This window comes from Pedobacter duraquae, from assembly GCF_004362245.1.
In the GTDB taxonomy this organism is placed as follows: domain Bacteria; phylum Bacteroidota; class Bacteroidia; order Sphingobacteriales; family Sphingobacteriaceae; genus Pedobacter; species Pedobacter duraquae.
In genome coordinates this window covers 288,357-513,894 of the sequence record NZ_SNWM01000004.1, presented here as the reverse complement: position 1 = coordinate 513,894, position 225,538 = coordinate 288,357, and the positions used below count along the sequence as shown (strand labels likewise).

212 protein-coding genes, 1 tRNA gene and 1 other RNA gene (1 of these 214 running past the window's edge) are annotated in these 225,538 nt (G+C 40.7%); 110 read left to right on the top strand and 104 right to left on the bottom strand.

Annotation, left to right across the window (positions count from 1 at the left end; all coding sequences use genetic code 11):
• Window positions 1–718: 718 nt before the first annotated feature.
• Together CLV32_RS17875 and CLV32_RS17870 are read right to left on the bottom strand one after the other, a co-directional pair.
• A tRNA-Arg gene (locus tag CLV32_RS17875) sits at window positions 719–792 on the bottom strand.
• 75 nt (window positions 793–867) lie between these two features.
• Complete coding sequence (locus tag CLV32_RS17870; RefSeq protein WP_133558046.1) at window positions 868–2,259, bottom strand: exonuclease domain-containing protein; 1,392 nt, start codon at window positions 2,257–2,259, stop codon at window positions 868–870.
• 107 nt (window positions 2,260–2,366) lie between these two features.
• Between CLV32_RS17870 and CLV32_RS17865 the strand changes: the two genes are divergently transcribed.
• Window positions 2,367–2,744: a response regulator gene (locus tag CLV32_RS17865; protein WP_133558044.1), complete on the top strand. Its 378-nt coding sequence runs from the start codon at window positions 2,367–2,369 to the stop codon at window positions 2,742–2,744.
• Between the two features lie 32 nt (window positions 2,745–2,776).
• Here CLV32_RS17865 and CLV32_RS17860 read toward each other — a convergent pair whose 3' ends face one another.
• A complete protein-coding gene (locus tag CLV32_RS17860) occupies window positions 2,777–3,202 on the bottom strand; it encodes an OsmC family protein (RefSeq protein ID WP_133558042.1) in 426 nt (141 codons plus the stop codon).
• A 46-nt stretch (window positions 3,203–3,248) separates the two neighbouring features.
• Between CLV32_RS17860 and CLV32_RS17855 the strand changes: the two genes are divergently transcribed.
• Window positions 3,249–3,686, top strand: a complete 438-nt coding sequence (locus CLV32_RS17855) for a PaaI family thioesterase (protein WP_208111045.1) — start codon at window positions 3,249–3,251, stop codon at window positions 3,684–3,686.
• A 122-nt stretch (window positions 3,687–3,808) separates the two neighbouring features.
• Window positions 3,809–4,045 (top strand): hypothetical protein, encoded by a 237-nt coding sequence (locus CLV32_RS17850; RefSeq protein WP_133558041.1) that lies wholly within the window; start codon window positions 3,809–3,811, stop codon window positions 4,043–4,045.
• A gap of 79 nt (window positions 4,046–4,124) precedes the next feature.
• On the opposite strand, the gene CLV32_RS17845 is transcribed toward CLV32_RS17850, so the two are convergent.
• The 11 genes from CLV32_RS17845 to trpS all read right to left on the bottom strand — a co-directional run bounded on the left by CLV32_RS17845 (window position 4,125) and on the right by trpS (window position 18,054).
• Entirely contained in the window at window positions 4,125–5,396 is a 1,272-nt protein-coding gene (locus tag CLV32_RS17845; protein ID WP_133558039.1) for a nucleoside recognition domain-containing protein, read from the bottom strand.
• 21 nt (window positions 5,397–5,417) lie between these two features.
• The gene (locus CLV32_RS17840) at window positions 5,418–6,581 is read right to left on the bottom strand and encodes a M14 family zinc carboxypeptidase (protein WP_133558037.1); all 1,164 of its coding nucleotides are present in this window, start codon (window positions 6,579–6,581) and stop codon (window positions 5,418–5,420) included.
• A gap of 73 nt (window positions 6,582–6,654) precedes the next feature.
• On the bottom strand, window positions 6,655–9,504 hold the full coding sequence (locus CLV32_RS17835) for an alpha/beta hydrolase family protein (protein ID WP_133558035.1): 2,850 nt from the start codon (window positions 9,502–9,504) through the stop codon (window positions 6,655–6,657).
• A 95-nt stretch (window positions 9,505–9,599) separates the two neighbouring features.
• Complete coding sequence (locus CLV32_RS17830; RefSeq protein ID WP_133558033.1) at window positions 9,600–10,172, bottom strand: hypothetical protein; 573 nt, start codon at window positions 10,170–10,172, stop codon at window positions 9,600–9,602.
• Window positions 10,173–10,252: 80 nt separating this feature from the next.
• Window positions 10,253–12,055 (bottom strand): membrane protein insertase YidC, encoded by a 1,803-nt coding sequence (gene yidC, locus CLV32_RS17825; protein ID WP_133558031.1) that lies wholly within the window; start codon window positions 12,053–12,055, stop codon window positions 10,253–10,255.
• Window positions 12,056–12,075: 20 nt separating this feature from the next.
• Window positions 12,076–13,692, bottom strand: a complete 1,617-nt coding sequence (locus CLV32_RS17820; protein ID WP_133558029.1) for a CTP synthase — start codon at window positions 13,690–13,692, stop codon at window positions 12,076–12,078.
• A 446-nt stretch (window positions 13,693–14,138) separates the two neighbouring features.
• Window positions 14,139–15,017: a glycoside hydrolase family 16 protein gene (locus CLV32_RS17815; protein ID WP_243732347.1), complete on the bottom strand. Its 879-nt coding sequence runs from the start codon at window positions 15,015–15,017 to the stop codon at window positions 14,139–14,141.
• Window positions 15,018–15,070: 53 nt separating this feature from the next.
• Window positions 15,071–15,613, bottom strand: coding sequence for a hypothetical protein (locus tag CLV32_RS17810; RefSeq protein ID WP_133558027.1), 543 nt, complete (start codon window positions 15,611–15,613; stop codon window positions 15,071–15,073).
• A 32-nt stretch (window positions 15,614–15,645) separates the two neighbouring features.
• The gene (kdsB, locus tag CLV32_RS17805) at window positions 15,646–16,383 is read right to left on the bottom strand and encodes a 3-deoxy-manno-octulosonate cytidylyltransferase (protein ID WP_133558025.1); all 738 of its coding nucleotides are present in this window, start codon (window positions 16,381–16,383) and stop codon (window positions 15,646–15,648) included.
• Window positions 16,383–16,997: a deoxynucleoside kinase gene (locus CLV32_RS17800; protein ID WP_133558023.1), complete on the bottom strand. Its 615-nt coding sequence runs from the start codon at window positions 16,995–16,997 to the stop codon at window positions 16,383–16,385. The genes kdsB and CLV32_RS17800 overlap by 1 nt, the downstream gene beginning before the upstream one ends.
• Window positions 16,998–17,055: 58 nt before the next feature.
• Window positions 17,056–18,054, bottom strand: a complete 999-nt coding sequence (gene trpS / locus CLV32_RS17795) for a tryptophan--tRNA ligase (protein ID WP_133558021.1) — start codon at window positions 18,052–18,054, stop codon at window positions 17,056–17,058.
• Between the two features lie 139 nt (window positions 18,055–18,193).
• Here trpS and CLV32_RS17790 point away from each other — a divergent pair, with 139 nt between their 5' ends.
• The 6 genes from CLV32_RS17790 (at window position 18,194) to CLV32_RS17765 (ending at window position 21,174) form a co-directional block, all read left to right on the top strand.
• Entirely contained in the window at window positions 18,194–18,928 is a 735-nt protein-coding gene (locus CLV32_RS17790; RefSeq protein WP_133558019.1) for a lysophospholipid acyltransferase family protein, read from the top strand.
• On the top strand, window positions 18,925–19,215 hold the full coding sequence (gene gatC / locus CLV32_RS17785; RefSeq protein ID WP_133558017.1) for an Asp-tRNA(Asn)/Glu-tRNA(Gln) amidotransferase subunit GatC: 291 nt from the start codon (window positions 18,925–18,927) through the stop codon (window positions 19,213–19,215). Before CLV32_RS17790 ends, gatC begins: the two co-directional genes overlap by 4 nt.
• 61 nt (window positions 19,216–19,276) lie before the next feature.
• Window positions 19,277–20,035: an ABC transporter ATP-binding protein gene (locus CLV32_RS17780; protein ID WP_133558015.1), complete on the top strand. Its 759-nt coding sequence runs from the start codon at window positions 19,277–19,279 to the stop codon at window positions 20,033–20,035.
• Entirely contained in the window at window positions 20,036–20,584 is a 549-nt protein-coding gene (locus CLV32_RS17775; RefSeq protein ID WP_133558013.1) for a cob(I)yrinic acid a,c-diamide adenosyltransferase, read from the top strand. It begins immediately after the preceding gene.
• 86 nt (window positions 20,585–20,670) lie between these two features.
• Window positions 20,671–20,892 (top strand): DUF2795 domain-containing protein, encoded by a 222-nt coding sequence (locus CLV32_RS17770; protein WP_008240955.1) that lies wholly within the window; start codon window positions 20,671–20,673, stop codon window positions 20,890–20,892.
• Window positions 20,893–21,015: 123 nt separating this feature from the next.
• The gene (locus tag CLV32_RS17765) at window positions 21,016–21,174 is read left to right on the top strand and encodes a lmo0937 family membrane protein (RefSeq protein WP_133558011.1); all 159 of its coding nucleotides are present in this window, start codon (window positions 21,016–21,018) and stop codon (window positions 21,172–21,174) included.
• A gap of 19 nt (window positions 21,175–21,193) precedes the next feature.
• Here the strand turns inward: CLV32_RS17765 and CLV32_RS17760 are convergent, their stop codons facing one another.
• Window positions 21,194–21,874, bottom strand: coding sequence for a 2-C-methyl-D-erythritol 4-phosphate cytidylyltransferase (locus CLV32_RS17760; RefSeq protein ID WP_133558009.1), 681 nt, complete (start codon window positions 21,872–21,874; stop codon window positions 21,194–21,196).
• 76 nt (window positions 21,875–21,950) lie between these two features.
• On the bottom strand, window positions 21,951–23,000 hold the full coding sequence (gene queA, locus CLV32_RS17755) for a tRNA preQ1(34) S-adenosylmethionine ribosyltransferase-isomerase QueA (RefSeq protein ID WP_133558007.1): 1,050 nt from the start codon (window positions 22,998–23,000) through the stop codon (window positions 21,951–21,953).
• A 197-nt stretch (window positions 23,001–23,197) separates the two neighbouring features.
• Here queA and CLV32_RS17750 point away from each other — a divergent pair, with 197 nt between their 5' ends.
• Window positions 23,198–24,439 carry an ABC transporter permease gene (locus tag CLV32_RS17750; RefSeq protein WP_133558005.1) on the top strand — a complete coding sequence of 414 codons (1,242 nt, stop codon included), beginning with the start codon at window positions 23,198–23,200 and terminating at the stop codon, window positions 24,437–24,439.
• A gap of 67 nt (window positions 24,440–24,506) precedes the next feature.
• Here CLV32_RS17750 and CLV32_RS17745 read toward each other — a convergent pair whose 3' ends face one another.
• Window positions 24,507–25,700 (bottom strand): pyridoxal phosphate-dependent aminotransferase, encoded by a 1,194-nt coding sequence (locus tag CLV32_RS17745; protein ID WP_208111044.1) that lies wholly within the window; start codon window positions 25,698–25,700, stop codon window positions 24,507–24,509.
• 171 nt (window positions 25,701–25,871) lie between these two features.
• Here CLV32_RS17745 and CLV32_RS17740 point away from each other — a divergent pair, with 171 nt between their 5' ends.
• A complete protein-coding gene (locus tag CLV32_RS17740) occupies window positions 25,872–26,795 on the top strand; it encodes a cation diffusion facilitator family transporter (RefSeq protein ID WP_394346177.1) in 924 nt (307 codons plus the stop codon).
• Window positions 26,792–27,232, top strand: coding sequence for an NUDIX domain-containing protein (locus CLV32_RS17735; RefSeq protein ID WP_133558001.1), 441 nt, complete (start codon window positions 26,792–26,794; stop codon window positions 27,230–27,232). The genes CLV32_RS17740 and CLV32_RS17735 overlap by 4 nt, the downstream gene beginning before the upstream one ends.
• Here CLV32_RS17735 and pdeM read toward each other — a convergent pair whose 3' ends face one another.
• From pdeM to CLV32_RS17715, 4 genes are read right to left on the bottom strand one after another with little or no spacing between them, the layout of a single operon-like run.
• Window positions 27,233–27,868, bottom strand: coding sequence for a ligase-associated DNA damage response endonuclease PdeM (gene pdeM, locus CLV32_RS17730; protein WP_133557999.1), 636 nt, complete (start codon window positions 27,866–27,868; stop codon window positions 27,233–27,235).
• On the bottom strand, window positions 27,865–30,375 hold the full coding sequence (locus CLV32_RS17725; RefSeq protein ID WP_133557997.1) for a ligase-associated DNA damage response DEXH box helicase: 2,511 nt from the start codon (window positions 30,373–30,375) through the stop codon (window positions 27,865–27,867). Before CLV32_RS17725 ends, pdeM begins: the two co-directional genes overlap by 4 nt.
• Before the next feature lie 8 nt (window positions 30,376–30,383).
• Window positions 30,384–31,979: an ATP-dependent DNA ligase gene (locus tag CLV32_RS17720; RefSeq protein WP_133557995.1), complete on the bottom strand. Its 1,596-nt coding sequence runs from the start codon at window positions 31,977–31,979 to the stop codon at window positions 30,384–30,386.
• A 1-nt stretch (window position 31,980) separates the two neighbouring features.
• A complete protein-coding gene (locus CLV32_RS17715; RefSeq protein ID WP_133557993.1) occupies window positions 31,981–32,997 on the bottom strand; it encodes a ligase-associated DNA damage response exonuclease in 1,017 nt (338 codons plus the stop codon).
• A 126-nt stretch (window positions 32,998–33,123) separates the two neighbouring features.
• Here CLV32_RS17715 and CLV32_RS17710 point away from each other — a divergent pair, with 126 nt between their 5' ends.
• Entirely contained in the window at window positions 33,124–33,840 is a 717-nt protein-coding gene (locus CLV32_RS17710; protein ID WP_133557991.1) for a pirin family protein, read from the top strand.
• 2 nt (window positions 33,841–33,842) lie between these two features.
• Window positions 33,843–34,142 carry a hypothetical protein gene (locus tag CLV32_RS17705; RefSeq protein WP_133557989.1) on the top strand — a complete coding sequence of 100 codons (300 nt, stop codon included), beginning with the start codon at window positions 33,843–33,845 and terminating at the stop codon, window positions 34,140–34,142.
• 34 nt (window positions 34,143–34,176) lie between these two features.
• Here the strand turns inward: CLV32_RS17705 and CLV32_RS17700 are convergent, their stop codons facing one another.
• The 6 genes from CLV32_RS17700 to CLV32_RS17675 form a co-directional block, all read right to left on the bottom strand.
• Window positions 34,177–36,318 carry a S9 family peptidase gene (locus CLV32_RS17700; RefSeq protein ID WP_243732346.1) on the bottom strand — a complete coding sequence of 714 codons (2,142 nt, stop codon included), beginning with the start codon at window positions 36,316–36,318 and terminating at the stop codon, window positions 34,177–34,179.
• A gap of 45 nt (window positions 36,319–36,363) precedes the next feature.
• Window positions 36,364–37,041 carry a hypothetical protein gene (locus CLV32_RS17695; protein ID WP_133557984.1) on the bottom strand — a complete coding sequence of 226 codons (678 nt, stop codon included), beginning with the start codon at window positions 37,039–37,041 and terminating at the stop codon, window positions 36,364–36,366.
• A 12-nt stretch (window positions 37,042–37,053) separates the two neighbouring features.
• Window positions 37,054–37,833, bottom strand: a complete 780-nt coding sequence (locus CLV32_RS17690; protein ID WP_133557982.1) for an enoyl-CoA hydratase/isomerase family protein — start codon at window positions 37,831–37,833, stop codon at window positions 37,054–37,056.
• A 77-nt stretch (window positions 37,834–37,910) separates the two neighbouring features.
• Complete coding sequence (locus CLV32_RS17685) at window positions 37,911–39,542, bottom strand: ComEC/Rec2 family competence protein (RefSeq protein ID WP_133557981.1); 1,632 nt, start codon at window positions 39,540–39,542, stop codon at window positions 37,911–37,913.
• A gap of 2 nt (window positions 39,543–39,544) precedes the next feature.
• Window positions 39,545–41,581: a helix-hairpin-helix domain-containing protein gene (locus CLV32_RS17680; protein WP_133557979.1), complete on the bottom strand. Its 2,037-nt coding sequence runs from the start codon at window positions 41,579–41,581 to the stop codon at window positions 39,545–39,547.
• A gap of 63 nt (window positions 41,582–41,644) precedes the next feature.
• Window positions 41,645–41,980, bottom strand: a complete 336-nt coding sequence (locus tag CLV32_RS17675; RefSeq protein ID WP_133557977.1) for a MerR family transcriptional regulator — start codon at window positions 41,978–41,980, stop codon at window positions 41,645–41,647.
• 114 nt (window positions 41,981–42,094) lie between these two features.
• On the opposite strand from CLV32_RS17675, the gene alaS reads away from it, so the two are divergent.
• On the top strand, window positions 42,095–44,794 hold the full coding sequence (gene alaS / locus CLV32_RS17670) for an alanine--tRNA ligase (RefSeq protein WP_133557975.1): 2,700 nt from the start codon (window positions 42,095–42,097) through the stop codon (window positions 44,792–44,794).
• 38 nt (window positions 44,795–44,832) lie between these two features.
• Here the strand turns inward: alaS and CLV32_RS17665 are convergent, their stop codons facing one another.
• Window positions 44,833–45,168 carry a hypothetical protein gene (locus CLV32_RS17665; RefSeq protein WP_133557973.1) on the bottom strand — a complete coding sequence of 112 codons (336 nt, stop codon included), beginning with the start codon at window positions 45,166–45,168 and terminating at the stop codon, window positions 44,833–44,835.
• Window positions 45,169–45,274: 106 nt separating this feature from the next.
• On the opposite strand from CLV32_RS17665, the gene gatB reads away from it, so the two are divergent.
• From gatB to CLV32_RS17640, 5 genes are all read left to right on the top strand, one after another.
• Window positions 45,275–46,726, top strand: coding sequence for an Asp-tRNA(Asn)/Glu-tRNA(Gln) amidotransferase subunit GatB (gene gatB, locus CLV32_RS17660; protein ID WP_133557971.1), 1,452 nt, complete (start codon window positions 45,275–45,277; stop codon window positions 46,724–46,726).
• Between the two features lie 3 nt (window positions 46,727–46,729).
• Window positions 46,730–47,836, top strand: coding sequence for a TlpA disulfide reductase family protein (locus CLV32_RS17655; protein WP_133557969.1), 1,107 nt, complete (start codon window positions 46,730–46,732; stop codon window positions 47,834–47,836).
• A 106-nt stretch (window positions 47,837–47,942) separates the two neighbouring features.
• Entirely contained in the window at window positions 47,943–48,632 is a 690-nt protein-coding gene (locus CLV32_RS17650) for a response regulator transcription factor (protein ID WP_133557967.1), read from the top strand.
• 27 nt (window positions 48,633–48,659) lie between these two features.
• Window positions 48,660–49,382, top strand: coding sequence for an RluA family pseudouridine synthase (locus tag CLV32_RS17645; RefSeq protein WP_133557965.1), 723 nt, complete (start codon window positions 48,660–48,662; stop codon window positions 49,380–49,382).
• An 11-nt stretch (window positions 49,383–49,393) separates the two neighbouring features.
• Window positions 49,394–51,223, top strand: coding sequence for a chloride channel protein (locus tag CLV32_RS17640; protein ID WP_133557963.1), 1,830 nt, complete (start codon window positions 49,394–49,396; stop codon window positions 51,221–51,223).
• A 4-nt stretch (window positions 51,224–51,227) separates the two neighbouring features.
• Here CLV32_RS17640 and CLV32_RS17635 read toward each other — a convergent pair whose 3' ends face one another.
• From CLV32_RS17635 to CLV32_RS17620, 4 genes are all read right to left on the bottom strand, one after another.
• Window positions 51,228–52,634, bottom strand: coding sequence for a sigma-54-dependent transcriptional regulator (locus CLV32_RS17635; protein WP_133557961.1), 1,407 nt, complete (start codon window positions 52,632–52,634; stop codon window positions 51,228–51,230).
• Between the two features lie 74 nt (window positions 52,635–52,708).
• An RNA gene (gene rnpB, locus CLV32_RS17630) (RNase P RNA component class A) lies at window positions 52,709–53,078 on the bottom strand.
• Between the two features lie 58 nt (window positions 53,079–53,136).
• On the bottom strand, window positions 53,137–53,559 hold the full coding sequence (locus CLV32_RS17625) for a c-type cytochrome (RefSeq protein WP_133557959.1): 423 nt from the start codon (window positions 53,557–53,559) through the stop codon (window positions 53,137–53,139).
• A gap of 2 nt (window positions 53,560–53,561) precedes the next feature.
• Window positions 53,562–54,212 (bottom strand): SCO family protein, encoded by a 651-nt coding sequence (locus CLV32_RS17620; protein ID WP_133557957.1) that lies wholly within the window; start codon window positions 54,210–54,212, stop codon window positions 53,562–53,564.
• Between the two features lie 126 nt (window positions 54,213–54,338).
• On the opposite strand from CLV32_RS17620, the gene CLV32_RS17615 reads away from it, so the two are divergent.
• Window positions 54,339–55,349, top strand: coding sequence for a beta-ketoacyl-ACP synthase III (locus tag CLV32_RS17615; RefSeq protein ID WP_133557955.1), 1,011 nt, complete (start codon window positions 54,339–54,341; stop codon window positions 55,347–55,349).
• A 44-nt stretch (window positions 55,350–55,393) separates the two neighbouring features.
• A complete protein-coding gene (locus tag CLV32_RS17610; protein WP_133557953.1) occupies window positions 55,394–55,795 on the top strand; it encodes a hypothetical protein in 402 nt (133 codons plus the stop codon).
• Window positions 55,796–55,845: 50 nt separating this feature from the next.
• Here the strand turns inward: CLV32_RS17610 and CLV32_RS17605 are convergent, their stop codons facing one another.
• The 3 genes from CLV32_RS17605 to CLV32_RS17595 are packed head-to-tail and all read right to left on the bottom strand — an operon-like array spanning window position 55,846 to window position 59,641.
• Entirely contained in the window at window positions 55,846–56,259 is a 414-nt protein-coding gene (locus CLV32_RS17605) for a hypothetical protein (RefSeq protein WP_133557951.1), read from the bottom strand.
• A 5-nt stretch (window positions 56,260–56,264) separates the two neighbouring features.
• Window positions 56,265–57,131: an aldose 1-epimerase family protein gene (locus tag CLV32_RS17600; protein WP_133557949.1), complete on the bottom strand. Its 867-nt coding sequence runs from the start codon at window positions 57,129–57,131 to the stop codon at window positions 56,265–56,267.
• An 8-nt stretch (window positions 57,132–57,139) separates the two neighbouring features.
• A complete protein-coding gene (locus CLV32_RS17595) occupies window positions 57,140–59,641 on the bottom strand; it encodes a mechanosensitive ion channel family protein (RefSeq protein WP_133557948.1) in 2,502 nt (833 codons plus the stop codon).
• 84 nt (window positions 59,642–59,725) lie between these two features.
• Here CLV32_RS17595 and CLV32_RS17590 point away from each other — a divergent pair, with 84 nt between their 5' ends.
• Entirely contained in the window at window positions 59,726–60,697 is a 972-nt protein-coding gene (locus CLV32_RS17590) for a 2-hydroxyacid dehydrogenase (protein ID WP_133557946.1), read from the top strand.
• On the opposite strand, the gene CLV32_RS17585 is transcribed toward CLV32_RS17590, so the two are convergent.
• The 3 genes from CLV32_RS17585 to CLV32_RS17575 all read right to left on the bottom strand — a co-directional run bounded on the left by CLV32_RS17585 (window position 60,688) and on the right by CLV32_RS17575 (window position 62,674).
• Window positions 60,688–60,975 (bottom strand): chaperone modulator CbpM, encoded by a 288-nt coding sequence (locus tag CLV32_RS17585; protein WP_133557944.1) that lies wholly within the window; start codon window positions 60,973–60,975, stop codon window positions 60,688–60,690. The two genes, CLV32_RS17590 and CLV32_RS17585, sit on opposite strands and share 10 nt — an antisense overlap.
• Before the next feature lie 15 nt (window positions 60,976–60,990).
• Window positions 60,991–61,932: a DnaJ C-terminal domain-containing protein gene (locus CLV32_RS17580; protein WP_133557942.1), complete on the bottom strand. Its 942-nt coding sequence runs from the start codon at window positions 61,930–61,932 to the stop codon at window positions 60,991–60,993.
• A 121-nt stretch (window positions 61,933–62,053) separates the two neighbouring features.
• Window positions 62,054–62,674, bottom strand: a complete 621-nt coding sequence (locus CLV32_RS17575) for a YciE/YciF ferroxidase family protein (RefSeq protein ID WP_133557940.1) — start codon at window positions 62,672–62,674, stop codon at window positions 62,054–62,056.
• Window positions 62,675–62,854: 180 nt separating this feature from the next.
• On the opposite strand from CLV32_RS17575, the gene CLV32_RS17570 reads away from it, so the two are divergent.
• The 3 genes from CLV32_RS17570 (at window position 62,855) to tal (ending at window position 65,416) form a co-directional block, all read left to right on the top strand.
• Entirely contained in the window at window positions 62,855–63,340 is a 486-nt protein-coding gene (locus CLV32_RS17570) for a low affinity iron permease family protein (protein ID WP_133557938.1), read from the top strand.
• Between the two features lie 11 nt (window positions 63,341–63,351).
• A complete protein-coding gene (locus CLV32_RS17565) occupies window positions 63,352–64,017 on the top strand; it encodes a DUF4142 domain-containing protein (protein WP_133557936.1) in 666 nt (221 codons plus the stop codon).
• A 283-nt stretch (window positions 64,018–64,300) separates the two neighbouring features.
• A complete protein-coding gene (tal, locus tag CLV32_RS17560; protein WP_133557933.1) occupies window positions 64,301–65,416 on the top strand; it encodes a transaldolase in 1,116 nt (371 codons plus the stop codon).
• 95 nt (window positions 65,417–65,511) lie between these two features.
• Here tal and CLV32_RS17555 read toward each other — a convergent pair whose 3' ends face one another.
• The 4 genes from CLV32_RS17555 to CLV32_RS17540 form a co-directional block, all read right to left on the bottom strand.
• Window positions 65,512–66,267 (bottom strand): LytR/AlgR family response regulator transcription factor, encoded by a 756-nt coding sequence (locus tag CLV32_RS17555; RefSeq protein ID WP_133557931.1) that lies wholly within the window; start codon window positions 66,265–66,267, stop codon window positions 65,512–65,514.
• Entirely contained in the window at window positions 66,260–67,285 is a 1,026-nt protein-coding gene (locus CLV32_RS17550; protein WP_166641978.1) for a sensor histidine kinase, read from the bottom strand. The genes CLV32_RS17555 and CLV32_RS17550 overlap by 8 nt, the downstream gene beginning before the upstream one ends.
• A gap of 73 nt (window positions 67,286–67,358) precedes the next feature.
• Window positions 67,359–68,006, bottom strand: a complete 648-nt coding sequence (locus CLV32_RS17545) for a hypothetical protein (protein ID WP_133557927.1) — start codon at window positions 68,004–68,006, stop codon at window positions 67,359–67,361.
• A 37-nt stretch (window positions 68,007–68,043) separates the two neighbouring features.
• Window positions 68,044–70,155, bottom strand: coding sequence for a TonB-dependent receptor (locus CLV32_RS17540; RefSeq protein WP_133557925.1), 2,112 nt, complete (start codon window positions 70,153–70,155; stop codon window positions 68,044–68,046).
• Between CLV32_RS17540 and CLV32_RS23155 the strand changes: the two genes are divergently transcribed.
• The gene (locus CLV32_RS23155) at window positions 70,154–70,324 is read left to right on the top strand and encodes a hypothetical protein (protein WP_166641977.1); all 171 of its coding nucleotides are present in this window, start codon (window positions 70,154–70,156) and stop codon (window positions 70,322–70,324) included. The two genes, CLV32_RS17540 and CLV32_RS23155, sit on opposite strands and share 2 nt — an antisense overlap.
• On the opposite strand, the gene CLV32_RS17535 is transcribed toward CLV32_RS23155, so the two are convergent.
• Entirely contained in the window at window positions 70,313–72,046 is a 1,734-nt protein-coding gene (locus tag CLV32_RS17535; RefSeq protein WP_133557923.1) for a phospho-sugar mutase, read from the bottom strand. The two genes, CLV32_RS23155 and CLV32_RS17535, sit on opposite strands and share 12 nt — an antisense overlap.
• Before the next feature lie 233 nt (window positions 72,047–72,279).
• On the opposite strand from CLV32_RS17535, the gene CLV32_RS17530 reads away from it, so the two are divergent.
• The 3 genes from CLV32_RS17530 (at window position 72,280) to CLV32_RS17520 (ending at window position 75,600) form a co-directional block, all read left to right on the top strand.
• The gene (locus tag CLV32_RS17530) at window positions 72,280–73,593 is read left to right on the top strand and encodes an aspartate kinase (protein ID WP_133557921.1); all 1,314 of its coding nucleotides are present in this window, start codon (window positions 72,280–72,282) and stop codon (window positions 73,591–73,593) included.
• Window positions 73,594–73,777: 184 nt separating this feature from the next.
• A complete protein-coding gene (lysA, locus tag CLV32_RS17525) occupies window positions 73,778–74,926 on the top strand; it encodes a diaminopimelate decarboxylase (RefSeq protein WP_133558086.1) in 1,149 nt (382 codons plus the stop codon).
• 275 nt (window positions 74,927–75,201) lie between these two features.
• A complete protein-coding gene (locus CLV32_RS17520; RefSeq protein ID WP_243732345.1) occupies window positions 75,202–75,600 on the top strand; it encodes an SRPBCC family protein in 399 nt (132 codons plus the stop codon).
• Window positions 75,601–75,723: 123 nt separating this feature from the next.
• Here CLV32_RS17520 and CLV32_RS17515 read toward each other — a convergent pair whose 3' ends face one another.
• From CLV32_RS17515 to CLV32_RS17500, 4 genes are read right to left on the bottom strand one after another with little or no spacing between them, the layout of a single operon-like run.
• The gene (locus CLV32_RS17515; protein ID WP_133557919.1) at window positions 75,724–75,936 is read right to left on the bottom strand and encodes a YidH family protein; all 213 of its coding nucleotides are present in this window, start codon (window positions 75,934–75,936) and stop codon (window positions 75,724–75,726) included.
• A gap of 15 nt (window positions 75,937–75,951) precedes the next feature.
• The gene (locus tag CLV32_RS17510; protein ID WP_133557917.1) at window positions 75,952–76,338 is read right to left on the bottom strand and encodes an SRPBCC domain-containing protein; all 387 of its coding nucleotides are present in this window, start codon (window positions 76,336–76,338) and stop codon (window positions 75,952–75,954) included.
• 3 nt (window positions 76,339–76,341) lie between these two features.
• Window positions 76,342–79,053, bottom strand: coding sequence for a DUF3857 domain-containing protein (locus CLV32_RS17505; RefSeq protein ID WP_133557915.1), 2,712 nt, complete (start codon window positions 79,051–79,053; stop codon window positions 76,342–76,344).
• Window positions 79,054–79,105: 52 nt separating this feature from the next.
• Window positions 79,106–80,296, bottom strand: coding sequence for an acyl-CoA dehydrogenase family protein (locus tag CLV32_RS17500; RefSeq protein WP_133557913.1), 1,191 nt, complete (start codon window positions 80,294–80,296; stop codon window positions 79,106–79,108).
• A 116-nt stretch (window positions 80,297–80,412) separates the two neighbouring features.
• Here CLV32_RS17500 and folB point away from each other — a divergent pair, with 116 nt between their 5' ends.
• Both folB and CLV32_RS17490 read left to right on the top strand, forming a co-directional pair.
• Entirely contained in the window at window positions 80,413–80,772 is a 360-nt protein-coding gene (folB, locus tag CLV32_RS17495) for a dihydroneopterin aldolase (RefSeq protein ID WP_133557911.1), read from the top strand.
• On the top strand, window positions 80,769–82,166 hold the full coding sequence (locus tag CLV32_RS17490) for an FAD-binding oxidoreductase (protein ID WP_133557909.1): 1,398 nt from the start codon (window positions 80,769–80,771) through the stop codon (window positions 82,164–82,166). Before folB ends, CLV32_RS17490 begins: the two co-directional genes overlap by 4 nt.
• On the opposite strand, the gene CLV32_RS17485 is transcribed toward CLV32_RS17490, so the two are convergent.
• Complete coding sequence (locus CLV32_RS17485) at window positions 82,163–82,657, bottom strand: acyl-CoA thioesterase (RefSeq protein WP_133557907.1); 495 nt, start codon at window positions 82,655–82,657, stop codon at window positions 82,163–82,165. The genes CLV32_RS17490 and CLV32_RS17485 overlap by 4 nt on opposite strands.
• A 76-nt stretch (window positions 82,658–82,733) precedes the next feature.
• Between CLV32_RS17485 and CLV32_RS17480 the strand changes: the two genes are divergently transcribed.
• Window positions 82,734–83,168: an Hsp20/alpha crystallin family protein gene (locus tag CLV32_RS17480; protein WP_133557905.1), complete on the top strand. Its 435-nt coding sequence runs from the start codon at window positions 82,734–82,736 to the stop codon at window positions 83,166–83,168.
• Window positions 83,169–83,298: 130 nt separating this feature from the next.
• Here the strand turns inward: CLV32_RS17480 and CLV32_RS17475 are convergent, their stop codons facing one another.
• Window positions 83,299–84,690, bottom strand: coding sequence for an arginine decarboxylase (locus CLV32_RS17475; RefSeq protein ID WP_133557903.1), 1,392 nt, complete (start codon window positions 84,688–84,690; stop codon window positions 83,299–83,301).
• 100 nt (window positions 84,691–84,790) lie between these two features.
• Between CLV32_RS17475 and rocF the strand changes: the two genes are divergently transcribed.
• From rocF to CLV32_RS17460, 3 genes are all read left to right on the top strand, one after another.
• The gene (rocF, locus tag CLV32_RS17470) at window positions 84,791–85,741 is read left to right on the top strand and encodes an arginase (protein WP_133557901.1); all 951 of its coding nucleotides are present in this window, start codon (window positions 84,791–84,793) and stop codon (window positions 85,739–85,741) included.
• A gap of 1 nt (window position 85,742) precedes the next feature.
• Entirely contained in the window at window positions 85,743–87,521 is a 1,779-nt protein-coding gene (gene argS, locus CLV32_RS17465) for an arginine--tRNA ligase (RefSeq protein WP_133557899.1), read from the top strand.
• A 140-nt stretch (window positions 87,522–87,661) separates the two neighbouring features.
• Window positions 87,662–87,856, top strand: coding sequence for a hypothetical protein (locus CLV32_RS17460; RefSeq protein ID WP_133557897.1), 195 nt, complete (start codon window positions 87,662–87,664; stop codon window positions 87,854–87,856).
• 59 nt (window positions 87,857–87,915) lie between these two features.
• Here the strand turns inward: CLV32_RS17460 and CLV32_RS17455 are convergent, their stop codons facing one another.
• Both CLV32_RS17455 and CLV32_RS17450 read right to left on the bottom strand, forming a co-directional pair.
• Window positions 87,916–88,638, bottom strand: coding sequence for a hypothetical protein (locus CLV32_RS17455; protein WP_133557895.1), 723 nt, complete (start codon window positions 88,636–88,638; stop codon window positions 87,916–87,918).
• An 85-nt stretch (window positions 88,639–88,723) separates the two neighbouring features.
• Window positions 88,724–89,845 (bottom strand): AI-2E family transporter, encoded by a 1,122-nt coding sequence (locus tag CLV32_RS17450; RefSeq protein ID WP_133557893.1) that lies wholly within the window; start codon window positions 89,843–89,845, stop codon window positions 88,724–88,726.
• A 59-nt stretch (window positions 89,846–89,904) separates the two neighbouring features.
• Between CLV32_RS17450 and mnmE the strand changes: the two genes are divergently transcribed.
• The 5 genes from mnmE (at window position 89,905) to CLV32_RS17425 (ending at window position 93,989) form a co-directional block, all read left to right on the top strand.
• Window positions 89,905–91,275, top strand: coding sequence for a tRNA uridine-5-carboxymethylaminomethyl(34) synthesis GTPase MnmE (gene mnmE / locus CLV32_RS17445; protein WP_133557891.1), 1,371 nt, complete (start codon window positions 89,905–89,907; stop codon window positions 91,273–91,275).
• 121 nt (window positions 91,276–91,396) lie between these two features.
• Window positions 91,397–91,963 carry a hypothetical protein gene (locus CLV32_RS17440; RefSeq protein ID WP_133557889.1) on the top strand — a complete coding sequence of 189 codons (567 nt, stop codon included), beginning with the start codon at window positions 91,397–91,399 and terminating at the stop codon, window positions 91,961–91,963.
• A gap of 21 nt (window positions 91,964–91,984) precedes the next feature.
• Window positions 91,985–92,959: a nucleotidyl transferase AbiEii/AbiGii toxin family protein gene (locus tag CLV32_RS17435; RefSeq protein ID WP_133557887.1), complete on the top strand. Its 975-nt coding sequence runs from the start codon at window positions 91,985–91,987 to the stop codon at window positions 92,957–92,959.
• 42 nt (window positions 92,960–93,001) lie between these two features.
• Window positions 93,002–93,502, top strand: a complete 501-nt coding sequence (locus tag CLV32_RS17430; protein ID WP_133557885.1) for an McrC family protein — start codon at window positions 93,002–93,004, stop codon at window positions 93,500–93,502.
• A 172-nt stretch (window positions 93,503–93,674) separates the two neighbouring features.
• A complete protein-coding gene (locus CLV32_RS17425; RefSeq protein WP_133557883.1) occupies window positions 93,675–93,989 on the top strand; it encodes a hypothetical protein in 315 nt (104 codons plus the stop codon).
• Between the two features lie 1,650 nt (window positions 93,990–95,639).
• Here CLV32_RS17425 and CLV32_RS17420 read toward each other — a convergent pair.
• From CLV32_RS17420 to CLV32_RS17410, 3 genes are all read right to left on the bottom strand, one after another.
• On the bottom strand, window positions 95,640–96,167 hold the full coding sequence (locus CLV32_RS17420; protein WP_133557881.1) for a DUF6705 family protein: 528 nt from the start codon (window positions 96,165–96,167) through the stop codon (window positions 95,640–95,642).
• Between the two features lie 258 nt (window positions 96,168–96,425).
• Window positions 96,426–97,061, bottom strand: coding sequence for a DUF6266 family protein (locus CLV32_RS17415; protein WP_133557879.1), 636 nt, complete (start codon window positions 97,059–97,061; stop codon window positions 96,426–96,428).
• A gap of 822 nt (window positions 97,062–97,883) precedes the next feature.
• Window positions 97,884–98,375 carry a PPC domain-containing DNA-binding protein gene (locus CLV32_RS17410; protein WP_133557877.1) on the bottom strand — a complete coding sequence of 164 codons (492 nt, stop codon included), beginning with the start codon at window positions 98,373–98,375 and terminating at the stop codon, window positions 97,884–97,886.
• A 240-nt stretch (window positions 98,376–98,615) separates the two neighbouring features.
• Between CLV32_RS17410 and CLV32_RS17405 the strand changes: the two genes are divergently transcribed.
• Window positions 98,616–99,212 (top strand): hypothetical protein, encoded by a 597-nt coding sequence (locus tag CLV32_RS17405; RefSeq protein WP_166641975.1) that lies wholly within the window; start codon window positions 98,616–98,618, stop codon window positions 99,210–99,212.
• Between the two features lie 296 nt (window positions 99,213–99,508).
• On the opposite strand, the gene CLV32_RS17400 is transcribed toward CLV32_RS17405, so the two are convergent.
• Window positions 99,509–100,570 (bottom strand): medium chain dehydrogenase/reductase family protein, encoded by a 1,062-nt coding sequence (locus CLV32_RS17400; RefSeq protein WP_133557873.1) that lies wholly within the window; start codon window positions 100,568–100,570, stop codon window positions 99,509–99,511.
• A gap of 99 nt (window positions 100,571–100,669) precedes the next feature.
• Window positions 100,670–101,530 (bottom strand): helix-turn-helix domain-containing protein, encoded by an 861-nt coding sequence (locus tag CLV32_RS17395; protein WP_133557871.1) that lies wholly within the window; start codon window positions 101,528–101,530, stop codon window positions 100,670–100,672.
• Between the two features lie 320 nt (window positions 101,531–101,850).
• Here CLV32_RS17395 and CLV32_RS17390 point away from each other — a divergent pair, with 320 nt between their 5' ends.
• The 3 genes from CLV32_RS17390 (at window position 101,851) to CLV32_RS23150 (ending at window position 103,727) form a co-directional block, all read left to right on the top strand.
• On the top strand, window positions 101,851–102,645 hold the full coding sequence (locus CLV32_RS17390; protein WP_133557869.1) for an NIPSNAP family protein: 795 nt from the start codon (window positions 101,851–101,853) through the stop codon (window positions 102,643–102,645).
• Between the two features lie 315 nt (window positions 102,646–102,960).
• Window positions 102,961–103,344: a hypothetical protein gene (locus tag CLV32_RS17385; protein WP_133557867.1), complete on the top strand. Its 384-nt coding sequence runs from the start codon at window positions 102,961–102,963 to the stop codon at window positions 103,342–103,344.
• 209 nt (window positions 103,345–103,553) lie between these two features.
• Window positions 103,554–103,727 carry a hypothetical protein gene (locus CLV32_RS23150; protein ID WP_166641974.1) on the top strand — a complete coding sequence of 58 codons (174 nt, stop codon included), beginning with the start codon at window positions 103,554–103,556 and terminating at the stop codon, window positions 103,725–103,727.
• A 292-nt stretch (window positions 103,728–104,019) separates the two neighbouring features.
• Here CLV32_RS23150 and CLV32_RS17380 read toward each other — a convergent pair whose 3' ends face one another.
• Window positions 104,020–104,490, bottom strand: coding sequence for a hypothetical protein (locus tag CLV32_RS17380; RefSeq protein ID WP_133557865.1), 471 nt, complete (start codon window positions 104,488–104,490; stop codon window positions 104,020–104,022).
• Window positions 104,491–105,067: 577 nt separating this feature from the next.
• On the opposite strand from CLV32_RS17380, the gene CLV32_RS17375 reads away from it, so the two are divergent.
• Both CLV32_RS17375 and CLV32_RS17370 read left to right on the top strand, forming a co-directional pair.
• Window positions 105,068–105,541, top strand: a complete 474-nt coding sequence (locus tag CLV32_RS17375; RefSeq protein WP_133557863.1) for a hypothetical protein — start codon at window positions 105,068–105,070, stop codon at window positions 105,539–105,541.
• Window positions 105,542–105,901: 360 nt separating this feature from the next.
• Entirely contained in the window at window positions 105,902–106,435 is a 534-nt protein-coding gene (locus CLV32_RS17370; protein ID WP_133557861.1) for a hypothetical protein, read from the top strand.
• A gap of 130 nt (window positions 106,436–106,565) precedes the next feature.
• Here the strand turns inward: CLV32_RS17370 and CLV32_RS17365 are convergent, their stop codons facing one another.
• Window positions 106,566–107,141 (bottom strand): hypothetical protein, encoded by a 576-nt coding sequence (locus CLV32_RS17365; protein ID WP_133557859.1) that lies wholly within the window; start codon window positions 107,139–107,141, stop codon window positions 106,566–106,568.
• Window positions 107,142–107,472: 331 nt separating this feature from the next.
• On the opposite strand from CLV32_RS17365, the gene CLV32_RS17360 reads away from it, so the two are divergent.
• Window positions 107,473–107,688: a hypothetical protein gene (locus CLV32_RS17360; protein ID WP_133557857.1), complete on the top strand. Its 216-nt coding sequence runs from the start codon at window positions 107,473–107,475 to the stop codon at window positions 107,686–107,688.
• Between the two features lie 60 nt (window positions 107,689–107,748).
• Window positions 107,749–108,465, top strand: a complete 717-nt coding sequence (locus CLV32_RS17355) for a peptidase associated/transthyretin-like domain-containing protein (protein WP_133557855.1) — start codon at window positions 107,749–107,751, stop codon at window positions 108,463–108,465.
• Between the two features lie 300 nt (window positions 108,466–108,765).
• Here CLV32_RS17355 and CLV32_RS17350 read toward each other — a convergent pair whose 3' ends face one another.
• A complete protein-coding gene (locus tag CLV32_RS17350) occupies window positions 108,766–109,869 on the bottom strand; it encodes a hypothetical protein (protein WP_133557853.1) in 1,104 nt (367 codons plus the stop codon).
• Window positions 109,870–110,006: 137 nt separating this feature from the next.
• On the opposite strand from CLV32_RS17350, the gene CLV32_RS17345 reads away from it, so the two are divergent.
• The 3 genes from CLV32_RS17345 to CLV32_RS17335 all read left to right on the top strand — a co-directional run bounded on the left by CLV32_RS17345 (window position 110,007) and on the right by CLV32_RS17335 (window position 112,837).
• Window positions 110,007–111,383 (top strand): serine hydrolase domain-containing protein, encoded by a 1,377-nt coding sequence (locus CLV32_RS17345; RefSeq protein ID WP_133557851.1) that lies wholly within the window; start codon window positions 110,007–110,009, stop codon window positions 111,381–111,383.
• Window positions 111,384–111,502: 119 nt separating this feature from the next.
• Window positions 111,503–111,775: a hypothetical protein gene (locus CLV32_RS17340; protein ID WP_133557849.1), complete on the top strand. Its 273-nt coding sequence runs from the start codon at window positions 111,503–111,505 to the stop codon at window positions 111,773–111,775.
• A 57-nt stretch (window positions 111,776–111,832) separates the two neighbouring features.
• Window positions 111,833–112,837, top strand: a complete 1,005-nt coding sequence (locus CLV32_RS17335; protein ID WP_133557847.1) for a DUF3828 domain-containing protein — start codon at window positions 111,833–111,835, stop codon at window positions 112,835–112,837.
• Between the two features lie 46 nt (window positions 112,838–112,883).
• On the opposite strand, the gene CLV32_RS17330 is transcribed toward CLV32_RS17335, so the two are convergent.
• Window positions 112,884–113,150, bottom strand: coding sequence for a hypothetical protein (locus CLV32_RS17330; protein ID WP_133557844.1), 267 nt, complete (start codon window positions 113,148–113,150; stop codon window positions 112,884–112,886).
• A gap of 186 nt (window positions 113,151–113,336) precedes the next feature.
• On the opposite strand from CLV32_RS17330, the gene CLV32_RS17325 reads away from it, so the two are divergent.
• The 15 genes from CLV32_RS17325 (at window position 113,337) to CLV32_RS17255 (ending at window position 129,603) form a co-directional block, all read left to right on the top strand.
• Entirely contained in the window at window positions 113,337–113,888 is a 552-nt protein-coding gene (locus CLV32_RS17325) for a hypothetical protein (protein ID WP_133557842.1), read from the top strand.
• A 244-nt stretch (window positions 113,889–114,132) separates the two neighbouring features.
• Entirely contained in the window at window positions 114,133–114,447 is a 315-nt protein-coding gene (locus CLV32_RS17320; RefSeq protein WP_133557840.1) for a hypothetical protein, read from the top strand.
• On the top strand, window positions 114,425–114,751 hold the full coding sequence (locus CLV32_RS17315; protein ID WP_133557838.1) for a hypothetical protein: 327 nt from the start codon (window positions 114,425–114,427) through the stop codon (window positions 114,749–114,751). The genes CLV32_RS17320 and CLV32_RS17315 overlap by 23 nt, the downstream gene beginning before the upstream one ends.
• Before the next feature lie 63 nt (window positions 114,752–114,814).
• Window positions 114,815–115,747, top strand: a complete 933-nt coding sequence (locus CLV32_RS17310; protein ID WP_133557836.1) for a helix-turn-helix domain-containing protein — start codon at window positions 114,815–114,817, stop codon at window positions 115,745–115,747.
• A gap of 59 nt (window positions 115,748–115,806) precedes the next feature.
• Entirely contained in the window at window positions 115,807–117,066 is a 1,260-nt protein-coding gene (locus CLV32_RS17305) for an alpha/beta hydrolase (RefSeq protein WP_208111042.1), read from the top strand.
• Window positions 117,067–117,336: 270 nt separating this feature from the next.
• Window positions 117,337–117,858 carry a hypothetical protein gene (locus CLV32_RS17300; RefSeq protein WP_133557834.1) on the top strand — a complete coding sequence of 174 codons (522 nt, stop codon included), beginning with the start codon at window positions 117,337–117,339 and terminating at the stop codon, window positions 117,856–117,858.
• Window positions 117,859–118,096: 238 nt separating this feature from the next.
• Complete coding sequence (locus CLV32_RS17295; RefSeq protein WP_133557832.1) at window positions 118,097–118,693, top strand: hypothetical protein; 597 nt, start codon at window positions 118,097–118,099, stop codon at window positions 118,691–118,693.
• Window positions 118,694–119,223: 530 nt separating this feature from the next.
• Window positions 119,224–121,044: a type VI secretion system Vgr family protein gene (locus tag CLV32_RS17290; RefSeq protein ID WP_133557830.1), complete on the top strand. Its 1,821-nt coding sequence runs from the start codon at window positions 119,224–119,226 to the stop codon at window positions 121,042–121,044.
• A 12-nt stretch (window positions 121,045–121,056) separates the two neighbouring features.
• A complete protein-coding gene (locus tag CLV32_RS17285) occupies window positions 121,057–122,385 on the top strand; it encodes a tetratricopeptide repeat protein (protein ID WP_133557828.1) in 1,329 nt (442 codons plus the stop codon).
• 1 nt (window position 122,386) lies between these two features.
• The gene (locus tag CLV32_RS17280) at window positions 122,387–122,719 is read left to right on the top strand and encodes a hypothetical protein (RefSeq protein ID WP_133557826.1); all 333 of its coding nucleotides are present in this window, start codon (window positions 122,387–122,389) and stop codon (window positions 122,717–122,719) included.
• Between the two features lie 19 nt (window positions 122,720–122,738).
• Entirely contained in the window at window positions 122,739–126,929 is a 4,191-nt protein-coding gene (locus tag CLV32_RS17275; RefSeq protein WP_133557824.1) for an RHS repeat-associated core domain-containing protein, read from the top strand.
• Between the two features lie 12 nt (window positions 126,930–126,941).
• Window positions 126,942–127,505, top strand: coding sequence for an imm11 family protein (locus CLV32_RS17270; protein WP_133557822.1), 564 nt, complete (start codon window positions 126,942–126,944; stop codon window positions 127,503–127,505).
• A 297-nt stretch (window positions 127,506–127,802) separates the two neighbouring features.
• Window positions 127,803–128,333, top strand: a complete 531-nt coding sequence (locus tag CLV32_RS17265; protein WP_133557820.1) for a GNAT family N-acetyltransferase — start codon at window positions 127,803–127,805, stop codon at window positions 128,331–128,333.
• 69 nt (window positions 128,334–128,402) lie between these two features.
• A complete protein-coding gene (locus CLV32_RS17260; RefSeq protein WP_166641973.1) occupies window positions 128,403–128,693 on the top strand; it encodes a hypothetical protein in 291 nt (96 codons plus the stop codon).
• Window positions 128,694–128,763: 70 nt separating this feature from the next.
• A complete protein-coding gene (locus tag CLV32_RS17255; protein WP_133557816.1) occupies window positions 128,764–129,603 on the top strand; it encodes a transporter in 840 nt (279 codons plus the stop codon).
• A 108-nt stretch (window positions 129,604–129,711) separates the two neighbouring features.
• Here the strand turns inward: CLV32_RS17255 and CLV32_RS17250 are convergent, their stop codons facing one another.
• Together CLV32_RS17250 and CLV32_RS17245 are read right to left on the bottom strand one after the other, a co-directional pair.
• Window positions 129,712–129,978, bottom strand: a complete 267-nt coding sequence (locus CLV32_RS17250) for a hypothetical protein (RefSeq protein WP_133557814.1) — start codon at window positions 129,976–129,978, stop codon at window positions 129,712–129,714.
• Window positions 129,979–130,008: 30 nt separating this feature from the next.
• Entirely contained in the window at window positions 130,009–130,230 is a 222-nt protein-coding gene (locus CLV32_RS17245) for a hypothetical protein (protein WP_133557812.1), read from the bottom strand.
• Between the two features lie 315 nt (window positions 130,231–130,545).
• Here CLV32_RS17245 and CLV32_RS17240 point away from each other — a divergent pair, with 315 nt between their 5' ends.
• The gene (locus tag CLV32_RS17240; RefSeq protein WP_133557810.1) at window positions 130,546–130,962 is read left to right on the top strand and encodes a hypothetical protein; all 417 of its coding nucleotides are present in this window, start codon (window positions 130,546–130,548) and stop codon (window positions 130,960–130,962) included.
• A 23-nt stretch (window positions 130,963–130,985) separates the two neighbouring features.
• Here the strand turns inward: CLV32_RS17240 and CLV32_RS17235 are convergent, their stop codons facing one another.
• Both CLV32_RS17235 and CLV32_RS17230 read right to left on the bottom strand, forming a co-directional pair.
• Window positions 130,986–131,189, bottom strand: a complete 204-nt coding sequence (locus CLV32_RS17235) for a hypothetical protein (RefSeq protein WP_133557808.1) — start codon at window positions 131,187–131,189, stop codon at window positions 130,986–130,988.
• Between the two features lie 143 nt (window positions 131,190–131,332).
• Window positions 131,333–132,226 carry a phytochrome family protein gene (locus tag CLV32_RS17230; protein WP_133557807.1) on the bottom strand — a complete coding sequence of 298 codons (894 nt, stop codon included), beginning with the start codon at window positions 132,224–132,226 and terminating at the stop codon, window positions 131,333–131,335.
• Between the two features lie 169 nt (window positions 132,227–132,395).
• Here CLV32_RS17230 and CLV32_RS23420 point away from each other — a divergent pair, with 169 nt between their 5' ends.
• Window positions 132,396–132,524: a hypothetical protein gene (locus tag CLV32_RS23420; RefSeq protein ID WP_262711527.1), complete on the top strand. Its 129-nt coding sequence runs from the start codon at window positions 132,396–132,398 to the stop codon at window positions 132,522–132,524.
• Between the two features lie 9 nt (window positions 132,525–132,533).
• On the opposite strand, the gene CLV32_RS17225 is transcribed toward CLV32_RS23420, so the two are convergent.
• The 8 genes from CLV32_RS17225 to CLV32_RS17190 all read right to left on the bottom strand — a co-directional run bounded on the left by CLV32_RS17225 (window position 132,534) and on the right by CLV32_RS17190 (window position 144,781).
• On the bottom strand, window positions 132,534–133,448 hold the full coding sequence (locus CLV32_RS17225; protein ID WP_133557805.1) for a helix-turn-helix domain-containing protein: 915 nt from the start codon (window positions 133,446–133,448) through the stop codon (window positions 132,534–132,536).
• Between the two features lie 124 nt (window positions 133,449–133,572).
• Window positions 133,573–134,553: an aldo/keto reductase gene (locus CLV32_RS17220; protein WP_133557804.1), complete on the bottom strand. Its 981-nt coding sequence runs from the start codon at window positions 134,551–134,553 to the stop codon at window positions 133,573–133,575.
• 235 nt (window positions 134,554–134,788) lie between these two features.
• Window positions 134,789–135,211, bottom strand: a complete 423-nt coding sequence (locus CLV32_RS17215) for a DUF1801 domain-containing protein (protein ID WP_133557802.1) — start codon at window positions 135,209–135,211, stop codon at window positions 134,789–134,791.
• A 71-nt stretch (window positions 135,212–135,282) separates the two neighbouring features.
• The gene (locus tag CLV32_RS17210; protein WP_133557800.1) at window positions 135,283–137,655 is read right to left on the bottom strand and encodes an ABC transporter permease; all 2,373 of its coding nucleotides are present in this window, start codon (window positions 137,653–137,655) and stop codon (window positions 135,283–135,285) included.
• 116 nt (window positions 137,656–137,771) lie between these two features.
• On the bottom strand, window positions 137,772–138,749 hold the full coding sequence (locus tag CLV32_RS17205; protein ID WP_133557791.1) for an NAD(P)-dependent alcohol dehydrogenase: 978 nt from the start codon (window positions 138,747–138,749) through the stop codon (window positions 137,772–137,774).
• 22 nt (window positions 138,750–138,771) lie between these two features.
• The gene (locus tag CLV32_RS17200) at window positions 138,772–139,842 is read right to left on the bottom strand and encodes an alkene reductase (RefSeq protein ID WP_133557788.1); all 1,071 of its coding nucleotides are present in this window, start codon (window positions 139,840–139,842) and stop codon (window positions 138,772–138,774) included.
• Window positions 139,843–139,993: 151 nt separating this feature from the next.
• Window positions 139,994–140,977 carry a helix-turn-helix transcriptional regulator gene (locus tag CLV32_RS17195; RefSeq protein WP_133557786.1) on the bottom strand — a complete coding sequence of 328 codons (984 nt, stop codon included), beginning with the start codon at window positions 140,975–140,977 and terminating at the stop codon, window positions 139,994–139,996.
• A gap of 126 nt (window positions 140,978–141,103) precedes the next feature.
• A complete protein-coding gene (locus CLV32_RS17190; protein WP_133557784.1) occupies window positions 141,104–144,781 on the bottom strand; it encodes an ATP-binding protein in 3,678 nt (1,225 codons plus the stop codon).
• 216 nt (window positions 144,782–144,997) lie between these two features.
• Here CLV32_RS17190 and CLV32_RS17185 point away from each other — a divergent pair, with 216 nt between their 5' ends.
• On the top strand, window positions 144,998–145,702 hold the full coding sequence (locus CLV32_RS17185) for a hypothetical protein (RefSeq protein ID WP_133557782.1): 705 nt from the start codon (window positions 144,998–145,000) through the stop codon (window positions 145,700–145,702).
• A 27-nt stretch (window positions 145,703–145,729) separates the two neighbouring features.
• Here the strand turns inward: CLV32_RS17185 and CLV32_RS17180 are convergent, their stop codons facing one another.
• Window positions 145,730–146,824 (bottom strand): mechanosensitive ion channel family protein, encoded by a 1,095-nt coding sequence (locus tag CLV32_RS17180; RefSeq protein WP_133557780.1) that lies wholly within the window; start codon window positions 146,822–146,824, stop codon window positions 145,730–145,732.
• Window positions 146,825–147,020: 196 nt separating this feature from the next.
• On the opposite strand from CLV32_RS17180, the gene CLV32_RS17175 reads away from it, so the two are divergent.
• The gene (locus tag CLV32_RS17175; protein WP_133557778.1) at window positions 147,021–147,470 is read left to right on the top strand and encodes an META domain-containing protein; all 450 of its coding nucleotides are present in this window, start codon (window positions 147,021–147,023) and stop codon (window positions 147,468–147,470) included.
• Between the two features lie 122 nt (window positions 147,471–147,592).
• Here CLV32_RS17175 and CLV32_RS17170 read toward each other — a convergent pair whose 3' ends face one another.
• Entirely contained in the window at window positions 147,593–148,024 is a 432-nt protein-coding gene (locus CLV32_RS17170) for a GNAT family N-acetyltransferase (RefSeq protein ID WP_133557776.1), read from the bottom strand.
• A 262-nt stretch (window positions 148,025–148,286) separates the two neighbouring features.
• Between CLV32_RS17170 and CLV32_RS17165 the strand changes: the two genes are divergently transcribed.
• Window positions 148,287–150,152, top strand: coding sequence for a PAS domain S-box protein (locus CLV32_RS17165; protein WP_133557774.1), 1,866 nt, complete (start codon window positions 148,287–148,289; stop codon window positions 150,150–150,152).
• Window positions 150,153–150,208: 56 nt separating this feature from the next.
• Here CLV32_RS17165 and CLV32_RS17160 read toward each other — a convergent pair whose 3' ends face one another.
• The 3 genes from CLV32_RS17160 to CLV32_RS17150 all read right to left on the bottom strand — a co-directional run bounded on the left by CLV32_RS17160 (window position 150,209) and on the right by CLV32_RS17150 (window position 152,838).
• Window positions 150,209–150,451 (bottom strand): nuclear transport factor 2 family protein, encoded by a 243-nt coding sequence (locus CLV32_RS17160; RefSeq protein ID WP_133557772.1) that lies wholly within the window; start codon window positions 150,449–150,451, stop codon window positions 150,209–150,211.
• Window positions 150,452–150,889: 438 nt separating this feature from the next.
• Window positions 150,890–151,162, bottom strand: coding sequence for a hypothetical protein (locus CLV32_RS17155; RefSeq protein ID WP_133557770.1), 273 nt, complete (start codon window positions 151,160–151,162; stop codon window positions 150,890–150,892).
• A gap of 248 nt (window positions 151,163–151,410) precedes the next feature.
• The gene (locus tag CLV32_RS17150; protein ID WP_208111041.1) at window positions 151,411–152,838 is read right to left on the bottom strand and encodes a S41 family peptidase; all 1,428 of its coding nucleotides are present in this window, start codon (window positions 152,836–152,838) and stop codon (window positions 151,411–151,413) included.
• Between the two features lie 231 nt (window positions 152,839–153,069).
• Here CLV32_RS17150 and CLV32_RS17145 point away from each other — a divergent pair, with 231 nt between their 5' ends.
• On the top strand, window positions 153,070–153,870 hold the full coding sequence (locus tag CLV32_RS17145) for an AraC family transcriptional regulator (RefSeq protein ID WP_166641972.1): 801 nt from the start codon (window positions 153,070–153,072) through the stop codon (window positions 153,868–153,870).
• Window positions 153,871–153,932: 62 nt separating this feature from the next.
• Here CLV32_RS17145 and CLV32_RS23280 read toward each other — a convergent pair whose 3' ends face one another.
• Complete coding sequence (locus tag CLV32_RS23280) at window positions 153,933–154,997, bottom strand: carboxymuconolactone decarboxylase family protein (protein ID WP_208111040.1); 1,065 nt, start codon at window positions 154,995–154,997, stop codon at window positions 153,933–153,935.
• Between the two features lie 10 nt (window positions 154,998–155,007).
• Window positions 155,008–155,421, bottom strand: a complete 414-nt coding sequence (locus tag CLV32_RS17135; RefSeq protein WP_133557766.1) for a (R)-mandelonitrile lyase — start codon at window positions 155,419–155,421, stop codon at window positions 155,008–155,010.
• Between the two features lie 231 nt (window positions 155,422–155,652).
• On the opposite strand from CLV32_RS17135, the gene CLV32_RS17130 reads away from it, so the two are divergent.
• From CLV32_RS17130 to CLV32_RS17120, 3 genes are all read left to right on the top strand, one after another.
• Complete coding sequence (locus tag CLV32_RS17130) at window positions 155,653–156,549, top strand: helix-turn-helix domain-containing protein (RefSeq protein ID WP_133557764.1); 897 nt, start codon at window positions 155,653–155,655, stop codon at window positions 156,547–156,549.
• Between the two features lie 14 nt (window positions 156,550–156,563).
• A complete protein-coding gene (locus CLV32_RS17125; protein WP_133557762.1) occupies window positions 156,564–157,151 on the top strand; it encodes a Crp/Fnr family transcriptional regulator in 588 nt (195 codons plus the stop codon).
• Between the two features lie 102 nt (window positions 157,152–157,253).
• Window positions 157,254–157,925 carry a hypothetical protein gene (locus tag CLV32_RS17120; protein WP_133557760.1) on the top strand — a complete coding sequence of 224 codons (672 nt, stop codon included), beginning with the start codon at window positions 157,254–157,256 and terminating at the stop codon, window positions 157,923–157,925.
• Between the two features lie 17 nt (window positions 157,926–157,942).
• On the opposite strand, the gene CLV32_RS17115 is transcribed toward CLV32_RS17120, so the two are convergent.
• Both CLV32_RS17115 and CLV32_RS17110 read right to left on the bottom strand, forming a co-directional pair.
• Window positions 157,943–158,665, bottom strand: coding sequence for a LytR/AlgR family response regulator transcription factor (locus CLV32_RS17115; RefSeq protein ID WP_133557758.1), 723 nt, complete (start codon window positions 158,663–158,665; stop codon window positions 157,943–157,945).
• On the bottom strand, window positions 158,658–159,371 hold the full coding sequence (locus CLV32_RS17110) for a sensor histidine kinase (protein WP_166641971.1): 714 nt from the start codon (window positions 159,369–159,371) through the stop codon (window positions 158,658–158,660). Before CLV32_RS17110 ends, CLV32_RS17115 begins: the two co-directional genes overlap by 8 nt.
• A 508-nt stretch (window positions 159,372–159,879) precedes the next feature.
• Here CLV32_RS17110 and CLV32_RS17105 point away from each other — a divergent pair.
• The 3 genes from CLV32_RS17105 to CLV32_RS17095 all read left to right on the top strand — a co-directional run bounded on the left by CLV32_RS17105 (window position 159,880) and on the right by CLV32_RS17095 (window position 164,211).
• Window positions 159,880–162,255 carry an outer membrane beta-barrel protein gene (locus tag CLV32_RS17105; protein WP_133557754.1) on the top strand — a complete coding sequence of 792 codons (2,376 nt, stop codon included), beginning with the start codon at window positions 159,880–159,882 and terminating at the stop codon, window positions 162,253–162,255.
• Between the two features lie 95 nt (window positions 162,256–162,350).
• Window positions 162,351–163,241 carry an SDR family oxidoreductase gene (locus CLV32_RS17100; protein ID WP_133557752.1) on the top strand — a complete coding sequence of 297 codons (891 nt, stop codon included), beginning with the start codon at window positions 162,351–162,353 and terminating at the stop codon, window positions 163,239–163,241.
• A gap of 46 nt (window positions 163,242–163,287) precedes the next feature.
• The gene (locus CLV32_RS17095; protein WP_133557750.1) at window positions 163,288–164,211 is read left to right on the top strand and encodes a helix-turn-helix domain-containing protein; all 924 of its coding nucleotides are present in this window, start codon (window positions 163,288–163,290) and stop codon (window positions 164,209–164,211) included.
• Between the two features lie 17 nt (window positions 164,212–164,228).
• Here CLV32_RS17095 and CLV32_RS17090 read toward each other — a convergent pair whose 3' ends face one another.
• Both CLV32_RS17090 and CLV32_RS17085 read right to left on the bottom strand, forming a co-directional pair.
• On the bottom strand, window positions 164,229–165,905 hold the full coding sequence (locus tag CLV32_RS17090; RefSeq protein ID WP_166641970.1) for an alpha/beta hydrolase-fold protein: 1,677 nt from the start codon (window positions 165,903–165,905) through the stop codon (window positions 164,229–164,231).
• A gap of 87 nt (window positions 165,906–165,992) precedes the next feature.
• A complete protein-coding gene (locus tag CLV32_RS17085; RefSeq protein ID WP_133557746.1) occupies window positions 165,993–167,834 on the bottom strand; it encodes a S41 family peptidase in 1,842 nt (613 codons plus the stop codon).
• Between the two features lie 242 nt (window positions 167,835–168,076).
• On the opposite strand from CLV32_RS17085, the gene CLV32_RS17080 reads away from it, so the two are divergent.
• The 3 genes from CLV32_RS17080 to CLV32_RS17070 all read left to right on the top strand — a co-directional run bounded on the left by CLV32_RS17080 (window position 168,077) and on the right by CLV32_RS17070 (window position 170,030).
• Window positions 168,077–169,009: a sensor histidine kinase gene (locus CLV32_RS17080; protein WP_208111039.1), complete on the top strand. Its 933-nt coding sequence runs from the start codon at window positions 168,077–168,079 to the stop codon at window positions 169,007–169,009.
• Window positions 168,996–169,697, top strand: a complete 702-nt coding sequence (locus tag CLV32_RS17075) for a LytR/AlgR family response regulator transcription factor (RefSeq protein WP_133557742.1) — start codon at window positions 168,996–168,998, stop codon at window positions 169,695–169,697. Before CLV32_RS17080 ends, CLV32_RS17075 begins: the two co-directional genes overlap by 14 nt.
• A gap of 78 nt (window positions 169,698–169,775) precedes the next feature.
• Entirely contained in the window at window positions 169,776–170,030 is a 255-nt protein-coding gene (locus tag CLV32_RS17070) for a hypothetical protein (protein ID WP_133557740.1), read from the top strand.
• Between the two features lie 2 nt (window positions 170,031–170,032).
• Here CLV32_RS17070 and CLV32_RS17065 read toward each other — a convergent pair whose 3' ends face one another.
• Window positions 170,033–171,064: a hypothetical protein gene (locus tag CLV32_RS17065; RefSeq protein WP_133557738.1), complete on the bottom strand. Its 1,032-nt coding sequence runs from the start codon at window positions 171,062–171,064 to the stop codon at window positions 170,033–170,035.
• A gap of 191 nt (window positions 171,065–171,255) precedes the next feature.
• Here CLV32_RS17065 and CLV32_RS17060 point away from each other — a divergent pair, with 191 nt between their 5' ends.
• The gene (locus CLV32_RS17060; RefSeq protein ID WP_133557736.1) at window positions 171,256–172,311 is read left to right on the top strand and encodes an endonuclease/exonuclease/phosphatase family protein; all 1,056 of its coding nucleotides are present in this window, start codon (window positions 171,256–171,258) and stop codon (window positions 172,309–172,311) included.
• Window positions 172,312–172,319: 8 nt separating this feature from the next.
• Here CLV32_RS17060 and CLV32_RS17055 read toward each other — a convergent pair whose 3' ends face one another.
• From CLV32_RS17055 to CLV32_RS17045, 3 genes are read right to left on the bottom strand one after another with little or no spacing between them, the layout of a single operon-like run.
• On the bottom strand, window positions 172,320–173,093 hold the full coding sequence (locus tag CLV32_RS17055) for a LytR/AlgR family response regulator transcription factor (RefSeq protein ID WP_133557734.1): 774 nt from the start codon (window positions 173,091–173,093) through the stop codon (window positions 172,320–172,322).
• Window positions 173,062–174,123, bottom strand: a complete 1,062-nt coding sequence (locus tag CLV32_RS17050) for a sensor histidine kinase (protein WP_133557732.1) — start codon at window positions 174,121–174,123, stop codon at window positions 173,062–173,064. The genes CLV32_RS17055 and CLV32_RS17050 overlap by 32 nt, the downstream gene beginning before the upstream one ends.
• Entirely contained in the window at window positions 174,068–174,790 is a 723-nt protein-coding gene (locus tag CLV32_RS17045) for a DUF2306 domain-containing protein (protein ID WP_133557730.1), read from the bottom strand. The genes CLV32_RS17050 and CLV32_RS17045 overlap by 56 nt, the downstream gene beginning before the upstream one ends.
• A 177-nt stretch (window positions 174,791–174,967) precedes the next feature.
• On the opposite strand from CLV32_RS17045, the gene CLV32_RS17040 reads away from it, so the two are divergent.
• Window positions 174,968–175,399, top strand: a complete 432-nt coding sequence (locus CLV32_RS17040; protein ID WP_133557728.1) for a DUF2141 domain-containing protein — start codon at window positions 174,968–174,970, stop codon at window positions 175,397–175,399.
• 58 nt (window positions 175,400–175,457) lie between these two features.
• Here CLV32_RS17040 and CLV32_RS17035 read toward each other — a convergent pair whose 3' ends face one another.
• Window positions 175,458–175,940: a GNAT family N-acetyltransferase gene (locus tag CLV32_RS17035; RefSeq protein ID WP_133557726.1), complete on the bottom strand. Its 483-nt coding sequence runs from the start codon at window positions 175,938–175,940 to the stop codon at window positions 175,458–175,460.
• A 331-nt stretch (window positions 175,941–176,271) separates the two neighbouring features.
• Here CLV32_RS17035 and CLV32_RS17030 point away from each other — a divergent pair, with 331 nt between their 5' ends.
• The 10 genes from CLV32_RS17030 (at window position 176,272) to CLV32_RS16985 (ending at window position 195,758) form a co-directional block, all read left to right on the top strand.
• Window positions 176,272–180,372 carry a hybrid sensor histidine kinase/response regulator transcription factor gene (locus tag CLV32_RS17030; protein ID WP_166641969.1) on the top strand — a complete coding sequence of 1,367 codons (4,101 nt, stop codon included), beginning with the start codon at window positions 176,272–176,274 and terminating at the stop codon, window positions 180,370–180,372.
• A 124-nt stretch (window positions 180,373–180,496) separates the two neighbouring features.
• On the top strand, window positions 180,497–181,843 hold the full coding sequence (locus CLV32_RS17025; RefSeq protein WP_243732344.1) for a BNR repeat-containing protein: 1,347 nt from the start codon (window positions 180,497–180,499) through the stop codon (window positions 181,841–181,843).
• Complete coding sequence (locus CLV32_RS17020; protein WP_133557720.1) at window positions 181,843–183,069, top strand: glycoside hydrolase family 43 protein; 1,227 nt, start codon at window positions 181,843–181,845, stop codon at window positions 183,067–183,069. Before CLV32_RS17025 ends, CLV32_RS17020 begins: the two co-directional genes overlap by 1 nt.
• 31 nt (window positions 183,070–183,100) lie before the next feature.
• Window positions 183,101–184,351, top strand: a complete 1,251-nt coding sequence (locus tag CLV32_RS17015; protein ID WP_243732343.1) for a DUF2264 domain-containing protein — start codon at window positions 183,101–183,103, stop codon at window positions 184,349–184,351.
• Between the two features lie 217 nt (window positions 184,352–184,568).
• The gene (locus tag CLV32_RS17010) at window positions 184,569–187,565 is read left to right on the top strand and encodes a SusC/RagA family TonB-linked outer membrane protein (RefSeq protein ID WP_133557718.1); all 2,997 of its coding nucleotides are present in this window, start codon (window positions 184,569–184,571) and stop codon (window positions 187,563–187,565) included.
• Window positions 187,566–187,577: 12 nt separating this feature from the next.
• A complete protein-coding gene (locus CLV32_RS17005; protein ID WP_133557716.1) occupies window positions 187,578–189,203 on the top strand; it encodes a RagB/SusD family nutrient uptake outer membrane protein in 1,626 nt (541 codons plus the stop codon).
• Window positions 189,204–189,349: 146 nt separating this feature from the next.
• Entirely contained in the window at window positions 189,350–190,441 is a 1,092-nt protein-coding gene (locus CLV32_RS17000) for a glycoside hydrolase family 43 protein (RefSeq protein ID WP_243732342.1), read from the top strand.
• A complete protein-coding gene (locus CLV32_RS16995) occupies window positions 190,438–192,270 on the top strand; it encodes a glycoside hydrolase family 35 protein (protein ID WP_133557712.1) in 1,833 nt (610 codons plus the stop codon). The genes CLV32_RS17000 and CLV32_RS16995 overlap by 4 nt, the downstream gene beginning before the upstream one ends.
• A gap of 1 nt (window position 192,271) precedes the next feature.
• Window positions 192,272–194,224, top strand: coding sequence for an alpha-L-arabinofuranosidase C-terminal domain-containing protein (locus CLV32_RS16990; protein WP_133557710.1), 1,953 nt, complete (start codon window positions 192,272–192,274; stop codon window positions 194,222–194,224).
• Window positions 194,225–194,402: 178 nt separating this feature from the next.
• A complete protein-coding gene (locus CLV32_RS16985; RefSeq protein WP_133557708.1) occupies window positions 194,403–195,758 on the top strand; it encodes a hypothetical protein in 1,356 nt (451 codons plus the stop codon).
• Window positions 195,759–195,901: 143 nt separating this feature from the next.
• On the opposite strand, the gene CLV32_RS16980 is transcribed toward CLV32_RS16985, so the two are convergent.
• On the bottom strand, window positions 195,902–196,564 hold the full coding sequence (locus CLV32_RS16980; RefSeq protein ID WP_166641968.1) for a sensor histidine kinase: 663 nt from the start codon (window positions 196,562–196,564) through the stop codon (window positions 195,902–195,904).
• The gene (locus tag CLV32_RS16975; RefSeq protein ID WP_133557704.1) at window positions 196,537–196,830 is read right to left on the bottom strand and encodes a hypothetical protein; all 294 of its coding nucleotides are present in this window, start codon (window positions 196,828–196,830) and stop codon (window positions 196,537–196,539) included. The genes CLV32_RS16980 and CLV32_RS16975 overlap by 28 nt, the downstream gene beginning before the upstream one ends.
• Window positions 196,831–196,979: 149 nt before the next feature.
• Between CLV32_RS16975 and CLV32_RS16970 the strand changes: the two genes are divergently transcribed.
• Window positions 196,980–197,306, top strand: a complete 327-nt coding sequence (locus CLV32_RS16970; protein ID WP_133557702.1) for a DMT family transporter — start codon at window positions 196,980–196,982, stop codon at window positions 197,304–197,306.
• A gap of 6 nt (window positions 197,307–197,312) precedes the next feature.
• Here the strand turns inward: CLV32_RS16970 and CLV32_RS16965 are convergent, their stop codons facing one another.
• The gene (locus CLV32_RS16965) at window positions 197,313–197,879 is read right to left on the bottom strand and encodes a Crp/Fnr family transcriptional regulator (RefSeq protein ID WP_133557700.1); all 567 of its coding nucleotides are present in this window, start codon (window positions 197,877–197,879) and stop codon (window positions 197,313–197,315) included.
• 171 nt (window positions 197,880–198,050) lie between these two features.
• On the opposite strand from CLV32_RS16965, the gene CLV32_RS16960 reads away from it, so the two are divergent.
• The 3 genes from CLV32_RS16960 to CLV32_RS16950 all read left to right on the top strand — a co-directional run bounded on the left by CLV32_RS16960 (window position 198,051) and on the right by CLV32_RS16950 (window position 200,023).
• Complete coding sequence (locus tag CLV32_RS16960; protein WP_133557698.1) at window positions 198,051–198,815, top strand: carbonic anhydrase family protein; 765 nt, start codon at window positions 198,051–198,053, stop codon at window positions 198,813–198,815.
• Between the two features lie 177 nt (window positions 198,816–198,992).
• A complete protein-coding gene (locus CLV32_RS16955) occupies window positions 198,993–199,475 on the top strand; it encodes an RNA polymerase sigma factor (RefSeq protein WP_133557696.1) in 483 nt (160 codons plus the stop codon).
• A 2-nt stretch (window positions 199,476–199,477) separates the two neighbouring features.
• Window positions 199,478–200,023 (top strand): hypothetical protein, encoded by a 546-nt coding sequence (locus CLV32_RS16950; protein ID WP_133557694.1) that lies wholly within the window; start codon window positions 199,478–199,480, stop codon window positions 200,021–200,023.
• Window positions 200,024–200,086: 63 nt separating this feature from the next.
• On the opposite strand, the gene CLV32_RS16945 is transcribed toward CLV32_RS16950, so the two are convergent.
• From CLV32_RS16945 to CLV32_RS16935, 3 genes are all read right to left on the bottom strand, one after another.
• The gene (locus CLV32_RS16945; protein ID WP_133557692.1) at window positions 200,087–200,539 is read right to left on the bottom strand and encodes a DoxX family protein; all 453 of its coding nucleotides are present in this window, start codon (window positions 200,537–200,539) and stop codon (window positions 200,087–200,089) included.
• Between the two features lie 79 nt (window positions 200,540–200,618).
• Window positions 200,619–201,743 (bottom strand): FAD-dependent monooxygenase, encoded by a 1,125-nt coding sequence (locus CLV32_RS16940; protein WP_133557690.1) that lies wholly within the window; start codon window positions 201,741–201,743, stop codon window positions 200,619–200,621.
• A 75-nt stretch (window positions 201,744–201,818) separates the two neighbouring features.
• A complete protein-coding gene (locus tag CLV32_RS16935; RefSeq protein WP_133557688.1) occupies window positions 201,819–202,688 on the bottom strand; it encodes an AraC family transcriptional regulator in 870 nt (289 codons plus the stop codon).
• Between the two features lie 143 nt (window positions 202,689–202,831).
• Here CLV32_RS16935 and CLV32_RS16930 point away from each other — a divergent pair, with 143 nt between their 5' ends.
• Complete coding sequence (locus tag CLV32_RS16930; protein ID WP_133557686.1) at window positions 202,832–203,212, top strand: hypothetical protein; 381 nt, start codon at window positions 202,832–202,834, stop codon at window positions 203,210–203,212.
• 362 nt (window positions 203,213–203,574) lie between these two features.
• On the opposite strand, the gene CLV32_RS16925 is transcribed toward CLV32_RS16930, so the two are convergent.
• The 4 genes from CLV32_RS16925 to CLV32_RS16910 are packed head-to-tail and all read right to left on the bottom strand — an operon-like array spanning window position 203,575 to window position 206,366.
• Window positions 203,575–204,552 (bottom strand): DUF5777 family beta-barrel protein, encoded by a 978-nt coding sequence (locus tag CLV32_RS16925; protein ID WP_133557684.1) that lies wholly within the window; start codon window positions 204,550–204,552, stop codon window positions 203,575–203,577.
• Window positions 204,553–204,573: 21 nt separating this feature from the next.
• Window positions 204,574–205,122, bottom strand: a complete 549-nt coding sequence (locus CLV32_RS16920) for a YceI family protein (RefSeq protein WP_133557682.1) — start codon at window positions 205,120–205,122, stop codon at window positions 204,574–204,576.
• Between the two features lie 5 nt (window positions 205,123–205,127).
• The gene (locus CLV32_RS16915; protein WP_133557680.1) at window positions 205,128–205,490 is read right to left on the bottom strand and encodes a hypothetical protein; all 363 of its coding nucleotides are present in this window, start codon (window positions 205,488–205,490) and stop codon (window positions 205,128–205,130) included.
• 6 nt (window positions 205,491–205,496) lie between these two features.
• Window positions 205,497–206,366 (bottom strand): hypothetical protein, encoded by an 870-nt coding sequence (locus tag CLV32_RS16910; RefSeq protein ID WP_133557678.1) that lies wholly within the window; start codon window positions 206,364–206,366, stop codon window positions 205,497–205,499.
• Window positions 206,367–206,586: 220 nt separating this feature from the next.
• On the opposite strand from CLV32_RS16910, the gene CLV32_RS16905 reads away from it, so the two are divergent.
• The 5 genes from CLV32_RS16905 to CLV32_RS16885 all read left to right on the top strand — a co-directional run bounded on the left by CLV32_RS16905 (window position 206,587) and on the right by CLV32_RS16885 (window position 210,094).
• Entirely contained in the window at window positions 206,587–207,138 is a 552-nt protein-coding gene (locus tag CLV32_RS16905) for an RNA polymerase sigma factor (RefSeq protein ID WP_208111038.1), read from the top strand.
• 3 nt (window positions 207,139–207,141) lie between these two features.
• Window positions 207,142–208,338, top strand: a complete 1,197-nt coding sequence (locus tag CLV32_RS16900; RefSeq protein ID WP_133557676.1) for a hypothetical protein — start codon at window positions 207,142–207,144, stop codon at window positions 208,336–208,338.
• Between the two features lie 503 nt (window positions 208,339–208,841).
• On the top strand, window positions 208,842–209,321 hold the full coding sequence (locus tag CLV32_RS16895; protein ID WP_208111037.1) for an RNA polymerase sigma factor: 480 nt from the start codon (window positions 208,842–208,844) through the stop codon (window positions 209,319–209,321).
• Window positions 209,305–209,889: a hypothetical protein gene (locus tag CLV32_RS16890; RefSeq protein ID WP_133557674.1), complete on the top strand. Its 585-nt coding sequence runs from the start codon at window positions 209,305–209,307 to the stop codon at window positions 209,887–209,889. The genes CLV32_RS16895 and CLV32_RS16890 overlap by 17 nt, the downstream gene beginning before the upstream one ends.
• A 4-nt stretch (window positions 209,890–209,893) precedes the next feature.
• Window positions 209,894–210,094 (top strand): hypothetical protein, encoded by a 201-nt coding sequence (locus tag CLV32_RS16885; protein ID WP_133557672.1) that lies wholly within the window; start codon window positions 209,894–209,896, stop codon window positions 210,092–210,094.
• A gap of 3 nt (window positions 210,095–210,097) precedes the next feature.
• On the opposite strand, the gene CLV32_RS16880 is transcribed toward CLV32_RS16885, so the two are convergent.
• The 5 genes from CLV32_RS16880 to CLV32_RS16860 form a co-directional block, all read right to left on the bottom strand.
• The gene (locus CLV32_RS16880) at window positions 210,098–211,609 is read right to left on the bottom strand and encodes a TlpA family protein disulfide reductase (RefSeq protein WP_133557670.1); all 1,512 of its coding nucleotides are present in this window, start codon (window positions 211,607–211,609) and stop codon (window positions 210,098–210,100) included.
• Between the two features lie 77 nt (window positions 211,610–211,686).
• On the bottom strand, window positions 211,687–211,926 hold the full coding sequence (locus tag CLV32_RS16875; protein WP_133557668.1) for a hypothetical protein: 240 nt from the start codon (window positions 211,924–211,926) through the stop codon (window positions 211,687–211,689).
• Between the two features lie 259 nt (window positions 211,927–212,185).
• Window positions 212,186–213,508, bottom strand: coding sequence for an HlyD family secretion protein (locus CLV32_RS16870; RefSeq protein WP_133557666.1), 1,323 nt, complete (start codon window positions 213,506–213,508; stop codon window positions 212,186–212,188).
• A gap of 11 nt (window positions 213,509–213,519) precedes the next feature.
• Complete coding sequence (locus CLV32_RS16865; protein ID WP_133557664.1) at window positions 213,520–215,703, bottom strand: peptidase domain-containing ABC transporter; 2,184 nt, start codon at window positions 215,701–215,703, stop codon at window positions 213,520–213,522.
• Between the two features lie 98 nt (window positions 215,704–215,801).
• Window positions 215,802–217,400, bottom strand: a complete 1,599-nt coding sequence (locus CLV32_RS16860) for a cysteine peptidase family C39 domain-containing protein (RefSeq protein ID WP_208111036.1) — start codon at window positions 217,398–217,400, stop codon at window positions 215,802–215,804.
• A 207-nt stretch (window positions 217,401–217,607) separates the two neighbouring features.
• Between CLV32_RS16860 and CLV32_RS16855 the strand changes: the two genes are divergently transcribed.
• The 3 genes from CLV32_RS16855 to CLV32_RS16845 all read left to right on the top strand — a co-directional run bounded on the left by CLV32_RS16855 (window position 217,608) and on the right by CLV32_RS16845 (window position 220,430).
• Window positions 217,608–218,342, top strand: coding sequence for a LytR/AlgR family response regulator transcription factor (locus CLV32_RS16855; protein ID WP_166641967.1), 735 nt, complete (start codon window positions 217,608–217,610; stop codon window positions 218,340–218,342).
• Window positions 218,343–218,380: 38 nt separating this feature from the next.
• On the top strand, window positions 218,381–218,965 hold the full coding sequence (locus CLV32_RS16850) for a Crp/Fnr family transcriptional regulator (protein WP_133557658.1): 585 nt from the start codon (window positions 218,381–218,383) through the stop codon (window positions 218,963–218,965).
• Between the two features lie 67 nt (window positions 218,966–219,032).
• On the top strand, window positions 219,033–220,430 hold the full coding sequence (locus tag CLV32_RS16845; RefSeq protein WP_133557656.1) for an aminopeptidase P family protein: 1,398 nt from the start codon (window positions 219,033–219,035) through the stop codon (window positions 220,428–220,430).
• A gap of 55 nt (window positions 220,431–220,485) precedes the next feature.
• Here CLV32_RS16845 and CLV32_RS16840 read toward each other — a convergent pair whose 3' ends face one another.
• Complete coding sequence (locus CLV32_RS16840) at window positions 220,486–222,645, bottom strand: LruC domain-containing protein (RefSeq protein ID WP_133557654.1); 2,160 nt, start codon at window positions 222,643–222,645, stop codon at window positions 220,486–220,488.
• A gap of 353 nt (window positions 222,646–222,998) precedes the next feature.
• On the opposite strand from CLV32_RS16840, the gene CLV32_RS16835 reads away from it, so the two are divergent.
• From CLV32_RS16835 to CLV32_RS16825, 3 genes are all read left to right on the top strand, one after another.
• The gene (locus CLV32_RS16835) at window positions 222,999–224,399 is read left to right on the top strand and encodes an MFS transporter (protein ID WP_208111035.1); all 1,401 of its coding nucleotides are present in this window, start codon (window positions 222,999–223,001) and stop codon (window positions 224,397–224,399) included.
• Window positions 224,400–224,482: 83 nt separating this feature from the next.
• Window positions 224,483–224,875: a hypothetical protein gene (locus CLV32_RS16830; protein WP_133557652.1), complete on the top strand. Its 393-nt coding sequence runs from the start codon at window positions 224,483–224,485 to the stop codon at window positions 224,873–224,875.
• Between the two features lie 102 nt (window positions 224,876–224,977).
• Window positions 224,978–225,538 carry the 5' portion of a retropepsin-like aspartic protease gene (locus tag CLV32_RS16825; RefSeq protein ID WP_166641966.1) on the top strand. 291 nt of this gene lie beyond the right edge of the window, so 561 of the gene's 852 nt are visible here — the first part of the coding sequence; the start codon lies at window positions 224,978–224,980; its stop codon lies beyond the right edge, outside the window.

Sequence of the window (225,538 nt, the reverse complement as noted above, 5' to 3'; positions counted from 1 at the left end):
CAGAGAAGTTAAGCCCACCAGAGCCGATGGTACTGCGGTAACACGTGGGAGAGTAGGTCGGTGCCAAATCTTAAAGAGACCCTGTAGTGAAAACTACAGGGTTTTCTTGTTTTATAACATTTCTAGGTTTCTTAGGATTTGTAAGTACAAAGAGTTCTTTACCCATCCCAAAACGGCTTGTATGCTAATCCAAAATATATTTGCTTGCTCATAAGCGTTATCGTCTTTATTTTACTTAGGGAGAATAGTACAACAGACTGTTGATAAAAGTCTCCAAGATTTATCCGTATTATTACGCTGTAATGAACGTGAATTTTGATATCTGAGCAGTGTTTGGTTGAGCTCTATTTCCGGCCTAGGATAAGGGTCTATCAATTTCATTAAACGTCTCCTATGATGGATTTGTATCTTATGCTACAAAAAACTTTATTTATTTGATTTGAAAATTTTTAATTGGGTTAATATTTTTTGATTGTAGCATACTGTCTACTATTATAACATTAATATTTTCCGTTAAACTACTGGTAAAAATCTATTTTTAATAGTGCCAACAACGGGTACCTTATGAATGATTTAGAAATAGGTGCTGATTTTGAACGAAAAAACAGAAAATTCGAAGTGAAGAATTTGAGTTCGAAAAGAAAAAGGAAAATTTTGAGGCAAAAAAAAAGACGACATCTGGAGCAATGTCGCCTTTAATTAGAATATAAATACTCTGTACACCCAATAGGATTCGAACCTATGACCTACGGTTTAGAAAACCGTTGCTCTATCCAGCTGAGCTATGGATGCATTTCCCTTTTGGAGAGTCGCAAAGATATAATTTATGCTGTAATTGCGCAAATCTATTTTGCAATTTCTGCTAAATTACTGAGTAATAGCTTGAAAATTTATATCACGTTTCTTCTCAGGATATTTATCGGTGTAAGACAGTATAATATTCAGGATATAGTCGCTCGAAGGGTAGGGTTGCAACGTTGATTTTATGTCTTCCATGTGCTGTAGATCGGTATAGCCAGATATATATCCCATTCCATAGAATTTGCCAGCTTCAACCCACAGGCAGCTTTGTTCATCATCAGTTCTGCCCTGATCAATAATTGCGAATGATGGGAGCATATCTTTCAATTGACCGATAGCTTGCTCCACACGCGCATTATAGAGGTCGGAGTGCTCGTTGCCTATACAAGCTCCGTTGCATTGTTGTGTGGCATGATGGGTACAGGCTGATCGGCCATGCTGGATAAAACACAATTTTTCACACAATTGATTTTCACGAATCAGGATGCGTAATAAATTATGCCCTTCTGCAATATTATTAAATGTGTATAATGTATTTCCTTGTTTCTTAAACTTATCGATGCCCAGGCGTAAATATCCTTTTTGATCCTCAAAGAGGAATAAGGCATATTTTTGTTCAAACTTTTTTAACGCACGGTTATTCTCAGGCCACAATCGTTTAATTTCTGTCGCTTCATGGATCAATGCCATCAGTTCTGTACCGCAAATTTCATAGTCCACAGTATGGATGTTTTTAAGAAATTCCTGTCTTTGCCGACTTACATTATTTCCGGTGAAATGTGAGCATACTCTTTTTCTTAGATTTTTTGCTTTACCTACATAAATAACTTTACCTTTTTGGTCCTTGAAATAGTAAATCCCAGGATTTGATGGCAGACGATCAATGTACGACTTAGATAAGTTGGGTGGAAGCGCTTGTTCACGTGAAGCCTTGGCTAAAGACTGTCCGATGATGCCAGCCGTATCTGCCTCCAATAGTTTTGTAAACAGAATTGCAGTAGCAGCTGCATCTCCACCCGCACGGTGTCTATTTTCCAGAGGGATTTGCAGACTTCCACAAAGCTTGCCCAAACTGTAGGAGGCATACCCCGGAAATAACTTTCGGCTAAGCCTCACAGTACATAATTTTTTAGTGTTTAGCGTGAAGCCAGAAAGCGCAAGATGGTGCCGAATAAACGAATAATCAAAGTTTACGTTATGTGCAACAAAGACTTTGTTGTGCAACAATGCATAAATATCTGCTGATACACTGTTAAAAACAGGGGCGTCAGCAACCAGCTCATTACTAATTCCTGTAAGTGATTCAATATGAGAAGGTATATATTGTTCAGGATTGATCAGGCTGTCCCAAGTTTCTACTACTGTTAAGCCATCATGGATCTGAATAGAGATTTCGGTAATCCCATTTCCAGAAGCATAGCCTCCCGTAGTTTCAATATCTACAATAGCATACATCATAATAAGCAGACTGAATTAATAAGATATAAATTTACTAATATAATTAGTAAATACTATTAATATTTCAAATTATATAAAATGGCATGTAATTGGCTTAGAAACAGTGAATGAGGGATTCCAATACAAAAAAAATATTAGTGGTTGATGATGACAATGACATTCTAGAAGTGATCAAAATCATCTTGGAGGATGAAGGGTATGATGTTACCACTTTACTTGACGGCCGAAACACGATAGATTCTATAATTAGCGATCGTCCAGATTTAATTCTTCTGGATGTGATGTTAGGAGGAATCGATGGCAGGGACATCTGCAAGGCGATTAAATCCGATATTGATTTCAAGTCAATACCCGTAATTATGATCTCGGCAAGTCATAATCTTCAGGGTTTATTAGCACTTCCGGAGTCGCCAAATGGATTTTTATCAAAACCTTTTGATATTTCAAGATTGATCAGCCTGGTAAACGGGCAATTCGCTGCGTAGTTTTACTGTCTATTTTTTCGGAAAAAGTGTACTTAAATAAGTTCTTTTATATTTCCTTCAGTTGTGATAATAGTTACCGGATGCTCTAATAGCTTATGAATAGGGCATTTATCTGCAATGTTTAACAGTTTTACACGTTCATCCGACGTGAGGTCTCCAATTAGAGTCAGGTTTCTGGTAATACTTGGTTGCGTATATTCCGCAGACACCCCGTTAAATACCAAATCTACCCGAATAGCTTCTAATTGAATATTTTTCCTGTCTGCATACATACGAATGGTAATCGCAGTACAGGAGCCCAGACTTGCCAATATCAAGGCATACGGATTCATCCCTTCGTCTGTTCCACCCATACTTTCCGGCTCGTCAGCATAGATCATATGTCCACCTGAAAAGATCTTTGTTTTATAAGTTGAGCGATCTAATTCTGTTACTGCGCTGATTTGCTGAGCTGCCATGGGTTTAATTTTAAAATGTAAATTTACAATTTAAAATCAGATACACATGTCAGAAAAAGCAACACAAAGATTAGGATTAATTCAGTCTTTTCAGGGGAAAATATTCAACCAATCACCATCCCATTATATGAACTGGTTGCAGCCAACTGTGGTAAATGCCGAGCCAGGAACACTAGAATTTAGCTATGTGATCAGAAAGGAAATGACCAATCCGCTTGGGACGTTGCATGGCGGCGTAACAGCCGGCATCATTGATGATCTAATTGGAGCAACGGTTTACACATTAGGAATGGAGCACCGTTTCACTACAGTTAATAATGTTATTGATTATTTTGCACCAGCAAAGGAAGGAGATCTGATTATTGCTAAAACCACTATCGTAAAAAAGGGGAGAAGCATTATCAATTTACAATGTGAAGTGTTCCTACCCGCAAAGAACAGACTTATTGCAAAAGGCTATTCTAATATGCTGAACATTGGATAAATAATTTGTTTATGGTTTGAGAAAGTTTGTTTAAGCAACTTAACAATATCATATCCTGTATTTAAGATTTGTTAAACATTCCGCTAGTATATTTGTTGTGGAATAACTAACCAGGTATAAATATGTTAAGTAATTATCTCAACTTGCAATTTGATGTGAATGGTAAACCTGTGAGAGGTTTTTGTATGCGCATCCAGGATGATTTTCATGAAACCTATGCAGTAGTTTTAGACGGCTACCATTCTTTCTGTGTGTGGATAGATAACTCTTCCACCTGGAAATCTTCAAAATATACGAATGTTGAACCGGGTGTATTGGACAGAATTATTAATCATCTGTCTATTCACAAGCTGGCTTAATAAGGTCATTTTTTCCGACATATACTTTTTGATCTGTCTCAGATGGAATAATTGTGCTTTGTATTTTCAGGAAGCTTTGTTATCCAAAAAACAGATACGTCAAGCTGATGGCAGTGATAATTCCAACCAGGTCGGCCAACAACATTGCGCCGATAGCATATCTGGTGTTCTTTACGTTTATTGCGCCAAAGTAGACTGCAATCACATAGAAAGTAGTGTCAGATGACCCTTGCAAAATACTGGCTAACCGACCAGCAAAAGAATCTGCTCCGTGAGTCGTCATGGTATCGATCATCATACCTCTTGCGCCGCCACCGCTAAGTGGTTTTATCAATGCAGTTGGTATACCATCAATAAATCTAGAATCCAAATTGATATAGGTGCATACGGTCTTCAATCCTCCGATGATCAGATCAAAGGTTCCGCTGGTTCTTAGTAGACTAATTGCAATCAACATGCCCACCAGATAGGGAATTATCCGTATCGCAGTCTCAAACCCCCCTTTTGCACCTTCAATAAAGGCATCAAAAACATCAATTTTTTTATAGACACCACCGGCAACGATGAGGAAAAAGATCAGCAATAGCAGGCCATTGCTGAGAATGCCTGAGAAAGATTGTAGGCCTGCAGTACTTAAGGTAGTCAGGTATAACACCATTGCGGCAATGATAGCAGATATGCTTAAAACCCAAGCTAATATAACCGGCTGAAGGACATTAATACGCTGTTTAAACGCAACGATCAGCATTGCCGCCATAGTGGCAACGAATGTGGCGATCATGCAGGGGATAAAAATATCCGTTGGATTGGCAGAATTTAAAGAGGCGCGTACGGCAATAATGCTCACTGGAATCAGTGTTAAACCTGCGGCATGCAAACATAGAAACATAATCTGGGCATTCGAGGCCGTCTCTTTATTGGGATTCAGTTCCTGGAGGCTTTCCATGGCTTTGATCCCAAATGGTGTTGCCGCGTTGTCCAAACCAAGGAGATTTGCCGAAAAATTCATTACCATATGTCCGGTCGCAGGATGGCCCTTTGGAACTTCAGGAAAGAGCTTAGCGAAAAAAGGCCCGATTATTCTGGATAGGAGTCTTATGCCGCCTGCGCGCTCTGCAATATTCATAAATCCCATAAACAGCGCCATGATACCAATTAATTTCAAGCAGATATTTACAGCTGTCCAGCAGGTTTCGATCACTCCGTCTACTTTTAAGGGATTACCCGGATCACCCGATTTCCCAATGATCATCCAGTTGAATATATCAGACTGCCCGAAAAAGAAACATTTTATGCTCGCAACGATAATTGCAATCAGGATAAAGCCTGACCAGATTCTACTTAATGCCATCCTATGAATTAAAAATCTAAATTATTGTTTTGATTGTAATATTCCGCCCCTAAAGGATAAAATAAAGTCTTCATCCTGAAAAATATCGAAGTTTGCCGGTTCTCCAAAGATAATAAATCCCGAGACGATATATTTCTCTGCGGAATAGGTGGCATATGCAGCACAACTACTCAGGTCTCCTATATCTGCGATATAGTATTTTTTTATCGTCGACAGGCCGTCGAGAGCAGTGAATTCTAAATAGTTAAGCGCAATACTGGTAATAATTCCGCCAAGCAACAATTGGCGGATGACGATATGAAAAATGGTTTTACTATTCGGTGGTATTTTTCTGTAGTTCGAAATTTGCTGATTTTTAAAGCTCCGGGTGGCAATAGATTCAAGTCCGCGGAGAATGGACAGGAAAAAGTACTTTCTGAGATTTTGTTTTTCAGGATCGTTTACTAAGCCACCCGCTTCAATTAGTATTGTGGCAGTACCCTCAGCCTGAAAGTTATCACCAAAAGCTCTGGGCTCATAACTTTCATCAAACAACCCAATTTGGTTAGGAAGTAGAGGATGCAAGGTTTCAAAGATGTCAGCGATTACCAGCATGGCCTGTTCGCGATTCGGGTTATTACTACATGCGGCATCAAAAGCAGGGGCAAGGAATGATAAGCTTGCTGGATTCCCAGTTTGCCCAACGCTCCAGAGTGTATCCTGATCGTGCAGATTGAACCCGAAATCGGGTTTGATTTCCCGGCGAATATTTTTGAGTAGTGTGGCTTCTTTACTTGACGTTTGAATATAATCCCTGTTGATATCAATTTGCTGTGCATTTCTACGCGTAAATCTGACGGCACCGTCGGGATTCACCATCGGAACCAAATAAATGGTACACTCAGAGCGTAATACGTCCTTTAACCTAGAATTTCCCGCTAAAAAATTGATCAGATCCATCAAGGCCATCGTACCGGTAGGTTCATCGCCATGCATCTGACTCCATAACATGATCTTAACTGGTCCTTTACCAATCTTTACGATAGGTATGGGCAATCCTTCTTCGCTTAGTCCAAGGATCCCGGATTCAAATTCTGCAGGGAGCTTACTTAGCCGATCCGCGATATTCCGCGGTTTTATAAATCTATCTCTAATTTGTTTGTCGGCGAAAGAATCGTAGCGCGCTATTATTTCTGCGGTATCCATAAAACTAAGCTAAAAAAAAATCGCCATTATAAACCGGGGTTCACAATGGCGATTTGTAAAATATTGATGTCTATTACGGCTTTTCGTCAGTTAATTCAAAAGCCCAATTTTTACCTTTTTCTGTGGCTGGAATTCCTGATACCATCCAGGCCGGTGCTTTTGCACCTTTTAAATAGTAGTCGAAGAACTGCTGCTCACGGATAGAGATATCCTTTCTGTTTTGGCGCTGTACAAGATTATGTGCTTCGTTGTTATAATTCAACAACCACGCAGGTTTTCCTAATCTTTTCAAACCGGTAAACATCTCGATACCTTGATAAAAAGGTACGGCACCATCAGCGTCGTTAGACATAATGGCTACAGGGGTATTTACTTTTGGAAGAAAGAACAGTGGAGAATTCTCAATATAAAGTTCTGGTTTTTCCCAAAGGGTTGCGCCAATGCGGCTCTGTGTTTTCTCGTACTGGAATTGTCTGTTCATACCACTTTCCCAACGAATACCGCCATAAGCAGAAGTCATATTTGCTACCGGTGCACCCGCCCATGCTGCAGCATACATATTTGTTTGCGTGATGAGATATGCTACCTGATAACCACCCCAGCTTTGTCCCTGGATACCAATTTTGGTCCCGTCAACCCAGCTGTTTTTCTTTAAGGACTCCACACCAGAATTAATGTATTCCATGGCTGATTTACCAGGATAGCCTGTTTCATAGCTAATGTCTGGTGCAAATACCAAATAACCGTTACTTACAAAGAATGAAATTGCCAACCTTGAAGGTGTAGGAGCAGGTGCCTGGTAGCTGTATAAACCATCTGAAAGTTTTTCGTAGAAATAAACCAGCATTGGGTATTTTTTTGCTGGATCAAAGTTCTCTGGTTTGTATAAAATCCCTTCTGATTTAAATCCTCTCGGTGTAGTCCATTTAACAAGTTCTGCCGTTCCCCAGTTGTAGTTTGCTTGTTGAGGATTGGTGTTAGTTAATTTGGTTTCTGTTTTTAAATCAAGGGAAGTATAGACGTTTGGTGAGTTTACATAGCTGGCTTTGTCGTATAGCAACCTGTCAGCATCTTTGGCTTTAACAAGGTCAGAATATTTAAAAGGCGCCATTACGACTAGCTCCGGACTTTTATCATCACCCATTTTCTTGCGGTAGAAACCGTTTTCTTTGGTGATATTTTTGAAAGCATCTAACCAGGCATTTTCTTTTTTGCTGATAAATCGCGCTTCAGGATCTAGTTTCTGATAGCGGAAAGTAATTGAATTCTGGCGTCCGAAGTTATTAGTAATGTTTTTAGGTTGTGATTTGCCATCTGGTGAGAAGGACCAGATATCATATTTGTCGTAGATCAGTACGGATTTATCTTCTTCAGTCCAGCCCGCAATGCCATAAGAAGAAGGATCGTCAGGCACATCGTTATCTTCGTCAGCAAATTTAACAGAAAGACCTGCATTTAGGTGAGTTACCTTTCCTGTTATAGTGTTATAGGTATACCAGTTCGATGTTTTCTTATCGAAATATAATACGTAGTTTCCAAGCGGTGATGCCATCGCATTTCCGCTAAATCCTTCCAGGATTTTTTTCCTTACACCTGTTTTTACATCAACCAAATAATAGTCACGCACAGAAGATCCTGTCCATTGCGATTGGATTCTATTTCCATAGTCTGTTGACGCCAGCACAAACTTAGCGTCACCTTCATTCACCAACGAGGCATCAGGAAGTTTAACATCTGTTAGGGGAACAATTTTCGGATCGCTGCTATAGATGTCAATTGTAGTCATGTAGCTTTTTTTAGATTCGCGGTCTGCATTTTTTAGTTGCATTGGCTGCAGGTAATCATCTTTATAGCCCCAGATGTCTAGTTTAGCATGTTCAAAGTCGACCAGCGTCGTATCTTTTGCTTTTTTAATCGGTGCGATTCCAAAAAACAGTCTGTTTCCATCTTTACTAAAATTCAGTCGTCCGTCTCCGCTTACTGCGAATTTTGCTGGCATACCATCAATATCATTTTCTACCAATACCTGTGCGGTATCAAGTGTAAGTGAATTGAAGTAGATATCGTAATCTTTAATTTCCTGTTTCTCCGGACTAGTCTCACCAAGGAACGCGAGGTGTTCACTTTCATCGTCAAAGATGAAGCTTTTGTAATTTCCCTTAGTTTTAACCAATGTTTTCAACGTCCCTTTCTCAGTATTTAATAGAAACACACCAACAGGTGCAGTTTTATCCTTTTTGGATCCTGTGCAGGAGATTACCAGTTGTTTTCCATTTTTGCTAAAAGCATAATCATTTACATATTTAAATGTACGCTCCGTTCCGGTAAGCAGGTTCTTTAAAATCAGGTCTGTTCCTTCTTGTTTAGCAGCAGATCCTGCAGGTTCGTCATCTGCGAAGAAATCTTCATCATCACCCTTTTTCTCAGCGGGAGTAGTTGCGGGTCTTGCTTTCTTTGCTGTGTCTGCGGGTTTATCGAGCTGATAAGCCAAAAGTGCAGCGCCTTCTTCAGGGATTTTGAACGATTTGACACGGGGTACTTTGGTGACGGCAGAAGTTGTCAGGTTTACAAAACCGAGTGAATCCTTGGTCATTTCGTCGGCTTTTTTCTTTTTGATTTTGGCCAGACGTGTCTCTGCGTATATTGGCTTGATCAGGAAAGCAGCGTACTTTGAGTCGGCGGTAAATTTAAGCATACCGGCCCGGGCTACCGTAATTTTGGTATTTCCAGGAAAGCTATTCAATGTTAACTTGCTGTCGCCTTCCTGCTGTGCAATGCTGTAAGCTGCCCACAGGCCGTTATTAGAAAGTTGTTTGCTTGCAATGTTTTCCCATGTATCGTAAACAGAATGATCCAGGGGCTTTTTCTGTGCAAAAGCTGTTGTAGCCAGGCACAAAAAAAGAATCGTGAAGGTTTTTTGCATGGTTATTTGGGTAGTTAGGTATTATTGATATTGATTCCTTAAAAATTGTAAATTTTTCAGACAAATTGGTGTTTGTACGTCAAATATTACAAAAATTAGAAGCTTATGCCGGCTTGAAAAGAAATGCCATGGGGATTTACATCCAGATCGTTGGCGGAATTATGAAATCCTTTAAATCCCGCTCCAATAAATGGCCAGAGTCTTTTCGCGGCACGATACCTCAGACCAAACCCGCCGTACAGGTAAAGACCACTTTCCTTTACCTGATGGGTCAGTTGCGGGGTCTCGTCTGCTGCTTCCTGATATTTTACAAAGGAAATACCTGCAGATGCTTCTGTATAGGCAGACAGTTTGCTTTGTGGATTAAACTCGTATTTGAGATTCGCATATACAGGTAAAATCTTGACTTTATAGAGTACATAACCGTTATCATGGTGAATGTCTGTTGTTGAATACTCTATACCAATTCCTGGCCTGAACCTGGATGCACCCTGATAGTTGACCTTGATGGAAGGCCCATTAAAAAAATTACTGTGTGTCGACCTTAAAAATTCTGCTGCAGGAGAAAACATAAATTTAGGAAAAGGAGCGGAATTTGTGTCTTGCGCACTGGCATGTAATGCGGTTATGCCCAGTGCCAGTGGCAACATGAGTTTCAGTATGTTCATAGCATATATTTGTGTTTTGCGAAGATGCGGAATGGAAAGAGCAGATCAAAAAAAAAGCACTCCTGAGAGTGCTTTTTATATTATTTATTTTTCTTTTCTTGCGTTTTAGTCTGCTGTTGCTGACGCATGTAATCGTCTAACCTCGCTTGAAACTTTGACTTCTTTTTCTCGTCTTTTGGTTTCTCTTTGTTTTCTTTGAGGATAGCATGAATCTTTTCATCATTTACCATTCTTTTGATCAGGAATTGCTGACTGAATGTAAGCATGTTTGCCAGGAAATAATAGTAATTCAGACCTGAAGGGTAATCATTCAGAACACCCAGGAAGATGAATGGCATAACATAGCCAATGTATTTCATCTGACCCGTTGCTCCCGATACCTGATTGTTGAAATAAGTAAAGATCAGGGTAGAGATGGTCATGAGGATACACATCAAGCTCAAGTGATCTCCAATGAACGGTAAAGTGAATCCGAATTTAATAAATTCATCGTAAGTAGATAAATCATGCATCCAAAGGAAGCTTTGTCCTCTTAATTCAAAAAGATTAGGAAAGAAGAAGAAAAAGGCCATAACGATAGGTAATTGTAACACCATCGGCAAACAGCCACCGAGTGGGTTTACACCAACCTTTTTATAAAGCTTAAGATATTCCTGTTGCAACAGGGTAGGGTTGTCTTCGCCAACTTTAGCTTTAATTTCATCCATTTCAGGCTTAAGAATTCTCATCTTAGCCATAGAGATATACGATTTGTAAGTCAATGGAGACAACGCTAATTTCAATAACACAGTAAGTACCAGGATAATTAAGCCGTAACCCCATCCAAATCCTTCCAGGAAATTAAACACAGGAAGCACTACAAAGCGGTTAATGTATTTAAGTGGCCAATAGCCCATTTCTACAATTTTCTCGATTTCATGTCCTTGCTTCTGAAGTTCGGAGAATTTATTGTTTCCAAAATAGAAGGTCATGGCATAGCTTTGACTTGCCAGTTGGTTAAAAGGGAGCTGAAGATTTGCACCATACCATTTAACCTGTCCGGGAGTTGTACTTACTTTAACTTCCAGATCTCCTTTGTCGAAACCGTCCTTGGGCAAAAGCACACCAGAGAAGAAGTGTTGTTTAAAGGCGATCCATTCGATCTTTCCTTTAGTCAGGTCTTCCTTAACATCTTTTGCAACATTTAAATGATCTGGCGTTTCGCCAACATATTTATAATAAGGTGCTGAATAGCGTTGCTCATTTTTCAATGATTTTTCTTGTTGAAGCAGGATCGTCTCCCAGTTAAGGGTAATTGCATTTCCTTGAACAATTTGATTAAGACCATTCAAATTAATATTGAAGGTCAGATCGTTGCTGTTCGGCTTCAGGTCGTAGAAAAATTCAATAAATTTATCTGCGGCATAGTTTGCACGCATGCTGATTCCAGTACCTGATGGCTGTGCGGTAAAGTACAGGTCGTTGGTATTGATCGCTTTGCCATTCAGGTTTAACTTCAATCCAAATTTATTTTGGTTTCCATCAAATAAGATAAGTGGTGCTCCCTGGAAAGTCTTCTCATTTTTTACTTCAACAGATAAGATCTTACCACCTTTATTAGTCAGGGTTAACTTTAATTTATCATTTTCCAGAACAGTAGTTTTTTCTGTTCCACTGATATTGGCGCCGAAGGGACCTTTTAAAGCAGCAGAGTCTAGTACTACTGTAGTTGGTGTTGCTGCTGGTGCAGCTGCTGATGTTTTAGTGCCGGTCTTTTTAAGGGAATCCGCGGCAATTCTTTCGCTTTCTTTTTTCAGTTCAGCTTCGCTAGGCTTAAAAAAGTAGAAAGATCCTGCTAAAACGATCATGATCAGGAATAATCCTGTAAACGTATTTCTATCCATTATTGTTATTTAAACGCGTATTATTTGTTTTTTCTCTTTGCATACTCCATCGCAGCGGCGACAAATTTAACAAAAAGTGGGTGAGGATTAGCAACTGTTGATTTTAATTCCGGGTGAAATTGTCCACCAACGAAAAATGGATGGTTTTTTAACTCAATAATTTCTACCAGTTTGCTATCCGGATTAATCCCCGAAGCAATCATCCCCGCGTTTTCATAGTCTTTTAGGTAGGCACTATTAAATTCATAGCGGTGTCTATGACGCTCGGTGATGTGGGGCTTACCATAAGCGGCAAATGCTTTGGTACCTTTTTTAACATCACATGGATAAGCACCTAAACGCATGGTACCACCTTTAGACGTGATGCTTTTTTGCTCCTCCATCATGTTAATCACAGGATATGGTGTGTTTTCGTCAATCTCAGTTGTGTTTGCCTGATCAAGACCGATCACATTACGGCCAAATTCAATTACGGCACATTGCATACCTAAACAAATTCCAAAGAAAGGAACTTCATTTTCCCTTACATATTTAATGGCGTCAATTTTCCCTTCGATACCCCTGCTTCCAAATCCTGGAGCAACAAGTACGCCGTGAAGGTGTCCTAGTTTTTCCTGAGCGTTGTCAGGGTAAAGGCCCTCAGAGTGGATGTATTCTACCTTTACTTTACACTCATTTTTAGCACCTGCATGTACGAAAGATTCTATAATTGATTTGTACGCATCGGGAAGCTCTACATATTTACCGATCAGACCTATTTTAACTTCAGCTGTTGGATTCTTTAGTCTGCCAAGAAAGTCTTTCCAGCTTTCCATATCTGGTTCTGCTTTATGGGCAAGTTTAAGTTTGGTCAATACCGTTTTATCCAACTGTTCCTTCATCATTAATAACGGAACGTCGTAGATCGTAGACGCGTCAATTGATTCAATTACGGCATTTACGTTTACGTTGCAGAATAGCGCTATTTTTTTACGTATATCTGCATTAATAGGGCGTTCGGTCCGACAAACAAGAATATCCGGCTGTATACCGTATTCCAGCAAAGCTTTGACTGAGTGTTGTGTAGGTTTTGTTTTTAATTCCCCTGCAGCCGCGAGGTAAGGGATCAGCGTAAGGTGGATTACTAATGCATTGTTTGGGCCAACCTCCCATTTAAATTGTCTTACAGCCTCTATAAAGGGTAGCGATTCAATATCTCCAACCGTACCACCAAGTTCTGTGATTACGATATCAAATTGTCCGCTTTCACCTAAGATCCGCATGTTACGTTTAATCTCATCAGTGATATGTGGAACAACCTGTACAGTTTTTCCAAGATATTCGCCAAGACGTTCTTTATTGATTACATTTTGATAAATTCTTCCGGTGGTGATGTTATTTGCCTGGGAAGTGGGGGTGTTGAGAAAACGTTCGTAATGGCCTAAGTCAAGATCTGTTTCTGCACCATCTTCAGTTACAAAGCATTCGCCGTGTTCGTAAGGATTTAAAGTTCCGGGATCAATATTGATATAGGGATCGAATTTCTGGATGGTTACACGGTAACCTCTTGCTTGTAAAAGTTTGGCCAATGAAGCGGAGATGATGCCCTTACCCAAAGAGGAAGTAACACCGCCCGTAACAAAAATATACTTAGTCATGTTTGTGAGTTTGTGATTTAAAAGCATCCTTGCAGACGACTTTTAATTGTTTTTGTACGGGATACAAAGTTAGCAAATAAAACCAAAGCGACTGGCTCAATTTGGAAAAAAAGGAAAAAAAATGCCTGATTCACATCAGGCACTTTTTGAAATTATATTTGGTTAGAATATGCAGTTCGGATGTTCGGTGGAGCTTATAATGTCTCTCTCTGAACACTAAGGTAAATCTAATATAATTTATTTGACATTTTAATTTTAACTGTTAAAAAAATGTTAAAATATTTTTTAAGTCGCTGATTTCCAATTATTTTAATTTGAGATAGCCAAATATTATTTGGTTATTGCCTATTGATTTTACTGCCATTAAACATGGATTGGTTAACCAATATAAATCCTTTGTAATGTTTTACTTACACACTAAGTAATTACATGTAATAATTGGTTGTTTATTTATCGATCATTTTAAAATATCTCACATAATCTACCACCATACTTTGTGGGAAAATAGTGTCATCTATCCCTTGGGCGCCACCCCAATCTCCGCCAACAGCAACGTTCAATAGTAGATGAAATCTTTTGTCAAATGGCCATGCCTTATAACCAGTCTGTTCGTTAATAAATTCAAACACGTTGACATCGTCGTAGTACCCTCTGATTGCATAAGGTGTCCAGTCTACCCGGTAGGTGTGAAATTCCGTGCTGGCAGTAGGGATTATTTTTGTACTTGTTTTCTGGGTGTTGATCTTGAAATAATAGGCTTCAGTATGTGTGCTGAAGTGAACATTATTCTGATCATAGCCTACATGCTCCATAATATCAATTTCACCAGACTTAGGCCAGTCGCCATAACTGTAATCTGTGGGTAGCATCCAGATAGCGGGCCATGTGCCCTTTCCCGAGGGTAGTTTAGCTCTGATTTCAAACCTTCCATATAAAGCATCCAGCTTATTTTTGGTTACCATCCTTGCGGAACTATATTTCATGCCTACATAATCTTCTTTTTTTGCTGTGATAGTCAGCATACCATTGGCAACACGGGCATTGTTGTTGTCTGTATAAAACTGCTTCTCATTGTTACCCCAGCCACTTCCACCAATATCATAGCCCCATTTTGTACTAAGCGGTAAGCCGGTATAATCAAATTCATCCGACCAGGCGGCGGTACTTTCAAATGACCAGGCTTTATCAAGGGGAACAACGGGTGCGACTGGCTGTGTTGGCTCAGATCCGGGCTCTGTAGATTTCGAACAGGAGGGTAGGGAATACGAGGAACATAGAATCATTACGTAAAGTAATCCCGTGCTTATTTTAAAATTAGCTTTCATATCATTATACTTGGTTAGCTAAAGATAACGATATTCAGGACAATAAGTTTATTTTAAGGCTGGCAGCACTGATAATAACGCTTTACGATTTGGTCTTTTGCCGACCAGGCGATGTAAACTTTAGTTTCTTTACCAAGGCGGTAATTAAATCCATTTAATCCCGTTTGCTTTAGCTCAGCGTAAAATGCTTTATCGGGCACATGTTGATCTGGCTGTTCGTCTGCAGTTACAGCAGGCTCCAGGAAATTTTCGTCATCGAAAAACAAATTAAGCTCTTCTTTCAGAAACTGCACTTTCTGATCATCATTCTTAAATGAAACAGATTCTTTATAATTGTTGATCAGTTCTGTGCCTTTGATATCAAGAGCATAGATTTCTTTACCGGTAAAGGCAATGATCCGTAGATTAAGCACCATGTCGTTAGCATCCTTTCCGTTCAGCGATACCTTAAAGGTATCCAATTTGTTAAGATCACTAAAAGCCTTTGTAATGGTACGGCTGTCTGAAACAGGGGGTGCAACGGTCTCCTTTTTATTCGAATTGCAGGCTATAATAAATAGTATTGGCAGTGCAATATATATAGAAAATCTTTTCATAGGCATAGCGCAGGTATTTCTAAGATAGCAAATTAATCTTTTAGCGAGCTGATTTTTTGCAAATCTTCGGGATTATCTATGGCGATGGTTTCGATGGTAGTTATTCTTGTCTGGATACTAAAACCATTTTCGAGCCAGCGCAATTGTTCCAGGCTTTCTGCAAGCTCCAGCGTTGAAGGCTTGAGCTTTGTTACCGCCTGAAGTGTAAGTGCGTGGTACCCATAAATACCTATATGTTTGTAGAATTGGTGAGTTGAAAGCCATTGATCCTCAGCTTTACCTCTGATGAAAGGAATAGTTTGCCTGCTGAAGTAACGTGCTTCTCCCGAAGCATTGATTATAACCTTAGGGATATTGGTATTAAAAAGCTCTTCCTGCGTATGAATTTCCTTTATCAGCGTTGCCAGTTGCGTATCTGGTAGGTCAAAACACGAAACCAGCAGGTCAATTTGTTCAGGAGCGATGTAAGGTTCGTCGCCCTGAATATTAATAATAATATCGTATTCCGGATAGAGGTTGGCGACTTCCGCGCAGCGGTCAGTTCCACTTTGGTGATCTGTAGCTGTAAACTGTACCTGTCCGCCAAACCGAATCACTTCGTCGGCGATACGCTGGTCGTCTGTAGCCACTACCACATCGTCCAGACGGTTTGATTTCTTTGCTTGCAGATAAACCCTTTCTATCATGCTTTTGCCATCGATCTGAATCAAGGGCTTGCCAGGAAATCTGGTAGAAGCGTAACGGGCGGGGATTACACCTAGGACTTTCATTAAAATAAACCGTGAATTTCTGCTTCGATAGATTGAATAACCGCACCCAGGTCGTCAGGGTTACTTGTAAAGTCCAATCTGTCTTTGTCCAAAATAAGTAGTTTGCCTAAATTATAATTCTTAATCCATGCCTCATATTTCTCGTTCAGTTTAGATAAATAATCGATACGGATACTGGCTTCATATTCTCTTCCTCTCCGCTGGATATTGTTTACTAATGTTGGGACAGAGGCACGCAGATAGACCAAAAGATCAGGTGGTTTAATAAATGACGTGATATTTTCAAATATAGCAAGATAATTCTGATAATCACGGGTCGTCATAAGACCCATTTCATGCAGGTTTTCTGCAAAGATATGTGCATCTTCATAGATGGTTCTATCCTGAATTACGTTTCTATTAAAGTTTTGAATATCTACGATCTGTTGGAAACGGCTATTGAGGAAATATATTTGCAGGTTGAAGCTCCAGCGTTTCATATCGCTGTAAAAATCTTCCAGATAAGGGTTGTTATCTACAGCTTCATAAAGCGCTTCCCAACCATAATTTTTGGCGAGTAAACCTGTGAGAGTAGTTTTTCCTGCGCCGATGTTTCCAACTATTGCGATATGCATATAATATATGTAATTGAGCTGTAAGGTAATAAATTTGGGTTAAATGAAATGTATCTAATTAAAAGGGTTTAAAACCTATAATTTCACGCACCTCTTTGATTGTTTTATGGGCACTATCACGCGCTTTCATTGCACCATGTCTTGCAACCTGGCGAAGGTAGACACTATCTTTAGAAATCTCTTCAATACGTTCGCGAATCGGGCTGTTGAAAATAATCATATCTTCCGCAAGCTGTTTTTTGAAATCGCCATAGCGTATAGCCTGTTTATTATACAGATCGTCAAAGTGCGTTACGGTGTCTGGCGTAGATACGATCTTCATCAGTTCAAATAAATTCTGAACAGATTCCGGCTTCTCCTGATTGTCTTGTGTTGGTCCGCCATCCGTAACCGCTTTCGCTACTTTCTTGCGGATAATTTCCGGGCTGTCGGCCAGGTAAATGCAATTTGCATCGCCTTCAGACTTACCCATTTTGCCTTTACCATCCAGTCCGGGTACCTTTACCAGGTTTGCCGCATAGTTAAACGCAAAAGGTTCCGGGAAATACTCATTATTATATAACCTATTGAAACGGTTACCGAAGGTACGGGTCATTTCAAGATGTTGTTCCTGATCTTTTCCTACAGGAACTTTTGTTGCCTTGTGAATGAGGATATCCGCTGCCATCAATGAAGGATAAGTTAATAGTCCAGCATTCACATTATCGGGTTGTGATCTAACTTTATCTTTAAAAGAAGTACTTCTTTCCAGTTCACCCATATAGGCATTCATGTTTAGATACAGATATAATTCTGTTACTTCAGGAACGTCTGACTGTATATATATAGTTGTTGCTTCAGGATCAAGACCGCATGCCAGGTATTCTACCAGCACATTTTTAACGTGGCCGTGAAGATCCTGCGGTGTAGGGTGTGTAGTTAAAGAGTGCAGATCTGCAATGAAAAAATAACAATTGTATTCATGTTGCATTTTTACAAAATTGGTTACCGCACCAAAATAATTGCCGAGGTGTAATTTCCCAGTTGGGCGAATACCGCTAACTACTGTTTCTTTCATGAGGCCGAAATTAAGAAAAAACACGTATTTGATCCGATTATAATTTACTTTTTAAGCATCGTGCTGTTGGACAGGTATTAATGGCCGATTATTTATGCCGCTCTACGTTTGTGTGCGTATTTTTTATATTTTTGATCAAATGATCAAACTCTTAAGACACCTCCACAGGATATATGCGCTGTTTGTCATACTTTTTTTCTTCTTTTTATTTTACCCGTTCTATTATTTTTTCGCCCGATCGGCTTCAACGTATGGAATATTAAATAAATGCAGACAGCTGAACAGCAGGTTGGTGTGTATTTTTACACCGGTACTTTTCAGGTATACTTTCGAGACACCGCTTAATAAGGATCAAACGTATATCTATTGTGCCAACCATTGTTCAAATCTGGATATCATGATTATGTGTCTTCTTGGAAAGGGAAGGTTCCATTTCATGGGCAAGGAGGAATTACTCAAGAATCCGGTACTCAAGATTTTTTTCCAGACCATTGATATCCCTGTAAACAGGGAAAGCAAGATGTCTGCTTTTCGCGCCTTCAAGCGTGCGGGAGATAACCTGGAGGCTGGTATGAGTCTCATTATTTTTCCTGAGGGTCGTATTGACTCCGGAAATTATCCGCCAACATTGTTACCTTTCAAAAACGGTCCTTTCAGACTGGCAATTGACAAAAACGTTCCGATAGTGCCGGTATCGATCACCGATGCCTGGAAATATATGTGGGACGACGGCGGGAAATATGGAAGCAGGCCGGGAGTTTGTGATATATACGTACATAAGCCTATCTTTACAGCGGATATGGATGCTGAGGGTGCAGATGCACTCAAAGATGAAGTATTCCGTCTGATAGCAAGTAAAATGATTACCAAATGAGAATAAACGCCGAAACAATTCATAAGGTTGCAGATCTGGCCAGAATAGAGATCAAGGAGACAGAGGTAGATGGACTGATTGATGAGATGAGTAAGATCCTGACGTTCATGGAAAAACTGAATGAGCTTGATACTTCAGCCGTTGAGCCGCTGGTGTACATGAATGCAGAGGTAAATGTTTGGCGTGCAGATGAAGTTAGACAGGATCTTAAGGTGTCTGTGGCACTTCAAAATGCAGCGTTACACACCGAAAGTTTCTTCATGGTGCCAAAGATCATAGAAAAATAGAACGGGGTGTAACATTCGCCCCATATACTATGTCTAAAACAAAAAATAGAGCAGAGTTCCCATGGAAAAAGCATTAATCAACATTAAAGAGATCGGCCGTAAATATGTAATTGGTTCAGAAACCATACATGCACTAAAATCCGTATCGCTTGATATATACAAAGGTGAATTTGTTGCTTTAATGGGACCTTCCGGATCGGGTAAGTCTACGCTTATGAATATTTTAGGTTGCCTGGATACGCCAAGTAAAGGAGATTATATCCTGAATGGCACCAATGTGAGTCAGATGTCCGATAACGACCTTGCTGAGGTGAGGAATAAAGAAATTGGTTTTGTATTCCAGACTTTCAACTTGCTGCCACGCTCTACCTCTCTGGATAATGTGGCCTTACCATTAATTTATGCAGGCGCCAATAAAGCCGAGCGTGATAAAAGAGCTACAGCAGCACTCGAGAATGTCGGACTTGGAAATCGTGTAACACATAAGCCTAACGAGCTTTCCGGTGGACAGCGCCAGCGCGTAGCCGTTGCCCGGGCATTGATCAATAATCCATCCATTATTCTTGCCGATGAGCCTACCGGAAACCTTGATACGAAGACTTCCATTGAGATTATGGGCTTGCTGGAAGAGATCCACAGTAAAGGGAATACGATCATCCTGGTTACGCACGAGGAGGATATCGCACAACACGCACACCGAATTGTACGTATGCGTGACGGACTGATCGAAAATGACTACAAGAATACCGATATCAAGACCGTTTCCCCACGTTTGACTAAGCTTGCGGAAAGCGGGGACGATTTTGAAAAGATTGGATAAATGAAAATATATACCAAAACTGGCGATCAGGGACAAACTTCACTGATCGGCGGCACACGTGTTCCCAAATATCATTTGCGTATTGAAGCCTATGGAACCGTAGACGAGCTTAATTCTTACATCGGACTGATCATGTGTCAGGACATAGACAGCCATCACCAACAAGTTCTTAAAGAGATTCAGGACCGGTTGTTTACTGTAGGTGCCTCGCTTGCCGCGGATCCCGAAAAATCGAAGATGAAAATTCCAGACCTCGTTGCTACAGACATCACGCTCCTTGAGGAGGAGATGGATGCTATGAATGAGGTATTGCCTGCACTCAAACACTTTGTGCTTCCAGGGGGAAATACGGTGGTTTCTTACTGTCACCTTGCCCGTTGTGTATGCAGAAGAGCAGAACGCTTAACAGTCCATTTGGCTTCAGAAAGTTTTGTTGACGAAAATATGACGATCTACCTGAACCGTTTAAGCGATTATTTATTTGTTTTGGCAAGGAAACTAAATCTTGATGCTGGAACAGCAGAAAACATCTGGATTCCGCGCTTGTAAAATGGTGGAAAAAAAAGTTTGTTTTCATCAACTTTTTTAATATACTTTTGCGGGAATAAAATTTGAATAACTAATTAGTAAAAGATATGTATTGGACATTAGAACTCGCATCGCATTTGGAAGACGCTCCATGGCCTGCAACAAAAGACGAATTGATTGATTACGGCATTAGATCTGGTGCTCCTGTAGAGGTTATCGAAAACCTGCAGGCATTAGAAGATGACGGTGAACCTTACGAAACTATCGAAGAAATCTGGCCGGATTACCCGACTAAAGATGATTTCTTCTTTAACGAAGACGAATATTAATCCAAAATATTAGAGGCCCTGCACAGCAGGGCTTTTTTTTGGAACGATGATTGTTTATGAAATGTCAGGAGAGTGTCTTTACTTTCCTAAAATAAAAAACATTTAAACTAAACATTTACAATTATGGGAAATCTACTTTATTTAGTTGCTGTGGTATTGGTAATACTATGGATTATCGGATTCGTTTTTCACGGTTTTGGTGACGTTGGTGGTCTGATCCACATCTTGTTGGTTATTGCAGTTATCGCAATTATCCTGAAGCTCATCAATAGGGCCGCCTAATATAAAAAAGGCTTCTGATTTATTCAGAAGCCTTTTTTTTTAAATACAATGCCGCAAGTTCCAAATCCGCGCCCTGCGTAATCTTGATGTTCTCCCGTTCACCCGGGATGATATGGATATCATAACCGGCAAATTCAACTACAGAAGCATCATCTGTAAATTCATTTCTGAACGGTTCCTGATAAGCTTTTCTTAATAATTCAATGTTAAAGGTTTGTGGTGTTTGAATCAGCATCAGTTCAGCGCGCTGTAAAGACCTTGTTTTGCCCTTACCATCCAATTGTCTTACCGAATCCGTTGGTGTCACACCGGTTACTGCATTACCTTTCTCTGCCGCGGCTTCAAAAGACTGCTCTATGAGACTTTTGCTCACTAGTGGCCGCACGGCATCATGGATTGCAACGCATGCTTTACCTTTAATTAGCTTCAGTCCGTTTTTAACAGAATGAAATCTTTCTGCTCCCCCTTTAACCAGTGTGTGTGGAATTTCAAATCCATATTTGGTACAGAGCTCATCCCAGGTATGGTGGAGGTGTATATTTAAAACGACAATTATTTCGGGTTGTGCAGCCGATTTATAGAATGTTTCGATGGTATGCATCATCACAGGCTTCCCTTCTAAAACCATAAATTGTTTAGGAATGGCACTGTTCATTCTGCTTCCTTTTCCGCCAGCAACGATAATTGCGTAATTTTTCATCGATTTCAATTCAAAAAAAATAGGAGACCTAACCCTGGGGTCAAAATCTCCTATTTTGATATATCCGTTGCTAAAATTAGATAATTAGCATGGCATCTCCATAACTGTAGAAACGATATTTTTCTTTAAGTGCTACTTCATAGGCATGTCTTACATAGTCATAACCACCAAAAGCACTAACCATCATCAATAATGTAGACTCTGGCGTGTGGAAATTGGTGATCATTGAATTTGCGATGCTGAAATCATATGGAGGGAAGATAAACTTGCTCGTCCAATCATTTGCCGCTTTCAATGTTTTACCTGAAGAAACAGCTGATTCGATAGCACGCATAGAAGTTGTACCAACGGCACAGATTTTTCTTTTATCTTCTAACGCTTTATTTACAATATCTGCATCTTTTTGATTGATGATGAACTGTTCTGAATCCATTTTGTGTTTGGTAAGATCTTCCACTTCAACAGAACGGAAAGTACCTAAACCTACATGCAGGGTAACTTCAGCGAAGTTAACACCTTTTAATTCCAGACGTTTCATTAGCTCGCGACTAAAGTGCAAACCTGCGGTAGGCGCTGCTACAGCTCCTTCATGCTTAGCAAAAATAGTCTGGTAACGTTCTTTATCCTGGGCAGTTGCCTTACGCTTGATGTATTTAGGAAGTGGTGTTTCACCAAGAATTTCAATATTCTTTCTGAATTCTTCATCGGTTCCGTCAAAAAGGAAACGAATAGTTCTTCCACGGGATGTTGTGTTATCTACAACCTCTGCTACAAGCAGATCGTCATCACCAAAATATAGTTTATTTCCTACACGTATTTTACGGGCCGGATCTACCAACACATCCCAAAGTCTGAGTTCTTTGTTCAGCTCACGTAGCAAAAATACTTCAATGGTAGCACCAGTTTTTTCTTTGTTTCCATATAAACGGGCAGGAAAAACCTTAGTGTTGTTCAGGATCATTACATCCTTATCATCAAAATAACCCAAGACATCCTTAAATATTTTGTGTTCAATTTTACCGCTATCCTTATGTAAAACCATTAAACGGGCTTCGTCTCTTTGTTCTGAAGGGGTATTGGCAACCAATGACTCTGGTAAATTAAACTTAAATTGAGATAACTTCATATTTTTTGATAATAATTAAGGGCGCAAATTTACAAAATATAATACGCATTTAAAGATATTTGTTTTATCTGCCACTCAGTGTTTTAAAAAATGGCTTTTAACAGAGATTGAAGGGCTTCTGCATCGCAGTAAATTATTTTACGATTAGCTGTAAATTGCTGTAACCTTTTCGCCTATTTTTGGTCTAAACTTCAATTATGATCATATTAAGACTCATCGCCGAAAGTTTCAGATTTGCCACTGATGCCTTGCGCCAGAACAAACTCAGGACCATGCTATCCCTGCTTGGTATCACCATAGGGATTTTCACCATCATCTCGGTATTTTCTGCCGTCGATACACTCCGTAATAAATTACAGGAAAGTGTAGATAAGCTGGGATCTAATACGCTATTTGTACAGAAATGGCCATGGGTATTTAACGATTTCCCTTGGTGGAAATATGTAAACCGTCCGGAGCCAACTTTACGCGATTATCAGTTGCTGAAAGACCGTTTGGATCATGTTGACGGGATTTCCTATGAAGCTGACGCCAGTAACAGGACAATCAAATACAGAAGTAACTCGGTAGATGGTGTTGGTCTGAAAGCTGTTTCTCACGATTTCAATAAAACATGGACACTAGAATTTGAAGAAGGAAGATATTTTACGGAGAATGAAAGCAAATCGTCTACACCAGTGGTCATTCTTGGCTGGGAAGTGGCAAATGGATTGTTTAGTGGCGAGCCGGCTGTAGGCAAACAGGTGAAGGTGATGGGCAGACGACTGACAGTGATCGGAGTTTTCAAGAAAGAAGGGGAGAGCATGCTGGGCATGTCTCAAGACAATAATATGGTCATTCCATTGAATTTTGCTAAAGGTTTATTTGATGTGCAGAACGAACGCTATGGGCCACAAATTACTGTTAGGGGTAAAGAGAACATTGATCTGGCAGAAGTGGAGAGTGAGTTGCGCGGTGCGATGCGTTCTATTCATCGCATCAGGCCTGGACAAGAGGACGATTTCTCTATGAATAAAACGACGATGATCTCTAATCAGTTGGATCTGATGTTTAAGATGGTGAATATCGCCGGATGGGTGATCGGTGGGTTTTCGATCCTTGTAGGTGGTTTTGGTATTGCCAACATCATGTTTGTATCTGTTAAGGAGCGCACAAATATTATTGGGATACAAAAATCTCTGGGCGCGAAAAACTATTTTATTTTGCTGCAATTTATGTTCGAAGCTATTGCCTTATGTGTTTTGGGAGGGATCCTGGGGCTGCTCCTGGTATATGGTATTACCCTCGTCTTTACTTATGTCATGGACGTTAAGATTGTACTCGATGCCAATAACATTATTTTAGGTATCAGTATCTCAGTGATCATCGGGGCAATTTCCGGATTCTGGCCGGCATTTTCAGCATCCAGAATGGACCCTGTTGAAGCGATCAGGTCATAACACAAACTTATTTAAACATAAAAAAACCATCCGAACATCTCCGGATGGTTTTTTTATGTTTAACAATTTATTTTAAGTTACTCAATGCCGTTTGAATTCTTGACACAGCATCTCTCAATTTCTCTTCAGCAGCAGCGTAAGAAATGCGGATACAATCTTCGTTACCAAACGCTTCGCCGGTAACTACAGAAACATGTGCTTCGTTAAGGATGTATAGGCATAGTTCTTCAGCATTCTTGATCGGCGTTCCATTGAAACTTCTGTTAAAGTAGGCTTTAACTTCAGGGAAGAAATAAAAGGCACCATCCGGAAGATTTACTTTAATGTCTGGAATTGCCTTTAGCAGGTCATAAACAATATCTCTGCGTTTTTTAAATTCATCCCTCATCGCTTCAACAGTTTCTAAGCCACCCTCATAAGCTGCAAGGGCAGCACGTTGTGCGATCGAAGAAGTACCTGAGGTAATTTGTCCCTGCATTTTGTCGCAGGCATTAGCGATTTCTTTATTAGCCGCCATGTAACCTACTCTCCATCCGGTCATAGCATAAGATTTAGAGAAGCCGTTGATTAGCACTACACGATCTTTAATCGCATCGAATGAGGCGATGGAAGCATGTGCACCTACGAAATTGATGTGTTCATAAATCTCGTCAGCGATAATGTAGATGTTTGGATATTTTTCAAAAACTGCAGCAAGCGAAGCAAGCTCTTCCTTAGTATATACCGACCCTGTAGGATTACAAGGCGAAGAAAACATAAACAATTTGGTTTTCGGCGTAATTGCTGCTTCCAGTTGTTCTGCAGTGATCTTGAAATTCTGTTCTACTGTTGCGTTAATAAATACACATGTACCTTCAGCAAGTTTGATCATTTCAGAATAAGAAACCCAGTATGGCGTAGGAACGATTACTTCGTCTCCCGGATCAACCAAACACATGATTGCATTTGCAAGAGATTGTTTAGCTCCTGTGGATACCACAATCTGGTCAAAACTGTAATCCAAATCATTCTCGCGCTTCAGCTTCGCAGCAATTGCTTTACGCAGTTCAGGATATCCTGATACTGGCGTATAGTAGGAATAATTGTCGTCGATAGCCTGCTTTGCTGCCTCTTTAACCGAATCTGGAGTGAAAAAGTCTGGTTCGCCAAAGCTTAGATTGATTACGTCAATCCCCTTTGCCGATAACTCTCTTCCCAGCTTGGCCATTTTAATGGTTTGTGATTCTGATAAGTTATTGATTCTCTTGGATAAAAATGTCATGATTTTTGTTGATAAGGAAGCAAATATAAAAACCTCGGGCAATAGGCGGCTAAAAAAAATACTTTTTAACGTAAATTCATTCATGAAACAGTACTTTTGACTGCTAATTGCTTGCCCTTGCAACCTAAAAAAAAAGCCATTCTCGTAGCCCTGTGTGTAAGTGTCGTTTTGATGCTTGCCAAATTTGGCGCTTACTTTCTTACCCATTCTAACGCCATTTTAACAGATGCAGCGGAGAGCATTGTCAATGTACTTGCCAGCAGCTTTGCGTTTTATAGTATTTATCTTGCTACCTTGCCTAAGGATGAAAACCATCCCTACGGACATGGGAAAGTAGAATTTTTCTCTGCCTTTCTGGAGGGCTGCCTGATCGCTATTGCCGGGATCATCATCGTATTTAAGTCTGCATACAACCTGATCTTTCCCAATATTATCGGACAGCTTTTTGAAGGAGCGATCATTATCAGCGCTACCGGGCTGATCAATTTGTTGATTGGTTATTACCTAATCAACACTGGAAAAAAACATCGCTCTATAACACTGGAAGCAGACGGCAAACATTTGCTAACAGATGCTGTAACCAGTGCGGGTCTGGTTATCGGAATCATCCTGATTTATGTCAGTGGTTTGGTGTGGCTCGACAGTGCGATTTCCATTCTTTTAGGATTTTACATTATTTACAGTGGTTATAAGCTTACAAGGCGATCTGTAGGTGGATTGATGGACGAAAGTAATATGGAATTGGTGGATAAAATCGTAAAAGTGATGCAAGACAATAGAAAGGATCCCTGGATCGACGTCCATAATCTGCGTGCGCAACAATATGGTGCTGATCTGCATATTGACTGTCATTTCACCTTTCCCTATTATTTTGACCTAAACCAGGTGCATCATGAAATCTCGTTGATTGACAAGATTGTAAACACCCATGTAGCCCATGATACGGAGTTGTTCATTCATGCAGACCCATGTCTGCCCGGTTGTTGCCACTATTGTAGCATGGAGAATTGTGGTGTCAGACAGCATCAATTTACGGGACATATTCCCTGGAATACCGAAAACGCTACCAAAAACCTAAAACACTTTGACCAATGAGTTATTTCAACGTAAGAGTATATGGCCTGCTGATCAACGAAAAGCATGAGCTTTTGATTAGTGATGAAAAAGAGGAAGGAAAGGAGTTCAGTAAATTTCCTGGAGGCGGTTTAGAGCTTGGAGAAGGGTTGCGGGATGCCCTCATCAGAGAGTTTATGGAAGAGTGCAGCGTAGATATTGAAGTGGGTAATCACTTCTATACCACCGACTTTTACGAGAAGTCTGTCTTCAATGAAAGTCAGGTGATCAGTATTTACTATTTCGTCAAACCACTTAAGCCACTGGAGCTGGAGTTCACAACGCGTGTATTTGATTTCGACCATGGCGGGATGCAATCCTTCAGGTGGGTGGCTTTAAATAAGCTAAGTGCGGACGATGTAACATTCAAAACAGATAAAACTGTTGTATCGCTGCTGTTATCTCAAATGCAGCTGTAACTATACCTTAACAACATTTAATGGCGTGATTGCATAAAATGCTGCACCTTCATCAGGATTGATCTTGCTTAATCCGGTAAATGCACTAAATGCCGGCAGTACTGCGCAGGTATCGCTAAAATAGAAACAAGGAAATCTGAGTCTTTGTCTGGCTTTACCGTAAATGGTTATTCCTGGATGGATATGTCCTGTAATGTTAAAATATGCATCCGCCACCTTCGGTTTATCATGTATAAAGCGGAAAGGCGCCATAAGCAATTCCTTTTCCTGTACAAGGATGTCAAGGTCTGCGTAGTCTTCTGCTTTAAGGCTATCATGGTTCCCTTTGATCAGCACTATCTTAACATTTGAAAACTGATGTCGCCAGTCAGCAAACAGCGCTACATCACTATTGATGGTGTGGTGAAACATGTCGCCAGTAATAAGCAGGATTTCAGGCTGATATAGCTCTATTTGAGCGCCAAGTCTTGCGAGATCACCAGCGCCAATAGTGGCAGGAACCTGAATCCCGGATTTCCTGAAATGTGCGGATTTACCAATATGAAGATCACTGATGATCAACATTTTTTTTGAGGGCCAATAGATTGCTTTTTCCTTACTTAGTATTAATTCTTCCCCACGGCAATGAATGGTCATTTTTGTCTTTCTGATTTTTTGTCTGCCTCGGCAGTCATTCGTTCTATCCTTTGTCCCAGTTCTTCGGTACTCATGTTTTCCCTTAAACTATCTACTTTAATTGGAAAACAAAGCGGTGTATAGCTCTCTGTTTTTACAATTATCACTTTACTCGCCTGGATTCTATGCAATGCTGCGGCCAGACGGGGCTCTTCGATCTGCTGATAAAATGCTTCATCGTAGGCCTGACGCAATAATAAGTTATGTTTATCATAATCACTAAAAACGTTGAAAAATAATGCTGCAGAGGATTGCAGGTGCTTATTGGCTACATATTTCCCAGGAAATCCCTGAAATACCAATCCAGAGATACAGGCAATATCCCTGAATTTGCGGCGAGCCATCTCTGTAGCATTGATACTGGCTACAATATCCTCACCGAGGTGATCCGGACTGAAGAGCTGTTTAATGTTGTCTTCATCCAGCGGAATTGGCTGCTCACTTAATAATTCAAAACCATAGTCGTTCATGGCAATTGAAAAACTAATTGGCTTCACTTTTCCAAGACGGTAGGCGATCAGTGCGCCAAGGACTTCGTGCACCAGTCTTCCTTCAAAGGGATAGGCAAAAAAGTGATAACCATCTTTGGTATTGATCAGCTCAATAAGAAACTCATCATCCTTGGGCACATGAGACACCCGGGCTTGTCGCTCAAAAAGTGGGAAGATGATATCCAGTTCTTCATCTGCATGGGTTTTATCCAATGCTTCATTATATTTTTTGCGGAGCAGGGCTCCCAGATTTGCAGTAAGTGACATGCGGCCCCCCATCCAGCTTGGCGTTACGGCAGTTTTAAGTTTACTTTTCCTCACCAGCACGGTCATGTCTTTGATCATAATAAATTCCAATACCCGTCCGGCCAGGGTAAAGCTGTTGCCGGGCTTGATTATGGTAATAAAAGATTCTTCGAGCATGCCGACATAGCCACCGGTAATAAATTTCACCTTCAGCATGGCATCGCTTACGATGGTTCCAATGTGTAAACGGTGGCGGAGGGCAATCTGTCTGCTGATTACCTTCCACAGGCCATCTACTTTTTCCACTTTACTGAACTCAGTGTAGGCTGTTAAACTTTCACCCCCAGTGGTGATGAACTGCATCATCCAGGCCCATTCTGAAGGAAGGAGCTCCCTGTAAGCAAAGGTTTCGCGAACCTCGTTAAAGATCTGCTGATCGTCAAAGCCATCGCCCACGGCAAGCGTAACCAGATATTGGATCAATGTGTCGAAAGCCATTACTACAGGCTGTCGCGCTTCAATATCCTGTGTTCTAGCGGCTTCTTTAATGGCAGCGGCTTCTACCAATTCCAGCGCATGGGTAGGGAGGAAGTAGATCACAGATGTTTCGTATGGAGAGTGACCGCTACGTCCGGCACGCTGCAAGAAACGCGCAACGCCCTTTGGCGAGCCGATCTGAACAACTGTATCTACAGGTTTAAAATCTACACCAAGGTCGAGTGAAGAAGTACTGATTACTGCTTTGAGCACGCCGGTGTGGATTGCGTCTTCAATCCAGTTCCTCAACTCGTAGTCTATCGACCCATGGTGAATAGCGATTTGCCCGGCAAGGTTCTCATCAAGCTTCAGTAAATTCTGATACCACAGTTCTGCCTGCCCACGTGTATTGGTAAAAATTAGTGTGGTTTTACTTTTGTAGATGATCGGCAGCAGCTTATGTGCAAGCTTATGACCCAGATGGCCTGCCCATGGTAACATGTCTATATGATCAGGGAGAATAGACTGTATGACAATTTTCTTCTCCAGATCAGCCTTTACGATGACTTTCAGTAATTCTGGATAGGGTACCAGCACGTCCAGTGCTTCATCTATATTTCCTATCGTGGCAGATATTCCCCAGATACGTAATAGCCGTTCAGGACTCTGTATTTTAACCAGTCCCCTGATTCTGGAAATCGCCAATTCGGCCATAACACCACGTTTGCTGCCGATCAGCTCGTGCCATTCGTCGGCAACTATACAGCGTAAATTTTTAAAGTTGTTCGAAGTTCCTTTTTGTGCCAGTAAGAGGTGCATGCTTTCGGGCGTGATGATCAGCACTTCTGGCATCAGCTTTTTTTGTTTCAGCTTATCAGCAGCAGAAGTATCTCCATTTCTTACGCCTATAGTCCAGTCAATTTCCAGTTCCGCACATACCTCACGCATAGCGCGCGCCAGATCCTTTGCCAGGGAGCGTAGCGGTGTAATCCAGATTAGCTTTAACCCTGCGTCAGCCTTATCAATCTTTTTCCTATCCTTCGCAGGGAGATCAGCCTGCCTGTTAAGCTCCTCAATCAATACGGCCAGGAACATAGAATAGGTCTTACCGAATCCAGTGGGCGCATTTACCAGGCCGCAGTATCCTTCGGCATAATATTGCCAGGCATCGCTTTGAAAGGAAAACGGTTTCTTTTTGCTTGTTTTTAGCCATTTCAAGACTGCCTTGAAGCCTTTACTTTTTTCTATTCCCATATCTGTGATTAGGCTAATGTAGATTGCAATAACTGACGCAGGTCGTCCAGGGTATTGATTTCATCAGCTTTTTTATCCTTTCTCCACCTGGCAATCCGGGGAAAGCGTAGCGCAAGTCCCGCTTTGTGGCGTTTACTTTCAGCAATACCTTCAAAAGCAATTTCAAAAACCAGCTCTGGTTTTACTGTTCTTACAGGGCCGAATTTCTCCACGGCATTTTTCTTTACAAAACGGTCTACTTCCTTAATTTCAAGATCTGTTAATCCTGAATATGCTTTGGCAACTGTAATCAGTTTCTCCCCATCGCGTACAGCAAAGGTATAATCGGTGAAGAAATTCGCCCTTCTTCCACTGCCTTTCTGCGCGTAGATCATTACGGTATCTACCGTATAAGGATTAATTTTCCATTTCCACCAGTCACCACGTTTTCTGCCACTGTGGTATAAAGAATCGAGTTTCTTCAGCATCAGGCCTTCACTATTATTGTCGCGTGCACCCTGACGGATTTCTGCCAGTTCATCCCAATTCGCAAAACTAACCACTGGAGATAGAATGGCAATATCTTTAGTGACTAATTTTTCCATCAGGTCTTCCAGCAAGGTCCTGCGCTCTGCCAATGGCTTATTACGGATATCTTCAGTGGCATGCTCCAGCAAGTCGTACGTGTAAAACCCGATCGGGGCATCCTGGAGTTGACTTTTATTAATTGTTTTTCTGTTTAAGCGTTGTTGGAGGATGCTGAATGCCTGCACCTGCCCGTCTTTTACAGAAAGGATTTCGCCATCCAGCACGGTTCCATCGGCAAGCTCGTCTTTCAGAAAGTGAAGTTCCGGGAACTGATCCGTTACAAGCTCTTCTCCGCGCGACCAGATAAACAACTCACCATTGCGCTTCACAATCTGCCCACGAATGCCATCCCATTTCCATTCAGCCTGCCAGCTCTCTTCGGCACCCAGGGATACCGGTTCTACTTCAAGGGCGTAGGCCAGGCAGAAGGGGTAGGGCCAGGAGTTATCGGTATTTACATGCGCACCGGCAATAAGCTCATCAAAGGTAATTTCCTCGGGCTTCCATTTACCCATGATGCTGTGCATGATTTTGTTGCTTTCTGTGCCACTTTGTTTAGCGAGGGCATTAACCAGCATCTTATGAGAAACACCAATTCTGAAGTTTCCTGAAATCAGTTTATTAAAGATAAAACGCTGCTGGGTATCCAGGCTATCCCATGCCCATAAAATAAATTCCTTTTTTGCTGCATCATCTTTCCCATTCAGCGCTGCAAGGTCTTTGATCCATTCGTGTAGTTTTCGGTCGGTTACGCGGATTGGCGGAGGCAGGACCAAAGCAATAGTCTCACTGAGGTCGCCTACACTATGGTAACTCTCGCCAAAAAGCCATGCGGGCACACCGCTCAGCTCAATTGCCCATTCTTTAATCAGGGCAGTACTTACCGGGCGCTTTGGCCGCTTACCAGTAAACATCGCTATCACATAAGGCATATCTTCTGCTGCGGCATTTGTAAAATAGTCTACCAGGGCAGCAATCTTATCGTTAGTCTTATTGCTCATTTCGAGCTGCTGTATTAATTCTGTAAACCTCTTCACGTTATGCTTCTTTAACCAATATTTCCTGCTCCTCTTCCTCTTCGTTGCCGTATTGCGTTTTTACCTCTTCAGAAGCAATGCCTATCTCATTCAGATATTTCGAAAAGGTCGCAGTAAATCCATGGGTTACAAATACCTTTTCAGCACCGGTAGCATGGATAGCCGAAAGCAGCCCCGGCCAGTCCGCATGATCACTCAGTGCAAACCCTGCATCAGCACTTCGCCATCTTCTACTTGCGCGTACCTGCATCCATCCCGAGCATACACCCGTAGCTGCGCTCTGCAGATTTTTGATCCACCTTCCTTCTGCCAATGCTGGTGGAACGATAACAATCCCTTGCTGCAGCGTTTCCTTTTTAATATCAGCATTGATGCGAATAGTCTCGGGAAGATCTACGCCTGACCTGCGGAATCCTTCGTTAAGGTTTTCTATAGAGTTGTGCACATAGATCGGGGAGTGGCCAGTCAGGTTTTTTATCAGGCGCTGTGCTTTACCCAGGCTATAGGCCACCAGCACGCTTGTTTTGCCTTTATCCTGATTGTTTGTTACCCAGTCGCCAATCTGGTCAAAAATTTGCTGCTGTGGCTGCCATTTGTAGATCGGAAGTCCAAAAGTGCTTTCAGAAACGAAACTATGGCATTTTACAGGCTCAAAGGCTGTGCTGATGCCATCATATTCCACCTTATAGTCGCCAGAAACCACACAAATCTCACCCTTGTATTCGAGTCTGATCTGTGCCGAACCGATTACATGGCCAGCAGGGAAAAGGCTAATCTTGACGCCGTTGATAGTTATTTCTTTATTATAGGGGAGTGTTTCAATTTTGAGATCTGCTCCAAGTCGCTGTTGCAAGATAGACTTAGTCAGATCATGACAGAGGTACGCCTTATTGCCCCATTTAACATGGTCGGCATGGCCATGTGTGGTCACAGCAAGATCTACAGGCCTCCAGGGATCGATGTAAAAATCTCCCTGTTTACAGTATATACCCTTGTTCGTAAATTTTATCAATCCCATAGTATGCAAACAAGCGTTGCAGGTTAATGTTTTGGTTCCACGATCCAGTAGCCTAAGCATTTCTTATCTTATGATAATGCGCAGCATTTTGCCGTCAGCTACCTTTGCTATATAAATTATAAAAAGATGGCACAAACAGTTTTTCATAGCGCTGGTACACGTGGCGCAGCAAGTCACGGCTGGCTGGAAACCTTTCATACGTTCAGTTTTGCAAAATATTATAATCCCGAAAGGATGAACTTTGGTGCACTCAGGGTATTGAATGACGATGATATCGCTGGAGGCAGAGGATTTGGCGAACATCCACATGATAACATGGAGATCATCACCATTCCTTTTGAGGGTGCTTTAAAACACGAAGACAGCATGGGCAATGAGGCTGTCGTTCAGGCAGGAGAAATCCAGGTAATGAGTGCAGGTACAGGAATCTACCATAAAGAGTTTAATGCCAATCCGGACCAAAGAGTTAAACTTTTACAAATCTGGTTGTTTCCGAACAAACGGAACGTAACGCCCAGATATGATCAGCAGGCATTTGACCTTGATGCGCATACCAATGAACTTGTTCAGATCCTCTCTCCTGATGAAAATGATGCAGGTGTATGGATTCATCAGGATGCCTGGTTTAACCTGGGTAAATTTGATCAGGAAAAGGAATTCAGCTACCAGCTTAAAGGAAAGGGGAACGGCGTATATGTTTTCGTTCTAAAAGGCACAGCTACCGCTGCAGGTCAGGATTTACAGGAAAGAGATGCTGTAGGTGTTTGGGATACGGAGTCATTCAACATCAAAACTGCCCCGGGCACACAAATATTACTCATGGAAGTTCCAATGTCAATTTAATTATGGAAAAAGTAGAAATCCTCGTTGTAGGCTGTAATCCAGAGATCCTTGCCGTTATTTTGAGGCTGATCAATGCCAATGAGCAATGGAATGCCACCGGTGCTGCTAGTTATGCAGAAACTATTGATTTCTTGCAGTCGGGAACATATAGCTTGCTGTTATTGGGTGCCGGACTTGCAGAAGATGAAGAAACAGGTTTACGGGATTTTGCTTCAGCGAACTTCCCGGATCTGAAGATCGTGGATCATTTTGGTGGGGGCAGTGGACTCCTTTTTGCAGAGATTTATCAGGCGCTGACCTAAAAAAAATGACCTTGCATTGCAAGGTCATTTTTTTTTATTTGCCTCCCGGAGGGCAATGTTCCCTAAGGAACTTGGTGAAGATTAAGCTCAAGTGTTTGGAGGTACCTTCGCCTTCGCTAATACCATGTGTCCGGTTAGGGTATGACATCAATTGAAAAACCTTACCATTCTTAATAAGTTCGTTGATTAGCATTTCTGCATTCTGGTAGTGAACGTTGTCATCACCAGTACCATGGATATACAACAGATCTCCTTTTAATCCTTTAACATGGCTAACCGGAGAGCCTTTTACATAAGCTTCAGTGCTTTTTAGCGGAGAGCCCATGTAGCGTTCCTGATAAATGTTATCGTAGGTAAGCTGATTGCCGACAGCTGCTACAGCAATCCCTGTTTTATAGATATCGGGATATTGGAACATCAGATTCAGCGTAGAAGAACCACCGCCACTCCAACCATATACAGCAACCCTGTCTTTGTCGACAAAGCTCCATTCCAATATTTTCTTAGCAGCCATCGCCTGATCACGGATATTTAAGATACCGATGTTTTTATAGATACTTTTACGCCATTCCCGACCCTTAGGAACCGGGGTGCCGCGATTTTCTACAGAAATATAGATGTAACCATCTTGCGCAAGATCACCGTTATAGTTGCCATTCCGTTCTACACCATAAGTATCCCTAACTGTGGCGCTTCCCGGTTCTCCATAAACATAGAACAGCACGGGGTATTTTTTAGTAGGATCAAAATTTTCAGGTTTTTTCATCCATCCGTCCAGCTCAATGCCATCTTCGGTTTTCACCTTAAAAAATTCCGTAGGATTTTTTACCGGTTTAACTTTAGCAAGCTGATTGCTTAAGCTGCCATCCATTGTCAAAGGGTTTCCAGTGCTCAGGTTCATCCATTCGGTGATCCTCGGAATGGTAACACTCGTATATGTATGGCGGGCATAAATGCCGTTTGGAGATATGCTATATGTGTGTGTGCCGGGAAGTATTGATGGCGTTACGCGATCCAGCTTACCTTTTCCATCCAGACTTGTCTGATACAAATACCGTTGGGTTGCATTTGTTGGCGAGGCCATAAAGTAAATTTTATTTGCTTTTTCATCTATCAGCGTAGTTTCAATGGCATCATAATCACCCTTTGTAATTAAGGTTTGTTTTTTTCCATCGCGACTAACACGATAATAATGGTGCCAGCCATCCTTCTCACTTGCCCAGATAAATTCTTTATTTCCATTTAGCCAGGTCCATCCTGCACCTTCCTCTATCCAGGCTTTATCGCTATCAGTATAGATATTGTTTGCCGTACCAGTCTGCGCATTGGCTACAAATAATTTTGAGATGTTCTGTTCCCTGTTCAGCTGTTGTAAAATAACCTCATTACTTGCCGGAATCCATTCCATCCTCGGGATATAATTTTGCTTCTGATCGCCAGGAATCTTTAACCATACCGTCGCCGCTGTATTCACGTTTACCACGCCAACCTTGCATGCTGATGGATCTTCACCAACAACAGGATACTCCAGAGGTACTGTAAAAGGATAAATTGAATCCGTGTTGTTAATCATCAAGAACTTTTTGATTTTCGACGCATCAAGTTGCCAATAAGCAATGGAAGCACCATCGGGACTCCAGCTAAATCCATCACGGCAGTTGAATTCTTCCTCGTAGGCCCAGTCGAACGTACCATTGATCAGTGTTTCCGTTCCATCTGTTGTCAACGCTTTGCTTGTTTTTGCGGCAAGGTCTTCCACATAGATGTTGTGCTTGCTTACATACGCAACTTTATTTCCATCCGGGGAGAATTTAGCAAACATCAAGGAAGATGCAGGTTTGTCCTTACCAACCTGCTGCACACTATTGGTTTTCAGGTCAACAACATAATAATCGCCACGAGTGTTATAACGCCACACACGTTTTGAATTGGTAAAGATGAGCGCCTTTGTGCCATCAGCAGAAAAGCTGAAGCTTCTGCCTATCCCGCCGCTTACGCCAGCCTGTTTCAATATAGCGCCAGAAAGCACTACTTTACGTTCCATTTTTGGGAGGGTAACCAACACAATGGAACCATCCTGCACATCGTAATAGCCATTGCCATCCGTAGTCCAGTCTGGTCCGGTTTTACCTTGTCCAAAGGTAACAGCTGCAGAGAGCAGCAGAATAAACTGCATTAAAACAGTTTTTGTACTAAATCTATTCATATACTATTGTCCTGATTATTGTCCGCCACGCATGGCATTAATTTCGTCCATCGTTTTTTCTTCGTATCCTGAAGGAATAACGATAGAGAAGGGACCTACTTTTGCCTCTTTGATACTTTTTACTGTTAATGTGCTTGGCGCACCATTCTGTACCGCCGTGAACTGCAGTAACGTTCCTGGAACCTCTTCAAATCCCGACATGCGTGCACCTGGCGACAACTGTACGTCTTTGCTTGTCCAAAGTTCATAAGCAGCACCATTCTGATCCGTGTAAGTGTACTGCTCGGCATTATATCCTGCAATCATTTTTTTTACACCAGTAGCTTTGAAGTTGCTGTATTTGGTATCTCCTTTTTCTTTAGCTAAAAACTCGGTAGTCCTTTTTGCAGCATATTGTTTTTGAGCGATAGGAATGTCGATCAGGAGAAGTCCGGCGTGTGCTACGGCATCGTCTATTACTGTAACCATCGCCGGGCCTAACTGTAATTTTAGTCTGGACAGGTTTCCTGCAAAATCCACTTTACTTTCTTTAGGAAGCATGGATTCATCGATTTGAGCTTTCTGCTCTGCAGTGAATCCGTAAGTAATGCCATAGGTGATCGTTCCTGAACTAACTACCTTCTGACCCTTAGCGTAAATTGCTGTGGTGACTAAGATGAGCGCTATAACGCTGGTTTTGATTGATTTAAGCATGATTATGTATGTTTACCATTTAATTTTTTCTTTTTCTACGAAAGAGGCGATGCCTTTTTTAAAATCACTGCTTTCGCGTACTCTGGCATTGATTTGAACTGCAAACTCCAGGTTTTTCTCTAGCAATGGATTGGTCGTTTGTCCAATCAGTTGCTTGGTAACCATCAATGAGTTGGCTGATGTTTCGTTGCATAAAGTTAAAGCAAAATCTTGTACCCGCCGTTCTATTTCTGATTGTTCTGCCAAAAATGTAATCAGACCGAAGTCAAGTGCTTGCTGCGCAGGGAATAATTCGCCGGTTAGTAAAATCCGCTTTGCAATAGTCTCACTGGTTTTACGTAACAAAAAGCAGGATACTATAGCTGGAACAAAACCCAGCTTAACTTCAGTATATCCGAAATTTGCTTCTGGAACGGCAAAGCTGATGTCGCAAACTGTGGCCAGACCGCAGCCTCCGGCAATTGCATGTCCCTCTACCTGAGCGATCACTACTTTCGGCAGGTAATAGATAGTGGTATAAAGTTTTTTTAGGTTTTCTGAGTCTTTTAGATTTTCCTCATGTGTATTTTGCTGCAGCTGTTGAAGATAGGCGAGGTCGGCCCCGGCGCTGAACACAGCGCCGTTAGCCTTCAGAATAATAACTTTTACAGCGTCATCTTCGGAAGCGTCTAAAAATGCTGTTGTCAGACTCGCTATTAGTTCAGGGTTGAGTGCATTTCTTTTGTCTGGACGGTTTATTGTTATCGTGGCCACCCGACTCGAAACAGAATATAAAACCAAAGGTGTTGTCATAGGATATATTTGGAAGTTTTATTGCTTTTTTAACGAATCAAATATCCTTTATTTTCTTTAATTAAATAATTGGCAACCTAAAAATCTTTGATGGCCTTGACATTTCTAAGTACGTATGGTTTTTTACGTGTTTCCAGTGTCCGGATAAGCCGACTGGACGACAGTATAAGTAGAAAAGCTAACCCAGTCAGCAGTAGTTTCGTTTTGTAATTAAAAAAAGCAACGGTAAGCAGTATGATTGCTATATATAGACTGCAAAGTTCGAAAACCGTCATCGACACATTACCAATGCTGGCCAGTGGTAATGTCGACATCCAGAGCAGCATTCTATTGGTTAAAACAATTAGCCCTTCCAGTAAGGGGGCAAGAAATTCTAGTCGAAGGGCAATAACGAGTATTCCAAGGTACATCATTAACGTTACAGGAATAGCGATCAACAGATTGCTGAACAGGAAATAGACGGGGAATTGATGGAAATAGTACAGTGCCAATGGAAAGGTAAACAACTGCGCAGCTAAGGAAAGTGCAATGGCGTCCCAGATCGTGCGCATGAGGTAGTTTTTAAATGTAAACCATTTTCTAATCACCGGTTGTATGGTTAGCAACCCAAAAACAGAAAGATAGGATAGCTGGAAGCCCACATCAAACATCAAAAATGTATCTGTAACCAACAAGACGCAGGCGGAGAAAGCCAGGATGTTTAAGCCAGAAGTAATCCTCCGGGATGCTGTGGCTGTTATCATCACAGTGATCATGATCGCTGATCGGAGTACTGCTGGGGAGAACCCTGTGAGTAGGGCATAGGCCCATATCAATAGCACGATGACTACCAGCTTTAATCTCTTTGCCCACTTCCGGTAATTCATCACGATCAGCATCTTATCCAGCAATAAGTAAATGAGGCCTACGTGCATGCCCGAGACCGAGAGTGCATGTATTGTTCCTGTTCTCGCATAAGAGCTGATTGTAGTAGCGCTAAGGTCAGACCTGTATCCGAGAATGAGCGTAACAGCTACCGCTGCGGCTTCTTTATCCTTAATCAGCGTAGTGAGTTTGTCTACCTGTTTCTTGCGCAGGCGCAGGGCATAGTCGATTATCGGGTTACCCTTATGGGTAGCCACCCGCACAAAGTTCTTTTCACCAATACTGGCCTGGCGGTAGATATGTTGCGTGGCCATCCAATATTGTACATCGAACTGACCTGTGTTTTTTGGCGGGTTGATTTTTTTTAAACGCGCCCGGATCGCGAGTTCATCTCCGTAACTTAATCTGAGCTGCGCTCCGGGTTTTCTAAAAACCGTTAACATGATTTTCTCAGTTTTCGCTGGGAAGACCTGAGCGCCGCTATTGATCAGCAATGCTTTGCAGCGAATAAATCTGGCCTTATATTGGGGTTCATCGATCAGTCTGACATAAACACCCGATTGCATAGTATCCTTACTCTGAACCGGCGTATAGGTAGACTTTTGAAATAGGCAGATCCAGACACCACCATAAAAATAGAGACTATAGACAAGTAGGGTTCGTTCCGCACCAAACCGGTGCATGGACAAGCGGGAATACCAAAGACAGCCTATCACAAAAAGACTCAGTAATAGCCCAAAGGTGTATGCCGCAACGGTATAGGTAAAAAGCCCGTCTAGCCTATAGGCGCAATAGATGCCCAACAGCATCGGGATAGCCATCCTTACGAAAAATAACCTGGCCATTGTTAAAACTGCAATCTCCCCTGCAGTTTAACTTCCGATTTCTTATTCCCTTCAATAATATCCAAACCAGAGCCCACAGTAGCTACATCTCTATACATAAAACATGCATACCGTAAGTATAAGGATAAACGCTTTACTGGGTCGTAGGTTATGTTGAGGTATGTTCGGATGCCTTTACCCTGGTACAAACCAAAGCCACTACTATAAAGGATATCATCTTCATAGGCATACAGCCTGCTGTTATAAGAATCTGTTTTGAACCAGGCTATTCTTGAGGTGAATTTTAATGCGCGGCGCATTTTACAAGCCAGGTCCTGATAAAATAGAAACCCCGTTTCTGCCATAGGGCCCTTCCTGTAGCGCACCATTTCGATCCTGCTTTCCAATCCTACCGATCTGTTCAAGGCCCAGTTTACCGACATTCTGGATGTTAACTTTATCACCTGTGGTAATGTATGCCTGTCGTCGCTGTTTTGGGCTTTCGACTCGACCTTGAATCTCGCTACTACTTTAAAAGTTTTGTTTGGCGTGTGAATCAGCTGGATCAGGTTTTCGAAACCAGCGGAGGCAGAATCAATCCTGTATTTTGCCGACTGGAAATTAAAACGATCTGTCGCCGCAGAGAGCAGCCAGTGCGTATTTGGCTGAAAGTTAAGACCGAAATACCAGGCATTTTCGTTCTTTGCATCTGTGTTCTCTCCCAGGCTATGACCTATAAAGGTATGATATTGTTTTCCATACATCCGGTTTAGCACTGCGAACGATAGCTGCTTGGCAACGCTTACCAACACGCCATTTATGGTAGACTGGCCTCCGGGAAAGCTTTTGGCGGTTTCTCCATATAAATAGATATTGCGGTAGGTGTAGTTGTAACTGACACTGGTATTCCGGAGCATGTTGCCTGTAAAATTAAATTGGTTATACAAAGCCGTCCCTTTAATAAACGGATGACTATATGTTGTTTGATAAGCGAGTATGCCAAATTCCAAGGCACTAGATCTATACTGTAAGGTGTTTCCAACGAGCGTCTGCCCAAGTGCATCGTGGTTTTTAATCTCCGTTGCTGTGCGATGCAATCCGCTTTCGCTGATTGTTACCTGCGCCAGGGTACCGTCAGGCTGCTCCCTCAGAGTCGCATCCTGATTCAGTTTAGAAACGAAGACCGTCCATACCCAGGATTTTGCAGGTTTAAGCGCAATGGCGAGCCCCCTTAAAAATGAACTTTCATTTGTGGAGGTGTATGGACGTAAGCCTGCGTCATTTTTGGAAAGCGTGGTCACGTCAGCACCTTTTCCATAGCCAAATCCAGACCATAAGCTTAGCCCTTGTCCAAACTGGAAGCTATAATCTCCCACTATAACCTGCCTTAACAGCTGTTTTCCGTTGTACGCTACATGCCAGGAAAGGAAGTCTATGTTCGTAGATTGTCTGAAAAATGGCTCCCCAGCATCTTTTTCTGCTACAAAGCTGGCCGAAAGCAGGTCCTTTACGCGGAACTTATATTTCATGAGCCCCTTGCCGGGGTCGCCCAGATAATGACTGCCAGGCAAATCGCCATAACCCTTTTGATGTTCCAGCACACGTCCATACCTTAACAGCAGTTCCTGCTCAGCGGATTTACCAATTTGCCGCAATATTCCCGATGGCGTGGTAGCAACAGTATTCAGTGTAACGAAAGGCAGGAGGTAGCTGATCGTTTTCACATCGAAATTAGGAACGGCCTGTAGCTCCAGCAAATTGATCAGTTTCCCATTTTTCCTGACATAATCGAAAAAGGCAGCAATCTGCAGCGGGGATAAAAAGAAAAGCTTTCGTAATGCTTCGGGACTCGTATTGTTTAGGTCCAGAGGGTGTTTGGTGATCCAGTTTAATGTTTCCTCAAGTTCCGAAAGATCAGTGTCTTCAGGAATTTCCAGATCCAATTCCTGCAAAATCGATTTGTAAATTGCCTCCTGACTGCATGACTTCAGTGTCCAGGCACTCAGGAGGAGGAGCAAAAGATAACGCAGGCTGTAGTGCCAAAAGGATTGACTGTGCATTGTACAGTTGTTTCCTTCAAACTACTGTAAAATTACACAAACAAAAAAATATTTTTTAGAAAGTTATATCTCGTCGTTTAACTTTAGTAAGAAGTCTTTTAGCTTTTCAAGCGATGCAATGATCTTCTGATTCTCCTTGATCTCCCCGGTATTTGTTTTTAAGTGTTCCTTTGCTCCCTTAAGTGTAAAACCTTTATCGTCTACCAGGTGAAAAATGATCTTTAAATTTTCAATATCTTCGGGGGTAAACAGGCGGTTACCCTTTTTGTTTTTCTTAGGTTTCAGTACTTCAAATTCCTTCTCATAAAAACGGATCTGAGAAGCATTTACACCAAACATTTCAGTCACCTCGCCCATGGTGTAATACATTTTATTAATTTCTCGATCTTTATAAGGCATAGTTTGGTGTTGATTATTAGTGGATTATAGGATTTATTTAAAGTAGTCAAATGTAAAGGGATTTTAGTAGAATACCGTAATAAAATTTTAATTTTGTTGGATATAGAAAAACAGATGACAGCAAAAGAAATCAGAAAGGCATATTTAGAATTTTTTAAATCCAAAGCGCATCATATTGTTCCATCCGCACCTATAGTGGTAAAGAACGATCCGACTTTGATGTTTACCAATGCCGGAATGAATCAGTTTAAAGACCTTTTCCTGGGGGAGGCACCCATAAAATATAAGCGTGTTACCGATACTCAACGTTGCCTGCGTGTTTCAGGTAAACACAATGATCTTGAAGAAGTAGGAATAGATACCTATCACCATACGATGTTCGAGATGCTTGGTAACTGGAGCTTTGGCGACTATTTTAAAAAGGAAGCCATCGCCTGGAGTTGGGAGCTACTTACCGAGGTTTATAAAATTCCTAAAGAACAGCTCTACGTATCAGTTTTCGAAGGAGACGATAAAGAAGGATTGCCAAGGGATACCGAGGCTTACGAGATCTGGAAACAGTATGTTGATGAAGACCGAATCATTCTGGGCAATAAAAAAGACAATTTCTGGGAGATGGGCGATACTGGTCCCTGCGGTCCATGTTCAGAAATCCATGTGGATTGCCGTACACCGGAAGAACGTGCAGCAAGCAGTGGCAAAGACCTGGTCAATGCTGATCACCCACAGGTTATCGAGATTTGGAATAATGTATTTATGCAGTTTAACAGGTTGAAAGACGGATCATTGCAGCCGCTACCTGCCCAGCATGTTGATACAGGAATGGGCTTTGAACGTCTGGTTCGCGTACTGCAGCAGAAGTCATCAAACTACGATACCGATGTTTTTCAACCGCTGATTCAGTTTATCGCTGCACGCTCGGGAAAAACCTATGGCGATAACGAGGAAACAGATATCGCAATGCGCGTTATGGCCGATCACATCCGTGCAATTTCCTTTGTTATTGCAGACGGACAGTTGCCATCAAACAACAAAGCAGGTTATGTGATCCGCAGAATTTTACGCCGTGCTGTACGTTATGCCTATACCTTCCTGGATTTTAAAGAGCCATTTTTGAATCAACTTGTTCCTGTACTCGCTGAGCAGTTTAAAGGAGTTTTTGACGAACTTGCAGCACAGCAGGATTTTGTACAGAAAGTCGTATTAGAAGAAGAGATATCCTTTTTACGTACCCTTGCCACAGGAATTCAGCGCTTTGAAGCCTATACAAAGAAGCAGGCAGATTTCCTGATGTCGGAAAATGCAATAGAACCTGAGAAATCTTTTACCGATGCATGGGTATATAGCATCCTTAAAGATCAGATGGTAATTTCAGGCGAATTTGCTTTTGAATTGAACGATACCTACGGGTTTCCAATCGATTTGACGGAGTTGATGGCCCGCGAGAAACGCTGGGCGGTCGACATGGATGAATATAATAAAGCCTTGTTGAAGCAAAAGGAACGTTCCCGTGCGGCTACAGCTATTGATACTGGCGACTGGATTTTGGTTAAGCCAGATCTGGAAGTAGAATTTGTTGGTTATGATGATACCGAAGCGGAAACGGAAATAGTTAAATACCGTAAGGTAAGTGCCAAAGGAAAAGAGCAATATCAGATCGTGTTAAGTAAAACACCTTTCTACGCAGAGAGTGGGGGTCAGGTAGGTGATACCGGACGACTTGAAGACCATTCGCGCCTGTTTTTTGTGGAGATCACAGACACCAAGAAAGAGAATGGTGTAATTGTTCATTACGCGGATACACTTCCCGAAGATTTAGACGGACAGTTCTGGGCGGTGATTGATGAGAAAAATAGAATCCTGTCGCAAGACAACCATACAGCAACACATTTGCTCCATGCGGCACTCAAAAAAGTATTGGGAACGCATGTCAACCAAAAAGGATCTTTGGTTAATCCAGACTACCTGCGTTTCGACTTCTCGCACTTTGCAAAAATAAGTGATGAAGACCTGGCGAGCATTGAACACCTGGTCAACGAAAAGATCCGGGCAAACATTCCCCTCAAAGAACAAAGATATGTACCTTACGAAGAAGCAATCTCTAGTGGAGTTACGGCGTTGTTTGGTGAGAAATATGGAGATCTGGTACGTGTGATCACTTTTGATGACCATTATTCTAAAGAGTTGTGTGGCGGAACACATGTTAAGGCAACAGGACAGATTGGTTATTTTAAGATCATTTCAGAAAGTGCCGTTGCAGCGGGTGTTCGCCGGATTGAGGCAATTACTGCCGACAAAGCCGAAGCATTTATTCTGGATCAAAATAAAGAACTCAATGCTTTGCGTGCATTGCTTAAGGGGAATAAAGACCTTGCTGCTGCTGTTGCAGGTCTGCTTGACGAAAATGCGCGTTTAAAAAAGGATGCTGATAAAGCTGTTGTAGAACAGGCAGCTAATCTGAAACATGAAATTGTTCACCATCTCAAAACGATCAACGGTATCAACCTGATCGCGACACATGTGGCGCTGCCGAATGCTGAGGCTGTTAAAAACCTCGCCTTCGCCGTTAAAGATCTGGTTGACGACCTGTTTCTGGTTTTCACCACACTGATTGATGATAAGCCGGGTATTACCGTGATGCTGTCCGAAAATCTCGTTGCCGATCGTGGTCTGAATGCATCCAATATTGTTAGAGAGCTTGCTAAAGATATCCAGGGTGGAGGAGGTGGCCAGCCTTTCTATGCTACCGCTGGCGGTAAAAATAAAGAAGGACTCAGTTTAGTCCTTCAAAAAGCCGAATCGCTGATCAGTTAAAATAAAAATGGCATCCAGTTGGATGCCATTTTTCATATCTAGTGTCTGCCTCTACCGTGTCCATGACCGTGAGCCGGACCTCTGTTGATCACACGAACACGTTCAACTCTATTATAGTGACGCGGTCTGCTGATATAAGTTCGCGTTCTGTATACGCGTCTCGGTGCCTCGCGATAAACAACCGTTCTACGCACTACGCGCTGCGGCGCATAGTTGACAACCCTGTATTGCGGTTGAGGGGCGTAATAGTAATCAGTAGCATACCACTGTGGCTGCGGTGTACCGATATTAACATTTAAACTAACCTGAGCTTTCGCCTGACTTGAAAGCAACGCTGTGAAGCCAATGGCTGCAACTAACAATAACTTTTTCATAATGTTTCATATTTGTGTAAACAAGTAATTCAAAGTCTGTGCCAGACTCAATATTGTACCGTATTTAGAACCTATATCACTTTAATGGTTATATTTGCTTGACAAAATGAATAAAGATCAGACGCAATTTGAGTTGGTATCCGGACTTGAGATTCATGTGCAGTTAAATACAGCAACAAAAATCTTTGCTCCTGATAGTGCTGCCTTTGGCGCACAACCCAATGAACATATTTCTGCAGTAACCCTGGGCCTGCCAGGGGCACTTCCCAAATTAAACCGGGAAGTTATCGCTAAGGCCGTCCGTATCGGACTGGCATTAAACTGCCGCATTAATCAAACGAACTTTTTTGACCGTAAAAATTATTTCTACGCCGATCTTCCCAAAGGATACCAGATCACGCAGGACGCCATGCCTATCTGTGGTAAGGGATATATAGACCTTACACTTTCCGATGGTGCCGAAAAAAGGATCGGTATCAACCGGATCCATCTGGAAGAGGACGCTGGAAAAAGTTTACATGATCAGGATCCTGACTTCTCGTATGTTGACCTAAACCGTGCTGGTGTTCCACTGATAGAAATTGTTACTGAACCCGATATTCGATCTGCTGAAGAAGCATCTGTATTGCTTACCGAGATCAGGAAACTTGTTCGCCACCTGAATGTTAGCGATGGCAATATGGAAGAGGGAAGCCTGCGTTGTGATGCAAATATCTCCATTCGCCCGCAGGGCGATACTACTTATGGTACCCGCTGCGAGGTTAAAAACCTGAACTCCATCCGTAACGTACGCCGGGCTATTACTTTCGAAGTCAGCCGACAGGCCGACGTGTTAACTGCGGGAGGCAAAATTATTCAGAGCACGCTCAACTTTGATGCTGAGCAAGGTACTACTTCGCCTATGCGGAGTAAGGAGGAAGCTAATGATTACCGGTATTTTCCGGATCCAGATCTTGCGCCAGTTGTGATCTCTGACGAATGGCTGCAGCAGATTAAAGAAAGTATGCCTGCCTTGCCAAAAGTGATCGCAGCAGCACTTGTTGCCAAATATCAGATCAATGGTTCTGATGCAGCTATCATTGCTGATGATACAGATCTGCTCAGTTACTTTAATCTGGCCTTGCCTACGCTACGCCAACCGCGGAGCCTGGTTAATTGGCTTACAGGGCCGATCCGTTCCTTATTAAATGAGCAAAACATCCAGATTGCCGATTTTGGAGTAAATCCAGGACAACTGGCGGAGTTGATTAATCTTGTAGACGAAAAAAAAATAACCCAACAGGTTGCCCTGCAGCAGGTGCTGCCGGCAATTGACGGTACACTACAAACCAGCGTAACAGATTTTGCAGCAGCACAAAACCTGTTGATTGTAGAGAATGCTGACGAGCTGTCGGCCTTCGTAGATCAGGTACTAGCAAAGCTACAGCCGCAGGTTGTCGCTTATAAAAACGGTAAAAAGGGAGTTTTGGGCCTGTTTGTGGGTGAAGTAATGAAGTTAGCCAAAGGAAAGGCCGATCCGCAAAAAGTGAATGCGGCCATCCTCGAAAAATTAAAATAAACTATGAAAAGATTAGCCTATTTATTCTGCATCTGCTTAAGCCTTGCAGCTTGTAAAGACAAAACAAAATTTACCATTACTGGTACATTTAAAAATTCTCAACCACAAAGTAAGGTGTACCTCTATGGGCAGGCGGGAAATAAGCCTGTTGCCTTAGACTCCACTGTGCTATCTGAAAAAGGAGAGTTTCAGTTTTCAAGCAGCACCAAGGGTGTCGATTTCTTTAAAATTTCTGCCGGACATAATGAGTACGTGATCATCGCTAAAAATGGCGACCAGATTAAGATCAGTGCTGATCTTGCTGATCAGAGTATGGACTATACTTTGTCGGGAGCCGAAGAAGCAGATAAATTACAGGAGCTAAACACAACCAAAAATAAGTATACCGCTAAAATGGCGGAGCTGCAGAAGCAGTTTGAGGAACTGGTAGAGAAGGAACCGCAAAATCGCGAGATGATTGCCAACCAGATGCGTCCGGAGCTTACCAAACGTACTGACTCGCTATTGAACTTTGTACTTAACTTCGCGCTGGAGAATCCAAAGTCGTTGGCCAGTTTCTATGCCATCAATTCACTGAACCCTTCAGATTACGAAAAAGAGTTTCTGGAATATGCTGATAAAATCAAAAGCAACTTCAATGAAAATGCTGCAGTAACAGACTTTCTGGTAAGAATGGCCAAATTGAAAAGTGTTCAGGTAGGGCAGGTTGCCCCGGCATTCACCATGAATAGTATTGCTGGTAAACCTGTAAGCCTGGCAGATTTCAAAGGAAAGTATGTGCTTTTAGATTTTTGGGCATCATGGTGCCTGCCCTGCAGACATGAAAATCCAAATGTAGTTAAGGCATACCATACCTTTAAAGATAAAAACTTCACCGTATTCAGTATTTCTCTGGATAAAGATCCCGTAGCCTGGAAACAGGCGGTAGATGCAGATCACCTGGATTGGACACATGCAAGTGAACTCAAGGATTTTGAAGGCCCAACGGTAAGACTCTATCAGGTAGAGGGCATTCCAAGTTCTTTCCTGCTGGATCCTAATGGAAAGATCATTGCTAAGAATCTACGTGGGGAGGATTTAGAGAACTTCTTAAACAAAACCTTACGCTAAGCCTAAATTCATGTTAAAAAGGTCGACGTCCTTAACAATTTGTTAACGTGACGTTAACCGTATCGTATAATAGTTTACCTATTTTCGTAACAAATATTTAAAGAATATGAGCACCGTAAACCAAAAGATTCTGATTGTTGATGATGAGCCTGATATTTTAGAATTGGTAGAGTACAATCTAAAGAAAGAAGGTTACCAGGTATTCACAGCCAGCAATGGTCAGGAAGGTATAGCCCTCGCTAAAAAGGTGCACCCAGACCTGATTGTCCTAGATATTATGATGCCGAAGATGGATGGTATTGAAGCCTGCAGGCTGATGCGTGCCATCCCCGAATTTAAAAATACATTCATGGTATTCCTGACCGCCAGAAGCGAGGAGTATTCTGAAATTGCAGGTTTTAATGTTGGTGCGGATGATTATATCGCCAAACCAATTAAACCGAGAGCTCTGGTAAGCCGAATCAATGCAATCCTTCGAAGGAATGCCAGTGCTGAAGAAGTTTCTGAGAATAAAATCGAGATTGGTGACCTGGTTATTGACAGAGAAGCCTACCTTGTTTTTCAATCCGGAGAAAAGGTTGTCCTTGCCAAAAAAGAATTTGAATTATTATACCTCCTGGCCTCTAAACCAGGTAAAGTATATACCCGCGAGTCGATCCTCAAAAATATCTGGGAGGATTCTGTGGTCGTTACCAACCGTACTATTGATGTGCATATCCGTAAGCTCAGAGAGAAGTTGGGCGAAACTTATGTGTCAACAGTAAAAGGAGTGGGGTATAAATTCGAACTTTCTTAGTACTTTTGTACTTTAGAATTCATCGTATTGAAATATCCTTCTTTTAAAGATCTTATATTGTTCGAAAACGACGATTTTATCGTTGTCAACAAACCACCCTTCGTAGCGTCACTTGATGAGCGCGGAGGTTCAGGTGAAGTAAACATCCTGCGCCTGGCAAAACAATACAGTGCTGACGCGCAGGTATGTCACCGCCTCGACAAAGAAACGTCGGGAGCCATCATCATTGCCAAACACCCGGAGGCCTACCGCTCTGTAGCTATACAGTTTGAAAAACGCCGGGTTAAAAAAACATACCATGCCGTTGTAGACGGTCAGTTTGTATTTAACGACCTGTTTATCGATTTGCCAATTCTGAATGATGGCAATAAAAGTGTAACGATAGACAGGAAAGAAGGCAAGCGTGCCGAAACCTATTTCAATTCCATCGTACAGTACAGACATTATACCCTGGTGGAGTGTAAGCCAATTACCGGCCGGATGCACCAGATCAGGATTCACCTGGCAACACAGCGTGCTGCAATTGTTGGTGATCATATGTATAAAGGTAAACCCGTTTACCTGTCAGCAATCAAAAAAGGATACAGGATCGCCAAAGATGATGAGGAACAGCCTATCATGAAAAGATTTGCGCTACATGCCAAACATCTTGTTTTTAAAGGACTTGATGAACAGGATATCGTGATTGACGCGCCATACCCTAAAGATTTCGCAACGCTCATCAAATTACTAGATAAATTTGACAGTTAAACCCTTAAGCCATGTACTTGAAATTAGTGAGCTATGTAGATACCATCAATCAATATCGCCGAACTAAGATTTCAAACAGAAATTTTCTTGTCCTTGCCGCGATCGTAGTTGGCGTGCTTGCCGGGCTTGCAGCATCCCTGCTCAAGTCTATCACCCACCATATCGAGGAGTTTCTGCAGACGGGCTTTAATTGGGAGTATAAATATTACCTGTACCTTTTCTTCCCGATGATCGGGATTTTACTAACCGTGCTGTACATCCGGAGGTTCATCAGAAAGGGCAAGTTTGAAACAGGGTTAACACCTCTGTTATATACGATTTCCAAAAAATCAAGTAAAGTTGAGCCACACAATATTTATTCTCAAATCATCACCGCCGCTTTAACAGTCGGCTTTGGTGGGTCGAGCGGACTAGAAGCACCTATTGTAACCAGTGGATCTGCAATAGGATCTTCTCTGGGCAGGTTTCTGGGCTTGTCGTATCGGGAAACAACGATGTTACTTGCCTGTGGTGCTGCCGCCGGAATAGCCGGTGCATTTAACAGCCCCATTGCTGGGATCGTATTTGCCATTGAGATCCTGCTTCCCGAGTTTACCATTCCTGCATTTATTCCTTTATTATTATCTGCAGCAACAGCTGCTGTAGTCGCGCGTTTGTTTTATACCGAGCAGCTCTTCTTTCTGGTTACTGAAGGCTGGAAAATGAACGCCCTGATATGGTATGTTGTCCTGGCCATCCTGATTGGCTTGTTCTCTATTTACTTTACCAAGGCTAACAAAGCAATTAAGGGCTATTTTTATAGCATCAAACATCCCTATAAAAAAGTTGTGATTGGCGGACTTATGTTGGGCGCACTGGTATTTGTGTTTCCTGCGCTTTATGGAGAAGGCTATATCACCATTAAACAATTACTTTCCGGTAATTATAGCTCTGTAGTCAGCAATAGTTTATTCGCAAGCTATAATACCATGCCTGGTGTCATCATCCTCTTTACTACCATCACTATTTTTGCAAAATCTGCGGCCACATTGGTTACCCTTGGCGCGGGTGGAAATGGAGGTACTTTTGCACCCAGCCTCATCATGGGCGGACTTATCGGATTCATCCTGGCATTCAGCATCAATACGCTCGGCATTGCCGAAGTAAGTATCCCGAATTTTATAGTCGCAGGTATGGCGGCAGCACTCAGCGCCATTATGCATGCACCGCTTACTGGTATTTTTCTTATTGCTGAGATTACCGGTGGCTATGTACTTATGGTGCCATTGATGATCACATCCGCTATTTCTTATTTTATCAATAGGGGTACCTATAAATATTCCATTTACACCAATCCTCTGGCCGAGAGTGGTGCGTTGTTGTCGCATGAAGATAAAGATACTACGGTATTGAACATGATGACCTTAAAGCAACTGATAGAGAAAGATTACCTGGTCTTTAAGGAAAGTGATTTACTTAGTACAAGGATGCCAGAAATTCTTCAGTCTAAACGAAATGTGTTTGTGGTAGCTGACGAAATGCTGGGGTTTAAGGGGCTATTATATGTAGAAGATGTACTGCGCAATACAGTAACCGTTGCCGGGAAGGCGGACGATGCTGTCGCAGATGAAAAAGCTAATGACAGTAATGCACTAAAAGTGAAAGATCTTGTACAACAGGCGGCAGCGGTAGTTACGCTCGATGAACCTTTGGTTGATGTACTTAATAAGATGGAGCGCGAAAATGTATGGTTACTCCCTGTACTTACCGCAAATGGCAGTTTTATAGGATTTGTGTCCAAAACTGCAATCTTCAATAAATACAGGGCGCTGTTGAGTCGGCAGGCCGACTTTATAGAGTAAGAAGCTATTCGCTTACTCTCTTTAAACCAAATTTCTCTATTTTACTGTACAGGTGACTGCGTTGAATATCAATGTCGTCAGCAGTTTTCGATACATTCCAGTTGTTTTTCTCCAGCTTGAACTTAATAAATTCTCTTTCAGCGTGGTCTTTATAGTCCTGGAAATTACTAAACTGCTCAAAGTTAGGGAAGCTGGCATTACTGTTTGACACAGGTGTTCCGTTACCGATAGCAGCACCGATGTTTGTTCCGCCGGTTGGATTGGCAAAAGCAACCACATCCTGTTCTGTAATGGTTTTATCACTCAGGATAATCAATCGCTCGATCATGTTGTGAAGTTCCCTTACGTTACCCGTCCATGGCAGGGCTTTCAAGGCATTCATTCCACCCGGACTGATACTTTTTACAGGCATACCATAATCCTTGCAGATATCTTCAAGAAAGCTTTGTGCAATTTCAGGGATATCTTCTGTACGCTCCGTTAAGTGTGGCACATGGATATTAATTACGTTGAGGCGGTGGTATAAGTCCATACGGAAATTACCGGCTTCAATTTCTTTCATTAAATCTTTGTTGGTCGCAGCAAGTACCCGAACGTTTACTTCAAGTTCTTTTTCTCCACCTACGCGACTGATTTTATGTTCCTGCAGCGCACGCAATACTTTAGCCTGTGCAGAAAGACTCATATCGCCAATCTCATCCAGGAATAATGTACCACCATTTGCCAGTTCAAACTTCCCGATACGCTGTTTTACGGCTGAGGTAAATGAACCTTTCTCGTGACCAAACAATTCACTTTCAATTAACTCAGAAGGAATAGCAGCACAGTTAACTTCGATAAGGGGACTGTCGGCGCGGTTAGATTTTTCATGTAACCAACGGGCTACAAGTTCCTTTCCACTACCGTTGGCACCTGTAATCAACACACGGGCTTCAGTAGGAGCAACACGTTCAATAGTTTCTTTGATTTTAGCGATGCTGTCAGAATTTCCAAGGATATCGCGTGTTTTACTTACCCGGCGTTTTAATACCTTGGTTTCTGTTACCAGGCTACCTCTGTCTAACGCATTTCTAACAGTAATTAAAAGGCGGTTCAGATCAGGTGGTTTAGAGATAAAATCAAATGCACCTTTCTTACTTGCCTCGATGGCAGTCTCTACCGTACCATGACCAGAGATCATGATAAAAGGAAGATCCGGGCTGTAGGCAAGCGCTTGTTCAAGCACTTCCATACCATCCATCTTATTCATTTTGATATCGCATAAAACGAGATCAAACTTTTTCTTTTTAATCAGGGCTAAACCTTCGACGCCGTTATCAATGTCATCAACCTCATAATTCTCGTACTCCAGAATTTCGCGTAAAGTACTCCTTATTGCACGCTCGTCATCTATGATTAATAATTTTGCCATTCGGTATATAAAGTCTATTGTTCAGATTATAGGACACGAATATATTACTTTTATCCATATCCCAGTATAAAATAAAAAAATGCAAGCCTATAAGCCGGGTTCTGTATCCGATAAATCGGTTTCTACCATTAATCTACTATAAATGTCGCCATTTATCTCTAACGACCTACCCACTAACATCGGACGAGCAGCCCTACATGCGTTAGCCTATTTGGTCTTTCAACTCCCGGGGTTTACCACCACACCGGTTACCCGGCACAGTCGTGAGCTCTTACCTCACGATTTCAACCTTACCTGTGCTTGCGCCATCGGCGGTATATTTTCTGCGGCACTTTCCATAATTCGGGTGTTCAATCCCAAACCTCTTCCCGTTAGGAAGCGGGATGCTCTGCGTTGCCCGGACTTTCCTCCCCGATAGATCGCGGCGGTAGAACAGCTTGCATTTTCCTGCAAAGATAGCAATACCTTACAGTTTTGGGTATGATGCGGGATTTAATTCTATTTACCTGCAGGCGGCAAGATCTGCAGCAACCTGTGCAGGCGTATACATGCCCTGGTTATTTCCGTTGGCATTGGTAATGTAAACAATAACCTGAGCAATATCTATATCTGCCATGGTACCGTTGGGGGGCATCTGGTCGTTAAAAGACTTCCCATGAACAACGATCTCCCCCTTCAGCCCATTCTTAATTATACAGGCCAATTTCTGCTTATTGGCTTTCAAAAATACGGTATCGGTTAATGGGGGAGTGAGCGCGGCCAGTCCTTCACCTTTGGCACCGTGACAATTTTGGCAATGTTTGATGTAGATATCACGGCCATTGGTGTAATACATATCACGCTCAAGGTTATCGGCAGTTTGGCAGGAAGCAATCATCAGTACAAATACAGCACAGATAACAGAGCACAGGATCAGGTTACGCATGCCTATTTTTTATATTCGGCCAGCAATACCGGGATGTCCTTTTTCAATTGAGCAACCTGCTCATCATTTGTGCCGTCGTACGCACCACGAATCCTTCTGTCTTTATCTACAAGAATCAGATACCCCTGATGAACATAACCCCCAGCAGCAGTTTTATCCTCAATAACGGTGCTTAGATATCCCGTTTCTGCTAACTTGTAAACTTCAGCCTTAGGTCCGTAGGCAAACTCCCATTTCTTGCCATCAACACCAAGTTTCTCAGCATATTTCTTCAATACACTTGGTTTATCATATTTGTAATCGATAGTATGAGAAAGAAACATCAGATCCGGGTTATCCTTATAATCGTCGTAGATCGCCTTCATATTCCGGTGCATAATTGGGCAGATGCTTGGGCAGGTAGTAAAAAAGAAATCTGCGATATAGATTTTATCTTTAAAAGTAGCATTTGTAATCGGCGTGCTATCCTGATTCAAGAAGCTGAAAGCAGGGATAGTTTGATAAACAGTATCTACGCCCTTAGTGCCGTCAGCACGTGTAACCGTTTTTGCTTCCCTTTCTCCAAAGATTGGTAATTTCGGACTTTCCTTGCAGGAAGAGAGTAATAATAGACCGGCAATACAGGAAATTATAGAATAACGTAAGGTGACCATACTCGGACAGTTTAATTTGTATTGTTTATAAAATGTTAAAATTACCCGACAAAGGTACATTAGATTAAAAATAAAATGTAACGTAGCTGTAATATTTGTAGTTTTGCGCCACAATTGAAATTTTGAATGAGAATAAGATATAATGCCGCTATTACTGCTTTGGGCGGGTACTTACCAGATACCGTTTTAACCAACAAAGCATTAGAGGAAATGGTGGATACCAACAGTGAATGGATAGTCTCCAGAACTGGGATTAAAGAACGTCGTATTGTTAATGACGATAACTTTGCGACTTCAGATTTGGTTACAATGGCCGTTAAAAATCTATTGGAGAATGCACAGATGGACCCCCTGGAGGTTGAGTGTATCATCGTCGCCACAGCTACTCCGGATTATATTATGGTTTCCACTGCCAGCGTAGTTTGCGAAAAGGCAGGCCTTACCAATGCTTGGGGTGTTGATTCCAATGCAGCGTGTAGCGGGTTCTTATATGCACTAACTTTAGGGAGCAGTCTCGTAGAAAGCGGACGGTATAAAAACGTGATCGTAGTAGGCGCAGACAAAAACAGTAGCATTGTAAATTATACCGATCGCAATACCTGTATTCTATTCGGAGACGGGGCAGGAGCAGTACTGTTGGAGCAGACTACAGAAGATGTTGGTATCATAGATAACGTATTCAGAACAGATGGTACCGGCAGGGAACACCTGATTGTATTGGCCGGCGGTTCACAAACACCCTCGTCTATAGACACTGTAAACAATAAACTTAACTATATCAGCCAGAATGGTCGCGTAGTATTCAAAGCTGCTGTAGAAGGCATGAGCGATACCTGCGCCGAGATCTTTAAAAGAAATGACCTTAAAGCCGCGGATATCAATGCACTGGTTCCACATCAGGCAAATCTCAGGATTATCAATGCTGTTGGAGACAAACTAGGTCTTACCATGGATCAGGTGAAGATCAATATTGACCGTTATGGTAATACCACCGCTGCAACAATTCCTTTGTGTTTATGGGATTACAAAGACGATTTTAAAGCCGGTGATAACATGATCCTTACTGCTTTCGGTGCTGGTTTCTCCTGGGGAGCTACCTATTTAAAGTGGACTAACCTAAGGGGTCAGAATTCATAAAAAAGTTTTAAATTAGTCGCACACAAATAGCTAAAAATATAAATATGAAAAAAATCTCTTTCTTACTCGTTCTGTTCGTTGCGATGCTTGCAACTTCTGCACAGTCACAAACAAAATTTGAGAACTGGCCTGCGTTAGGTACCTTCCATGATGTGATTTCAGCAACGTTCCATCCTTCGGAAAAAGGAAATTTTGATCCTATTAAGCAAAGAAGCGGCGAGCTTGCAGATAAAGCAGTAGCACTCAGCAAATCCGTTGTTCCTGCACAATATAATAAGCCTGAAGTTAAAGCGGCAGTTAAAGAATTGGTAACGAAAACCAACGATCTTAACCAATTGGTGATCAAAAGAGCTAAAGACGAGAAATTAAATAAATCGTTGATAAGTGTTCACGATGCCTTCCATAAAATTGTGGGCTTATGTACTGATGAGAAAGATCATCACTAGGCTTTTAAACCTTAAAAAAATACCCGGCTAGCATTAGTCGGGTATTTTTTTTATCCCCCCTGGCCATTTGCCAGACTCACCCTGTTTTTCGTAAACTGTTTATTGGGTAATGCTTCTACAATATAGAGGGTATACTGTTTTTCAAATAAGGCGCCTGCCTTCAGTACCAATTGCAAAAGCTCCGGGTAGCTGGTATATTTAAGTTCCGGCTTGTTGATGTAAGTTTTCTCCCGCAGTTTCTTTTCCGGACATACAAATGCCAAGTCGAATACATACGGTGGTAAACATTTGCAATAAAATTGATAATAATGTAAGTCTGACTCGGTTCCAATGCCAACAATCCTGCTTTCTTTCGGCGTGCTTAAGGTGTCGGCCAGAAAGTAAATCTCTTTTGGTTTAGTAATCTGCGCATTGGCGAAATTGCCGCAGAGCAGAGCAATAACCACAATAATTGAAAATTTCATGTATGTTAAAATAACTTTACTTCCCAAGATCTGGACCATTGTTGCTGGGCTGCCAGGGTAATGATACCTTCTTTATCTTCCAAACGCTGATTATGTGCTACGCCATCGGCAATTCCGCACCAAGGCTCCAGACAAACAAAGTTCGCGTCTTTAGCTGCCCAGATCCCGAAATAAGGGAATCCCTCAAAATGAAAGTCCAGTCCGTGTTGGGTTACTGTATTCTTTAACGTGATCTTGTCGCTATTTAGTGTTTTGAATACCAATGCGTCATTGTAGAAAAGCTCATGAGTCAAGCTCAGTGTCTTATTTTTCAATGGTAACGTATCCGTTTTATCAGAGATCAGGTTATCGGCAATTTCAAAAAAGGTCAGTTCTTCATCGGCGTTAAAGATCAGCTGGTAATCAGTATAACCAGCATCTGCCGAAATTGGCGTTGCAAAGGCAGGGTGTCCACCAACAGAAAACAGGAGATCAGTGTCACCGGGGTTGCTCACCTCGTAGGCGGAACGCAGTCCGTCAACCGAAAGGGTATACCGTAAACCTAAGACGAAGTCAAACGGGTAAACTTTTTTAGTATTTTCATCAGCTCTCAGCGTAAAGAGAAGCTCTGTGCTACTAATTTGCTCAACTTCAAATTCCTGGTCCCTAGCAAAACCATGCCTTGGTAATTCATAGGTGTTTCCCCCATATGTATAAGCATTGTTCTTTAACGCACCGATAATGGGGAAGAGGATGGGGCTATGTTTGGCCCAGAATTCAGGCTTGGCATCCCAGATATAGTTGATTCCGTTTGTTTTGCTGGTTAGTGATTGCAATTCTGCGCCATGCGCAGAAAAAGTTGCTGTAAGCTGCTCGTTTTCTAATTGGATCATGTGTAATACTATAGTTTGTCAATTGTAGGTTCAGATGTTTTAGGTTTAGTAGCTTCCGTGTCTTTCCTTTCTTCAGGTAGCTTGTCCTGATTTTCAGGGTAATGCAGGTGTACATCGGTTTGCGGAAAAGGCATTTCAATCCCTTCGCGGTAAAATACCTCGTAAATATCACTTAGCACCTGACTTTTCAAAGTTAGCCAGTTACCGATCTCGGGAACCCAGAACAAGATCCTGAAGTCCACAGAACTCGGTCCAAAATTATGGATCAGCACCATGGCTGCCGGATCATGCATAATGTCATCGCGTGTATCCACAATCCCACGAAGCAGAGCCAGCACACGGTTTAAGTCACTTCCGTACGTGACGCCAATAATGAGCTCTACACGACGGTGTTTGTCGCTGAGTGTCCAGTTTACCAGGTGTTGCGATAACAAATCCCCGTTAGGCACAATAACCTCAGAGCCGTCGGACGTGGCAATCTTACTCGCCCTGATGCCCATTGATTTTACTGTTCCCGATCTGGTGCCGATTTCAATCAAATCGCCTATCTGCACAGGTTTTTCAATAGCCAGAATAATTCCCGAAACCAGGTTGTTCACGATAGTCTGTAAACCAAAACCGATACCTACAGATAAAGCACCTAAAATAATGGTGATACGCTCGATAGGAATGCCCGAGGCAGCGATAGCTAATAGAAAACCCACGGAAAAGATGCCCAGTTTAACCAATAATATCGAAGAGCTCAGCTTGTTTTTTCTGGTCTGCGAAGAAGAATGGAAGTCGGCAAATTCAAAGAAATACGTAATTGCCTTGCTGATTAGCGAAGCAACATAGATAATAATCAGGAAAATAATCACACTCCCAAAGGTGAAAGCTGTTTCGCCAATCTTACGAGGCTGCGTCAATATCCCACTGAGAAAATCATACACACTATCCAGGATATTCAGGTTTCCTGCAAGCAGAATTAGCCACAATACAATGGCAACTACATTTAATGCAGTCTTGAACCGTTGTTGCAGTCCCTGAAAATCAAAATAAGTAGGCACACCGTCGTTTTCTTTGCTTGCTTCAAGCTGTAGAAAGACAGCTTCCATAATCACGCGTACAAAAACCACGAGGCTCAGCGCCTGCCATAAACCAAATAGGGAAGTAACCAATAGAATCTTTGCCAGACTGAATCGGCCAAAAAGATTTGCCAATACGGAGAGCGACTGCAATCCGATAAAGATCTGCAACAATAAAACTGTTTTTGGTGGGTAGCCGGCTTCTTTGGCGCGGACAGTTTTTAATAGCAAATATCCCGTTGCGGACCCAACAATGCCCAGAATGAAAATAACGATCCGGTCCGTATAAGAAGCCAGTAAAAACAAGTTACTGATCCCGCTAACAATGGAAAGCAGTACAATCATCATCCAGAATTTGAAGATGTGTGCTGGCCATACTTTTCTAATGAGTAATCCTGTGGAGATGAGCACAACCAACATCATGAGCTCCACGAAAACTACTGGCGGATGGTCGTACAGAAAAGTACCCAATAAAAAGGCAACCACTAAAGCAGAAAGGAGGGTATTACGTGGGATATAGTGTGCCTGGTTAAGCACCGTATCGCGATCTTCATTTTCATTCCTGATCTTACGCGTCGTGTATAAAGTCCAGCCATAAAATCCGGCAAAGATCAGCAGACACCAGATATGAACCGGCCAGTTTGCAGATACAAAATAGTCGAGCAGCTGCTCGTTGGTACTGATGGTCTTGTCGTAAGCGGCACCAAAGCTCTTCGCGTAGTCACTGCGGCCCGACTGCCATAAGTAGGGGTATTCCTCAGAAAATGCACGTTTGCCGAAATTTCTTAATGCCGTATTTACCCGTTCTTTATAATTGGTTACGTTAATGTAGTTCTGTACCACCAGACTTTGAAGCAAACCAATTTGACGCATTACCTTACGGTTGGAGGCGTCCATACGTTTCCATTTCCGGTTCAATCCATCCATTTGTTCTCTATACTCATCTTTGAGCAAGCTATCTGCTGGCACATAACTCAATGCCCGGTCTTCCTTAATCTGGATCAGGTTACTCTGGATCTGCACCAAACGCGTGTTGTAGCCCGCCAGGGTTGCCTGCCATTCGCTCAATTGGTCTTCCTGATGGGTTAGGATATCGCGGATCACATACAAAGAGCGGAGGGTATTGGATCTGTCGTTTACGCTGTTCCCACCTTTGATAAATTTGAGTAACGAATCAATACGCGGCAGCTGTCTGCTGATCTCAACCGTATCAAATCCCTTTGCCAGCAGGGAGGTCATAGAGTTAAAGGAATTGGAATAATATTCTACTTTCGTGATGAAAGTATTGATGGAGGTGTCGGTACCATTGCTTTTGATGAGCAGTACCTCTTTCTCTATAGGTGTTTTTTTTGTGCTCACAGTCGCGGTTTGAGCATGCAGTATGCCTGTTAAACTAAACAGGATCAGCGTAATTAGATAGGATGGTTGCCGTATTAACTTAAGCATGTAAGCGATAGATAAAATCTGAAAGTACAAAATAACGCCGAAAAACACTAATCTAGCTTACCTTTGCGTAATTATGTAATGATTATGAAGGTATTTATCACACGGGTTATCCCTGAAGCAGGACGCAGATTGCTGCTCGATGCGGGGATGACACTTACAGAATGGAAAGAGAAACGTAGCCTTACAGCCGAAGAGCTTATTGAGCAGTGCAAGGAGCACGATGCCTTGCTTAGCGCAAGTACAACCATAAATGCCGAGATGCTGGAAGCTTGTACAAACCTAAAGGCAATCGCTTTGATGTCTGTAGGCTTTGATAATGTGGATCTGGATGCTGCTACAAAAGCCGGCATTCCGGTAAGTAATACCCCGGGGGTGCTTAGCGGTGCTACTGCCGACACGGCATTTTTGCTAATGCTGGCCACATCGCGAAAAGCATTTTATCAGCATAAAAAAATCGCTAAAGGCGAATGGGGCTTTTTTGAGCCTACGGCGGATCTCGGCATAGAGCTTAACGGTGCTACGCTGGGTGTGTTTGGACTGGGCAACATCGGGATCGAGATGGCCAGGAAATGCATGGGTGCCTACGGCATGAAGGTAATCTATCATAACAGAAATAGAAATTGGGAGGCTGAGCAGAAGCTGAACGCACATTATGTGTCTTTTGAAGAGCTATTGGCTCAGAGTGATGTGCTTAGCGTGCATACCGCACTAACACCTGAAACAAAAGGTAAATTTGACAGGGCTGCATTTCAGCAGATGAAGGACACTGCAATTTTTGTAAATACCGCCAGGGGAGGGATTCATAACGAACCAGATCTTATAAACGCTTTAAAAGATGGTTTGATCTGGGGTGCCGGGCTCGATGTAACCAATCCGGAGCCTATGGATGCCAACAATGAGCTTCTTGACCTGCCCAATGTATGTGTGCTGCCGCATATCGGCTCTGCTACCGTACAAACGCGTGATGCTATGGCGCAGTTGGCGGCAAAAAATATCCTTGCCGGACTAGCCGGCAAAGAATTGCCAAATATTATCAACCCTGAAGTCTATTCGTGAATAGAGAGGCGGTTGCGTAACTGATGAATCTCCTGATCCATTTCCTTTACCCGAAGCAGTAAATGACGGATGGCGTCAATGCCTTCCACATTAATGTCCAGGTCGTAATGGAAATGGATATAGGTTTCCAGTTCGGGCAACTGTTCTTCGGCAATATACTGCTCTTCGCCCACGCGGGTAAAGGCGAGTAATCCACCCTGCTCCAGGGCCACAAGAAAATCTGGCTCTATCTGGTAGTGCCCGCAATATTCGCGGATCGTAATTAATGCTGTAGTCATAATGCTCGGTTTTAATTATGATTTTGACAGTTCTTCAAATAATTCCTTTTGTTTGCTGGTTAGTCCTGTTGGGATTTTCACCTGATAGGTCACAAACATATTTCCAAATTCCCCTTCTTTCTTATATACCGGGAAACCTTTTCCTTTTAATCTGACTTTAGTGCCGTTCTGTGTTTCTGCCGGCACTTTAAGTTTCACTTTGCCACTTAGCGTTTCAATGGTTACATCCCCACCCAGTACAGCAGTATAAAGGTCTATTTCCTGCGTCAGGTACAGATCATCGTTCAATCGTTTCATAGCAGGATCTTCGGTAATATTAATGGTAATGAACAGGTCGCCAGCCGGGCCACCATTGGCTCCTGCGGCACCTTGCCCTTTTAATTTAATGACCTGCTTATCAGCGATACCTGCAGGGATGGTAATCCTAAGGTTTTTCCCATTTACAGTAATCGTCTTTTTATGGGTAGTATAGGCCTCGGTCAGGCTGATCTGAAACTCCGCGGTATAGTCCTGTCCTTTATATTTAGGGGCACTCCGACCGGATGAACGTCCTCCGCCACCAAACATAGAAGAGAAGAAGTCAGAGAAGTCGCCGCCACCAAAGTCGCTATCGGTATAGCCTCTACCACCGCCGCCACCACCAAATGGGTTTCCACCACCACTACCACCGAAAGGATTCCCGCCGCCGTAGCCGCTACCCTGGTTACGTTTCTGCTCGGCATACTGGTCGGCATGTTTCCAGTTTTCACCGTATTCATCATATTTCTTACGTTTTTCGGGATCACTGAGCGCTTCATTAGCCTCGTTAATTTCCTGGAAACGCTTATTTGCTTCTTTGTCGTCTGGGTGTAGATCAGGATGGTATTTTCTGGCCAGCTTGCGGTAGGCCTTTTTAATCTCATCTGCTGTTGCGGTCTTACTAATGCCTAAAACTTTATAGTAATCGATAAATGCCATAATCTTTTATTCTGTACTCAAATTTACAATTTTTATGCCTAAAAGATGTGCATAGAATTTGATATGACATAAAAAAAGCCCGGTGCTTTACGCGCCGGGCCTACACAAAAATTTGCTTTACTTATTCTGCAGCAGCAGCGTCATTGATAGAAGCTTCTGCAACTTCAGTCAACGCTACGTCTGTAGCCTTTTCATTGTCCAGCGTTTGCTGTAGCAATTGTTCTACTTCAGTATGGCCCATACAAGCCGCAAAGGTTTTCAATGTGCCATAAGTAGCGATCTCATAATGTTCTACTTTCTGAGCTGCCAGGATCAATCCTGCATCCCTGATCATTGTACCTTCTTCAGTATCTTCAATGATGCCTTCTGCTTCTTCCAGCAGTCCTGCCATTGCATCACATTTCTTCGCAGCAGGTTTTTCCTCTAATAACGCAAATACCTGCTCTAATGTTTCAATATGTGTTTGTGTTTCTGCAGTATGCTTATCAAAACATGCTGCAAGCTCCGGACTTGTTGCTGCTTTTTTCATTTTAGGCAATGCCTTAACCAGGTGTTTTTCGGCCCAATAAATATCTTTAAGTTCATCTACAAAGAACTCATGGAATTCAGAATCCTTCATTTTCCCGGTCATGCCTGATGCTTTTCCAGTGCCTGTTGTCTTTTTTGTACTTGTGGTAGTTGCTTTTGAAGCGCTGGTTTTTGCTGCGCTGGCTTTAGTTGTTGTTTTTGCTGTAGTTGCCATAGGTTCAATGTTTTGTTTTTCTGATGGCTACAACTCTTCGAAAAAATAAATGTTTAAGAAATTTTTAATTAAGATGAATTTAGTTTGAATCGGGTAAATGACATGCTGATGTTTTAACCGGTTCATTATCCAAAAACTTTTAATATTCCCAGGTGTTGTGCTTAAAATCAACAATCAGTCATGAAGTCTAAAAAGAACAGTTTCTTTGAAACAGCTGCAACAAAAATTACATGCTGGACAGGCAGTTCCTCTGCATTTGGCATCGCCTTCGCGATCATTGTAATCTGGGGAGTTACCGGACCTATATTTAAATATTCAGATACCTGGCAATTGGTGATTAATACCGGAACGACGATCGTAACCTTCTTAATGGTTTTTCTTATTCAGAAATCGCAGAATAAAGATTCGAAAGCGATACAGCTTAAACTAAATGAGCTCATCGCAGCAAGCCGTTGGGCAAGTAACCGTATGGTTGACATTGAAGACCTTACTGAATCAGAATTGGATGTATTGCATAAATACTATCAGAAACTGTCAGACCTCTCAGAGAGTGAAGATGATATCCACCGGTCACACTCCATAGATTCTGCGGTAGACAGACAAAAAGAGAAAAACGAGAAAAGGTCTAAACATCACAAGGCCATTCAGGACGAAGAAAACAGCTAATATATATACCTATGAATAACATCAAAATGACAGCCCTTGCGCTGATAGCCTTAAGTTCAGGATTGAGTTTGCAATCGTGCCACAACTCAGAAACCAATGATGCAAAGACTACAACTACGGTTGCAGCCGATTCAACTTTAGATACCGTAAGTGATGTAGCAAAAGATAAAGCTACTAAATTAACGCCCGAAGAAACAGACTTTGTACAGAAGGCAGCCGTTGGCGGCATGATGGAAGTAGATGCTGCAAACCTGGCTTTGCAAAAGACAAAAAATCCTAAGATCAAAGAATTCGCTCAGCTGATGCTTGCAGATCATACCAAGGCTAATGATGAGTTAAAAAGCATCGCCACACAAAAAGGACTGGCCTTGCCAGCAAGTTATCCCGTTGCCGAAAAAGCGCATATGGATCAGATGAAAGCTTTAAAGGAAGACGGATTTGACAGGCATTATATTAAAATGATGGTAGATGACCACGTTAAAACACTTGATCTGTTCCGTAAAGCCAAATTATTTGGGGATCCCGAACTGAAGGCATTTGCCACTAAAACATTACCTACTTTAGAAGGGCATTACCGCAAAGCTGATGCAATCAGTCAGGCTTTTGATAAACTAAACACCAATAATGGGGATGATCCGAACGGTATCAGTCCAACCCGGAATCTTGATAAAAAGTAGATCAATTCAAATCATGAAATTAAAAGGAGACCAACATGGTCTCTTTTTTTTGGCAATAAAAAAGCCCGGAGTCAATCGAATAACTCCGGGCACCAAATCATAGGTAGTTGAAAACACTGCAAAGATAACCCTAGCGCTCAAATTTTGTTTATAGTGATGTCAGATCGCGTATTAATACCCAATTGTATGCTATTTGTTCATAATTGTAGTCCGAATGTAATACGTTGCTAAAAATGTAAACCCTTTCCATATAAGGGTGTTTCTTAATCAAATATTGTTTTTTATGGAAACCAGCAAAGTAAAAGAAATACACAATTTTGATCAGAGCATCTGGCTCGACTTTATAGACCGCGACATCATTAGCTCCGGCAAGTTGCAGAAATTGATTGATGAGGATGGCGTAAGGGGAGTAACCTCCAACCCGGCTATTTTTGAAAAAGCAATCAGCAGTAGCGCTGATTATGATGCTGATATCGCAAGAATCAGTGCCGAGCAAACCGAATCAGGTAATGCCGCCGATTATGAAGATGTGTTTTATCAATTGGCAATCAGTGATATCCAGAAAGCAGCTGATTTGTTCAAACCAATATATAATGATGAAGAAGTAAAAGGTGCCGATGGATATGTGAGCCTGGAAGTTTCCCCACGGTTAGCTTTAGATACTCAGGGAACCATAGATCAGGCCCTTGACCTTTGGAAAAAGGTAGATCGGGATAATGTAATGATCAAGATCCCGGGTACTGCCGCAGGACTACCTGCAATCCGCCAGGCGATCAGCGAAGGTTTAAATATCAATGTTACCTTATTGTTTGGCTTAGATAGATACCGCGAGGTTGCCGAAGCCTATATCAGTGGACTGGAAGATCGCCTCAACGATGGTTTTGAAATAGATGAAATCGCTTCCGTAGCCAGCTTTTTCTTAAGCCGCATTGATGTGATGATTGATCCTATCCTGGACGAAAAAGGATTGGGCGACTTGAAGGGTGAAGTGGCCATTGCGTCGGCAAAAAAAGCGTATGAGATCTACCTCGATGTTTTTGGTACCGAACGCTGGAAAGCCTTAGAAGCACATGGTGCCAAACCTCAACGTTTGTTATGGGCAAGTACGAGTAGTAAAAACCCCGCATTTAAGTCTACGAAATATGTAGATGCGCTGATTGGTCCTAATACGGTAGATACCATCCCTATGGAGACGCTCGAAGCATACCGTACAGACGGCGAGCCTGCCAACAGACTTTCGGATGATCTGGAAGGTGCCACAAAAATTTTAGACAGGGTTAAAGAGGCAGGGATCGATATTGATGAGATCACGCAGAAACTTGAAGATGAGGGTGTAGAGAAATTCATTGCTCCTTATGACAAATTGCTTAAGGCAATTGAAGATCAGGTTAAAAAATAAAAACAAAAAGATCCGTTACTTTACATAACGGATCTTTTTGTTTTAGAATAGCGCTTTTAAAGTCATCAGGCAACCCTTGCCAGGTTAATATGGACTTACAAATCAAACCGTTCGCGGAGGTCGGCACCGTAACTTCGACTAGAGTTTAACTTGTTTCCTGCACTGTCGTTCATGATAAAGAAAAATGCGCCGTTAAAGCCTTTCCTGATCTCACGGATCAATTCTGAATTGATGATACAGCTCCTGCTGATCCGGACAAAATGTTCCGGTAGCTTCTCCTCTAATCCTGATAAGGTAAAATCTGTCAAATGGCGTTTGCCGTCAATGGTGCTTAGAAAGACATACTTTTCTTCGGCTTCAATGAATGCAAGTTCCTGCAATTTTATCAGCAGAATCCTGTCACCGATCTTAACTGTCAAGGTCTTTATTGCTTTCTTAACATTTAACTGCTTCATCAGCATATCTAGTGGGATACTATAATCAGGGATGCTTTCAAATAGCTGCAGCTTGCCTACAGCTTTCGCCAGTCGTTCTTTTTCTACGGGCTTGAGCAGGTAATCTACAGACTCTTCATCAAATGCTTTAACGGCATACTGATCATAGGCGGTTGTAAAGATCACCTTTGGAGTTTTTTTTAATCTGCTCAGCATATCGAAGCCATTTAAAACGGGCATTTCTATATCCAGGAATACGAGGTCAGGATCCAGTTCCTGAATCAATAATAATCCTTCTAAGCCGTTCGATGCTTCGCCGATAACAACTATACTTTCATGCACTGTAAGCAGTCGCTTTAAACGCTGTCGCGCCAAAGGCTCATCTTCCACGATTACTGCCTTCCATTGTTTAGCCATGTTGCAAGGGTATTTGTATTTCTATTTGTTTAAGTGGTTTGTTCAGGAGCTGCAGTTCATATCCAGATCCATATAAAAGGTTCAGCTTATCATACGTGCTCTGTAATCCATAGCCGATATTCAACTCCGCAGGAAAGTCTACACCATTGTCGATGATGCCGATCACGAGATAACCGGTGTTTTTTCCAATTCTGATACGGAGCTCTGCATTCACTATCACGTCTTTCAAACCATGTTTTAGCGCATTTTCTACCAGTGGCTGGATCAGAAAGCGGGGGAGTTTTTCCTGTGCTACGGCAGGATCTACTTCAAGCACAAAGTTAATGCGGTCGCCGAACCTAACCTGCTCAATATCCAGATATGTGCTTACAATCTCCATATCCTCAGCAACGGTTACCAGGTCTTCCTGATTATTGTTAATGCTATATCTGAAGAGTTTACTGAGTTTTAGCGTCATTTCCTCCGCCTGATCAGGGTTTTCATGGATCAGGCTGGCTATTGCATTAAGCGCGTTGTACAAAAAGTGGGGGTTAATCTTTGACTGCAGGGTGGCAAGTTCTGCCTGTGTTTTCATTTGTCTCAGCTTCAGTACATCCATGTCCTTTTCGGCAATTCTTGCATTGAGCCTTGCTTTTTGCGAGTGATAGATGTACAAGATGGTACAGACAATGATCACAAGAATAGAGCTCACAAGATAGTCGTACGGATGAAAAAAGTGATATGGATTTCCCAGCAATGCCCATTGTACCAGGTAGATTGTTTCTATCGCGATAAACATCGCCAACAGGCTGCTTGCATAATACACCACGATGAAAATCCAGATCTGGTCTTTGTTAAACTTTAAGAGCTTTTGCGAAATGTACACGCTGTTGCTAATAGATAACGAAATGATCACACTAAACAATAGTTGGTAAGTTGCAGCACGGAAACCAATAAACTGAGCGTTGAAGGCAGAGATCAGGATACTTAAAATACATCCGATGCCAATACCTACGAGCGCGTAAGTCAGGTTGCGCATTAAAAACCCTCGATTGTTAAATATCCTGATTCTTTTGCTTTCGGTGTCCGTACCGCAATTGTCCTTCATCTGCTTACTTAATTTGCGCTAATAAATCTTTTGCCTGATCTGCACCCCAGTTTGGTTCTATAGCTGAAGCCGGTTTAAATATAGCAAATTTTGCTGCTGCGGTTTCCAAAAGAGTTTTTGCTTTTGCCTTGCCACCGCCAAATGCTTCGGGTGTGTAGAACGTATTTTGTCCGGAGATGAAGTACGGGCGTGGGTTTTCAGGATTCAAGGCCTTGGCTTTTGCAAGCGAAGCCGACGAAGCACTCATCATCGCAAGCCTTGACTGTGGGTCAACACTTAATTTAATATACTGCACATACCCCTTTAAAGCATAGATCTCACTGTTGTCTGGCGATAGGGCATCTGCCTGATCAACTTCGGCCAGTGCTTTGTCCAGGTACTGGTCTTTGATAGTTTTGTCGGTAGTAGTCAATCCAGCAATCAGATTGCTATAGGCGGCATAATAAAAGGGTGTCCATTGTTTCGCTTCAGCCTGCGCTACGCGCTCGAAGTAATTTGCTGTGCTGTTAAAGCCATCGGTACCTTTGGCACTGCCAAGCATTTCCAGGCCCTTTTTCATGCCCATCTGGAATTTCTCTGTTGCAGTCTGTGCAAAGCTGTTTAAGCTGAATGCGATTAAGGCCAGGGTCAATGTTTTTGTTAGATTTTTCATGTTTTTAGGAGTTAAGGTTTTTATAATATTTTGTTTTTTAGCGTACAAAATTGTCATCACCAATGGTCATGATCAGTCCGATAATGATATCCCTGCGGGATGATGGCTGGATAGCGCGACGATTTTGTCCGTCGGTGCTATACTGGTAGCCATAGATGTTTTTGAAGCCTGCAACGTTGCTGGCATTTACGTACAATACGCTGAACTGCTTAAATACATGCGTCAGGTAGCTCAGGCTTAAGCTCAGGTTATTAGTACTTTTTGTTTTGTCGCCCAGGTAAACGGGGTTGTTCGGATTTACATAGGTACGGCCCGAAGCAAAGACATACGTGGCGCCAATCTGCGAACTGATAGCAGGGATAAACTGCTTTGCAACAAGCGATGCAGTGTGTTTTGCCGCGAAAGCCGGTGTGGCAAGCATTGGGTAATTCGCAAAATCACGCTTGCTATCCAGGAAAGAGTAGGAGATCCAGAAATCACCATTGGGAATGGTCTTCTTATCTTTCAGGAACAGCTCAAATCCGCGGGCATAGCCTGATCCGGAATTATCAAGCTGGTTCCCTTTAACCTTGGTCAGGTTGGCATAGTCCTTATAGTAGCCTTCAATCCTGAAGAGGCGGTCGGCCAGGTTCAGTTCATACTTCAGGATATAGTGGTCAGCCTGTTCATAATCAAGTGCTTTTAAGATCAGGTAACTGTCTTCAGGATTCTGGTAAAAGCGGCCGTAAGCAAAAGAAAGCTGTGAGTCTTTACCAGTTTTATAGCCTAAAGAAAGGCGTGGAGCAACATTATATCTGTTTAAATAACTGGAATACTCTGTGCGCAAACCTATCCGTGTAACCACCTTGCTGCTCAGAAAAATATCGCTTTCAGCGAAAGCTGCACTCAGCTGGTCGGTATACGATCTGCCTAAATTATTCAGACTTTCGGCTCTGCCGGTATTGAAGGTTTCTGCGCCAAATTTGACGTTAGACAACCTGCCATAATAGTGGGTCAGTGTTGCCCTGCCTTCCAGCAGTTTATCTGTTCGCTTGTAGTTGTTCTGCACCATGAGCCCTTGGTCCTGATCCCTGTTATAAGAGATCCCCGCTTCCAGCTTCCATGAAGCATTCAGGTATGCTTTGTAGGTACTATTTACATAGATATTGTTGTTAGCATTGCTGAAGTAACTCGGTGAGGATGGAACATTGATGTTCGGACTGTTTAAACTCAGTTGTGCAACACCGTAAGCGGCATAGAACTTGAACATGCCTGAGTTTGATGTTTTAGCTTTATACTGGATACTTCCACCACCTTGTTCAGGTGCTTTGATAAAGTTGTTCTGCTGTTGTTTAAATACGCTGTAGGCAGGAGCGAGGTTATAGTAGTAGCCACCAAGGATCAATGCACTGTTTTTATACCTGATATTTTGGTCTACGCCACCGCCAACGCTCAATAATGTAATTCCTGTGGTTGTTTTATCGGGCAGGTCCGTACTTTCTAATACCAGTGCCGAGCTCAGTGCCTGTCCGTATTGTGCGGAATAACCACCCGAAGAAAATGAAGTGCCCTTAAATAGAAAAGGTGAGAGGCGTCCGCGTGATGCCTGGTCGGGCACAGTCGCATTGAAAGGGCTTTTTACCAGCATACCATCAAAATAGGTCTTCGTTTCTGCTGCGGTGCCACCACGTACAAATAGCCCGCTCTCAGATCCTGCAGCCTGCGCGCCCGGTAAGGTCTGCATGGCAGCAATCACATCAGCGCGCGAGCCGGCAAGGGTGGCGATATCTATAGATCCCAGAACTGCGCCTTTTTTTGCATCTCCGGTAGTATAAGTTCCTGCACTAATGGTTACCGTTTCCAGTTCGTTGATGGCATCCTTCATCAGCAGGTTTAGGTTCATCAGTTTTCCTTCTACCACAAGCTGCACAGAGTCTTTGTCGAAATTCAATGCCGAGAATACCAATACCTGTTTTCCTTTTTCGAAGGTTGTGAAGTCAAAGTGACCAGTGCTGTCGGATGAGGCACCATCATAACTGTTTTTAATGCTGATGCTGGCATTGGCTACCGCTTTACCTTTAGGTGTTTTAATAAAGCCGCTGATGCGGGTCTGTGCCTGTGCACCACCGAGGGTAAGTATTAAGAGGAAGGAGAGTAGTATCGTTTTCATGAGCTGTTTTGAACTGATGATCAAATATGCAGCGCAGGAGATTGGATGCCAGTGGAAAGCCGATGAGCTGCATAAACTCCGGGATGAGTTGCAGAAAACACGGGGCAAAAAAAGAGGCTTCCCGTATGGAAAGCCTCTTAAAATAGTTTACAGCAGGTTAAGCCTGTAAATCGCTCATCAAAGCTTTGATCTTTTCGCCCAATTGCGCATCAACAGTTTTGTACTCGGACTTATCTTTTAGCGGTGCATTTACACTGCAATAGAATTTAATCTTAGGTTCTGTACCTGATGGTCTTGCCGAAACAATACTACCATCTTCTGTTACAAATTGTAATACATCAGACTTCGGCAGTTCCAATTTAGATACTTTACCACTGCTCAGGTCAGTTTCAGTTCCCAATTCGTAATCCTTCAATGTCTTAACCGGCGATCCGCCCAATGTTTTAGGTGGGTTATTTCTGAAGGTCTCCATCATCGCCTTGATCTCTTCGGCGCCCGACTTACCTTTTTTAGTTAACGATACCAATTCTTCTTTGTAGTCGCCATATTCCACATACATTTCCAGCAAGGCATTGTACAGGCTGGTACCTTTGTCTTTATAATAAGCGGTCATCTCCGCAATAAATGCACAGCTGATGATTGCATCTTTATCACGTACCAGCTCGCCCACAGAATAGCCATAACTTTCTTCACCACCGCCGATAAATGTTTTCTGTCCCTGTAACTCAGTGATCAGCTTACCAATCCATTTAAAACCTGTCAGCGTGTTGTAGCAGGTAACATTTTTAGATTTAGCAATTTCTTCAATCAGGTTAGAAGTAACGATTGTTTTAACGATGTATTGGTTGCCGTCAAGTTTACCTTTCTCCTCCCATGCATTGAGCAGGTAGTGGATCAACAGGCTTCCTGTTTGGTTACCATTCAGCAATACAAACTCACCATCGTTGTTTTTTACAGCAATACCCACACGGTCAGCATCTGGATCTGTTGCCAATACAAGGTCAGCATCTATCTCCTGTGCTTTTTTCAAAGCCAATGTCAACGCTTCTTTTTCTTCAGGGTTTGGATATACTACAGTAGGGAAGTTTCCATCGGGTGTGCTCTGCTCTTCAACAAGTGTTAAGCTGTCAAAACCAAATTGCTTCAGTGCACGTGGCACTAAGGTAATTCCTGTACCGTGGATCGGAGAGTAAACGATTTTAAGATCTGACTGGCGTTTGATCGCTTCTGGAGAAACAGACAATGCGGTAATTTTATCCAGATAATCCTGATCAAGATCGTCAGAGATCAAAGAAACCTTCGCCTCATCACGGTCAAACTTCACAGCATCAATGCTGCTGATCGCCGCCACTTCATTCATCACATCGGTATCATCAGGCGACGTAAACTGTCCGCCATCGGGTCCGTAGGCCTTATAACCATTATATTCTTTTGGATTGTGTGATGCGGTAAGCATGACACCGCTTTTACAGCCGAGGCTGCGAATGGCGAATGACAACTCTGGTGTAGGGCGTAGTTCTCTGAAGAAATATACCCGGATACCATTTGCCGAAAACACATCAGCGGTAATCTTTGCAAAATAATCGGAGTTGTTGCGACTGTCGTGCGCAATAGCTACGCTGATTTCCTTTCCAGGGTATTTTTTAAGCAGGTAATTGCTCAAACCCTGTGTAGCTGTACCAATTGTATACTTGTTAATGCGGTTAGAACCGGCACCCATGATGCCCCTCAATCCACCTGTTCCAAACTCCAGGTCTCTGTAAAAAGCATCGGTAAGTTCTGTGGTTGCTTCCTGATCTACTAATTTCTGGATTTCCGCTTTGGTATCGGCATCATAATTACCGCTTAACCACGTGTTGATGGTGTTTTGAGTAGCTTGTTCTAATTGCATTGTATTTAAGTTTGTTAAATTGATTGATAAACAAAATTGAAGTCCACCTGTTTCAAAAAGCTACAATCATGTCTCTTTTCGCTATTTTATTTCGGGTGGAATGCTTCATATTCAAGACGATTTCTTAATTTCACGCCCTGTTCCCTATAAAAAGGAGTTCATTAAACTCCTGGAAACAAAAATATAAATAAATCACATAGTTCATCATTAACAAGAAAAACAAAACCTAAAGAATGAAGATATTAAAGTTTGGAGGAACTTCCGTAGGAAGCCCTGAGCGTATGACTAAGTTGCTGGATATTATCAATCCGGCAGAAAAACAAATTGTAGTGCTCTCAGCAGTGTCTGGTACAACAAATAGTTTAGTAGAAATCGCATCCAAACTTTTAAAGGAAGACAAGGTTTCGGCGTTAGCGCTTGTTAACGCCCTTAAAGCAAAATATAACGATTTTATTGTTGAGCTGCTTCCTGAAGGTGATTTCAGAAACCAGGGACAAGAGGTTGTAGATTACCATTTTGGTTTTCTTGCTTCCCTTGCCAACGATATCTTCACGGCAATAGAAGAGAAAGTAGTGCTTGCCCAAGGGGAGCTGCTATCGACAACTTTATATCATATCTATCTGAAATCTATCGGCGTACCTTCGGTGCTGCTGCCTGCTTTAGATTTTATGAAGACTGATGAGGATAATGAACCTGATATCCCTTTCACCACAGCACACCTGCAGCCATTGCTTGATCAGCACCCTGATCAGACTTTGTTCATCACCCAGGGTTTCATCTGCCGCAATAGCTTCGGCGAGGTAGATAACCTCCGTCGTGGTGGCAGCGATTACACGGCTTCACTGCTTGGTGCAGCAATCATGGCCGAAGAGGTACAGATCTGGACGGATATCGACGGGATGCACAACAACGACCCACGTATCGTTAAGGGTACAAAACCAATTGCCCGCCTTTCTTTTGATGAGGCTGCAGAGCTTGCTTATTTTGGTGCGAAGATTCTTCACCCGCAATCGGTATTTCCTGCACAGAAATATAAAATCCCAGTACGTTTGTTAAACACCATGGAGCCTAAGGCTGCAGGTACGTTAATCGCGGCAGACAGCGAGCGTGGTAAGATTAAATCGATCGCCGCTAAAGACGGCATCACGGCAATCAAGATCCAGTCCAGCCGCATGCTGCTGGCCTACGGTTTTCTGCGCCGCGTATTTGAGATCTTTGAGCGCTATAAAACACCAATCGACATGATCACAACTTCTGAAGTTGCTGTTTCTTTAACGATTGATGTTACGGATAACCTGGATAAGATTGTGGAAGAGCTTCATGCCTTCGGCACCGTAGAACTGGATACTGAGCAGTCTATTGTCTGCGTGGTCGGCGACTTTGGTGCTGAGAAGCATGGTTATGCGGCCCGCGTTCTGGACTCACTAAAACATATCCCGATCCGCATGATCTCCTACGGAGGAAGCAACTATAATATTTCGCTGCTGATAAGCACTCCGGATAAAACGGAAGCACTCAGGAGTTTACACAACAGGTTGTTTGAATAAGGGTTAATATTTTTTTCTGAGGTACGCAAGCACCGCCACAGCAATAAACGCGAGTATGATAGTGAGCCTTGTTCTCCTATCGTATTCGCGCTTAGTAATTCTGTTCCGCTGCAGATCAAAATAGTTACCCCCGATAATTAATACCAGACCAACCAGACAAAAAACGATAAGATATTTCAATATGATATTTTCCGATAAAGATAGTACGCAGTTTGCAGATTTAGAAACCCCGTTCTATTATTATGACCTTTCTCTACTAGATAAAACAATTGCTTCTTGTGCAACGGAAGCGGATGCGCATAAATTTCATGTGCACTATGCCATGAAGGCAAACTTTAACCCCACAGTTGTTCAACGTATGCAAAGTGCCGGTTTTGGTGCCGATTGCGTTAGTGGTGGTGAGGTAAACCAGGCCGTTACGCTTGGCTTTGCTGCCAATAAGGTGGTTTTTGCCGGTGTAGGCAAGTCAGACAAGGAGATCAATACGGCACTGGATAATGATATCTTCTGCTTTAACGTGGAGTCTATCCAGGAGCTTGAAGTAATCAATGAGCTCGCAGAAAAGAAAAATAAAACGGCTAAAGTGGCTATCCGGATCAATCCGAATGTGGACGCGCATACGCACCATAACATTACCACCGGTCTCGATGAGAACAAATTCGGTATCAATTCTTGGGATTTGCCAGCATGTGCTGATATGTTGAAGAAATCTCCAAACCTGGAGTTTATAGGGATCCACTTTCATATAGGCTCCCAAATAACAAATATGGAAGTTTATAAAAACCTCTGCGTGCGTGTAAATGAGTTTGCAGCTTGGTTTGAGGATCGCGGATTTACGGTTAAGGTGCTTAACGTAGGTGGTGGTTTAGGTATTGACTACCATAACCCTGATCAACAGGTGCCCGACTTTAAAAGCTACTTCCAGATTTTTGCGGACTTTCTGACGGTTAGGGCTGGGCAGGAAGTGCATTTTGAATTGGGTAGGGCACTGGTAGGGCAGTCAGCTTCGCTGATTTCTAAAGTGCTTTATGTTAAGAATGGGAAGAAAAAGAATTTTATAATTTTGGATGCAGGGATGACGGAGCTGATGCGTCCGGCATTGTACCAAGCATACCATAAGATAGAGAATATATCTAAAAAAGCTTCAGACGTTGTAAAATACGATGTGGTAGGCCCGATTTGCGAGAGCACAGATTGTTTTGGCAAAGAGGTGGAGCTGCCGGAGACGACGAGGGGGGATTTGATTGCTTTGCGGAGCACTGGGGCGTATGGCGAAGTCATGGCGTCGCATTATAATCTTCGTGAGAACGTGCGGGTGGTGTTTTCTGATTAAAAATCTATGATTCATTTTTCTTCGCCGAATCTTGAAGGGAAGATTCGCATGTCAGAAAAATAAACCAAAGATTTTTTGTGGTCATTAACTACGACAGGCAGATGTTTCAGAAGGATTTTTTATTGCGTTATACCTATCATGGTTGAATGTGTATAGAGTGATTTTTAACAATCTGTGTTAAGGAGTTTATAGGATAGGCAGGGTTTTACTAATCGAGTGATTTAAATTATATGCCAACAATACATCTTACTACTATTATTTTGGCAAAGCCGTAGGTGGTATTTGATCTGTCCAGGGATATCGACTTACATCAGGTATCTACTGAGCATACTGATGAAAAAGTAATTGCGGGAAGAATGTCGGGGTTGATAGAGTTGGGGGAGTCTGTGACCTGGCGGGCAAGGCATTTTGGATTTTATCAGGAGCTTACTTCAAAGATTACGTCTTTTGATAGGCCACATTCATTTACGGATGAGATGGTGAGCGGCGCGTTCAAGTCATTTACTCATATTCATCAGTTTGAGCAGATTGAGGTAGCGACAAAAATGATCGATGTTTTTTCTTATGTGTCTCCGTGCGGGGCATTGGGGAAATTGGCAGATTTTCTGTTTTTGAAACGGTATATGACGAAGCTTTTAGAGAGACGGAATCTGATTATAAAAAAAATACGCTGAACGCACAACTTCGGGCAATAGCTCAAAATTAACTGATTGCCAATTTTGAGATTCGAAAAGTAAATAAAAACAAAACGGCCGTTCTTTTTAAGGACGGCCGCTTTTGTGTTTTAGTAAATGCAGTTATTTCTTCTTTGAGGTTACGAGGATCACAACACCGGCAAGTAAAACAATGCCGCCAGCGTAGGGAGGCCAGTTTACTGTTTTTTCTCTGTCGGCAGACACCTGGATGGGGCCTGCGTCAACAATTTTTTCTTTTTTAGTGTAGGTGAAGCCTGTCCATATCAGGAGGATGGCGCCCAGTACGATTAAGATTAGTCCGATGCTCTTGTTCATTTTGGTTTGGTTAGGTTAAAGTTCCTCTTCAAAGAAGTCCTGTAAACCACCAAGGTAATATTCCGTTATGCCGGCAGTGAAGTCGTCGAAGTCCTCGTCGGGGATGTTTGTTTGTACAAATTCCAGTGAGGTGCCTTTCTTGTCTTCGTGCAGTTTAATGGTTACGATGGATGGCTCGTTATCTTCTCCGAAGTACCATTGTTGTACAATTCTTTTGCCAAAGTCAAACTCAATATTTTTTCCTACGATATCGCCATCCCAGAATGAGAATTCTGTGCCGGGTTCTTCGGTAAACTCAACCTCAGCGCCAGTCCACAGTTGGATGCTTTGTGCTTTCGTTAAGCCCAGGTACACTTCTTCAGGAGGTGCGGGCAGGTAAATGTATTTCTTAAAATTCTTCATATGTTATTCCCTTTCATCAGTTTCTTCGGGCTGGTCAGGCTTGCTTGGCGAGGGTAGCGGTTCAGAAACATCTTCAATTTTACTAAATTTTTTCGTGATCAGGTGATTTGCACGCTGAACAAGTCGCTGGCGCCAGGCAAATTCCGGGTATGTAAATACAAAAGTTTGTCGAACCCGATAAGAATTCTTAAAATAAATACCCCATAATCCCATGATGATGATCATGAAAATACTTGACCAGATGGCCCTTCCATCGTAATCTTGCCTGATAGCATAGGTCAGCGGGCCCTGCACCAGAATTTCAAGAATCGAAAGGCTAATCGTCCCGAGGGCAAAAACTTTATAGTATTGAGGAAATTCCTTGCGTCTATTATAGTACATAAAAACTAACAGAAACGAAAGGCTGAATGCAAGGGCAAAGCCTATCGCAAAAATCACCTGTGCGGTGTTTGCCAAAATCCCAAGACCTGTAGGTATGTTTACATCCAATTTTTGGAAAGCACCCATACGGAATGCCTTACTTAAGATAGATATTGGTAACAGCGTAATCTGTAGCCCTAAAACGATCAACCAGCCTCCAATAGATTTCGCTTCTATCAGCTCGTCGAGGTCAAAGTCTAGTTGCGTAAAGTATTTTTTATAAAGAAAAATGGAAGAGCCGACCAGCACAAATAAAAATATGGAGATTGGGAGCTTGGCAGGCTGGAAATTTGCAAAGAGTTCGTCGGTATCCGTATTGCCAGCACTGATTACCTGGCCGTTCCAGCTTATCTTGAATCCTAATAACCCTTCAATTTTTTCCTGGTCGCTGGCGTACTGTACAAGATCCTTTCCGTCAATAGTTTCTTTAAAGGTTCGGTAAGAATAATGTAATTCCAATTCCCGACCATGATACACGTTGCTATACTCAAAATAATACTGGTCGTTTTCAATTTTTTCCTCCTCAGTTGTCCCAGTTAGTGTAAAAGGCATTTTCACGAAAATATGCTGCTCCACATTGACGGGATATTTTAACTTAAAAGGTTCAATGCGCGATTTTGCAGCCACCTTGCGCAATTGGGTGCTCACCATATCTCCTTGAAAATCAACATACCTCAATCCATTATCCTTCTTAAGCTTAGTCCATATGCTGGGTACGAAGTACTGCTCCACAATATAAATCTGATTCTTTGCTTCGTCATCCTTAATCTTGATGCTACCGTTCGCAATAGCATCTGGGTAATAGTTCTTGATGTAATCCAGGAAATCCTTTTCGACAGACTCGATGCCGTCACTGGTAATCAGGTCTCTGATGTTATCAGCATAGTTGTCGGTATAGGTACTTTGAATCTTTAATTTAGTTTTGTGAAGAACCGAGGTATCCGCTAATTCGAAAAATTGATTAGACACTAGTTTGCCAGTAGCGATGCTAATCACGTCTTCAGGTCTTGCGTTGCCAGGTTTCAGTACTAATGCCTGACCATAGTTCGGGAAATAAATGTTATCGAAACCGCCACGCTGATTAGATATCGTAGCGTCAATCCATGTTTTCTCACCTTCGTATTCTATCATCACCACAACGTGGTTAAATAAGAATGGGCTTGGTAGGAAGTCGCGAGTCATATTCCCTGCATAGGTATCCACGTAAGCCATATAAGCCGGTACGTTTACCTTTTTTAGGAAATAACAAAGTAGCAATGCCTTATCCTTGCAGTCGCCATATCGTTGCTTCAGTACCTTTTCTGGTGAATTGGGTTTTTGGGAATTTTCGCCCATCTCAATTCCCATATAGCGGATTTCATCCTGCACAAAACGGATTGCCAGTACCATGTATGCTTTGGTGTCGTTATTTGCCTGCTTCAGCAATTCATTGGCTTTTTGATTTAATAAGGGTGTTTTTAATCCTGGGTATGCGTTTACCGATAAACCCCAGTTTACAACCTCTGCCCAATTGTGGTACTCAGAAACCTGGGTATGTTTGAAAGGATTGTACCAGGAAGGCTCATGTTCAGTGGTTTTGTAAGTGTTGGTGAGCGTACTTTCCCATGAGTATATTTTTAAATCGCCACGTGAAGTAATCTTCGGATCACTGCTATGGTTAAAACTTTTGAAGTCCAATTTTCTGTCGGCACGGGCAATTAAGTTGGTGTATCGTTTTCCGTAGCTGCTTCCCGATTCAAAATAGAAATCGTCGGCAAACTTGTCGCCGAAAATGGGATTCCTACCAACAAGGCTGTATGCATATTCAATGCGGTCGCCCTTTCTGGTATCATTTAATATGGCATAAGCATCAAAAGTGCCGCTGTAAATAAATTTAGATAAGTCCTTTTCATTCTGAATAACTTTAAAATCAGCTTCTTTCAGGCGGTCGGTCGCCTTACCATCCCGCCAAACGCGAAGCTGATGGAACACGAGTTTCTGAAAAGAAGGATCATAAGTAACAGTAACTTCAGAGCCATTTTGCACTCCGGAACTCGAAACCAGATGCCGAATCACATGCACATAGGTCTGTTTGAGCTCTGCATGTTGCTGTCGCTCCAGATATGAGATATACCATCCATCACTGATGTCGCTGCCCTTTGGCTGCGGAGCAGAAGGGTCTACGGGTACAATCCAGGAGGGCAGGGTAGTGGAGATCGAAAAGTTTTTGCCCTGCGCAAGCGCAGAAGCGTTTATCAAAAATAGTACTACACAAAGCAGGAGGAGTGATCGGTTAAATTTTTTAAGTATCTGCATGGAGAGCGGAGCGCAAGGCAATTATCGATTTAAGTAAAATGAGTGACAGCAACTATTTAAAGGCATTCAATCCGGTAACATCCATACCCGTAATCAACAAATGGATGTCGTGCGTACCTTCGTAGGTTACCACAGATTCCAGGTTCATCATATGGCGCATAATAGAATATTCTCCGGTAATGCCCATGCCGCCTAACATCTGACGGGCATTGCGTGCTACATCCAGTGCAATTTCTACACTATTCCGTTTGCCCATAGAAATCTGTTCTGCTGTTGCGCGGTTCTCGCTTTTCAGCACCCCTAAACGCCAAACCAGCAGTTGCGCTTTGGTTATTTCGGTAACCATCTCTGCCAGCTTCTTTTGTTGGAGCTGGAAACCTCCAATCGGTTTACCAAACTGGATGCGTTCTTTCGAATAGCGTAACGCAGTATCGTAACAGTCCATTGCGGCCCCCAGTGCACCCCAGGCGATGCCATAGCGCGCCTGGTTTAGGCAGCCCAATGGCCCTTTCAGCCCAACGATGTCAGGGAAAATATTTTCTTTAGGAACCTTAACGTTGTCAAACACAAGTTCTCCGGTAGCAGAAGCCCTTAAGCTCCACTTGCCATGTGTTTCGGGTGTGGTAAAGCCTTCCATGCCACGTTCAACCACCATGCCGCGGATCTTGCCACTTTCGTCTTTTGCCCATACCACAGCGATATCGGCAAAGGGCGCATTAGAGATCCACATCTTCGCACCGTTTAGGATGTAGTGATCTCCGGCATCCTTGATATTCGTAACCATGCCGCTCGGGTTTGATCCATGATCGGGTTCCGTAAGTCCGAAGCAGCCCATCAGCTCGCCCGTAGCAAGCTTAGGCAGATATTTTTTACGCTGTTCTTCCGTTCCATAGGTATAAATAGGGTACATCACCAAAGATCCCTGTACCGAGGCCGTAGACCGGATGCCAGAATCACCGCGCTCAATTTCCTGCATCAGGATACCGTAAGCAATATAATCCAGTCCGGCGCCTCCATATTCCACCGGGATAGTGGGGCCAAAGGCACCGATCTCGCCAAGCCCTTTAATCAGGTGCTTCGGAAATTCCGCCCGCTGGGCATAGTCTTCAATAATTGGGCTCACCTCACGCTTCACCCAGTCGCGCGCCGAAGAACGGATTAGTAAATGCTCCTCGGTAAGCAGCTCATCTAACAAAAAATAATCGGGTGCCTCATAAAGGTCTTTCTTTCCTGAATTGCTCATTGTTTACGCTATATTTGGTTTGCCCAGGCCGTATGCCATCTTTTCAAAGGTAATAATTTACGGTTAGGAGAGATAAAAACGATAAAAAAATTAATTTTGCAGGATATGCAGAACTTATGCTGATACAAACCGTTGCCCTTAAAGATGTTTCTGTTTTCGCTTATCACGGGTACTATCCTGAAGAACAGGTGCTTGGAAGAAGATTCCTGGTGAGCATCAGCGTCACCTTTCAGCATATTGGCGATACTGAAAATTTGCAGCACACCGTAAACTACGAGGTGCTGAACACCATCCTGCTCGGGGAAATGGAAAATACCCAACAGCTGCTGGAAACCGTAGTCAAGAATATCCTGGATCGCGTACTGACTACCTACGATTTCCTGATTACCGCTACAGTGGGTATCAAGAAAATGTTTCCGCCTATGCCCGGAGAGATCCACCATTCCTTTGTTGAACTGAACTATACCAAACCATGACCTATACCAAAATTACCGCCGAAATTCTTGCCGAAATTACACAGGCCGTTGGCGCAGCACAGGTTTTTACCGACGAGGAATCGCTGATCAACTATGCGCACGACGAAACAGAAGATCTGAAGTTTCAGCCTGAAGTAGTGGTTAAGCCGCTCAATACCGACGGTGTATCTGCGCTGTTGCGGGTTTGTAATACACACCACGTTCCCGTAACACCACGTGGCGGCGGCACCGGGCTAAGCGGCGCAGCTTTACCAATCTATGGTGGCGTATTGCTGTCTATGGAGAAGTTCAAGGCAATTTTGGATATCGATACCGAGAACCTCCAGGCTACAGTAGAGCCGGGAGTCATCACCGAAGAGTTTATCAATGCCGTAGCAGAAAAAGGTTTGCTCTATCCAGTAGACCCATCCAGCAAAGGATCCTGCTTTATCGGTGGCAATGTGGCGCATGGATCAGGCGGACCACGAGTAGTTAAATATGGCACCATCAGGGAGTATATTCTCAATCTGGAAGTGGTATTGCCTAACGGCGATGTGATCTGGACCGGAGCAAACACCCTGAAATATGCATCTGGCTATAATCTTACCCAGCTGATGATTGGCTCCGAGGGTACTTTGGGGGTGGTTACCAAAATCGTAACCAAGTTATTGCCCAAAGCACAACATAGTGTGCTCATGCTGGGCTCTTTTGCCGAGAATGAAGCCGCCTGTGCTGCCGTATCCGCAATCTTCAGAGCAGGGATTATTCCTTCAGCACTTGAGTTTATGGAGCGCAGGGGAGTAGAGTGGGTAGTGCAGTTTGATAACATCAAATTTGAAGTAAAGGATGGCGTCAATGCTTATCTCTTAATTGAGTTTGACGGAAATGATATGGACACCATTTTTAAAGATTGTGAAGTGGTAAACGGCGTGTTAGAACAGTTTAACTGTACCGATGTGCTCTTTGCTGATACCGCACAACAAAAAGAAGAACTCTGGCGCATGCGCCGTACCATGGCTGAATCTGTAAAATCCAATTCAGTTTATAAAGAAGAAGATACCGTAGTGCCCAGAGCGGCGCTTCCTAAGCTGATCAATGGCATTAAGGAAATAGGCAGTCGCTATGGCTTCGAAAGTGTATGCTATGGCCATGCCGGTGATGGAAACCTCCACGTCAACATCATCAAAGGACATATGAGCGATGCAGACTGGAAGGACAGACTGAAAGACGGGATCGTTGAAATCTTTGAGCTAACCACCGATTTGGGCGGAACAATTTCAGGAGAGCACGGCATAGGCTTGGTGCAAAAAGAATTTATGCCGATTAAGTATAGCGAGATCCACCTCAACCTGATGCGTGGGATCAAAAGCATATTTGACCCCAATACAATCCTGAACCCGGGAAAAATCTTTTAACTCAGCGGCTGCAGCTGCTCAAACCGAATCATCTTCTCTTTTTCCGTTTCAGGAATCAGTGTAGATGATTTCGTCTCATAATCAAAGGCCACACAGGTGGTCTTGCCTTTACTGCAGGTAACTTCCTTTCCATTAACCATCTTTACGATGTGGTAATCCAGGTCAAAGCTCTTGCGGCCAATTCGCGACGTGCGTACATACATATGTACTGTATCCTTTAAAAATATAGGGACAATATACTCAATTGAAGCCGTACCTATCACTACACCCGTAGTTTCCCATGCCCAGTTGATCGCGTGGTTCCAATACTTAGTGCGCCCAATTTCCATGTAGGTAAAGTAAGTAGCGTTATTTACGTGCCCCATCATATCGAAATCCGCGAAGCGGGTATCGATGGTGGTTTTATACTTAAAACTGTCTAAATCGAACGTTGTGTCTGACTTTTTGTCTGTTGATTTTACTTTCTTGCGCCAGAATGTCTTAAAAAACATAAATATTTGGTTTGGTATAGGAGTTGAATATAGAGTAATAACGATAAAAAAATTAGAAACTTAAAAAATACATACAATGACTTTAGTAAAATTTAACAACAGAACCAGAAACAGTGCACCTTATTTTAACAATGTATTTGACTCATTGTTTAGCGAAGCGATCAATAAGAACTTAACGGTAAATAAAATTCCTTCAGTTAACATCTTAGAGACTGCAGAAGATTACAAAATTGAATTGGCTGCACCAGGCTTAACCAAAGATGATTTTCAGATTAACCTGAAAAAAGACACCCTTTCTGTATGGGCTGAAAAGAAAGCAGAAGAAGGCGCAGTAGAAAAAGATTACAACCGCAAAGAATTTGACTTCAACTCATTTGCCAGATCATTTGTATTACCAGAAAGCGTTGATGCAGAGAAAATTGCTGCAGAATACGTAAACGGAATCCTGAATATCACTATCGGTAAAAAAGACGAAAGCCAAACTGCGAACAAAGAAATTAAGGTTTCATAATTTAAGTTTAAGGTTGAGTGTTTAAGGTTGAGGGCGTGCTGCAAGGCATGCCCTCTTTTTTTGTCCCTAAAAAAATAGCCATAAAAAAAGCCGTACCAGAAGTACAGCTTAAAATAGGATTCTAAAAATTCTAGGTATAACCTAAAATTTTAAGTACTTGTTTACTGTTTTGCTCTTCGCCAAACACCTCAAAGTTAAAGGTCTCATCACGGTTTCTGCGGATAATCACGTGCTTAGGACTCGGTAATAAACAATGGTGGATACCACCGTAACCACTCAGCACTTCCTGGTAAGCTCCGGTATTGAAGAAACCCAGGTACTGTACTTTACGTGTTTTCGGCATAAACACACTGTTCATGTGCGCTTCCTGGTTGTAGTAATCCTGCCCGTCGCAAGTAATACCACCCAGGTTTACACGCTCGTATTCAGCATCCCAGTTGTTGATTGGCAGTAAGATGTATTTCTGGTTCAAGGCCCAAACATCAGGAAGGTTGGTGATGAAAGAACCATCCAGCATCAGCCATTTTTCTCTGTCGTTTTGTTGCTTGCGGCCCAGTACTTTATACAGGATACCTGAAGCTTCAGCAACGGTATATTTACCAAATTCTGTAATGATATCCGGCTCCATTACATCATGCTCAGCGCAGATTTCCTTAATCCTTTTTACGATCTCATTTACCATGTACTCATAGTCGAAATCAAATACCAACGAATCTTTGAAAGGCATACCGCCACCAATATCGAGGGTATCCAACTCAGGGTTGATCTTTTTGAATTTGCAGTATAAGGTAACATATTTCTCCAGCTCGTTCCAGTAATACGGAGAATCCGTGATACCCGAGTTGATGAAGAAATGTAGCAATTTTACCCTGAAGTTAGGGTTAGCAGAGATCTTGTTGTTGTAAAAATCAATTACATCTTCCATACGTACACCTAAGCGAGACGTATAGAATTGTGAATCTGGTTGCTCCTCAGCAGCGATCCGGATCCCTAAGTTACAAGGGGTATCCATTTCCACCTCGTCATCAAAAAGGTTAAACTCCTCTTTGTTGTCAAGTACAGGAATGATGTTTTTGTAACCGTCGTGCAACATATCAATGATATATTGCTTGTATTGATACGTTTTAAAACCATTACAGATCACCGTAATATCTTTAGTTAAAGCACCTTTCTTCTCCAGGGCTTCAATCATAGGCATATCAAATGCCGAAGAAGTTTCCAGGTGAATATCATTTTTCAGCGCTTCTTCTACGATATGGCGAAAATGCGAGCTTTTAGTGCAATAGCAATACTTGTAATTGCCACGATAGTTGTTCTTGATAATCGCGGTCTGGAAGAGGATCTTGGCCTGTTGGATCTTTTTACTGATCATCGGCAGATAAGTAAAACGCAATGGCGTACCATAGGTTTCAATCATTTCCATTAGATTTAGATCCTGGAAGTATAATTCGTCGTCAATAACGCTGTAGCCTTCCTGCGGAAAACCAACGCTAAGATCAAGAAATTCGGAGTAACTCTGCATTTTTTATATTTTTGAACAATATTTAAAGCCTTGGCTAAATAAATCCGTTAATTTTGGAGCCAAAGATAAACACTTTATAAAATAGACTCGTATTTTTTTTATGACTAAAGCGCTAAAACTTATTGAGGTAAAATCTGAGATCGGTGCCGGTACCAGAGGGGCCAGCTTAGGGGTAGACGCGATTAAAATCGCAGCCCTGGATTTCGGAAGCCGCTTTTTCAAAAAACACAAGTCGGTAGAAGTACCAAACGAAAACCACCTGCTCCTGGAAAGTTCGGGCAGCCCCTTTGCTAAACGCATCTCGGGAATCCTGACCATGGTAGAGCGGGTAGCGGAGCAAGTAACTGAGACACTGGTTAAAGACGAGTTTCCGATTGTATTGGCGGGCGACCATAGCACCGCTGCAGGAACCATCACAGGAATTAAAAAAGCTTATCCAAAAAGTAAGCTTGGCGTGATCTGGATTGATGCCCATGCCGACCTCCATTCGCCCTATACCACGCCTTCGGGCAATATGCATGGAATGCCTTTAGCCATGGTGCTGGATGAAGATAACACCGATAGAAAAGTAAATAAGCTGGACCAGGAAACCATCAATTATTGGTTTCAGTTAAAAAATGTAGGTAATATTGCGCCGAAGATCGGTTATAGCGACCTGGTATTGATCTCTGCGCGGGATATGGAGAAGCCCGAAGAGTACCTGATCAAGAAACACAAGGTTAAAAACTTTACTACAGCCGATCTGCGTAAAAGAGGAGTAGAGCGCATCGTGATTGATGCCATGCTGTACCTGGAGCATTGCGACCTGATCTATGTTTCCTTTGATGTAGACTCCCTGGATCCTACAGCTTCCCGGGGAACAGGTACACCGGTAACGCAGGGATTGACCGAGCGCGAAGCAGGGAACCTGGTATCGCGACTGATGACCCAGGAAAAAGTTTGCTGTCTGGAGATTGTAGAAGTAAACCCAACGCTGGATCGCGAAAATCAAATGGCAGAACATGCCTTTGAAATTTTAATCAAGGCTACCAATGCCTTTAGAAACGAATAGAATGAAGATAGAACAACATATCACCGCGGCAGCAGTACAGGCCGTAAAAGAGTTATACCAGCAGGAGATTCCCGAAACACAGTTAGCCATTCAGGATACCCGTGCAGAATTTGAAGGACAGCTAACCATCGTTGTGTTTCCTGTAGTACGCTTCTCCAAAAAATCACCTGAAGCTACCGCAACAGACCTTGGCGAATACCTGGTAGCCAATATCGAAGAGGTTACCGCATTTAACGTGGTTAAAGGGTTTTTAAACCTGAGCATCGCCGAAAGCTACTGGATCGATCAGCTTAACAATGAGCTACTGAGCCCTGACTTCGGCATTCTCCCTTCTAACGGTAAAAAAGTAATGGTAGAATACTCTTCACCAAACACCAATAAACCGCTGCACCTGGGCCACGTACGCAACAACCTGTTAGGATATTCTGTGGCAGAGCTGTTAAAAGCTGGTGGATCTGAAGTGTTTAAAGTAAACCTGGTAAACGATAGGGGAATCCACATCTGTAAATCCATGCTGGCTTGGGAGAAATGGGGCAATGGCGAAACACCTGAAAGCTCTGGCTTGAAAGGCGACCACCTGGTGGGAAAATACTATGTCATCTTCGATAAAGAATATAAAAAACAAATCGATGCGCTGAAACTGGAGGGGCAAACCGAAGAAGAAGCCAAAAAGAATGCACCATTAATCAAAGAAGCACAGGCGATGTTATTGGCCTGGGAGGCACATGACGAACATGTTGTTGAACTTTGGAGAAAAATGAACGGCTGGGTATACGCCGGTTTCGAGGTGAGTTACAAAAACCTGGGTGTAGACTTCGATAAGTTCTATTACGAAAGCAATACCTACTTGTTGGGTAAAGATACCGTTGACGAAGGACTGGCCAAAGGTGTTTTCTTTAAAAAGGAAGATGGCTCGGTGTGGATCGACTTAACTGCTGATGGCTTAGACCAGAAACTGGTTTTACGTGCCGACGGAACCTCAGTATATATCACCCAGGATTTGGGTACGGCGCAAATGAAATATGATGACTTCAAAATGGACGAGTCTATTTATGTGGTTGGAAACGAGCAGGATTATCACTTTAAGGTATTGTTCCTGATCCTTGATAAACTGGGTAAAGGGTGGGCAAAAGGCTTATACCACTTATCGTACGGCATGGTGGATCTGCCTAGCGGAAAAATGAAATCGCGCGAGGGGACCGTTGTTGATGCGGACGACCTGGTGAGTGAAATGATTGAAACAGCGCGTCAGAAAACAGAGGCTTTAGGCAAGATTGCCGACTTCAGCGAAGCGGAAAAAGAAGCCTTGTATTACAATATTGGTCTGGGTGCCTTAAAATATTTCTTACTTAAAGTAGATCCTAAAAAACGATTGCTGTTTGATCCTTCGGAGTCTATCGACTTCCAAGGTAATACAGGGCCGTTTATACAATACACACACGCAAGGATCAAGTCACTTTTAAACAAAGCAGCGTACCAGTCTGCTCCTGTGCCGGCAGATATTACGTTAAGCGCTACAGAACTGGATATGATTATCTTGTTGGGTAAATACCCTGCGGAGATTGCTTCAGCAGCAAAATCATTTAGTCCGGCCACCATGGCCAACTACCTGTATGAGGTAGCTAAGCTCTTCAACAAGTTTTACCATGAAGTGCCGCCGATTGTAAAAGAGGAGGACGCTGCGCTTAAGCAGTTGCGGCTCGATCTGAGTTCTGTTACTGCAAACATCCTGAAATCAGGAATGCGTTTGTTGGGTATCACCGTCCCAGAAAGAATGTAAAAGATACGGGCCGGATCAATGATCCGGCCTTTTTTGCTTTAAGCCTGCTAGTTTTGTAATTTTTCAAAAAAAGCATAACAATCTGCGCTGGCATACGTTTTTTGGGTATAAACTATCCGTTAACCTTTAAATCTAGAACCATGGAAATTTCATTTGCAGGACAGGAAGACCAGTACAACGACGACCCGGGACAGTTTCACAACAAGAGTCAGGGTTTAGATCCAGAGAAGAACGAAGAAGACGATGAAGAAGGAGATCTGAATCCCGATGAAGATGGCATTGACCAGGACATCTTATTCGATGACGACGATGATGATCTTGATCTGGAAGACTAAAAAGAATTTGAAAGCCCTGCTGTTTGTTCAGCAGGGCTTTTTATTTGGAATATCCTAAACTAAGGTGCCGTAAAAAGCTTGTACAGCAGTTCATCGTTCTCTGGCTCCGCGCCAGGTGTGCGCATCAGCTTGTAAAACACATAGACGCCGTCCTTGCGTTTGTAAAACAACACTTCTGCATAATAAGGTACATTGCTCAGGTTTTCGCGTTCTACTGTCGCCAGTAGTTTCGACTTGTCATCGTAAACCTTTAATTTTTTCAGCTCCAGGCCGTAACTCAGCAGGGTGTCGTTTTTGATCAGTTCTTTCAGGTCCTCACCGGATAGATAAACACGTAGGTTTTTAAGTCCGGCAGGCGGTTGTTTTTGATTAGATATCTTAAATCCTTTTGTTGTAGTAGAACTAATGTCCCCTCTGTCGTCTTCGTCTTCAGGCTCTTTGGTGATCCGTTTGACAATACTGTCAATCTTCTGATCGCTATTGATATCCAGCTTATACACAAATAGCTTAAAGCTTTTCTGCTTATCGGTAAACGTAGCGATCGGAACAGAAGTTCCATTAAAAAATGTATAGGCCGATTTCAGCTTTGCCGCAGACGCAGCCGGGAAAATATCGCGATAGGTATCCGTTACTTCCAGATCTGAGTCGTAAAAATCCTTCCAAATTCTATTTGCATGCCATCCTCCATAGATTATACAAAATAGAAGTACAGCAAAAAGAACTGATTTGGTGATGAATAGCTTACGTTTGGCATCTGCCGATACCGGTATCTTGGGTTCCATGTATAGCGGTTAAAGATATGGTTTTAAAGATATATAATAATCTTTTTATAGCCAGCGCATTTTAACTTTTTACAGCTAACGCATTTTAACCTTTTTCCACACCAGACTTAACAGGTACGTTTTTCTTTCTGCGGAACACAGAGAAGCTCATTGGAGACTTTGTTGGCCTTTCGTCACCTAACAATACACCCCATTGTTTAAACATCTCTGTTCGATCGAAAATAATCTTTAATACGGCAATGATCGGCATGGATAGGAACATACCCGAGACTCCGGCCAAACTTCCACCGACGACGACGCCCAGAATGGCAAACAGCGCATTGATCTTCACTTTAGAGCCTACGATCCGAGGCATCAGGATATTGTTATCTAAGAATTGTACACCAGCGATAACAGCCAATACCGTAATTACAGGAGTAAGGTCAGTAGAAGAAGTTAAAGTTAATAGCACCCCGATGATGTTACCAATTAAGGCACCTACATAAGGAATCAGATTTAGGATAGCGAAAATTACCCCAATCAATAAAGCATGTTTAATGCCTAATAAAAGCAGGATACCACCCAATAAAACAGTCATGTAGGTAATTTGGATCAGTAAACCCATCAGGTAACTTTTTATAATAGACTCAGTTTCATAGATCGCATCTTTCACTTTAGGGTGATCTGTTGGTTTAAACCACATAAAGATAAAACGGAGTAAGATGTCTTTATAAAACAACATCAGGTAGATATAGATGGGCAAAAGACCAACAAAGGCAAAGATTCCACCAAGGGTTAATGCTGCACCACCAGCCAGGGAACCCGCGGTATTCATCAGGTCGTTACTTTTCTTATTGATAAAAGCCACCTGCTCACTGGTAGAGTAGTGGCTTATGCTGCTTACCCAGGCACTGAGCGACTTCAGGTGTTCGCCAACATTCTTTTTAATCTGTGGAAAGTCACTCACCAACATCCCAATTTGAGAGGAGAGGAACCAGATCACTAGACCAACAAAAATGGCCACCAATAAGATACAGATTACGATAGAGATGCTTTCCGGTATTTTACGCTTACAAAAGAAGCGGAACATTGGTAGGAGCATCAAACTAATGAAGAATGCCGTAAGTACAGGCATAATAATTCCTGCACCTAAATACAGTACCGCTGCAACAAGCACAAGTCCTAATAGCTCAATGGATCGTTTTACGGTAAGTGGCAGTTCTGTCATATCTTATTATTTTGAGGTGTAACATAAGAAGGTTCGAAATGTTTGGGTATTTTTGCGTTATGATCACAGACGAAACCATCATAGCTTTATCAACTCCTCCCGGAATCGGTGCCATTGGCGTTATCCGCTTATCAGGTAAAGAGGCGATTAGCATTACCAATTCTGTATTTAGTGGCAAAGATTTGCTGCAGCAGGAGTCGCACACCATCCATTTCGGGATGATTAAAGACGGGAATGTGATTATTGATGAGGTATTGGTGAGTTTGTTCATCGCGCCTAAGTCGTATACTAAAGAAAACGTGGTCGAGATTTCTTGTCACGGTTCAAACTATATCATCCAGCAGATTATTTCTTTACTGATCAGGAAGGGTGCTTCGGCAGCTAAGCCTGGCGAATTTACCTTAAGGGCTTTTTTAAATGGGGGCCTAGACCTTTCTCAAGCAGAAGCCGTTGCAGATCTGATCTCCTCAGATTCTCAGGCTGCGCATAGTGTAGCGATGAACCAGTTGCGTGGCGGCTTTAGTACTGAGCTGAACCAGTTGCGGGAAAAGCTGATTCACTTTGCTTCCATGATTGAGCTGGAGCTTGATTTTGCGGAAGAGGATGTGGAGTTTGCGAACCGTGATCAGTTGCAGGCTTTAATTGATCAGATTACATTAGTGATCAATAAGCTGATCCGCTCTTTCGAATTAGGGAACGTGATTAAGCAGGGGATCAATACGGTTATTGCCGGTAGGCCTAATGCAGGTAAATCAACCTTGCTCAACGCGTTGTTAAACGAGGAGCGGGCTATTGTAAGTGAAATTGCTGGAACTACGCGCGATACGATTGAAGAGGTATTGAACATCAATGGCATTAACTTCAGGCTGATTGATACTGCCGGGATTCGCGAAGCAAAAGATGCGATTGAGATTATCGGGGTAGAGAAAACGATGGAGAAAATCAGCCAGTCGGCAGTATTGGTTTATCTGTTTGATGTGATCAATATGTCGGCTTCGGAGATTAAAGAAGATATAGCGAAGTTGTATAAACCGGGGGTAGCATTTTTGGCGGTAGCCAATAAAATGGATTTGACGTATAATGATCGGTTAGCTGAGTTGGATTTACCGAAGGATATTAACTTTATCGCGATCTCTGCAAAGGAGAACAGGCAGATTGATGATCTGAAACAGATGCTGTACGAAACTGCAGTTGGGGATCAGTTGTCAGACAGCCATACGATGGTGACTAATATCCGGCACGTGGAGGCCTTGCAGAAGACACAGCATGCTTTGGCGCAGGTGTCGAATGGAATGGTTAACCCGGTTACATCTGATTTCTTGGCGACGGATATTAAACAGGCACTTTATTATTTGGGCGAGATTACTGGGCAGGTTACAACTGATGACTTGCTGGAGAATATTTTTAGTAAGTTTTGTATCGGGAAATAGCCTTTTTAGCGGATCAGCTTGGTGTAGTTCTATTTCTAACAATGAATATTTTGAATGAAATTTGGTCAAAAAACATGCAAAATATTAGTTTAATTGTTATCTTTGTTTTGAAAGGAAATTTATGTCAAAATTAGATGAATTAAAGAGCCACTTAAGAAAAGGTAACATCTACAAACGAGACGAGTTGCAAAAGTGGTCAAGCTCTATAGACAGGCACCTATGTGAGCTTACCAATAACGGCATTCTTAAAAAAGTTGGCCCGGGTCTTTATCATTTTCCAAAAAAGAATGCTTTTGGCTTTGAACCGCCTGCCGACCAATTATTGATAAAGAAATTTTTAGAGAATGATAATTTTCTGATTACTTCCTTCAATTCCTTCAACGGATTGGGGTTAGGGACTACACAATTGTATAATCAGCAGATTGTTTATAATCATCTCCGCAGCGGAGATATCAAACTTGGCAATAAACTGTTCAGTTTTAGGAAAAAATCCGCCTTTCCAAAAAAGCCTACAAAGGAATTTCTGGTAGTTGACCTTATCAATAATTTGGATGCCCTAGCAGAAGACCAGACAAAAATATTGGAGAAGACTTTAAAAAAAGCGATGTACTTAGATCAAAGTTCCTTATCGTATGCCATTGAGAAATATGGAACACCAAAGACAAGGAAACTGTTGGCTGCAGTTTAGTGCGTTATTTCCCTAAAATAGATGAGTTCTACATTTCTACATCAAAAAAAAGACTTTAGAAGTCTAATCAGTACATTAGCCGCAGAGAAAGGTATACTTGAAGCCTTGATAGAAAAAGATTACTGGATCATGCATGCGCTCTATGGTATGAAAAATCTAGGGCTGGATTTTGAGCTAAAAGGGGGGACTTCGCTTTCGAAGGGCTTTAATATTATTGATCGTTTTTCTGAAGACATTGATTTGCATATTACTCCCCCAAAGGCATTTGTTGATCAGACCGGAGTTATAGTAAATGAAAATCCCAAGTCCAGCAGCTATAACATCGTTGCCAACAGGATGCAGTTCTTTGATTGGCTTGCGGAGAACATTCAAATAGACGGCATTGAGGTCGAACGCGATACTGAATTTGATGATAAAGATGGGAGGAACGGCGGAATCAGGCTTACTTACAATGGTTTATTTGGATCAGTCCCAGGGCTCAAGGATGGTATATTGCTTGAAGTAGGCTTTGCCAAGGTTACTCCTAATGTGAAGGTTGATATCAGCTCGTGGATGTATAACAAATCAATAGAAGCTGGGCTAAATATTTCGGATAACCGAGCGTTGAGTATTGCCTGTTACAATCCAGGTTATACCCTTGTGGAAAAACTCCAGACAATTGTCACCAAGTTTCGTGTTGAACAGGGTAATACCAAGGGTGGCCCAAAAGTCAACTTTATGAGGCAATATTATGATGTTTATAGGCTCTTGCAGAGAGATGATATACAGCATTTCATTACTACGCAAGAATATCTCGCACATAAACGTGACTGGTTTCCAGCTGCTGACAACGATGTGCCGTTATCCGAGAAGGAGGCATTCTTATTTTCAGATCAAACAATTAGGGCAGAATTTATGAACCGCTATCAAGCAACTTCAAGCCTTTATTATCTTGGGCAACCAGATTTTGATGAAATATTAGAATTTATCCAAGCAAACCTTCAAAAATTAGGATAGTCCTATGTTTTTAAAGGACTTTCATTTCATAATAACATCGCGGTGAGAACATCAATCATAGCCAAAGCTATGCTTCTTCTGAAGAAGATTAAAACTCCACCTTTTTGGATAGATATGCCCAAATTATTTGAATTATATGTTTATCATCATCTGTTAAGTGCATTTAATGAAAGCGACATTAAATTCCAGTTCTCTACCTACGGTAATGCACTAGATTTTTTAATCACTAAGGAAAGAAGTGAGATGGTTGTGGATGCTAAATATAAAATACATTACCGCTCAAGTCATATTCATGAAGACATTAGGCAAGTTGCTGGTTATGCTAGGTTAAATAATGTTTATGAAGCTTTAAAAAAAACTAAAACCTCAAAAGACATGATAGATTGTTTAATAATTTATCCAACTGATAAGGAGTTGAACGATGATTATAAGTTCGAATATATTTTAAATGAATCATCCGAAATCAAAGCTTACAATAAAGTTTATAAATTGGGTATACTTGTGCCTTATATAAAATGGATGTCTAGGATCATTGCGTTATAAGTACACCTTCTGTACGGATTACTGTTGGTAATGTTCTGGTATTCAGTTATATGTTAGATATTGTATCGGAAAGTAGGGTTATAAATAACAACAACTTTTGATAAAGTAAATAAAATAACTATTTGATTATTAAAAGTTTACGTAAGTTTAAAGAAGGCGTAAATCGTAAACAATGAAAAAAATAAAAATATATTCCGCTATACTTTTTTTGTTGATTTTTTGCGGATTGTGGAGTTACACATATATTTTCAGAGCATTTAAAGAATACCTGCTAACTAAAAGTTCAAAGACTTCTAAAGCGGTAATCATAAGAGATAAGAATTATCTCGGAAATAGCCCTGTTTCTCATGAATACACTTATTCCTATCAATTTAATGCAGATGTGAAGTTATATACTGGTGATTCTAATGATCCAAAACTCGTTGTAGGAGATACAATAAATGTCCGATATGTAATTGGTTGGCCATCTATCAATGACCCAAAATAAATACAAAATCAATTTGGGTTGACAAATTTACCGATTTAACCGTACGTTCAGAGAAAATGTATTTCATCCTGCAGGTTAAAATCTCGGTACAGGAATAGATGAATTACTACAACCACCAATCAAAACAGGATCTTTCTGGATTCTACGATCTTTAAATTACAAATATCGATTGAACATTTACTAAATAAAATGAGTGCAATGTCCTCATTTATATTTTAAAAAAAAACTGTGCAGTATTAAGCCAAACATGCTCAAGGATTATATGTCTGAAATCTAATTTTTTTTCAAAAGGAAAGGATGAACAGGTGTGTTTCTGCGAGGTCAAATTCAGTGCAAACACATCAAGATGGTACGACAAGATTATGAGTAGCTGCTCCCAGTCTTCTTCGACTTTTGTCGAACAAGGTACGAAGGATATCCGAAGAAAGTCCGAACCAAGTGCAGTGTATTTACAACTCATTCTATACAAATCACTGCCATTGAATTTGCTTTGAAATGTGGAGTGTTTCGTAAAGCGTGGAATTAGGATTATATAGCCTTTCGGATCTGATTTCAGCTAAAACAAGTAACGAAATTACTGAAAATTTTTAGTAACAAATAAAGAGATATACTTTTTCTGTTCTAGACACCATTTAACGATATTTCCTTGTACTAAGCCCAGCTGTAATAATTGGATTGAAAATCAATTACTGTTCGGTGTCTAAGAAATTCAAGATGAAAATAACGACAGCAATGGTTTATGATGCACTGCGAGGCAATTTTTAGTATAAATTCACTATAAAACCCCGTTTATTGCGCTTTTGAGGGGGGTGTCAAATTTTTCAAACAATTATTTTATTCAACCGCCTTTAAATGCCATTCAAGGCCGATTTCACTTTTTTTCAAAAAAACTTTTTCCGCCTTTAGACTATCAGGAAGGCCGATTTCTTCGTTTTTTAGAGGGGGGTGTAACACCCCCTTACACTGACATAGGTTTTTCTATATCCCGATCTTTATCTAGCAATTAAAAGTAAACAGAAACGATCAACCTGGGCTACCCTAATTGCTGAAAAAGGGGAGCATGTGAAGTGTTGACCTCTTATAAAATAACCATTTTGGAAAGGTTTATCGATTCGTGTAATTGACTAACCTAGCAATCAGTCGGGATGGCGTTGCAGATGTTCTTTGACATACGGACAAGTTTATTGGAGGGTTAACTTCGGGCAGAAGGTTAATCAAGTAAACTTGTAAACATCGCAAAATAGGGATGGGTTATAACAAGCTTCCTTGGCCAAGAGGCTTGTTATTTTTTTGTTTCTGTTTAGAATTATGTTTTTAAAAATAGCCACTTAGATTTGAAAACGAGTTAACAGACCGGTTCGTTTTCTGGGAGGGTTACAAGGTTCCTTGCCTGCGCAGGCGTAATAATTGTTTTATCTGACACATTGCTTTTGCTTTTCCAGCCATCAGCACTCGGATTAAGTGAAAGAATATTCGCCTAATTAAGCCAAAATCCATTCATCACGGGGGGTCAGTATGCTCCGGACTAATAGGTGTCCCGCTCAAATTAGATGGGTCAATATGCTCCGGTATGAACAGCACCCTGAAAATAAGGGGGTCAGCATGCTCCAGAATATCCACTTTGATTACGTCATATTCTTTTGCAAACTGCTATCTGACTTTACTAAGAGTCATTTTAGTAGGCACTGAAAAGCCAGGATAATTTTCTTTCCATTCAACTTTTCGCTCCACTAAGGTCCACTCCAGATCATTGTTCTTCGTTATTACTAACGTAACCTCGCCTTCTTTTTTGCGCTCGATGTCATGAAATGTCAATGTCATTGGTAAGGGTCCATTTATTCCAGCTAAGGCACCTATTAAAGGAAATTCGGTTGACGAATTGATGACTATGCCATTCTTTTCATAAGTGTATTGCCCGTCCAGGCGATCATAGTAAATAGTACTGTTATTTTTACCAAGGGGAATTTTTCTTTTTACATTTAATGAAAGCTCGAACGAAATTGAATCATTTTTAAATGCCCATGCGCCTTCAAAAGCCTCCATTTTGCTGCTGAATGCATATTCTCCGGGTTTCAATTTTGAAAGAGCTTTGTCTGTTATTTTTGTCTGAGCAAATGAGGATGTAAGAGAAAATAAGCAAATTAGTATTACGCCCAATTGTTTATATATGTTTTTCATATTCAATCTTAGCAAGGATTATTAACTACCTTATTTTCCGCACCACCGTTTATAAGAACAATCCGAAAGTCTTTTTTGCCGCAATGTTGACGGTTTGAATTCATCTGGTATAAGATCGGCAAGTGACAGCCTTAGTAAATGTTCTGTTCATTTTCCGCATTGAGGCAGATATATTTCATCATCTTTTCATTTGCGCCCACAGCTTGTGCAATTTCAATACAGGACATTTCGATATCGATTTAATTTACAGCGTTTTTTCTAATTTATTTGTCCGAGATAGATAGTATCGGATGTTGAGGAATTTTCACTTGATCCAAAAGCAATATATACATGCATCGTCTCCGTGCGTAGGCTGGAATTGATTAGAAGTACCTCTGAAAGCTGATTTCTTTTAGCTCCACTTGTTTCAAAAACAGCCTGGTTTGAATTAGGAAAATAAGCTAACATCATTACTCGATCATACCGGAAAGGATGATCTTCTTCGGCATAATCCCAGGAAAATTTAAGGCCAAATTCTACCTGTTCGAGATTCGGTTCTTGGGGAATGAGCAATGGTCCATTTGAAAGCAAAAGCTTATCGAACAGCAATTCTGGTTTTTGTTGGTCACTCATCTGAATGGCATGTAACCGGTTGTGCGACATAGCCAGGTTATGATAGTTGCGGACAGTTCCCTCAGCTAAGCCGCTAAAACCTTTTTTAATAAAAGGTTGGGTCACTTTAAAAAGGGATGTTAACACATTATGTGTCTTAGAAGATTGGATTTCTCCTGGTGTGCGCGGGGCCGTCCTATATCCAACACCTCTGGCAACTCCCTGACCATTCAATTCATACCAAATTACCTGGCCAACTTTACCCCGCATAGGGCCATAAATACCTTGTTTTGCAATTCCCATGATGATACGTTTAGATTCTGATTATGAGAAAGTTAAGTACTGAATTCGAAGATAGCAAGGAGATTGCTATAACCTTACTGTTGGATGACAATCCTAATAAGCTTAGTCGACACGGCGTCAACAAGCCCTTAACGCGCCCTTAGCCGGGTTAAGGCCGCGTCAAGGGCGCGTCAACCCCCCGTTTGGGCCCCGTTTGCCTATGATTTGTCGATAACGTTTTATAAGCGTTCTCATACTGTGTCCTATAGTCTTATACTGGTTTTACTTGGCGTATTTACCGTGTTATTTTCTTATTTTACTGTTTTTACTTGTCAAAGGTTTTTTAATTTCCTAAAATCACTTGACTTGCAATATTATTTTCCTGAAATCGCTTGACAGCGGCTTTTCGCGAAATAGTTTCGTATGCTGTTTTTCCTATTATTGCGTCTATAGGTTTAGAATGGAATGTTTTTGGTTCAATGTTCAGTTCTATTTGGTTATCGGTTTATGCATTTTGGTGGCGCTTTTTCTGGAGCGATATGTGTCTGTAGACCATGAAAATGCTGAAAACAAGGACGGATCTGAATATTTTAAATCAACCACCATATGAGGTTACAATCCGAAAGATAAGAAAACGGGAGTTATTGAAAATGGAGGGCGTGATTACCTAAATGGGGCCAGGGAAACATCGCAGTACCCGACACTAATGGACCTGAGTTTAAAGCTTGGGCAATGCATATTGCTATCGAAATTTTATTCGAAAAGCCGAGGGGATTGATTTAATGTTGCTTGGGTGGTAAAGATTTGTTAATTGAATTGGTGATACTGATTATAGACTATTTGTTATTGCAACTGCAGGACATTAGCACCTAAGGGTTCTTCCATTTTTCGTTCGAGTTTTTTTTCATGAACAATCACAGTGATTTCGAGTGAGCCGGTGCTAACTGTGGCTGAAAGCAGATGACCACCCCATGCTTTAAAATTGGCGTCTGTAACCACGCCATGGACATGTAATGAGGGAAGCTCTTTTTGCCAGGCTATTGAGCCCGTCATGCTGGCCATTTCTACTTCTTTAAAATCTTTAGGCTTATATTGTTTTGTTTTAAAGTCGAAAAAGCCGAAGCATGCGTTCACAAAACCCATTCCGGTAAAATTGGCCGAAGGAATCTTTTCTGCGACGGCAAATTTTTCTATTTCCTTAAAAACATCGTCACCCTGACGCAGTACAATCAGGTATCCGGTAGGGGTTTTTAAGTAGCGCGCAGTGTCAGCACTTTGTGCATTAATCGTAAATGAACAGATAACTAGTAATAGGATTAGACAGATGGACTTCATAGTTTGTTTTTATTTGATTGCAACAACTATCCTTCGAGATGGTTTTGAAAATGAAAATGTCATAAAAAGGCGTGAATATTTATTCTGAAATTGACTTTCCACATTTAACTGGGCAAAATATTTGTTATAGGAATGATCATGGTCAATTATTTTGCAGGCAGTTTAGCATTGAAGCGGAGACTTAATAAGCAACGCTTCTTATAGTATTGACTCAAACAAGTTATTTAATATCAAGTGAAAATGAAATTTTTAAATATCTCAAGTCTTTACGGAATTACTTTTTTGTTTTTTAGCACCATTTGTTCGGGTCAAAGCACGGATTTGAAGCTAAAAAAATTAACAGAAAGAACCAAAAAATCGATGCAGTTAGACTACATCCTGGAAAAAGAGGAAAGCTGTGATTTGAATAATGATCAAAAGAAGGATGTGATTCTAGTATATAAACCCAAGAATATTGATAAAGAGCTGGAATCTCTAGATACTCCAGTGATCTTATTATTGAGTCAAAACAACGATTATATCAAATTGTCGAACAGCAACATCCTTTATTCTTACATTCCTGATAATTCGGTTTTAGAAAATAATTTGGTTACCAAAAACGAATATTTTACATTAGAACAGACTGAAGGAAATGGCAGCAATAAAAGGAAAACTTATATCACGTTTAAGTTTGAAAAAGGCAGCAAACAGCTATTGCTCAGCAAATATGGGATTGAAACCTCCTTTCCCGGGAAAAACAAGATAGTTACCAAGACCCAACTGTTTTCGATTAAAGATTTTGGGAAGATAAAGTTTGAGGATTTTAATACCGAAACCATTTCATCATTGGTAAAGTAGTTTTACGAATTAAATCTCAAAGTTCTGATCAGATTATGGAACTATTGGAAAGATAATAATATGAAAGTAGCAATCACCGCTTTATTTCTTCTCTCTATTATGATAGGATGTAAACAAGGAACAACATAAGTGTTGCTTACGCAAATTGTTTTTCCGAAACTGCAGTTGTCCATCATGGATTGCAGATGCCAACGAAAGGTACAAGGCTACCATGAAGCCACTCGACTTTCAGGAAAATGGCAGCTATTTGCCATCCAGGGCTTGAGCAACAGTACACCTGATTTGGAATTCAATACCTAAGGTACAAGCACAACCTTTCCATAAGCGGTCCTTGATTCAGCCAGTTTCATGGCAGCTACAATGTCAGTCAACGGAAAACGGGCAGCAATTTGCGGCTTAAGTACTCCGCGTTCAATTAAACTGGTTAGTTCAGTAAAACTTTCCTTCAACTGTAGTTGAAACTTCTCACTCCCTTTACCTTCCCAGATATTGTAAAAATGAGCGCTTCGGCCATTGGGCATGATGTTCCACCAGGCTATCTGCACCAATGCTTTGATAAATGGGAGCAAGATGTTGCCGTTACTATTTAAGCCTGAAGCAATGGCATAACAAATAAGTACGCCGCCTTTGGCAAGCATACGGAATGATCTGGCAAAGCTCGTTCCACCTAAATGGTCAAAAACGGCATCCACGCCACCCGGGGCAAGTTTAAGCACTGTCTCTGATAAATTGCTGTCATTGTAATCTATCGGCTCCACACCCTGTGCACGCAATGCTTGATGATGTCGGGCTGAGGCAGTTCCAATTACGCGAACTCCAGCATTGATAGCCAATTGTGTGAGGATTGTTCCTACGCCACCATTAGCACCGTGAACAAGGATAGTTTGTCCCGACTGAATACGCGCTCTTACATGCAGCATCTGCCAGGCGGTTATGCCACTTACGATCAACGTTTCAGCTTCTGCCGGATCCATCGTTTCAGGAACAGGTAACAATTCGCTGGCAGAAAGTAACACATGGCTTGCCCAGCCACCAGTTTTTGTTAAGGCGGCAACACGTTTGCCAAGCAGGGACATATCAACACCGGGCCCGATTGCGATTACGGTGCCGACTAAGTCGTATCCTGGAACGAAAGGGAACTTTGGCTGCTCGTAGTACTTGCCGCGTCGCATAGACTGCTCGGCGAAAGATATGCCGCTGGCTTCCATTTTGACACATACCTGTCCGGCGGCAGGGCTATTTAATGTACGCGTTTCAACTACTAATCCTTCTGCCTCGACGATTCCAGGCATGATTACTTCTGTGGTATTAAAACTGGTTTGATTTGCTTGTGTAGTGTTTTCTATAACTGATTCCATCTTTGTTGCTGTTTAGTTTAAATGAACAGTACAAATGTATAGGGACCAATCCCGGTGGTATTGTAAGAAAACGAAATGGCAGCTTCATAGCTGTTTCGCTTACGGTTGAGAAGGGTAGCTATCGTTAACTACACAGAAACTTCCGTTATTTAAGTTTTTAATGAACTGCTGAGGTGCCAGGCCCAAGAAATATTGAAAGTCCTTAATCAGGTGGCTCTGATCATGATAATCATACCTGGCGATTAATTCAAACATGTCTATTTTCTGATTGCTACGGGAAAGGATGTAAGCAATAACTTCTTTAAAACGCAAAAAGCGGAGCAGCTCTTTAACGGAATAGCCGGTATGCTTTTGAAACTTCAGCTGAATACTGCGCTCCGAAAGATGAGTATCTGCCGCTATGGCCTTTACAGGATCAACAAGGGGGTTAAAAAACTTTGCCAGATCGCCGATGACGGTTTGCAGCACGCGATCATTTTCTCTTAGTAAATCTGTAGCTGATTCCTTTAGGAAGCTTACCTTTTGTGCTGTTGCAGGCAGTGCTGCTAAGGCTGTCCAAAGGCCATAAAAACGGATGTCATCTGTTACCAGCTCGGCATCTTTCTGGTTTCCTTCAGTGAGCCCCGTTAATGGCATATCAAAAAGACGCTGAAAACCGTTGAACTTAAAATTAACGATCAGCGCATCCGCACCGGGCGGCAGCTCGTAGTTTAGCATCTGCCTGAGTGGGCCAATTACGGCGGTCCGGCTGATTACCTGCGTATCCAGGGCACTATTGTGAAATGAAATCCGTACGGGTACCCCGAAATTAAAGATCAACATCATTTCAAGATTTGGGCACACATGTCTGGTGATTGGTTGCCCATCTTTAGCGACGGAGGTGTGGTAGAAGCTGTTTATTACTTCGTCTAAAGGTGCTTCCACCGAAAATAACGCTTCGTTGATATCCGTTTGGTTCATCAGTGCTGTTCGTTTTCTTGCAATACCGGGATTCGCTACTGCGCTATGTTTGACTTGTCAAATTTAACAAATCCAAGACTAAAAGCTAATTAAAGACAATGAAAACAACCTGCCTGCTAAACTTCCTTATTATGGCTTTTGTGATAGCGTTTGACTTTGAACTTTCTGATATGCCTTATTTTTATGCAATAGTTCATAATGCGTATCATAATTCACTGGCTGTCCTGAAATTTATAGTTAAGAGCTTTGCTATAGTTTCCTGTACGCATTGTTAACCTTCGGTTGTGAAAGTGGCTAACGTTTATTAGCTTGCTCTCTATATGAAAAGACGCGCCTTCTTGAAGACAGCAATACTAAGCGGTGCTGCTGCGGCGCTACTGCCAAGCACAGTATTTGCCGAACCTAAATCCAAAAATAAAATGCAGATGTATTATGAATTGAGAAGGTATTCCCTCACAAATGCTGACCAGCAGCGCCTGGTGGAAGATTATTTTGAGAAAGCGGCGATTCCTGCTTTAAATAGACAAGGCATAAAAAACGTTGGTGTGTTTACTGAACTTCAGCCTTCTGGACAATCTACGTTGGTTGCGCTCATCCCTTATCAATCGTTGCAACAGTTTGAAACGATCAATACAAAGCTTAATCAGGATAAGGCTTATGGAGCGGCAGGGGCCGATTATTTGTCGGCACCAGCATCTAAGCCTGCATATCAACGTATAGAAAGTTCTTTACTGAAAGCTTTTACAGGGATGCCCGGAATTGAATTACCGGCTAAGGGGAACCGTATTTTCGAGCTGCGCAGGTATGAGCACGCCAGTGAGGCGGCGGGAGCGAAGAAAAGGGAAATGTTTAATGATGCCGGAGAAATCGACATTTTTAGACGCCTCGATTTTAAGCCAGTTTTCTTTGCAGAAACAATCATAGGGGAGGCCCGTCCGAACTTGATTTACATGGTTACTTTTGACGATATGGCCGCACATGACCAGCATTGGAAAACTTTTGGAGCTGATGCAGAGTGGAAGAAAATCAGCTCAATTCCAGAATATGCAGACTCAAAGCTGGTGTCCAAGATCACTAAAATATTTCTGCAGCCCACAAAGTATTCACAGATTTAGCTAGCTCAAGGCGCGACTGGTAGCTTCAGTGATAGATTGTATTAAGGCATATAAATTAAATGCAATGACATCAATCAAGCAAAAAAGAATCGTCCTAATATGCGTTTGTCTGCTAAGTTGTGTTACGAATTTATCATTACGTTAGGCCTTTCTTGGGGATGTATAATGGAATCATAAATTCACTAAATTTAGTAATATCTCAAATGCACTAATTAAAAATAAAGATCAATTTAAAATTAAGTGATCTTAAAATAAACGGGTTTCTAATATTATTAATGCTATTTGTAGGCTTCCATCAGGACCAGGTATTAAATTATGATAAAAGAAGTTAAAATGGGTAAAATGATAGGTTTGTTGATTATAGTACTGTTACTTGGATGTGTGAGTGACGAATATGGGTGCTTATCTGATGTAGAATACGATTATCATCAACATTATAATTTAATATTGAAGAAAAAGAAACTTAGCGGAAGGTTGGTGTCGTTATGGGGAGTAAATCCTGAAAACAACGAAGAAAGTAATTATGAATCCCAAAATGGCTATATGCAAAATGCGTATGATTATCTTGAAGTAGGAGACACTATAGTAAAGGATTCCGCGGCTTATTTTCTTTTGGTTAGGAAACCGAATAAATCCTACATTTTTACCTTTGGATGCAATACCCCTAAGACTATTGATTCTATTTTGTATATAAAGTAAATAACATGTTCCGCAACTTTTATAGAATTACGAATTTCTGTGGTTTTCTGATATTAATATGCAGTGGTTGCTTTAATGACTATGATAACAGGAAATTTATCAATATATACAAATATCACGACACGGTAATCAATTTCGTGGTAATAAATAAAATTAAGACTGGCAAAACCGTTACCTTAATTGGCAGCTACTCAAATCAAAATCTTCTTGTGAAATACACCGATACAGGTGCCTATCTATATAAATATTATGATTTATATCAACCCGGCGATACTGTTCTTAAAGATTATGGTTTATTATATTTAACAGTAAGACAACATCACCGTATTTTGCTCATAAGTATTGGAGATGGTGATGCACAGTTGCAGCGCATTACCTGGTAAAAGATTTTTGTAACTGGAAGGGTTTAAAACTGAACGCCTAGTTTGCTCTGCTAGTAGTTTTCAATTGTTTGAAACAATAATTTAATTATAGATTATCATATTTCTTGCGATGATAGCGGAAAGGCTGGAATCGGACTTTGTTCTGAAATTGAAGGGAAACTACATTGGTATATTGACTGAGAAAATTAGCCTTCAATTCTGCGGGTGTATCTTATGGGCCGGTTAGTTTGTTTAAGACATTGTAAGTTCTATATGTTTTCATATTTTATTACACCGAAGGAGTTGGGTATAATTAGTGATATACCTTTTTATCGACGAATAATATCACTGAGCTCAAATAAACAATCCTGATGTTATCGTCTTCCGGTTTTTCATGATAAAATAGGTTAGACAGTTTATCCGCAATATGGAGATCGATGGTTTTAGGCCCATATTTTGAGCTCCCGACAATGATCCCAATGGGAACCATAACTTTAAGCGGCCGAACTTCTCCTATTAGCGGTTTGTAATTATATTGCTGAAGAAATGGAAGCACACCAATTTTATCGAATAATTCAGCATTGTTGGATGTTATCAGGGCTCTGGAATTTTTATCTAACACAATCTGGATATTAAGGGTGTACAAAGCATCCGAATCTGGAAGGAGGTTAGTTTTAAAGTTCCGGTTCAACTGATTAATGAATTTCTCTTTCTCCAGCCATGTTGACTGGGCATAAGTTGTTATAGAGAATAGAATTAGGTAGAAAAAAGCTAATATCTTCATCGTGGTGTATATTTATGAGTTCCGGTGAGCCCAAGTTGATGATTAAACCGATTTACGATAGAGCCCGTAGCGTATAATGCGTTTCAAAAATACGCAATAATTTACTACAGGCATTGATCTATCGTCTCGTTTCAATTGCTAACTTTCGAATTTTGGCAAGCGATACTTTTTTGTTTAATTCATTATGTCTCCGATATACTATCGATTTTGCGAAATATATTAAAAAGCATTTGTCTGGTGTTGAAGTTGACACGTTTTCATTACAACTCAATCCCCAAGGACGGCAAGTTTGAAGCAGAACAAATCGGAAAAAGAATTGCTACACATAGTAAAACAAAAAAGTTATGTGTTAAAGCCCCTTAGACACATCAATGGGCTTAAATAAATAAATGTCTTTACTAAGTACAATTCAATGTCAGTAAGATTATATAAAAGCGAAGGTATATGTGTAAGTCATCATCATTATTTCACCGTTTAATTGATAAATTCAACCTTTATGTCTTTGTCGACGAACCGCAGGGAAGTTTAAGACAAATGTATACTTTTGAGTTGTATGTATCGGTGAACTAATAAAAACATGAAAATTGAATTGAATTCAAATGAAATAATAGCACTTGATGATTTCGAACTCGGATGGAGATGGGATAATCTCCATAATCCTGGTATTTTAACTGAAGATAAAATACAGCTTAAACCTTTAAGCATAATAGAATCAAAGAGTCTTTATAAAATTGTAAATTTCTTTGAGTCCGAAATTAATCTATCTAATGGGTTTCAACCTAATAGCTGGGTTCGCGCGAGTTCAGAAACTAAAGAGTCCATTGATAAATTTTCGAATTACTTTCGAGAACTCACAAGAAATTATGATGAGAATATTTTTATATCATGGAGCCGCTCAACTTGTCTCTACACAACGAAGGATATTTTTATAAAATATTGGGATGATTTCTGTTATCCAAGTTCTGATGATATTACGATAATTTCTGAGCTGACCAACTGGGTTTATTTTTACAATCATATTGAAGTAGGGCAATTTTGGATCAGAAAGTAGTAAAAACAATCCGAGCAGTTTAATTAAATGCTATTCCAGCTGTATCTCGGGTTAAATCCAATGCCATTTACTAGAACTTAGAATTATTATTATTCCCTCCTTATTTTGTAATACGCATGCCAGCCTTCTTACTATTCCACCGTTTTTTGATAAAGCGGTTCCAGGAAGTCTGTTACTATTTTTAAAAGATTTAGTTTATTATCTTCAACGTTCATTTGAGCTTATGCAAATCAAGGCAAATAATGCATCGTATAGGCACAACATCCAGGATTTCGACAGCAAATGTACTGAAACCTTAAAATGCGTAGTCGTTTGGTACTTAAACATCAATAAGCTTGCAAATTCTAATACTTAGCATATATGTCAAAAAAAATCACACAGATCATATTAATAAGCTTAATTTCATGCCTCCTGGCCTGTAATTCTGAGAGTCATAAAACAGCCATAGAAATACCACCTAGGCTAATCCAAACAGATACGACTAACAGAACACAGTTTATAGCAATAATAGACGATTCAGCGATAAAAAAGAACATTCAGTTGACCAAAAATGACTTATCAATAATTGATCAACAAATAAAAATTGCAGTTAGCAACTACAACGTCGAAAGGGAACAGTATCTGAAGAAAATTAGATTGGAAGATCCAAAAACGACGATAAAACGAGAAGACCTTTTTATCGACCTAAAAAATTATAAGCGCCAGTATGTAGCCCACATAAACGCAAAAAAACAAAAGGAGGTTTGGGTAAACTGCTTTTGTAGCAATGAGGGCAATGATGAATGGAAATCCAAAATCATAGAAGTGAGAGACGGTGGTAAATGTTATTTTAATCTAAGAATTATTATTGAGCAAAAAAGCTATTATGAATTCATGGTTAATGGTAAAGCCTAACTCCTTTATAATAGAATTAATATTACAATTAATTGAGGATGCCCGCTACCATGTTTGTTTACTATCAATATCCCTACTTATCCTGAATTCCACCGTTTCTTTATTCTCTGCCCAATAGCCAATGCACTCTTTATCGTTTAAAAGTGTCCCAGATCAATTTTCCGTTGAAGTCAATTTTGTACTTTACCTTCGCGAAATCCGTTATCAATATTCCGTCATTTTCAAGTTTAAATTCCTCTTCATTGTCTATTGAAACAAAAATGTCTGCACCACTAAATTCCCATTTGATGTGACCATCTTTGTTTAGTTTTGTGATTTTTAACTCTCCGTGAATAATATAGTCATCTTGCTGTTTGTAAATTTTGAAACAGGTTGCTGGGTCACATTGTGTCTTCCATTTCAGTTCAAGGCCTGGAAGTGTCAAACAAAATATGGTGTCGCAACAGCAGATTAATAAGTGATCATTATCGACAAGTGTTGAATTTGAATAAATCCCAGTTGCACCTCCGGAGGAAATGAGAATACAATTGTTTATTTGAACGTCGTCTTGAAATATTTTAACTCCATGATTTGATGTCGGATATTCCTCCGCGCCATTACCAAAATAGGTTTTTAAGTAATTAAAGTTATTACCGGCGGAACCAACCTTAAAGGTTGGTTCATCTAGCACTTCAATTCTTAAGTCTTTATACTGGTGTCTGTTCATTGTAGTCGTTCTGAAGTAACATTCAACTTTTAAATATACGCAAGGACTTTAGCGTAGGCAAATAAACAGTTGTGGGGGCATTGGCCCGCAGGATAATAACGGCTATATTTTAAACCGATACATCCTCCGTGCCGACTGTCAGTTTAACAGTCATTTCAGGATATTTGGGGAGCTAGAAAGTAGCTTTATCAACTTTAGGAATAGCGGTGCCCGACCCGTGCAGGATCTAAATAAACTTGCGACAACGGAGCTTTTTGCTGAGTATGGTTTTAAGGCAAAAAATGGTATGCGATTTAATTTTCGTTTGGGTTAGCAAACGCTTAATTATGGCATGGGAACTTTGTTGGACATCAGAGATGCCAATGTACGCCGCTCAGTTATTGGCGGAAAATTTATTCTAAGATTTGGAAAAAGTAGACTAGATTTATTCGCCATGAAATTGATGCAAACTAAAACCGGATTTTTTGACGACTACGTTGATCCGAATCAAACTCAAACCGGGACAACAACAGGTGTGACAAGTTTAGAATGTTTTTTTGATTTCTGATTTTTCTGTTAAAAGTAGTGAAATGATCGTTTTAAGATGAGGTCATTGTTAACTTTGCGAATGGACTTACCGCGCTCGCTCAAACTAACACTGCTACTGATATTTACCTCCGTTATTTGGTGTTTTGCCCAAAATGCTAATACTATCCGGGGTGTAGTGGTACAAGATGGTACTAAAGCCAGGATAGAGCAGGTGACAATTGGTAACAAAAGAAGCGGGCAGCGGGTATCTTCAGATAAACTCGGCTTGTTCGAGTTAATTTGTAAAATAGGGGACACCCTAATGATTGAGCGGATCGGTTATCAGGAGCTGAAAATACGCGTACAAAACTATGCAGAGCTGACCATACATCTTAAACCTACCAATCTCTTGAATGAAGTATCCATTACCGGTCAGCGTGCTTCTGCGCAGTTGCGGGAAATCAGTGCTACTTACAGTAAGGAAAAAGGCATCTTCTATGGCGGAAAGCCGCCACTCAGGTTGCTGTCGCCTTTCGGCGGCAGTCCGGTGACGTTCTTTTATGAACTTCTCGGAAAGGACGGCAGACGTGTAAGACGGTTGAACCAATTAGCGAAAGATGCTGCTGAAGCAGAAGAAATTTCCAGATATTTTAACGACCTGATTATTCGCAATACCGTAGCTATAGACAGCAATCAGCTGGACGCATTCAAGCTGAAGTATACGCCTAAGCTGGATCAGCTTAAAAGGTGGTCGGCATACGACAGGGCAAACTACATTAAAAGTTCATTTGAAGAATTTCGGAAAAAGGAAAACTGATTTTAACCATTGCGGTTATTTGGAGCCATTCAACAGAATAGTTTTAATGCTTTTTTATTCGGTGTTTAAGCAACTTCATTTTATTATTTTCAAATCTAAAAGACCACATTTGCGAATATTCGTCACATATCTCTTCTCCATAAGGATGAAGTGTCGGGTTTAAAGATGGCTAGGTTGAACTTAAACCAGTGCTATGGCCTCGTTGCCAAGTGCATTGATTGTGATAAAAATACTAATTCATATGTTTTCAATTATAAAATATGATTCGCTCCATTATTTTACAATGGGATTTGAGCATCATCATTTGCTCTTTATTACGTAGATGCCTTTTTTTCCATTTTCATGGTAATTGGTACTATAATCATATGCAAGAAAGCAGACAGCACTTTTTTGTGCAAATATTTCTGGTAACTGAAAAAGATGTAAATCAGTTTGTGGACTTTGGCCAAAACCATTACGCTGATATGCCACGGTTTTGAAATGCAAAATGTCGTCATGTAAATTTAGTTTATAATAGGCAGTACCATAAAAATTAGATGGTATACCTGGATTAAAATACCCTTCAGTAGTAAAAATTTCCTTGGCGAACGCCTCGGTCTTGATTTTGCCACTGTCTTTATATTTTAAGGATTGATCTGGGAAGAAAGTGAAATCGGAGTTATAAATGCTGATGTAGCTATCCTTAAAGCGAAGGGAATTCGAATAAATCGATTTGTAAACATCTTTTAAGAAATGTACCTCATGCCATTTATGCGGTACAATTTTGTCATTAATTTTACATTTAATTTCTGAACCTTCAGCATATATTGGGGAGTATGTAGCCGTATACAGTTTTGTCCATTTTCCAGCTATTTGGAAATAGACACATTGGGCAGAATTCTGATCAGTATGCCATCCATAAAGTACAATATCTGCAAGCTGATAATTTTCCTCAAATATTTCATCCCATTGATTGCTTTGCATCGAGTCGTCTTTATTTAATACTTTATCATAAGGCAATGGTGTAGGGTGATCTGCAGATATATCATAAATTGCATCTGCGCCAATGGCAAAACAGTTAATCGTTTCTAAAAATTTGAACTGGCTATATTCGTCTACATTTAGCTCAAAAATTTTATTGCCTTTTGCATCAATTTTTATAGGGTTATAATAACCTAGTTGTTTAAAGTTGTTGATTAAAAAGAAGTTTTTTTTCGGAAAATATAAGATTTCAGCATTGCTGGTTTGGGTAGCCCTGTATAGTAGATGTTTATCCGAACTTAGACCGTTTTGTAGTTCTGGATATTTCTTATATTGATTGTAATGAATAAATAAGCCAGGTGAGACATTAATCGTAGTAAGTTTATCTAATACGATAATGACTATGAAAAGAGTTAGTAATAAGAGCCACATTTTTTTCGTCATTTCGTACTATAAACATATTTATAGAGTAGATGTTACAGAATCCGAAAAAAATATCGTTCCATTGGCCATGTTTTGACTATGACGTGTTGACCTGTAACATATTCAAATTGGAAGTATCTATTTACTAAAAGTTATTCATGAGAAGAATTAGACTTAGCGTTGTCCTATACCTGCTAACACTTTGTATTCCATACTTTTCCTCTGCTCAGGTAAAACCAGACTCCGTTCGGAAATTAGTGAGTGAGCAAATGCTTGTTCGAAATATACCTGGATTACAGGTCGCTATTGTCAAAGATAATAAGCTATGGTTCTCCGAAGCTTTTGGAGTAGCTAACGTTGAGCATCAAATACCGGTAACCAATGAAACTTTATTTTCTATCAACTCTGCAACTAAGGCGTTTACTGGTGTTGCCATTATGCAACTAGTTGAAGAAGGAAAAATAGATGTGATGCAGCCAGTTGGTCGTTACCTGGATAGTCTTCCTTTATTATGGCAGAATATCAAGGTTAAAAGCCTGCTTAACCATACCTCGGGTATCCCTGATTTCGTGAATGTAAGGAGCGGCGGCTATATTCAAGGCCTTCCTTATGTACAAGCGTTTAAAAAGACACGTGATTTGCCAATGGAGTTCGCAGAAGGAGAAAAGACCTCTTATAACCAAACAAACTATGTGCTTTTAGGCCAGATGATCGAAAAAATAAGCGGTAAGCGCTTTGAAGAATTTGTTAAAGAACGACAGTTTGGCCCTGCGGGAATGACATTAGCCAACTTTGGTGATTCGAGGGATATCGTCCCCAACAAAGCGCCAACATACGCGGTATCCAGGGTTACAGAGAAGAATTTTATAAAGGGTAAAACCTTGGAGCGCACCTGGGAAGAATTCCCCGAGCTTAGGTCGACGGCGGGAATCAATTGTACGGCAACCGAGCTGGCGCAGTGGATTATGGCCCTGCAATCCGGAAAACTATTAAGATCGCCAAATAGCTTACAACAGATGTGGGCAGCCGGAAAACTGAACGATGGCAGCTATGGAGGCTGGGCGTTGGGATGGGTGGCTAAGAGAAACGTAGCTCCGCGCGCCGTAGCAGGAATAGGCGGATCGAGGTCTTGGTTTTATGTATATCCGGACCACGGTCTGACTGTGATTGTACTAACTAATATGAAGTCCAATGGTCCGGAAAATTTAGCATCAGAAATAGCAGGTCTTTTTTATCCAGAACTTAAAGCGGCCAACGGTGGTAACCTTTCAGACGCGCTGATACCATTAAATAGCCTGTGGAAATCCAAAAAATACAAGGACCTGGATGCAGCTTATACTTATCTGCTAGCAAGGCAGCCTGGATATAAGCTTCAGCAGCGTGACCTGGTTAACTGGGCCTATTCCGTGTTGTTATTGGATAAGCGGCCAGTTGAAGCGGCACCAATATTTCGCCTGCTTTTGAGGCTTTATCCAAATAGTGTTGATGGAGCCGAAGGATTAGAGGCGGCTACTAAAGGTCTGACTAACAAATAAAATTTCTGGCATACTACAGATTTAGTAGATAAATTAACGAGATTGTTGTTTTAAAAGCGAAAAGCTCGATGTTGCCATTTTGTGAGTCAATTAATAGCTGAAAATATCGAAAACATCATATGAAAAGGACACTATTAATGCTCAGCTTTACGGTGCTGCTATTCGTTATATTAACCGTGGTCACTGCAAGTATCGAGACACCGTTTGACGGCAATGACAACTTTGGTTTTCCAGTCCGGTTTTATAAAATTTACGGCGGTAAACGAAGCTTTTATCCGCCAAATGAATTTTCGGCAGTTATGTTGTTAATTGATGTAGTGTTTGTATATCTTGCTGTATGGTTATCCAATGTTGTTTTGCTTAAATTCAAAACAAAAAATGAAAACGCTTAAACCAATTTTGATCCGGGTTTTTAAGACTTGTTGATTTCTGAAAATAAAATAAAATACATGAAAAAAATAGCATTCATAGTTCTTATTTCTTTTATGACAGGATGTAACCAAGGCACAGAGAAAAGTAATAATCCGCAGACCAATGATAGCTTGCAAATAAAAAATAATTCAGAAAAAGCTATCACAACCTTAAAAGAATTCTATTTTTCAGTTTACGGCGGTGATGAAAATAATGAAGGTCTGAAGAAAAAATATTTGTCAGAAAGGGTTTTAAAAAGAATTGACAGCCTGACTTCGGATAGTGAAAATCTCCAGTTAGATTACGACCCTTTTATAAATGGACAGGATTATGATGGAAAAACCATAAAAAAAACTTTACAAATTGAACCCCTACATCGTAAGAATGAATATCGTGTAAGTTTTCTTCAATTTGGACAAAAAGAAGAAAAACGAACAACTATAAATATCCTGCTAAAGGAAACTAAGGATGGGAAATTTTTGATTGATGGAATATTAAACGATAATTATCTGAACTTCAGCGAATCTAAGAAAGTCTCAAATATTGATTCGAAAAAAATCATAGCGTCTATTCTAAGTAAAGGTTATTTTTTAGTTGATAAACAGGAATGTGATTTGAATAATGACTCTTTCAAGGATCTGATCGTTGTTTTTGGTAATAACAAAGATGTTATTCCGAATGACCCCGAAACCAAAATTGCTCCTATAGTTGTACTTATTAATCAGAAAAGTGATGGTTACAAAGTGTTCAGCAATGAAAACATCTATCCAAACAGTTTTGCAGATGCATTTAAAAACCTTGTTATAAAAAAGTCTTTTTTTACGATTGAACTAACTAATGAGGTTCCAGATAATTATACTTCTGACAAGTACATAACTTTTAAATATGATGCAAACCAAGATCATATTTTTCTTTCCAAGTATGGTGAAAATATCAATTGGAACGATTCAAAAACTACTCATAAAGTGTGCACAGCTAAAGATTTCGGTGAAATTTCATTTGAAAATTACAACTCTGATCATATTCGTGATTTCTGTAAATAATTCTGCCGGGCGGAAACTCTATTCCATCAATGAAGTGTAAATTTTATCACATCGGAATGTAGAACAGTTTATTCGGAATATAGCGGTCGTACATGATTTGTTCATTTTGCTGCGCTACGGTCATGTCAATTAATTTTAAATCGCTCATCCCGCGAGGCGAATAAAAATGCCACTTCCATGCCGGTGCATTTTTGATAAAAAAATAGCTGTCATCGAATTCGTCATCTTTATATATTCCAGTGTACAACCTGCCAACAAGTAGAAATAGGAGGAATATACTACTAAATATTATTGCTTTTTTCTTTCCAGCCATGAGTTATTACTATTGGAGATTTCATTCCTTTTTTTTTGTAGGGTTGAAAATCCCACTCATTCAAGATTGAGGTTAAATTTGTATTGGATGGCTTACGCAGTTCCTGAATAAGTAACTGAAAAAACAGAGATATGTTTGCGTTTACGGCTTAGTTATTGATCTAGTGGGCATCAATTACTTAATAACATGACAAATACTATTAAATCTTTTCCCGGTAAAATTGCCATCTCGCTCCTCATAATGCTATGTGTATTTGTACAATCCTGTTCAGAACCTGCTGATAAATTTTTTGATGTAGCTGTGCTAAATACCAATACGATTGTTGATTTTGGAACACCACTATTGGCGAAACACATCAACGATCAAACAACGGAGTTTCCAGATATCCCCTCAAGCAAGAAAAAGGGTGATGAAGCCCTAACCTATGTGAATAATAATGTTTTATATATGGAAAAGACATTGAAGGACATTAAAGCGCTGACTGCGAACGGTGACGACAGAAAAGCCATTAAACAACAGTCGATCGCACTTTATGAACTTGTGATACCTGTATATAAAAACGAATACACAGCCTATGCAAAACTGTGTGATGCTAAAGCACCTGAGGCACAAAAACAGGATGTCATCAGATCCATTGAGCAGAAGTACAGTGCTAATTTTGTACAGCAATACGAAGCATTGTTATCCATTGGTAAAGCCTTTGCTAAAGAAAATCATATCAATGTAAGCTGGAATTAGTGTTTGATTTAAACACTGAGAATGATTAAGAGGTTGTATTACTGTAGTTTGCCTGATCTCTTTTGATGGACTACCCACGTGCTGTTGTTATTTTCAACAGAATTTATTATTATCTTCATATTGGGTCAGGTTTAATAGCGCAAAGCTTAAGACAAGCTTTATACCTGACTAGCAGCCGAATATACTTTCGAGTACTTGTTGACTAAGTATAAGCTCTAAAAACAGCATTAACCCTATGAATGATATGAAAGCATTAAAAAACATAGAAAGCATAAAACAGGAACTCGGTCGGTATTACGAAATGTCATTTGACAATGAGACCGGTGATTATTTGGACAATAAAGTAATAAAACAAAAACTGCAGCAATTGATCATCAATCAATATACTGATAAGGAAGTTGTCCGGCAGGTTCTTTTGCTACTGGCTGAAAATACCGGATGTGCGGAAGACCATGAAATAGCTGAAGAGATACTTAACCTGTTGCATGATAAAAAATATATTGATCAAAAAGATTTAGATTTTTTCTATCAAAACGTTGCAACTGGAAGGTGGTGTTAAGTTAAACAATCATTCACTGAGCTCTATTCCAACTTCGCATTATTTTTTGAATGATCCGATAAATGGTGATCAGATAAGACAGAAAGGAGATCGTAACATTCTGGGTTTCGAATCTGTGATAAATAAAAAGTACAGTTTAGGAAATGCGGACTTGATGTTGCAGGGAGGAGTTGGTTTGCGTTACGATGATGTTACTAGCATCGAACTTTTACATACGGCAAACAGAAGTACTACAATCGACGTGTTGATGTTGGGTAATGCGAATGCACGCCCTTTTTGTTATTGTTTATCGTCAGGAATTTAACCTTATATTTACATGTTCTATTTTCAGTGTCAAATGTCATAAATAATCACTTAATGACTAGTAATGAAGAATGGTTTTACAGATATTCCTAAGTATAAACTGGAGAACTTCAGGCATATCCACAGGCAGAATAATCCGGGCTCGGATTTTGGAAATAATATACCTGATGATTCTAAAATTATTGAAGGATTTGAAATTTATTCTAGTGATGGAATGGTTCCGTCGAAAGGACCCCTAAAATCTATTTTTTACAGGATCGGCATCACAGTTACCGGTTCGTTGAATATGCAGGTGGGCTTAGACGAATATGGCCACAGACCCGGCACCTTGACATTTACATTCCCTAGCCAGATTTTTTCAACGAGCAATCTTTCTGATGATGCATTTGGATACTATATGTTCTTTACTCCTGAATTTTTAAATGATATTATTCCCTCAATCAAAATCGCAGATGAGTTCCCATTCTACGATATTTCCGGTAGGCCTGTATTTCAAATTGAAAATGATGAATTGGAAAATATACTCTTGCTGGTGACGAAAATAAATACAGAACTGCAGTATAAAAAGTCGGGACGCAATAAAGCTATCAAAATGTACGTGTATTTAATATTGTTGGAAGCCAGAAGAAGTTATGAACGACAAAATATGGCTAACGCTAATTGTTTCCTTTCTGACTGTTCTAAATTGATTAACCGTTTCAAGAAATTAGTAACTCAATATTATCTTGATAAAAAGCAAGTCAACGACTATGCGCAAATGTTATCCGTCAGTCCTAATCATTTAAACAGAATAGTAAAAGAAAATACAGGAAAAACCGCGTCGGAAGCAATAAAAGAAATGATATTACAAGAAGCTAAATCATTGTTGCTTTATACTGAAAATTCCGTTTCCGAGATTGCTTATCGTTTAAATTTTTCTGACCCCGCTTCTTTCAATCGTTTTTTTAAAAATTCTACAAACGAAACTCCTCTCGCTCATCGGTCCAGGCATAATTAAGTCAACAAAAAGCATAATCAAGCTAATTACAAGCCTTTAATAATGATGAATTTTGTTTTATGGAACGCAGAAATTTCATAAAAAATACAACGCTTGCTACTTTGGGAGTGATTTTGATTCACCCTTTAGAGTTATTTGCAGAAAAAACAACAAATCCTATGGAAACAAAAGATCAATTAATGGACCTAAAATTACCGGCAGGCATACGAGAACGGTATGTACCAGCAGTAAATGGTTTAACAGTACATGTATTAGAAGCCGGTTTTGAGACCATAAAACGCCCTGCTGTGCTTCTGCTGCATGGCTTTCCAGAGCTTGCCTATAGTTGGCGAAAAGTAATGTTACCATTGGCTGCTGCTGGTTACCATGTAATCGCACCGGATATGCGTGGCTATGGCCGCACAACAGGGTGGGATGGGAATTATGATGGAAATTTTGCTTCTTTCAGGACACATGAGCTTTCACGCGATGCCATAGGTTTGGCAATGGCTATGGGACATGATTCTGTTTACGCTATAGTAGGACATGATGTGGGTGCCACAGTAGCAGCTTATTGCGCGCTCGTCAGACCAGACTTTTTTAGGTCACTTGTTATTTTAAGTTGTCCATTCGGCGGCGTACCAGCTTTACCTTTTGATGTTGTGGCGCAATCCGTACCAGCCCTGCAACCTACAGGTTCTGTAAAAGATCCCCTCGCAATATTACCAAATCCGCTTAAAGACAGCACTACCTATTTTTCAACACGGAATGCCAATGATGATATGCTGAACTGCAAGCAGGGACTGCATGATTTTCAGCGCGCTTATTTTCATGTAAAGAGTGCCGATTGGAATCAAAATAAAGGACTTTCTCCACTTGCTTCAGATACGGCGGAAGAACTCGCTAAGCAGCCAATTTATTACGTCTTAGATCTTGATAAAACGATGCCGGAACAAGTTGCGCCCTATATGCCTTCTAAACAAGAAATATCCGCCTGTAAATGGCTCCCCGATATTGAAATTGATGTGTATACCCAGGAGTTTAAGCGCACTGGTTTCCAGGGCGGATTGAATTGGTATCGTTGCAATACTAACGGATTGAACAAGTCTGACCTCGAACTTTTTTCGGGTCATACAATAGATGTGCCTTCTTGTTTTATCGCGGGGATCGCCGATTGGGCGAGATTTCGACCGGTTGGCGCATTGGAGCAAATGCAAAACCAAGCCTGCACGAAAATGGAAAGTTTTCACATCATTGAAGGTGCAGGACATTGGTTAGCCCAGGAACAACCAGAACTAATGACCAATTTGATTGTTGACTTTTTTGCAACGATAAAATAAAAGATAATTAAATAGGAGTTCAACTACATTTAAGTATCGACAATTGTAAACAATGATAGAAGTGTTCCAAAACTTTCAGTAAGAAGAAACAAGTTGTTTAAAAATGAAAAACACGAAATTGTAGATAAATCTTAGTCAACTCAAATTTATACTATGAAATATTAAAAAAAATCGGTGTGTTCGCAGATTCAAATTTAAACTGCAAAATACCTTGTGCTAAAGTTAACACTAAATAGGTTCATTATTGTTGTTACATAAAACACGAGTATTATGAAAAGGCAACTCATTATCATCTGTTTAACCCTAACCTGTTTAACTAACACTAGCCAGGCACAGGAAAACTTAAAAATAGCCTGGCCGGGTGACATCAAGTGGAAGATAGGTTCTAATCAAAAAAGTGGAAATACCCGAATGGTTGAGCTGATACCAGAAAATGAATCCATAAATAATTGGACGATCCTGGGCACTATGATTTCTATTATGGGGTCCAGGAGCACGTCTGTAGAAAAGGTTATGGAAATGACCTATAATCAAACAGTCAAGAACGCGCCGAAAGCTAAACTCACCATGATCGAGAAGGGAATTAAATCAGGTTCTACCTGGATATTGTTCCGGGTCGAGTCACCAGGCTTTAATAACAGTAAAATTCCCGAATCGCAGCTCTATTATATCATTCAGGGCAAAAAGGCTTTGTACTCGAATTTTGTGGCCGTTAAGCAACCTGCACTTGGCGTGTTGTTTGTTGAAAAATGGGCTAAGGTATTTAAAAATAGTGCGCTGGTAGATCAATAAGAACACAATTCTTTTTCATAAAATCCAGCTCTGTTTTGTTTGTGATAATATTGACCAGCTAAACGTTCCAGAAGACAGCTAAATTTTGTTCCAGAAGGGGCAGGCAGGAACATCCAAGTGGAAATACAAAATTTCATTTCAATGATCTGGAATTTAACTATATGGGCCTGAAAAAAAATATTACGTGTATATCGTGGCAGGAATTTAGCTCACTAGTAGCAACAGAAATATATGTTCTATGATAAATCTATTGATAAACGACAGTTCGAAAAATAACGTGCTTAACGAAATGAGTTTTGGCGGACTTCCCGTAAAAGAAATCGGCAAAACGCTTGAATGGCCAAGATGCCGCACATGTGATGCTGAAATGCAGTATCTGGGAAAAATAAAGACTGACATCGGTTTAGAGTTGGTTTTTATGTGTGCTAATGACCCAGGATTGTGTGATGAATGGGATGCTGATGGTGGCGGTAACAAGGTCATTATTGTCAACGATGAAAATCTTGAGTTTTTTAAACCTGACAATATGGAGTTAGCCCTCCGAAAAACGGAATATGGTGTCAACATCGTGGAAACAAATACTGTAGATTACGATAGGGCAAGAGCGGACTGGGAAGGAAATAGAAGAGAAGTATTAGGACAACTATACGGGGAGCCAACCTGGATACAAGGTGAAGAAACTCCCGAATGTGACTGCTGTAAAATTAGTATGAGGTTTGTTGCCCAATTAGAAGAAGGGCCCGACCATAAGACAGCGATGAATTTTGGCAGTGGCGTTGCATATTTGTTCGACTGCAAAGTGGGAAGGACGGCGAAATTTCTGTGGCAGTGCTAAGTCGGAGTAGAAAAATAAATCTCCCAAGCTGAAAGTTTAAACCCTCAGGGAATGGGTACAAATAAAATTAGCTGTACACTATCTCCCTGCTGAAAACTGTAGCTACATCGGTATGCTATGTAGCGAATATGGCGCGTTCGAAAAACGACCAAAACTACCGGCATTTATTTTTCAGCCTATTTTTTCGCCCTGAACGTCGCTCAGGGCTCAATTTTGATTCCTAATTCTTATATGCTACTGATAACTAGTATTTAATGGCAGATTTTTTGTCGGGGTATAATTAGTTAATTCTTTAACAAACCTTAAATCAAATGTTATGGCTTTCAAAGCAGGAACAGATTTTACGGGCAGCGTACACAGTGTAGTCCGGTGTGCGCGGTCAGCAGCCACGTCTGCAGATGTCAATGTCAGCGCTCTGACAGCAAGGTATATCGCCCCAAGGCTCCGGCGAGGCTGACATCAGCCAAATAACCAGCATCAATTGATATCCGTTTTTCATTCAGCTTCTCATTCTTTCCAAAAAGTAAATAATGGAATATAAATTAAACGTCAACATCGATATAGAAGGTACTCCTGTTACCACGTTCTCCAGCTTCAGCTTAAAGCAGCGCTTTAACGAGCACCATTCTTTTGAGCTTCGTTTCAACCAGGATCAGATTGAGCTGCCGGGTGCACTTTCCTTAAACATGTCCAAAGATTTTATCGGCAAAAACCTGAATATAGAATTTGGAAAGGTTCCTGGTTCTGAAAATCGCTTTTCAGGCATTGTTACCAATGTGGAGATCAGTCAGGAGCATGGCTTTATGGGCGATATCATCATCAGCGGATTCAGTCCTACTATCCTCATAGACCGCGGGCCAGACCTGGGTTCGTACCTGGCGAAGGACTTGAAGGAGATAGTTAATCAGGCTACCAAAGAAGTTCCTGCCAACGACCTGAGTATGGAGGTCAATCCAAACCGTAAAACACCCATAGATTACCTGATCCAGTATCGGGAAAGTGATTTTGAGTTTATCAACCGGCTTTCGGCGCAGTACCATGAATGGTTCTTCTACAACGGTACTCAGCTTGTTTTCGGAAAGCCCGATGAGTTGAAGGAAGTTAAGCTGATGTATGGTCGCGACCTCAGCAATGTGAAATACGGGATGAAGATAGCCCCTTTAAAATATAAGAAATTTGCCTATAACCCTAAAGAAGATGAATTGCTTAGCGCCGATGCACAGGGCAGCAGCTCCGGATCTTCAGACCGGATGCACGCCATAGATGCCTCTAATACGGTATTTAGCAAATCTTACAATCAGCCATTAACAACCCGGGCAGATAATAAATCGGAGATCGATTCTTTTGTAAAATACGAGCAGGAAGCTATCATGGCCGATCTGGTACAGATTACTGGCGTAGGTGACAATCCAGAGCTAAGTTTGGGCTGTATTGCCGATATAAGCATGAGTGTACGTGAGGCAAATGATTTTAATGTGGAAGATTTCGGGCGCTTTCTTGTTACCGAAGTCTCGCACCACATTGATGGTGTAGGACATTATAAACATACTTTCCAGGCCATTACTGCCGATAGCGAAAGGGTACCTGTTAAGCCGCGTTACCAACCCCGGCCAGATATGCAGCTTGCTGATGTGATAGACAATGCAGATCCGAAAGGACAGGGACGTATTAAAGTGAAATTTAAATGGGAATGCGGCTGCAATGACGTGACCGAATGGCTGCGCGTGGTGACACCCGATGCCGGAAGTTCTGATAAAGTAAGCAAGAACCGCGGATTTGTATTTATCCCGGAGATCGGCGATCAGGTATTGGTTGCTTTTGAAGAAGGCAATATCGCCCGTCCGCTGGTGATGGGGTCCGTGTTTCATGGTAAAAATGGAAGTGGAGGCAGCGCCAGCAACAATAGCAAAAGCCTGACTTCCAAAAGCGGGCATACCGTGCAGCTGGATGATGCCGGGGGCATGACCATCAGGGATAAAGACGAAAATGTGATCATCCTAGATGGGGAAGGTAATATCTCTATGAATTCCAAGATCAGCATTACCCTGACTTGCGGCGAAGGCGCGGCAAGTGCCATCACGATGGACAAAGATGGTAATATCATGCTCAAAGCAAAAAATATCACCGCCCTGGGCTCTGAACTGGTTTCTATGGCGTCGGGTGCTGGAGATGGGGATGCGTTCTCCGGATCTGGATTCTCTGTTGATCCGCAGGACATTAGTATTGGGGCTAAGGCAAAACTGAGTCTGGATGGCGCTACAACATTGGAGGCCATGTCATCAGCTGGTACAGTTACCGTTCAGGGTACTGCCGATACATTTGTTAGCGGAAAAATTGTTCATATCAACTAAGTAAGCTGGCGCATGGAAAATAACGCGATTATGCAACGGGTGATGATGCTTTCGGAAATGTGGACAGCAGCATTAGTGGAGCATCCACAGGTAACTACGTTTGCCTGGGTGGGTGCTTCTTCTGTAGAGTTTAAGACCATCAACGGCTTCATGATGTATCAGACTTCGCTGGAAAAGACTTTAGCGGATACTGTGCTGTACCTGGCGCAGGTTTATGATCCAGAAAAGCGCTCTTATGCTGAAAATATCTTAACCGACCTGGATGCGTATTTCAAGGCCTGGAATGGGGAGCCAGATCTCGTTGCAAATAGCGGAATGATCAACTGGACACCTACTGAGCGTGCTGATACAACAACAGAAAGCCAGTGGTTTATAGAAAATTTAACAAGCCTTGCTGTGGCATTGGATATCAATGGGCAAACAGAAAAGCTGGTTATTGCATTGATTCCTGCTGCTGGCGACTTCAGGGCTTTTTCTGGCTGGATAGGCGACTTAATTGAAGTCGGCATTCCTAACCACATCAGAGTGATGTTGTATGAATCCCGCGATTCTATGTTTTACAAAAAGCTGGAGCAAAACAAGGGCGCAGAATTTAAATACCTATACCCTGATCTGGACATCGCAGGCGCAATGGATCAGATTTTAGAAGAAACCAAGGCGAAAAAGCAGTCTGCAGAAGAAAGAGATCTGGTGAGCTTTCAGCAGGGCCTGATCAAGATGAATGAATCGGTTGCCTATGGCGATGAAGAAGTACTTTGCCATTACCGGGATTTCTGTTTGAAGCTGGCCAATCAGTACGGCTGGACTACGCAGGCTGCGCTGGTTAGGTTTTTTGAGTATAGTTTTTATGCTTCCATCAATAAAGAAAAAGAAGCACACCGAGCCATAGACCAGGCCATCAATATTACATTAGGCGCCACGCAGCAAAAAGCCGATACGCAGATTTATCAGTATTATATCGCTAAGGGCAATCTATATTTCATGAGCAGCAAATTTGAAGAAGCTGCAATGGTTTACAAAACTTGTCTCTCATTGGATAGAACCGGTACACAACCTTTGATGCTTGTCGGAATCCATCAGATGCTGGGCAACTCCCTGCGCCAAAGCGGCAAGAAGGACGAGGCCTGGGACAATTTTAAGTCAGGCTGGGATTTACTGAGTGCTGAAGGCGAGGAGGCACTTAAAGAAAATGCCATGGCCATGTTTTATGCCAGGGATATGCTCAAAGCTGCCAACGAAATTATGTTTACTGTTTATGCTCCTATAATGGACAGTTTGTGGGGAAATGGCTGGAGCGCCAGGCTTGAAGAACAATATCAACAGATGCAAAAATCAATTTAATATGGGCAACAACGTCATTACCTGGCTGGGAGCCATTTTTATTACCATCTCTGTAATCTATACCGGTTGCAGCTATTTTGAAAAGGATGCCGATGAGGACAACACTGCCGGTTATGTAGCTGCAAAAGCGGTTGTAGATTTCAAACTGCCGGCGCGTGTGAGCAGGTACGGAGCCAAGCCCCCACGCTACAACATTACGATAATCACTGCCTCGGGCGAAAAGATTACGCGATTTGATCTGGAGCTTGCCGGTGATCCGAAAGTGAAAGATACGGTTACGGTTTATTACGATCCAAAAAATCCTGAGACCAGCAAGGTCAAGAGCAAGCTCTAATTTTTTAAAGCGGATAACCATGTCATTGAAGATAGTCAATAGCCCCATAGTTCCGGTCACATCTGTAGACCCTCAGCCTGCAGCAAAGCATTTTGATATTGTTTTGGGTCTGGATTTTCATGTGCTGAAAGTACCATGGCCTATTACGCCTTGTCCGATTACCCCTTTCTGTGCATTGATCTTTGATCCGATGGATTATATCCATTTTACCATTCCGATTATGCCGGTATATTCTGCGGAAGAAAAGGGTATGACCTTTCCGAGGGACACCCCTATGGGGGGAACGGTTATGATCAACGACTGCTATAGGGGTGCTGCGCAGGGAGCGCTTTGGGGCATGCCTTCAGTTCCGCCGCTGGTTGGTAAGCTTAAAGGATTAGGGAAGGCCGTTAAGAAGCTGAATCTCCTGCATTTTGTGATTCCGCATCCGTTATTTTTATTGCCCAAGTTCTTCCATCCCCATGAGGGACAATTATCTCACGGTAGTGAAACCGTAAAAACTCAGGGTAATCTTCAGAGCACGTTTTTATGCAGGGCATATTCCTGCCAGGATATCGGTAAAATCCTGATGAATAATCCTACAGAAGGTTTTTACCTGAACTGGCTTACGGCCGTGATGGTGGTTTTGCCTTTTGGGAAGCCTGTTATTGTAGGCGGCAAGAAGGTGGAGCAGGAGCTTGGGTTTGCCGATTTGGTGAATGCACTGATGATGCTAGGGCTCAAACATGGGTTGAAATTCGCCATGAAACAGTTGGGCAAGCTGCTCACCAAGATGATGAAGAAAATTGAGGCCAGGTTTCCGAAATTTAGTAAATTCAGGAATGCCGTGCAGCCTTATGTGTGTAAATACCTTGGAGAGCCGGTTGATGCCGCCAGCGGGCACATGGCCAGTTATCTGGAAGGGTTTACCTTGCCCGGCCCGATTCCACTAGTTTGGGAAGCGAATTATTATAGCGACAGCAGGTACGACGGCCCTATGGGCAAAAATATTTACCACAGTTATGACATTAGTCTGCTGATTGATGATGAAGATCAGCTGGTGGTGATGAATGATACCGCAGGCAGGGCGGTTGTTTTCCCTGCATTGAAACCTGGGACAAGCTTTTATAATCCAATAGAGAAATATGAACTCCACCGTGCTGATGACGGAGAATATTTTGTGAGTCATAAAGACGGCTTATATTATTACTTCAATGCCCCGCTGGCTGATGCTGAAGGGCATGGCATGCTGCGCAGCATTGTAAACCGCAATGGTTTTGCCATCAGGTTTACCTATAACGAACAAGGGATGCTGGTGCAGATCAGAGACAGTGCAGATCGCATCATCACGGTAGAGAACAACGAAGCAGGGCAGATTACCGCGCTGCTGCTACCACATCCTACCTTGTCAGAAAATACCTTTAAAGCGGTTAGCTATACCTATACCGAAGATGGTAACTTAAATAATATGTACAATGCGGAAGGTTTCCGCAACCGTTTTGCCTGGAAAGACCGTTATATTACCGCCAGGCAGTTTAATGATGGTACCGTGTTTACATTTACCTATGACGAGGCAGGTAGATGCGTTGCTGCATTAGGACCAGAGGGCTTATATAGCTATACTTTTGAGTACCTGGATGGATTGACCATTGCGACCAACAGTTTGGGGAACAGCAAGTCGTATTTCCACCATGATGGCGTAGTAACCAGGATCGTGAATAGCCAGGGTGGCGAGCAGTTGTTTACCTATGATGATCGTTTTAACCTGATTGCGGACAGTAATGAACTGGGTATGGCAACAACATACGCTTATGACGACAAAGGCAATCTGACAGAGGTAAGCTTGCCGGGTCAGGGCAAAGTTGCCATTTCCTATAATGAGCTGAACAAACCTGTATCAACCACTTTGCCTAATGGCGGTTTGTGGACCTATGAATATGATGAGGCAGCTAATTTGATCAAGAGCGTTAACCCGATGGGCGGCGTGATTACCTATAGCTATGGCCCTGATGGACTGATGCAAAGTATCACTAACGTGATGGATCAGACTACGCATTTGCAATATGATCGTGACTATAACCTAAATGTGGTGGAGTTGCCTAACAGGAACCGGATCTCTTTTTACTGTGATGCGCTGGGCAGAAATATCGAGATTGTGGATGTTAGAGGAAATTCTCAATACCGGAAATACAATTTGCTGGGCGATGTGACCGAAGTGAAAAATGCTGACGGCAGTGTTTATCAGCTGACGTACGACAGTATGGGGAATGCGATTACAGTGAAGGATCAGCATTCCGAAGCATTTTTAGCGTACAACTTTTTCGGTGACGTAATACGCCGCACGCAAGGCGGTACGCAGATCAGTTTTGTGTACAATAAAGAAGGCGAACTTACCCAGGTAATCAATGAGCATGGCGAGTCTTATCTTTTTGAGCTGGATACCGAAGGGAAAGTGCTTACCGAAACAGGTTTCGATGGTTTGTCGAGAACTTATTTGCGCAATGCTGCCGGGCAGGTTGTGCGGCTCACCTTGCCAGACGGCAACGAGCAGGGATATGAATATACACCATCGGGGCAATTAAGTACGGTGTATTATGAGGCAGATGGCAGTTCAGAGCAATATGCCTATGATCAAATCGGTCAGCTGATTGCAGCCAACAATAAGGAAGCTGCTGTTCGCATGAAGCGCGATTTGCTGGGCAATATCATCCAGGAAAGCAGCAATGCGCATAGCTTGAACAGCAGGTATAATGCCATCGGTCAGCGGGTACATTTGAAAAGCAGTATGGGTGCCGACCTGAATCTGGGGTACAATGCGCAGATGAATTGGATGGAGCAGATCTCGGCCAACGGCTGGCATGCGGAGCTGCGGTATAATGACTGGGGTCAGGAGATCCAGCGGAGTATGCCGGGTAAGGTTGAGCAGCTGAATAATTATGACAGGGTTGGGCGTTTAACGCTGCAAAGTATACAGGGTGGCAGCAAGCGTCATGACCGGCAGTACAGTTGGGATGGAGACAGGCTGAAGTCAGTGCGCGATAGCAGCACCGGGCAGAAATCGTTTAGGCATGATGTTTACGGTAACCTGGCAGAGGTTATTTATGGTGATGGTACGGTAGAGTTCAAAATGCCGGATGCGGTGGGTAACCTGTTTGAAACCGAGCAGCAGAAAGACCGGGCCTATGGCAAGGGTGGCAGATTGCTGAAAAGTAAAAACGCTACGTTTGCTTATGATAAGCTTGGGAATTTAACGCGCAAGGAAGAGCGGAACGGTGATGTTTGGCTGTACGAATGGAATGTAGCGGGGATGCTGGCGAAGGTGATCCGTCCGGATGATCAGGAAGTGAGCTTTGGCTATGATGCACTGGGCAGAAGGGTCTGGAAGAAATTTAGGCAGACGACTACGCATTTTGTTTGGGACGGAAATGTACCTTTACATGAGTACAAGACGTTTGATACGGAGAAGGAACACGAGGATAACCAGCTTACGACCTGGATTTTTGAGGAGGATAACTTTATTCCTGTTGCGAAGATTAAACGGGAGAAGCGGTATAGTGTGGTCACGGATCATTTGGGTACACCGAATGCATTGTATGATGAGGAGGGTTTGAGTACCTGGCATGTGGAGCTGGATAGTTACGGTAGAGCCAGATTGAGTACCGGAAGTTCTTTGGCAGAGTGTCCATTCAGGTATCAGGGACAATATGAGGATCAGGAAACAGGGTTGTATTACAACAGGTTTAGGTATTATAGTCCGGAGGAAGGTGTTTATATTAGTCAGGATCCGATAGGGTTGAACGGAGGATTTGCGCTGTATAGTTACGTCGAAGACTGCAATTTTGCAATCGATCCTTTGGGGCTGAGTGGAATGCCCAAGTCAGGCTGGAATTATGGTAACATGCCGAAAATTGACAATTATCAATTACACCATGTTATACCGCGATCGAAAGCAAACCATCCAGCGCTAAAGGCGGCGGGATTTGACGTGGATAAGCCTAGCAATTTGATTTATTTGCCAAAAGATAGATCGGTTCATCCAACTAGAAGTGTACATAATGGATGGAATAAGCAACATGCCTTATATAACGCTGATATAACAGAACAACTTGACGATATTTACGAGACTGGAGTTAGTGAAGGATGGTCAAAAACAGATTTTAGAAATGCTGTAGATGATCTAAGAAAAGATGCAAAAAACGACCTGCGAAAAGGGAAGAAAAGATGTCATTAAATTAATAGAATTATGTATTTCAAATTTTTAGATTTTTATAAAAGAGATGTCTCATTTGTATTTAATGAGGAAAAAAGTTCCATTGATGTTCTAGCTTTAAAATCAGGGCAAATTGTCAATCTCACAGAGCCTCTCTTATTTGAGGTTGATAAGATTGATAGTTATATAAATGAATATGATGTCTTGCCAACATTTAATATGCCGTTGGTGAGCGGGACCTTTAAAAAAGTTTTTGATGACGTAGAAGCCGACCTGCAGTTTCTGGATGTTATTATTGAAGATGCGAATGGGAAGAGAATTGAGGATTTTTACCTCATGAATATTCTGAATGTTTTACCAATAATGGATCAAGAGCGATCTGTATATGATATCAAAAAATATGGCAAGGCGAATGTAATGAAGATCAAGAAATTGTTTTTAATCAGTGGGAGTTTAAAGGACCACTTGATTGTCAGGATGCAAGAACAAAAGTCTTATATTATTGTAACTGAAGAATTTCGACGTCGTTATGAAGGTGCTAATTTAAAAGGAGCCCAATTTATCGAGGAAGGAGATTCGATTTATACAGATATTTAAAACGCTTCATGAAGTTGCTTATTGAATGGAGAAGCCGTACCTAATTACTTATTAGAGAACAATCATGATTGAGAAAAAGGCAGGTTGTTTTTCATCAAGGTAGATAATTTTCTGTGGTAACAAACCCGGTATCAAAAAGATAAAGAACGTTCATTCCAATGGTTATGAAGAAGTTCTTTACAAGTAGGTTATTGAAAATGGCGAAAAAATTTAAGAAATACAACAAATAGTCTGTAAATGCATGCTAAATCACAGCCATTTCTTTGATACAAACTCATTTTTTATTTTTGAACTTCCATGAATCAGATGAAAATTGCCCGAGCTAACTTTGAAGACGTAACCGAATTAAACAGACTGGTAAATTCTGCATATCGTGGCGAAGAATCGAAAACAGGTTGGACTACTGAGGCTGAGATCCTGGATGGTATCAGGATTGACGAACAAGCGGTGGTTATGCTGTTGGGGAAATCAGGCGTGACGATCCTGAAAACATCTGATGTAGACGGTAAAATCCTCGGTACGGTATGTCTGGAAGTCAAACCAAATGGCCTTTACCTTGGTATGTTTGCGGTATCGCCAGATTCCCAGGGGCTTGGTATAGGCAAGTCTCTGCTGAGCGCGGCAGATCGGTTTGCGCTTGAAAATAGCTGTGGCAGCATAATCATTTCTGTGATTAGTACCCGCATTGAACTGATTGACTGGTACAAACGTCAGGGCTTTGTATCAACTGGATCATCTATTGCGTTTGATGAGATCGAGGGCCGGTTCGGTGATCCGAAAGTTGCTGATATTCGTCTGATTGAGATGGAAAAGGTGCTCAACAAGTAAACGGTTGATCTATATTCTTCGCTTGCGCATGCGACACCCGCTTTAAAACATCGTATTACTAAATTTGTTATGTCGGATAAAGGGGGTGAGATGTTAAAGATATTTGGTGTTAATTTTTTGCTCTTTATTGCCTATGTAGCACTAATTGTATTAAACTCTGCAAACAAGGATAGGGGCTTCAATATTGCGGTCGGCATGGCTGTTTGCATGTGTATCCAGGTGGTTTTGAATGGGATTGCCGGGGTTGTTTTTTTAGTGATTGGCAAAAGGGAGTTGGGTAGGATTTTACTGATCAGTGCGGGCGCTTTAATGCCTATAGGATTTGTAAGCTGGTTGATCCTGCTGCGTATTTTTGGATGACGTTAATCTCAGTTATCGTAAACATGTGAGGAATAATTTTGTTGAGTGTTGATCAAAGGAACATTAAACAATGAATTTTAAGCTAAAATGCTTTCAGATTGCGCTTTTATTGACTACCAGTGTTTACGCTGCGAATGCTCAAAGTATTGACAATAAAACATATTCTATTCTTCATCCTGTACCAAAGAATAAGATGAGGGAGATGGAGACTGACCGACCAGACGTTACAGAATCTCCATATACCGTTGATGCCGGCCATATCCAATATGAAACAGATCTATTTAGGGTAGAGCACGACAAAAGTGCTTCTATTGAAGATCGGCGGATTTTTGTGAATAACGGAAACTTAAAGATTGGACTATTCGAAAAGACTGCGCTTCAGGTAAATTTAGAAACGTTTATTTGGCAAAAGGAAAAAGCTGAAGATGGAATTATGAGGAGCAAGGGTAGAGGAGATATTACGATCCGGATCAAACAAAACTTGCTGGGCGATAATAAAGGAAGTTTTGCCCTCGCCATATTGCCATATCTCCGTTTGCCTACAGCTAAATATACTGATGATAGTAAATATGAAGGCGGTATCATTATTCCGATGAGCTACAAACTTCCTGGGGAGTGGAAACTTGGCACACAGCTAGAGGCAGACCTGGAAAATGATCAGGAAACGAATACCATGCATACTGATCTTTTGCAGTCGCTAACTATTAGTCACGAAGTTTTGAAAAATCTAGATGGAATTGCGGAGACTTATTACCGATACGATTTCAACGCCCATCACTGGACAAACTTTCTGAATGCTTCTGCGCAATATAAGGTTTCAAAAGATTTTATGATCGACGCAGGAATGAATTATGGAATACAAAAAGATGCTGTTCGCAGTTATTTCATGGGAACCGCATTTAGGTTTTAGGAATCCAAAGTTTATCGAGATTCGCCTTGTTGCTCTCAACTGAATAATTACCGCTGTTTATACAATTCATTGAAAAGAAACTTTTCATTTCTGCTCATTAACTTTAGTTTATTTCCCATACGAATCATCTATTACTATTCCTGTTTTAGGTTTAGCTATTGTGGTTTGCTGGATTATTGTTTTTGTGTTTTTTGACCATGTTTCGGTGATGATATATCCGGCTGCATTCAGCACTTTCTTCACCTCGGCTGCATTGGTTCCAGATTTGGTAAAAGCGTCAGAAAATAATATTCCGTCTTCTTTGGACATAGTGGTTAGTTTGTGCCAGTCTGAGTTAGCTGAGATTAGTTCTTGAAATGCGTTGGTCAGTGTCATAAGCGTATGATTAGATAGGTTTAAAATTTTTTAAGTTGCTTCCATGCGGTCAATATAAGCGCCGATGGAAATGACATAATATTGTTCGAGATAATCTTCAGTGCGTTGGAGCCATTGGCTGCCAACTTTGTAAAGCATGATTTCCTGTCCGCTATTGAAAGAAAGCTTCCATACTTTCATTCTCTTAAATGTGGTGGCAATGATTTTTATGATTTGGATACTGCCGTCTGTTAACCTGATCTTGTAATCCATTGTGATGATTTACGGGTAAACCAATTCCAGTTTACTTTGCTAGTATAACGCTTTAACATCAGAAAGCTTGCACAAGTAAGCATAATAGATTTATAATACCTCAATAAAAGTTATTAAACAGAACATGGCGGTATTTTTTTGTTGACACGTATATTTTCAAACCCTGACATTATGACAAAGTCTTTTTTAAATTAGAATAGGTTCTTCTAACTTTTTCACCGCTGTGTATACGGGAACCTTTTCTTTGCAATTGCTATATCATTTTTTTTAGTTTGAAGTTTGCATATTTGTAATAAGATGAGTAAAAAATTTTAGATGATGAGCAGAATCATACCGATACTTTCGATGGTCTTTTTTATGAGTTGTATTAATTTCCATGACGAAGTGATCCAGAATAAAAAGTGGCGTATGGTTAAAGAATCTGTCACAACGGCGGACAAAGCCAGAACTAGTACCAGTACTAAGGTTAAGGACTTCAGCATTATAGATTACTTATACTTTGATAGCGCAGATCAGCTTTCCATCATTAGCTACGGAGCAACAACAAAATATAACTATAAGATAAAAGACAGCGTCCTAACCTTTGAAAATCCAAAAGCATTTCATAAAACAGGTGAATACGGAATAAAAGTCTCAAACAAAGACAGCCTTGTACTCATCCGGACTGAGACATTTGGTAATGACGCATTCATGAAAATTACTGCAGTCCTTCACATGGCTGCTATCAAATAATCCCCTTTTTTCCATCAAATCGATTAGGCCGCATAAATGATTAGGATGTCGTCGGAATTGAAAAAGAAGACTTGCTTCTGATTTAGGCGGTAGATTACCACTGAGAATTTGTTCGGTAGAATTTCGATTTCAAGGACTTTTCCCAGGTTGACAAGTTCATCGCCAATCTTAAGGTGCTTAATGTCTATATTTATGAATACTCCTGATGAAGACAATATTCTATTCATGGTTTTCAAGTTTTGAGTGCGTAAACAACTGGAACTGATTCGCCAGCCATGGTAATTTTTGTTAAGATAGAATATTTTCTTTAATATTGATTTAATCTTTTTGAATTTACAACCTGGAGGTTTACTTTAACCGCTGGAACTGATTAACCTTGATCGCCTGGATCAGTAACGTTTTTGGTTTGATGCACAATTTCGCTTATTACCTTGTCTAATTCTTTTGTGGAAGTAGCCAGATGGTGATAGAGTTGTTGATCTGATTCCTTTTGTTTTTCCAACTGTATTAAATTGGCCAAACTGATGATCTTTGCCAGAGGTGCTCTTACCAGATGGGACTGCATGTACGCGATATCTTTTAGCTTTTCATGCTGTAATTGAAGGGCAGTTGCACGGTCTTCTGCCTGGCTGACCATGTACTTTAATCTTTCGATTAGGTAAAGTACCAGTATCACCAGTGTGGAATTGATCAGGATGAAATTCATAGCAGTAATGATCCAGGTGCTTGTAGTATACCGGATCAGCAACTGCGTGTTAATCCACTTAAATCTAATTACACAGTAAAAGCAGATGCACCAGATGAGGTTGGCTACTAGTGAGAGGTAAGCCGATTTCCTGGAAAAAGATAGGGCGATAAAGATACTGAGCGCAGCCAGATAAAACCCGCCGATCTCAAAAGAACCCATAATTATCGTCGTCAACGTGGAAAAAATGATAATGATCATCCCCATGAAGAGTTTTCTAGACCTCATGCTCAGGTGCCTATTGAGCAGGATTATTGCGGTAGATACAGAGCAAACGGCATCTATCCATGCACTCAGGAACTGTCCACGAAAGCATTTGATCACGATTATTGGCAATACAGTAAGGGCAGTCATAGGAAGTGCATAAATAATGACGATAATGAAAAGCTGGTTTCGCCAATAATGAATATCCTTTTGAGTGCTTTGTGCCCCCGACATGGAGCCCTCATGAACATGCCGTTTGTAGTTGCGCCATGCTCTTTTCATACTCAGGGTGATGATATTTTCTTTCTTTAACATCCCGGGAATTGATTTATAAATTTGGAAAATAAACAAACGGTGAAACGTTGGCATCACCTAAAGAGGTAAAATTGGACAATTTTAGTTTACTAAAGAAGCAATGAAGGTGTTGATTTGCTTCTTTTCAATTTTAGTGGATAGTGAAGACAGATCTTTTTGAAAAAAAATTATGAACAATACGGATTTTGCGGCCATTTTTAGAAGAGATGAAGGCAGAGGCTGTGGCACTTTAGATAAATTATTACCAACGAGCGAGCAGGAGGTATGGCCGATTTGGGAAGATGCGATTTCTTTCTAGATACTATATTTAATTAAATGAATGTCTGAATTCCGAAGGCGAAATATTGGTCTTAGTCTTGAAAAGTTTACTGAACGATTGTGAATGTTCAAAGCCCAATTGATAAGCAATTTCCGAAACAGTTAGATTTGTCGTTGATAACTGTTCTTTGGCTTTTTCTATGATCACATTCTGGATATATTGTTGTGTGTTTAGCCCCGTCAGTGAACTCAGCATATCACTCAAATAGCGTTGCGATAACTTTAATTCTGTGCTGATATATTTTACGGTTGGTAACCCATTTTTCAGACTATTTTCTCCTCCAAAATAGTTATTTAAGAGTTTGTCCAAAGAAGTTATGATGTCATGATTAATTGCTTTTCTGGTAATAAATTGCCTATTGTAAAAACGATTGCTATAATTCAATAACAATTCTATCTGCGACACCAAAACATCCTGACTGAAATTGTCAATATTGTTCTCTAACTCATTCGCTATTGTGGTAAATAAGTTGGCTATAATTTCTTTTTCTTTTGCCGATAAAAATAGGGCTTCAGAAACATCATAAGAGAAAAAGCCAAATTGATTTATTGTGCTTCCCAACGGATAATTTCTTATAAAGTCCGGATGGAAATACAAAGCAATCCCTTCATAACTTTCTATGTCTTCAGGTGGGAAAACAATTTGTTTTGGCTTCAAAAATGCCAATCCTCCTTCTTCAAAATCGTAATAGCCTTGTCCGTATTTTATTTGTCCTGTGAATGTAGGCTTAAAAGATATCTTGTAAAAATCAAGACTTACTTTTTGCCCTTTCGGAAATAGTTCAATCGAAACATTATTGTAATTAACCAATGTAATCAAAGGGTGCAATGGTGCAGGAAATCCCAAGACACGAACGAGTTGCGAGATACTTTTAATGTGATTTATGTCAGATTGTCGCTGCATTTTTTTTACAAATGTAAACACTTTGTTGTGAAGGATATATTCTTTGCCTGTTGTGAGAAGTATTGTGTGCAAGTTCAGTAATTGTCTTGCACACAAAATTTATTAATACTCAGAAGTGTTTTGTTTACGATCTGTCTATTTGTTTTTCCAGGACTTCAGGATACCGGTCACCCACAAGTGTAATTCCATTTACTGTCTCGTCGATTTTTGTTAGTTCATCAGTAGTTAATATGATATTTGTACTGCCAATGTTTTCGGCTAAACGGTGCAATTTTGTTGTCCCGGGGATCGGTACTATCCATGGCTTTTGAGCTAAAAGCCAGGCCAATGCCAATTGTCCGGTCGTAACATTTTTTTGTTGAGCAATTTTAGCAAGTGCATCCACTAAAACCAGATTGGCTTTTATATTTTCTTCGCTGAAACGGGGAATAATATTTCTACGGTCGATATCGTCTAGTTTTTTGTTTATGACACCTGTAAGAAAGCCTTTGCCCAAAGGACTGAACGGAACAAAACCAATTCCAAGCTCTTCCAAAGCTGGTATGATCTCGTTTTCCGGTTCACGCCAAAATAATGAGTATTCGCTTTGTAATGCTGACACAGGTTGTGTTGAATGTGCTTTTCGAATGGTCTTAACACTTGCCTCCGATAAACCAAAATATTTTACTTTGCCCTCTTGTATCAAGTCCTTTACTGTTCCCGCAACGTCTTCTATTGGAACATTAGGGTCAACTCTGTGTTGGTAAAGCAGATCAATATAATCTGTTTTTAATCTTTTTAAAGATGCTTCGGTTACTGCTCTTATCGTTTCCGGTCGGCTGTCTAGACCTGTTGTTGGTCTGGCATTTTTACAACCAAATTTTGTCGCTATAACAACGTCTTTTCTATAAGGCTGTAGTCCTTCACCAACAAGTTCTTCATTGGTGAAAGGTCCGTAGGCTTCTGCAGTGTCAAAAAAAGTAATACCCATTTCAACAGCGTCATGTAATAGTTTTATTGCATCTTTTTTATCAAGACCTTTGCCGTCCAGAAAGTTTAAACCCATACAGCCAAAACCTAATGCGGAAACCTCTAATCCGCTATTTCCTAATTTTCTCTTTTGCATAATTGTTCTTTTGATTATTTGTGAAACTGGCTTTAATTTCAAGTGTAAAATTCTTGATTGCCGGTCTATAAAAAGTAGTCCAATTGGTAATTGTTGTACTCCGATTTTCAAACATTATCAAACAACATAGATAAGTCCGCTACCTTGATCTAAGGATTTGGAAAAGGTATTGACACTGATGGCATGTGTTTTATTTGCCATCAATGATTTATTTAATAGAAATTATAGTGTGTGTTTAAAAGCAGTTAATTCCATCTACCAATGCCCGTTTTAAAGCAACAATGTCTATATCCATCAACGTCTTAAATTTTATGCAATAACCCGTTATACTTGCTTTCGGCAAATCTTGTGAATATTTTTTGGACAGATAGGTTCTATCTTTTAACCCCATTATGTATATAGAAATTCCACGTGCGTTCGCGCTTATACCAATTTGATAAAATTTTTTGGATTTACCTTTCTGGTATCTTAAGGTTTGCGTCCCATAGCCAATGCTTGGATTGCTCACAGTTTTACCGTCACTATCTTTTCCATCCAAAAACCAAAGTTCACAGTCTGGTAATAATTCCCTGATATAATTATCCAAAGTTTCTATCTCTTTGCGCTTTTGCTGTGGCAGGCTTTCTAGATAACCTATGATTTCTTTCCGAATATCCATTCTTGCTTTTTCGTTAAATTACTAATTTTTTTCTATAGCAAGAATTTGTTCCAATCACTTTCATGCACTCGTCATTCGTATTTAAGAGTCTCGACAGGATTCTTATTAGCAGCTATAAAAGCATGCCACGCTACAGTTAAAAATGCGATTAGCAATATTCCAATACCGGAAAGAATAAATATTGTTGGCTGAATTTCGATATGATAATCGAAATTGTCTAACCAGTGGTTCATGATGAAGTATGAAGGGATTACTGCAATCATGATTGCAATCAATACCGTTTTTAAGAAATCTATTGAAAGTAATGTGATCATATTAGCTATGCTCGCTCCCAAGACTTTGCGAATCCCAATTTCTTTTGTTCGAAGTTCTGAGCTGAAACCAGAAAGGGCAAATAATCCGAGGCAAGAAAGAAATATAGAAAACCCCCCAAATACATTCGAGATCGACGCCAGCGTTTGTTCATCGTGATATTTTCTTTCTACAATCTTATCTACAAAAGTAATGTCTACAGGGAAATCTGGATTTATCTCTTTAGTTATCGAAGTGATCTTTGCAATGTTGGCATTTAGGTCATTTGCGTTGTTTAACCTCATCGTGATAAAGTCACTATTTTCCGCATTAAATGCAACAATCATGGGTTTGCTAAATAGAGTTGGGTCGCCCCATACTATGTCTTTAAATATCCCAATTACCTGTTTCGATTCGCCATCTACGCTGACCAGTTTACCAATTGGATTTTGCAGGTTCATTGTCTTCACTGCTGTTTCATTTAGTAGGAGGCCGTTTTGATCCGAAGATTTGTGTTTCGAAAAATCACCACCAGATATCATCTTTATCCCATTGGTTTGTACAAAACAATATGTGGTATAAATCTGATCAAAAGCGATGCTTTTGTCGGTTTCACTCATACCGTTCCATTCCGGCCTGACAGGTTTATTATTTTCAAGTGCAATACTTCCCGAGGATTGGCATATAGATTTTATCGCTCTGGATGTTAAAAGCCGTTCTTTCAACAGGTCAAATTTAAGGTAGAGATTTCCCTCATGAGGCATCTGCACCAAGTAAGAAACATCATAACCCAAAGGTCTATTCTTCAGAAAATCTAGCTGCTGATAAATAATAATTGTCCCTACAATCACTGTAAGTGAAAAGCCGAACTGTATAACAACCAGAGTCTTCCGGATAGATAGTGAGAAGAATCCCTGGGGAGCCCGCCCCCTTAAACTTTTGATTGTATCCATCGATGCTAGGACAAAGGCCGGGTAACCCCCAGCGAGTAAGGTCGTTATTCCGATAAGACTAAAAAATAAAACCCAGTTCGAAAGGCTTAGATAATTAATAGTTAGGTTCGTATGTACCATAGCATTGAACCAGGGTAAACTCAATTCTACAATTAATAGACCTAAAAAAACGCTTATAAATGTCAATATCAGAAACTCCATCAAAAATTGAATCTTTAAAACCATTTGAGTTGCACCTAATGTTTTTTTGACTCCGATTTCCTTTGCTCGTTTTTGTGACCTGGCGGTTGATAAGTTGATGAAATTAATACATGCTATGCATAATATACCGAAGGCGAGTGCAATGAAGATTTCAAGCTGGTTTATTCTACCTCCAGCTGGTTTGCCATTCAAAAAGTCTCCATGCAAGTAAAGCGCTGTGAGGGGATATATAAAAATTGAGTAGTTTGATTGAGTGCTGCCCGTGTGATTACCTATAAAGTTGCTAATTTTACTGTTGATAGCATCTATATTTGCTTGATCTTTAAGCGTAAGCAAAGTGTAGAAAAATTTGTTTTCCCAGCTTGGGGATATCACCCAATCATTTAGTGCTTCATAATCCTTCCAAGAGATCAGACAGTCGAAATCGTAAGTGATGTTAGCTGGTAAATCTTTAATCACACCAGAGACCTTCAAATTTATCTGGTTTTCATACTTCACTACCTGATTAACGACATCAGTAGTTCCAAACAATTTCTTTGCTACATTTTCGGTTAATACGATATTACCCGGCCGTAATGCTGTCCGGGCACTTCCACTAAGGAACTCATATTTTATGACTTCAAAAATCTCTGAATCTGCGGCTCTTCCATTTATCTTATAACTATTGTTTTCTGTTTTAACTAATCTGGGGATCACTTTTGTAATGCGAGCGATACTTTGAATCTCGGGCAATTCCTGATGAAGTACGGCGGAAAGAATATTTGGCGTTTCTTTAACTGTATTAACAATAGTTTTATCCTTTCCTGTCGTATTAACCATCACTTGGTAGACGTTGTTGGAATTCATAAACTGCCTGTCATGATTTTTTTCATAACTGATATACAAAAAGAGCAATATCGTAGCAGCTAAGCCAACGCCCATTCCAGCAATGTTTATTGACGACGATAGCTTATGCCGCAATATGTTTCTAAATGCAATTTTAAACTGGTATCTGAACATGAAATTATACTGTAAGAATCTGTGGAAAAACGCTAAAAGTATACCAATAAAGAGAAGTTGTATTTAAATGTCATTGAAAGCTGCAAGATGAATCAATCGTGTCCGCTATTGAACAATTATGGTTCGATAGCGGACACACTTTCAATAGTCTCTTCACCAACTACTATCACTGCTTTCCCAATAGTTTGCTCTTTTGGGACTTCTGTGTAAGCCTTTTTAAAATCATTAAAAGGATAGCCTTTGCTCACCAAGATGGAGAGGCCAAGGTCTATATACTTTGTAAGTGTGATCAGATAGCTTAGAGAGGGCTTAAGCATCAGTACCTTATATTTTTTATTTGAAAAAATGTTAGTCAAAAAGGAGCTGATGATCTCTTTTGGCCCTGGGGCTGTATGGACATATGTGGCTGAAGATTTCAGGATAGTTGTTGCCTTAGTGTAAGGCATTTTATTGGATAAATCAATAATGATATCGTAAAGCTTGCCTGCTTTTAAAACATCGTCTTTTCTGTAATCAATAACAAAGTCGCTTCCCCAATCTTTTGCTACTTTTAACCCGCTAGTGCTCACTACAGCTGTAACGATAGCACCTTTCATTTTCGCGATCTGTATTGCAAACATTCCAATCCCTCCAGATCCACCATTAATCAATATCTCTGAGCCCCTTTGAACACTTACCAATGTCTGAAATATCTGAATGGTCGCAGATCCTACTACCGGTGCGGCAGCAGCTTGCTCGAAAGAGATTTTCTTTGGTTTAGGTGCAATGTCTTTTTCTTCTGCAACAATGTATTCGGCCAAAGCCCCGCCTTTAAAAACATTGAGCAGGCCAAATACTTGATCACCTTTCTTATAGCTCTTGATTGAGTTACCTGTATCCTCTACAACCCCTGAGAAATCGATACCAATTTTTTTTGGGAATTTGCTGCCGCTCATTAATTTCATCTCGCCGTTTCTTATTTTCCAATCCAGGGGGTTGATGGATACTGCTTTAACTTTAATCAAAACAGTCTTGTCGGTAACGGAAGGTGTGACCACTTCGGTCATTTGCAGTACATCGGCATCGCCGAACTGCGAATAGCTAATAGTTTTCATGATATTATTGTTAGGTTTAATATTAATTGAATAAAGTAGGGTAGTCAGTATAACCTTTGTAGTCAGGGGTATACAATGTGGTGAAATCAACCGCATTCAGCGCTGATCCATGCTGAATGCGTTGCACTAAATCGGGATTAGCGAGAAAGTTACGTCCAAAGGCGATGAGGTCAGCGTCTCTTTTATCCAATTCAGCTTCGGCTTTTTCCGCATTAAAAGCATTGCAATAGATAAGCGTATTTTCAAATTCTGTACGGATGGCAGATAGTGTTTGTGCGGGCAGCTGCGGACTAAGGCTGACATGGATATATGCGAGCCCAATACGGTTAAACTCCCTGCTTAAGTGGATGTACGTTTCCTCGGTGGTATCGGCATCGTAAGCCTGCAAATCACCAAGTGTTGAATTAGGGGATATTCTTACTCCAACTTTATCTTTACCAATAGCATCGGCTACCTGTTCGGCAACCTCTATGCCAAACCTGGCCCGGTTTTCTACATTACCACCATATATATCTGTACGATCGTTGACATTTGGGTTCAAAAATTGCTCAATCAGATAACCGTTGGCGGCATGGAGCTCTACACCATCAAACCCAGCGGTAATTGCATTTTGCGCAGCGATAACATATTGCTTAATTACCTCTTGTATCCCCTGAGTTGTCAATGCCTTAGGTACAGGATGATCCTGCATTCCGACATTATCTGTGTGCATTTGTCCGGCTGCAGGAATAGCAGATGCCCCGATCACATGAACACCTTCAGGAAGATTTGCCTGATGAGCAATACGGCCAGTATGCATCAATTGAAGAAATATTTTGGTGTTATTTCGATGTACGGCCTCGGTAACTAATTTCCAACCTTCAATCTGTTCGTTAGAAAATATACCGGGGATCCGGGCGTAGCCAAGTCCTTCGGGAGCAGGAGCAGTACCTTCGGTAATGATTAATCCCGCACCTCGGCGCTGACTGTAGTATTCAGCCATAAGTGCATTAGGGATATTTCCTATTGCACGACTGCGTGTCATCGGTGCCATTACTAAATGATTTTTTAAATTCAGCGCCTTACTATTGTAGGGCATAAGTAGCTTTTTCATATCTTTTTTTGTTTGAATTGATATGTCAAAGATCTTCAGGAATCGAAAATTAAAATAGCACCGTACGTCCGAAAAATAGTCCAATCCGGCAGAAGTGATTTAATTTATTGATGAGCGAATAGCCGAAGAATTCCGGTTACTTTAACCGGAATTATCCGGCAAGGGTGTATTTTTTAGGAGTTATGCCAAAGTGTTTTTCAAAAAGTCTTGAGAAATGGCTTAGGTTTGAAAACCCGAGACGGTAGCCTGCCTCAGAAACGGAATAGCCGGCATGCTTTAGTAGAAAACCAGCTTCCTGCATCCTTTCATTTTGGTAATAGTTATATAGCGTATCGCCAAATATCTGCTTGAATAGTAGCTTCATTTTTGTTTCGCTCATTCCCGCCTGGGTAGCAAGTGTGCTCAAATGCGGAGGTTGACCTATATCTTTCAATATTGTTGTCCTTATAAGATATAATTTATCAATGTCTGTTTTGTTGATTGGACTTTGTTTCTGAATATCTCTATCCAACAGCTTTTCAAATAAAAGGTAGATCATTTCGTGAGCCTTTATGCTATAAAACAGATCGTTTAACTTATTTTGCTCATTGATTTCTGAAATAAGTTTTAAAACCCTGGCGACTTCGGGATGCATCTTTTCGTGATAGAAAAAGATAGTATTGCCATGCAGAATGGTGTCAAGCGGTCCGCTTGCTTCTTTTACCCGCAGCAATTCTGAAAGCATCTGCCTCTTGATGCCGATTACACCAAAATAGATTTCGACGTTGGCAGGAAAGATTGTTTCTGTGGATATGGCGGTCGAAGCAATTTGAATGGAAGAGCCATTTTTCTTTAAAAAGTCAACTGCTATTTCCCGGTCGCCAGCTGAGGCTGCCGGAATCTCATTACTATTGAAAACTATCGATATCAAGTCACTTTCTTCAGCTGGCGCAAGACGTTTTAAGTGGAAATCCTCCTTCAGTGTGTAATGGTGTAATACAAATTTAAAGCCCGGGTCTATATCCACTACCTTAATATGACCTTCACCCATGTGTATCGGGATTTTCAGTTCATTATTGTAAACAGGAATATTAAAGTGCTCAGCAAAGCTTTTTACAAAATTGAAATTTGGCTGCACTGTAAATTCAAAAGTCATGATTAAAATTATGGATTTATGTCATTGCTAAAATGCGATTTTCTCTAAATGGCCATGGTATATGTCAAGTCGAAATTACATAAATGCTTGTTATTAATTGCTATCGATGCATGCGGAGTTGGAGAATTAGCAGTTTAGTGGAAGCGTGAAATAAAATGTCGCATCATGCCCAACCGTACTTTCCGCCCACATTTTCCCGCCATGTCTCGCGATGATCTCTGAGCTTAAATATAATCCGATCCCAAATCCAGATATGCTTTGTGCAGCATTAGCTTCGACACGGTAGTAACGATCGAATAACTTAGGTAATTCCGATTCTGGGATCCCGTTTCCGTCATCCTTTACACTTACTGAAACATCATCCTCGGAAATAAGGGCTCTAATGGTCACTTTTTTGTCTTTCGCATATTTAACCGCATTACTCAGCAGGTTCGTTAACACGGTTCCAATTTTGTCATGGTCAGCAGTGACCGTGATTTCTTCACAGATAACGTCGAATTCCTGATTGGCTGCCGTAGGACGGATTTCCTCAACTATTTCCATGATCAATTTATCGAGCCTGAACGTACTCAGATTAAGTTGAATCTTACCGGATTCCAAACGGGAAATGTTTAAAAAGCCATTGATCAGACTGTTCATTTTTTGTATCTGGCCTGAAGTGCGTTCAAACAACGACAGGTTATATTGATCATCCTTTTTACGTGCAGTCCTTAACCCGAGCTGAGTAAACCCGCTAAGCGATGTTAAAGGTGTTTTCAGCTCATGGCTAACCATGCCGATAAAATCATTTTTACGGATTTCATCTTCTTTAGATTCCGTGATATCGAATAAGGTACCAACAACAGAAATGACATTACCTTTTTCGTCAAGTTCGGCTCTGCCTGTAGAATTTAGCCATTTTCTCTTGCTTCCATCAAAAGGCTGTATCTGGTAATCTTCGCTAAAACTAATGTTTTCATGGATTGCCTTTGCGATTGCCTGGTTGAAACGTTCCCTGTGCTCAGGTACTACCACAGCCAAAGTATTTTCATAAGTAAGTACCTCATCATGCGGAATGGCGTGGATGATTCTGCCCCGCGGAGATACTTCCAGTAGGTCTGTCGCTACGTTGATCCGGTAAATCCCCATACCCGACGAATCCATCGCTAAACTTAGCGTGTCACTCACCTTTTGCAGTTCAAGACGCGCAGTTACCTGCTCCGTTACATCGGCTGCCACAGTGATCATACCATTGATCATTTGATTTTCATCCTTAAGCGCTTCGATGGTGATATTAACGTATATCGATTCGTCTTTCCCAAAACGGTGCAGCGTTAATGGCACCTCGCCTGATACGAACCGCTCACCAGTTTGGTAAATATGATCTAATATCTCTTTGAAGCCTTTTCCTTCCAATTCGGGAATAACTTCCAATATCGGTCGTTTCAAAACATCCTGCTTTGATCTTCCCCAATAGTTCAGCATCCTGTCGTTCGCAAGTTCGACCACGTGCTTAGGTCCTCGATAAATTGACATGGCGACCGGTGCTTCGGTAAGCAAATTTCGCAGTTGTTCTTCTGCATGACCACGCGCTTTACTGATGTTGATCTGGGCACGTACTTTTGTAAGTAATTCTGCGGCAGAAAAAGGCTTTACCAGATAATCGTCGGCACCTGCTTCAAGTCCGTCAATTCTTGCTTCCTCTCCGGCACGTGCCGATAAGAAGATAACGGGTAAATTGTATAGCTCTTTGTCATTTCGGATAAGTCTTAAAAGCTCTTTCCCATTCATAACAGGCATCATTACATCGCTCAACACTAAAGAAGGTCGGTTTTTCTTAAGCTGCTTTAGCGCGTCGCTGCCGTTGGACGCAGTATGTACTGTAAAGTAGGGTTTAAGTAATCGGTTTAGGTAAGCCCGCATATCACCATTATCATCAACAATAAGGATACTTGTTTCCAGATTCACAGTAAGATCAGCAGTGCTCATAATATCGCTGGATGTTTGAGTAACCTCATCAGCATCTCCTTTTGCCTCATCTTGTAAAAGGCTAAAAGCTTCACGAATAAATGGTGCAGTAACTGTGCTGATTTGCGTTTCCCGGCTGGATTCTACTACTTGAGCGGCTGGGAGATGTGCTTTTCCGGAGGGGATTTTTACAGTAAATGTACTTCCCTCGGCCTCGGTACTGATCACACTGATATCGCCACCATGCAGCTGTACAAGTTCATGTACTAATGACAGCCCGATACCTGTACCTTCGTGGGTACGACCTGCTGAGTTTTCTACGCGGTGGAATCGCTGGAACATATGCGGTATTTCTTTTTCCGGAATACCAACACCCGTATCTGTAACACGAAGTAAAACAAAGTTGCCTTCCTGCTTTAGATCCACCGAAATGGTACCTTCCAAAGTATATTTAAATGCATTGGATAAAAGGTTCAGGACAATCTTTTCCCACATCTGGCGATCGGTATAAAAATCTCCTGTTAAATTTTCGCAGTGGACCACTAACATCATGCCTGCTTTCTCTATGATAGAGCGGAAACTACTGGCCAGGTCGGTAGTTAGTTCTGCAAGGTCAAGTATCTGGTATGCAGCCTGGATACGGCCTGCTTCAACACGACTATAATCCAAAAGGTTATTGACCAGTTTCAGCAAACGCATGGCGTTGCGGTGCGTAGCTTCAATCTGCGCTTTTTTATGTTCGTCAGATTCTGCCTGCAGCAGATCTTCCAAAGGGCCAAGCATCAGCGTTAAAGGTGTCCTGAACTCATGGCTCACATTGCTGAAAAATGCAGTTTTGGAGCGGTCAATTTCTGCCAATGCCTCTGCACGCTTCTGTTCCTGCTCGTAGGCATATACATTGGAAATTGCAGTGTTAAAAGTACCTGCAAGTTGGTCGTAAAAGTTAAGATAGGCCTCGTCTAAAGCCCGGCAGGCACTAACTCCTGCGATTATAAAACCAAAAAGATCTTGTTGGCCGGAGATTCTTACCGGCAGAATCATGGCTGTATTTGGCGCGGTTTCATATGGGCCGCTCCGAAAATCACCAAATCTTGACTGCAGGTTTTCAACTTTTAGCAATTCACCTGAATCGATCACCTGTTGCAGGTTCCATTTGCCATCTGTAATGGAGATAATTGGGGGTGCCAAAGAAGCGGCATCGGTCACTCCGGCTGAACTTACCAGTTTAGCTTCCAAACCATTCAACTGGTAGAATAGCATAAAAGGCATGTCAAGCTGATAGCTTTCATACTGCACGTTGCTGACCTCAGCAATTTCGGTAACTGATTTAGCTTTACTCATAACAGCACCGAGATCCTTTAATACCTGCGTACGCCTACCAGCCAACATCTTCTCTGTAGTTTCGGTAATCGGGTGAAAAATCCCGCCAACACCACCGGATTCATCACGGATAGGAGCAAAGGAAAATGTCATCCATGCCTCTTCCAAATAGCCATAACGTTCCAGAAACATCCGCTGATCGGTAATGTAGGTACCCTCGCCCTGTTGTCCGCGAGTAAATTTATCGCCAACCACATCCAATGCCGATTCCCAGCAAACACGAAAATTCATACCCATAGAACGCGGATGCATCTCACCACAAATTGGCCGGTAACTATCATTGTAGATTTGGAAAGTTTCGGGACCCCACGCTATTAAGATAGGAAAGGTAGAGGAGAGGCACAAGCTCACCGAGGTGCGCAAACTTTGCGGCCAGTCTTCTATTTTCCCCAAGGCAGTTTTTGACCAGTCCATGCTGCGGATCAGCTTGCCCATTTCACCACCGCCTGATAAAAATTGTTCGGTACTTTCAGTCACCTCAGTTAACATTGCTTCATATCAATTTCTGTAAAGATAACTATTTGAAACATTCGGGGAAATGAACTATAAAATCGGTGTATTTTAAATTCGAAATCTGGATATGCGAGTGATAAATAATTTTTGTTGACTGCGTTTCTGCTGTATTAGCACGGTAGTTGATAGTTGAAAGCAATAGTGTATTATCTTGCGAACGCAAACTGACCAAGTTGACATATGAAATTTAATCCGGTTCTGGTTATAAAGTTGTTTCTCGCTATTTTTTTCTGTGTGGGTTTAGGGCTAACCGTATTTATGGTTATTGAACACGTGAAAATTATTGGGGCTTATATAGTTTCAGGACTATTTATTTTAGTCCCAGGCACGCTATTTTACGGTTTTACATTTGGATTTAAGATTTCGGAAAAAACTGCCAGAAAACAGGCCGAAATACAAGACAGCATCAGTTTTGACAACATGGGAATATCGTATAAACAACCGATTTTTGATACCACTCAATTTATCGAATGGAAATTTATTGAAACGGTATTGTATACCAACTACCAGTCTGACGACCATCAACAATTCATTTTTTATCTAACACAACCAGCAGTTCAAACTATGACAGAAAATCCATTGATTCTAAATAAAATATTTGCATCTAGGTTTGGAAAGAAAAAGAAAATTACGATCGAGGATGACTGCAGAAATTTTCACCAGATCTCAGAAATGTTGGAAAAACATTTATTGAATATAAAGCCGTTTGACTGGACTGAAGATGAAAAAAAAGGAATATTGTTAAGTTCAAAAACTCAAATTAAAAACGATACAATTAAAACAGAAGAATTTTGGAAGCCAAATAACAACTATGATAGAGAAAGAGTAGTTTATGATCTATTGAGCCGGACATTCCAACAGATAAAACAAGCAAAAAATGCCTAGAACGAGCCGAAATATCAGACCCATCGTTTAGCTTCCTTCTGCGGCAAATGAAACTTTGCCAGGTTCTTTAATTAATTCGGCAATAACTGCTTTCACAATGTCACTACGGGTTTGTGAAGACTTCTTCGGGTTGACAATATAAATTAAAACTACCTCTACCCAATTATTTGCGTGAATTCTAAAATTTACAAATGGAAATTCTTCAATGTCAATGTCTTCTACAGCTGTTTCAGCGATCTGATCGCGCATGTCTTGCACGTGATCTTTTACTGAAGGATCGAGCTGGTTTAGGCATACTCTTCGCATCGTCTCTTCAACCCAGCTTAGGTCACTCTTGAAGGTTATATAAAAAGAGATCTCATTCCATACTAAAGGAAATTTTTGCCATGAATAGTTATATACCTGATTTTGAAATATAAGACTATTTGGGAATCGAATAAGTCTTCCACTGGGTAGATCGCTGGTCATAAGATTGCCAGCAAACTCCCAAAGTGTGGTATCCAGAAAATTAATCTCCACAACATCACCATTGAAACTACCTACCTGAATCCGGTCGCCTACTTTGAAAGGCCCTCTCATCACGATGTAGAACCAGCCGATTAAAGATGCAATTGGCGTTTGTAAAGCAAATCCTAAAAGAAGAGATATCAGTCCGAGGGACACCGCTGCCGTATACCAATTTGCATTTAAAAAGGAGATGAAGATGAAAACAACTACGATAATGGTAACTAATCGGGTAAACTGGACCAAATTATAAATTAAACCTTTATCGAGTTTTGTTCTGGCAATCTGCGTCTGAACAAATCTTGAAATTATAAAAGCGACAAAACTACAGGCGGCTGCAAACAGAATGCTGTCAATTGTTTTGTAATAGGAGCCAATAAATGTGAAAACCTTTATGCGGATTAGAAAAGTTAACCCTACACAAATAATAGCGCCAATAAGATATCCACTGATCTGGAACTTCTTAATATCTTCGTTGTGTAGCTTTTTTATTGTAGCTTTTTGTTCCGGGGTGGGAGCTTGCTCTTTAATATCCATTAGCCTTAAGGAATCATTTATTTGGTAAGGCAATAGATACGGGAAAAACTTAAAACTGGATTGGAGACCTGCTTTAGCCATAGCAACCTCTGTTGCGGCAGTGAACTTGAAGTTTAGTATCTATCAGCTAACGGTATGTTCGATGCTTCCTACAATAGACTATTTGTTCAATTATCGGGTTTTTTATCGCGGGAAACCAAACTAAAATCAAAATAAATTGTGGTATATAAAATGATAATGCGAAATATCAATCTCACAAATAAGAAACCACATTACTATGAAAAGGAACAACATGGTTATTCTCATGACCTTGATTATTGCCAGCACTATTTGCTCATGCAAGGTATTCAATAAACCAAAAGTAGAAAACAATGGGAGTATATCAACTTCCAGTCTAAACGGTAAATGGGAATTGAACTATATTTCTGGTGTCCGGATTGCTTTCAACGGACTATATCCCAACGCCAAGCCAGAAATAACCTTTGATACCGTTGCAAACGAAATACAAGGAAATACGAGTTGCAACGGATTTAGAAGCAAGATAACGATCAGTGGTAACAACTTAACTATTGCTGAACCTGGCCCCATGACAATGCGGTACTGCGAGGGGGGAGGTGAAAAAAATTTCTTAGACATGCTTAAAAAGGTAACGAATTACAACGTCAGTGATAGTACGCTAACTTTTATTCAGGGAGATATCGCAGTGATGCGTTTCACGAAAAAATAGTAGGTTATTTATCTGTTTTAGCTTATTCAGACCTTTTTTATGGAAGAGATAATGTCTTTAATGGTAAATAAATGAAACGTAGTTCGCAACTGAATCCAAATTGCGAAAGAGAGCCGATGTCATTATTTGCTCAGTCTCTTTGAAAAATATATCCGTTTATGCCCTTTAGGAAAATTCTTGATTTCTCCTACGACTTCATATTCGTTCTTTAAATAAAAGTCCTCTGCCTGGAAATCAAAAGTATCAAGCATTGCAACAGTTGCTCCTTTTTCTCTTGCAATGCCTTCTACATGCTTTAGAAGCGATGTGCCAATTCCTTTTTGCCGATATGAGGCTTCTACCCATAGAATTCTAATATCCAGTCCATTCCAATACCCAAGTCCAGCTAATATGCCTGCTATTTCATCTCCATTTTCATTTTTGACAATAAATTCCAGAGGCGTCCAGGTATCAGATAAAGCTGGAACTCTACTTAAATTATAGGCATTGATGCCCTCTACGATTTTCTGCATGTTTTCTTTATCACAGGGCTCGATGATGATTTTATTTAGCATACTCAAAGATTGTAATTTCTGCTCACACAATCGCAGGTAATTGGTTCCATTCCTATAAGGTTTAATTAAGGGAACAATTTAGTGGTCTGGTATAATTATGGATTTACAATATGATATGAAATCGTAAAAAATGTTCATGCTATAGTGTACTATTTTATGTTATTTAATACCATTTTTAACGCAGGTCGTGATTTCGGGAATTCAGTTTAAATGAATAGTTTTAAATTCAAATAGTATCGAAAATCATTAATTAGCTCCACAAATGTCAAAAGTCCTTCCAGAGCCTGAAAAGACAAAGTCCCCCAGCGGGTTTTACCAATTTTTAAATAAGACAAGTGACTTGGCTATAGTGATAGATCATAAGCTCACGATATTATATAAAAACCCTAGGGCTGCTGAGCGAATTAGTGGAGACAAACTTCAAGCGGTAGTGTCCTACGACCACAAAAAAGAATTTGGACTATTGTTGAATAGAATGATTGTCAAAAATATTGAAGCGTGCCAGAATAGAGTGCTTTTTGCAGATGGAATATGGTACGAATGCCAGCTCACCAATTTAATTGAGGATGCCGAAGTTCAAGGGATTGTATGTATTATGAAGGAAGATGTGAACAACAACCATCTGAGCGACGAGCAGCCCGGAACGGAACATTTTTATCGGATAATTACCGACAATTTACCCGCTATAATTGCTTATTGGACTGCTGATCTAAGATGCCTGTTTGCCAATAAAGCGTACCTCTCATTTTTTGGTAAAACAGAAAATGAAATGTATAACACCAGTATTGATAAGTTATATTCAAAAACCGAAATCTCCAAGTATCAGCACTTCATGATGATGGCCTTGAAAGGCGTTGCACAGAAGTTTGAGCGGACTGTTGAGCGGGAAGGAAAAGATGATAGGATCATATTAACCGAATATGTGCCTGATGTGGATGAGGGACATATCATGGGGTTTTATACACTTATTTACGATATCACAGAATTTAAAACAAAAGAACAGGAATTAGCCACGATTAACGAAAGGGCGCTTTTTAATAATAAAGTTAGTACGCTCTTTAGTAAGGCGAAAGATTTAGATGCTGTGCTTTCTATAGTGTTAAAAGAACTCGTTGCATATGGTAATTTTTTAGTCGCAGAGATTTGGTTATGTGGCACAGATCCTAAGTTCCTTAGCCTTTCTGCACATTTTGCTTTGACGGATATTGCCGAGAGCTTCTATTATAATAATAGAGGGTTCAGTATCCAGACGGATAGGGAGGGGTTTATACGGAATATATGGAAAAAGGGTACTTCGAAGCATTTGACCCATCTGGACAAGCATGAAGGCTTTGTACGAAAAGATGCCGCTGCGCTTGTAGGCCTTAAGTCTGTTTATGGCGTCCCGCTAATTGATAACGCAGGAAATGTTTTAGGCGTTATGATGATTGGCATGGATAACAATAAGAAACCTGACAAACAATTTATACAGTTTATTGAAAATATCAGCACGCATTTAACGGGAGAAATTATCAGAAAGAAGCTTGAATCAGAACTCGAGCAGATTTTTAACTACGCACCGGACATTATCGCTATTGCTGGGACAGACGGTTTTTATAAAAAGGTAAATCCTGCTATGATTAAGTTACTTGGTTTTTCAGAAGCTGAACTATTAAGTCGTTCTTTTACCGCCTTCATTCATCCAGATGACCTAAGCCATACGCTTGATGCGTTTAAAGACGTAAAAAAGGGGATGGCAGTCCATTATTTTGAAAATAGATTGATTAAAAAGGAAGGATCTCAGATCTGGTTGGCCTGGAATGTTACATCAGCAACAGAAAATGGGTTGATTTTTTGTGTAGGGAAGGATATCACTGACAAAAAACAATCAGAACAGGTTCTGATTAATCTGAATTTAAAACTTGAACAACAAAACAAAAAGCTTCGGGATATTTCATGGATACAGTCGCATGAGGTAAGGGCACCAGCAGCAAAAATTCTTGGTATCGTCGATCTTATTAGTTCAGATAAAGGCGAATTATCTAACGAGCTCAATGAATTGTTTCTTTACCTGAGAAATTCTGCTATTGAACTAGATGAAGTTATTGCTAAAATCACTGCGCTATCCAGTGCCGGGCAAAAAAGTTGAATTATGCCACCTGGGTGGCTAAGAATTGGTCAAGAGCTGCAGGGAGATTGTGTTTTTTAATCATTATGCATTTCGTTGTGTCCATAACTAATTACCCGAGCTAATTTCCAGACTCCGTCTTTAAACTGCCAAAGCTGAACGAATTTGTAGGTTCCGCTAACTTTTTCCTGTATTTGCCCTTTGTTCGTGTGATAAAAAGTATGTACGCCAATCTCGACGGCACCAAATCCCTTAATTGGGTATACCTCTAAAGTGCTTTTGATGAGTTCTCTCCTAATATGATTGTCTCTCGCACACATTTCCCGGAAAGATCGGATTTCGTAATCGGCACCATAAATGAGTTAAAACCATTCTTTGTGCCAATATAAAGTAAGGCTGCACGTATTAAAGAAGGCACTTATTTAGGTCCAAAAAAATATCGATGTTCATTAATGAACAGTCCCATGTACGCAATAGAACAGGTTAAAATTATCGAATCGTTAACGTGTGTTTTCATGCGCCAGATTGTCTTCATAAGAATCAGATAGGTACTGAAATTGATTGCCTTTTCATTTTCGTTTAAAATAGAATCTCAGGGTGCCGGAAAAATATCTGAATCGAACAAGATTATCAGTAGAAGGGCCGTAATGTGTTTGCCGATTATACGCCAGCAGAAACTTTCCAAAGATTTATCAAAGAAAAAGATTCAGCAAAAAATTTGACAAAAAGACTAATCATAGCCGATCGTTAAAATTAATCTATCTCATTAAAAACGCGTACAGTATTATAAAACCGGTCATCAGCCCTTCAATCATCCATACTTTTTTTGGTCCTATTGTATATTTCTTAACGAGATGGTCTGTTCCCCATGCAATCAATGCAGCAATAACTAGTAATAACGGTATTATCCAAGATACATTCACTCCGGAACGGTGCAACCGATCCTCATCAGGAATAAACGGCACACATATCGCTATCAGTAAAGATATCGCAGCAATTATAAGCAGTGGTGTGACCGTTGATTTTTTCATGTTGTAAAGTAAGGATATTATCTCAGTCACTTCTTAAAACAGGGCAATTGTTTTTATTTCTTTCCATCACAATAACCTTTTATGGAGACGTTAAACAGATAACAGTTGGTGACCCACATGGGGCATATTGAGATCTTGTTGAACAATTCATGTTGTGAACACATATTTTGTTTAAGAGCACCCATGCGGGTAGTCTTATTGGTTCCCAATGAATAATATGCCAATAGATGAAAAATAATCCATCAATCTTAATATTCTAGATAGTCTAAAGCAAACTTAATCCAGTCACTTACGCTCTTATCCAAGAAGATGTCTGGTTGCATGCCGATATTGTCGATCGGATAATCTGGCAACCTTAAAGAACGGTAAGTAGGCAATTGTAGCAGGTACTCGGGACAGCCAAAATTGAACATACGGGCCGCGGCATAGTCTAGTCCTCCTGAAGTGACAGTGCCTAATATTTTTACTTTTTTACTTTGTTTGGCCTTCATAACGAAATTCTCCGCGGAACTTCCTACTCTTTTATCAGTCAAAATAACCACAGCAATGGGACTTCTGCTATTAGGGATGACCTGCTGTATAGAAAACGAGCTCTCCTTAAGGTTTACGAATTTGCCCATGTTTTTCTCGTAAAGTCCAATCCATTGTCGAACTGTATCTATTTCTCCTTGCTTATTTTTATCATTACGCACTGTTTTGACATAAGTTTCAAGACCATTTACTAAGGTCTGTGTTGCAAGATATTCAACACCCATATTCCTGATTGGGTTGGTGCCGATATAGGGAAGCAGCAGGTCATAGGCGTTGTCCGTTCCTCCCGAATTGCCCCTAATGTCGATAATCAAATTTTTACTACCTTCTAATAGCGCGCGATTGCTTGCTACCATATCCTTAATGACGTCGACGAAAGGATAATCAAAAGACGGGAGCACAATCAGTGTGGTTTGGCTACTGAGTTTTTTTACCTCAAAACCGTAAAATTCACCCACCTTTCTTTTTACCTGGTACTGAGTTAGATTTGGTTGCGAGGATTGTTTTATAAAGGTCGCCCTTGCTTCCTTAAAATGTATGATACTGTTATTGAATAGCTCATAATGACCTGTCTTCAACGTCTTATCGAAAGCGTAGAATTCATACTTACCGTTGGGATATAATCTGAATTTTGTCTCTGTGGGCTTCCAGAAGGCAGAGCTGGAACTAATTACAAAACCAATCTGTGTACCATCTTTACCTTTGGTAATTCCGATTTCATATACGGCTCCTCCTGTCCATTCGAACTCGTTCTTCCAAACTCCTTCAAGTGGATCCTGAGCAATTTTAAGGCCCATGGTAAATTTTTCGATATCGATATTGAACAGATCTGTACTACCTGCACCTTTTGTATTGATGGAAGTTGCAGGATATATCCATATATGGCCATCTCTAAAAAAGGAGGTGTATTTTTTTAATAATTCGAAACATTTATTCTTCTCTGTATCATTTGTTTGTTGCCTGAGTTGCTGTTTAAAGTTATTATACAGGATTTTATCCTTAGTTTTCTCTTCAAATCCTGGATATTCACTTTCTATTTTTACAATTAATCCGTCCAGGGCTGCTGTACATTCGCAAACATTTTGGGCAAAAGCTGTACAAGTGATGGACAGTAAGGTTAATGAAAAAATTATTTTGAGCTTCATTTCTGTAAAGTATGTCAGCAAAGAAAAACAATACAGATAATTAAAAATTGTAATAATCGTGCACGATGTTATATGCTAAAGATGTAGGCATTAGATACAGGCTTTCGTAATTATCATGCAACATATCGGTGTAGGTTGCGTCTATCTGATGAATCTAAAGAATTAATTAAATTTGATAACAGGTAAAATCCATATATGAAGACAAGTATTGTTCCTGTACAGAATTCAGTGTTGAAGGCTTATATTCAATATTTTATTTTTTTTGAGCATGATTCCAAAGCACACTTTTCTTATCAGACCTTTCCAAACACCAATCTCTGTTTGGCGATATACAGGGAAAATAAGGTGGAGTATAAAAGTAATAAAAACGAAAATATTTGCATTGTCGGTTCCGGCCGAAATGCATATTCGAGCCGTTTGTTAGGTTTTCATCAACAACCTTTTAAAGTTGATATCAATGCTTCCTTAGATCAAATATGCATCTTGTTTCACCCGGCTGGATTGAGGGCATTTAGCAATGTGGGATATGCTGAGTTGCTTGACCAGTCAGAAGTTTTTGAATCTATTTTCGGAAATCAGACCTCCATACTTGAATTTATTTTTGAAAACAATGACTCGAAGGCGAGATCTGCCCTTTTAGAAGGTTTTTTAATTGAAAGGCTGATATCGACCGATAGAGGGGCAGCTGTATTACCTGCGCTGGACTATATTTATAAAAGGAAAGGCGATGTTACAGTTTTTAATCTGGCTCGCTCCCTAAAAATAAATGAATCCACACTTTATCGCTCTTTTAAAGCAGTCTTGGGACAAAGTCCAAAAGAATTTATTCAGACGGTACGGTTCAGGAATGTTCTCGGGCTGTTGTTGGCGCAGGAATGCAAAAGTTTGACCGAACTGACCTACAGCGCGATGTTTTACGATCAGTCACATTTAATAAAAGATTTTAAAAGTAGAACAGGCACGGTGCCTAATGCCTTGAGTCAAAAAATACGTCTTGAACAGCATGCGCTTGCCTGGGTGATAGATCCCTGATAGCTTGGACTCTGTAGCCTCTTATTGACTACCCCAAACTGCGGATCCATCAATCCGGATAACTAATTGATCTTTTTAAAGATGTTTTGCATGGTGCCCGTATCGACATCAGCCATATCAACCAGTTTTAAGGATTTCACCATTTTCAAAGTCGCAGTTTTATAATGCTGGAAATGTGCAGCCTTAATGTGCGATTGGTAAGCCTCCTTGTTGGCATATATCTCAACGATCCTTACTTGAGCAGGATTTTCTTTCTGATACATCGCAAAGAGGGATATCACCCCTGGCTCTAACCGAATAGATGCTGCTGATTCTTCTTTAAGGATCCCCTTGTATTCATTCAGGTATTCAGGAAAGATTTCGATCTCTGAAATGCGAACCATCATATCTTTATCTGTTACGGGAAGACTAGGCTTGCCTGTCAATTTGTTCAATACATTAGCCTGTGTTTTACTAATCCGCTTTGCAATGATCTCAGATACAGCTGAAATCTGAGCTTCGGTTATGCCAGTATTCATTCCCATTTGAAGATGCGATTGTAGCTGTCCTTCTACACCCGGCATTGCGGCTAACGCAGAAATGGTGATCAATTCCCTTTGCTTATAAGACAATACATCACTTTCAAAAACATCTGCAAACAGATGTGCTTTTAAAAAGGCATCTATACGAGGCGCAAACTCTCCAAAACCAGGGGCTGGTTTTGATTGCGGTGTTTTAGATAGTGTTTCCAGGACTTTTCTCCCGCGTTCGTAGTGATCGCCTTTGGTGTCGGCCGGTAATATTGGTCGTCCTATCTGATCCGAAATATCTTTTGCCTTTCTATCTTCCATAACGGTACGAAATGTGTTAATGGCATTCAGACTTCTAGGGAAACCGCAGTAAGCGTACAGCTGAACAAGGAGTTCTTTGATTTCGTTAATACTTAGTCCTGAATCAAGTGCTACAGGAAGTTCAGTTTTTAATGCTTCCAGGTTTCCACCTGCGGTAAGCGCAGATATGGTGACCATCATTTGCTCACGAGGGTTCAGTGCGCCTGCATCTGTAAATTTAGTTTGTGCTTTCATTTGTTGTGTCCCTAATAAGTAAACAGATAAGAGGAGCCACGGTAGGCATTTTTTCTTACTCATAATCATTGCTTTACTGTTTGTTAGCTACTGCATATTCTTCGTCAGTAACGGGTGTTAGCCATACTGCATTTTCGTCGCCTTTATAATTTGTTATGGCGATATGGCTCATTTTGTTAGCTGCAGATGCGCCATGCCAGTGTTCGATATTTTTAGGTATATTGATCACATCGCCTTTAGTGATCGCCTGGGCAGACATACCTTTTTCCTGGTACCAGCCCTTTCCTTCGGTCACAATCAATACCTGTCCTTTAGGGTGTGTATGCCAGTTTGTTCTTGCACCTGCTCCGAAAGTCACACTGCCTATGGCAAAATCATTATTTGCATCCCTGGGCAGTAAGGGCTTTAAAAAGGCTTCGCCTGTAAAGTAGCCATTTGTTAACTTGTCGCCTTTAGGAAAAAGAGATTCATCATTTGCTGTTGTCATTTGTTCTATTTGTTTATCGCTTTTGCAAGCAGTTAGAAATAATACTGTTACTACTACTGAAATTGACGATTTAAGTTTCATAATAGCTGCTAATTGATCATACAAATTTCGGGCATATCCCCTGCATTCCCATTATACAGGTTACTGATTTATTTACCAGTTTTACTGATCTCTCAATCAGAGGAAATAAAAGCAAAATGGTTCTGTAAATTTGTATGATAATTGGTGACTATGGAGCAGGTAAACAGAATCGATGCTGTTGGACAGTACAATGCGTATGTAGGTGTAGATACTCAGCATCCGCTGGTAAGTGTCGTTAACTTTAATGAAGTGCCCGTCATTCAGTACTTTAGGCATTATATGGGTATCTACGCTGTCTTCCTTAAAAACATCAAATGCGGAAACATGACTTATGGTTGCCAGCCTTATGATTATGAGGATGGCACATTGGTGTTTGTTTCGCCTGGGCAGGTTTATGGTATCAATAGCAACGGTCAGTCTATGAAGCCTTCTGGTTACGCGCTGGTATTTCATCCTGACCTGATCAAGAGTACACATTTAGGAAAAATCATTAAGGATTATTCATTTTTCTCTTATGAAGTTCACGAGGCACTTCACTTGTCTAAGAAGGAACGTAAAACCATTGTAGATTGTCTGGATAAGATAGCGGCTGAGATCGAACAGAACATAGATAAGCATAGTAAAACGCTGATTGTATCTAATGTAGAATTGTTTTTAAATTATTGCAGGCGGTTTTACGACCGGCAGTTTATCACACGTACCAACGAGAATAATGATATTCTTACCCGTTTTGAGGCGTTGCTGCATGATTACTTTGCGTCAGGTAAAGCCAAGGGCTCAGGTTTGCCGAGTGTAGCTTATTGTGCCGATCAACTGCATTTATCTCCAAATTATTTTGGCGATCTCATCAAAAAAGAAACCGGTAATACGGCCCTGGATTATATTCAATCCAAGGTGATAGATGAGGCAAAGGCTAAAATTTTTGATTCGGCTAAGTCAATTAATGCAATTGCTGTTGAACTTGGCTTTAAGTATCAGCAGCATTTTACAAGGTTATTCAAACTTAAAACCGGAATGACCCCTATGGCGTATAGAAGTTCCAATTAACCTATCTTGCACCTATGGAAAAAGAACAGCTGATCAATTTCATCAAAAATAATATTCCCAACATAACAGTAACGCAAACTGGCCTTGACGCAATTGCAAACCATTTTGAGGAAATCGAATTTTCAAAAAATGAATACCTTTTAAAGCAAGGGAAAGTTAGTGATTACTATTACCTGGCAGAGGGCTTTGTGAGGGCTTTTACTCATGATCCCAATGGCAATGAAATTACCACTTTTTTTTACCCGCCAGGAAGAGTAGCTTTCGAAGCATCATCTTTTTTTCTTCATCAACCTTCCACAGAATATTTACAGGCCATTACCGCCTGCAAGATATACGTTACTAACTTTGACAAACTGAATCTCCTTTTTCATTCTGTGCCCGAGTTCAGGGAGTTTGCGAGGGCTATGTTGGTAAAGGAATTTGTAGCTTATAAACAGCGTACTTTATCGATGATCAATAAAAGCGCGGAAGAGCGTTACGCCAACATGGTTGCTAACAGTAATGAGATTTTTCAATATGCCCAGCTAAAGCATATTGCTTCCTATCTGGGTATAACAGATACATCTCTTAGTCGTATAAGAAAAGAGTTCGTCAAAAAATAGTGTTTTTATTTCTTGCCATTTGACAATTCTTTTTCTGTCAAATGGTAAGCGGGTTTGGTAAAATCGTAGCGTCCTTTGTATTGTAACTAAAACAACAAAACAATGGAACATTTACCGATCTACATTTACCTGACCTTTGGCGCAACAGCCATCCTTGGTATCTGGTTATTCTTTAAAGCGACCCAATATTCCAAACCGTTTCTATTTGGTTTATTGGGCTGGATCGCCGTCCAATCTACGCTTGCTATTGCCGGATTTTATAACAATACGCTTACCACTACTGCACGCTTTCCACTTTTGGTAATTCCTCCCATACTTTTGCTGGTATCTCTGTTCATCACCAAAAATGGTAGAGCATTTTTGGATAGCCTTGACCTACCCACGCTTACCATTTTTCATATGATCAGGATTCCCGTAGAGCTTGTATTATTCTGGCTTTTCGTCCGCGGAGCAGTTCCCGAAGCCATGACCTTCCATGGCAGAAATTTAGATATACTGTCGGGCATTTCCGCTCCAGTCATCTATTACTTTGGTTTTATTAAAAAGACTTTAAATAACCCAGTCATGATTGGATGGAACTTAATCTGTCTCGCACTGCTCCTTAATGTTGTATCTACAGCTATCCTTTCTTTACCGGCCAGATTCACACAATTTGGTTTCGGGCAACCCAATATAGCACTTGGCTATTTCCCGTTCGTATTGCTACCTGCAGTGCTGGTGCCACTAGTGATGTTCGCAACAGTTGCCGGGATCAAACAGCTTTTGAAAAAATAATAGCTGGTAAACCCTAATTAAATGCCATCACGCCCGATTCTTTTAAAAAAATTATCCTTGTAAGTCTCGGATACAGGTATCAATTTTTCCTTGATACTTATCCTGCCTCTTTCAATAAACCTAATTTTGTCGAATGCTATGATGTATGATTTATGTACTCTGATAAACTGATCTGCAGGTAATGACTGTTGGATGCTTTTCATGCTTTGTAGTGTCAAGATCGTCTCGGTCTCGGTGTGGATCACCACGTAATCCCTGGCTCCTTCAAAATAGTAAATATCGGACAGATCAATTCTGATAATTCTATTTTCAGTTTTAATGAAAATATGGTTTATCGTACCTGACGACAGCGTGGCATCAGCCAAAGCCTTGTTCATTTTAGATCTTTCTACTGCCTTTTCGATGGCGACGATGAAGCGGGCCATCGTGATCGGCTTCAACAAGTAATCAATCACCTGATATTTATATCCATCCAATGCATACTCGCTGTAGGCGGTAGTTACAATGACCATACATTTTTTTTGCAGCAAGTTTAAAAAGTCAATGCCATTTAATTCCGGCATTTGCATATCTAAAAAAATCAGGTCAATTTCCTCAATTTTTAAATAGCTAATTGCTGCCAGCGGATTGGAGACTGCCCGTACCAAAGTTAAGTTCGGCATTTTCGAAATATAATCAGACAATAATGATAAGGCTAAAGGTTCATCGTCTATCACCATACAGTTAAGATTTTCAGCCATTAATTACCATTTTAAGTTCAATATAGAAGTGGTTTGTAGTTTCATTAATAATCAGGTCATATTTTGCAGGATTTAAGAGCTCTAGTCTTTTCTTGATGTTCTCTAAACCAATTCCTCCCGTTGCATCTTTTCTGTTTCCATTCTTTTGATTATCCACCTTAAAGACTAGCAGATCTTGTTTAACTTCCAACTTAATGGTCAATGGATTTTGTGCGTCTTTCAGATCCCCATGCTTAAAAGCATTCTCTACAAAAGGAATGAGTGATAATGGAATGATTTTCGTTGACGCATCGATGTCTGTTTGGATATTTACGCTAATTTCGGGGATATAGTCATACCGCAACAATTGTAGGTCTATAAAATTGTTCAGGTATTCAATTTCCCTGGTAAGCGGTACAAAATCCTCTTTTTGATATAGCATGTACCTGAGTAGATCAGAAAGTTTACTGATTGCAGGAAGTGCATTAGTAGATTGCTGATAAACTAGTGTGTAAATGTTATTTAGATTGTTGAACAAAAAATGCGGGTTAATCTGGGATTTGAGGAAGGAAAGCTCAGCATTGCGGGCCTGAAATTTTAGCTCCTTTTCTTTTAGCTTCTTAAATCTTTCATATTGCACGCCGAAAAAGGAAAGGGCGACAAAATTATAATACATGGTAAAATAGATGTTGTCAAAAACATAATACTTCAGTGTAAGGTGTTTCATGTTGTAGTTATGATGGCCCGTAATCTGAAATAAAATTATTTCTTCTATAACAAATCTTAGCCCAATCATGACTGGTATACCGATTAGCAGGTAGAGGCTAACCGTTATCAGAATCCCTTTATTGGGATATAATAAATAGAACACTAAATAGGTTATGAGCGTATCAAAGAGAAATATAAAAAAAGAAGCACCGCTAAATTCATTGACTATATGATTTAGAAATATCGTCGCATCCAGGTTTTTATCTGGACGGTTTAGCCAGCCTGCGCTATGGCTGAGAAAATAAAATGCAACAAACACGGCAATAAGAGTTGGGATTTTTAGACGCATTATTCAAATCTACATTAATCGTAATCGCTAATGCAAGTATTTCCATGATTATTCCTGTAACGGTTTGCCAACTAAAATTATGCAGATGATATCCATTATCTTGCAGTTTGTATTTCATCTTTTAAAGATTTCGTTCTTTCAATAAATAGACTGTCTACAACTTTATAAAAAAAGTTAAATGAAGAAAATCAATCTATTTATCATTATCAATCTACTATGTCTATCTGCATTTGCCCAGCAAAGTAGAACCATCAAGGGCAAAGTGCTCAATGAAAATCATGCGCCAATAGCGAATGCCAACGTCACCGTATTTTCGGTAACAAACCATGCTCTGTTTACATTAAATACTAACGAAGAAGGTCTTTTTTCCTTTTTGAGCCCTGGCCAAAAATTTTACCTGAGCGTCAGTTATATTGGGTATATTCCCTTTCGGCTAGATCAGTTTGAGGGAGATAGTGTTATCATTGCCTTAAAAAGCAGCAGTGTGAAGTTAGAAGAAGTTTCCATTAGCGCAACCAAACCTTTCATGGAACAGCAGTTAGATAAGATGATCGTTAATGTTGACGGCAATACAAAAGCCGGAATAAATGCAGTAGAAATTTTAAAGAAAGTGCCGGGGCTCATGATTAAGAACAATGAGGAGCTGATGTTGGAAGGCAAAAGTGTTTCAGTGATGATTGATGGCAGACCGACCCGATTATCGGGAGCCAATTTAATGTCGTTATTAGAGGGAACTACTTCTGCCGGTATAAGCCAGTTCGAAATCATCTACAATCCTTCTGCTAAATATGATGCTGCTGGCTCAGGTGGTTTGATCAATATCAAAACTATAAAACGAGAGAAACCTGGTTATGACGCCAACTTGAGTATAAATGGTGGTCACGGCTGGAAATTTCCGACAAACAGTGATGCTGTTGGTCTCAACTACAAAACTGGTAATACCAATTTTTATGGTGCTTATAGTATTGGCCTGGGCAAACAATACCAGGAGATACAAACGAATACCTACCAAAAGGATCTTAATCAAAGATTGCAAGATTCCTCTACTTACAGGAGCGGTTACAAATCCAATAATATTCGCTTGGGCTTTGACCACTCTTTAAATAAAAGCGATGCATTAGGTGTTTTGATAACAGGATATTACAATACCCGAAATCCCAATTATATTTCTGAAACAGCAACTTACGAAGGAAATCAGCTCAAACCTGCAGCAAATACATTGAGTGACAACATCAATACGACAACTGGAAGAGGTCTAAACCTAAACCTGAACTACAAGCATGTAATTGATGTTAAGAAGCAGCAAGAGATTACCTTTGATGCGGATGCCGGCATTTCTGATTACCAAAATTACAATACGAATAACATATTAACAGTAAATACATCGCCTATTGATCAACATCAAGCATATTTTCAAGATGGGCTCACAAAATCTGGAATCTACAGTTTTAAAGGCGATTATACCAAAAAGTTAAGTAAAGGTCTTTTCGAGACAGGTTTCAAATTAAGTAATGTGAAGATTGAAAACAGTTTCAGCTCCTTATTTAGCAGTAATACGAGACAATCAGAAGACGTGGGCAGTAATGATTTTATGTATGAGGAAACTATCCTGGCTGCCTATGCAAATCAGCGGTTAGCGATGGGAAAGTTTTCCATGTTGTTCGGATTGAGGGGAGAGGAGACTTTTACAAATGGCAATTCCGTTACGTTAAATAGCGCAGTAGAGAGACAATACCTTAATCTTTTTCCAAATGCTACTATTGGGTTGAAATTAAAAAATAGTTCATTCTCATTGAGTTATTCAAAAAGAATTGGAAGACCTTTGTATAATGAATTAAATCCATTTGTAATGGTTACAAGTGCATTTACCACGAGGAGCGGTAATCCTGACCTTAGACCATCTTACGCAAACAATCTAAGGCTGGCTTTCACTTTGAAGAGTAAATTTACGATCGCCACTTCTTATAGCCATTCTAAAAATGTGATTACAGATCTGAAAACCAGAGATGCCCAAACGCAGATTACCAATAGTTTGAAGACAAACCTGAGTTCTTATCGTAACCTGGGTCTCAATGCTTCTTACAGCAATAAGCTCTTCAAAGTTCTGCAGCTTAATTATGGTTTGGGTGTTTCTAATAGCGACTACACTTTTTTATATAATGCTGCTACCGAAAATATTAACCAAACTACTGGGTATTTATCGTTGGGAAATAACATCGAGATTTCTCCTACACTATGGGCTGAAGTTTATTTTTATGGACAATCTAGGGTAACTTATGGAAATAATGTAAACCTGCCATTTAGTACGACCAGTTTAAGCTTTGGGAAAAAGATATTGCAAGGAAAAGGAAATCTCAATTTAAGCATTAATGATATTTTCTATACTGGGACTACCAGAAGCGAAGCGAATTATGGAAACATTGTTTATAATTTAAAAAGCAAATACGACAGCAGAAATATACGCCTGAACTTTTCTTACCGTTTTGGAAACTCAAAAATTGATGTTAGAAAAAGAAGCGTAGGGTCTGAAGAAGAACAACGGAGAAACCAGTAGCTTTTATGATCCGGGTTTTGGCTAAATGAAAAGCCGATTTGGATAAATGTGTGCGCCTGAACTACGGCATCTTTATATAAACAAAAGAAATTGATATGCGCGTATTTGTAACCGGAGCTACAGGCTTCGTAGGAACTGCTATTGTGCAGGAGTTAATTAGTGCAGGCCATAAGGTATTAGGACTTGCAAGGTCGGAAACGTCGGCAGAAAAACTAATCGCTGCAGGTGCAGAAGTACATCGTGGAGATCTGGAAGATTTGGAAAGCCTGCGGACTGGTGCTGCGGTATCAGATGGAGTTATCCATGCTGGGTTCATCCATGACTTTACTCGTTTTGCCGAAGTTTGTAAGGTTGATGAAATTGCTATAGCGACAATTGGTGAAGTACTGATGGGCTCTAACCGCCCTTTTATCGTTACTTCTGGCTCGGCACTGGTTAGTCCCGGGAAACTGGCTACCGAAGAGATTAATTCTCCTTTTAATCCTGCATGGCCAAGAGCTTCGGAACAGGCAGCTGATGCTTTAGTAGCAATGGGTGTACGCGCTGCAGTGGTTCGTTTGTCACCGTCGGTACATGGAAGTGAGGATAGACATGGTTTTGTACCCATTTTGGTTAATGTCGCTCAGGAAAAAGGGCTGTCGGCATATATCGCTGACGGAAATAACCGATGGAATGCTGTACATCGGCTGGATGCCGCAAGACTGTTTAGGCTGGCGCTGGAGCATGCAACGCCGGGTGCACGATACCATGCTGCTGCAGAGGAATCCATCACTGTTAAGTCCATTGCCGAAGCCTTAGGTAAGGCACTAAATCTACCAGTAAAATCAATCAGCCCGGATGCTGCGGCAGCACACTTTGGATGGTTTGCACAAATGGCCGGAATCGATTGCCCAACATCAAGTGCCTGGACTCAAAATAACCTAAAATGGCAGCCAACGCATGATACGTTGTTGGAAGATATTAAAGGTGGTGTTTACACAAATTAAAATGTCAACTGGTAAATCATAAAAAAATCACGAAATTAGTGGAGCAATGAACAAAAACCAGCTTTTTCATTTTAAGACTATCACCCAGTATCATCGCGCAGCCGGGATGCCTAAGCCGGCTCATCCATTAGTAAGCGTAGTGCATATGGACAGCCTTAAACAACCACTTGCCGATGGGTCTTACAGCATCATCTACGATTTTTATTCAATCGCCATGAAAAGGGTGAAGAATGGTAAGTTTAAATATGGGCAGCAGGCAAGTGATTTTGATGAGGGCGTATTATTCTTTATGGCTCCAGGGCAGTTGTTTGGTGTGGAAGTCCAGAAAGATCTGGTTGCTCATGCTCCTGAAGGCTGGATGATCCTTATACACCCGGATTTTTTATGGAATACGCCGCTGGCGAAAACGATTAAGCAATACGAGTTTTTTAACTACTCGGTTAATGAGGCACTTTACCTTTCTGACAAAGAAGAAACAATGTTGACGACGCTAACGGAAAATATAGAGCAGGAATATCATGCCAATATCGATCGTTTTAGTCAGAGCGTGATTATTGCTCAACTAGAGTTGTTGCTTACCTATTCGGAGCGGTTTTATCAGCGACAGTTTATTACCAGAAAAATTACAAGTCATGAGGTATTGACCAAGCTTGAGGATTTGCTGAATGACTATTTTGCTACTGGTAAACTTGCTGAAAAGGGCTTGCCTAGTGTAACTTATATTGCAGGGAACCTGAACATATCTCCGGGTTATCTGAGTAGTTTGCTTAAATCGCTTACCGGTCAAAACACCCAGCAGCATTTGCATCATAAACTGATTGAACTGGCTAAGGAAAAGTTGTCCACTACAAGCCTGTCAGTAAGTGAAATAGCCTATGAGCTAGGCTTTGAGCACCTGCAGTCATTCAGTAAATTATTTAAGACGAAGACAACTTTGTCGCCCATGGAATTCAGGCACTCGTTTAATTAATTGTCCTTTGCTATTGCTTATTCGATCGTAAATTCGATGGTATTAGACACGATAAAAGCCCGGTCTTTAGTTCGAAGAAACTCAGTCAGGATTGTACGCTTGTCTTCAGTCAGCATGAAGTTTAAATGTTGCTTCTTATTAATGGTAATCATGATTTGCCTTTTAAGATCAAACAGGTCTGCCGATATGTACAACTTAATCCGCTTTACCCTCGATGTTTCAACACTTATGTTATTCCCATCTGCCTGAACTTTTACAGCACCCGACCGGTTTTTATTGAAATCGATGGTGCCTGTTTTACCATTTTGAGTCACGGTCGGGTTTAAGGGTTGCTGCCAGTCTGCCCGTGGTTTGAGGGTGTCTAGTTCCAGAATTTCCAACCATCCATTGCGGCCATTTTTGATGTTATCTGTTTCCCATTGTAGTTTTTTTGGTAAAGGATCTCGTTTGGTTTTGCTTAGCGTGTCGAAAATAAAATTAATGGAGTCGCGCTGGAAAACGGCCAGCGTGTGCTCACCTTGCCTGGTGTAATTTGTCCAGTTCGCACCATTTGTTTTAGCATACGTGTACATTCCGTTAATGAGCAGCAAAGGGAAGTTGTTGTCTTTGCTTCCGCTGATTCCATAAAAAGGAGTGGCGTTTTCCATGTTTCGCAAACTCGTATTGCCGGCGTAAACTTTTGGGAGATAATTGAGCCCTACGAAAGCTGCAAAGGGGGTTGGATGGTTCACCGCAAACCAATACGCACCACTACCGCCATTGGAATGACCCATAACATATACCTTGTTATCATCAATGTTATACATGGATTTTACCATGCCGAGCTCACTTACAATCGTTTCAAATGCTTTTTGGTGGTAAAGCCATCCAAAGTCTTTTCTGCCAAATGGATAGATGATAAACGCATTGTTTGTCTGCGCTTTCTCTACGATCTTGATTTCCTGACCTCTCTCAATCCAGGCAGGGTTGGCAAAGTCTTTCCGGTTGATGATGGCGCCATGCAGGTAGATATATAGTGGTGTACTTTGTCCAGGATTGTACCCTTTAGGGATATAGACCATAAATGGCACTGTTAACGTATCACTAACTTTAATTTTGTATAGTGTCCAAAACCCCGTTTTCAGAGGCTTAGAGAACGTGTTAAACGTTTTTATTTTTTTAGATAATTCTGCAGCAGATAGAGTTTTAGCTGTTTGTTGCCAATAGCTGTTATTATAAATTACCGGGCGGTTTATTCGACCTGTTGTATCCTCAAGTTCAGCTATGATCTTACGGACGGCAATCGTTGCCGAATCAGCCTTATATTTTAGTGTCGTGATAAATGATTTCCATTCAGGTAGATTCTTAAGGGGAATATGTATGGGATCGTTCACGAATTTATCATAACTTGGATACTCATAGAATCCTGAATAATCATATCCAATTTGGCCGGATCGCGTGAGGTAATATTTGGCGTTTTCTATGTTTCCGATATGGGATGAGGAAACCGCAGCGCGGTAGGTATCGTAATTGCTCTGCGTATTTTTTTGAATTAAATAATAAGTGTCATAAAAATATGCTGCCTTCTTAAAATCTCGCTTTTGATAATAAGTGCCCGCCGAATCAAAAAGGTTGACTGTTTTTTCTTGTGCATGTAGTTGCAGTGTACAATAAAATAAGATTTGTAGGGCGATCAATAACGCTGTTCTTTTCATGTCCATATATTTTATGCAACAAAGAAACCTTTAATTGATCCCCGAAAATTGTATTTTCCGGCCAATTGGCTAACTAGATGACAACCACTAGTTGATTATTTTAATCAATGTATTTAGTTGACTGTCTATACCATTAAGCACCTGTTTCTTGTCTGCATGAATAACGATATCTGGTTCGGTTCCATTACCATCAAGTGTCCTACCATTTCTTTGAAATGAGAGCATCGTAGATATACTGACCTTAATATTTGAATTTTTCAAATATAGGGTTCTTGCATTACCACTTGAGCCATCTGTAGTTTCTCCTACTATTTTCACATTTGGCAGGCCTTTGAATGCACTTGCGAAAACTGACGCCGCGCTAAAGCTTTCTTCGTTCACTAAAATGTAGACAGGGTGTCTGTAGATTTCTTTACTGTTATTTAAGACCATATAAAAAGGTCCCTGGAACTTTGAAGTATCTATTGTATGTTGAAGTTTAAAGCTATTATTAAATAGGTCAATTGCTTTTCTGTCCTTGTTTGATAGCTGCTCAGAATTGTATGGGTACAGATACCGGTCAGTCATGGAATTTTCGTCTTGGATCATGCTATTATCTCTCCGTAAGTAGGTAACATTTGCAATCCAGGGAGATACTTTCGATTGAACAACATAACCTGCAAACGTTTGGAGAATCTCTCTGCTGCCTCCAGGGTTATTCCTGATATCAATGATTAACGCTTTCGTATCGGAGAACTTTGTGAGCGTGTTTTTTATAAAATTTTCAAGTCCCTTCACATCGTCATAGCTATACATCTCAGGAATCTTAAGATACCCAATACGATGATTGATTATTTTGCTTAATCCACTAAAGTCGCCCGCGAATACCAGTTGTCGCTCCAAAGCATTGTCTTGACTTAGCTTTGATACATAACCAAAATCAGCTCTGCTTAAACCAATGGTTTGAGTCTTCTCAATGGATCCAGAGCTGAAAACAACCTGAATGGTATCCGGACAACTCAAATTATTCTCAAATAGTAATGCGCCATATCTTTCAATAGCATGCGCTCCTCTGGTAAGTTTTGCTTGGTTTGGCGCTTGTTTATCTCTGTAGTTATACGCTCCAATCAATGTTTCCAAAGCTATTCCGTCTATGCTTTTGATGTATGGATATGACCCAAAATAATGCTTATAATTTCTGCTTTTCTCATCTTTAGTTAACCCTACAAGCCTCCCGTTTAATGATGCCACACCGAACGGCAGTGTTAAGTTATATGTCTTGTGTTTTTTTTGATTAAATGCCTCATTTTTCACGGACGAATGCCTATCGCCAATTTCTGAGAGAATTTCGGCTATTAAATGGGTTAAGTTGTCGATGTTAACCTTTGTTTCTTGACGACTAATGGAATCTACTAAATTTTTTATGGCCAACTCATAATTATAATTTGAAAGCTGGCTATATGAAGAAATGGATTTCAAGATATCCTTAAATTGAAGTAAATCGTTAACGGCATCAGCCTTGGATATATTTTCGGGTGGTCTAAGACTCGTTTTCGTTTCAACTATGGATTTGTTGTAAAGTACCGAGTTATTCCTGTTTTCAGCGGTAAATGTTCCTATATAGGTTTTTGATACATCATTTTTAATTAGTTGTAAGTTTACTTTTAAACAAGGCTGATAGCCCAATCCTTGTAGAACCTCTACTAGGTCTTCGGAGAATCGTTTCTGCCATTTCGAGCCGTATTGTTTTTTGCAGAAAGCCAGCAACTCTTCTTTTTTAAAGACGTCTATTTTTTCCAGACAATACCATTCATTGTCAAATTCTACCATAGGCTCTTCGTTATCCCATCTAACAGCTGTGAAGGGAGATGTTTTTTTTAGTGCTAATTTTTGTCCAAAACTAAGTACTGAACAAAAGCCTAAAATGATAAGTATGAAATAGGTTTTCATTTTTTGTTGTTAATCGGGTATAGTCAAACGTATAGTAATTCGACGCCGTAAAAAAATAGGATAGACAAACGATATGTCTGGATAGATTAACTATGCTTCCTGACCGACTTAACCCCATCACATTTCTTTATATTTACACTTCAATGAATTGACCAATGTTTCAACTATCACATCACGCGACTCGGGTACTGAAGCGAATTCTTCATTTGATTTTTATTTCTGTGATAACGCTCGCACTTTTAATGCGCGCCTACAACTCTCTTACAGACGAGTGGCTGTTTTTTTTGACGAGTGCTGCTGTAGAAAACTTTTTACAGGTTCTGATAGCTTATTTGCTTTACTATTTTGCATTTCAATCCAATGTTAGCTGGAAAAAGATTGCTTATTCAATGTTCTTTACCGCCATACTACTAGCATTAGCCTGTCTTAAAGATTATAGGATTCATGCTGAAGTCACAGTAGAACAAACATTTGCATATTTTACAAGCTTTTTAGGCCAGTTACTTCTATTTTATTTGGTTGTTTATGTAATCAATCACTTTGAGTCTTTTGGAAGATATCAAAAGCTGCAGAAGGAACTCGGCCGGGCAAAAGAGCAATTGTTACGAAATCAATTGCATCCGCACTTCTTATTCAATGCATTTAATTCTCTATATAGCTTGTCTTTGAAAAACGATCCCGAGACACCGGATTACATTTTGAAGTTATCAGGTATGATGCGCTACCTTACGGATGATACTCACCGTGATAAGGTGCCGTTGAAAAAGGAAATAGACTTTATTGAGAAATATATCGCCATTGAAAAAATACGATTTGGTCAAGATGCCCGAATACAATTGATTGTTGATGCATCTATTGAGTATAACAAGTGGATTGAACCATTTCTTTTGGTAACATTAGTAGAAAATGCTTTTAAACATGGATTTTATACCAATATTAAAGATGCTTTTGTTAGGATTAATGTGCGTACTAAAGACAAAGAGTTGTTTTGTACTGTTGAAAACAGTCTCTTTGAAAAACAACATTTCCAGGAAAGTAACCGCGAAGGAAAAGGACTGGAAAATTTGAAGAAACGTCTGGAACTACTGTATCCAAATAGTTCAAGTTTTAGGATTTGCCAGACACAAGATACCTATACTGTACATCTTAAAATTATAGTTAATGAACTTGTATAAAGTAATAGTAGTTGACGATGAGTCTTTGGCTGTAGATGTCATAACCCATCATTTAAGTCGATTTCCAAATTTCGAAGTGGTTGAAACTTTTACAGATTCGGTTGAAGCATTTAAATTTCTAAAGGAAGGCCATCATGTAGATCTTGTTTTCACAGATATTGCGATGCCAGACATCTCTGGAATAGAGCTTGTTAAATTATGTATGACAAGCTCCAGATTTATCATGACCACTTCATTTAGTCAATATGCCGTTGAGAGTTTTGATTTGGAAGTTATCGACTACCTGTTGAAACCAATCCCATTTGAACGTTTTTGTAAAGCAATTGCACGTTTTGAAAGTCTGAAAAACATACCTGGTAAAGTAATAGCTGAACCTTCATTCTTCGTTAAAGAAGGGGATGAATTTATTAAGATCCTGGTAAAAGACATAGATTATATTGAAGGGTTGAAAGACTATGTTAAAATTATTATCGGCAATAATTATTGCCTGGCACTTAAATCCTTGAAATCGATTGAAGATGTATTAAGGCCTCATAAATTTATGAGGATACATAAATCATATATTGTTCCTTTAACTAAAATAAGTCAGTACAACGGGAAATATGTAATCATCAACAGTTCGGAAGTTCCAGTTGGAAATAATTACAGAGAAAATCTTAAGGCTTATCTGAATAATAATAAATTATGACCAATTCATTAAAAAGTATACAGTTTCTTCGTAAAAACTAAATCACCTTGGCCTTGTTTTATAACAAACCAATATGCTATGGAACCTAAAGAAGAAAATAAGCTGGATGCTGATAATGCATTGATTTTATCAGCGGAACAAGATTCAAATACGCCAGAGAGGCCAATCGACGAAGAAGCTAACAATGGATATAACTCAGCAACCGATACCGGAAATAGTAACGAAGATCTTGAACTTAATCCAGATGATGATCCGGATACTAATCTGGATGAAAATGATCTGGATGCGTTAAATGGTCAGGACATTGATGAAGAAGATGACGAACTTTTATAAGGTTACTGATACTGGATATAAATCGGACTGGGTTTCAACGCTAGAATCTCTTTCGGCGTTAACATACGATTTGGGGCGTTCCTGATATCGTTTTTATAAAACAGTTTAAAACCGGTAAACTGTACCGGTTCCTGCGTCATGAAATTTCGATACGTGTTCTTTTTGGATTCAGGACTACCCCAGCCATCCATATCCATCACAATCTGGATTTCACTGCGTAGTTTGATCGCTTGGTAATTGGTCACCATACGTTTGGTGAACCGATGTATCACAAAAATCTTCGGGGGTAAGTTGTATTTTTTCACCAGGCCCGCCAAATACCCGGTAACGTAGTTGATATCTTGAGCGTCAAATGTACCAATACGTTTTCCAGGGACACTGCCTTCTTTCATGGAAAATTCCGGATCAATCCCGAAATGCACATTCGGCATACTCAAATATTTCTCCAGTAATGGAAGTTCCTTTTCCACAGTGCTGAACCCGACCTGGATATCCAGAAACACAAGTGCATTGATGCTTTTGGCCATACTTAATACACTGTCGATCTGTTTGAAAGGCATGCGTAGGTTATGCAGTCCGTTCCGACCAGGATCGGCCTGAGCGGTTACGCAAATATAATGTAGAGCAGGTACTACCGGGGTGTTCGGATCGGCGGTTTCCCAGTTTCTAACTTCCTCCTTGAGCTTAGCCAGCATCACCGATGGCGGATATTGACCCAGTATCCCCATGTTTTTGGAGTACATATTACCGTAGTACGCCACTACACGCTTAAAGGGTAATATCGCGCCAGGCAGGGGATATGCAGCGCTTACCACGGGCCACTTACCGGTAGCATCCCCATTAGCTAGCCGTTTCAGCAAAGATTTATAATGTAGGGTGTCTAAACTGATTGGACTGTTCATCAAGGAATCTTTATTGGCCGAAATAGTTTGCGCAGAGGCTATGTTTATCGTGAAGATTACAGAAACTGCCAGTAATGTCAGCGAACTCAATAAATTTTTTGGGCGCTTATGATGATTTTGTATAGTTGTCATATTTAGATGTGATGTGGTGCTAAGTTAGCAATGATAATGAAATATATGCTGGCGATACGATTGCGGCGTGATAACTAATGATTTTTTAGCAAGAAGAGATTGCTATGGCAATACAGTTTTTAAAGCTTTATACTTGCTTAGAGCCGATATCCCCGTATTTGCATACCTTTGGCCATAATCTCCCTACACATATGCAACAAACACTTTTCTGTCTTTCTATTTTCGTCGTCATTGCTACTTTAATACCGTTCATTCGACACGACTATTGGATTTTTAGGGTGTTTGAATATCCAAGGCTACAAAAATTGGTGCTCAATTTCTTACTGATAGTAATAAGTCTTTGGTTTTGGCCTGTAGAGAGCCATCAATTGATCGGCTTTGTGCTATTGGTGGTTAATCTTGTGTACCTGGTATATCTTGTGCTGCCGTTTACCATTTTTGGCGTTAAGCAGATTGTTTCTTCAACAAAACCAGAAGGAGAGAACAACATATCCTTGCTGGTTGCAAACGTTTATCAGGATAACAGAGAGAGCGAAAAATATCTAAAGCTGATTGAGCAATGTAATCCTGATATAGTACTCATGGTTGAAACCAATCTTTGGTGGCAGCAGCAGATGGACAAAATTGGCGAGGGTTATCCCCATCAGCTTAAAATGCCGTTGGAAAATACTTATGGGATGATTTTTTATTCCCGACTTGAACTTCGGAATGGTAGCATCAATTTTCTTGTGGAAGATGATATACCTTCGATACAAGTTGAAGTTAAGCTAAATTCTGGTCAGTGGTTAAGATTGTATTGCTTGCATCCTGAGCCTCCTGTTCCCCAGGAAAATCCAAGGTCGACAGAGCGGGACAAAGAAATCCTGATGGTGGCAAAAATGGCCAAGGAATGTGAACTTCCAGTAATAGTTATGGGCGATCTGAATGATGTAGCATGGAGCTACACTACGGAACTTTTCGGTAAGGTTTCTGGCTTGCTCGACCCGAGGAGAGGTCGCGGTTTTTTCAATAGCTTTAACGCCAAATACTTTTTTCTGCGCTTTCCGCTCGACCACATCTTTTGCTCCGCCGATTTTACGCTCTCTGGTATCAAACGGATGAACAGCTGTGGTTCTGATCATTTTCCCATGTGTATTAACTTTCAGTATAGCCCCGGATTAAAGAAATTGAACAACGAGCCGGTTGCAGATGCCGCAGACATTGAATTGGCGGAAGAAAAGATCAATGTAGAAACTGAAATTCGCTAAATATAGGTTTATATCAATAGTAGTTTATTCTTGATATCTTCATTAAAAGAAGAAGCGCTTTTTATTCGGCTGTTGCTAGTATCGCTTAAAGTGAAAACGAAGCCACCTTTAAAATATTTCTGGATTTCCTTGACTTTGTGCTTATTGAGAATGAAGCTTCGGTGTACCCTGATAAATTCTGGCGGCAAACGACTCTCAAGATATGTTAACGAATTATCAAGTAGCTTTTCGTCATCGTAAGTATGCAGGAAAACATATTTGTCTTTGGCTTCAAAAAAATAAATATCACTTACAGATATCAGTTGTATTTTAGGGCCTGTTTTTACCGGAATAGTGGTGATGTATGCTTTGGCCTCCTTTTCCTGCTCGATCTCTTTTATTTTCGCAAAAACTTCTGCCTGCTCATTTTTTCGGTTTAATACACGCTGCATAGTTATAGCAAGCCGGTCGGAAGCGACAGGTTTGAGCAAATAATCTAATGAATTCTTTTCAAAAGCGGTCACCGCATATTCATCAAAAGCGGTCACAAAAACAATAAGCGGCTGATAGATCAAGCGACTCATTACACCGAATCCGTTAATTTCCGGCATTTGTATATCCAAAAATACCACATCTGGACGTTCTGCGTTGATGAGCTTAACAGCCGAAATACCGTCTGAAGCAATGCCTATGACATTGATTTGTGGAAATACCTGCAGCTCATTTCGTAAACGTTCAACGGCCACCGGCTCATCATCCACTAAGACGGTACTAATTTTTGTGTGGGATAATAATGCGCACATTTTTTTGAGGTTTGTTAATGAGTTCTAATGAATAATCGTTTCCGTAAAGCAATTTCAATTTGTTCATGATAATAGATAGTCCATGCCCTGTGCCAGGTACTTCAGGGAAGTCTGAACCGGAGTCACCAACCATCAGTACCATTCTTTGATCGTCAATAGTAATTTGAACAGTAATCAGGCCCTGTGATGCCGATTGCTCAATACCATGCTTTACCGCATTTTCGACCAGTGGCTGTAAAATAAATGAAGGTATCTGCTGGTAAACGATTTCTGGTTCAACATTGATCTGATACTTTAACCGGTTTCCGTACCGTATCTGTTGCAGTTGCAGGTACGTATGTACAATATCCAGCTCATCTTCAATACTGTGTAAACCAGTACTCGTTTTATTTATGGTAAACCTGAAAAATTTAGAAAGCAACAAAATCATCTCCTCCGCTTTAGAAGCGTCAGTTCTGATCAGACCTGCAATCGTGTTGTGTACATTGTACAAAAAATGAGGATTAACCTTTGCCCTTAACAATTCCAGTTCGGCTTCTGCCTGCTGCTTTTCTAATTGTAACAAACGATATTGCTGGTTAATCAACCTGTTATTCAAATTCTCTTTCGCTTCTTCACTCACATAGATAGGGAGACCAGTTACCAATACGATCAAAATATTAAGCACATAAATATTACTTCCGCTAAATAATACGAAACGACCAGATGGTGTTAAAAGTGTTTGCGACCAAAGGCTAAACCCCGTACCGAGCAATGCAGCAATGCAGAGTAAAATAATCATAATCAGTATCTTCAGACTTTGGTAAGCGGTAATCCATAAAAAGTAGCGCCTCTGGTAGACGCAGGTCATCATCAGCGAACCAATTACCATTGTCGAAATCAATGAAGTGACGATACGCTGCCAATGTGGGTCGTAAGAAAAATATAAGTAGCCACCAAACGAGATCCCGATTAAAAGGCAGATCAGTAACGTTTTAACCAATGGGGGCATAGCTGGAGACGACTTGTTTTCGTTGAAGTTTTGAGTCATTATTGAGTCTGATGAAGATAGCAAGAATCCAGCACAAACCTAGAACTGATGGCAGGAACTGGCTGTAAGGATGGTATTGAGGAAATACAGTGCCAGCAAAGGCCGATGCAAGTCCACTTAAAGCACTGATCATTTTATAGGCATGTTCATAATAAACCGCCTTTTTACGAGCGATGTTGCTCTGCCAGTTTTTTGATAAATCGTATGCCGTAACCAACAGTAATGCACCCAGTGTGGAGTAAACAACTACCGGCGACCAATATAGACCTGATGACTGCAGACTATACAAATACCGACCTCCAACGGCTATTATTGCCAAAGGCATCATCAAATCGATTAACCTGGGTTTGTTCCCTTTCAAACGTACGGCACGGATTCCACTAAAACAGTTGTAGCCACTTAATAAGGTGATTACAAGCAGGAAACTGTTCCGGTTAAACACAAATATTCCAGTGAGCCCAGTTACTACCACCAGGCTCATCATCCACACAAACCACCAGCCGAATTTTACATGCCATCTTTTCTTTTTGTAAAAGATCGCGGTCATAAGACCCAGGCATAATGCTAATGAACCTGCAATGATGTGGATGAAGATGTTTGTTTGATGTAGAAGTTGCATACTATTTGTCCTTTCGATTTCTACAAAACACGTAATCTTAAGTGGCATGAGATAGTGTTTTCTGACAGGATCGGGTATTAAGGCGATGAAACACATCGGGACTCGGCCCAACCCTTATTTAGGCACTTTCAGCAGGTAGTTTACCCAGCCCGTCATCTTTTGCAATGATCGATTTCACAAACCCAATACTTTAGCCCTAATCAATCACTAATTGGATTTTACTATATGAAAAAAATTGAAGCTTTGGGCTTAAGCTTGCTTCTAAACATTTCTCTGTCTTACGGGCAAACCATCGAAACACAGATAAAGGTTATCGGAATTAGATCCGAACGGGGAAACATCAAATTAACCATTTTTAAAGACAGCGAGGGATTTGAAAAATCTCAGCCTGTCAAAAACCTAGTTTTTCAGAAAAAAGCTATTGTCGGCGGAAACCTGATCTTAACTTTTAAGATCGAGCCGGGGATTTATGGAATTATTCTACTGGATGATGAAAATAGCAATGGCAAAATGGATAAAAATTTTATAAGAATGCCAAAGGAAGGATTTGGGTTTTCAAACTTTATGATGAAGTTCAAAAAGCCTTCCTTTGACGATTTTAAGGTTAACTTGACATCCGATCCGAGCAAGACTGAGATTAAGGTCAGGTACTTTTAGCGAATCCTGATGCAGGAACAGATAGTCCACTAAAATTTAAACCGTCATGTAATCAAAGTTAATTGATGACATGGCGTAATTTCATCGATAGGATCGGATGTGGCTTACCGGCAGCATCTTTATCAAACCTTTCGGTGACTTCAAAACCAAGATGTTGGTAGAAATTTACGGCGGGAATATTTTGTTCATTTACATCGACATTGTTAGCGCCATGTTTATCGATAGCAAAATGGATAAGTGCTTTACCGATTCCCTGACCTATAAACATCGGTCTAATGAATAGCATTTGAATGAAATTACCATTGAGACCTATGAAGCCATGTATTTGGTATTCATCCCTAATGTAGTAAAGATTCTGTGCATCAAAATAGTAGTCATAGATCAATAGCTTATAGTCCTGAATCTCACTTTGACTGAGGAATCCATGTGTGGCTACGACAGATTCTTCCCAGAGGTTGATGAGCTCGTCATAATCACTTGCTTCTGCCGCTAATATTATTGGACTCTTGTCAATTGGTTGAGCATCTATATTCGTCCGCATTAAATCCAAAATCTACCTCCAATTACAGAAATGGCGCGTTCGCCAACATCAATATTAGATGTGCCGGAAGAGTTCAGAGTAAGGTGCTTAATCTGTCTAATGAGGATTTTCGCAATTGCAGTATCCATGTTTTCTGGTTGATGTCTCTTTGGAACATTTTGCGCACTGTAATGTTTCGTTTTTCCTCAATTTCCAATCGTCCTGCATGTGCAGTAATCTAATTGGGCAGATGGATCGATCGGTAACGGGTAGGAAAGCTTACTGTGAAAACCACAGCAACTTCGTTTAACATCGAGTTCTTATGAAATCATCTTGATTTTTAATGGTACGGGTGGAAACTAAAAAAAATGTACATTCGTGGATACCGAATATCTTCCTTCTTCGTTTTATGCCTTCAGTCTACAAGATTTCCATTGGTTTTGCAACGTGTTTATTCCTAAGTGTAGGTTTGTGCCGTTCACAATCCCTACCTTCAATCAAATATATTGGCGTAGAAAACGGACTGTCGAATAACATCGTTAACTCGCTTTATCTTGATAGGTTTGGGTTTATGTGGATGGGCACTTACGACGGCCTCAACAGATATGATGGTTACAATTTTAAGATATTTAGGAATAGCCAGGGTGTTGGTAATTCTTTAATAAATAACCACATTACTGTACTTAATGGCGATGATCTCAACAGAATTTGGATCGGCACCCAGAAGGGTATTTCATACTATAGTTATGCTGATTCTAAATTTCATAAATTACTTTTTTATAATAACGGTAAGCAAGATACCCTAACGGCATCGGTCAATTCTATAGCAATTAGTAAAGCTGGTTCAATATTTATATCTACGGAAGAAAATGGCCTCTTTGTGCTAAAGAAGGACGCTGTCATTGCCGGCAGAATATTACTGAATGAAAATAAAGATTATGCTCTTAAAGCACTTTGTTTGTCTAATGATGGTAAATTATGGATGTATGTCAAAGATTTTGGCCTTTGCAGTTACAATCCCATCAATGGTAAAATAAAACTTATTAATTCCGAAATAAGAAATGCAACGAAAATAATTTGTGGAGAACAGAATATATTATGGATTGGTACAGAAGCCGGCCTCTACAGATATGATATTCAAAATAATATCATAGATAAACTTGATGGTTATCAAAATAACGATAACATTATGAATTTGATGCTGGATAGGCAGAAGAAACTGTGGATTTCTACTGATGGCTCTGGAATTTATATTTACGATACCCAAGGCAAAAAGATAACTCGTTTGTTGGCAGGGAGGGAAAAAGGGTTGCTAAGCAGCAATTCGGTAGCGCAGGTTTACGAAGACAAAGAATCTAGAAAATGGATTGCTACCTTGAGAGGTGGGATAAACGTGATCGATCAGCAAAGTGCACAATTCCAGACTATTAAACATGATGCACTAAAATCGAACTCACTTATTAATAATTTTGTGCTTTCTTTTAGTGAGGATGAAAACCAGAATGTATGGATCGGGACCGATGGAGGTGGGCTGAGTCACTGGAACAGGAAGCTCAACACTTTTACCAATTATATAAAAACAAATGACCCGGGTTCACTCAAGAGCAATTTTATAACCAGCATTTTGAACGATTCAGATAACAATGTCTGGATCGCGAGTTTTAGCGGCGGAATAGACCGATTTGACAAACGAGAAAAGAAATTTATTCACTATAGCTGTTACAATGACATTAAGAGGATAGAGGAAGTTAACATCTGGAAGCTTTTTCAGGATAGGGATGAGAACCTATGGGCCGGGACAACTAAAGGAGGGGCCCTTTATAGATACAATCAGAGCATGGATAAATTTGAACTATTTGATAATAGGCTCAAAGATATCCATGCCTTGTTTCAGGATGGTAAAGGTAACCTCTGGGCAGGCAATTATACCGAACTGATTAAAATAGACCCCATTAACAAGAGGCATGAATTTACAAAAGTAGATCTGGCGATAAGAACTATTAACGAAGATTCTAAAAGACATTTATGGATGGGGATCGAAGGAGGAGGACTTCTTCAGTTTGATCCAACAACAAAAAAAATCATAAAATATACAGAACATGACGGTTTGCCAAGCAGTTCAGTTTTAAATATCCTTGTCGATTCCAAAGATAATCTGTGGTGCAGCACCTACAATGGCTTATCTAAATTTGATATCAAAGAAAGAACATTCAAAAACTACTTTACATCTGACGGCCTGCAGAGCAATCAGTTTAATTACAATGCCGCTCTAAAACTTAAGGATGGTGCATTTTTATTTGGTGGAATCAACGGCTTTAATTTGTTTTACCCCGGAAATATCAAAGAAAATAAACGGATTCCCAAAATTGTACTTACGGATTTCAAGATCAACAATATCTCACTTGACTTGGATTCGAATTATAAAAACATGTCGATTGTTGATCTTCACGAAATTTCTGTCCCCTATAACTCTGCGATTTCTGTAGATTATGCGGCTATAGAGTTCTCTTTCCAGGAGCAGATTTCTTACGCCTATTATCTGGAAGGATGGGATAGGGGGTGGAATGAAGTGAATAAACTGACTACGGCTTATTACTCCAGATTAAATGAGGGCAAATATAAGCTGCACATAAAAAGTACAGATACTGAAGGTGTTTGGAGTACTAATGAAAAGATAATTTTGATTCAGATTTTACCCCCATGGTACCGGAGCTGGTGGGCGTATATTAGCTATCTGGTACTTTTGTCAATAGCTTATTATGTATTTCAGACCTATAGAAACAGGCAGAGAAACTTGAAGCACGAAGTTGAGATCACCAACTTGAAAATGGAGCGGGAAAAAGATTCAAATGAAAAGAAGCTTAATTTTTTTACGAACATATCCCACGAGCTCAGAACACCGCTAACGCTCATTGTTAATCCAATCAAGGATATTCTGAACAGCAAGGAATCCGGGCAGGAGAAAAATGATCTGACCGTGGTTTACCGCAATTCGAGACGATTGCTCAGTTTGGTAGATCAACTGCTTCTGTTCAGGAAGACAGAAAGCGAAAATGATACCTTAAATATTGTGAAAATAAATATTTTCAAGTTTTCCAAAGAGATATTTCTGTGCTTCGGCTATCTCGCGAAGAACAACAATATAGATTACATTTTCGACGGCAACGATGAGGACCTACACATTTATGCAGATAGAGATAAGTTGGAAATCGTGTTCTTTAATCTTTTATCTAATGCCTTAAAATTCACGCCAAATGGGGGCGCCGTGAAATTTAAAGTTGCGACCACAGCCAATGGAATAAAGGTTGAAGTGAGTGATAGCGGCCCGGGCATTCCTGATGGGGTTGGTGAAAAGCTGTTCGAGAAGTTTTATAAGGTTATGAATAAAACCTCATTAAAAATGGGCTTTGGAATTGGACTTTATCTAGCGAAGGTCTTTGTGGAACAGCACAAAGGCAAAATCTATTTTTTATCAGACCATGGTGTCGGCACAAGTTTTTTTATTGAAATGCCTGTTGGCGAAGCTCTTGATTATGAAGAGGGTAGGCTGGTAGATAGTGAGCTGACATATGCAAATGAGTTGATTGCTCATGACCGGAATGATGTGGAATTTTCAGAAAAGGATACGATTGGAAACCTGGAGCTGTTGATTTCTGATCTGCATTCTATCCTTGTGATTGATGACAACTCGGAAATTATCGACTACATTAATCAGATTTTTAAGGATAATTTTAAAATTTATAAGGCAACCAATGGTATTGCTGGATTGAATGCCTGTAAGGAGTTTTTGCCTGATGTCGTAATCTCCGATGTGAATATGGATGGCCTGAACGGTATCGAACTTTGTAGAGCGATTAAAGAAGATTTGGCCCTGAGCCATATTCCTGTTATTCTGCTTACCGCAGATCCGAATACCGAAATACGGCTGCAGGGAATAGAAGTCGGTGCGTACGATTTTATCAGTAAACCTTTTGATAAAGAGCTTTTTACTGCTAAAATAAATGGAGTCATCAAAAACAGAATAAACCTGCAATCTTATTTTTATAATGAAATTACCCTAAAATCAGATGCGCACAAGGTTTCCGAGGAGGATAGGGGCTTTTTGCAGAAATGTATAGACATTATAGAAGGCAATCTGACAGAAGACAGTTTTAATGTAAAAACGTTGGCCTCTGATCTGGGCATGAGTCACTCCAATTTATACAAAAAGATTAAGGCTACTTCGGGTCAGTCCATCAACGGCTTTGTTCGTTTTATAAGATTGAGGAAGGCGGCCGAACTGCTTATCAATACCAATCTGAACATCAATGAAGCCTCCTTCAGGGTTGGCATGAATGATGTAAAATATTTTAGGGAACACTTTCAAAAACTCTTTAAATTAACGCCTTCTGAGTTTGTGAAAAAACATCGCAGAACATTCCACAAGTACTATAACCTCAACTCACCGAATTAAGGTTAGCTTAGATATGATTTACAGTAATTGTATTCAAATATTAAATCGTCCCCTCTTATTTATGAATTCCCCCCCTAAGCAAGCATTTGCAATTTCGGTACTTCGTTTAACCAAATATCGAAAATTGAGCAGTCAAAATTATGAAGCTAGCTTTGTAGCTAAGTTGGTATTATCTTTATGGTTTTCCATTGTCTGCGCCATTTCCGCAAAAGCGCAGAACATAGAAGTGAGCACAATTGCAAATAATGGTTGGGCGAGTAATTCTGTTAATGCCGTGATCTTCCGAAAAAATTCGCTTGTAACATTCAGAAATCACCAATATGCAGCTTACTATGATTCTGACCAGTTTGTTGTAATCGCAAAGCGCTTATCAGGAGCCAGAAGCTGGCAAATCCAAAGGACGCAGTACAAAGGCGATGCAACTGATGCTCATAAGTCAATCAGCATTATCGTAGATGGTTCTGGTTTTCTACATGTAGCATGGGGGCAGCACAACAACGATTTGAATTATGCAAAAACAACTGCCCCAGGTTCACTACAGCTCGGCGAAAAATCGGGAATGCTTTCGGACAAGGAAAATAAAGTCAGCTACCCTGAATTCTATAAGCTGCCCGGCGGAGATTTACTTTTCTTTTACCGGGATGGTGGTTCTGGAAATGGGAATCTGATGATCAATCGCTATTCGGTCAAAAGCAAAACCTGGCAGCGTATTCAGGATGGAATGATTAATGGCGAGGGAAAACGAAATGCTTATTGGCAAGTTGCACTGGATAGATCAGGTGTGATCCACCTCTCATGGGTCTGGCGTGAAAGTCCTGATGTATCCAGTAACCATGATTTGTGTTATGCGAAATCTTTGGACGGTGGGCTGACTTGGCAGAAATCAACGGGAGAAAGATGTCAAATGCCCATCGTCGAGTCAAATGCAGAGTACGCCCTAAAAATTCCGCAGAAAAGTGATTTGATTAACCAAACCTCCATGTATGCTGACGAATCCGGAAATGTTTTTATCGCCAGTTATTGGAGAGGGCACGACGATGATGTTCCGCAGTTTCATATTGTTTTTAATGTTGGGCAAGGCTGGAGGTTTAACAGTTTGTCTTCTAGAAAAACCACATTTAGCTTAGGAGGCGGTGGAACAAAGAAAATCCCGGTCTCGCGACCTCAAATCCTGATCTGGCGTAATCATAAAAGCTATGCTGCTGGAGTTTTGTTTAGAGATGCCGAACGTGGGAGCAAGGTCTCTCTGGCTATAAATCAAGATATCCAAACGAATCAATGGCAGATTCAAGACTTAACGTCAGGAAGTGTGGGCGATTGGGAACCCAGTTATGATACTGAGCTCTGGAAGGATAAAAAGATTTTAAATCTTTACCTGCAAAACGTAATCCAGATAGATGGTGAGGGTATAACGGATATGAAGCCCTCAGCGGTGAAAGTGCTGCAGTGGAAACCGAAAATTAAGAGATAATGGATGACTCAAAAATAAAAAAACTGTTTAAATCGATCTGTTGCCTGCTACTTTGCCTCAGCCTTTCTCCAGCCAGGTTATCTGCGCAAAAAAAAGCGCCAGTAACAAATAAGAATATCGGCTATCTCTTTGTATATTTCACAGGAAACGATAAGACGGAAGAAGCAATACATTATGCAATAAGCAAAGACGGTTATCATTTCAGCGCACTGAACAATGATGAACCAATTATTTCTTCCAAAAAGATCAGTTCAACGGGAGGCGTTCGCGATCCACATATCTTACGCGGTGCTGATGGTAAAACATTCTATATGGTTGCTACCGACATGGTGTCAGCCAAAGGATGGGACTCTAACAGGGCCATGGTATTGTTGAAATCTACCGACCTGATTAACTGGACGTCTTCCGTTGTCGATATCCAAAAGCGATTTGCAGGCAACGAGAGCTTGTTGCGTGTATGGGCACCCCAAACCACATACGATACTGTAAAGAAAAAATACATGGTGTACTGGTCCATGAAACATGGGAATGAACCCGATAAAATATACTTTGCTTACGCCAATTCAGATTTTACTGACCTGGAAACTGAACCTATGCAACTATTCTTCAGCCCCACAAATGGCTCATGCATCGATGGCGATATAGTCTTCCACAATGGGAAATATAATCTCTTCTTTAAAACAGAGGGCAATGGCAATGGTATAAAAAAAGCTGTTTCAGATAAATTGACGGAGGATTATGTTTTGGAAGATAGATATCTGCAGCAAACAAGCGAGGCTGTAGAGGGCGCGGGCGTATTTAAACTTAACGGTAGCGATAGCTATATCTTGATGTACGATGTTTATATGAAAGGGAAATATCAGTTTACCACAAGTAACGATTTAGAAAATTTTAAGGTAGTTGATCAGGATATCTCTATGGATTTTCATCCAAGGCACGGCACAGTTTTGCCAATCAATCAGGCCGAAATGGAACGGTTGGTGGCGAAATATAAGGTTGATATTAAGGTAAGCCATAATCCGGTTCTAAAGGGATACTATGCGGATCCGGAAATAGTATATTCCCATAAAATAGTTTACCACCGTTTTACTCGACCTAAAGGCATAACCATGGGTAATGCGGCAGGCTATCACCGTGAAGTCTGTATAGATAGACTGGAATTCAACCGAGATGGAAGTATTAAAAAAGTTACACCAACGGTTATGGGAATTAAACCTGTTAAATAATAAAATTAACACATTTAAAAAAAAATATCAAATGAAAATTCTCTTTAAAAAGCTTTCATTAGCCTTTTGCATGTTGACATTAGTATCAACCTTTACATTTGGGCAAAAGTTGAAAGCGAAGCAAACAAAGGTTTTGACCGACAGGCAGTTCTGGTTGCATCAGTTGGATAAAATGGTTAAACCGGTTTTGTACAATCTTGCGAAAGATAGTTTGCGGATCAATATGCCTCAGGTAACCTCTATCCATATTGATAATAAAGAACATCGGATTAAAGTTCAGTATGTAGAGGTTCTTGGCAGAGTGCTGAGTGGCATAGCACCATGGCTACAACTCGAAGGTGGTGATGTTGCCGAAGTTGCATTGAGAACGCAATATCGGACTTGGGTAATTCAGGGTTTGAAAAACGCTCTGGATTCAAATGCGAAAGATTTTATGAATTATGATATAGGCGGGCAGCAGCTTGTTGATGCATCTTATATTGCATTGGCCTTTATTCGGGCGCCATGGCTCTGGGAACATTTGGATAAAAAAAATCAGGAACTAATGATGAAGTCTATCGTTACTACAAGACGATTTAAGCCAGTTTTTTCCAATTGGTTACTTTTTTCGGCAATGAACGAGGCCTTTTTGGCTAAATTCGGTTACACCTGGGATCCAATGCGTGTCGATTATGCCTTGCAGCAAATGGAGCAGTGGTACGTTGGTGATGGAATGTACAAAGACGGGAGTACTTATGCGTTTGATTATTACAACAGCTACGTTATTCATCCCTACCTGGCAACCATTTCGAATATCATTGGCACTAAAGGCAAAGACTACAGCAACATGTTCGAGAAAATTAGAAAGCGCAATGAACGCTATGCAATTATCCAGGAACGATTAATCAATGCCGATGGTACTTATCCAGCTACAGGGCGGTCGATTGTTTATCGCGGCGGGGCTTTTCATCACCTGGCTGATATGGCATTCAGGCAGGTATTGCCCAAACAGTTGAGTCCGGCACAGGTACGCTGCGCCCTAACCGCTGTAATCAGGAAAACCCTGGAAAGTCCAACTACCTACAAAAACGGATGGTTAACAATTGGATTATACGGTGCCCAGCCAGATTTGGGCGATTTCTATAATAATCAGGGAAGCCCGTATATCTGTACCAATATCTTCCTGCCCCTGGGTTTACCTTCCAGCGACCCTTTCTGGTCAGATCCTGCGGCAAAATGGAGTTCGCAAAAAATTTGGGGCGGCGAGGACTTTCCTAACGACCACAGCGCAGATTTGAGGTAATCACAGATTGAAGTTCCGTCTCCGAAAATCTGGAACTTCACGTGCAAAAAAAATAAATGTTAATTTTACGTTTAAAAAATTTTGTTTTGACCCAGAAACACTCATAAGGATGTTTTTGGTAGAATAAGTAACAATTTATCCCCTATTAATTACTGTATTGCCCCTCATCGGGCGTGTATAAATTATAGTTATTTGTTCTAACCAAATTTAAATCATTATGCTAAAAAAATTACCTTTACCACTCAGGTGCATGCTGGTATTGATTGCAGTAGCGCTTATTGCGACGATAAGTCCAATCATCCTTTATGCTCAAACAGCAACCAAAGATATAACAGGTGTTATATTAGATTCGAAAGGTACCCCGATTCCGGGTGTTACCATTAAGAATGAAACAACAGCCAAAGCCGCAATGTCTGACGGAAATGGACGCTATAAAATTGCGGCGTCAAAGGGAGAAACGCTAGTGTATACTTTTATAGGGTACGCTCGCAAATCAATCTTAGTCGGTGAGTCAGCACAAGTGAACCTAACGCTTGCCGAGGATGCTGACAAAGTACTTAACGAGGTTGTTGTTATTGGTTACGGTACGCAAAAACGATCTGATGTTACAGGTTCAGTAGTTTCTGTACCAAAGTCAAGGTTATCGCAATTGCCGGTGACCAACATCCTACAGTCTATTGAAGGTGCCGTTGCTGGTGTAAATGTAGCGACAACATCTTCAGTTCCGGGTAGCCAGCCCAATGCCTTAATCAGGGGACAAAATTCCATCACTGCTGGAAGTGGTCCGTATGTAGTTGTTGACGGTGTGCCGCTGAGCAAAACGGGTGGATCTTTAAATGACATCAATCCAAATGACATTGCGTCTGTTGAGATCTTAAAGGATGCTAGTGCTACGGCAATTTACGGCACAAACGGTTCAAATGGAGTGATCTTGATTACTACAAAAAGAGGGACAACAGGTAAGCCTGTAATTCGCTATAGTGGTTATGCAGGTATTGATAACCTTGCGCACATTTTACAGCCGAGCAGTGGTGCAGAATATGTTCAGAAATACGCTGATTTCCTGAAACAAACTGGTCAGGTGCAACAGCGCCCTGTTCCTAATATCAATGAACTCCCCGCATACAATGCAGGTAAAACAACAGACTGGTTAGCTGAAGCAACTCAACAGGGTGTAATTCAGGATCATAATGTTGGTATTTCAGGCGGATCAGAAGATGTTAAGTATTTTATTTCAGGTGATTATCTTAACCAAAAAGGTGTAATTAAAGGTTACGAGTTTAAACGTATTGGTCTACGCTCAAATCTGGATGTAAATGTAACTAGTTTTTTAACTGTAGGTACGTCACTGTTTTTGACAAGTAACAATTATGATGGTGGGAGAGCGAACCTCCTGTTAGCAACTGCAATGAGCCCTTACGGCCAGGAATATAATGCGAACGGCACCTACACCATTTATCCAATGAATCCTGAGCAACTTTACACCAACCCATTGTTGGGATTGACCACTACTCAAATAAGCAGGACAACGAACATCAATGGGAACGGATACGCTGAGGTTAAATTTCCCGGTGTTTTAACCGGTCTGAAATTTCGGTTGAATGCAGGTTACACCTACTTCCCAAAACGGGAAGGAAGTTATTACGGGCGACTAGCCAACGATCTGAATGGTACGGCAAGGAGTTTTAACGCCTCAACAAACAGTTATACCGTAGAGAATATTTTGACTTACGCTAAGGATATTGAGAAACACCACATCGATTTCACTGCATTATACAGTGCTCAGGAGCGGAAATACAATGAAACTACCGCAGGCGCTATTGGTTTTATCAATGATGAGCTAGGTTTGGACAACATTGGTGCAGGGGCTACTCAGACTAGTGGTTCTTACCGCGACCGTTATGGTATCAACTCTCAAATGGGCCGTCTGTTTTATGCTTACGACAGCCGTTACCTACTAACTTTAACGGCTCGAAGGGACGGTTCATCTGTTTTCGGTGCGAGTACAACAAAATATGGTGTTTTCCCATCGGCGGCTGTGGGTTGGAATATCAGCAATGAAAGTTTCATGAAAAATTCGAAACTGGTCAATAATCTTAAATTGAGATTATCATACGGTAAAACAGGTAATGAGGCAGTTGGTGTGTATAGAACAATTACTACTGATGGGACTTCACGCTCACCTTTTAACGGTATCAGTACAATTGGTGTACTCGCGGGCAACCTGGGTAACTCGAATCTGCAGTGGGAAACAACAAAAACGGCCAACATAGGGCTTGATTTTGGGGTTCTCAACAATAGAATCAGCGGAAGCGTAGAGGCCTATCAAAATAAAACAAGCGGTTTGTTACTGAACAGAAGTCTTCCGATTATCACAGGCTACAGCAACGTACTGGACAATATCGGCAAGACTTCGAACAAAGGTTTGGAAGTTACTTTAAATACGCAAAACTTTGCTGGCAAGGATTTTCGTTGGGAAACGATGGTTGTTTTTGCAACCAACAGAAATAAAATTACCGACTTATACGGCGATGGTAAGGACGATCTGGGAAATAGATGGTTCTTGGGCAAACCGATCAGTGTTGTCTATGATTACAAGATGACTGGGGTTTGGCAAAATGGAGAGGATGTTTCCAAGCAAGATCCCACAGCGAAGCCTGGTAGTTTGAAATTTGCTGATTTAAATGGCGACGGCAAAATTACAGGAGATGGTGACCGGATGATTTTAGGACAGACTACACCAAAATGGACAGGCGGCTTAACCAATACTTTTCACTACAAAAACATCAACCTGAGTATATTTATTCAAACTGCTCAAGGTATGACAAAAAACAATCCTGACTTAAGCTATGGGGATGAAACAGGACGAAGAAATACACCTGCTGAAATTGGCTACTGGACCCCCGAAAATAGGAGCCAAACCAGGCCCGCTTTATCCTACAATAACACACTAGGATATGCTTATGCATCAGATGCAAGTTACACCAGGATTAAGGATGTTACTTTAAGCTATGTTTTTGCTCAATCAGTATTGGAGAGACTTCACCTTGGTGGATTAACTGTTTATGCCAGCGGTCGTAACCTGCATACTTTTACCAATTGGGTTGGATGGGATCCGGAAAATAATTATTCAACAAGAGGTTCGGGCGATTGGACAAACAATTATCCGCTGACAAGAACTTTTGTATTGGGTTTAAATGTTTCCTTACGTTAATTTATAATCATCATGAAAAAATATATAACCATATTCGCATCCTTATCAGTATTGCTCTTCGCATTTTCATCATGCCGGAAAGCATTCTTAGAGGAAAAACCTTTTTCCACATATACACCATTGACGCTTACGGATTCACTTGGATTCGAAGCATCTTTAATTGGACTCTACAACCATACCAGCACCATATTTTCTTGGGCCGATCAACAGGGCTGGCCAAGCGTTTGGCAGGTTGGAACTGATGTCGCTAATGCAACCAACAACCAGCAGGGTATAGAAATTCCATACTATTCCTATGCAACATTAACGTCAACAGACAATGCTGCAGCACGCACATGGAACAGAAATTACATCATGGTTAACTTGACCAATACTATTATTGATGGAATTGAAAACCCAGCTACAACAAGTTTAAGTGCTAATGGCAAGAAAATGGTAAGTGCCGAGGCTAAGTTCTTTAGGGCTTATGCATACAATAATTTAGCTACCCTATTTGGTGGGGTGCCAGTGATTTCACACGCTTTGACGGGTCCAAAAACAGACTTTGTAAGAGCACCAATAGCAGACGTAAATAATTTTATCGTTGCAGATCTAGTCTTTGCTGCGGCGAATCTCCCAGATATTGAGGCGGTGAAAACTAACACTAAAGGTAAAATGTACGGCAGAGCTAACAAGTTCATGGCCATGCAATTGCTTACCGAAGTTTATCTTAGGATTGGCAAGCCTGATCTTGCCGAACAACAGGCACAGGCAATCATTAGCAGTGGCAAGTTTAGTCTGATCAAAAATCGTTATGGCGTAAAAATCAGTCAGCGCGGCGACTATTATTCTGATATGTTCCAGTATGGCAATCAGAGAAGGGCGCAAGGAAATACCGAGGCAATCTGGGTGTTGGAGCAAGAAAATCCAACGGTTGTTGTTGGCGGTATAACCGATAATCCGCAACAAAGACGCGTTTGGGGTGCTGCGTATTACAACATTGCAGGTATGGCACTAGCCGATTCGCTCGGTGGACGCTCTATTGCCAGATTGCGTTTAAGCAACTGGGTACTTTACGGGCTATATAAGGGAAACGACATTAGAAATTCTCAATATAATATCCGCCGGAGGTATTATTATAACGATCCAAATCCTACTTATGCAGCACGATATGGCAAACAGGTTCCGTTTACCGGACCAGACACCTTACTCAATATTTGTCCAAGTACAACAAAATGGGGAGCATTTGATCCGAATGATACTTTTGGATATGCGATGATTAAGGATTTTATTTTGATGCGTTTGGGTGAAACTTATTTACTACTCGCAGAGGCTCAGGTTGCACAGGGAAAAACCGCTGACGCCGCGGCAACGATAAACGTGCTCAGAACACGGGCTAATGCCGATCAGGTTACGGCCGCGGAAATGACCAAGGATTTTATTCTTGATGAAAGAGCCAGGGAGTTGATTGGTGAGGAGAATAGAAGAATGACGTTGATGAGAACGGGAACGTTAGTAGAACGTGCACTTCGACTAAACTCAAATGATGCGTCTAAGCCAATTACTGGTTTAACGTCAAAAGCTTTGCTTTTACCTATCCCCTTAAGTGAGATCCAGTTGAATAAGGACGCTGTGTTAACGCAGAATCCAGGTTATTAATAATCTTTTGGTTAGTTTTTCGGGTCGTCTTCGGATGGCCCGATCATTATTTAACTACAATTACTATATTACATATTTATATCTTCTCAAAATTATAACCCTATTGTATGCACAATCGTTTAGCCCTTTTAGTTAGTCTATTTTTTTTGAGCTGCTTAAACAGCGAGCCTATTTCTGCCCAGGAATCTTCTCGGGATTTTACCCCCGGTAAAATCTGGAAAGATAATAACGGTATGCACATCAATGCACATGGGGGAGGAATAGTTGAAAGTAAAGGTACTTATTATTGGTTTGGTGAACATAAAATTGAAGGAGAAATAGGCAATACGGCCCAAGTAGGCGTACATTGCTATTCATCAAAGGATTTGTACAACTGGAAAGATGAGGGAATTGCACTTTCAGTTTCGGATGATCTGAAAAGCGATATCGCAAAGGGGTGTATCCTGGAACGCCCGAAAGTGGTCTACAATAAAAAAACGAAGAAATTTGTAATGTGGTTTCATTTAGAGCTTTTGGGCAAGGGTTACCAAGCTGCCCGTGCAGGTGTAGCAACTGCCGATAAGGCAACAGGACCTTATACATTTATAAAAAGTTACCGTCCGAATGCAGGCAAACTCCCTTTTTATGCAGCAGCAACTCCTGAAAGTGAAAAAGTAAACTGTAATAAACCTGAAAATAAGAGTGATGGATTTTTCTGTCGTGATTTTCTGGGCGGGCAAATGGCAAGAGACATGACGGTATTTGTTGATGACGACGGTAAGGCATATCACATATTCTCATCCGAAGAAAACTTCACATTACACCTTGCAGAATTAACGTCCGATTATTTGGGGCATACTGGGAAATTTATCAGAATCTATATCGGACAACAGACTGAAGCGCCGGCTTTGTTCAAGAAAGATGGAATTTACTATATGATAGGTTCTGGTTGTACAGGTTGGGCGCCAAATCCGGCGAGGTGGTTTAAGGCTAAGTCCATTTTCGGTCCATGGGAATTTATGGGCAATCCTTGTGTAGGGCCCGGCTCGGATAAAACATTTGGTGGGCAAAGTACCTACGTACTTGCCGCTCCTGGCAAAAAGAATGCATTTATTTTTATGGCAGATAAATGGGAGCCTAAAAATGCAATCGATGGAAGGTATTTATGGCTTCCAATCCAGTTTGAAAATGATAAATTAAAAATCGAATGGTCGGACAAATGGAATCTGAGCTTGTTCAATCACCTGTCAAAAAGATGAAAAAAAATCTATTACTAATTATCTGTCTGTGCTGTTCGTTTAATAGTTTCAGTCAGAAAGTAAAGCATACTTTCGAACTTAGCAAAAATGACTTTCTGCTTGATGGAAAACCATTTCAGATCATCTCTGGAGAAATCCACTATCCCAGAGTTCCAAGAGAAGCCTGGCGGGACCGAATGAAGATGGCCAAGGCCATGGGGTTAAACACTATTGGAACGTATGTTTTCTGGAACCTGCACGAGCCCCAAAAGGGCAAGTTTGATTTTTCGGGCAATAATGATATTGCTGAATTTGTGAAAATTGCAAAAGAGGAGGGCCTTTGGGTAATCTTACGTCCTAGCCCTTATGTATGTGCCGAATGGGAATTTGGTGGTTATCCGTACTGGTTGCAGACAGAAAAAGGTTTGGTAGTACGCAGTAAGGATCCACAGTATCTGGAAGAATACAGAAAATACATCGACGAGGTAGGCAGGCAATTGGCGCCGTTACAAATTAATCATGGGGGCAATGTGCTTATGGTTCAGGTAGAAAATGAGTATGGCTCTTATGCTGCTGACAAAGAATACCTTGATATCAATCGAAAAATGTTCATCGCTGCGGGATTTGACGGAATTTTATACACTTGCGACCCTGAAGCGGATATTAAGGGTGGTTACTTGTCGGGTTTATTGCCAGCAATTAATGGTCAGGATAATCCTGAAAAAGTTAAGCAAATGATAGATAAGTATCACGATGGTAAAGGTCCTTATTTCATTGCCGAATGGTACCCTGCATGGTTCGATTGGTGGGGAGCTCCGCACCATACGGTCCCCGCAGAAAAGTACACCGGAAAATTAGATTCTGTTTTGTCCGCGGGTATTTCCATAAATATGTACATGTTCCACGGTGGCACAACAAGGGGTTTTATGAATGGCGCAAACTATAAAGATATTTCACCATACGAGCCTCAGATTAGTAGCTACGACTATGACGCTCCACTCGATGAGGCTGGTAATGCCACCGATAAGTTTGGACAGTTCAGGGCCGTTATCGAGAAACATCTTCCTAAAGGAAAAAGCTTGCCGCCTGTACCCGCATCAAAAGCAGCAATAGCGATCGGGCCTTTTAAGGTTAGCAGCAACTTCAGTTTGTTCAGCACTTTACCTAAAGGGGTAAAAAATGAGGAGCCCTTAACTTTCGAAGATTTAAAACAGGACTATGGGTACATGTTGTACCGGACAAAAATAGCTGGTGGAAGAAAAGGCTTACTTCAGGTTAAACAGTTGAGAGATTATGCAATAGTCTTTGTAAATCAAAAAAGAGTTGGCATCCTGGATCGGAGAACCCTTTTAGATAGCCTCGAATTACAATTGCCAGCAGGTGAGATTCAACTTGATATTTTTGTAGAGAACATGGGTAGAATCAACTTTGGCAAATACCTGCTCGAGAATAAAAAAGGTATAACAGAGCACGTGTTATTTGCGGGCGAAGAAGTGAAAAAATGGGAAATGTTCAGTTTGCCATTCAATGATATTTCTGCCTACACAGTGAAACGTTCTACCTCAGCAGAAGTAGGAGAGGGCCCGGTAATTAAAAAAGGTATTTTTAATATTTCAAAAGTTGGAGATACCTATTTGGATATGACAGATTGGGGTAAAGGTGTGGTCTGGATTAATGGGCACAATTTAGGGAAATATTGGTCAATCGGTCCCCAACAAACAGTGTATGTGCCCAAAGAATGGTTAAAGATTGGTAAAAATGAAGTTTCAGTTTTAGAGTTATTACAGCCTCAACAAAATCTTATGAAAATGATTAAAACGCCGATATTAGATAAATTGCAAAAACAATAACATGCGGATACAACTAACGATCTTACTGCTATCTCTGTCGCTTTATTCCTTCGCTCAAAAGAATGGACCATTGATAGTTTCAGCAGATAAAAGCATAGCTAAAATATCACCTTCAATGTGGGGGATTTTTTTTGAGGACATCAATTTTGCTGCGGATGGTGGTCTTTATGCAGAATTGATTAAAAATCGATCATTCGAGTTTACGAATCCGTTAATGGGTTGGAAGAGCCAGGGAAAAGGAAGCTTACTGGTGATAAACCAAGGGGCAGTCAATCCAAAAAATTCCCGTTATGTAACTATAGAACTTGGCCCCGGACCTTTTTATTTAACTAATGAAGGTTTCAGAGGAATCGGCCTGAAAGAAAACGAAACATATAAACTGTCGCTTAGCGGAAAATTACTTTCTGCTGCACAGCCAAAAATAACCGTACAGCTTTTAGATACAGCAAATAAAGTTATTGCTGAGCAACAATTAGCGAATTTTAAAAACGATTGGAATACCTATTCTGTAGAACTTAAATCTGGAAAAACAGTCGAGAAAGGAAAATTGCGTTTATTATTTCAGGGGAGCGGCACGGTTGGTTTGGATATGATTTCGTTGTTTCCGCTAGATACCTGGAAGGGGAGGCCAAATGGATTAAGGAAAGATCTTGTTCAAAAACTTGCCGATTTAAAACCCGGTTTCGTCCGTTTTCCAGGCGGATGCATTGTTGAAGGAAGAGATTTGGCCAACCGTTACCAGTGGAAAGAGACCGTTGGCGATCCATCTGACAGAAAAGTGATGATAAACAGGTGGAATACCGAATTTGATTATCGCGCTACACCTGATTATTTTCAGACTTTTGGACTGGGCTTTTACGAATACTTTCAGCTTGCCGAAGATATTGGAGCTAAAGCCCTACCGATTTTAAATTGCGGAATGGCCTGTCAGTTTAATACGGCCGAGGTTGTGGCCAATACAGAACTTGATCCGTACATTCAGGATGCCGTAGATTTGATAGAATTTGCCAATGGGGATACGACTACAAAATGGGGAACCCTACGTGCCAAAATGGGACATCCGAAACCCTTCAATTTAGATAGAATTGGTATAGGGAACGAGCAGTGGGGCGCTCAGTATATCGAAAAATATAAACTGTTCGAGGCTGTTTTAAAAATTAAGTACCCAGATATTAAATTAATTGGTGCTGCAGGGCCTTCAGCTGGGGGTGAACTTTTTGATTTTGCCTGGAAAAATTTCAAGCTCACTGAAGTCGATTATATAGACGAACACTATTATATGTCGCCAGGTTGGTTTTTGAAAAATGCCGGCCGTTATGATAATTACGATAGGAAAGGCCCGAAAATATTCGCCGGCGAGTTTGCGGCACATGATCGCGAAGGTAAAACTCCAGAATCAAGAAACACATGGTTTAGCGCCTTAACAGAAGCCGCTTTTATGACCGGTTTAGAGCGCAACGCTGATCTTGTACAAATGTCGTCCTATGCGCCTTTGCTTGCACATGTTGAAGCCTGGCAATGGCGACCTGATTTAATTTGGTTTGATAATTTAAATTCTGTGGCAACACCGAATTACTGGGTGCAGAAAATGTATTCCAATTTCAAAGGAACCGATGTTGTGGCTATTTTAAAAGACGGAAAAACCTTGATCGGCCAGGATAGCCTGTATGCTAACGCGGTAGTTGATAGTGGCAAGAATCAATTGATCGTGAAGATCGTAAACGCCTCTGGCGCAGACCGGGATTATAGCCTGGTAGTAGATACCAAAAAGCATATTGAAAAGATGGCAAAAGTATATTTGTTACAGAGCGATGTGATCTCCTCGATAAATAGTTTGCAAAACCCCAATGCAATTGTTCCAAGAGAGCTATCGGTTGTATTAAAAAATAACAAAACCGAAATTAAAATACCAAAATACAGTTTCAGCGTAATTGTTATGGATGTCAAGAAATAAGTAGGAACGGATCTTTGCAAAAGTTAATATCAGGGGCGTCAGTCTTGACTAAATATGGGAAAACTATAACCATTTATCTCAAAAAATGTATAGGCGCTATTATTGCTATGTTGTTTTCGTCAGAGGCAATGGGTAAATTAGCTTGTGACGTTTTGACTCGCAAAAGCATATAGTAACCATGTATGATCGTCTAAAAAATCTGTTGTCGCCGCTTTTTATTGTTTGCCTTGTGCTGTTAATTGTCAACGACTTTTTCCTGAAAGCAGCGTTTCATAACACGCTTACCGGAAAACTTTCAGATATCTGTGGGTTGTTTGTTTTTCCGATTTTCTGGTCGGTTGTTTTTCCTAAACAAAAGTTATCGGTCTTTATCTTAACCGGGGTAATGTTTGTCTTCTGGAAGAGCGAATATGCTTCCGGATTGATTGAAGTGCTGAATATGTTTAACATTCAGCGAACTATTGATCCTACCGACATGATTGCCTTGCCAGTGTTATTGCTCGCCTGGTTCCACATAAATAACCGCCCCCAGGTATTACCTGGTAATTCTGTATTGGCTCGCTTAGCAAGCTTGTTTATCGGGGTTGTTACTATTTTTTCATTCTGTGCAACCAGTCAACAACGGTATGTCCAATCTTTTGATCAGCCACAATATGTGCTGTTGCAGTCTTCCGTGATCCCAAATGCAAATTTATACGACGAATTTGATTTCTACAAAGTAGGATCGTTGCTTGTAGTTAAGGTAAATCAGGTGTATATCCTCAAACCAATCAGGGATGATGATTATAATAAAAACCGCTCGATTAAAGAACTTGATCAAGATGTTCTGGAGCGAATCGCAGACGGTGTAAGTCTGATTCCCAGGGGGAAGATAACCGCATTGAGTATCAGTACACCACAAGGTACAGACTCATTAAGGTTTAACGGCGGACGACTGGACGGCAGATTTAGCAGAACAAAAGGCGGGAAACGTATTATCGAGGGATTTTATAAAATGGGACAGGAAGATGCTACCTGGATCATCAACGATAGCAATAGTACTAATGTTATAGTACAAACATTTGTTAATGGGGAACGAACCAGCACTAAGCAGTTTGCTCAGCACAAGCTCATTTCTGCTAGGAAGATTAACACCCGTGCAGACACGATCAGGAATAAATATATACAGATTGGGATCCTGGTTTTGATTATGGTAGGCATTATCTTATTGTTGGTTAAAAATTACCGGAGGAATTTTCCTCAACAACTTAATCTTAAAAGAGTATGGAAGTGGTTATTGTGCTTCATCTCACCGATCTTTGTCTGGCTTTTACATACCGGGATCCGTGTGTTGCTAATGGATTTTAACCAGGATATTTTTGAAACGGTGGCCACCATTGTCTTTATTTTCATGGCGACTTGTCCTTTGATGTGTATTGTTGTATTCTGGATTAGATTGAGAAAGGAGATGGATATCTTTTTATACTGCTTGTTATTTGGTGTGTTGTGTAGCATATGGACAACCTGCGGCACACTTATCGAATTGCATAATTAGTTTCGAGCTTCATTTCTGTCGATCTAGTCAAATTTCGACTTTATCGTTTTCAATTCATTTACCATTTGGTAAAAAATATTGTCGCTTGCGTATTAGACTTATTTGTTAAGCCTTGAAAATGAATTGCACTCACAGAACCAGGGTTAACTAAGAATTACTGGGATTTCAAGACGAAAAGTGATGGTGCCAGCTGCAGATGATACGTTTAGACTACCGTTGTGTGCGTGTGCAATTTCAGAAGCGATAAATAAACCCAACCCTAAACCATGCTTGCCATGTTGATTTTTTCCCTTTGAGAAAGGTTTGAACAAATCAGCTAAAAACTCACTGGGAATAGGCTCCCCGTAATTTGTCACTGAAAGTTGAAAACTATCGTCTATTATTCCGGCACTCACGGTTACAGGCTTAGAGCTGTCTCCATGATGTAGCGCGTTGCTCAATAAATTAGAAAATAGTTGCGAGATACGGCGTGCGTCAACTTTGATGTGCTGATGAAGATTAAATTCTTTAATTATTGTAGACTGAGGCCATGCGAGTTCAATTTCGGCAATAACGATTTCCAAATATTCAATCGTGGGTTGTTCAGTCAGCGTTAATGAAATGCCTTCTCCCAAACGGCCTCGTGCGAAGTCAAGGATGTTTTCGATCATTTCGCGCATACGAAGGGATGAGTTCTGGAGGATTCTTCCTAAACGCTGAACCCGGTTATCTTCAGGCATCCTCAGCATGAGCTGAGCAACATTCTGAATGGCGGCTACTGGGTTGCGCAGGTCATGGCCTAATATTGCAATGAATTGTTCGCGCAATTCTGAAAGCTGTTTTTCTTCCTGTAATTGATGTTGGGAGTCTTCAATCTGATGGTAGACTCTACTTTAAGTTCTCCGCCGGGTATAAGACCAAAATTTAGCTTGTCGTGCATCGCACAGGTAATCAAGCGTTCTGAAGTTATTTGCGCAACGGCAGCAAATCCCATCCCTGTAGTGCGACAAATCATTTCCAGCATCTCCTCAACGATAGGTATGCGCTGAACGATGTCTAAATCCCTTTGAAAGTGCGGAGTCAGTTTTTCCATTGCGGTGTAAAGGTATCATTTTAAATGTTTTTAAGTTAGAAGTGAAATTAGAGAAATGTCAGTTTTTTGCTGATGAAAACTAATGTTTTTTAACATTTGTAAATTTTTAAACCGAATATTTAGGTCACCTTTAGCAAATAACATACGATATGAATTGGATAATATTAATAGTTGCTGGCCTGTTTGAAGTTGGGTTCACATCTTGTTTGGGGAAAGCAAAAGAGACCACCGGTAGCGAAATGTACTGGTGGTATGTCGGATTTTTAGTTTCGCTTGTGGTGAGTATGTTGTTGCTGATGAAAGCAACGGAAAGTTTGCCGATGGGCACAGCCTATGCCGTATGGACAGGAATCGGAGCCGTTGGAACAGTGTTAATAGGGATTTTTGTATTTAAAGATCCAACAACATTTTGGCGATTATTCTTTATAGTGATCTTAATCGGTTCTATTATAGGCTTAAAAGTGGTGTCTCATTAGACGATGTCATTTTCCGATATTCGCTCTGATTCTGCTAAGACTGACCTGAGTTATACCCAGGTAGGAGGCGAGGTGAATCAATTTTGCACGCCGTAATAAATCAGGCGATTTCTCCATTAGCTCCGTGTAGCGGTCGGCTGCAGATTTAACTTGCATAGTAATTAGCCTTTTTTCGGTTTTTATTAGTTCATACTCAACTAGCTTTCTTCCCCAGTTTGCGAGGTGGATATCTACATGATAGAGCTCCTGCAACTTGTCTGTCCTGATTTGATATAATTGAGAGTCGTCAAGTAACTCAATACTTTCGTAAGACCTACGATTAGCAACGTAATTTTCAATTGATAAAATCGTGTCGCCTTCTGTGCCAAACCAAAATGTCACACTATTTGATTCAACTTCTGAAAATGCACGAACAATGCCCTTCTTTATGAAAAAAACACTGCTCTCAATCTTTCCGGCTTCTATTAATACATGACCCTTCGGAAAATTCACTTCAACTATACAGGCTTGAAGTAAAATCCTTGATTCTTCAGGAAGGTCATAAATAGCGGAAATAATATCGTCTAAATTCATTTATTCTTTTTTCTTACGCTACAAAATTAATTGATAAAAGTAAACAGAATAGCCCAGCGATCCTTAAGGTTAACGTTTTTTCAACGGCATGAATAAATGATTTAAATCCACATGCCAAAGGCCTTGGAAGGGTAATAGAAATATTTTATCTTTAAATAAGTAAATCGTCTCATGAAAACAACTTTTCTAAACTGCTTTATTGTTTTAGCAATTTTATTAAGCGCTTGTAAACAAGGAAATTCTGATATTAAAACAGACTCAATTGCCAATGACGATACCGTCGCAATTGCTACAGAAGATATTTTGACTTCCGATGTGCTAACAAAGGATCAACAGGCGACCCTTAAGCCGATAGACGTGCTCAATCGTTTAAAACAAGGTAATGTAGATTTTACGAAGGATAATTTAACAATCCGTAATACAACAGAAAGAGTAAGGAAAGCATCGCTTGGACAATATCCTAAAGCAGTAATCCTTTCCTGTCTGGATTCAAGAGTACCGGTAGAAGACGTGTTTCATAGTGGGATAGGAAATCTGTTTGTAGCCAGGGTAGCTGGAAATATTATCAATGATGATATTCTGGGGAGTATGGAATATGCCTGTAAGGTATCTGGGGCAAAACTTGTCCTTGTGCTCGGCCATGAATACTGCGGTGCTGTAAAGTCTGCAATTGATGGTGTAAGGCTAGGGAATATAACTACATTACTTCAAAAAATAAACCCTGCAGTGATATCGGCAAAAGCCTCCTTCCATGGCGATGCACTTTCTTCTAATCCGGCTTTTGTTGAAGCTGTGTGCGATCAAAATGTGAAACTAGCTATTCAGGAAATTCTCAGCAAAAGCCCGATATTGAAAGAAATGCAGTCGAAAGGTGAAATCATGATTGTAGGAGGGGTATATGATATGAATTCTGGAAAAGTCGAGATGTTCGAATAGTATTTGATAAAGATGTCAATTCAGTTTACAAATGTTTTTGATCTGGTGCCTGTAGCCTATAATGTTGCAGGCATTTTTTTTCGATGCTAAAATAACTGAATTTTTTTGTGGTGTAAGGTTTTTCAAATAAGTGCTACCTATAACTTATAAATAGTATAATGACGCAGCAAGATAATTATGGAAGAAAAACCGTTCCTGCAACTAATATCGGATAACCAACGTATCATTGACAAAATTTGCCGGCTTTATCGGGATACTAAGGAGGACCGCCGCGACCTTTTTCAGGAAATCGTTTTCCAACTTTGGCAATCCATAGACAGTTTTAGGGGACAGTCCAAGCCAAGCACATTCATCTATCGGGTAGCCATCAATACCGCCTTGACCTCCTTTAGAAAAGACAAAACAAAAAAGCTGATTGATTACACTGATCAATTGCCAGAAATGGCCAATGAGCCTGAAGACAGAGACCTCGAAGCTCGCACGCAAGCACTTATCGCTGCAGTTAAGAAACTCAGCGAACCCGACCGCGCAATTATGGCACTGCTGCTTGACGACTTAAGCTATCGCGAGATTGCAGAGATTACCGGTACTAGTGAAAACAATATTGCCGTCAAAATTAGCCGCATTAAAGACAGAATTAGAAAAATTTTAAAAATATAGTGATGGAACTACAGGAAATGAAAGCACTTTGGAAGGTAGATAATACTACACCTATCTCGATAACAGAAATTGAAAAGATGACTTTAGAGAATAGCCATCCTATGCTAAGAAAGATTAAACGCCAATTATTGCTTGAGATGATCTTGTGGATCATCATCTTATTTGGTTATCATAACGCTTTTGACGGTGCTAAACGGCCAGGAGCCATTAACCTTATTTTTGTGGCTGGATTAGTTCAAGCTGTAGCCTATAATTTCGCAGGTTATTGTGCAGCCCGAAACCTGATAGCTGGCTCGGATCTAAGTACTTCGTTCCACAACTACTTGAAAAAACTTAGACGATTTAGATGGACAGCTATCTGTTCAAGGGCTGTGCTGATGCTGGGTGTCATTTTGTTTTTTAGTTATGGGTTGGAAATGCAGACCAAAAGAATAGTCGGAATCGCTGGTATCACGACGATGTTCGGAATCCAGTTACTCTTAATTTCCATGTCTTGGAATAAAAGGATCGAGAAGCTAGGCGGAATAGCTGAATCGCTTAAAAATTAAATGTCTAAGCACACCATGTAAACTTCCAGCTTCTCAGCGGTGAAAAGTAAAGTTTACATGGTATTACTGGTTAGAACTGAGTAAATTCTGACGTGACTTGAGTTTTCTTTGGATTTCGGCTAGTGCTCCTGTAGACCATAGCGCCCCAAGAATCAGCACGGGCTGGAAGAAAAGTCTAGTGCGTCTTTTATCGTCGGTATCTAAACCCAGCGCACTCCTGTGATTTTTATATTGTGCAATATTTCCGGGGAATACCAGCATGTAAAATATACCAAGAAACATGCCCATTGGTATGCGTTCCCTTTTCCAAAACAAGAGTGCAAGCCCCAGTGCAATTTCTACATACCCCGAGCTTACTACCGTAAAGTCCTTCGGTACCGGAACCCAGTCAGGCACCTGCGCACGGAAACCTTTTCGCTGAAAGGTAAGATGTGCGGTACCGGCTACTACCATGAAAATTCCCAGTGCAATCCTTGCGGTTTTTTGGAGTATTGATGTTGGTTTAACGTGTCTCATAGCTACGAAATTTTTGTGTTCGCTATCGTATTAACCCGAGAAACTACTATAAGTTTGCGCGACTGGAATTTTCTTTTCTCTAGAATCCAAATCCTTCCCGATTCCGCTTTTGAATAGCCTCTTCAGTTTTTGGAATCAAAACATCCATTCCGAAATCGACCACCTCGGCCTGTACCTGATCTATAAACGGCCTGAACTGATCGTTATATTCCCGAAAGGCTGCTTCGATGTCATCGCGATGTTTTTCAATTGCATCAGCTAGTGCTGCTGCTCCATCTATTGCCAGTGAACCCCCGCGACCGGCTGCAGGGGAGGCGCAATAGCCAGCATCACCAACTAAGGCTACCCGACCTTTTGTCCAGGATGCCATTTTCATCTGGCAAAGCTTGTCAAAATAAAAGCTGCTGGAATTTTCAATTTTTACCAATAGTTCCTGCGTGCGCCAGCCAGTGTTTTTAAAAGCATCCTGAATAATTTCACGCATCTGACCTTCGTTGCGGTAGTCGTATGGGATTTCCGGTTCCGAGAAAAAAGCAAGGCAGATATCTGTCTTATTGTTGTACGCATTCAGCATAACTGTTCTGCCCGGTTCGCTGTAAAGCTGTGTAGTATTTTCAGGGATCAGTAGTTCATCAACAATACTGATCGAAAAGTAAGTTTGCAGGAAATAAGAAAACTCTTTTTCCTCACCGAACCAATGTTTTCTAACCGCTGAATGGATACCATCACAGCCAAATATCAGGTCGAATCTCTGCACTGTCCTATTTTTAAAGCTAACCTCCACTTGGTCAGTCGTTTCTATCAATCCCGTGATGCCATCACCGAAAATGAACTTTACCTGATCTTTTACCGCATTGTACATAAGTTGCAATAATACATCTCGCTCAATTTCATACTCGGCGTCAACGTGTTCTTCCTGAGCTTTTTGATGGTACTCAAGTCTGAGGGTTTCATCGTTGGTACCTTTGAAAGAGATCGATTCCATTTGAAGTCGGTTGGCATAGATCTCATCAAATAAGCCCATACGCTTAACGATATCGATGGTACGGCCCATAATATTGACCGGAGTGCCACCCTTTTTTATTTCCTTAGCCATCTCCACGATGGTAACGTTATAGCCAAATTTGACCATCCAGTAGGCCGTAGATAATCCGGCAAAGCTTGCGCCTGATATTAGTATTTCTTTGGAATTTGCTGTTCTCATTTAGATCTCTTTTATTAACACAAAGAAACAGCGGAGATTCACGGCGAAATAGGTTTAACCTAAGTAATACTTGGACTAATCGCAGTTTTTTTGTCTGAAGGCCAAAGGAGAGATGCCAACGACCTTCGTAAAAAGTCTGGAAAAATAAGTGTAATCTTCATAGCCTAAACTAAGCGAAATCTCTTTGAGTGATTGTCCAGAATGGTAGAGCAAACGCCTGGCTTCCAAAATAACGCGCTGTTGTATGTGCTGAGATACCGCCTGTCCGGTAGCTGCCTTGACACACTCGTTTAAATAGGGGATGGAGATATGTAATAGATCCGCATAGTCGGCCGGACGTTTCAATTCTGTAAAATGACGTTCCAGGAATTGCCTGAAGTTTTTTGTAACAGCTTCTGCTCGCGTAGATTTGTTGGTGGGTTTTAATTGTGCATAAAACATCGCGATAACAAGCCCAACCACAGCATTGCCTTGAGCTTTTAAAATCGAAGTGTGAAGCTGATCTTTATTCCTTTCTGCAATTTTTGCACACAGGGAAAATGACTGCTCGAGTAACTGATGCGTTTCAGGTTTTAACTGTGTGGGTGCTGTCGGACTTATTTCGCCCAGCAATTGCAAATATTCTGATGTCAGTACTTCATTTGTGACAGCCAGGGCAGTGACAATAACATTTTCAAATCCGATAATGCGGTGTACCTGATCCGGATGCATATAAATAACCGCTGGAGCCGGTATTTTGTGGTATTCGAAATCAATTTCCATAACGACAATTCCTTTTTCCAGCAGGAAGAACGAATGACGGTCATGACGCTCCGGCTGCTCCCATTCGCCAAGTTCCGGCAAATCTTCAAAACTGATCCGTTCTATGGTGATACCTGCATTCGATTCATCGCCGAATTTGTTAACAGGTATAGCTTGATTTTTTCTGCGTTCGCTAGGCTTCACGTGATAAAGATAGCAAGGCGTTTAACTTAAATTTTATTTTGCTTCTTTTTTTATTATTACATTTTATATTTCACTGCGTCAATATGTCAAATATATTTTTTTAAATTTATTCCAATCATTTTAATCAAAAAAAATATCTATTTATGAAATTCACAAAATTAATGTTCGCCTTCGTTGTTTGTATGGCGCTGTTCCTGTCTGTTAGTGCCCAGTCTAACGTTGATTACTTTCTCGGCAAATGGAATGTTTTGATCCTTGGTACGCCACAAGGTGATGCAAAGGTGACCTTTAAATTCGAAAAAATAGATGGCAAAATTCAGGGCAGCGTGTTGGACTCCACAGCCAAAGAGATATCTAAAATTACTAATATATCAGAAAAAGATAAAACCATCTTAGGCGGTTTTAGTGCAAGTGGTTATGATTTGACGTTTGAATTGACTCCGGTTGATCAGGATAATGCCAAAGGGAATGTTATGGGCATGTTCGATGCAAAAGCAACGCGTATAAAGGAAGAAAAAAAATAAGGGCAACCTCAATTTTTCAAGATATCCTATTTACCTGATTAATTCAGCAAAACTCAAATCTACTTCTTGACCTGTGTTTCATTAATATTGTTTTATGCTTTTAGTATATTAAATTCGAAATGTCTATTCCAGTGCCAGAATTACTGCAGGGATAGATCTTGCGCTTGCGATTCTTGAAGAGCTAAACGGACCATTGTTCGTGCTAAACGTTGCACGCGGCTTAGTGTTTTTATATCAGGTTACTAAGATGCCACCCCGCAGATTTCGTGACGTTAAATAGGGCACCGGACTACCTATAATGCTATGGCTCACTAAAGGATTAAATTTTAATGTAATCGCTCGTCAGCGAACTGAAGAAGAATTTAAGTTCCGGTTTCGACTTGTTTTTTTGTGTGATTGAAAGAAAATCTTCTCGATATACTGAAGCCCCAGCGATATTGTCCCTTTAGCCAGGAGCTGGTTGTAGAAGGAATAAATTGCATCTCTTCTATCGCTGCTGCATTGGTGAAGTTAAGATGGAAAATATGTCCGCCTGTTTCCATTTCAAGTCCAACTCCAAGCGGATTATAGAACTTTACGTTGTTAACTTTTTCCAGGTAAGCCTTGTCGGCTGTATTCCGAAAAGGCAGGAAATAATCTATTACAAGCGCTACGCGTTTACTGAGCTTTGCCCGCGCTCCGGCACCAAGAGCAAACAGCTCATTCTGATCTCTATAGGTAGTAAAATTGCGGTGGAGATAGCTTGGTGTTAAAGAAAAGGAAAATCCCGGGCTCATTTTTCGTGCGATGATCAATTGACTTACATAGTTCGTTCTATCCCCGAGGTTCCTGTATGCGGTGGCAGATGTAGGATCGTCACTTGCGTGTATGGCAGCGATGGTATTACTCCCAAAAAATGTAATTGCAAATGGAATATGGTCATCTGTTGTTTGTTCCAGTAAACGGTACTTAATACTGAGCTCGTAAAGTTGCTGCACCGCTGTAGCCCCTTTTGCTCTGGCCAGGCCTACAGTGACCCGGTCGCTCAGCCCGTAATCAAAACCAATCCTCACATCGGTAGACTGATCAAGCCCAAAGAATTGCCTCAAACCACCGTTACTGCCCGCAATATCTCCAAACCGGTGATCCACTTTAAAGTCCATTTCGTTTTTGTAAATTGTTTCGTTTGTGTGCCCATTGATCAATTTAGTGGACTTAAAGGTCGCACTAACTTTTTCATGAGTAGTTTTAATTATCGGTATCGCTTTTTCCAGATCATCCTGTGCAGACGCCTGAACTGTAGTAAATAGTATAGCTGGTAGAATTAGCAGAGAATATAGAAAATATGTATGTTGTTTCATATTGTTTTACCTTAATGTTGCTTAGTTGTTTTTTGATAGATAGGTTGTTACAACGCGTACCTCTACGAACTCTGCTATGTTTTTGAACACCAGCGCAGGAACTTTAATGCCATGGTCGGAAATGCGGACTCTAAATACAGTTTTTGCTGTTATGTTGCCACCTGTTATCGTAAATGTGACTGGCGCGGTGTAAGTTTTGGTTACTCCATGGATGTTTAGATTTCCTGTTGCCGTTGCCGTGTAGGTGCCATCTTTTGTGAAGTCAGGTAAGGGACTGATTTTTCCCTTGAAATCCGAAAGGGGGTAGGTATCGCTTTCCATATAATTTTCATTGAAATGTTCCTGCATCAGCTTTTTCGGAAATTGAAACGAAGTATTTTTAACTCTGAATAGCAGGTTTCCCGACACCACATCGAAAGCTGAAGTTGCAGAGGCGCTTTTTGCTTCAATATCTTCTACTATTGTGCTGGAAAAAAATGTTATGGTTGCACTGCTACTGGTTCTTATTTGTTGAGCATTGATAGTGCTTGTAGATAGTACAAGCATCAGGAAAACTATTAGATTTTTCATAATTGTTATTGTTGAATCATTCCTTTATCAAACCAAATCTGCAGGGATTGTAAATCTGATTGACTTAAACTTGAACCCATGGGCATAGTTTTGTTCACAAGTACCGCCTGTTTAATTCTCGCGGCGTTTGCCACTACAGAGGAATAGCCGTTAAGGGTAAATATGGCTGCAGCAGAACGGCCTGTTGCGTGGCAGCTAGCGCATTTAGTTTGGAAAATCGGTTCGACAAAATTATTGTACGTAATGGCTGCTGCGCCGGGAAGTCCCGGCACAGCAGGTTGAAACTCTTCTGCTTGCTTTTTGCTGCAGGCAAGCAGTAAGCTGTACACTATAGCGATGATCGCGATAATCCTGAATGATTTAGACATAAGAAATTACTTTAGAGGTGCGGTGTTAATAGTGAGAATTGGCCATACTCCTGGTTTAGGTACGCTCACACCTTTGTTATCTCCCCGTTTGGCATCGGGCCCATAGTAATAAAGCGGATGTCCTTTATAAGTGAGTTGTTTTTTTCCAGCGGCGGTGATCTGAAACATCATATCCTTTTTTAGGGCTGAGGGTACATTTAAAATATCAGACTCGTAGATCGGCCAGGTGGGATTGTTTGACAGGTCAGCTTTCGTGTACGTATTTGTGTTGAACGTATCTGGAGTATAAGCATATAATGTTTTGCCGGCACCATCAGTCAAGTACTGTGTCAGACCGGTTCCTTCCACACCACCATCCAGATAGCTGGTGCCATTTGATCCGACAAGCTGCGCATTGGCAAGCATGATTGAGTAATCGGGCTTTGCGACAAACCAGATGCCACCAGATCCATCTCCATTTACGTCGCCTTTGGCTACGTCGTTAGCATAAGTGTACAGGGGCCAGCCTTTGTAAGTTGTTTGTTTTTTCCCATCGGCCCGCGTAATTGTGGCAAGGTCGCTAGCCGCAACACCGGTTGGAACAGTGAGGTCAGCGGTGTAATAAACCGGCCAGGCAATTTCACAACCTCCGGTGCATTCCGAACTACCCTTTGCATCCATAGAAAATACATATAGGGTCTTGCCATTTCCATCGGTCATAATTGTACCAAATTTAGCGTTTGTGCTTAGCTGAACTGATGTCGACACTGTAGGGGGAGTAGTTGGTGGATAAACTGGATTTACTGGCGAAGGATCGCTACCTTTAGAACATGATGCGACGATTGTGAGGCCACAAAGCGCGGTAAGCAATAGTTTGTTTTTAAGGGATACTAGCATTGTGTTTAAGTTTAAATAAATAGCTTTGTTAATTACAGCCATTACGGCGAGCTCCCGGAAAAGGTTGTTTTTAAAAATTCAACTTTTTTTGTTTATTTTTAAATACTTGTTTGTCAGTATTTTGAGTGTTAATATATATTTTTTGTTGTTCAGGCAACCTTTCTATGATACCATACGTACTCCCTGTATGATGTTGCACATTTAAACGTACTTGCATAGCGTGCAGAAACTTATCGATGGATGTATCAGGCAGGAGCGGTCCAGCCAGTATTTGCTCTATAAAGAATTTTATAGTTATGGGATGGCTATATGCCGTCGCTATGCTTTAACTGAATATGATGCAGCTGATGTGTTAAATAATGGGTTTCTGAAAGTCTTCACGAACATAAAAAAATATGATCGCGAAAAGCCGTTTAAGTCTTGGCTTGGCAGGATTATTACAAATACTGCCATAGATCACTACCGCATGAATCTTAAGTTTACCGATCATGAAGATGTAAGCACGCATGAAAATATTAAAGATCACGAGGCCATCTATACTCAACTGGCCTATAAAGATCTTTTGAGCCTTGTTCATGGACTTAGTCCGGCTTACAGAACTGTTTTTAACTTGTATGCTATAGACGGGTATTCGCATGATGAAATTGCTGATATGCTGAATATTTCTATAGGAACTTCCAAATCCAATCTTTTCAAAGCAAGACAGAAATTACAGGAAAAACTCATGGCTTTTAATTTTAATACGCCTGCTATAATACCAATACATAAATAAGGGATGGAAAACGAGCACGACATAGATCATTTATTTAAACGCGGCCTCAGCGATCCTGAAATTCCTTTCAACGAATTAGACTGGAACAAGATGGAGCGACTGATGGATCGGAAGAAAAACCGCGTCATACCTTTGTGGTGGTATCTTATTGGGGGAGTTGCCGCTACTCTTATTCTACTGTTATCTGGGGTATTTAGTGATTACGCTCCAGTTAAGCATAATAATAATAATAATCAGCTGGCAAAAAAGCCTGAGACTTCCGAAAATAGAAAACTGCCAGGTGAAAATGGTTCTGGTAATATGGTAACGAATAGGCCTGTACCAGTAATCACTCTTAATGTAAGAGAGGCAAATCTGCCCGCCGCTAGTCAAAGACATATTTTAGGCGATAGCACTATCCTTTCTGCTATTATCAATCCTGATGACCGGATGTTATCATCATTTCCCGAGCTACTGGCAGTAGATATAAAGGGAAGAATGGCTACTGACAGTGTGACTTTTGATGCCAGAAGCTATGCGATCACATTAAATAATACAGATGTTTTGGAACGGAATTCAGAAGATAGCGTTTCAGTTCAAAAAGTTACACCGAAGCACACTAAGAATCGTGGATTAATAATGAGTATTCTAGCTGCTCCTGATGTGTCGAGCGCTAAAATGAATGTTTCATCAAAGCTGAGCTCCAATATTGGTTTTTCAATTACTTATCCGCTGACAAATAGGCTAAGTTTGACATCCGGAGTTGTATATGCCAAGAAATATTATAACTCTGTAGGACTTGGGACACTCGCGACTGGCTATTTAAATAAGGCATGGCAGATCAATGCCGATTGCAGCGTGCTGGATATTCCATTGAATGTCAACTATAAAGTATTGCAGAAAAAAACTTTCTCTATTACTGTAAACACGGGGCTTTCAAGTTATTTTATGTTAAATGAAAAGTACGACTTCCTGGTTGGAACAGGGTCTTCGCAACATGTTTCTCAAATTGAAATTAAGAATCAGAATCAACACTTACTTGGCGTTGCTAATTTTTCTGTAAGTTTTGACCGCAGAATTACTAGAAACTTAAGTCTCGGTGTGCAACCTTTTGTTAAGGTTCCGCTTACAGGGATAGGTCAGTACGATTCGAAATTAAGATCAACCGGCATGTCCTTCTCTTTAAACATTGGATTGTTTCATCCTAAAAAGAAAGATTAGTAAACATCCCGGTCAGACTCCGCTAAGCAAACTAATTATGGTTTAAAAATCCGCAGTTCTTTTATTAACTGGGATTTTTTGTTTGTCAACCGGACATATCAATACGACTTTCGGTCATCTTCATACCATTTACGGACATGACTTTTTTTGATATACAGTATGTTATACTTTTGGGGCATGAAAGAGGTATACGATAAATACTTAATATTAATCATGAGCATAGTCCCGAAAAAAATAGGAAATAGGGTCGAAAATGGATCGTAAACGTGAAGGTGACGTGGTGGCTACCTGATGGCAACCTGCTCCGCACCTTGTTCGACTAACACCGAAAAAAACAAGAAGGAAATGGTATGGAAAATGATTTTGGCACTACCTAAAAAATTGGGGGTTTTGACCGGTATTTTTTTTTAAGAACCAGAGTAATTTCATAACAGTCGTAACATTTCAGGGGGGGTGGTATCTAACCTCTCAAAATTTAATTACACTGTGTCCCTTTAGTTAAGATGATGACATTTGAGGAAATCTATAGACGTTATTCCCAGCAAACTTTTCGGGTTTGTCTAGGATATACAAATGACGCAGAGCAGGCTAGGGATTTAGTACAAGATACATTTGTTGCCGTCTGGAATGGTCTGTCTGGTTTCCGTAATGAGTCGCATATTGCTACGTGGATATTCAGGATCGCGACCAACCAGTGTTTGCGGGCAGTAGCAAAGGCCAAAAGGATGCCTGTTGCTGATCTGCCTTTTAACCTGGCTGTTCCTGTTGAAGAGTCGATTGAGGAAAAAGTGACAATACTTTATCGTTGTATAGCTGAATTGGAAGAAACAGAGCGGATTATAATCTCCCTGGAATTGGAAGGCTTGCCACAAGCCGAAATTGCTAGTGTTGTGGGATTGACAAGTGGCAACGTAAGGGTTAAAGTTCATCGTATAAAAGACAAACTAGCTATAAAATTAAAAGCATATGAACAATTTAGATGATATGAAGTCGCTCTGGCGTACTGTGACAACGGATAAGTTGCCAACATCGGAAGAGATGCTGAAATTAATCCGGAAATTTAGGAGAGAGAAGCTGAGAAATAAATGGCTGGTTATTGTAACTTGTCTTTTATCTTCATGCTTAGTTGTGGCGGCATTGATAATCGCTCATTTCAAAATGGCAACGACTTATGCGGGCGGTATTTTGGTTGTGATTGCTGCGCTTTTCCTGGCTTTCAATAATATCAGGTCGCTAAAGCGTTTTTACCATATGGATGACTATGATAATCTTAAGTTTTTGGAATTTCTAGCAAAAACACGTGAAAATCAAATTCGCTATTATAAGAGAACGATGGTCATTGTTATATCTCTATCGGCATCTGGTTGGATTTTGTATGTGTATGAACTTGTATACCATTATCCGATGTGGAGCATTATTGTCTATTTGATCATGAGCGTCTATCTGGGGGTAATGTGGTTCATCGTCAGGCCAAGATCATTCAAAAGGGATCAGGGAAAATTAAATGCCACCAGAGAAAGGGTGGAAAGTATATTAAACCAATTAAAATAATGATATGAAAAAGACCAATGTTTCCAAAGCTGTCCTAATGTTGTTAGTTTCCGGGTTGCTACTAACCAGCGTTGTTCCGGTAGTGAATCGCTATTACCCAATGCCCGATGCTTTAAACGGATTTTTTATGGGCATGGGCTTAGCTATTGAGGTACTTGCACTGATTAAAATGGATAAGAATAGGAAAAAGATGACCTGTGGCTAAAAGCTATTTTATTCCCGGGAGTGCCGGTGGACCTGGCAACTGTGGACTGCTTTTTTTTATGGTGGGACCGAGTTGCTGTTCCGAAAAAGAAGATAAGCTCCCCGCATTTTTCTGTACAATCCTGCCTTCCTTTGCGAATACGAAGTGGTGCGGAAATTCGCCCTGCCAGTCAAAAAGTAGCGCAAATTCCTTAGTAATTGCCTGACTATTAGCTCCAAGAATTACGAAACAATTGTCGGGATTTAAGTCGTATTGTTTCACCACATCCATCCATTTTGTCTTGTCGTTTTCAAAAAACAGCCAGACAGGCCTGATCTGTTTGGAGTTATCCAGATTTTTAGTTTGCTTGTATTGCGACATCTCAACCAAGCATGGTTTGCACCAGGAGCCACAGAAGTCAAATATAAGGTATGGTTGCTTGGTGTTCTGGAAGAGTTCTCCGAACGAAATCTGTTGATCACTTGCATCAAACAGCGTCACGTTTCTAAGGGTATTGTTAAGGAATCCCAATTTTTCTACGCCACGATTAGGAATTTTGTAGACTTGTTGCGCGTACGCCATAAACGGCGGATAGCTCAGCTTGGCTAACAGATTTTCTTTTTTGTTTGTTAAACTTTCTGGCAACATGCCGTCTTGTAAAAGATTAATCAATATATATTGTCTAACGGTGTCATTACAAGCACTAAATTTTGATTGAATCGCTTTTTCGTCTAGGTTCATTTCCTTAAAAAAAACATACAGCGCCGAATATTTGCCAAGAGTGACGGCATCAGCAACGTTTTCTTTTGTTGTGCAGGAGGTAGATAAGATACCCGTTACACCTTGCAGGATAGCGCTCCTGAGCGGTTCAGTTTTGGTATTCTTATAAACCGATTTGATTTTGTACAACAGCTGCCTTTCAAAGGCCTGAAAAGTGATATTCTCTACATTTTTTTTTGTTTCAGTGTCGGCAGCCAAATTCGGATTCGCGCTGTAAGTAAGTCTGGTGTACGCTGCACCTAAAGTGTGGATATTGGCAGGCGATAAGTAGCTGGTAATTTGACTCGCCGATTTAAAGCCGCTAAGCGTCTGATATACATTATTCATGAAACTTTTGTGTAATGGACCGTTTTCACCATTTCTGAATAGGAAAAATGTATTCCCATAGTTAACCCTAATGGAGTCCTTAAACTCCATTTTGGTATGAAATAAAGTCTCATAGTTTACATTTACGCTGTCACCTGGTTTGACATAAAAAATATTGAATCCAAGCGCAAGGTATTTTGGTTCAGCTATAGCTAATCGGATGACTGTTCTTAGTTTGTTTGATGTATCAATCTTGTGTTCGGGAGGAGCAACAATGGCAGGTTCAAGATGTAGGGGATTTAGTTGGCCGAAAGCAGTGAAACGCCGGTCAGCGTTAGTTTTAAAATTAACCACTATTGTGGTCTGCTTGCCAACCTGGCCGAAGGATGAATAACAGATAGGAATCAGGAAAAGCAGTAAAATATTGGCTCTCAGGTAAGTAATTGTCATATCGATAATATATAAATTAAAACAAGGGACTGTACCACCTCGGATCAAATCCTGGTAGTACAGTCCTTTTTGTGGTATTAGCACCAATAGTATCCTGATGGATCACCTGAACAGCAATAGTTATGACAGGTATCGCCTCCGGTACTACTGCTACATACGCCGTAGCTTGGCATATAGCCTTCGGTTTTGCTACAGTATTGTGTACAGCTACCAGGGCAAGGATTACCATTGTCGCCACCAGGTGTTCCCGGTCCGGCTGCCAAGCCGCCCATCACTTTTTTCATTTCAGCTTTGCTGAGTAAATTTAACTTTTTCATGCTTTTGGTTCTAAATTGATTGTTAACATTTTGTAATCCAGTCACGCCTGGTTTACTTAAGCGATACCGAGAAATGTCGGTATTCATTTTTGGGGCAGTTTCGTTGCAACCGACTGCCCCTTTTTTGCAAAAACAATTTTTGATATCAACATTAATTTAAAATGTACGATACGGTAAATAAAATATATTGTACCAACGTCTTGTCAACAAGTACGAAAGGGGGTGATTTGAGGTATGTAGCATATCCGGTAATAAAGGATTAATTCGAACTTGTGTTCAAGATCTTAGTAATATTCCTGAGGAATCTTTGGAGGAGTGAACTTTCTCTGGTAATGATTTCAGCGTCAGCCACCATACCTGGCTTTAAAATTATCGGATGGTCAGCATCTTTCTGTTCGAATTTTCCAAAATCTATCTTTGCGATAAAAACGCTGTCTTTCAGGGCCGCATCAGTGATATAACTAATCTTACCATTAATAATTCCATATTCTTCGAAAGGATAACTTCTGAGCTTGACTAAGGTACGCTGACCCAAGCTGACCTTTCCCATATTATACTGTGGGATTTGTACCTCTCCGAAAAAATCTGTGTTGCCTGGATTGATAACGAATAGTTCCTGGTTTGTTGTTACATTCTGATTCTCCTGTACAATACCTGCATAACCTAGCTTACCCGAAAACGGTGCTGTAACTACATATTTCATCAACCACGCATCAGTATCATTGATGACGCTATTTAATGCCTGGCGAAACTTAGCTTGTTGTTCTTTTATGGAATTGTCAAGACTGGCAAGTTCCTTCTGTTTTGCAAGATAGGTTGTGTTATTGTTCAGCAGGGCAGTGTTGGTTTGTTGCAGTGGATATTTGCTGCTCAGGAATTTGTTTTCCTGCAGCTTGAACTCACTATTGGAAATTACGTTTTTACCTTTAAGCTTTTGATAAGCGTCATATTCTTCTTGCGCATTGGCATATTCTTTTTCCTGTACGATGCGCTGCTCCAGAATTTGTGCTTGGAGTTTCCTGATCTCGGCCAGGTCTTTCTGCAGAAATACCCTTTGAATTAACGAAATACCTCCGTTGCGGGTATTTGTAAATTGGAGATATTCTTGATAAAAGGTCTGGTAACTTCCCTGCAGTTCTCCCAGATTTAGCTTGCTTTCCGGTAGTTTAATATGCTTCAAAGATCTGGAAGTATTAAGCAATTGCTCGAGCTCTTTCAGGTTTCGTGCTAATTGTATAACGTCATTGTGGTTGGCAGTACTCTCAATATAGGCTAGTGGCTGGCCGGTTATTACCTGTTCGTTGTCTTTTACAAGCAGTCGTATTAATTTGCCACTTTGATGACTGATAACTGCTTTAGGAGCGTTCAGGGAATTAACTTTCATTGAAGTCTTTACCACATCCGGGTATCGGATAAATGCTGAAAGCAAGAGTATGGTTGACAGTACTGCTAAAATTAGTGTGATGCCCCACCTTAAGATCCAGGAGGGAACCACGGTTACAATTTCGTTGACTTCTTCGCTGACCGTCCACGCTACCGGCGGGGTCAGATTTTTTGGTGGAGTAGGGAGCTGTAAAGACATATTTTGGGCCGTTAGTTCAGTTCTAGCTGATTCTTAACTAGTTGATAGTAATCGCCTTTGTTTGTGGTCAGTTCAGAATGGGTGCCTTGTTCTACGATCTTGCCCCTGTCCAGGACAACAATGTGATCCGCATTTTTCACCGTACTTAGCCTGTGTGCAACGATGACAACCGTTTTACCCTCGAAAAACTCTTCCAGATTTTGCATGATCGTGCGTTCGTTATTGGCATCGAGTGCATTGGTGGCTTCGTCAAAGAAGATATATTCGGGATTTTTGTAAACAGCACGTGCAATCAGGATACGCTGCTTCTGTCCCTGACTAATTCCGTTGCCTTCGGCGCCAACTTTGGTGTTTAGTCCAAGTGGCAAAGAATCTATCAGATCACCGATATTGGCAACGTTGATCGCATGCTGGAGCTTCAGCATGTTCGGATAGTCGTCTGCGACAGCAATATTTTTAGCGATACTATCGGAGAAAATAAAACCATCCTGCATGACAATCCCGCACTGTCCGCGCCAGTAACGGTAGCTGATCTGGTCGATGTGACCATTACCAACTCTGATTTCTCCCTTCTGTGGTGCGTAGAATCGCAGTAGCAATTTTAGGATTGTCGTTTTACCACTCCCGCTCATGCCAACTATGGCTGTGGTTTTTCCATGCGGAATATGAAGATTTATCTCCTTTAGCACAGGTTCATTTCCGGCACCCGGATAAGTGAAGCTCAATTTTTGAAGTGTGATACTTCTGTCTGTAGGCAACTGTTTTAAAAATGGCTTGTTCGCTGGCTCTTCGTCCTGCATCTCGTGGACCTCATTCAGTCTTTCGAGACTTATCTTAGCATCCTGCGATTGCTGTATAAAGCCTAATAGTTGTTCAATTGGGCTATTTACCTGTCCAATAATGTACTGTATAGCCATCATCTCGCCCAAGGTGAGCTGTCCGTCGATAACAGATTTCGCCACTAGAAAGGTAATGATGATATTTTTAACTTCATTGATGAAAAATGTGCCTGCTTGCTGAATCTGTCCAAGTGAAAGGCTTTTGATGTTAAACTTGAAAAGCCTGGCTTGTATTCTTTCCCATTCCCAACGTTTTTGTTGTTCACAGTTATTTAACTTAATCTCCTGCATACCGCCTATGAGTTGTACGATACTACTCTGATTTTTGGATGAGATGTCAAAACGTTTAAAGTCTAAATTTCTTCTTTTTTTTAGGAAAGCAACCACCCAGACGGTATACAGTACGCTGCTGACTAGAAAAATAACGAAAATACTAATCTGGTAATAAGCCAGGACGATTGTAAATACCACCAGGTTAAACATCGAGAAAATTACATTCAAGGTAGAGCCTGTCAGGAAACTTTCAATCCTGCGTTGATCGTTCATGCGCTGCATAATATCTCCGGTCATTTTAGTGTCGAAAAAGCTCATGGGCAGCTTCATCAGCTTAATCAGGAAGTCGGTAAGAATGGAGATGTTTACCCGTGTACTGATATGTAGTAAGATCCATGAACGGATAAAATCTACGCTCATTCTACCAACAAATAGCATGGTTTGTGCGATCAGAACTATATATATAAAGTTAAGATTTCTGGTGTTGATGCCTACGTCGACTATGGATTGAGTAAGGAAAGGGACAATTAACTGCAGCAGACTGCCTACACCCAGGCCGAAAAACAGTTGAAGAACCAATTGCTTATAACGATATAGGTAATTGAATAAGTAACTCCAGCTCAGTCCATTGTTTTTGTCACCTTCTTGTTTAAACAGGTCGGGCGTAGGAGATAGCGTTAATACTATTCCCTGACTATGTCCATTGTTATGTATGCTCAACCAGTGCTGTAAAAACTCTCCTTCTGAAAACTGGATTAATCCTTTTTCCGGATCAGCAACGTGATAGCTGCCATTTTTTATACGATATAATACTACAAAATGGTTCTGATTCCAATGTAAAATCACAGGTAATTCAGTCTCTGTTAATTGCGTTAGCATCAATCGGCTTCCTATGGTTCTGAAACCGATTTTTTCAGCCGCTTCGCTGATTCCCAGAAGCGATACACCTTCCTTATTGATGCCTGATATCTCCCTCAGTCGCTGCAAACTGAAGTTTTTTCCGTAATATTTGGCCACCATACGCAGGCAGGTAGGGCCGCAATCCATTTGATCCAGCTGTTTATAGAATTGGAATTTTTTCAAGGGCTGTGCGTTTTAAACTTTGGGTCTGTTGGCTATTCGGCATAACAATTACTTATCCGGATTTATACACCGTTTTTCAAAAACGTTGCTGAATTCTATCAGGTCAAAAGGTATTTAATGTCTTCTAAACGATACGGTTCTGGTAACTTGTAGCCATTAACCAAGATCGTAGGTGTGTATATTATTTCTGTGAGGTTGCACCATGCTTTTTGCTTTTTGGTAATCAGGCTCATCTCTTCACTGTAGTCTATGGGATAAGCTGCTGCCCATTGTTCAAACTTCTTACTGCCTTGTTTATACCAGTCATTCAGCGCTTTTTCTAACAAGGACGCATCATTCAAAAAGCTTAGCGCCGAGACGTGTCTTGCTACTTTTGTTTGTAGATCATCATCATGATCGGCGGTAGTGAAAATTATTTTTAGTTTGATGTCTGTTCTCACCTTCAACCATTCATCAATCGTCTGATGTGCTTTTGCACAGGGGCCGCAAAAAGGATTACTGACCATCGTAATAATTGTTGTTGCGTCGGGATTACCAAGGACAATGGGCATTAGCTCATCTGGTACTGCATAACAAGGTTGGCTGGTTAGGACCTGGTTAAATAGATCGCTGTTGTATTTGAATTTTTTTAACTGCTGTTTCAGCGGAATGTACTGAGCCATCCTCAATAAAAAGGGTTTTATAAAAAACCAGGTCAGGATAGGGATGCTAAAACAGGTTGTTAGTGTTAACGCTGTCTTTATATCAGGTACGGCAGAATTCAGACTGTATATGCCAGGATTGATTGTGAGGTTTGTTAAGAGTTCCATTCCGAGGATAGCTTGAATTGTGCAGCAGAGCACGCACCAGTTTTTGTTGGTGTATTGGTATCCTATAGAATATACTGTGTATGGCATTGCACATACATTTAACCAGGCAAGTATTGGCAGGGATCCGGGCAGGGCAAGTAAGACGAGTGCTGATCCTGCAAAATAGAAAAATCCGATCTCACTCCAGCTCAGCCAGGACAATAGTTTTGCTGCATCGGACTTCAGGATAGCGTTGCAGTTATTTTTATTGCCTAGACTGCACAGGTTCTGGACCAACGGGTTGTTGGTATCAATACTGTGGATCAATAATAGTATGCTAACGCCTAATCCGAGGAGTTTAAATGTCAAAAGTGAAATGTAACCTAGCTTCAAAGTTGGGTAATCAAAGCTCAGGATTATCGTGGCCAGGAATACGGTAAATAAAGCCGGCGCCATCAACTTATTTATAAATGAACTTGTGATTTTTCGTTGATAATTTTCTTCGCCGCTTTTTTGGTTCGGGGTAGCATGTAGCGCTATACCACTCCATTTTTTCAGGAATTCAGTTTCTGAAAAAATGGCTTTTTGGCTTTGCTCATCGCTATAGGTCACCTGTTTGTCGGCGATATTATGTACAACCATGAAGTAGCCTCCATCAACCCTGCTGTGTGCAATAAAGGGGTATTCAAGGTCTGCGGGATCGTAATCGTCTTTCGTAATGTTGTAGGATTGATTTGGCAAAGACCATTCTGTTAAACAGTCGCTAATCGCTAATAGACTCGGATATTCGGGGTGGTCCTGTAAGCTTATAGCTATAGTGGCAGGACTTACATCAACTCGTAGGGCCTTAAGTAGTATCTTTGTAACAGCGATTACATTTGGCTGACTGGTTTCTAGGAATTTGAACATTGCGATGAATTTGTTCATAAGTTTAGCTGCCTGATTTGGTTTAATAAAATATTTTGTACCAAAGCCATTTTTTGATGTACAAACCCAGGTTTAATGGAGTATGAAACAGGTTACCTACGGACCGGACAGGTTATAGGAGGAACGCGCCGGTTAATTTGCTTTTTTTCAACTAATGTATTACTTTGCAATAAGGCTAAACCCTGGTATATGGCACAAAAATGTGTAATTATAGACGACGATCAATACGCAATAGATGCTTTGGTTAAATACATTGGAAATTTGCCCGAGTTATATGTTTACATGACATTCAAGAGTTCGGTAGCTGCACTTTCCGGTATTTCAAAGTCTGATGAGATTGATTTTATATTTCTCGATATTGAGATGCCAGAAATTTCCGGGCTGGAACTGGCTGGGCATTTAAGAGACAAAACGAGGTTTCTGATATTTACTACATCACATGCCAGCCATGCACTGAAAGCCTTCGACCTGCATGTAAATCAATATCTCCTGAAGCCGATAACTTTCGCGAAGTTCGCATTTACGACCGATTTTCTCTTGAAGAATACTCCTGAATTACCCGGCCAACCGGCTAGCTTGCAGGAAAAAAAACAGTTTCAATTTATAAAGGGCGAAAATAAAAGTTCCTATTATACGATAGACCCTGCCGACATCATCTATATAGAAGCGGCCAAGAACTATGTAAATATCTATACATCGATGGATAAGTATGTTACACACATGGGGGTTAATCATGTGGAAAATGCTTTGGGTAAAGATGACTTCATCAGGATTTCTAAATTCCATATCATTGCGAAAAATGCAATAAAAAAGATTGAGGGGAATGTTGTGAGGTTAAAGGACAACGATATGCACCTGCAGGTTGGCGACGCTTATAAGGCAGAATTTTCAGCATTTATAAAGTCTGGTATGCTCTCTGCTTAGTGAGATTGCAGAATATATAAATTTGTTAGTTTTGTGAAATGAGATACGCGAAGCTTTATGAAAACTTCTCCCGGTACACGCTGATCGCCGAATCTGAATACGCGCGTATTGAGGATTTATTGGTTAAGCGATACATCAAAAAAAAGCATGTGCTGATTGAACGTGGGGAAGTGAGTCGCTATGTCTATTTTGTTTTGAATGGTTCTGTACGATCGTATACATTGGATCAGTCTGGCGTTGAACATGTCATGCAGCTTGCATTTGAAGGACACTGGATAACGGATCTTTCCAGTTTTATCACTCAGAACCCCGGCGAGATGATTGTTGAAGCAATAGAGGATACAGAAGTTTTACTATTGGCTCATCATGATCTCCAACTCTTGTTTGAAGAAATCCCGGCATTGGAAAAATTCTTCCGTAAACTTTATGAAAGGGCTTATGTGAGTCTGCAAAAAAGGGTCACCAATAGAGAAAGCGTTTCTGCTAAAGAAAGATATCTTGAACTTATAGCATTACAGCCTCATATAGCACAACGAATACCACTTATCTATATCGCGTCATACCTTGGGATTACTCCAGAATCGTTAAGCAGGATCAGGAACAGCATTGCTAACGAAAAATGATTTTAAAAAGGTTTCTCGCCAGACCGAGAAAAAGATAAATACTCTTTTAACCAAAAAAATACTGAATATGTTTAAAGCACAAGAATACCAGTCTCGTCGAAAACAATTATCAACTGAGATTTCTTCAGGTTTATTACTCCTCATGGGAAATAATGATAGCCCGATGAATTATTTCGATAATGCGTACCACTTCAGGCAGGACAGTACTTTTCTTTATTATTTTGGCATAAACGAAGCTAAGCTCGTTGCCCTCATTGATATTGATGAAAATAAAACCGTCCTTTTTGGTGATGAAATGACCATTGACGAAATTGTTTGGATGGGCAGGCAGCAAACGCTTGCCGAAAAAGCTTTCCTTTCTGGGATTGAGGACGTCAGGTCTTCTGCGGATCTCTACGATTACATTTTTAAAGCACTTAAAAATAATCGGCCAATTCATTATTTGCCGCCTTACCGCGCTGATAACAAAATAAAATTAGCCGAACTTTTATCAGTCAATATCCAAGCTGTTTCAGTTGGAGTTTCCGTTCCTTTTATTAAAGCTGTTGTTAAACAACGTTCTGTTAAATCGGAAACCGAACTTTTGGAACTGGATAGGGCATCCGAAATATCTGCTGACATGCACTTATTGGCTATGAAAATGGTGAAACAAGGCATGACCGAAGGTCAAATTGCCGCGGCTGTGCAGCAGGTCGCTGTTGCTGCAGGTGGGAATCTTGCTTATCCGGTAATCCTGACTAAAAATGGACAGTTTTTACATAACCATTACCACGGCAATATTTTAATGGCTGGCGACCTGGTGTTGAACGATTCAGGTGCTGAAACTGCCATGGGTTATGCCGGAGATCTGACCAGAACTTTTCCAGTTTCAAAGAAATTCACTACGAAGCAGCGGGAAATTTACGACGTGGTACTCAATGCGTACAATACAGCAGTGGGAGCACTTAAACCCGGTGTACGTTATATTGACGTTCATTACACTTCTTGCCTGGCTTTGGCAGAAGGTTTAAAAAGTCTTGGATTTATGAAAGGGGACATGAATGAAGCTGTAGCAAGAGGCGCACACGCATTATTCTTTCAATGTGGTACCGGCCACATGATGGGTTTGGACGTTCATGACATGGAAGATCTGGGAGAGCAATACGTCGGTTATACCGATGAACTGAAGAAAAATACAACGGAATTTGGGCTTAAATCTTTGCGACTTGGGAAGGCACTTGAGACCGGTTATGTATTTACTATCGAACCAGGACTTTATTTTATCCCAGAGCTGACCAAGATATGGCAGGCAGAGAAAAAGTTTACTGAATTTATCAATTATGATAAAGTAGTCGCCTATAATGATTTCGGCGGCATCAGGGTAGAAGACGATTATGTGATTACTGGAAATAGTTACCGAAAATTAGGTAAGCACCTGGCGATCAATGCTGAGGAAGTAGAGCAGATCCGTGAGGAATCCGTTTAAAACAAAAATCCCCGGGAGTCTTACCTTCCGGGGATTGTAAATTTATTGCGGCAGACTATTTTAGAAAAATAGACGTCAGCACAATATATAGCGGATTTGAATACCAGTCGGGGAAGGCTGTTCCACCTGAATTTGCCCAATCGGCAAACTTTGTATAACCTTTGGTGACATCAACACCTTCGTTCATGTAACCGAAATTCGCAATCGGCAATTCAACAGCCCAGGGAAGGTTACCAGCAGTACTGTAATATTTTCCTACTACTGATTTATCATCCTTGGTGCCGAATAGCTTCTTATCAGCTAGTTTAGTAGGCAGTTTTCCGTATAAATGCGTTTCATATCCACGGCCCATTCCACTTGTATTGTTCCAGATGAATGGATTATAAGTCCCGATACCGAATGCCGACAACACAGGTCCATTAGTAATATCAAATACAATAGAATAGTTTTTTACCGGAGATAAGATTGCACCAGGTACAGTGTTTCCTGTTGGTTGTTCCTTCTTGCTATCTGCAAAAAGGACCACGACAACACTGTCTTGTCCAGCTTCAAGAAATGCACCAGCAGTTGCCGAAACTACTTTAGCGCTGGCAGCAGGGAGATTGAATTGCACACCAGCACCATTGTTATAATCGGCACCGGTAGCTTTTAGAACGTAATCTGCAGTAACTTGAACAACAACATTATTGGCATTGGTTGCAATCATGTATTTACTGTTCAGTACAACATCGTTAAGGTCGTAGTCACCTTTAGATGGCCAGCTATCTTCAAATGCGATGGTTGATCCACCAAGCAGATAGTTTACAGAGTAGTTTTTGAATGCTTTGGAAGCGTCGTTAGGATAAGCGTCTTGCAAGTCAATAATTCCGTCGCCATCTGTGTCCAGCTGAATGATAGGAGCAGTGCCGTTGAGGACAGGATTACAGTCAGTAACAGGGATGTATAGATCACAGCCCAGCTCAGCACCATTTGATAGGTAAGATGTTCTGATGTTAGTTCCACACAGCTGAATAGCGCCTGTTACTTTTGTTGTAGGCAAAACTGTGGTAACTCCTGATAAAACTTTAACCAGTGACGGTGTACCGTGACCTTCAATTACACCGTACATAGAAAGTAAAGTTCCTGTTTGAAAAACTGCCCCGCTAAATTGGTTTAGCTCGCCAATGGATGCAATCGAACTGTTGTTACTATTCCTGAATGAGCTGTAGTTGTTTAATGTGCCATTCAAAGTAAAGGCTGTAGCACTTAGCTTACATTCATTTTCGAAAACGCCTGTTGATGTAATATTTAAGCCAACAAATTTGGCGTCACTTCTATTGGTGAAAGTACCATTTATTGTAGCATAGCTAGCAACGTAGTTGGCATCAAAATCGCCGGTATTGAATACAGCTGCACCAGCAGCTACAGAGAAAATTGAATTACTTTCGAATGTTCCCGCATTCTGTAAAAGACTATTTGAGGTCAAGTATAAAGATGAATTGAAAGTAAGGTCTCCACTGTTGATGATCGATTCAGTCGCACCCAGCGAAACTGGTGTAGAAAATTCTACTACAGAGCCTTTTGCGACGATGATTTTTGTTGCGGTGTGCGTGTAACTTACCACAGTTACCTTTTTTCCATTTGAATTGATTTTAAGTGTTCCCCCGGTTGAGGCACTGATCGCAACAATTGAATTTGAGGAAGTAGTATAGCACATTACTTTATCTTTAGGCACTATAATCACGCTACCGGAAGTAGAAACCTCACATGCTGGATCTGTAATAGTTGGTGTTGGTGCCGCCAAACTAACTGTTTGTGCTGAGTTGGTACTGCTTAGTCCTATAGAAACACGTTCGGAAGTCAATGCAAGTTTTGTTGTGACAGACACACCGTCTGGGCTTGTTTTAACAACATAAACTTCATTTATTGTTGTAGGTACCGAAATTTTTGTGTTGAAAGGTTTGATGATGGACGCCGCACCTTTTGAGATCGGCGTTCCGCCGTTTGCGGGATCTGTTAAATAAACAGCAATAACGTGTAGCTTGTCGTCAAAGCTGATGTTGTCTATGCCGATGCTCAGGCTTACGTCACGTGAAGTTTGCCAGTTAAAGGAGGCAGGAACGGCAAGTTCCGTTAGTGCTTTGTTGGTGGCAGCAATTTCAACCGAATTGTCTTTTTTGCAGGCAGCAAACAAAGCGATTGAACCGAATAATAATGTACGTAATTTTAAATTCATATTGTGTGTAGGGTTGTTTTTTCTCCTTGAGTCAAAAGATGTTCCCCTAAACGCCAATACAACTGTAGTGTGTGTTTTTAACACTAAGGGTTTGATACCTTATTCAAAATGAGTGTGATGCGTTTTTTTGTCAGCCTGACATTGGTCGGGTGTTTAGACATACCATTTTGTGCGAAGGATGAGCTTGGGGGGCATGTTCCCCGATGAGTAGCCCTATTTTGGGGAATTTCGACCAAACAATGCCGAAATAAAACTTTTAAACTTTTGTGAAGTGGTCACGTTTTTGATAAGTGATTTTAACGTATTTTTAAGAAATACCGGATGTTCATTCCACCAAATAACTTGCGCTTACTGTGACTGAAGAAATAGAAAGAAAAAAGGAAAACACAGCAGTAAAACTCTTGCCTTGGGTAACGGCCACGGCAATGTTTATACAATCTCTTGACGGCACAATCTTGAACACATCTCTTCCAAGCATAGCCAGGGATATGAATTATCAGGCTACCCAGATGCACTCAGTTATTATCACCTACACATTAACACTGGCATTATTCATCCCGCTTTCGGGCTGGCTTTCTGATAAATTCGGCACTAGGACAATGTTTATGATTGCAGTAAGTCTGTTTGTTACAGGGTCATTTTTCTGTGCTTTGTCTTATAACCTGGTAACGTTTAACCTTGCACGGGTAGTGCAGGCGATCGGAGCGTCGATGATGGTGCCTATAGCAAGGCTGGCTATTTTATATCAATACCCCAAGAGCGAACTCTTGAAGACCATGAATTTTATAACCGTTTTTGGGCTATTAGGAATGGTGGTTGGTCCGAGCCTCGGCGGATTTTTATCTGACAACTTTTCCTGGCATTGGATATTTTTGGTTAATGTTCCGATCGGGCTGATTGGAATTTCGCTTGCTTACAAGATCATGCCTAACTTTAAACACGCTGTAGGGCGGTTTGATTTCCGTGGACTTATTTATTTTAGCATGGCACTTATTTTAATTACGACCTTGCTGGAAACGATCAGCACTGGATTTACACACCGTACCATCATCTTTGCCTGCCTGTTCTTTGCCGGCTTGTTTGCGGTATTCTATTATATCCATTACAAAAAAACAACGAAACCGATCATAGATCTACGATTGCTCAACATCAACACGCTAAAAGTTGGTCTGTCCGGCAGTCTCATCACCAGGTTAGGAATTGGTGGTTTGCCTTTACTTTTACCATTGATGTTGCAAACTGGATTTGGCTATTCTGCATCAATTTCCGGATTGTTATTATTGCCTTCAGCGCTGGCAAATGTTGGGGTAAAACCTTTCGTAATCCGCATCATCAAAACATTAGGTTACAGGACTGTATTGATCAGCAACACCGTCTTGCTAGGGTTAGTTCTTGTAGTTCTCGGATTTGTTGAGCGGGACACCCCGATTATTTATTATATTATTTTGATGGTTTTTTACGGTGCCTTCACATCCATCCAGATGTCGGCCATGAATACGATCACATTAGCTGATCTGGACGAGGATACTGCCAGTGGGGGAAATACTATGCTTGTAATTACGCAACAACTCTCCGTAAGTTTCGGTATTTCAGTATCCAGCCTGATCCTGTCCTTTTATAGCTCTGATGTGTTTAACATTGGTCTTTCTGGTGCCTTTCATTATACTTTTATAAGTCTTGCTATCATCACCATAATATCTAGTCTTACCTTTACAAAACTTAGTAAAAATGCTGGTGAAGGGTATACAAAGTGAGCTTAGCGCCAGAACGCCTGGCGATATCTAGATGATTAGCTACCTAATTTCCTGAATAATCAACCTAAATTTTATATCGAATCATGTACATTAAAAAAATATCGCTAGCATTCCTCTTTTTAATCGCCGGAATTTCAGGATATGCGCAAACCTACCAGTCTGTAACCAGCAAAAACAAAACCTATCTCGCTACCGTGAAAGGACTTAGTTATACCTATAACAATGGAGTTGTTACTTTAAAAAATGGCGGTAATTATGATTTGGGTACTGTAAGCATCATTGCCTCCTCTAAAGTAGACGGCACCCTGTTTGGAATTGCTTTATTTGAAGAAGGACTGGAAAGAGGGAAAACAGTAAAAGCTACTGTCTATTTTACTGCAGGCCTTGGAAAGGATTCACATGAGCTTCCCTTAAACAAAATCGATCAGCAAAACCTGGTGTTTTCTTTCGACAAGGCAACCAGGGCGCAGCGCTAAAAGAAAACTTTCTACGATCTTCTGTTAAATTATAATTATTTTGCCGCAATGAAAAAATATTATACTGTACGCTCTTCCGTGTATTGCTGGTCAAAATCTTTTATGCTTTTGATAGTTTTGTTGCTGATAAGCAATGTAAACTTTGCACAGTCATCTATACCGTTTGAACTGACTCCGCAAGGACATATCCTGCTGAAGGCTAAAGTTAACGGGGTGGAGGGGAGCTTTATTTTCGATACAGGTGCTGGCTTAACACTGATTACCAAAGCGTTTTCGGATAAAATAGGAAAGGTTCATAAGCAAGACGGCAGCTATACTGGCTTTCGCGCGACTGGGGAAAAGCTCAATGCCGATCTCTATGATGTGCAGTCATTATTGATAGGAAGTTTCGCTGAACATAATCCAGTGGTGACAATCTTTGATGTAAATCTTGGTCCTATCGATGGGTTGATTTCTCTACTAAGTTTTAAAGAACAGCCACTTACAATCGATTACGTCAACAAAAAAATTATATTCGAAACGGAAAAAAGCATGGCTGGTATCCGCAAGTCGGGACATCAGGTTGGCTTACAGTTGGAGGATGCCCGGGATAAAGCGCTGACTATCTTTGCGTATTTTATTGTGAATGATAAATTGACCTTACAATTTTCTATTGATAGCGGG

What these genes read in the sequence shown, in the direction of transcription:
- CLV32_RS17360 (WP_133557857.1), top strand. Translation starts at nt 107,473, where the DNA reads ATGGGAACTTTGTTGGACATCAGAGATGCCAATGTACGCCGCTCAGTT.
- CLV32_RS17555 (WP_133557931.1), bottom strand. Translation starts at nt 66,267, where the DNA reads ATGGCTAAACAATGGAAGGCAGTAATCGTGGAAGATGAGCCTTTGGCG.
- CLV32_RS17695 (WP_133557984.1), bottom strand. Translation starts at nt 37,041, where the DNA reads ATGCTTAAATCAATCAAAACCAGCGTTATAGCGCTCATCTTAGTCACC.
- CLV32_RS17635 (WP_133557961.1), bottom strand. Translation starts at nt 52,634, where the DNA reads ATGGCAAAATTATTAATCATAGATGACGAGCGTGCAATAAGGAGTACT.
- CLV32_RS17135 (WP_133557766.1), bottom strand. Translation starts at nt 155,421, where the DNA reads ATGACAACAGCAAATGATGAATCTCTTTTTCCTAAAGGCGACAAGTTA.
- CLV32_RS16895 (WP_208111037.1), top strand. Translation starts at nt 208,842, where the DNA reads ATGATGACATTTGAGGAAATCTATAGACGTTATTCCCAGCAAACTTTT.
- CLV32_RS16955 (WP_133557696.1), top strand. Translation starts at nt 198,993, where the DNA reads ATGGAAGAAAAACCGTTCCTGCAACTAATATCGGATAACCAACGTATC.
- CLV32_RS17040 (WP_133557728.1), top strand. Translation starts at nt 174,968, where the DNA reads ATGAAAAAAATTGAAGCTTTGGGCTTAAGCTTGCTTCTAAACATTTCT.
- CLV32_RS17665 (WP_133557973.1), bottom strand. Translation starts at nt 45,168, where the DNA reads ATGAAAAAGTTATTGTTAGTTGCAGCCATTGGCTTCACAGCGTTGCTT.
- CLV32_RS17815 (WP_243732347.1), bottom strand. Translation starts at nt 15,017, where the DNA reads ATGAAAGCTAATTTTAAAATAAGCACGGGATTACTTTACGTAATGATT.
- CLV32_RS17215 (WP_133557802.1), bottom strand. Translation starts at nt 135,211, where the DNA reads ATGGATATTCGGAAAGAAATCATAGGTTATCTAGAAAGCCTGCCACAG.
- CLV32_RS16830 (WP_133557652.1), top strand. Translation starts at nt 224,483, where the DNA reads ATGTACATTAAAAAAATATCGCTAGCATTCCTCTTTTTAATCGCCGGA.
- CLV32_RS17295 (WP_133557832.1), top strand. Translation starts at nt 118,097, where the DNA reads ATGATAAATCTATTGATAAACGACAGTTCGAAAAATAACGTGCTTAAC.
- CLV32_RS17725 (WP_133557997.1), bottom strand. Translation starts at nt 30,375, where the DNA reads ATGGGAATAGAAAAAAGTAAAGGCTTCAAGGCAGTCTTGAAATGGCTA.
- CLV32_RS17220 (WP_133557804.1), bottom strand. Translation starts at nt 134,553, where the DNA reads ATGCAAAAGAGAAAATTAGGAAATAGCGGATTAGAGGTTTCCGCATTA.
- CLV32_RS17325 (WP_133557842.1), top strand. Translation starts at nt 113,337, where the DNA reads ATGACAAATACTATTAAATCTTTTCCCGGTAAAATTGCCATCTCGCTC.
- CLV32_RS23420 (WP_262711527.1), top strand. Translation starts at nt 132,396, where the DNA reads ATGAACAATACGGATTTTGCGGCCATTTTTAGAAGAGATGAAGGCAGA.
- CLV32_RS17150 (WP_208111041.1), bottom strand. Translation starts at nt 152,838, where the DNA reads ATGAAGCTCAAAATAATTTTTTCATTAACCTTACTGTCCATCACTTGT.
- CLV32_RS17130 (WP_133557764.1), top strand. Translation starts at nt 155,653, where the DNA reads ATGGAGCAGGTAAACAGAATCGATGCTGTTGGACAGTACAATGCGTAT.
- CLV32_RS16965 (WP_133557700.1), bottom strand. Translation starts at nt 197,879, where the DNA reads ATGAATTTAGACGATATTATTTCCGCTATTTATGACCTTCCTGAAGAA.
- CLV32_RS17080 (WP_208111039.1), top strand. Translation starts at nt 168,077, where the DNA reads ATGCGCGCCTACAACTCTCTTACAGACGAGTGGCTGTTTTTTTTGACG.
- CLV32_RS17475 (WP_133557903.1), bottom strand. Translation starts at nt 84,690, where the DNA reads ATGCAGAGTTACTCCGAATTTCTTGATCTTAGCGTTGGTTTTCCGCAG.
- CLV32_RS17745 (WP_208111044.1), bottom strand. Translation starts at nt 25,700, where the DNA reads ATGACATTTTTATCCAAGAGAATCAATAACTTATCAGAATCACAAACC.
- CLV32_RS17310 (WP_133557836.1), top strand. Translation starts at nt 114,815, where the DNA reads ATGAAGAATGGTTTTACAGATATTCCTAAGTATAAACTGGAGAACTTC.
- tal (WP_133557933.1), top strand. Translation starts at nt 64,301, where the DNA reads ATGGAAACCAGCAAAGTAAAAGAAATACACAATTTTGATCAGAGCATC.
- CLV32_RS17055 (WP_133557734.1), bottom strand. Translation starts at nt 173,093, where the DNA reads ATGTGCGCATTATTATCCCACACAAAAATTAGTACCGTCTTAGTGGAT.
- CLV32_RS17580 (WP_133557942.1), bottom strand. Translation starts at nt 61,932, where the DNA reads ATGGCATTTATCGATTACTATAAAGTTTTAGGCATTAGTAAGACCGCA.
- CLV32_RS17435 (WP_133557887.1), top strand. Translation starts at nt 91,985, where the DNA reads ATGAGTTCTACATTTCTACATCAAAAAAAAGACTTTAGAAGTCTAATC.
- CLV32_RS17335 (WP_133557847.1), top strand. Translation starts at nt 111,833, where the DNA reads ATGAAAAAAATAGCATTCATAGTTCTTATTTCTTTTATGACAGGATGT.
- CLV32_RS17395 (WP_133557871.1), bottom strand. Translation starts at nt 101,530, where the DNA reads ATGAACCAAACGGATATCAACGAAGCGTTATTTTCGGTGGAAGCACCT.
- CLV32_RS17775 (WP_133558013.1), top strand. Translation starts at nt 20,036, where the DNA reads ATGAAAATATATACCAAAACTGGCGATCAGGGACAAACTTCACTGATC.
- CLV32_RS17340 (WP_133557849.1), top strand. Translation starts at nt 111,503, where the DNA reads ATGAAAAGGACACTATTAATGCTCAGCTTTACGGTGCTGCTATTCGTT.
- CLV32_RS17675 (WP_133557977.1), bottom strand. Translation starts at nt 41,980, where the DNA reads ATGCCTTATAAAGATCGAGAAATTAATAAAATGTATTACACCATGGGC.
- CLV32_RS17515 (WP_133557919.1), bottom strand. Translation starts at nt 75,936, where the DNA reads ATGAACAAGAGCATCGGACTAATCTTAATCGTACTGGGCGCCATCCTC.
- CLV32_RS17780 (WP_133558015.1), top strand. Translation starts at nt 19,277, where the DNA reads ATGGAAAAAGCATTAATCAACATTAAAGAGATCGGCCGTAAATATGTA.
- CLV32_RS16875 (WP_133557668.1), bottom strand. Translation starts at nt 211,926, where the DNA reads ATGAAAAAGTTAAATTTACTCAGCAAAGCTGAAATGAAAAAAGTGATG.
- CLV32_RS17385 (WP_133557867.1), top strand. Translation starts at nt 102,961, where the DNA reads ATGATAAAAGAAGTTAAAATGGGTAAAATGATAGGTTTGTTGATTATA.
- CLV32_RS17690 (WP_133557982.1), bottom strand. Translation starts at nt 37,833, where the DNA reads ATGACAACACCTTTGGTTTTATATTCTGTTTCGAGTCGGGTGGCCACG.
- CLV32_RS16910 (WP_133557678.1), bottom strand. Translation starts at nt 206,366, where the DNA reads ATGCTAGTATCCCTTAAAAACAAACTATTGCTTACCGCGCTTTGTGGC.
- CLV32_RS17650 (WP_133557967.1), top strand. Translation starts at nt 47,943, where the DNA reads ATGAGCACCGTAAACCAAAAGATTCTGATTGTTGATGATGAGCCTGAT.
- CLV32_RS17075 (WP_133557742.1), top strand. Translation starts at nt 168,996, where the DNA reads ATGAACTTGTATAAAGTAATAGTAGTTGACGATGAGTCTTTGGCTGTA.
- CLV32_RS23280 (WP_208111040.1), bottom strand. Translation starts at nt 154,997, where the DNA reads ATGAGTAAGAAAAAATGCCTACCGTGGCTCCTCTTATCTGTTTACTTA.
- CLV32_RS17545 (WP_133557927.1), bottom strand. Translation starts at nt 68,006, where the DNA reads ATGAAAAATCTAACAAAAACATTGACCCTGGCCTTAATCGCATTCAGC.
- CLV32_RS17210 (WP_133557800.1), bottom strand. Translation starts at nt 137,655, where the DNA reads ATGTTCAGATACCAGTTTAAAATTGCATTTAGAAACATATTGCGGCAT.
- CLV32_RS17510 (WP_133557917.1), bottom strand. Translation starts at nt 76,338, where the DNA reads ATGAAGAATTTTAAGAAATACATTTACCTGCCCGCACCTCCTGAAGAA.
- CLV32_RS17455 (WP_133557895.1), bottom strand. Translation starts at nt 88,638, where the DNA reads ATGGAACCCAAGATACCGGTATCGGCAGATGCCAAACGTAAGCTATTC.
- CLV32_RS17305 (WP_208111042.1), top strand. Translation starts at nt 115,807, where the DNA reads ATGGAACGCAGAAATTTCATAAAAAATACAACGCTTGCTACTTTGGGA.
- CLV32_RS17110 (WP_166641971.1), bottom strand. Translation starts at nt 159,371, where the DNA reads ATGAAACACCTTACACTGAAGTATTATGTTTTTGACAACATCTATTTT.
- CLV32_RS17450 (WP_133557893.1), bottom strand. Translation starts at nt 89,845, where the DNA reads ATGACAGAACTGCCACTTACCGTAAAACGATCCATTGAGCTATTAGGA.
- CLV32_RS16945 (WP_133557692.1), bottom strand. Translation starts at nt 200,539, where the DNA reads ATGAGACACGTTAAACCAACATCAATACTCCAAAAAACCGCAAGGATT.
- CLV32_RS17365 (WP_133557859.1), bottom strand. Translation starts at nt 107,141, where the DNA reads ATGAACAGACACCAGTATAAAGACTTAAGAATTGAAGTGCTAGATGAA.
- CLV32_RS16995 (WP_133557712.1), top strand. Translation starts at nt 190,438, where the DNA reads ATGAAAAAAAATCTATTACTAATTATCTGTCTGTGCTGTTCGTTTAAT.
- CLV32_RS17590 (WP_133557946.1), top strand. Translation starts at nt 59,726, where the DNA reads ATGAAGGTATTTATCACACGGGTTATCCCTGAAGCAGGACGCAGATTG.
- CLV32_RS17425 (WP_133557883.1), top strand. Translation starts at nt 93,675, where the DNA reads ATGAAAAAAATAAAAATATATTCCGCTATACTTTTTTTGTTGATTTTT.
- CLV32_RS17850 (WP_133558041.1), top strand. Translation starts at nt 3,809, where the DNA reads ATGTTAAGTAATTATCTCAACTTGCAATTTGATGTGAATGGTAAACCT.
- CLV32_RS17020 (WP_133557720.1), top strand. Translation starts at nt 181,843, where the DNA reads ATGGATGACTCAAAAATAAAAAAACTGTTTAAATCGATCTGTTGCCTG.
- CLV32_RS17005 (WP_133557716.1), top strand. Translation starts at nt 187,578, where the DNA reads ATGAAAAAATATATAACCATATTCGCATCCTTATCAGTATTGCTCTTC.
- CLV32_RS17060 (WP_133557736.1), top strand. Translation starts at nt 171,256, where the DNA reads ATGCAACAAACACTTTTCTGTCTTTCTATTTTCGTCGTCATTGCTACT.
- CLV32_RS17810 (WP_133558027.1), bottom strand. Translation starts at nt 15,613, where the DNA reads ATGAAAAGATTTTCTATATATATTGCACTGCCAATACTATTTATTATA.
- CLV32_RS16900 (WP_133557676.1), top strand. Translation starts at nt 207,142, where the DNA reads ATGGAAAACGAGCACGACATAGATCATTTATTTAAACGCGGCCTCAGC.
- CLV32_RS17390 (WP_133557869.1), top strand. Translation starts at nt 101,851, where the DNA reads ATGAAAAGACGCGCCTTCTTGAAGACAGCAATACTAAGCGGTGCTGCT.
- CLV32_RS17290 (WP_133557830.1), top strand. Translation starts at nt 119,224, where the DNA reads ATGGAATATAAATTAAACGTCAACATCGATATAGAAGGTACTCCTGTT.
- CLV32_RS17490 (WP_133557909.1), top strand. Translation starts at nt 80,769, where the DNA reads ATGACCTATACCAAAATTACCGCCGAAATTCTTGCCGAAATTACACAG.
- CLV32_RS17120 (WP_133557760.1), top strand. Translation starts at nt 157,254, where the DNA reads ATGGAACATTTACCGATCTACATTTACCTGACCTTTGGCGCAACAGCC.
- CLV32_RS17035 (WP_133557726.1), bottom strand. Translation starts at nt 175,940, where the DNA reads ATGCGGACGAATATAGATGCTCAACCAATTGACAAGAGTCCAATAATA.
- CLV32_RS17705 (WP_133557989.1), top strand. Translation starts at nt 33,843, where the DNA reads ATGGAAAAAGTAGAAATCCTCGTTGTAGGCTGTAATCCAGAGATCCTT.
- CLV32_RS17625 (WP_133557959.1), bottom strand. Translation starts at nt 53,559, where the DNA reads ATGCGTAACCTGATCCTGTGCTCTGTTATCTGTGCTGTATTTGTACTG.
- CLV32_RS17855 (WP_208111045.1), top strand. Translation starts at nt 3,249, where the DNA reads ATGTCAGAAAAAGCAACACAAAGATTAGGATTAATTCAGTCTTTTCAG.
- CLV32_RS17205 (WP_133557791.1), bottom strand. Translation starts at nt 138,749, where the DNA reads ATGAAAACTATTAGCTATTCGCAGTTCGGCGATGCCGATGTACTGCAA.
- argS (WP_133557899.1), top strand. Translation starts at nt 85,743, where the DNA reads ATGAAGATAGAACAACATATCACCGCGGCAGCAGTACAGGCCGTAAAA.
- CLV32_RS17240 (WP_133557810.1), top strand. Translation starts at nt 130,546, where the DNA reads ATGATGAGCAGAATCATACCGATACTTTCGATGGTCTTTTTTATGAGT.
- CLV32_RS17600 (WP_133557949.1), bottom strand. Translation starts at nt 57,131, where the DNA reads ATGATCCAATTAGAAAACGAGCAGCTTACAGCAACTTTTTCTGCGCAT.
- CLV32_RS17155 (WP_133557770.1), bottom strand. Translation starts at nt 151,162, where the DNA reads ATGAAAAAATCAACGGTCACACCACTGCTTATAATTGCTGCGATATCT.
- CLV32_RS17860 (WP_133558042.1), bottom strand. Translation starts at nt 3,202, where the DNA reads ATGGCAGCTCAGCAAATCAGCGCAGTAACAGAATTAGATCGCTCAACT.
- CLV32_RS17485 (WP_133557907.1), bottom strand. Translation starts at nt 82,657, where the DNA reads ATGTTTTTTAAGACATTCTGGCGCAAGAAAGTAAAATCAACAGACAAA.
- CLV32_RS17375 (WP_133557863.1), top strand. Translation starts at nt 105,068, where the DNA reads ATGAAAATTGAATTGAATTCAAATGAAATAATAGCACTTGATGATTTC.
- trpS (WP_133558021.1), bottom strand. Translation starts at nt 18,054, where the DNA reads ATGAAAGAAACAGTAGTTAGCGGTATTCGCCCAACTGGGAAATTACAC.
- CLV32_RS17015 (WP_243732343.1), top strand. Translation starts at nt 183,101, where the DNA reads ATGAAAATTCTCTTTAAAAAGCTTTCATTAGCCTTTTGCATGTTGACA.
- CLV32_RS16985 (WP_133557708.1), top strand. Translation starts at nt 194,403, where the DNA reads ATGTATGATCGTCTAAAAAATCTGTTGTCGCCGCTTTTTATTGTTTGC.
- CLV32_RS17170 (WP_133557776.1), bottom strand. Translation starts at nt 148,024, where the DNA reads ATGCTAAATAAAATCATCATCGAGCCCTGTGATAAAGAAAACATGCAG.
- CLV32_RS16845 (WP_133557656.1), top strand. Translation starts at nt 219,033, where the DNA reads ATGTTTAAAGCACAAGAATACCAGTCTCGTCGAAAACAATTATCAACT.
- CLV32_RS17270 (WP_133557822.1), top strand. Translation starts at nt 126,942, where the DNA reads ATGTATTTCAAATTTTTAGATTTTTATAAAAGAGATGTCTCATTTGTA.
- CLV32_RS17380 (WP_133557865.1), bottom strand. Translation starts at nt 104,490, where the DNA reads ATGAAGATATTAGCTTTTTTCTACCTAATTCTATTCTCTATAACAACT.
- CLV32_RS17615 (WP_133557955.1), top strand. Translation starts at nt 54,339, where the DNA reads ATGAGAATAAGATATAATGCCGCTATTACTGCTTTGGGCGGGTACTTA.
- CLV32_RS16925 (WP_133557684.1), bottom strand. Translation starts at nt 204,552, where the DNA reads ATGAAACAACATACATATTTTCTATATTCTCTGCTAATTCTACCAGCT.
- CLV32_RS17235 (WP_133557808.1), bottom strand. Translation starts at nt 131,189, where the DNA reads ATGAATAGAATATTGTCTTCATCAGGAGTATTCATAAATATAGACATT.
- CLV32_RS16990 (WP_133557710.1), top strand. Translation starts at nt 192,272, where the DNA reads ATGCGGATACAACTAACGATCTTACTGCTATCTCTGTCGCTTTATTCC.
- CLV32_RS16860 (WP_208111036.1), bottom strand. Translation starts at nt 217,400, where the DNA reads ATGTTCAAATTCCTAGAAACCAGTCAGCCAAATGTAATCGCTGTTACA.
- CLV32_RS16840 (WP_133557654.1), bottom strand. Translation starts at nt 222,645, where the DNA reads ATGAATTTAAAATTACGTACATTATTATTCGGTTCAATCGCTTTGTTT.
- kdsB (WP_133558025.1), bottom strand. Translation starts at nt 16,383, where the DNA reads ATGAAAGTCCTAGGTGTAATCCCCGCCCGTTACGCTTCTACCAGATTT.
- mnmE (WP_133557891.1), top strand. Translation starts at nt 89,905, where the DNA reads ATGATCACAGACGAAACCATCATAGCTTTATCAACTCCTCCCGGAATC.
- CLV32_RS17100 (WP_133557752.1), top strand. Translation starts at nt 162,351, where the DNA reads ATGCGCGTATTTGTAACCGGAGCTACAGGCTTCGTAGGAACTGCTATT.
- queA (WP_133558007.1), bottom strand. Translation starts at nt 23,000, where the DNA reads ATGAAGTTATCTCAATTTAAGTTTAATTTACCAGAGTCATTGGTTGCC.
- CLV32_RS17370 (WP_133557861.1), top strand. Translation starts at nt 105,902, where the DNA reads ATGTCAAAAAAAATCACACAGATCATATTAATAAGCTTAATTTCATGC.
- CLV32_RS17045 (WP_133557730.1), bottom strand. Translation starts at nt 174,790, where the DNA reads ATGCCACTTAAGATTACGTGTTTTGTAGAAATCGAAAGGACAAATAGT.
- CLV32_RS17655 (WP_133557969.1), top strand. Translation starts at nt 46,730, where the DNA reads ATGAAAAGATTAGCCTATTTATTCTGCATCTGCTTAAGCCTTGCAGCT.
- CLV32_RS17685 (WP_133557981.1), bottom strand. Translation starts at nt 39,542, where the DNA reads ATGGCCAGGTTATTTTTCGTAAGGATGGCTATCCCGATGCTGTTGGGC.
- CLV32_RS23155 (WP_166641977.1), top strand. Translation starts at nt 70,154, where the DNA reads ATGAGCTGTTTTGAACTGATGATCAAATATGCAGCGCAGGAGATTGGA.
- CLV32_RS16975 (WP_133557704.1), bottom strand. Translation starts at nt 196,830, where the DNA reads ATGGAAAAACTGACTCCGCACTTTCAAAGGGATTTAGACATCGTTCAG.
- CLV32_RS17530 (WP_133557921.1), top strand. Translation starts at nt 72,280, where the DNA reads ATGAAGATATTAAAGTTTGGAGGAACTTCCGTAGGAAGCCCTGAGCGT.
- CLV32_RS17090 (WP_166641970.1), bottom strand. Translation starts at nt 165,905, where the DNA reads ATGAAAAGAACAGCGTTATTGATCGCCCTACAAATCTTATTTTATTGT.
- CLV32_RS17550 (WP_166641978.1), bottom strand. Translation starts at nt 67,285, where the DNA reads ATGCGCAACCTGACTTACGCGCTCGTAGGTATTGGCATCGGATGTATT.
- CLV32_RS16850 (WP_133557658.1), top strand. Translation starts at nt 218,381, where the DNA reads ATGAGATACGCGAAGCTTTATGAAAACTTCTCCCGGTACACGCTGATC.
- CLV32_RS17320 (WP_133557840.1), top strand. Translation starts at nt 114,133, where the DNA reads ATGAAAGCATTAAAAAACATAGAAAGCATAAAACAGGAACTCGGTCGG.
- CLV32_RS16940 (WP_133557690.1), bottom strand. Translation starts at nt 201,743, where the DNA reads ATGAGAACAGCAAATTCCAAAGAAATACTAATATCAGGCGCAAGCTTT.
- gatB (WP_133557971.1), top strand. Translation starts at nt 45,275, where the DNA reads ATGAATAAAGATCAGACGCAATTTGAGTTGGTATCCGGACTTGAGATT.
- CLV32_RS17750 (WP_133558005.1), top strand. Translation starts at nt 23,198, where the DNA reads ATGATCATATTAAGACTCATCGCCGAAAGTTTCAGATTTGCCACTGAT.
- CLV32_RS17710 (WP_133557991.1), top strand. Translation starts at nt 33,124, where the DNA reads ATGGCACAAACAGTTTTTCATAGCGCTGGTACACGTGGCGCAGCAAGT.
- CLV32_RS17070 (WP_133557740.1), top strand. Translation starts at nt 169,776, where the DNA reads ATGGAACCTAAAGAAGAAAATAAGCTGGATGCTGATAATGCATTGATT.
- CLV32_RS17835 (WP_133558035.1), bottom strand. Translation starts at nt 9,504, where the DNA reads ATGCAAAAAACCTTCACGATTCTTTTTTTGTGCCTGGCTACAACAGCT.
- CLV32_RS17330 (WP_133557844.1), bottom strand. Translation starts at nt 113,150, where the DNA reads ATGGCTGGAAAGAAAAAAGCAATAATATTTAGTAGTATATTCCTCCTA.
- CLV32_RS17440 (WP_133557889.1), top strand. Translation starts at nt 91,397, where the DNA reads ATGTCAAAATTAGATGAATTAAAGAGCCACTTAAGAAAAGGTAACATC.
- CLV32_RS17570 (WP_133557938.1), top strand. Translation starts at nt 62,855, where the DNA reads ATGAAGTCTAAAAAGAACAGTTTCTTTGAAACAGCTGCAACAAAAATT.
- CLV32_RS17400 (WP_133557873.1), bottom strand. Translation starts at nt 100,570, where the DNA reads ATGGAATCAGTTATAGAAAACACTACACAAGCAAATCAAACCAGTTTT.
- CLV32_RS17765 (WP_133558011.1), top strand. Translation starts at nt 21,016, where the DNA reads ATGGGAAATCTACTTTATTTAGTTGCTGTGGTATTGGTAATACTATGG.
- CLV32_RS17735 (WP_133558001.1), top strand. Translation starts at nt 26,792, where the DNA reads ATGAGTTATTTCAACGTAAGAGTATATGGCCTGCTGATCAACGAAAAG.
- CLV32_RS17260 (WP_166641973.1), top strand. Translation starts at nt 128,403, where the DNA reads ATGTCGGATAAAGGGGGTGAGATGTTAAAGATATTTGGTGTTAATTTT.
- CLV32_RS17095 (WP_133557750.1), top strand. Translation starts at nt 163,288, where the DNA reads ATGAACAAAAACCAGCTTTTTCATTTTAAGACTATCACCCAGTATCAT.
- CLV32_RS17285 (WP_133557828.1), top strand. Translation starts at nt 121,057, where the DNA reads ATGGAAAATAACGCGATTATGCAACGGGTGATGATGCTTTCGGAAATG.
- CLV32_RS17010 (WP_133557718.1), top strand. Translation starts at nt 184,569, where the DNA reads ATGCTAAAAAAATTACCTTTACCACTCAGGTGCATGCTGGTATTGATT.
- CLV32_RS17230 (WP_133557807.1), bottom strand. Translation starts at nt 132,226, where the DNA reads ATGTTAAAGAAAGAAAATATCATCACCCTGAGTATGAAAAGAGCATGG.
- CLV32_RS17265 (WP_133557820.1), top strand. Translation starts at nt 127,803, where the DNA reads ATGAATCAGATGAAAATTGCCCGAGCTAACTTTGAAGACGTAACCGAA.
- CLV32_RS17460 (WP_133557897.1), top strand. Translation starts at nt 87,662, where the DNA reads ATGGAAATTTCATTTGCAGGACAGGAAGACCAGTACAACGACGACCCG.
- CLV32_RS17415 (WP_133557879.1), bottom strand. Translation starts at nt 97,061, where the DNA reads ATGGGAATTGCAAAACAAGGTATTTATGGCCCTATGCGGGGTAAAGTT.
- CLV32_RS17250 (WP_133557814.1), bottom strand. Translation starts at nt 129,978, where the DNA reads ATGACACTGACCAACGCATTTCAAGAACTAATCTCAGCTAACTCAGAC.
- CLV32_RS17565 (WP_133557936.1), top strand. Translation starts at nt 63,352, where the DNA reads ATGAATAACATCAAAATGACAGCCCTTGCGCTGATAGCCTTAAGTTCA.
- CLV32_RS17185 (WP_133557782.1), top strand. Translation starts at nt 144,998, where the DNA reads ATGAAATTTAATCCGGTTCTGGTTATAAAGTTGTTTCTCGCTATTTTT.
- CLV32_RS17195 (WP_133557786.1), bottom strand. Translation starts at nt 140,977, where the DNA reads ATGACTTTTGAATTTACAGTGCAGCCAAATTTCAATTTTGTAAAAAGC.
- CLV32_RS17575 (WP_133557940.1), bottom strand. Translation starts at nt 62,674, where the DNA reads ATGGCAACTACAGCAAAAACAACAACTAAAGCCAGCGCAGCAAAAACC.
- CLV32_RS17505 (WP_133557915.1), bottom strand. Translation starts at nt 79,053, where the DNA reads ATGCAGATACTTAAAAAATTTAACCGATCACTCCTCCTGCTTTGTGTA.
- yidC (WP_133558031.1), bottom strand. Translation starts at nt 12,055, where the DNA reads ATGGATAGAAATACGTTTACAGGATTATTCCTGATCATGATCGTTTTA.
- CLV32_RS17865 (WP_133558044.1), top strand. Translation starts at nt 2,367, where the DNA reads ATGAGGGATTCCAATACAAAAAAAATATTAGTGGTTGATGATGACAAT.
- CLV32_RS17500 (WP_133557913.1), bottom strand. Translation starts at nt 80,296, where the DNA reads ATGAGCAATTCAGGAAAGAAAGACCTTTATGAGGCACCCGATTATTTT.
- CLV32_RS16890 (WP_133557674.1), top strand. Translation starts at nt 209,305, where the DNA reads ATGAACAATTTAGATGATATGAAGTCGCTCTGGCGTACTGTGACAACG.
- CLV32_RS17845 (WP_133558039.1), bottom strand. Translation starts at nt 5,396, where the DNA reads ATGGCATTAAGTAGAATCTGGTCAGGCTTTATCCTGATTGCAATTATC.
- CLV32_RS17160 (WP_133557772.1), bottom strand. Translation starts at nt 150,451, where the DNA reads ATGTGTGCGAGAGACAATCATATTAGGAGAGAACTCATCAAAAGCACT.
- CLV32_RS17300 (WP_133557834.1), top strand. Translation starts at nt 117,337, where the DNA reads ATGAAAAGGCAACTCATTATCATCTGTTTAACCCTAACCTGTTTAACT.
- CLV32_RS16870 (WP_133557666.1), bottom strand. Translation starts at nt 213,508, where the DNA reads ATGTCTTTACAGCTCCCTACTCCACCAAAAAATCTGACCCCGCCGGTA.
- CLV32_RS17820 (WP_133558029.1), bottom strand. Translation starts at nt 13,692, where the DNA reads ATGACTAAGTATATTTTTGTTACGGGCGGTGTTACTTCCTCTTTGGGT.
- CLV32_RS17065 (WP_133557738.1), bottom strand. Translation starts at nt 171,064, where the DNA reads ATGACAACTATACAAAATCATCATAAGCGCCCAAAAAATTTATTGAGT.
- CLV32_RS16915 (WP_133557680.1), bottom strand. Translation starts at nt 205,490, where the DNA reads ATGTCTAAATCATTCAGGATTATCGCGATCATCGCTATAGTGTACAGC.
- CLV32_RS17245 (WP_133557812.1), bottom strand. Translation starts at nt 130,230, where the DNA reads ATGGATTACAAGATCAGGTTAACAGACGGCAGTATCCAAATCATAAAA.
- CLV32_RS17410 (WP_133557877.1), bottom strand. Translation starts at nt 98,375, where the DNA reads ATGAAGTCCATCTGTCTAATCCTATTACTAGTTATCTGTTCATTTACG.
- CLV32_RS17540 (WP_133557925.1), bottom strand. Translation starts at nt 70,155, where the DNA reads ATGAAAACGATACTACTCTCCTTCCTCTTAATACTTACCCTCGGTGGT.
- CLV32_RS17790 (WP_133558019.1), top strand. Translation starts at nt 18,194, where the DNA reads ATGATCAAACTCTTAAGACACCTCCACAGGATATATGCGCTGTTTGTC.
- CLV32_RS17740 (WP_394346177.1), top strand. Translation starts at nt 25,872, where the DNA reads ATGCTTGCCAAATTTGGCGCTTACTTTCTTACCCATTCTAACGCCATT.
- CLV32_RS17840 (WP_133558037.1), bottom strand. Translation starts at nt 6,581, where the DNA reads ATGGATACCGCAGAAATAATAGCGCGCTACGATTCTTTCGCCGACAAA.
- CLV32_RS16930 (WP_133557686.1), top strand. Translation starts at nt 202,832, where the DNA reads ATGAAATTCACAAAATTAATGTTCGCCTTCGTTGTTTGTATGGCGCTG.
- alaS (WP_133557975.1), top strand. Translation starts at nt 42,095, where the DNA reads ATGACAGCAAAAGAAATCAGAAAGGCATATTTAGAATTTTTTAAATCC.
- CLV32_RS16960 (WP_133557698.1), top strand. Translation starts at nt 198,051, where the DNA reads ATGAAAACAACTTTTCTAAACTGCTTTATTGTTTTAGCAATTTTATTA.
- CLV32_RS17255 (WP_133557816.1), top strand. Translation starts at nt 128,764, where the DNA reads ATGAATTTTAAGCTAAAATGCTTTCAGATTGCGCTTTTATTGACTACC.
- CLV32_RS17405 (WP_166641975.1), top strand. Translation starts at nt 98,616, where the DNA reads ATGAAATTTTTAAATATCTCAAGTCTTTACGGAATTACTTTTTTGTTT.
- CLV32_RS17680 (WP_133557979.1), bottom strand. Translation starts at nt 41,581, where the DNA reads ATGCACAGTCAATCCTTTTGGCACTACAGCCTGCGTTATCTTTTGCTC.
- CLV32_RS17050 (WP_133557732.1), bottom strand. Translation starts at nt 174,123, where the DNA reads ATGACTCAAAACTTCAACGAAAACAAGTCGTCTCCAGCTATGCCCCCA.
- CLV32_RS17350 (WP_133557853.1), bottom strand. Translation starts at nt 109,869, where the DNA reads ATGACGAAAAAAATGTGGCTCTTATTACTAACTCTTTTCATAGTCATT.
- CLV32_RS17605 (WP_133557951.1), bottom strand. Translation starts at nt 56,259, where the DNA reads ATGAAATTTTCAATTATTGTGGTTATTGCTCTGCTCTGCGGCAATTTC.
- CLV32_RS16920 (WP_133557682.1), bottom strand. Translation starts at nt 205,122, where the DNA reads ATGAAAAATCTAATAGTTTTCCTGATGCTTGTACTATCTACAAGCACT.
- CLV32_RS16950 (WP_133557694.1), top strand. Translation starts at nt 199,478, where the DNA reads ATGGAACTACAGGAAATGAAAGCACTTTGGAAGGTAGATAATACTACA.
- CLV32_RS17355 (WP_133557855.1), top strand. Translation starts at nt 107,749, where the DNA reads ATGGACTTACCGCGCTCGCTCAAACTAACACTGCTACTGATATTTACC.
- gatC (WP_133558017.1), top strand. Translation starts at nt 18,925, where the DNA reads ATGAGAATAAACGCCGAAACAATTCATAAGGTTGCAGATCTGGCCAGA.
- CLV32_RS17830 (WP_133558033.1), bottom strand. Translation starts at nt 10,172, where the DNA reads ATGAACATACTGAAACTCATGTTGCCACTGGCACTGGGCATAACCGCA.
- CLV32_RS17225 (WP_133557805.1), bottom strand. Translation starts at nt 133,448, where the DNA reads ATGCAGCGACAATCTGACATAAATCACATTAAAAGTATCTCGCAACTC.
- CLV32_RS17585 (WP_133557944.1), bottom strand. Translation starts at nt 60,975, where the DNA reads ATGACTACAGCATTAATTACGATCCGCGAATATTGCGGGCACTACCAG.
- CLV32_RS17595 (WP_133557948.1), bottom strand. Translation starts at nt 59,641, where the DNA reads ATGCTTAAGTTAATACGGCAACCATCCTATCTAATTACGCTGATCCTG.
- CLV32_RS17610 (WP_133557953.1), top strand. Translation starts at nt 55,394, where the DNA reads ATGAAAAAAATCTCTTTCTTACTCGTTCTGTTCGTTGCGATGCTTGCA.
- CLV32_RS17175 (WP_133557778.1), top strand. Translation starts at nt 147,021, where the DNA reads ATGAAAAGGAACAACATGGTTATTCTCATGACCTTGATTATTGCCAGC.
- CLV32_RS16855 (WP_166641967.1), top strand. Translation starts at nt 217,608, where the DNA reads ATGGCACAAAAATGTGTAATTATAGACGACGATCAATACGCAATAGAT.
- CLV32_RS17640 (WP_133557963.1), top strand. Translation starts at nt 49,394, where the DNA reads ATGTACTTGAAATTAGTGAGCTATGTAGATACCATCAATCAATATCGC.
- CLV32_RS17105 (WP_133557754.1), top strand. Translation starts at nt 159,880, where the DNA reads ATGAAGAAAATCAATCTATTTATCATTATCAATCTACTATGTCTATCT.
- CLV32_RS17870 (WP_133558046.1), bottom strand. Translation starts at nt 2,259, where the DNA reads ATGATGTATGCTATTGTAGATATTGAAACTACGGGAGGCTATGCTTCT.
- CLV32_RS17085 (WP_133557746.1), bottom strand. Translation starts at nt 167,834, where the DNA reads ATGAAAACCTATTTCATACTTATCATTTTAGGCTTTTGTTCAGTACTT.
- CLV32_RS17480 (WP_133557905.1), top strand. Translation starts at nt 82,734, where the DNA reads ATGACTTTAGTAAAATTTAACAACAGAACCAGAAACAGTGCACCTTAT.
- CLV32_RS16880 (WP_133557670.1), bottom strand. Translation starts at nt 211,609, where the DNA reads ATGACAATTACTTACCTGAGAGCCAATATTTTACTGCTTTTCCTGATT.
- pdeM (WP_133557999.1), bottom strand. Translation starts at nt 27,868, where the DNA reads ATGACCATTCATTGCCGTGGGGAAGAATTAATACTAAGTAAGGAAAAA.
- CLV32_RS16970 (WP_133557702.1), top strand. Translation starts at nt 196,980, where the DNA reads ATGAATTGGATAATATTAATAGTTGCTGGCCTGTTTGAAGTTGGGTTC.
- CLV32_RS17770 (WP_008240955.1), top strand. Translation starts at nt 20,671, where the DNA reads ATGTATTGGACATTAGAACTCGCATCGCATTTGGAAGACGCTCCATGG.
- CLV32_RS17345 (WP_133557851.1), top strand. Translation starts at nt 110,007, where the DNA reads ATGAGAAGAATTAGACTTAGCGTTGTCCTATACCTGCTAACACTTTGT.
- CLV32_RS17200 (WP_133557788.1), bottom strand. Translation starts at nt 139,842, where the DNA reads ATGAAAAAGCTACTTATGCCCTACAATAGTAAGGCGCTGAATTTAAAA.
- CLV32_RS17800 (WP_133558023.1), bottom strand. Translation starts at nt 16,997, where the DNA reads ATGCATATCGCAATAGTTGGAAACATCGGCGCAGGAAAAACTACTCTC.
- CLV32_RS17700 (WP_243732346.1), bottom strand. Translation starts at nt 36,318, where the DNA reads ATGCAGTTTATTCTGCTGCTCTCTGCAGCTGTTACCTTTGGACAAGGT.
- CLV32_RS17280 (WP_133557826.1), top strand. Translation starts at nt 122,387, where the DNA reads ATGGGCAACAACGTCATTACCTGGCTGGGAGCCATTTTTATTACCATC.
- CLV32_RS17620 (WP_133557957.1), bottom strand. Translation starts at nt 54,212, where the DNA reads ATGGTCACCTTACGTTATTCTATAATTTCCTGTATTGCCGGTCTATTA.
- CLV32_RS16885 (WP_133557672.1), top strand. Translation starts at nt 209,894, where the DNA reads ATGAAAAAGACCAATGTTTCCAAAGCTGTCCTAATGTTGTTAGTTTCC.
- CLV32_RS17125 (WP_133557762.1), top strand. Translation starts at nt 156,564, where the DNA reads ATGGAAAAAGAACAGCTGATCAATTTCATCAAAAATAATATTCCCAAC.
- CLV32_RS17165 (WP_133557774.1), top strand. Translation starts at nt 148,287, where the DNA reads ATGTCAAAAGTCCTTCCAGAGCCTGAAAAGACAAAGTCCCCCAGCGGG.
- rocF (WP_133557901.1), top strand. Translation starts at nt 84,791, where the DNA reads ATGACTAAAGCGCTAAAACTTATTGAGGTAAAATCTGAGATCGGTGCC.
- CLV32_RS17275 (WP_133557824.1), top strand. Translation starts at nt 122,739, where the DNA reads ATGTCATTGAAGATAGTCAATAGCCCCATAGTTCCGGTCACATCTGTA.
- CLV32_RS17535 (WP_133557923.1), bottom strand. Translation starts at nt 72,046, where the DNA reads ATGCAATTAGAACAAGCTACTCAAAACACCATCAACACGTGGTTAAGC.
- CLV32_RS17715 (WP_133557993.1), bottom strand. Translation starts at nt 32,997, where the DNA reads ATGGGATTGATAAAATTTACGAACAAGGGTATATACTGTAAACAGGGA.
- folB (WP_133557911.1), top strand. Translation starts at nt 80,413, where the DNA reads ATGCTGATACAAACCGTTGCCCTTAAAGATGTTTCTGTTTTCGCTTAT.
- CLV32_RS17420 (WP_133557881.1), bottom strand. Translation starts at nt 96,167, where the DNA reads ATGAAAAACATATATAAACAATTGGGCGTAATACTAATTTGCTTATTT.
- CLV32_RS17115 (WP_133557758.1), bottom strand. Translation starts at nt 158,665, where the DNA reads ATGGCTGAAAATCTTAACTGTATGGTGATAGACGATGAACCTTTAGCC.
- CLV32_RS17760 (WP_133558009.1), bottom strand. Translation starts at nt 21,874, where the DNA reads ATGAAAAATTACGCAATTATCGTTGCTGGCGGAAAAGGAAGCAGAATG.
- CLV32_RS17180 (WP_133557780.1), bottom strand. Translation starts at nt 146,824, where the DNA reads ATGGCTAAAGCAGGTCTCCAATCCAGTTTTAAGTTTTTCCCGTATCTA.